This window comes from Cellulosimicrobium cellulans (assembly GCF_016907755.1).
Taxonomy (GTDB): Bacteria; Actinomycetota; Actinomycetes; order Actinomycetales; family Cellulomonadaceae; genus Cellulosimicrobium; species Cellulosimicrobium cellulans_D.
This window is the reverse complement of sequence record NZ_JAFBCN010000001.1, coordinates 1,833,299-2,063,984: the sequence shown is the minus strand read 5'-3', so window position 1 is coordinate 2,063,984 and position 230,686 is coordinate 1,833,299. Positions and strand designations below refer to the sequence as shown.

194 protein-coding genes, 1 tRNA gene and 2 pseudogenes (2 of these 197 cut by a window edge) are annotated in these 230,686 nt (G+C 74.0%); 85 read left to right on the top strand and 112 right to left on the bottom strand.

The annotated features are described in order from the left end of the window. From JOE63_RS08825 to JOE63_RS08795, 7 genes are all read right to left on the bottom strand, one after another. A protein-coding gene (locus JOE63_RS08825) for a cytidine deaminase (RefSeq protein WP_087471560.1) crosses the window boundary here: on the bottom strand, window positions 1-271 show its 5' portion. Its footprint begins 128 nt before the window's first position; the window shows 271 of its 399 coding nt (coding positions 1-271); it begins with the start codon at window positions 269-271; the stop codon falls past the left edge of the window. Window positions 272-284: 13 nt separating this feature from the next. Next, complete coding sequence (locus JOE63_RS08820) at window positions 285-1,580, bottom strand: ABC transporter permease (protein ID WP_087471559.1); 1,296 nt, start codon at window positions 1,578-1,580, stop codon at window positions 285-287. Next, the gene (locus JOE63_RS08815; protein WP_374059012.1) at window positions 1,577-2,893 is read right to left on the bottom strand and encodes an ABC transporter permease; all 1,317 of its coding nucleotides are present in this window, start codon (window positions 2,891-2,893) and stop codon (window positions 1,577-1,579) included. Before JOE63_RS08815 ends, JOE63_RS08820 begins: the two co-directional genes overlap by 4 nt. Further along, window positions 2,890-4,524 carry an ABC transporter ATP-binding protein gene (locus JOE63_RS08810; protein WP_087471558.1) on the bottom strand — a complete coding sequence of 545 codons (1,635 nt, stop codon included), beginning with the start codon at window positions 4,522-4,524 and terminating at the stop codon, window positions 2,890-2,892. Before JOE63_RS08810 ends, JOE63_RS08815 begins: the two co-directional genes overlap by 4 nt. A 223-nt stretch (window positions 4,525-4,747) precedes the next feature. Further along, window positions 4,748-5,842 carry a BMP family lipoprotein gene (locus tag JOE63_RS08805; protein ID WP_087471557.1) on the bottom strand — a complete coding sequence of 365 codons (1,095 nt, stop codon included), beginning with the start codon at window positions 5,840-5,842 and terminating at the stop codon, window positions 4,748-4,750. Between the two features lie 226 nt (window positions 5,843-6,068). Beyond that, window positions 6,069-7,301 (bottom strand): amidohydrolase, encoded by a 1,233-nt coding sequence (locus JOE63_RS08800; RefSeq protein ID WP_087471556.1) that lies wholly within the window; start codon window positions 7,299-7,301, stop codon window positions 6,069-6,071. Next, window positions 7,298-8,446, bottom strand: coding sequence for a mannose-1-phosphate guanylyltransferase (locus JOE63_RS08795; protein ID WP_204540737.1), 1,149 nt, complete (start codon window positions 8,444-8,446; stop codon window positions 7,298-7,300). The genes JOE63_RS08800 and JOE63_RS08795 overlap by 4 nt, the downstream gene beginning before the upstream one ends. Window positions 8,447-8,679: 233 nt before the next feature. Here JOE63_RS08795 and sdhC point away from each other — a divergent pair, with 233 nt between their 5' ends. From sdhC to JOE63_RS08775, 4 genes are all read left to right on the top strand, one after another. After that, the gene (gene sdhC / locus JOE63_RS08790; protein ID WP_087471554.1) at window positions 8,680-9,063 is read left to right on the top strand and encodes a succinate dehydrogenase, cytochrome b556 subunit; all 384 of its coding nucleotides are present in this window, start codon (window positions 8,680-8,682) and stop codon (window positions 9,061-9,063) included. Beyond that, window positions 9,063-9,524, top strand: a complete 462-nt coding sequence (locus tag JOE63_RS08785; RefSeq protein ID WP_047233508.1) for a succinate dehydrogenase hydrophobic membrane anchor subunit — start codon at window positions 9,063-9,065, stop codon at window positions 9,522-9,524. The genes sdhC and JOE63_RS08785 overlap by 1 nt, the downstream gene beginning before the upstream one ends. 65 nt (window positions 9,525-9,589) lie before the next feature. Further along, window positions 9,590-11,422 (top strand): succinate dehydrogenase flavoprotein subunit, encoded by a 1,833-nt coding sequence (gene sdhA, locus JOE63_RS08780; RefSeq protein ID WP_204540734.1) that lies wholly within the window; start codon window positions 9,590-9,592, stop codon window positions 11,420-11,422. Then, window positions 11,422-12,189, top strand: coding sequence for a succinate dehydrogenase iron-sulfur subunit (locus JOE63_RS08775; protein ID WP_087471552.1), 768 nt, complete (start codon window positions 11,422-11,424; stop codon window positions 12,187-12,189). The genes sdhA and JOE63_RS08775 overlap by 1 nt, the downstream gene beginning before the upstream one ends. A gap of 729 nt (window positions 12,190-12,918) precedes the next feature. Here the strand turns inward: JOE63_RS08775 and JOE63_RS08770 are convergent. The 7 genes from JOE63_RS08770 to sigE all read right to left on the bottom strand — a co-directional run bounded on the left by JOE63_RS08770 (window position 12,919) and on the right by sigE (window position 19,182). Next, on the bottom strand, window positions 12,919-14,019 hold the full coding sequence (locus JOE63_RS08770; protein ID WP_204540731.1) for a YihY/virulence factor BrkB family protein: 1,101 nt from the start codon (window positions 14,017-14,019) through the stop codon (window positions 12,919-12,921). Between the two features lie 64 nt (window positions 14,020-14,083). Next, window positions 14,084-14,647 carry a 2'-5' RNA ligase family protein gene (locus JOE63_RS08765; RefSeq protein ID WP_087471550.1) on the bottom strand — a complete coding sequence of 188 codons (564 nt, stop codon included), beginning with the start codon at window positions 14,645-14,647 and terminating at the stop codon, window positions 14,084-14,086. Beyond that, window positions 14,644-15,735, bottom strand: a complete 1,092-nt coding sequence (trpS, locus tag JOE63_RS08760; RefSeq protein ID WP_204540728.1) for a tryptophan--tRNA ligase — start codon at window positions 15,733-15,735, stop codon at window positions 14,644-14,646. The genes JOE63_RS08765 and trpS overlap by 4 nt, the downstream gene beginning before the upstream one ends. A 71-nt stretch (window positions 15,736-15,806) precedes the next feature. Further along, on the bottom strand, window positions 15,807-16,154 hold the full coding sequence (locus JOE63_RS08755; protein WP_087471548.1) for a twin-arginine translocase TatA/TatE family subunit: 348 nt from the start codon (window positions 16,152-16,154) through the stop codon (window positions 15,807-15,809). 9 nt (window positions 16,155-16,163) lie between these two features. After that, on the bottom strand, window positions 16,164-17,597 hold the full coding sequence (locus JOE63_RS08750) for a S1C family serine protease (protein WP_204540725.1): 1,434 nt from the start codon (window positions 17,595-17,597) through the stop codon (window positions 16,164-16,166). Next, complete coding sequence (locus JOE63_RS08745) at window positions 17,594-18,559, bottom strand: zf-HC2 domain-containing protein (RefSeq protein ID WP_204540722.1); 966 nt, start codon at window positions 18,557-18,559, stop codon at window positions 17,594-17,596. Before JOE63_RS08745 ends, JOE63_RS08750 begins: the two co-directional genes overlap by 4 nt. Next, window positions 18,556-19,182, bottom strand: coding sequence for an RNA polymerase sigma factor SigE (sigE, locus tag JOE63_RS08740; RefSeq protein WP_204540719.1), 627 nt, complete (start codon window positions 19,180-19,182; stop codon window positions 18,556-18,558). The genes JOE63_RS08745 and sigE overlap by 4 nt, the downstream gene beginning before the upstream one ends. 202 nt (window positions 19,183-19,384) lie before the next feature. Here sigE and JOE63_RS08735 point away from each other — a divergent pair, with 202 nt between their 5' ends. Beyond that, the gene (locus JOE63_RS08735) at window positions 19,385-20,038 is read left to right on the top strand and encodes an O-methyltransferase (RefSeq protein WP_047233537.1); all 654 of its coding nucleotides are present in this window, start codon (window positions 19,385-19,387) and stop codon (window positions 20,036-20,038) included. A gap of 12 nt (window positions 20,039-20,050) precedes the next feature. On the opposite strand, the gene JOE63_RS08730 is transcribed toward JOE63_RS08735, so the two are convergent. From JOE63_RS08730 to dapE, 6 genes are all read right to left on the bottom strand, one after another. Further along, window positions 20,051-21,679 (bottom strand): leucyl aminopeptidase family protein, encoded by a 1,629-nt coding sequence (locus JOE63_RS08730; RefSeq protein ID WP_204540716.1) that lies wholly within the window; start codon window positions 21,677-21,679, stop codon window positions 20,051-20,053. Beyond that, a complete protein-coding gene (locus JOE63_RS08725) occupies window positions 21,680-21,847 on the bottom strand; it encodes a DUF3117 domain-containing protein (RefSeq protein WP_064506638.1) in 168 nt (55 codons plus the stop codon). Window positions 21,848-21,967: 120 nt separating this feature from the next. Then, on the bottom strand, window positions 21,968-23,185 hold the full coding sequence (locus JOE63_RS08720; protein ID WP_087471545.1) for a hypothetical protein: 1,218 nt from the start codon (window positions 23,183-23,185) through the stop codon (window positions 21,968-21,970). Further along, window positions 23,182-24,168: a dihydropteroate synthase gene (gene folP / locus JOE63_RS08715; protein WP_204540713.1), complete on the bottom strand. Its 987-nt coding sequence runs from the start codon at window positions 24,166-24,168 to the stop codon at window positions 23,182-23,184. Before folP ends, JOE63_RS08720 begins: the two co-directional genes overlap by 4 nt. A gap of 13 nt (window positions 24,169-24,181) precedes the next feature. Then, the gene (locus JOE63_RS08710; RefSeq protein WP_087471544.1) at window positions 24,182-25,018 is read right to left on the bottom strand and encodes an LOG family protein; all 837 of its coding nucleotides are present in this window, start codon (window positions 25,016-25,018) and stop codon (window positions 24,182-24,184) included. Window positions 25,019-25,028: 10 nt separating this feature from the next. Beyond that, on the bottom strand, window positions 25,029-26,156 hold the full coding sequence (gene dapE / locus JOE63_RS08705; protein ID WP_087471543.1) for a succinyl-diaminopimelate desuccinylase: 1,128 nt from the start codon (window positions 26,154-26,156) through the stop codon (window positions 25,029-25,031). 36 nt (window positions 26,157-26,192) lie between these two features. Between dapE and dapD the strand changes: the two genes are divergently transcribed. Both dapD and JOE63_RS08695 read left to right on the top strand, forming a co-directional pair. Then, a complete protein-coding gene (dapD, locus tag JOE63_RS08700; protein WP_204540710.1) occupies window positions 26,193-27,185 on the top strand; it encodes a 2,3,4,5-tetrahydropyridine-2,6-dicarboxylate N-succinyltransferase in 993 nt (330 codons plus the stop codon). Window positions 27,186-27,216: 31 nt separating this feature from the next. Beyond that, window positions 27,217-28,194, top strand: a complete 978-nt coding sequence (locus tag JOE63_RS08695; RefSeq protein ID WP_204540707.1) for a hypothetical protein — start codon at window positions 27,217-27,219, stop codon at window positions 28,192-28,194. A 75-nt stretch (window positions 28,195-28,269) separates the two neighbouring features. Here the strand turns inward: JOE63_RS08695 and JOE63_RS08690 are convergent, their stop codons facing one another. The 3 genes from JOE63_RS08690 to fdxA form a co-directional block, all read right to left on the bottom strand. Beyond that, complete coding sequence (locus tag JOE63_RS08690) at window positions 28,270-29,568, bottom strand: citrate synthase (RefSeq protein ID WP_087471542.1); 1,299 nt, start codon at window positions 29,566-29,568, stop codon at window positions 28,270-28,272. Window positions 29,569-29,682: 114 nt separating this feature from the next. After that, the gene (dapC, locus tag JOE63_RS08685; protein WP_204540704.1) at window positions 29,683-30,825 is read right to left on the bottom strand and encodes a succinyldiaminopimelate transaminase; all 1,143 of its coding nucleotides are present in this window, start codon (window positions 30,823-30,825) and stop codon (window positions 29,683-29,685) included. 14 nt (window positions 30,826-30,839) lie between these two features. Further along, window positions 30,840-31,157: a ferredoxin gene (fdxA, locus tag JOE63_RS08680; RefSeq protein WP_024841122.1), complete on the bottom strand. Its 318-nt coding sequence runs from the start codon at window positions 31,155-31,157 to the stop codon at window positions 30,840-30,842. Between the two features lie 154 nt (window positions 31,158-31,311). Between fdxA and JOE63_RS08675 the strand changes: the two genes are divergently transcribed. Beyond that, window positions 31,312-31,614 (top strand): putative acetyltransferase, encoded by a 303-nt coding sequence (locus JOE63_RS08675; protein WP_204540701.1) that lies wholly within the window; start codon window positions 31,312-31,314, stop codon window positions 31,612-31,614. A gap of 5 nt (window positions 31,615-31,619) precedes the next feature. Here the strand turns inward: JOE63_RS08675 and JOE63_RS08670 are convergent, their stop codons facing one another. From JOE63_RS08670 to JOE63_RS08630, 9 genes are all read right to left on the bottom strand, one after another. After that, window positions 31,620-32,618, bottom strand: a complete 999-nt coding sequence (locus JOE63_RS08670; protein ID WP_167551049.1) for a prephenate dehydrogenase — start codon at window positions 32,616-32,618, stop codon at window positions 31,620-31,622. Then, window positions 32,615-33,580, bottom strand: coding sequence for a prephenate dehydratase (locus tag JOE63_RS08665; RefSeq protein WP_307840006.1), 966 nt, complete (start codon window positions 33,578-33,580; stop codon window positions 32,615-32,617). Before JOE63_RS08665 ends, JOE63_RS08670 begins: the two co-directional genes overlap by 4 nt. After that, window positions 33,577-34,482, bottom strand: a complete 906-nt coding sequence (locus tag JOE63_RS08660) for a hypothetical protein (RefSeq protein WP_204540699.1) — start codon at window positions 34,480-34,482, stop codon at window positions 33,577-33,579. Before JOE63_RS08660 ends, JOE63_RS08665 begins: the two co-directional genes overlap by 4 nt. A 32-nt stretch (window positions 34,483-34,514) precedes the next feature. Continuing rightward, the gene (locus JOE63_RS08655) at window positions 34,515-37,367 is read right to left on the bottom strand and encodes a VanW family protein (protein WP_204540697.1); all 2,853 of its coding nucleotides are present in this window, start codon (window positions 37,365-37,367) and stop codon (window positions 34,515-34,517) included. Window positions 37,368-37,442: 75 nt separating this feature from the next. Next, complete coding sequence (locus JOE63_RS08650; RefSeq protein ID WP_204540694.1) at window positions 37,443-37,892, bottom strand: hypothetical protein; 450 nt, start codon at window positions 37,890-37,892, stop codon at window positions 37,443-37,445. Window positions 37,893-37,902: 10 nt separating this feature from the next. Further along, window positions 37,903-38,931: a PIG-L family deacetylase gene (locus tag JOE63_RS08645; protein WP_204540692.1), complete on the bottom strand. Its 1,029-nt coding sequence runs from the start codon at window positions 38,929-38,931 to the stop codon at window positions 37,903-37,905. Between the two features lie 13 nt (window positions 38,932-38,944). Further along, the gene (gene typA, locus JOE63_RS08640) at window positions 38,945-40,855 is read right to left on the bottom strand and encodes a translational GTPase TypA (RefSeq protein ID WP_087471537.1); all 1,911 of its coding nucleotides are present in this window, start codon (window positions 40,853-40,855) and stop codon (window positions 38,945-38,947) included. Window positions 40,856-41,063: 208 nt separating this feature from the next. Next, window positions 41,064-42,830: a BCCT family transporter gene (locus JOE63_RS08635; RefSeq protein ID WP_204540689.1), complete on the bottom strand. Its 1,767-nt coding sequence runs from the start codon at window positions 42,828-42,830 to the stop codon at window positions 41,064-41,066. Window positions 42,831-42,968: 138 nt separating this feature from the next. Further along, the gene (locus JOE63_RS08630; protein WP_307840005.1) at window positions 42,969-44,798 is read right to left on the bottom strand and encodes an ABC transporter ATP-binding protein; all 1,830 of its coding nucleotides are present in this window, start codon (window positions 44,796-44,798) and stop codon (window positions 42,969-42,971) included. Between the two features lie 65 nt (window positions 44,799-44,863). On the opposite strand from JOE63_RS08630, the gene JOE63_RS08625 reads away from it, so the two are divergent. Further along, the gene (locus tag JOE63_RS08625) at window positions 44,864-45,442 is read left to right on the top strand and encodes a PH domain-containing protein (protein WP_204540686.1); all 579 of its coding nucleotides are present in this window, start codon (window positions 44,864-44,866) and stop codon (window positions 45,440-45,442) included. A 65-nt stretch (window positions 45,443-45,507) separates the two neighbouring features. Here the strand turns inward: JOE63_RS08625 and JOE63_RS08620 are convergent, their stop codons facing one another. The 6 genes from JOE63_RS08620 to JOE63_RS08595 all read right to left on the bottom strand — a co-directional run bounded on the left by JOE63_RS08620 (window position 45,508) and on the right by JOE63_RS08595 (window position 54,088). Then, window positions 45,508-46,545, bottom strand: a complete 1,038-nt coding sequence (locus tag JOE63_RS08620) for an ABC transporter permease (RefSeq protein WP_087471534.1) — start codon at window positions 46,543-46,545, stop codon at window positions 45,508-45,510. After that, on the bottom strand, window positions 46,542-48,071 hold the full coding sequence (locus JOE63_RS08615) for an ABC transporter permease (RefSeq protein WP_087471533.1): 1,530 nt from the start codon (window positions 48,069-48,071) through the stop codon (window positions 46,542-46,544). The genes JOE63_RS08620 and JOE63_RS08615 overlap by 4 nt, the downstream gene beginning before the upstream one ends. A gap of 246 nt (window positions 48,072-48,317) precedes the next feature. Then, window positions 48,318-50,171, bottom strand: coding sequence for an ABC transporter family substrate-binding protein (locus JOE63_RS08610; protein WP_239576662.1), 1,854 nt, complete (start codon window positions 50,169-50,171; stop codon window positions 48,318-48,320). A 326-nt stretch (window positions 50,172-50,497) separates the two neighbouring features. Then, complete coding sequence (gene ychF / locus JOE63_RS08605) at window positions 50,498-51,583, bottom strand: redox-regulated ATPase YchF (protein WP_204540683.1); 1,086 nt, start codon at window positions 51,581-51,583, stop codon at window positions 50,498-50,500. Window positions 51,584-51,635: 52 nt separating this feature from the next. Further along, window positions 51,636-53,186 (bottom strand): hypothetical protein, encoded by a 1,551-nt coding sequence (locus JOE63_RS08600; RefSeq protein ID WP_239576660.1) that lies wholly within the window; start codon window positions 53,184-53,186, stop codon window positions 51,636-51,638. Between the two features lie 17 nt (window positions 53,187-53,203). Further along, window positions 53,204-54,088, bottom strand: coding sequence for an ABC transporter ATP-binding protein (locus JOE63_RS08595; RefSeq protein ID WP_204540680.1), 885 nt, complete (start codon window positions 54,086-54,088; stop codon window positions 53,204-53,206). Window positions 54,089-54,208: 120 nt separating this feature from the next. On the opposite strand from JOE63_RS08595, the gene rmuC reads away from it, so the two are divergent. Continuing rightward, the gene (rmuC, locus tag JOE63_RS08590) at window positions 54,209-55,717 is read left to right on the top strand and encodes a DNA recombination protein RmuC (RefSeq protein WP_087471528.1); all 1,509 of its coding nucleotides are present in this window, start codon (window positions 54,209-54,211) and stop codon (window positions 55,715-55,717) included. 39 nt (window positions 55,718-55,756) lie between these two features. Here the strand turns inward: rmuC and JOE63_RS08585 are convergent, their stop codons facing one another. Next, window positions 55,757-56,767 (bottom strand): 4-hydroxy-3-methylbut-2-enyl diphosphate reductase, encoded by a 1,011-nt coding sequence (locus JOE63_RS08585; RefSeq protein WP_244286421.1) that lies wholly within the window; start codon window positions 56,765-56,767, stop codon window positions 55,757-55,759. Between the two features lie 302 nt (window positions 56,768-57,069). Between JOE63_RS08585 and JOE63_RS08580 the strand changes: the two genes are divergently transcribed. The 4 genes from JOE63_RS08580 (at window position 57,070) to JOE63_RS08565 (ending at window position 61,288) form a co-directional block, all read left to right on the top strand. Then, complete coding sequence (locus JOE63_RS08580; protein WP_204540678.1) at window positions 57,070-58,542, top strand: polysaccharide deacetylase family protein; 1,473 nt, start codon at window positions 57,070-57,072, stop codon at window positions 58,540-58,542. A gap of 82 nt (window positions 58,543-58,624) precedes the next feature. Beyond that, window positions 58,625-59,968 carry an exodeoxyribonuclease VII large subunit gene (xseA, locus tag JOE63_RS08575; protein ID WP_204540675.1) on the top strand — a complete coding sequence of 448 codons (1,344 nt, stop codon included), beginning with the start codon at window positions 58,625-58,627 and terminating at the stop codon, window positions 59,966-59,968. Between the two features lie 61 nt (window positions 59,969-60,029). Further along, window positions 60,030-60,326 (top strand): exodeoxyribonuclease VII small subunit, encoded by a 297-nt coding sequence (locus tag JOE63_RS08570; protein WP_204540672.1) that lies wholly within the window; start codon window positions 60,030-60,032, stop codon window positions 60,324-60,326. Next, a complete protein-coding gene (locus JOE63_RS08565) occupies window positions 60,323-61,288 on the top strand; it encodes a PfkB family carbohydrate kinase (RefSeq protein WP_204540669.1) in 966 nt (321 codons plus the stop codon). Before JOE63_RS08570 ends, JOE63_RS08565 begins: the two co-directional genes overlap by 4 nt. Before the next feature lie 81 nt (window positions 61,289-61,369). Here the strand turns inward: JOE63_RS08565 and JOE63_RS08560 are convergent, their stop codons facing one another. From JOE63_RS08560 to JOE63_RS08545, 4 genes are all read right to left on the bottom strand, one after another. Beyond that, window positions 61,370-62,623 (bottom strand): ABC transporter ATP-binding protein, encoded by a 1,254-nt coding sequence (locus tag JOE63_RS08560; protein ID WP_204540666.1) that lies wholly within the window; start codon window positions 62,621-62,623, stop codon window positions 61,370-61,372. A gap of 118 nt (window positions 62,624-62,741) precedes the next feature. Then, the gene (locus JOE63_RS08555; RefSeq protein ID WP_087471521.1) at window positions 62,742-63,593 is read right to left on the bottom strand and encodes a carbohydrate ABC transporter permease; all 852 of its coding nucleotides are present in this window, start codon (window positions 63,591-63,593) and stop codon (window positions 62,742-62,744) included. Continuing rightward, window positions 63,593-64,648 (bottom strand): carbohydrate ABC transporter permease, encoded by a 1,056-nt coding sequence (locus tag JOE63_RS08550; protein ID WP_307840003.1) that lies wholly within the window; start codon window positions 64,646-64,648, stop codon window positions 63,593-63,595. The genes JOE63_RS08555 and JOE63_RS08550 overlap by 1 nt, the downstream gene beginning before the upstream one ends. Next, the gene (locus JOE63_RS08545; protein WP_244286087.1) at window positions 64,645-65,937 is read right to left on the bottom strand and encodes a sugar ABC transporter substrate-binding protein; all 1,293 of its coding nucleotides are present in this window, start codon (window positions 65,935-65,937) and stop codon (window positions 64,645-64,647) included. The genes JOE63_RS08550 and JOE63_RS08545 overlap by 4 nt, the downstream gene beginning before the upstream one ends. A gap of 128 nt (window positions 65,938-66,065) precedes the next feature. Between JOE63_RS08545 and JOE63_RS08540 the strand changes: the two genes are divergently transcribed. After that, entirely contained in the window at window positions 66,066-66,743 is a 678-nt protein-coding gene (locus JOE63_RS08540) for a carbonic anhydrase (protein ID WP_204540663.1), read from the top strand. A 98-nt stretch (window positions 66,744-66,841) separates the two neighbouring features. Then, window positions 66,842-68,287, top strand: a complete 1,446-nt coding sequence (locus tag JOE63_RS08535; protein WP_047232764.1) for a class II fumarate hydratase — start codon at window positions 66,842-66,844, stop codon at window positions 68,285-68,287. 97 nt (window positions 68,288-68,384) lie between these two features. On the opposite strand, the gene JOE63_RS20980 is transcribed toward JOE63_RS08535, so the two are convergent. Then, window positions 68,385-68,873 (bottom strand): MarR family winged helix-turn-helix transcriptional regulator, encoded by a 489-nt coding sequence (locus JOE63_RS20980; protein ID WP_087471517.1) that lies wholly within the window; start codon window positions 68,871-68,873, stop codon window positions 68,385-68,387. 75 nt (window positions 68,874-68,948) lie between these two features. On the opposite strand from JOE63_RS20980, the gene JOE63_RS08525 reads away from it, so the two are divergent. Beyond that, window positions 68,949-70,391: an FUSC family protein gene (locus JOE63_RS08525; protein ID WP_204540660.1), complete on the top strand. Its 1,443-nt coding sequence runs from the start codon at window positions 68,949-68,951 to the stop codon at window positions 70,389-70,391. 38 nt (window positions 70,392-70,429) lie between these two features. Here the strand turns inward: JOE63_RS08525 and JOE63_RS08520 are convergent, their stop codons facing one another. From JOE63_RS08520 to JOE63_RS08510, 3 genes are all read right to left on the bottom strand, one after another. Next, window positions 70,430-71,767 carry a PhoH family protein gene (locus JOE63_RS08520; protein ID WP_239576658.1) on the bottom strand — a complete coding sequence of 446 codons (1,338 nt, stop codon included), beginning with the start codon at window positions 71,765-71,767 and terminating at the stop codon, window positions 70,430-70,432. Between the two features lie 310 nt (window positions 71,768-72,077). After that, on the bottom strand, window positions 72,078-73,718 hold the full coding sequence (locus tag JOE63_RS08515; RefSeq protein ID WP_087471514.1) for a DHA2 family efflux MFS transporter permease subunit: 1,641 nt from the start codon (window positions 73,716-73,718) through the stop codon (window positions 72,078-72,080). Beyond that, entirely contained in the window at window positions 73,715-74,335 is a 621-nt protein-coding gene (locus tag JOE63_RS08510; RefSeq protein ID WP_204540654.1) for a PadR family transcriptional regulator, read from the bottom strand. Before JOE63_RS08510 ends, JOE63_RS08515 begins: the two co-directional genes overlap by 4 nt. Before the next feature lie 169 nt (window positions 74,336-74,504). On the opposite strand from JOE63_RS08510, the gene JOE63_RS08505 reads away from it, so the two are divergent. Continuing rightward, window positions 74,505-75,974, top strand: a complete 1,470-nt coding sequence (locus tag JOE63_RS08505) for an amidase (protein WP_204540651.1) — start codon at window positions 74,505-74,507, stop codon at window positions 75,972-75,974. Beyond that, window positions 75,971-76,525: a DUF1697 domain-containing protein gene (locus JOE63_RS08500; RefSeq protein ID WP_204540648.1), complete on the top strand. Its 555-nt coding sequence runs from the start codon at window positions 75,971-75,973 to the stop codon at window positions 76,523-76,525. The genes JOE63_RS08505 and JOE63_RS08500 overlap by 4 nt, the downstream gene beginning before the upstream one ends. 363 nt (window positions 76,526-76,888) lie before the next feature. Here the strand turns inward: JOE63_RS08500 and JOE63_RS21410 are convergent, their stop codons facing one another. After that, window positions 76,889-77,821, bottom strand: a complete 933-nt coding sequence (locus JOE63_RS21410) for a YqeB family protein (RefSeq protein ID WP_087471510.1) — start codon at window positions 77,819-77,821, stop codon at window positions 76,889-76,891. 263 nt (window positions 77,822-78,084) lie between these two features. Here JOE63_RS21410 and nhaA (JOE63_RS08490) point away from each other — a divergent pair, with 263 nt between their 5' ends. Beyond that, a complete protein-coding gene (gene nhaA / locus JOE63_RS08490) occupies window positions 78,085-79,320 on the top strand; it encodes a Na+/H+ antiporter NhaA (RefSeq protein ID WP_307840002.1) in 1,236 nt (411 codons plus the stop codon). Between the two features lie 128 nt (window positions 79,321-79,448). Here the strand turns inward: nhaA (JOE63_RS08490) and JOE63_RS08485 are convergent, their stop codons facing one another. Beyond that, entirely contained in the window at window positions 79,449-80,942 is a 1,494-nt protein-coding gene (locus JOE63_RS08485) for an extracellular catalytic domain type 1 short-chain-length polyhydroxyalkanoate depolymerase (protein WP_204540643.1), read from the bottom strand. Between the two features lie 260 nt (window positions 80,943-81,202). On the opposite strand from JOE63_RS08485, the gene JOE63_RS08480 reads away from it, so the two are divergent. From JOE63_RS08480 to JOE63_RS08415, 14 genes are all read left to right on the top strand, one after another. After that, complete coding sequence (locus JOE63_RS08480) at window positions 81,203-82,417, top strand: substrate-binding domain-containing protein (protein WP_204540641.1); 1,215 nt, start codon at window positions 81,203-81,205, stop codon at window positions 82,415-82,417. 1 nt (window position 82,418) lies between these two features. Next, window positions 82,419-83,195, top strand: a complete 777-nt coding sequence (locus JOE63_RS08475; protein WP_204540638.1) for an ABC transporter ATP-binding protein — start codon at window positions 82,419-82,421, stop codon at window positions 83,193-83,195. Beyond that, window positions 83,192-83,968 (top strand): ABC transporter ATP-binding protein, encoded by a 777-nt coding sequence (locus tag JOE63_RS08470; protein WP_087471505.1) that lies wholly within the window; start codon window positions 83,192-83,194, stop codon window positions 83,966-83,968. Before JOE63_RS08475 ends, JOE63_RS08470 begins: the two co-directional genes overlap by 4 nt. After that, entirely contained in the window at window positions 83,965-84,840 is an 876-nt protein-coding gene (locus JOE63_RS08465; protein ID WP_204540635.1) for a branched-chain amino acid ABC transporter permease, read from the top strand. Before JOE63_RS08470 ends, JOE63_RS08465 begins: the two co-directional genes overlap by 4 nt. Then, window positions 84,837-86,048 carry a branched-chain amino acid ABC transporter permease gene (locus tag JOE63_RS08460; protein ID WP_204540632.1) on the top strand — a complete coding sequence of 404 codons (1,212 nt, stop codon included), beginning with the start codon at window positions 84,837-84,839 and terminating at the stop codon, window positions 86,046-86,048. Before JOE63_RS08465 ends, JOE63_RS08460 begins: the two co-directional genes overlap by 4 nt. After that, window positions 86,045-87,661: a class I adenylate-forming enzyme family protein gene (locus tag JOE63_RS08455; RefSeq protein ID WP_204540629.1), complete on the top strand. Its 1,617-nt coding sequence runs from the start codon at window positions 86,045-86,047 to the stop codon at window positions 87,659-87,661. The genes JOE63_RS08460 and JOE63_RS08455 overlap by 4 nt, the downstream gene beginning before the upstream one ends. Next, window positions 87,658-88,356, top strand: a complete 699-nt coding sequence (locus tag JOE63_RS08450) for a TetR/AcrR family transcriptional regulator (RefSeq protein WP_204540626.1) — start codon at window positions 87,658-87,660, stop codon at window positions 88,354-88,356. Before JOE63_RS08455 ends, JOE63_RS08450 begins: the two co-directional genes overlap by 4 nt. After that, the gene (locus JOE63_RS08445; RefSeq protein WP_204540623.1) at window positions 88,353-89,147 is read left to right on the top strand and encodes a 3-hydroxybutyrate dehydrogenase; all 795 of its coding nucleotides are present in this window, start codon (window positions 88,353-88,355) and stop codon (window positions 89,145-89,147) included. The genes JOE63_RS08450 and JOE63_RS08445 overlap by 4 nt, the downstream gene beginning before the upstream one ends. Beyond that, a complete protein-coding gene (locus JOE63_RS08440; protein ID WP_204540620.1) occupies window positions 89,144-90,238 on the top strand; it encodes an alpha/beta hydrolase in 1,095 nt (364 codons plus the stop codon). The genes JOE63_RS08445 and JOE63_RS08440 overlap by 4 nt, the downstream gene beginning before the upstream one ends. Next, the gene (locus tag JOE63_RS08435) at window positions 90,235-91,113 is read left to right on the top strand and encodes a CoA transferase subunit A (protein ID WP_204540617.1); all 879 of its coding nucleotides are present in this window, start codon (window positions 90,235-90,237) and stop codon (window positions 91,111-91,113) included. Before JOE63_RS08440 ends, JOE63_RS08435 begins: the two co-directional genes overlap by 4 nt. A gap of 3 nt (window positions 91,114-91,116) precedes the next feature. Beyond that, window positions 91,117-91,821, top strand: coding sequence for a CoA transferase subunit B (locus tag JOE63_RS08430; RefSeq protein ID WP_307840001.1), 705 nt, complete (start codon window positions 91,117-91,119; stop codon window positions 91,819-91,821). Continuing rightward, complete coding sequence (locus JOE63_RS08425) at window positions 91,818-92,990, top strand: alpha/beta fold hydrolase (RefSeq protein ID WP_204540615.1); 1,173 nt, start codon at window positions 91,818-91,820, stop codon at window positions 92,988-92,990. Before JOE63_RS08430 ends, JOE63_RS08425 begins: the two co-directional genes overlap by 4 nt. After that, window positions 92,987-94,192: an acetyl-CoA C-acyltransferase gene (locus tag JOE63_RS08420; RefSeq protein WP_204540611.1), complete on the top strand. Its 1,206-nt coding sequence runs from the start codon at window positions 92,987-92,989 to the stop codon at window positions 94,190-94,192. Before JOE63_RS08425 ends, JOE63_RS08420 begins: the two co-directional genes overlap by 4 nt. Window positions 94,193-94,259: 67 nt before the next feature. Then, a complete protein-coding gene (locus tag JOE63_RS08415) occupies window positions 94,260-96,020 on the top strand; it encodes an alpha/beta hydrolase (protein WP_204540608.1) in 1,761 nt (586 codons plus the stop codon). Window positions 96,021-96,087: 67 nt separating this feature from the next. Here the strand turns inward: JOE63_RS08415 and JOE63_RS08410 are convergent, their stop codons facing one another. Further along, the gene (locus JOE63_RS08410; RefSeq protein WP_204540605.1) at window positions 96,088-97,581 is read right to left on the bottom strand and encodes a helix-turn-helix transcriptional regulator; all 1,494 of its coding nucleotides are present in this window, start codon (window positions 97,579-97,581) and stop codon (window positions 96,088-96,090) included. Between the two features lie 180 nt (window positions 97,582-97,761). Here JOE63_RS08410 and aceA point away from each other — a divergent pair, with 180 nt between their 5' ends. The 3 genes from aceA to JOE63_RS08395 all read left to right on the top strand — a co-directional run bounded on the left by aceA (window position 97,762) and on the right by JOE63_RS08395 (window position 102,222). Continuing rightward, window positions 97,762-99,177 (top strand): isocitrate lyase, encoded by a 1,416-nt coding sequence (gene aceA / locus JOE63_RS08405; RefSeq protein WP_307840000.1) that lies wholly within the window; start codon window positions 97,762-97,764, stop codon window positions 99,175-99,177. 134 nt (window positions 99,178-99,311) lie between these two features. Continuing rightward, on the top strand, window positions 99,312-101,066 hold the full coding sequence (gene aceB, locus JOE63_RS08400; protein WP_204540603.1) for a malate synthase A: 1,755 nt from the start codon (window positions 99,312-99,314) through the stop codon (window positions 101,064-101,066). 583 nt (window positions 101,067-101,649) lie between these two features. After that, the gene (locus JOE63_RS08395) at window positions 101,650-102,222 is read left to right on the top strand and encodes a hypothetical protein (protein ID WP_141388605.1); all 573 of its coding nucleotides are present in this window, start codon (window positions 101,650-101,652) and stop codon (window positions 102,220-102,222) included. Between the two features lie 79 nt (window positions 102,223-102,301). Here JOE63_RS08395 and JOE63_RS08390 read toward each other — a convergent pair whose 3' ends face one another. Genes JOE63_RS08390 through JOE63_RS08380 form a run of 3 tightly spaced genes read right to left on the bottom strand, consistent with a single transcriptional unit; the run spans window position 102,302 to window position 107,997 of the window. Further along, entirely contained in the window at window positions 102,302-103,162 is an 861-nt protein-coding gene (locus JOE63_RS08390) for an aminoglycoside phosphotransferase family protein (RefSeq protein WP_204540599.1), read from the bottom strand. 48 nt (window positions 103,163-103,210) lie between these two features. After that, window positions 103,211-104,626 (bottom strand): hypothetical protein, encoded by a 1,416-nt coding sequence (locus JOE63_RS08385; protein ID WP_204540596.1) that lies wholly within the window; start codon window positions 104,624-104,626, stop codon window positions 103,211-103,213. Beyond that, window positions 104,623-107,997, bottom strand: a complete 3,375-nt coding sequence (locus tag JOE63_RS08380) for a type I restriction endonuclease subunit R (protein WP_204540593.1) — start codon at window positions 107,995-107,997, stop codon at window positions 104,623-104,625. Before JOE63_RS08380 ends, JOE63_RS08385 begins: the two co-directional genes overlap by 4 nt. 386 nt (window positions 107,998-108,383) lie before the next feature. Between JOE63_RS08380 and zorA the strand changes: the two genes are divergently transcribed. The 6 genes and pseudogenes from zorA to JOE63_RS08355 all read left to right on the top strand — a co-directional run bounded on the left by zorA (window position 108,384) and on the right by JOE63_RS08355 (window position 116,517). After that, window positions 108,384-110,132 (top strand): anti-phage ZorAB system protein ZorA, encoded by a 1,749-nt coding sequence (gene zorA, locus JOE63_RS08375; protein ID WP_204540590.1) that lies wholly within the window; start codon window positions 108,384-108,386, stop codon window positions 110,130-110,132. Continuing rightward, entirely contained in the window at window positions 110,125-110,913 is a 789-nt protein-coding gene (locus tag JOE63_RS08370; RefSeq protein WP_307839999.1) for an OmpA/MotB family protein, read from the top strand. The genes zorA and JOE63_RS08370 overlap by 8 nt, the downstream gene beginning before the upstream one ends. 131 nt (window positions 110,914-111,044) lie before the next feature. Continuing rightward, entirely contained in the window at window positions 111,045-112,457 is a 1,413-nt protein-coding gene (locus tag JOE63_RS08365) for an EH signature domain-containing protein (protein WP_204540587.1), read from the top strand. A gap of 4 nt (window positions 112,458-112,461) precedes the next feature. Beyond that, window positions 112,462-115,491, top strand: a complete 3,030-nt coding sequence (locus JOE63_RS08360) for a DEAD/DEAH box helicase (RefSeq protein ID WP_204540584.1) — start codon at window positions 112,462-112,464, stop codon at window positions 115,489-115,491. Between the two features lie 24 nt (window positions 115,492-115,515). Next, window positions 115,516-115,602: pseudogene (locus tag JOE63_RS21785) on the top strand (hypothetical protein); the annotation flags it as partial. 3 nt (window positions 115,603-115,605) lie between these two features. Next, window positions 115,606-116,517: a type II toxin-antitoxin system HipA family toxin gene (locus JOE63_RS08355; protein WP_204540581.1), complete on the top strand. Its 912-nt coding sequence runs from the start codon at window positions 115,606-115,608 to the stop codon at window positions 116,515-116,517. Window positions 116,518-116,559: 42 nt separating this feature from the next. Here the strand turns inward: JOE63_RS08355 and JOE63_RS20970 are convergent, their stop codons facing one another. From JOE63_RS20970 to JOE63_RS08330, 5 genes are all read right to left on the bottom strand, one after another. After that, window positions 116,560-118,134, bottom strand: coding sequence for a DUF4041 domain-containing protein (locus JOE63_RS20970; RefSeq protein ID WP_239576656.1), 1,575 nt, complete (start codon window positions 118,132-118,134; stop codon window positions 116,560-116,562). Continuing rightward, window positions 118,131-119,630 carry a hypothetical protein gene (locus JOE63_RS08345; RefSeq protein ID WP_204540578.1) on the bottom strand — a complete coding sequence of 500 codons (1,500 nt, stop codon included), beginning with the start codon at window positions 119,628-119,630 and terminating at the stop codon, window positions 118,131-118,133. Before JOE63_RS08345 ends, JOE63_RS20970 begins: the two co-directional genes overlap by 4 nt. 510 nt (window positions 119,631-120,140) lie before the next feature. Beyond that, window positions 120,141-121,301 carry a restriction endonuclease subunit S gene (locus JOE63_RS08340; RefSeq protein WP_204540575.1) on the bottom strand — a complete coding sequence of 387 codons (1,161 nt, stop codon included), beginning with the start codon at window positions 121,299-121,301 and terminating at the stop codon, window positions 120,141-120,143. Continuing rightward, window positions 121,298-122,878, bottom strand: coding sequence for a class I SAM-dependent DNA methyltransferase (locus JOE63_RS08335; protein WP_239577512.1), 1,581 nt, complete (start codon window positions 122,876-122,878; stop codon window positions 121,298-121,300). The genes JOE63_RS08340 and JOE63_RS08335 overlap by 4 nt, the downstream gene beginning before the upstream one ends. A gap of 92 nt (window positions 122,879-122,970) precedes the next feature. Next, window positions 122,971-125,130, bottom strand: a complete 2,160-nt coding sequence (locus JOE63_RS08330; RefSeq protein ID WP_204540569.1) for a hypothetical protein — start codon at window positions 125,128-125,130, stop codon at window positions 122,971-122,973. Window positions 125,131-125,311: 181 nt separating this feature from the next. Between JOE63_RS08330 and JOE63_RS08325 the strand changes: the two genes are divergently transcribed. From JOE63_RS08325 to JOE63_RS08315, 3 genes are read left to right on the top strand one after another with little or no spacing between them, the layout of a single operon-like run. Further along, window positions 125,312-125,452 carry a hypothetical protein gene (locus tag JOE63_RS08325; RefSeq protein ID WP_204540567.1) on the top strand — a complete coding sequence of 47 codons (141 nt, stop codon included), beginning with the start codon at window positions 125,312-125,314 and terminating at the stop codon, window positions 125,450-125,452. 53 nt (window positions 125,453-125,505) lie between these two features. Continuing rightward, window positions 125,506-125,787 (top strand): DUF3892 domain-containing protein, encoded by a 282-nt coding sequence (locus JOE63_RS08320; protein WP_076405185.1) that lies wholly within the window; start codon window positions 125,506-125,508, stop codon window positions 125,785-125,787. Window positions 125,788-125,831: 44 nt separating this feature from the next. Beyond that, window positions 125,832-126,572 carry a hypothetical protein gene (locus tag JOE63_RS08315; RefSeq protein ID WP_204540564.1) on the top strand — a complete coding sequence of 247 codons (741 nt, stop codon included), beginning with the start codon at window positions 125,832-125,834 and terminating at the stop codon, window positions 126,570-126,572. Here JOE63_RS08315 and JOE63_RS08310 read toward each other — a convergent pair. From JOE63_RS08310 to JOE63_RS08295, 4 genes are all read right to left on the bottom strand, one after another. Further along, a complete protein-coding gene (locus JOE63_RS08310; RefSeq protein ID WP_204543574.1) occupies window positions 126,569-126,952 on the bottom strand; it encodes a DUF779 domain-containing protein in 384 nt (127 codons plus the stop codon). The two genes, JOE63_RS08315 and JOE63_RS08310, sit on opposite strands and share 4 nt — an antisense overlap. Before the next feature lie 192 nt (window positions 126,953-127,144). Further along, on the bottom strand, window positions 127,145-128,668 hold the full coding sequence (gene adh / locus JOE63_RS08305; RefSeq protein ID WP_204540561.1) for an aldehyde dehydrogenase: 1,524 nt from the start codon (window positions 128,666-128,668) through the stop codon (window positions 127,145-127,147). A 166-nt stretch (window positions 128,669-128,834) separates the two neighbouring features. Further along, complete coding sequence (locus tag JOE63_RS08300; RefSeq protein WP_307839998.1) at window positions 128,835-130,145, bottom strand: helix-turn-helix domain-containing protein; 1,311 nt, start codon at window positions 130,143-130,145, stop codon at window positions 128,835-128,837. 59 nt (window positions 130,146-130,204) lie between these two features. After that, on the bottom strand, window positions 130,205-131,161 hold the full coding sequence (locus tag JOE63_RS08295; RefSeq protein WP_204540557.1) for a LysR family transcriptional regulator: 957 nt from the start codon (window positions 131,159-131,161) through the stop codon (window positions 130,205-130,207). Between the two features lie 107 nt (window positions 131,162-131,268). Here JOE63_RS08295 and JOE63_RS08290 point away from each other — a divergent pair, with 107 nt between their 5' ends. Further along, on the top strand, window positions 131,269-132,630 hold the full coding sequence (locus JOE63_RS08290) for an aspartate aminotransferase family protein (protein ID WP_204540554.1): 1,362 nt from the start codon (window positions 131,269-131,271) through the stop codon (window positions 132,628-132,630). An 11-nt stretch (window positions 132,631-132,641) separates the two neighbouring features. Here the strand turns inward: JOE63_RS08290 and JOE63_RS08285 are convergent, their stop codons facing one another. After that, window positions 132,642-132,923 (bottom strand): hypothetical protein, encoded by a 282-nt coding sequence (locus JOE63_RS08285; RefSeq protein WP_204540551.1) that lies wholly within the window; start codon window positions 132,921-132,923, stop codon window positions 132,642-132,644. 131 nt (window positions 132,924-133,054) lie between these two features. On the opposite strand from JOE63_RS08285, the gene JOE63_RS08280 reads away from it, so the two are divergent. Both JOE63_RS08280 and JOE63_RS08275 read left to right on the top strand, forming a co-directional pair. Next, window positions 133,055-133,966, top strand: coding sequence for a sulfurtransferase (locus JOE63_RS08280; protein ID WP_141391225.1), 912 nt, complete (start codon window positions 133,055-133,057; stop codon window positions 133,964-133,966). A gap of 158 nt (window positions 133,967-134,124) precedes the next feature. After that, window positions 134,125-134,583 carry a SufE family protein gene (locus JOE63_RS08275; RefSeq protein WP_141391226.1) on the top strand — a complete coding sequence of 153 codons (459 nt, stop codon included), beginning with the start codon at window positions 134,125-134,127 and terminating at the stop codon, window positions 134,581-134,583. A gap of 30 nt (window positions 134,584-134,613) precedes the next feature. Here the strand turns inward: JOE63_RS08275 and JOE63_RS08270 are convergent, their stop codons facing one another. After that, entirely contained in the window at window positions 134,614-135,591 is a 978-nt protein-coding gene (locus tag JOE63_RS08270) for a bile acid:sodium symporter family protein (protein WP_204540548.1), read from the bottom strand. 262 nt (window positions 135,592-135,853) lie between these two features. On the opposite strand from JOE63_RS08270, the gene JOE63_RS08265 reads away from it, so the two are divergent. Continuing rightward, entirely contained in the window at window positions 135,854-136,438 is a 585-nt protein-coding gene (locus JOE63_RS08265; RefSeq protein WP_204540545.1) for a TIR domain-containing protein, read from the top strand. Next, entirely contained in the window at window positions 136,438-137,325 is an 888-nt protein-coding gene (locus tag JOE63_RS08260) for a DUF4231 domain-containing protein (RefSeq protein ID WP_239577504.1), read from the top strand. The genes JOE63_RS08265 and JOE63_RS08260 overlap by 1 nt, the downstream gene beginning before the upstream one ends. 114 nt (window positions 137,326-137,439) lie before the next feature. Here JOE63_RS08260 and JOE63_RS08255 read toward each other — a convergent pair whose 3' ends face one another. The 5 genes from JOE63_RS08255 to eda form a co-directional block, all read right to left on the bottom strand. Further along, complete coding sequence (locus JOE63_RS08255) at window positions 137,440-138,210, bottom strand: SDR family NAD(P)-dependent oxidoreductase (protein WP_204540539.1); 771 nt, start codon at window positions 138,208-138,210, stop codon at window positions 137,440-137,442. 25 nt (window positions 138,211-138,235) lie between these two features. Beyond that, the gene (locus tag JOE63_RS08250; protein WP_204540536.1) at window positions 138,236-138,700 is read right to left on the bottom strand and encodes a TFIIB-type zinc ribbon-containing protein; all 465 of its coding nucleotides are present in this window, start codon (window positions 138,698-138,700) and stop codon (window positions 138,236-138,238) included. A gap of 99 nt (window positions 138,701-138,799) precedes the next feature. Then, window positions 138,800-139,195 (bottom strand): hypothetical protein, encoded by a 396-nt coding sequence (locus JOE63_RS08245; protein WP_204540533.1) that lies wholly within the window; start codon window positions 139,193-139,195, stop codon window positions 138,800-138,802. A gap of 88 nt (window positions 139,196-139,283) precedes the next feature. Then, window positions 139,284-140,405, bottom strand: coding sequence for a sugar kinase (locus JOE63_RS08240; RefSeq protein WP_204540530.1), 1,122 nt, complete (start codon window positions 140,403-140,405; stop codon window positions 139,284-139,286). 3 nt (window positions 140,406-140,408) lie between these two features. Continuing rightward, window positions 140,409-141,068 (bottom strand): bifunctional 4-hydroxy-2-oxoglutarate aldolase/2-dehydro-3-deoxy-phosphogluconate aldolase, encoded by a 660-nt coding sequence (gene eda / locus JOE63_RS08235; RefSeq protein ID WP_204540527.1) that lies wholly within the window; start codon window positions 141,066-141,068, stop codon window positions 140,409-140,411. A gap of 73 nt (window positions 141,069-141,141) precedes the next feature. On the opposite strand from eda, the gene JOE63_RS08230 reads away from it, so the two are divergent. Beyond that, window positions 141,142-142,074, top strand: a complete 933-nt coding sequence (locus JOE63_RS08230) for an IclR family transcriptional regulator (protein WP_204540524.1) — start codon at window positions 141,142-141,144, stop codon at window positions 142,072-142,074. Between the two features lie 43 nt (window positions 142,075-142,117). Then, window positions 142,118-142,501: a universal stress protein gene (locus JOE63_RS08225; protein WP_204540521.1), complete on the top strand. Its 384-nt coding sequence runs from the start codon at window positions 142,118-142,120 to the stop codon at window positions 142,499-142,501. A gap of 65 nt (window positions 142,502-142,566) precedes the next feature. Here JOE63_RS08225 and JOE63_RS08220 read toward each other — a convergent pair whose 3' ends face one another. Next, complete coding sequence (locus tag JOE63_RS08220; RefSeq protein ID WP_204540518.1) at window positions 142,567-143,445, bottom strand: SDR family oxidoreductase; 879 nt, start codon at window positions 143,443-143,445, stop codon at window positions 142,567-142,569. Between the two features lie 141 nt (window positions 143,446-143,586). Here JOE63_RS08220 and JOE63_RS08215 point away from each other — a divergent pair, with 141 nt between their 5' ends. Next, the gene (locus JOE63_RS08215) at window positions 143,587-143,997 is read left to right on the top strand and encodes a winged helix-turn-helix transcriptional regulator (RefSeq protein WP_087471471.1); all 411 of its coding nucleotides are present in this window, start codon (window positions 143,587-143,589) and stop codon (window positions 143,995-143,997) included. 3 nt (window positions 143,998-144,000) lie between these two features. Here the strand turns inward: JOE63_RS08215 and JOE63_RS08210 are convergent, their stop codons facing one another. Together JOE63_RS08210 and JOE63_RS08205 are read right to left on the bottom strand one after the other, a co-directional pair. Then, a complete protein-coding gene (locus JOE63_RS08210) occupies window positions 144,001-145,077 on the bottom strand; it encodes a hypothetical protein (RefSeq protein ID WP_204540515.1) in 1,077 nt (358 codons plus the stop codon). Window positions 145,078-145,079: 2 nt separating this feature from the next. Then, window positions 145,080-146,249, bottom strand: coding sequence for an SPFH domain-containing protein (locus JOE63_RS08205; RefSeq protein ID WP_204540513.1), 1,170 nt, complete (start codon window positions 146,247-146,249; stop codon window positions 145,080-145,082). Window positions 146,250-146,487: 238 nt separating this feature from the next. Here JOE63_RS08205 and JOE63_RS08200 point away from each other — a divergent pair, with 238 nt between their 5' ends. Further along, window positions 146,488-147,201 (top strand): nucleotidyltransferase family protein, encoded by a 714-nt coding sequence (locus JOE63_RS08200; RefSeq protein WP_204540510.1) that lies wholly within the window; start codon window positions 146,488-146,490, stop codon window positions 147,199-147,201. A gap of 51 nt (window positions 147,202-147,252) precedes the next feature. On the opposite strand, the gene JOE63_RS08195 is transcribed toward JOE63_RS08200, so the two are convergent. Genes JOE63_RS08195 through JOE63_RS08185 form a run of 3 tightly spaced genes read right to left on the bottom strand, consistent with a single transcriptional unit; the run spans window position 147,253 to window position 152,488 of the window. Further along, window positions 147,253-150,273, bottom strand: coding sequence for a molybdopterin-dependent oxidoreductase (locus JOE63_RS08195; protein ID WP_204540507.1), 3,021 nt, complete (start codon window positions 150,271-150,273; stop codon window positions 147,253-147,255). Then, window positions 150,270-151,145, bottom strand: a complete 876-nt coding sequence (locus tag JOE63_RS08190; RefSeq protein WP_087472845.1) for an FAD binding domain-containing protein — start codon at window positions 151,143-151,145, stop codon at window positions 150,270-150,272. Before JOE63_RS08190 ends, JOE63_RS08195 begins: the two co-directional genes overlap by 4 nt. Then, window positions 151,136-152,488 (bottom strand): XdhC family protein, encoded by a 1,353-nt coding sequence (locus tag JOE63_RS08185; protein WP_204540503.1) that lies wholly within the window; start codon window positions 152,486-152,488, stop codon window positions 151,136-151,138. Before JOE63_RS08185 ends, JOE63_RS08190 begins: the two co-directional genes overlap by 10 nt. Before the next feature lie 260 nt (window positions 152,489-152,748). On the opposite strand from JOE63_RS08185, the gene moaA reads away from it, so the two are divergent. Beyond that, window positions 152,749-153,855, top strand: coding sequence for a GTP 3',8-cyclase MoaA (gene moaA, locus JOE63_RS08180; RefSeq protein ID WP_087471466.1), 1,107 nt, complete (start codon window positions 152,749-152,751; stop codon window positions 153,853-153,855). An 11-nt stretch (window positions 153,856-153,866) separates the two neighbouring features. Here moaA and JOE63_RS08175 read toward each other — a convergent pair whose 3' ends face one another. Next, window positions 153,867-154,373, bottom strand: coding sequence for a hypothetical protein (locus JOE63_RS08175; protein ID WP_157759600.1), 507 nt, complete (start codon window positions 154,371-154,373; stop codon window positions 153,867-153,869). A gap of 160 nt (window positions 154,374-154,533) precedes the next feature. Here JOE63_RS08175 and JOE63_RS08170 point away from each other — a divergent pair, with 160 nt between their 5' ends. Continuing rightward, window positions 154,534-154,803: a hypothetical protein gene (locus tag JOE63_RS08170; RefSeq protein ID WP_204540498.1), complete on the top strand. Its 270-nt coding sequence runs from the start codon at window positions 154,534-154,536 to the stop codon at window positions 154,801-154,803. A 185-nt stretch (window positions 154,804-154,988) separates the two neighbouring features. On the opposite strand, the gene JOE63_RS08165 is transcribed toward JOE63_RS08170, so the two are convergent. From JOE63_RS08165 to JOE63_RS08150, 4 genes are all read right to left on the bottom strand, one after another. Then, a complete protein-coding gene (locus tag JOE63_RS08165; RefSeq protein WP_087471463.1) occupies window positions 154,989-155,456 on the bottom strand; it encodes a molybdenum cofactor biosynthesis protein MoaE in 468 nt (155 codons plus the stop codon). Continuing rightward, entirely contained in the window at window positions 155,453-156,802 is a 1,350-nt protein-coding gene (locus JOE63_RS08160; RefSeq protein ID WP_204540495.1) for a molybdopterin molybdotransferase MoeA, read from the bottom strand. Before JOE63_RS08160 ends, JOE63_RS08165 begins: the two co-directional genes overlap by 4 nt. A gap of 84 nt (window positions 156,803-156,886) precedes the next feature. Then, window positions 156,887-158,362, bottom strand: coding sequence for an NCS2 family permease (locus JOE63_RS08155; RefSeq protein WP_087471462.1), 1,476 nt, complete (start codon window positions 158,360-158,362; stop codon window positions 156,887-156,889). Window positions 158,363-158,421: 59 nt separating this feature from the next. Beyond that, window positions 158,422-158,901, bottom strand: a complete 480-nt coding sequence (locus JOE63_RS08150) for a nucleoside deaminase (RefSeq protein WP_087471461.1) — start codon at window positions 158,899-158,901, stop codon at window positions 158,422-158,424. Window positions 158,902-159,319: 418 nt separating this feature from the next. Here JOE63_RS08150 and nhaA (JOE63_RS08145) point away from each other — a divergent pair, with 418 nt between their 5' ends. Beyond that, on the top strand, window positions 159,320-160,735 hold the full coding sequence (gene nhaA / locus JOE63_RS08145; RefSeq protein WP_087471460.1) for a Na+/H+ antiporter NhaA: 1,416 nt from the start codon (window positions 159,320-159,322) through the stop codon (window positions 160,733-160,735). 112 nt (window positions 160,736-160,847) lie between these two features. Here nhaA (JOE63_RS08145) and purN read toward each other — a convergent pair whose 3' ends face one another. The 3 genes from purN to JOE63_RS08130 all read right to left on the bottom strand — a co-directional run bounded on the left by purN (window position 160,848) and on the right by JOE63_RS08130 (window position 163,495). Beyond that, window positions 160,848-161,519 (bottom strand): phosphoribosylglycinamide formyltransferase, encoded by a 672-nt coding sequence (gene purN, locus JOE63_RS08140; RefSeq protein WP_204540492.1) that lies wholly within the window; start codon window positions 161,517-161,519, stop codon window positions 160,848-160,850. 168 nt (window positions 161,520-161,687) lie between these two features. Then, window positions 161,688-162,236 (bottom strand): DsbA family protein, encoded by a 549-nt coding sequence (locus JOE63_RS08135; RefSeq protein WP_244286081.1) that lies wholly within the window; start codon window positions 162,234-162,236, stop codon window positions 161,688-161,690. Between the two features lie 128 nt (window positions 162,237-162,364). Beyond that, a complete protein-coding gene (locus JOE63_RS08130; protein WP_204540490.1) occupies window positions 162,365-163,495 on the bottom strand; it encodes a DUF2235 domain-containing protein in 1,131 nt (376 codons plus the stop codon). 147 nt (window positions 163,496-163,642) lie between these two features. Here JOE63_RS08130 and JOE63_RS08125 point away from each other — a divergent pair, with 147 nt between their 5' ends. Beyond that, window positions 163,643-164,761, top strand: coding sequence for a M15 family metallopeptidase (locus tag JOE63_RS08125; RefSeq protein ID WP_087471457.1), 1,119 nt, complete (start codon window positions 163,643-163,645; stop codon window positions 164,759-164,761). Between the two features lie 19 nt (window positions 164,762-164,780). On the opposite strand, the gene JOE63_RS20965 is transcribed toward JOE63_RS08125, so the two are convergent. The 3 genes from JOE63_RS20965 to JOE63_RS08110 form a co-directional block, all read right to left on the bottom strand. After that, entirely contained in the window at window positions 164,781-165,041 is a 261-nt protein-coding gene (locus JOE63_RS20965; RefSeq protein ID WP_204540488.1) for an acylphosphatase, read from the bottom strand. Further along, window positions 165,038-165,514 carry a dsRBD fold-containing protein gene (locus JOE63_RS08115; RefSeq protein ID WP_204540486.1) on the bottom strand — a complete coding sequence of 159 codons (477 nt, stop codon included), beginning with the start codon at window positions 165,512-165,514 and terminating at the stop codon, window positions 165,038-165,040. The genes JOE63_RS20965 and JOE63_RS08115 overlap by 4 nt, the downstream gene beginning before the upstream one ends. 74 nt (window positions 165,515-165,588) lie before the next feature. Then, window positions 165,589-167,592, bottom strand: a complete 2,004-nt coding sequence (locus tag JOE63_RS08110) for a thioredoxin domain-containing protein (RefSeq protein WP_204540484.1) — start codon at window positions 167,590-167,592, stop codon at window positions 165,589-165,591. Between the two features lie 97 nt (window positions 167,593-167,689). Here JOE63_RS08110 and JOE63_RS08105 point away from each other — a divergent pair, with 97 nt between their 5' ends. After that, on the top strand, window positions 167,690-169,903 hold the full coding sequence (locus JOE63_RS08105) for a serine/threonine-protein kinase (protein WP_204540482.1): 2,214 nt from the start codon (window positions 167,690-167,692) through the stop codon (window positions 169,901-169,903). Window positions 169,904-169,910: 7 nt separating this feature from the next. Here the strand turns inward: JOE63_RS08105 and JOE63_RS08100 are convergent, their stop codons facing one another. The 7 genes from JOE63_RS08100 to JOE63_RS08070 form a co-directional block, all read right to left on the bottom strand. Beyond that, window positions 169,911-170,297 (bottom strand): hemerythrin domain-containing protein, encoded by a 387-nt coding sequence (locus tag JOE63_RS08100; protein ID WP_374059006.1) that lies wholly within the window; start codon window positions 170,295-170,297, stop codon window positions 169,911-169,913. A gap of 481 nt (window positions 170,298-170,778) precedes the next feature. Beyond that, a complete protein-coding gene (locus JOE63_RS08095) occupies window positions 170,779-171,582 on the bottom strand; it encodes an amino acid ABC transporter ATP-binding protein (protein WP_204540478.1) in 804 nt (267 codons plus the stop codon). Continuing rightward, window positions 171,579-172,508, bottom strand: coding sequence for an amino acid ABC transporter permease (locus tag JOE63_RS08090; RefSeq protein ID WP_307839996.1), 930 nt, complete (start codon window positions 172,506-172,508; stop codon window positions 171,579-171,581). The genes JOE63_RS08095 and JOE63_RS08090 overlap by 4 nt, the downstream gene beginning before the upstream one ends. A 7-nt stretch (window positions 172,509-172,515) precedes the next feature. Beyond that, complete coding sequence (locus JOE63_RS08085) at window positions 172,516-173,397, bottom strand: ABC transporter substrate-binding protein (protein WP_204540476.1); 882 nt, start codon at window positions 173,395-173,397, stop codon at window positions 172,516-172,518. A gap of 219 nt (window positions 173,398-173,616) precedes the next feature. Then, window positions 173,617-173,690 (bottom strand) — tRNA-Met (locus JOE63_RS08080). A 62-nt stretch (window positions 173,691-173,752) separates the two neighbouring features. Then, complete coding sequence (locus JOE63_RS08075; RefSeq protein ID WP_204540474.1) at window positions 173,753-174,724, bottom strand: aldose 1-epimerase; 972 nt, start codon at window positions 174,722-174,724, stop codon at window positions 173,753-173,755. A 188-nt stretch (window positions 174,725-174,912) separates the two neighbouring features. After that, a complete protein-coding gene (locus tag JOE63_RS08070; protein WP_204540473.1) occupies window positions 174,913-177,954 on the bottom strand; it encodes a UPF0182 family membrane protein in 3,042 nt (1,013 codons plus the stop codon). Between the two features lie 155 nt (window positions 177,955-178,109). On the opposite strand from JOE63_RS08070, the gene JOE63_RS08065 reads away from it, so the two are divergent. Further along, window positions 178,110-178,706 (top strand): PPA1309 family protein, encoded by a 597-nt coding sequence (locus JOE63_RS08065; RefSeq protein WP_087471448.1) that lies wholly within the window; start codon window positions 178,110-178,112, stop codon window positions 178,704-178,706. Window positions 178,707-178,722: 16 nt separating this feature from the next. On the opposite strand, the gene JOE63_RS08060 is transcribed toward JOE63_RS08065, so the two are convergent. Beyond that, a complete protein-coding gene (locus tag JOE63_RS08060) occupies window positions 178,723-179,832 on the bottom strand; it encodes a YlbL family protein (protein WP_087471447.1) in 1,110 nt (369 codons plus the stop codon). Between the two features lie 89 nt (window positions 179,833-179,921). After that, window positions 179,922-181,016 carry an NAD-dependent epimerase/dehydratase family protein gene (locus tag JOE63_RS08055; protein ID WP_204540472.1) on the bottom strand — a complete coding sequence of 365 codons (1,095 nt, stop codon included), beginning with the start codon at window positions 181,014-181,016 and terminating at the stop codon, window positions 179,922-179,924. A 69-nt stretch (window positions 181,017-181,085) separates the two neighbouring features. Between JOE63_RS08055 and JOE63_RS08050 the strand changes: the two genes are divergently transcribed. Beyond that, entirely contained in the window at window positions 181,086-182,633 is a 1,548-nt protein-coding gene (locus JOE63_RS08050) for a zinc-dependent metalloprotease (RefSeq protein WP_087471445.1), read from the top strand. A 17-nt stretch (window positions 182,634-182,650) separates the two neighbouring features. Here JOE63_RS08050 and JOE63_RS08045 read toward each other — a convergent pair whose 3' ends face one another. Next, window positions 182,651-183,235 carry a YgjP-like metallopeptidase domain-containing protein gene (locus JOE63_RS08045; RefSeq protein WP_244286078.1) on the bottom strand — a complete coding sequence of 195 codons (585 nt, stop codon included), beginning with the start codon at window positions 183,233-183,235 and terminating at the stop codon, window positions 182,651-182,653. Window positions 183,236-183,485: 250 nt separating this feature from the next. Between JOE63_RS08045 and JOE63_RS08040 the strand changes: the two genes are divergently transcribed. Beyond that, a complete protein-coding gene (locus tag JOE63_RS08040; RefSeq protein ID WP_307839995.1) occupies window positions 183,486-184,595 on the top strand; it encodes a ThiF family adenylyltransferase in 1,110 nt (369 codons plus the stop codon). On the opposite strand, the gene JOE63_RS08035 is transcribed toward JOE63_RS08040, so the two are convergent. From JOE63_RS08035 to JOE63_RS08025, 3 genes are all read right to left on the bottom strand, one after another. Further along, a complete protein-coding gene (locus JOE63_RS08035) occupies window positions 184,569-185,006 on the bottom strand; it encodes a WhiB family transcriptional regulator (RefSeq protein ID WP_087471443.1) in 438 nt (145 codons plus the stop codon). The genes JOE63_RS08040 and JOE63_RS08035 overlap by 27 nt on opposite strands. 181 nt (window positions 185,007-185,187) lie before the next feature. Continuing rightward, a complete protein-coding gene (locus JOE63_RS08030) occupies window positions 185,188-185,355 on the bottom strand; it encodes a hypothetical protein (RefSeq protein ID WP_204540470.1) in 168 nt (55 codons plus the stop codon). 154 nt (window positions 185,356-185,509) lie between these two features. Continuing rightward, window positions 185,510-187,564 carry an ATP-dependent helicase gene (locus tag JOE63_RS08025; protein WP_204540469.1) on the bottom strand — a complete coding sequence of 685 codons (2,055 nt, stop codon included), beginning with the start codon at window positions 187,562-187,564 and terminating at the stop codon, window positions 185,510-185,512. Window positions 187,565-187,744: 180 nt separating this feature from the next. Between JOE63_RS08025 and JOE63_RS08020 the strand changes: the two genes are divergently transcribed. Continuing rightward, entirely contained in the window at window positions 187,745-188,011 is a 267-nt protein-coding gene (locus JOE63_RS08020; protein ID WP_087471442.1) for a mycoredoxin, read from the top strand. Between the two features lie 82 nt (window positions 188,012-188,093). On the opposite strand, the gene nudC is transcribed toward JOE63_RS08020, so the two are convergent. After that, on the bottom strand, window positions 188,094-189,128 hold the full coding sequence (nudC, locus tag JOE63_RS08015) for an NAD(+) diphosphatase (RefSeq protein WP_244286076.1): 1,035 nt from the start codon (window positions 189,126-189,128) through the stop codon (window positions 188,094-188,096). 71 nt (window positions 189,129-189,199) lie between these two features. On the opposite strand from nudC, the gene JOE63_RS08010 reads away from it, so the two are divergent. Beyond that, window positions 189,200-190,120 carry a phosphotransferase gene (locus JOE63_RS08010; protein WP_087471441.1) on the top strand — a complete coding sequence of 307 codons (921 nt, stop codon included), beginning with the start codon at window positions 189,200-189,202 and terminating at the stop codon, window positions 190,118-190,120. Between the two features lie 69 nt (window positions 190,121-190,189). Here JOE63_RS08010 and JOE63_RS08005 read toward each other — a convergent pair whose 3' ends face one another. The 3 genes from JOE63_RS08005 to JOE63_RS07995 are packed head-to-tail and all read right to left on the bottom strand — an operon-like array spanning window position 190,190 to window position 198,172. Beyond that, entirely contained in the window at window positions 190,190-193,651 is a 3,462-nt protein-coding gene (locus JOE63_RS08005) for a UvrD-helicase domain-containing protein (protein ID WP_307839994.1), read from the bottom strand. Continuing rightward, window positions 193,648-197,187: a UrvD/REP family ATP-dependent DNA helicase gene (locus JOE63_RS08000; protein ID WP_204540468.1), complete on the bottom strand. Its 3,540-nt coding sequence runs from the start codon at window positions 197,185-197,187 to the stop codon at window positions 193,648-193,650. Before JOE63_RS08000 ends, JOE63_RS08005 begins: the two co-directional genes overlap by 4 nt. A gap of 25 nt (window positions 197,188-197,212) precedes the next feature. Beyond that, window positions 197,213-198,172: a DUF3152 domain-containing protein gene (locus JOE63_RS07995; protein WP_307839992.1), complete on the bottom strand. Its 960-nt coding sequence runs from the start codon at window positions 198,170-198,172 to the stop codon at window positions 197,213-197,215. Between the two features lie 66 nt (window positions 198,173-198,238). Between JOE63_RS07995 and JOE63_RS07990 the strand changes: the two genes are divergently transcribed. Together JOE63_RS07990 and JOE63_RS07985 are read left to right on the top strand one after the other, a co-directional pair. After that, on the top strand, window positions 198,239-199,030 hold the full coding sequence (locus JOE63_RS07990; RefSeq protein ID WP_204540467.1) for a TetR/AcrR family transcriptional regulator: 792 nt from the start codon (window positions 198,239-198,241) through the stop codon (window positions 199,028-199,030). A 93-nt stretch (window positions 199,031-199,123) separates the two neighbouring features. Beyond that, the gene (locus tag JOE63_RS07985; RefSeq protein ID WP_087471436.1) at window positions 199,124-199,348 is read left to right on the top strand and encodes a DUF3107 domain-containing protein; all 225 of its coding nucleotides are present in this window, start codon (window positions 199,124-199,126) and stop codon (window positions 199,346-199,348) included. Window positions 199,349-199,409: 61 nt separating this feature from the next. Here the strand turns inward: JOE63_RS07985 and JOE63_RS07980 are convergent, their stop codons facing one another. Next, complete coding sequence (locus JOE63_RS07980; protein ID WP_087471435.1) at window positions 199,410-200,123, bottom strand: ferritin-like fold-containing protein; 714 nt, start codon at window positions 200,121-200,123, stop codon at window positions 199,410-199,412. A gap of 240 nt (window positions 200,124-200,363) precedes the next feature. On the opposite strand from JOE63_RS07980, the gene JOE63_RS07975 reads away from it, so the two are divergent. Next, window positions 200,364-202,037: a DEAD/DEAH box helicase gene (locus JOE63_RS07975; protein WP_204540465.1), complete on the top strand. Its 1,674-nt coding sequence runs from the start codon at window positions 200,364-200,366 to the stop codon at window positions 202,035-202,037. Window positions 202,038-202,159: 122 nt separating this feature from the next. Here JOE63_RS07975 and JOE63_RS07970 read toward each other — a convergent pair whose 3' ends face one another. After that, window positions 202,160-203,350: a CynX/NimT family MFS transporter gene (locus tag JOE63_RS07970; RefSeq protein WP_204540463.1), complete on the bottom strand. Its 1,191-nt coding sequence runs from the start codon at window positions 203,348-203,350 to the stop codon at window positions 202,160-202,162. Next, the gene (locus tag JOE63_RS21660; protein ID WP_204540461.1) at window positions 203,347-204,057 is read right to left on the bottom strand and encodes a FadR/GntR family transcriptional regulator; all 711 of its coding nucleotides are present in this window, start codon (window positions 204,055-204,057) and stop codon (window positions 203,347-203,349) included. The genes JOE63_RS07970 and JOE63_RS21660 overlap by 4 nt, the downstream gene beginning before the upstream one ends. Window positions 204,058-204,197: 140 nt before the next feature. Here JOE63_RS21660 and JOE63_RS07960 point away from each other — a divergent pair, with 140 nt between their 5' ends. Next, window positions 204,198-206,279, top strand: a complete 2,082-nt coding sequence (locus JOE63_RS07960; protein ID WP_204540459.1) for a carbohydrate binding domain-containing protein — start codon at window positions 204,198-204,200, stop codon at window positions 206,277-206,279. A gap of 61 nt (window positions 206,280-206,340) precedes the next feature. Here the strand turns inward: JOE63_RS07960 and JOE63_RS07955 are convergent, their stop codons facing one another. After that, window positions 206,341-208,125 carry a beta-N-acetylhexosaminidase gene (locus JOE63_RS07955; protein WP_204540455.1) on the bottom strand — a complete coding sequence of 595 codons (1,785 nt, stop codon included), beginning with the start codon at window positions 208,123-208,125 and terminating at the stop codon, window positions 206,341-206,343. Window positions 208,126-208,361: 236 nt separating this feature from the next. On the opposite strand from JOE63_RS07955, the gene JOE63_RS07950 reads away from it, so the two are divergent. Continuing rightward, window positions 208,362-209,105, top strand: a complete 744-nt coding sequence (locus JOE63_RS07950; RefSeq protein WP_204540452.1) for a GNAT family N-acetyltransferase — start codon at window positions 208,362-208,364, stop codon at window positions 209,103-209,105. On the opposite strand, the gene JOE63_RS07945 is transcribed toward JOE63_RS07950, so the two are convergent. After that, a complete protein-coding gene (locus JOE63_RS07945) occupies window positions 209,102-209,734 on the bottom strand; it encodes a MarC family protein (protein ID WP_047234782.1) in 633 nt (210 codons plus the stop codon). The two genes, JOE63_RS07950 and JOE63_RS07945, sit on opposite strands and share 4 nt — an antisense overlap. A 7-nt stretch (window positions 209,735-209,741) precedes the next feature. Then, window positions 209,742-210,581, bottom strand: coding sequence for a PHP domain-containing protein (locus JOE63_RS07940; RefSeq protein ID WP_204540450.1), 840 nt, complete (start codon window positions 210,579-210,581; stop codon window positions 209,742-209,744). A 118-nt stretch (window positions 210,582-210,699) separates the two neighbouring features. On the opposite strand from JOE63_RS07940, the gene JOE63_RS07935 reads away from it, so the two are divergent. Both JOE63_RS07935 and JOE63_RS07930 read left to right on the top strand, forming a co-directional pair. Beyond that, window positions 210,700-211,584, top strand: coding sequence for an alpha/beta fold hydrolase (locus tag JOE63_RS07935; RefSeq protein WP_204540447.1), 885 nt, complete (start codon window positions 210,700-210,702; stop codon window positions 211,582-211,584). After that, window positions 211,581-213,218 carry an aminopeptidase P family protein gene (locus JOE63_RS07930; RefSeq protein WP_204540442.1) on the top strand — a complete coding sequence of 546 codons (1,638 nt, stop codon included), beginning with the start codon at window positions 211,581-211,583 and terminating at the stop codon, window positions 213,216-213,218. The genes JOE63_RS07935 and JOE63_RS07930 overlap by 4 nt, the downstream gene beginning before the upstream one ends. Before the next feature lie 251 nt (window positions 213,219-213,469). On the opposite strand, the gene JOE63_RS07925 is transcribed toward JOE63_RS07930, so the two are convergent. Continuing rightward, a complete protein-coding gene (locus tag JOE63_RS07925) occupies window positions 213,470-214,261 on the bottom strand; it encodes a general stress protein (protein ID WP_204540439.1) in 792 nt (263 codons plus the stop codon). A 132-nt stretch (window positions 214,262-214,393) separates the two neighbouring features. Between JOE63_RS07925 and JOE63_RS07920 the strand changes: the two genes are divergently transcribed. Further along, window positions 214,394-215,737 (top strand): magnesium transporter MgtE N-terminal domain-containing protein, encoded by a 1,344-nt coding sequence (locus JOE63_RS07920; RefSeq protein ID WP_204540433.1) that lies wholly within the window; start codon window positions 214,394-214,396, stop codon window positions 215,735-215,737. Further along, window positions 215,730-216,239 carry a DUF1003 domain-containing protein gene (locus JOE63_RS07915; protein WP_087471425.1) on the top strand — a complete coding sequence of 170 codons (510 nt, stop codon included), beginning with the start codon at window positions 215,730-215,732 and terminating at the stop codon, window positions 216,237-216,239. Before JOE63_RS07920 ends, JOE63_RS07915 begins: the two co-directional genes overlap by 8 nt. Before the next feature lie 24 nt (window positions 216,240-216,263). Here JOE63_RS07915 and JOE63_RS07910 read toward each other — a convergent pair whose 3' ends face one another. Beyond that, on the bottom strand, window positions 216,264-217,061 hold the full coding sequence (locus JOE63_RS07910; RefSeq protein ID WP_204540428.1) for a maleylpyruvate isomerase family mycothiol-dependent enzyme: 798 nt from the start codon (window positions 217,059-217,061) through the stop codon (window positions 216,264-216,266). Between the two features lie 109 nt (window positions 217,062-217,170). Here JOE63_RS07910 and JOE63_RS07905 point away from each other — a divergent pair, with 109 nt between their 5' ends. From JOE63_RS07905 to galK, 11 genes and pseudogenes are all read left to right on the top strand, one after another. Further along, window positions 217,171-218,319 carry an Mrp/NBP35 family ATP-binding protein gene (locus JOE63_RS07905; RefSeq protein WP_087471423.1) on the top strand — a complete coding sequence of 383 codons (1,149 nt, stop codon included), beginning with the start codon at window positions 217,171-217,173 and terminating at the stop codon, window positions 218,317-218,319. Window positions 218,320-218,720: 401 nt separating this feature from the next. Then, the gene (locus tag JOE63_RS07900; protein WP_204540423.1) at window positions 218,721-219,740 is read left to right on the top strand and encodes an efflux RND transporter periplasmic adaptor subunit; all 1,020 of its coding nucleotides are present in this window, start codon (window positions 218,721-218,723) and stop codon (window positions 219,738-219,740) included. Further along, a complete protein-coding gene (locus JOE63_RS07895) occupies window positions 219,737-220,624 on the top strand; it encodes an ABC transporter ATP-binding protein (RefSeq protein WP_087471421.1) in 888 nt (295 codons plus the stop codon). Before JOE63_RS07900 ends, JOE63_RS07895 begins: the two co-directional genes overlap by 4 nt. Then, entirely contained in the window at window positions 220,621-221,832 is a 1,212-nt protein-coding gene (locus JOE63_RS07890; RefSeq protein WP_204540416.1) for an ABC transporter permease, read from the top strand. The genes JOE63_RS07895 and JOE63_RS07890 overlap by 4 nt, the downstream gene beginning before the upstream one ends. A 108-nt stretch (window positions 221,833-221,940) precedes the next feature. Next, window positions 221,941-222,912 carry a hypothetical protein gene (locus JOE63_RS07885; protein WP_087471419.1) on the top strand — a complete coding sequence of 324 codons (972 nt, stop codon included), beginning with the start codon at window positions 221,941-221,943 and terminating at the stop codon, window positions 222,910-222,912. Beyond that, window positions 222,909-224,501, top strand: a complete 1,593-nt coding sequence (locus JOE63_RS07880; protein ID WP_307839991.1) for a hypothetical protein — start codon at window positions 222,909-222,911, stop codon at window positions 224,499-224,501. Before JOE63_RS07885 ends, JOE63_RS07880 begins: the two co-directional genes overlap by 4 nt. A gap of 95 nt (window positions 224,502-224,596) precedes the next feature. Beyond that, a complete protein-coding gene (locus JOE63_RS07875; protein ID WP_204543559.1) occupies window positions 224,597-225,316 on the top strand; it encodes an ABC transporter ATP-binding protein in 720 nt (239 codons plus the stop codon). Between the two features lie 68 nt (window positions 225,317-225,384). Further along, window positions 225,385-226,617, top strand: coding sequence for an ABC transporter permease (locus JOE63_RS07870; protein WP_204543557.1), 1,233 nt, complete (start codon window positions 225,385-225,387; stop codon window positions 226,615-226,617). A 145-nt stretch (window positions 226,618-226,762) separates the two neighbouring features. Next, entirely contained in the window at window positions 226,763-227,536 is a 774-nt protein-coding gene (locus JOE63_RS07865) for a DeoR/GlpR family DNA-binding transcription regulator (RefSeq protein WP_204540410.1), read from the top strand. A gap of 55 nt (window positions 227,537-227,591) precedes the next feature. After that, window positions 227,592-228,794 (top strand): annotated as a pseudogene (galT, locus tag JOE63_RS20950) (galactose-1-phosphate uridylyltransferase); the annotation flags it as partial. Further along, complete coding sequence (galK, locus tag JOE63_RS20945) at window positions 228,768-230,111, top strand: galactokinase (protein ID WP_307840302.1); 1,344 nt, start codon at window positions 228,768-228,770, stop codon at window positions 230,109-230,111. The pseudogene galT and the gene galK, both read left to right, overlap by 27 nt. A 94-nt stretch (window positions 230,112-230,205) precedes the next feature. Here galK and JOE63_RS07855 read toward each other — a convergent pair whose 3' ends face one another. Then, window positions 230,206-230,686, bottom strand: partial view of an exodeoxyribonuclease III gene (locus JOE63_RS07855; protein ID WP_204540401.1) — the 3' portion only. 323 nt of this gene lie beyond the right edge of the window; the window shows 481 of its 804 coding nt (coding positions 324-804); the start codon falls outside the window, past its right edge; its stop codon occupies window positions 230,206-230,208.

Genomic DNA, 230,686 nt, shown 5'->3' with positions numbered 1-230,686 from the left:
GACCGCACGGCATGAGGGTCGCCCCGTGCCGGTCCACGCACGCGAACGCCACGAGGCGGCCCCCGCCCGTCCCGACGAGCGAGCTCACGAGCGAGCACTCGGCGCACAGCGTCACGCCGTACGCGGCGTTCTCGACGTTGCACCCGACGACGACGCGGCCGTCGTCCACGAGCGCCGCCGCCCCCACCGGGAAGCCCGAGTAGGGGGCGTACGCGCGGGTCATGATCTCGCGCGCGGCGTCGCGCAGCGCGTCCCAGTCGACGTCCGTCATCGGCACCGCGGCCTCACTTCACGTAGGGGATGCCCTCGGCGGCCGGCGGGCGCACGCGCCCGACGAGACCCGCGACGGCGAAGATCGTCACGACGTACGGCGTCATGAGCATGATCTGGCTCGGGATCGGCGTGCCCACGATGCCGAGCACCGTCTGGAGGTTGTCCGAGAACCCGAACAGGAGCGCCGCGACGAGCGCGCCCACCGGGTTCCAGCGCCCGAGGATCATGGCCGCGAGGGCGATGAAGCCCTTGCCGCCCGTCATCTCCTTGCCGAACGCGAGCCCCGACGCGACCGTGAAGAAGGCGCCGCCGAGGCCTGCGACCGCGCCGCCGAGGATCGTGTTGCGCACGCGTGTCGCGTTGACCTTGATGCCGACGGTGTCGGCCGCCTTGGGGTGCTCGCCGACCGCGCGCAGGCGCAGGCCCCAACGGCTCCGGAAGAGGAAGACCTGGAGCAGGATCACGACGACGTACATGATGTAGACGAGCAGGGTCTGGCGGAACAGCACGGGCCCGACGACAGGGATCTGCGACAGGACCGGGATCTCGATGACCGGCAGCGGGTTGCGCGAGTTCCAGGTCGCGGAGTCCTCGGTGAGGATCGTCGAGTACAGGTAGCTCGTCACACCGACCACGAGCACGTTGAGCACGACGCCGACGATGATCTGGTTCACCCAGTACTTCACCGAGAAGAGGACGAGCAGCACGCCCACGAGGGCGCCCGCGATCGGGGCCGCGATGAGACCCGCGTACGCCGACGACGTGAGCGAGGCGACGACCGCGGCGAGGAACGCCCCCGCGAGGAGCTGGCCCTCGATCGCGATGTTGATGATGCCGACCCGCTCGCAGAGCACGCCGGAGAGCGCGCCGAACACCAGCGGGACCGCGAGGAAGAGCGAGCCCTGCAGCAGACCCGTGAGCGGGATCGCGGACTTGCCCGCCCCCGCCCAGCACAGGAACGCGAAGACGACGGCGACGCCGAAGACGATGGGCAGCCAGATGCCGACCTTGCGGCGGTCGCGCGCGGCCCAGAAGGACAGGCCCGCGAGGAGGAGAGCGAGGATCGACAGGAACAGCGCGGCTCCGGTCGAGCTGACGGAGATCGGCTCGATCTGGAAGAAGTCGCTCGCGGTGGAGAGGCGGAACGTCGTCTGCGTCCCACCGGCCGGCAGGAGCGCGAAGAAGACGAGCGAGAGCAGCCCGATGACCGCGTAGGCGATCGGGGCCTTCCAGCTGATCGGGGGCAGCGGCTTGGCGGCGCGCCCCGATGCGGTCGCGGGGGCCGGGGTGGTGGTCGCGGTGCTCATGCTCCGGCCTCCTGCGTCGTCGTGGTGGTCGTGGCCGCCTTCGCGCGCTGCCTCGCGGCGTGGCGCTCGGCCCGCGTCGGCCCGCCCGGCGTGGGCAGCCGGAAGATCGCCCGTACGAGGGGCGGGGCGGCGATGAAGAGCACGATGAGGGACTGGACGACGAGCACGATGTCGATCGGCGTCCCGGTCCGCGCCTGCATCGCGAAGCCGCCGGCGCGCAGCGCGCCGAAGAGGAGACCCGCGAGGACCGTCCCCAGCGGGCGGGACCGGCCGAGGAGGGCCACCGTGATCGCGTCGAAGCCGAAGCTCGCCGCGACGCCCGCGGTGAGCACCTTCTCCGTGCCGAGCACCTGGGCGCTGCCGGCGAGGCCGGCGAGCGCACCGGCGATCGCCATGACCCAGACCGTGGTCCACGGCACCGACATGCCCGCGGTGCGCGCGGCGTTCGGGTTCTCGCCGACCGCGCGGAACCGGAAGCCGAGCGTCGAGCGCTCCATGAGCCACCAGACGCCCACCGCCACGAGGAGCGCGAGGACGAAGCCGAGGTGGAGGCGGAAGCCCTCGCCGAGCAGCAGCGGGAACGTCGCGCTGCCGGGGATCGGCGGGCTGATCGGGTTGCTGCTCCCCGGGCGCTGGAACGCCGGGGTGGTGAGCAGGTACGCGACGAGGTAGATCGCGATGTTGTTGAGCATGATCGTGACGATCACCTCGTGCGCACCGGTCCGAGCCTTGAGCACACCCGCGATGCTCGCCCAGATCGCCCCGCCGAGCGCCGCGCCGAGCACGGCGAGCAGCAGGTGCAGGCCGGGCGGCAGCGCGAACGTGAAGCCGATGAACCCGGCGAAGATGCCACCGAGGATGATCTGACCCTGCGCACCGATGTTGAAAAGGCCCGCACGGAAGCCGATGCCCAGGCCCAGGCCGGCCAGGATGAGCGGCGTCGCCACCGTCATCGTCTCGGTGAGCGGTCGCAGCGCGCGGGCGAGGTCGGGCGCCTGGAAGTTGATGACGGCGCCCTGGAACAGGGCGCTGTACGCGCCGAACACGGCGTTCCACACCGCGGCGAAGAAGTCCGAGGGGCGCGCGAAGAAGTACGTCGCCGCCTCCTGGACCGCCGGGTCGGCCGCCGCGATGAGGACGCCGCCGAGGATCAGCGCGGCCACGATCGCGAGCAGCGAGACCAGCCAGCTGCTCTCGAGCATCTCGCGCAGGATGCTCTGGCCCGCGGGCGGCTCCGTCTTCGGGGTGTCGCTGGGAGGCGCCGGCGTCGGCGGGAGCGCCCCGGCGTCGTCGGGCGTTGCCTGCTGGGTCACTGGATCTCCTCCTCGCGGGCGGCGGCCGCGTCCGTGTCGTGGTCGGCGCCCGTGCCGGACGGCGCGTCCTCCGCGACGATGTCGGCCTCGCCGAGGGTCGTGTGGTGCTCGGCGGCCTGGACGACGGCCTCCTCGAGCGGGACCCCGGCCATCATGAGGCCGAGGACGTCGCGGTCCGTGTCGCCCGGGACGACCCCGACGACGCGACCGCGGTACATGACGGCGATCCGGTCGGCGAGCGCGAGCACCTCGTCGAGCTCGGTCGACACGATGATCACGGGCGTCCCGTTGTCCCGTTCGGAGACGATGCGCTGGTGCACGAACTCGATCGAGCCCACGTCGAGACCGCGCGTGGGCTGCGACGCGATGAGCAGGCGCAGCGGGCGCGACATCTCGCGCGCCAGGACCACCTTCTGCTGGTTGCCGCCCGACAGCGTCCCCGCGGGAGCCTCGACGGACTGCGTGCGCACGTCGAACTCGACGATGCGCTGCTCCGCGTTGTCGCGGATGGTGCCGCGCGCCAGTGCCCCGCCCCGGGAGAACGGCGGCGACGTCACGAGGTCCAGGACGAGGTTCTCCTCGACGGAGAACGTCCCGATGATCCCGTCGGTGCTGCGGTCCTCGGGGACGTACCCGACCCCGGCCTCGAGCACCTGGGAGACGGTGCGGCCCACCAGCTCCCTGTCGTCGAGGCGGATCGAGCCCGCGACCGGCTTGCGCAGGCCCACGATCGTCTCCGTGAGCTCGGTCTGACCGTTGCCCTGGACCCCCGCGACCACGAGGATCTCGCCGCGCGCGACGTCGAGGCTCACCCGGTCGACCACAGCGGTGCCCGCGTCGTCCATGACGGTGAGGTCGTCCACGCGGAACGTCGCCTCTCCCGCGTCCGCCGGTGCCTTGTCGACGCCGAGCGAGACGGAGCGGCCGACCATGAGGGACGCGAGCTCGGTCTCGCTCGCGCTGGGGTCGGCCGTGCCGACGACCTTCCCGCGACGGATGACGGTGATGCGGTCCGCGACCGCGCGCACCTCGCGCAGCTTGTGGGTGATGAAGACGATCGAGGTCCCCGCCGCCTTGAGCTGACGCATGATCGCGATGAGCTCGTCCGTCTCCTGCGGGGTGAGGACGGCGGTCGGCTCGTCCAGGATGAGCACGCGCGCGTCGCGCGAGAGCGCCTTGATGATCTCGACGCGCTGCTGCACGCCGACCGGGATGTCCTCGACCATCGCGTCCGGGTTCACCTCGAACCCGAAGCGGTCGGAGATCTCCTGGACCAGCCGCCGTGCGCGCCGGGCGTCGATGAGGCCCGCGCCCTTGACGGGCTCGTGCCCGAGCGCGACGTTCTCCGCGACCGAGAACACGGGCACCAGCATGAAGTGCTGGTGCACCATGCCGATGCCGGCGGCCATCGCGTCCCCGGGGCCGGTGAACTGCACCGGGGCGTCGTCGACGAGGATCTGCCCGTCGTCCGGGTCGTACAGCCCGTACAGCACGTTCATGAGCGTGCTCTTGCCCGCGCCGTTCTCCCCGAGCAGGGCGTGGATCTCGCCGGGCTCGATGACCAGGTCGATGTGGTCGTTGGCGACCAGGGACCCGAAGACCTTCGTGATCCCGCGCAGCTCCAGCTTCACCGGTCTGCCTCTCCTCGTGCTTCGCAGTGTTCGTCGCGGTGCCCGGCCCCGCACACGCCGCGGTACTCCATCGAACCGCACTCGCGGGAGCGCGGCGCGTCGTGGCCCCGTGGACGTCGTCGCAGGCCCGACGACCCCGTCGTCGTCATGACGGTGGCCCGGGCGTGGTGCCCGGGCCACCGGTGCCGGCCGCCCGGAGGCGGCCGGCGGGTTCAGCGTCGCGTCACGGCGAGTTCGGCGACTCGACGACGAGGTCGCCCGCGATGATCTGCTCCTGGTACTGCGCGAGCTGGTCCTGCAGCTCGGCCGGGACCGCGTCCTCGAAGTCGTGGAACGGCGCGAGGCCGACGCCCTCGTTCTCGAGCGTCCCGACGTACGGCTCGTTGGTGAAGTTGCCGTCCGCCGACTCCTTCACGGTGTCGAACACGGCCGGGCCGATCTGCTTCATGACCGACGTGAGGATGAGGCTCCCGTAGTCCGTCGTGAGGAAGCCGTCCGAGTCGACCCAGATGATCTTGGCGCCGGCGCCCTCGGCCGCCGCCGCCGCGCCCAGGCCCACCGGACCGGCGACGGGCATGATGATGTCCGCACCCTGGTCGATGAAGCCCTGCGTGACGTTCTGGCCGTTGGCCTGGTTGTCGAAGTCACCGGTGAAGGTGCCCGTCTGGGCCGCCTTGTCCCAGCCGAGGACCTTGACGTCGGTGCCGTTGTCCTCGTTGTACTTCGCGACGCCGTCGACGTAGCCGTCCATGAAGATGGCGACCGACGGGATCTGGATGCCGCCGAAGGTCGCGACCGTGCCCGACTCGGTCATGCCCGCCGCGAGGTAGCCGGCGAGGAACGCCGCCTCGGCGGTGTTGAAGAGGATCGGCTTGGCGTTGTCGATCTCGACCGGGTTGAAGTCCGCGTCGGAGAACGCGGAGTCGATCAGCGCGAAGTGCGTGTCGGGGTTGGCCTCGGCAGCGGTCTGGATCGGGTCCTCGAGGAGGAAGCCGACGCCGATGATGAGGTTGCAGCCCTGCTGCACGAGGCTGTCGATGTTGGGTGCGTAGTCCGTGTCCGCCTGCGACTCGACCTCGTGGGTCGTGATGCCGAGCTCGTCCTTGGCCTGCATGAGGCCCTCGTAGCCGGACTGGTTGAAGGACTGGTCGTCGAACCCGCCGGCGTCGGACACCATGCACGCGGAGAAGTCGGAGTTGCCGCCCGCGGTGTTCTCGCCGCCGCCGGTGGTCTCGTCGTCCTCGGGCGCGGCGCCGCACGCGGCCAGCGCGAGCGCGGCGACGGCCGCGAGCGCGGTGACCTGAGTCGCTCTCTTCACCTGATAGCTCCTGTCGTTCTCGTAGCAGGGCCGCGCAGGGAAGGACCCCTGGGTCCTCCCGAGCGTCGTTGCACGGGAGGACCGGTCCGTCGGCCTCTATAGGACCGAACACTAATCAGCCGGAGGGGTCCTGCACGTTACTTGCCGGTAACGCGGCTGCTTCGTTATGCAAGCGTCACTTTGCGTCTGAGGCGTGACACACCCCTGTCCACGGTTCGGGACCGCTTCACCCACCCTGACCGGCGGCGACGCGGGCCAGGAGCCGCATCCCCGCGTCGACGGCGCGCTCGTCGACCTGGAGGTCGCCCTGATGGATGTCGTAGCTGCGCCCGCCCGGCGTCCGCGTGCCGAGCCGCGCCATCGCGCCGGGGACCTTCGTCAGGTACCAGGCGAAGTCCTCTCCCCCGAGCGACTGCTCGGTGAGGAGCACGGAGTCCGGGCCGAGGACGTCGCGCGCGGCCGCCTCGAGCAGCCCCGTGCACCGCTCGTCGTTCTCGACGGGCGGCACGCCGCGCGTGTGGTGCACGGTCACCTCCACCTCGTACGGCGCGACGACCTGCTCGACGGCGTCGTGCAGCACCTGCCCCGCGAACTCCCACGCGCGCACGTCCAGGCAGCGCAGGGTGCCCCGCACGGTCCCCGTGCTCGGGATCGCGTTGTGCGCGGACCCCGCGTGCACGGCACCCCACGTGAGGTTCACGCCCGACCGAGGGTCGAGCCTCCGGCCCAGCACCGCGGGGACCTGCGTGATGACCTGGCCCAGCGCGTACACCACGTCGCCCGTGAGGTGCGGGCGGGACGTGTGCCCGCCGGGGGACGCGATGGTCACGGAGACCTCGTCGGAGGCGGACGTGATGGGACCGATGCGCGTCCCGATGCGGCCCACGTCGACCTTCGGGTCGCAGTGCACGGCGTAGATCTCGTCGACGCCGTCCATGGCACCGGCGGCGAGCACGTCGAGCGACCCGCCCGGCTGGACCTCCTCGGCCGGCTGGAACACGAGCCGCACACCGCGGCTCAGCTCGCCCTGCGCGTGCAGGTCCGCGAGGACCAGCCCGGCGCCGAGCACCGCCGCCGTGTGCACGTCGTGCCCGCACGCGTGCGCCACGCCCGGGACCGTCGAGGCCCACGGGAGGTCGCACCTGTCCTGCAGCGGCAGCGCGTCGATGTCGGCGCGCAGGGCGACACGGCCCGGGGCGTCCGACGACGCGCCGTCGGACGACGGCGCGGCCGCGTCCCCGGGCTGCGGGCCGACGTCGCACACGAGGCCCGTCCCGGGCAGGAGCCGCGGCTCGAGCCCCGCGGCGCGCAGCCGGTCGGCGAGCAGCGCCGTCGTCCGGGTCTCGGCGCGCGAGACCTCCGGGTGGGCGTGGATGTCGCGACGGATCGCGACGACCTCGTCCACGTGGCGCGCGACGGCGGCGCCGATCCGGGCGGCGAGGGTCACGTCGGCGGTCACAGGAGCTCGTCCATCCCGAGCTCGCGCACCGTGTCGACCATCGACTTCACCTGCTGGGCGCGGGCCCGCGTCGTGACGAGCAGGGCGTCCGGGGTGTCCACGACGACGACGTCGTCGAGGCCCAGCACCGTGACGACCCGGTCGCTCGCCGGCACGACCACCGACCCGGCGCTCTCCCGGCGCACGACCCGACCCGTGTCGCCGAGGACCTTCGAGCCCGCGCCGTCGACGGAGGGCAGCAGCGCGGCGAGCGAGTTGAAGTCGCCCACGTCGTCCCAGCCGAACGTGCCGGGCACCACCGCCACGCCGCCCACCGCGGCGACCGGCTCGGCGACGGCGTGGTCGATCGCGATCCGCTCGAGCGCCGGCCAGCGCTCGGCGAGCACGCGGTCGCGGTCCGGGCCGTCCCAGACGGCGGCGATCGCGCGCAGGCCGTCGTGCAGCTCGGGACGCTGGTCGGCGAGGTGCCCCAGCAGCACGGAGGACCGCACGATGAAGATGCCGGCGTTCCACCGGTACTCGCCGGACGCGAGGTAGCGCTGCGCGGTCGCGGCGTCCGGCTTCTCCGTGAAGCCGCGCACGTGCTGCGCGCTCGGCGCCCCCGCGACGCCGAGCGGCGCGCCGCTGTGGACGTACCCGAACGCCGTCGACGGTCGTGACGCCGCGATGCCGATCGTCACGACGTAGCCCGCGCGGGCCGCCTCCACCGCCTCCCGGACCGACGACTCGAACGCGTCCCGGCCCGTGATGACCTGGTCCGCGGCGAACGAGCCGACGACGACGTCCCCGTGCCGCTGCTCGAGGACCGCGGCGGCGAGCCCGATCGCCGCCATCGAGTCGCGCGGCGACGGCTCCGCCAGCACGTTCTCGGCCGGCAGCCCCGGGAGCTGGGTGCGCGCCGCGGCGACGTGCCGGTCACCCGTGACGAGGACGACGCCCTGCGCGCCCGCGAGCGGCACCAGGCGGTCGACCGTCGCCTGCAGGAGGGAGCGACCCGACCCCGTGAGGTCGAGCAGGAACTTGGGCGATCCCGCGCGCGACAGCGGCCACAACCGCGTGCCCGCCCCTCCCGCCGGGACGACGGCGTGGAAACCGGGGATCGGCGCCGCGGGCGCGGCGGAGGAGGGCTGAGGCGAAGAGGCCATGGGGGCAGCATAGTGAGGCGCGCAGTTCTCCCGCGGGCTGTGGGATCAGTCACAAACCCCCCGCGCAGGGGCGTTCCGCCACCTCCGACGGTCCGCATCATGACGCCGATGTCACTATGGTGGAAGCCCAGAGACCGATGCCGACGACGGTCCCGCGGTCCGGACTGAGGGAGTTCCGGTCCACGGCCGGACGTGACATCTCCCCCCTGATCTCGCCACAGGAGGCCCCCAAAGTGCCCAGTGCACCAGCTGGCACGCTCTACCGCGGCCGTGAAGGCATGTGGTCGTGGGTCGCGCATCGCGTGACCGGCGTGCTCATCTTCTTCTTCCTGCTCGTCCACGTGCTCGACACGGCGCTCGTCCGGGTCTCGCCCGAGGCCTACAACGCCGTCATCGGGACGTACCAGACGCCGATCATGGGCCTGGGCGAGGCGGGACTGGTCGCGGCCATCGTCTTCCACGCCTTCAACGGCATCCGCATCATCCTCATCGACTTCTGGGCCAAGGGCCCGCGGTACCAGCGCACCATGCTGTGGATCGTCGTCGGCCTGTTCGTCGTGACGATGGCGGGCTTCCTGCCCCGTCACCTCATGAACGTCTTCGGAGGGGGGCACTGATGTCGACCACGACCACGGCCTCGGCGGTCGCGAGCCCGCGCGACCCGTACAAGCGCCGCAAGGCCACGCGCAGCAACTACGAGCTGTACAGCTGGATCTTCATGCGCGCCTCCGGCGTCGTGCTGATCGTCCTCATCTTCGGGCACCTCTTCGTCAACCTCATGGTCGGCGAGGGCGTGCACGCGATCGACTTCGGCTTCGTCGCCGGCAAGTGGGCCTCGCCGTTCTGGCAGATCTGGGACCTGCTCATGCTGTGGCTGGCCATGTTCCACGGCACCAACGGCGTGCGCACGATCATCAACGACTACGCCGAGCGTGACGGCACTCGCCTCGTCCTCAAGCTCGCGCTGTACCTCGCCTTCACGATCGTCACGGTCCTCGGCACGCTCGTGATCTTCACGTTCGACCCGTGCCCCGCGAACGCGCCGGCCGAGCTGCTCGCGTCGTTCTGCACGGCCTAGCACCCCCGCAACTCGCCCCCGTCTTCTCGCTCCACCCGGCTCTCTCCCAGGAGGCATCGACCCCGATGCAAACCCATCAGTACGACGTCGTCATCGTCGGCGCAGGCGGCGCCGGGATGCGCGCGGCGCTGGAGTCGTCCGGCAAGGTCCGCACGGCCGTCATCTCCAAGCTGTACCCCACGCGCTCCCACACGGGCGCCGCGCAGGGCGGCATGTGCGCCGCGCTCGCGAACGTGGAGGAGGACAACTGGGAGTGGCACACGTTCGACACGGTCAAGGGCGGCGACTACCTCGTCGACCAGGACGCCGCGGAGATCATGGCCAAGGAGGCCATCGACGCGGTCCTCGACCTCGAGCGCATGGGCCTGCCCTTCAACCGCACGCCCGAGGGTCGCATCGACCAGCGCCGGTTCGGCGGGCACACCCGCAACCACGGCGAGGCCGCGGTGCGCCGCTCCTGCTACGCCGCGGACCGCACCGGCCACATGATCCTCCAGACGCTCTACCAGCAGTGCGTGAAGCAGGACGTCGAGTTCTTCAACGAGTTCTACGTGCTCGACCTCATCACGGACCACGACCTGTCCACGGGCGAGATCCCCGACCGCGAGACGGTCACCGCGACCGGCGTCGTCGCGTACGACCTGGCGACCGGCGAGATCCACGTCTTCCAGGCGAAGGCGATCATCTTCGCCACCGGCGGCGCGGGCAAGATCTTCAAGACGACGTCGAACGCGCACACGCTCACGGGCGACGGCATGGCCCTCGCGTACCGCCGCGGCCTGCCGCTGGAGGACATGGAGTTCTTCCAGTTCCACCCGACGGGCCTCGCCGGTCTCGGCATCCTCCTGTCGGAGGCCGCGCGCGGCGAGGGCGGCATCCTCCGCAACGCCGACGGCGAGCGGTTCATGGAGCGCTACGCCCCCACGATCAAGGACCTCGCGCCGCGCGACATCGTCGCCCGCTCGATGGCGAACGAGGTCCGCGAGGGTCGAGGCGCCGGGCCGAACAAGGACTACGTCCTGCTCGACCTCACGCACCTCGAGCCCGCGCACATCGACGCGAAGCTCCCGGACATCACCGAGTTCGCCCGGACCTACCTGGGCATCGAGCCGTACACCGAGCCCGTGCCCGTGTACCCCACCGCGCACTACGCGATGGGCGGCATCCCGACCAACGTCGAGGCCGAGGTCCTGCGCGACAGCCACAACGTCGTCAAGGGCCTGTACGCCGCCGGCGAGGTCGCGTGCGTCAGCGTCCACGGCTCCAACCGCCTCGGCACCAACTCGCTGCTCGACATCAACGTCTTCGGCAAGCGTGCCGGCCGCACGGCCGCCGCGTACGCCGCGACGGCGTCGTACACCGAGCTCCCGGAGAACCCCGCCGCGGCGGTGATCGCGCAGCTCGAGGAGATGCGCAACCGCCCCGACGGCGAGCGCGTCGCCGACGTGCGCAAGGCCCTGCAGGAGACCATGGACGCCAACGCCCAGGTGTTCCGCACCGGCGAGTCGCTCAACCAGGCCCTCGCGGACATCCGCGACCTGCAGAAGCGGTACAAGAACGTCTCGGTCCAGGACAAGGGCCGGATGTTCAACACCGACCTGCTCGAGGCCATCGAGCTCGGCTTCCTGCTCGACATCGCCGAGGTCACCGTCGTCGCGGCCATCAACCGCAAGGAGTCGCGCGGCGGCCACTACCGCGAGGACTTCCCGAACCGCGACGACGCCAACTACATGCTGCACACGATGGCGTACCGCCGCCCCACGTCGGCCAGCGACGTCGCCGACGGTCACGTCGCCGGCTACTTCGACCACGTCGAGGCGTTCGACGGCTACAAGGTCGCCCTGGGCTCCAAGCCCGTCACCCAGACCCGGTACGAGCCCATGGAGCGGAAGTACTGATGACTGCCACACTCGAGAGCCCCGCCCCCGAGGCCAAGGCCGGCGAGATCCCCTCGTTCGAGGTCACGCTCCGCATCCGGCGCTACCTCCCCGAGTCGGAGCACGGCGAGGACGCGTACTGGGACGAGTTCACCGTCCTGGCCCACGGCACCGACCGCGTGCTCGACGCCCTCCACAAGATCAAGTGGGAGAACGACGGCTCGCTCACGTTCCGTCGTTCGTGCGCGCACGGCGTGTGCGGCTCCGACGCGATGCGCATCAACGGCCGCAACCGTCTCGCGTGCAAGACGCTGCTCAAGGACGTCAACCCCGACAAGCCCATCACGGTCGAGCCCATCAAGGGCCTGCCCGTGGTCAAGGACCTCGTCGTGGACATGGAGCCGTTCTTCGCGTCCTACCGCGAGATCATGCCGTTCCTCATCACGTCCGGGAACGAGCCCAGCAAGGAGCGCCTCCAGTCCGCCGAGCAGCGCGAGCGCTTCGACGACACCACCAAGTGCATCCTGTGCGCGGCGTGCACCTCGTCGTGCCCGGTGTTCTGGACCGACGGCCAGTACTTCGGCCCCGCCGCGATCGTCAACGCGCACCGGTTCATCTTCGACAGCCGCGACGAGGGCGCCACGCAGCGCCTCGAGATCCTCAACGACAAGGAGGGCGTGTGGCGCTGCCGCACGACCTTCAACTGCACCGAGGCCTGCCCCCGCGGCATCGAGGTCACCAAGGCGATCCAGGAGGTCAAGCGCGCGATGATCACGCGCGCCTTCTGATCCCTCGCACGTCCTGCACGCAGGGCGCCGACCGTCACGGTCGGCGCCCTGCGTCGTGCGTACGGGGTCTTCGCGGTCCACGTGATCGTGCCGTGACCGCGTCGGGCTGCCTGCATGGTCACGTCCGTCACCCGGTCGACGCGCCACGCCCGTGGGTTGCTCCCCACCCCGACGAAGCCGTCAGCGCCCCACGGACCCGGCCCCCTTCCAGCGCTGACAGCTCCCGGTAGCCCGCACCGGTCAGAACTCCACCAGCCCCCAGACCCCTGGGGCTCTGCCTCACGGCCGAGCTCGCCACCACCAGAGGCCCGCGCGTGGTGACGAGTAGCGAGAAGTGGCCCCGGGGACGAGGCCCGCAGGGGCCACTTCTCGCATCTCGGCCAGGAACCGCCCCACCACCGGTGGCTCGACCGCGCGCCCTCGCCGAGCATGTCCGCCGAACCCAGGCCGCGGGTCGTGCGGTGACGGGCAGGACGAGCGGTGGGGTCGGACCGTGTGCGCAGGACGTCAGAGGCGCACTCCTAGAACCCCCGCCCGAAAGACCAGGGTGACGGTGCGCCAGTCCAAGCACACGGTCCGACCCCACCGCGGACCCGACCCAGCGGGCAGTAGACCGGGATCCACGGGCGGACCCACCCAACGGGCACGAAACCCGGACCCCACCGCGGACCCGACCCAACGGGCACGAAACCCAAACCCCGACCGCGAACCCGACGCAGACGTCGAGCGCTACGCGCCGCGTGGGAGGCGTGCGCGGCGCACGCCGCGGACGATCGGGCTCCAGGGCCTGCCGGACCCTTGCCCGGCGCGGAGGCGTTCCTCCGTCGACGCGGCCACGACGACGGAGCCCGCGGCGCCCTCGGTCGCGGCGTGGCGGGCGACGCGCGCGTGCCGGGCGTCGGTCGTGGGGGTGCCGTCGACCACGGGGAGCTCGGGGCGGCCGTCGCGGGCGTGCCGGGGGCCGTCGGGCTCGGGGTCGGGCGGGCGCGGCGGGTTCGCCATCCAGGCGCACACCGCGAGGAGGATGCGCGCCGTGAAGTTGACGAGGATGAGCAGCGTGACGAGGACGGCGAAGGAGGCGAGGAGCGCGTTCCTGCTGGCGCTGCCGGCGACGAACGACGACCCGAGGTAGCGGAGCACGCCGAACGCGACGGCTGCGGTGAGCGACCCGACGAGCAGGTCGCGGCGGCGTACGTGGACGCCCGCCAGCAGCGTGACCACCACGACGACGACCAGGGCGTCGAGCAGGATGCTCACCACCAGGCCGGCTCCGGTGACGAGGATCGCGGGTCCGCCGGAGAGCCCGAGCGCCTCCAGGAGCTGGTAGCCGATCGAGGAGACGGCGATGCTCGCGACGGCGGAGACGAGCATGCTCAGCGCCAGGAGGAAGAAGCCGAGGAGGGCGCGGGCCCGGGCGAGCACGGGGCTCTGACCGACGTCGCTGACGCCGAACATGGTCCGGACGGCGCCGCGCAGGTGGTACATGAAGGAGACGACCGAGAAGAGCAGCACGACCCCGGCGACGATGCTCGTGACGCTGAGCCCGGGCTTGAGCAGCAGGAGGTCGGGGTCGATCACGCCGTTCTCGCCGTCAACCGCGATGAGGCCGGGGACGAGCTCGTTGATCTCGCCGAACACGGCGTCCATGAGCTCCTGGCTGCCACCGAGGACCCGCATGAAGACGGTGTAGCCGATGGTCAGCGCGGCGAAGAGGGAGAACAGCGCCGAGTAGGCGATACCGCCGCACAGCAGCGCGCCGCGTGCGTACAGGTAGCGGTAGGTCGCGCGCCCCGGGCGGCTGTCCTTCCACCACTCGACGAGCACCTCCACGCGCTCCCTCGTGCGCCTGACGGCGCTGGGGGCGGCAGGCGGGGGCGACGTCACGACCCGAACCCTACGAGGCGGTCGCGGTCCCGGCATCCGCGGTGAGCGGGAAGACCTGCTCCGGGCGCCACACGCCGTCGTCGCCGTGCTCGTAGAGGGAGAAGCCGGCGACCTCGAACCGCGCCTCGTAGGTGGCCATCTCGTCGAAGGCCGCGTCGAGCGCGGCGTCCGGCACCTCGTGCGCGACGGTCACGTGCGGGTGGTAGTTGAACCGGAGATCCTGGGCGAGCGGACCGGTGCGGAGCGTGCGCTCGAGATGCTCGCACTCGGCGATGCCCTCGACCACCTGGATGAACACCACGGGCGAGATCGGCCGGAACGTGGCACTGCCGCGCAGGTGGACCTGGAACGGTGCCGCGGTGGCGGCGACGGCGGTGAGGTGCGTCCGCGCCGCGTCGAGCCCGACCGGGTCGAGCACCGTGGGCCCGAGGAGCGTGACGTGCGGCGGGATGGACCGTGCGAGCGGGTCGCCGAACCGTGCGCGCGCGTCCTGGAGCTGCGTCGCGAAGGGTTCGGGCACCTCGATCGCGATGCCGATCCGCACCTGGTCCGGCCCACGCTCCGGGAGGTTCACGCGGTCGGCCCTCCGACGGGCAGGAGGCCGACGCGGTCGTAGATGCGCGCGAGCGTCCCGGCGGCGATGTCGCGCGCCTTCTGGGCGCCCCGCGCGAGCACGGCGTCGAGCTCCGCCGGGTCCGCGAGGTAGGTGTTGGCGCGCTCCTGGAACGGTACGAGGAAGTCGACCACGACGTCCGCGAGGTCGACCTTGAGCCGCCCGTACCCCTGGCCGTCGTACTCCGCGGCGATCGCCTCGACGTCGCGACCGGTCAGCGCGGAGTAGATGGTGAGCAGGTTCGACACGCCGGGCTTGGCGACCGGGTCGTACCGGATCTCGGTGCCCGAGTCCGTCGCGGCGGACCGGATCCGCTTCGCGGCGGTCTTCGGGTCCTCCAGGAGCCAGATGACGCCCTTGCCGTTCGACGACGACTTGCTCATCTTCGCCGTCGGCTCCTGCAGGTCGTAGATCTTCGCGACCGAGCGGACGATGTGCGCCTCGGGCACGACGGCGGTCCCGTCGCCGAAGCGGGCGTTGAGCCGCTCCGCGAGGTCACGGGTGAGCTCGAGGTGCTGGCGCTGGTCCTCTCCGACCGGCACGAGGGCCGCGTCGTAGAGCAGGATGTCCGCCGCCATGAGGACGGGGTAGGTGAACAGGCCCACGGTCGTGCCGTCGGCGCCCTGCTTCGCGGACTTGTCCTTGAACTGGGTCATGCGACCGGCCTCGCCGAAGCCCGTCTGGCAGGACAGCACCCAGGAGAGCTCCGCGTGCTGCGGCACGTGCGACTGCACGAACAGGGCGGACCGCTCCGGGTCGACGCCGCCGGCGAGGTACTGCGCCGCCGTGCGACGCGTCCGCTCGCGCAGGCGCTCCGGGTCCGGGTTGACCGTCAGGGCGTGGAGGTCGACGACGCAGTACAGCGCGTCGTACGAGTCCTGGAGCGCGACCCACTGGCGCAGGGCGCCGATGTAGTTCCCGAGCTGCAGCGAGTCCTCCGTGGGCTGCATGCCGGAGAGGATCCGTGGCTTGGTGCTCGTCGGGTGCCCGTCCGCCTGCGCGGTCTCCGGGACCGGTGCCGGACCGGTGTGCGTCGCCTCGATGGACATTGCCCCATTCTGACAGGTGGTGCCGCGCCGGAACGAATCGCCTCCCGTCGTGCGGACGGTCGGCGACGACGTCAGGTGGCCTCGTCGTCGAACGGCGCCGGGCTGCCCGGCGGCACGGGAGAGGGCGCCGGCGGCGGGGGCGGGGCGACCCGTTCGCGCACGGGCTCGTCGTCGAGGAGCGCCTCGCGCACGATACGACGCGGGTCGTACTGGCGGGGGTCGAGCTTCGACCAGTCGACGTCCGAGATCTCGTCCCCGATCTCGGCGTCCACGCGGGCCTTGGCCTCCCGCAGGTACCCCCGGGCCGAGCGGACGAACGACCCGAGCTGCTCCGCGTAGCGCGGCAGGCGCTCAGGACCGATGACGACGACCGCCACGACGAGGAGCACGATGAACTCGGCTCCGTTGATCCCGAACACGCCGACAGACTACTCGCTCGTGGCCTCGTCGAGGACGACGCGGACGTCGCGCTCCTGGTCGCCCGTCCGGACCCGCAGGGTCACGGCGTCCCCCGGGGCCTTCGCCCGGATGGCGACGATGAGTTCGTCCGACTCCGTGACGGGCCGACCGTCGATGGTGAGGATCACGTCCCCGGGCCGGATCCCGGCGGCGTCGGCCGGGCCGTCGGGCGTGACGGCGGGCGTCCCGGACTGCGAGTCGGTCGACACCTGGACGCCCTCGCCCTGGTACCGCTGGTCGAGCAGCACGCCGATCACCGGGTACGTCGCGACGCCGTCGGCGATGAGCTGCTCCGCGGTCCGGCGCGCCTGGTTGGACGGGATGGCGAAGCCGAGCCCGATGCTCCCGGTCGCCGACTGGCTGCCCGGCGGCTGGGCGATGGCGGAGTTGATGCCCACGACCTCGCCGCGCCCGTTGACGAGCGGGCCCCCGGAGTTGCCCGGGTTGATCGCCGCGTCGGTCTGGATCGCGTTGATGAACGCCGTCTCGGCCGCGGCACCGGCCTGGACCGGACGGTTCAGTGCGCTGATGATGCCCGTGGTGACGGTCCCGTTGAGGCCCAGCGGGGCCCCGACGGCGACCACGGGGTCCCCGACGACGACCGCGTCGGAGTCGCCGAGCGCGAGCGGCGTGAGCCCCGAGTCGTCGACCTTCACGACGGCCAGGTCGTAGTCGACGGTCCGACCGACCAGCTCGGCCGGGCTCTCGTGCCCGTCGGAGAACAGCACGACGACGTCCCCGCCGTCGGCGGCCCCCGCGACCACGTGGTTGTTCGTGAGGATGTACCCGTCCTCGCGGAGGACGAAGCCGGACCCCGTGGCGACGCCGTCGGTCCCGCGGACCTGGAGCGAGACGACGCTCGGCAGCACCGTGGCGGCGATGTCCGCCACCGAGCCCGCAGGGCGGTCCGCGCCCGGCTCGACGCTCGCCGGCGGCAGGGCCGAGGTGTACGGGCCGGGCGTGTCCTGCCCGAGGAACCGGTCGGCGACGACGCCGCCGAGCGCGCCGGCGACGAGCGCGAGCGCCGCGACGCCCGCCACCACGGCGGGACGCAGCCCGCGTCGGGTCGGCGGGCCGGCAGCGCCTCGCGGGACGCCGACGAGCGTCGGGTCGACCGACCCGCCGGGTCGCGTCGGCGCCGAGGGCGGCTCGGGCTCGCCGAACGAGCGCAGGGTCTGCCACGGGTCAGAGGGACCTGCCGTGGCACCCGGGGCGGGGACCGGTGACGGCTGCGGTGGCACGCCCGGGGGCGGGGCGACCGCCCCCGGCGGGGGCGGGACCGGGCCAGGGCCGGCCGACGGCGGGACGGGCGGCACGCTGCGGTAGGCGGACGGCGGCGCGAACGGATTGCGCGCGGCGTCGGGCGCCCCGGGCTGCTCCGGGCCGGTCTGGGGGTCGGTCATGAGGTGCCGAGCGCTCCTGTCATGGTCGTCCAGCCCCGGGAGATGCGCGCCGGGACCCCGGCATCGTAGTCACGTGCCGGGAAGGCCGCCACGAGGGCGGCAACCGTCTCCTGCTCCGTGTCCGCGACGACGTCGATCACCGTGTCGCCGGACTGCCAGACCACGTGCCACGGCGCCACGGAGAGCACGTGCACCTGGCGACCGCCGACGTCCCACGTCTCCCCGCCGCCGAGCGCGGCCGTGTCCAGAAGACCGGACTGCTCGCGCACCACGGCCTCGCCGCCGGGCGCCTCGAGGTCGATCTCGACGACGCCGCGCGCGGCGTCGTCCCGGACGTCGACCACGCTGAAACCCTCCGGGAGCGCCGTGGGGCAGGTCCAGCCCTGGGCGTCGAGCGCCGCGAGCGCGGCGGCCCCGTCGCCGCCGGGAGCGACACCGTCGACCTCGGCCTGGTCCGCGGTGCGCACCCCTCCCACGACGAGCGCCCCGGTGGCCCGGGGCGCCGCCTGCGCCAGCACGCTGAGCGGGTCGCTGCGATGCAGGTCGGGAGTGACGACCGGGCTCTCCCCCAGCGCGAAGAGGCCGACCGCCGCGACGCCGACACCACCGACGACCAGTCCGACGACCCGTCGGCGCACCGCCCCCCGCCGCACCTCCCCGCTCCATGCACCGCGCGGGAGCGGGACGGGCTGTGCCCAGGGGTCGCCCGCGACGGGCGCGGAGCGCAGCGGGTCGCCGTCGGTGGAGGGGATCTGGGCCGACAGGGCGAGCAGGCGGGCGGCGAGGTCGGGAGCGGGTTCGACCGGCCCGGCGGAGCTCAGCGCCCGGCGCGCGGCGCGCGCCGCCGACAGCTCGGCGGCGCACCGCGGGCAGCACGCCACGTGCTCGAGGGCACGCTCCGCCTCGGCGGGCGTGAGCTGCCCGTCGACGAGCGCGGAGAGCCGGGAGCCGAGGTGCGTCACGCCGCCCCCCGGGCGGCCACGGGCGTCGGCACGTCGTCCGACGCCGGGCGGTCCGCGGGGTCGCGGTGCGGCAGCGCGGCGCGGAGCTGGGAGCGCGCGCGGTGGATGCGGGAGCGGACCGTGCCGAGCTTGATCCCCAGCGTCACGGCGATCTCCTCGTAGGACAGGCCCTCGATGTCGCACAGCACGACGGCGGCCCGGTACTCGGGCGAGAGCGCGTCGAGCGCGCGCTGGACGTCGTGGTCGAGGTTGGCGTGCTCGAACCCGCGTTCCGGCTGGGCCTCGGCGCGAGCCGGGTACTGCCCGTCGTCGTCGCCCATGGCCTCCATGCGGATGCGCTGCTTGCGCCGGACCTGGTCGAGGAAGAGGTTCGTCGTGATCCGGTGCAGCCAGCCCTCGAACGTGCCCGGGGTGTAGCTCGACAGCGAGCGGAACACCCGGACGAACGTCTCCTGCGTGAGGTCCTCGGCGTCGTGCCGGTTCCCGGTCAGGCGGTACGCGAGGCGGTACACGCGCGCCGAGTGCTCCCGGACGATCTCGTCCCACGACGGCGGCACCCACGCGCTCCCGTCCTGCGTCCCGTGCGTGCTCGTCCCTGGTCGTGCGTCGTCCACGTCGTCCATCGTCCCAGAAGAACGTCCGGCACCCTCCCCGTGTTCCCCCTCTCGCGCGGGACGTGCGCGCGACGTCCACGGCCCGTGCACACACGCGCGGCGCGGGAACGGGCCGCCGTGGGAGGGGGCGGGTACGATCCGAGACAGCGCACCGGCCAGGGACGACCCGTCCCGGGCCGCGCGCGGACGACGAGCCACCAGGAGGCACCCGATCACCAGCGACGTCGGCACCCACCGCAGCGCCAAGGCGGCGAGCTGGGTGTACAGCGAGGAGTTCGTCCCCGAGGACGAGGTCCTCCTGCGTGCGCGCGACCGCGCCGCCGAGCTCGGCTGTCCGACGGTGCTCCCCGGCGTGGGGGCGGTCCTGCAGGTGCTCGCGGCGTCGCTGGCCGCCCGCGCGGTGGTCGAGATCGGCACCGGCACCGGCGTGGCGTCCCTCTGGCTGCTGCGCGGCATGCCGGCGGACGGCGTGCTCACGACGATCGACGTCGAGGTCGAGCACCAGCGCGCGGCCAAGGAGGCCTTCGCGGAGGAGGGCGTGCCCTCGGCGCGGACCCGCACCATCCCGGGCCGCGCGAGCGAGGTCCTCCCCCGGCTCACCGACGGCGCCTACGACCTCGTGCTCGTGGGGGCGGACAAGCACAGCTACCCCGAGTACGTCGAGCAGGGCCTGCGGCTGCTGCGACCGGGCGGCGTGCTCGCGGTCGACGGCGCACTGTCGCACGACCGGGTCGCCGACCCCGCGCGGCGGGACGAGGTGACGACGATCGTCCGCGAGGTGGGCCGGTCGCTGCGGTCGGACGAGCGCGTCCTGCCCGCGCTGCTCCCGAGCGGCGACGGCCTCCTCCTCGCCGTGCGCCGCTGACGCGCCCGACGGTCAGAGCCGGTCGAGCGCCTCGAGCAGGAGCCGCGCGCCGTACCCCGTGGCGCCGGCGACGACCTCGTGCCGGTCGGCCGTCGCCCGCGCCGGACCGGCGACGTCGAGGTGCGCCCACGGCACGTCCCCGACGAACTCGCGCAGGAACAGCGCGGCCGTGATCGACCCGCCGCCCGGGCTCTCGACGGGCACGTGGCGGAGGTCGGCGACGTCGGAGCGCAGCGCGCTCGCGTAGTCCTCGACGAGCGGCAGGCGCCACACGCGCTCACCCGTGGCGGTCGCGGCCTCCTCCAGCGCCCCGGCGACGGCGTCGTCCGTGGCGAACAGCGCGCCGTGCCCGCGGCCCAGGCCGAGGCTCGCCGCACCGGTGAGGGTCGCGACGTCGACCAGCACGTCGGGCGCGAGCTCGGCCACGGCGTACGCGATCGCGTCGGCGAGGACCAGGCGGCCCTCCGCGTCCGTGTTCGCGACCTCGACCGTCCGGCCCGACCAGGTGCGCAGCACGTCCCCGGGGCGGTACGAGGCGGCGCCGACGTGGTTCTCCGCCAGCGGGAGCACCGCGGTCACCCGGCGGTCGGACCGTGCGCGGGCGGCGCCGAGCACCACCGCGAGGGCGACGGCGGCGCCGGCCATGTCGGTCTTCATCGGCACCATCGCCTCGCGCGGCTTGATGGAGAGCCCGCCGGTGTCGTACGTGATGCCCTTGCCGACGACGACGACGTGCCGGACGTCGGCGCCCGCCTCCGCCGGGACGACGCCGTGGTCGGCCGGGTCGTAGGTGACCGTCACGAGGCGCGGCGGTCGTGCCGAGCCCGCACCCACGGCCAGGATCGCACCGAAGCCCTCCGCGCCGAGCTCGGCGGGACCGCGGACCGTCACGTCGAGCCCGAGGGCGTCGGCCAGCTCGACGGCGCGGTCGGCGAACCACGCCGGGTCCTTGACGTCGGACGGGACGTTGGCGAGGTCGCGGACCAGCCAGGTCGCGTCCGCCGCGCGGTGCGCGGCCTCGATCGGCATCGTGACGTCGGGCCGGTCCTCGGGCGCGAGCAGCACGAGCTGCTCGGCGGCCGTGTCGGCCGCGGGCCGCGCGGACCCGCTCTGCCGGGGCTGGTCGTACGCGGCGAGCAGGTAGCCCTCGACGAACGCGCGCACCTCGTCGGGACCCGAGTCGGCGGTCGCGGCGCTGACGACGCGCTCCAGGCCGCGCGACGCACGGGCGAGGGCCGCACCGGCACGCCGGAGGTCCGACACCGTCCCGGCACCCAGGCCGAGCAGCAGGATCCGCGGCGGCAGGCCGGCCCACGGGAGCCGCGTCGCGGACCCACCGTGGGCACGAGGCAGGTCGACGCGCACGACCTCGCCGGACGCGCCGCGGAAGCTGCGCCCGCCCGCGCGCTCGGCGAGCTCCGCGAGGTCGACGCCGTACCGCACCGTGGCGTCGACGGTCCCGGCACGCGGCTGCAACCCGTCCTCGGCCTCGCGCGGGGGCGCGACAGCCACGACGACGGCGTCGACCTGCGCGTCGTCGAGGAGTGCCGTTCCGCTCAGAGCGCCCCGGGCGCCGACCACCTCGGGCAGCGTGCGCGGCAGCCCGGGGAGACCGGAGGCCCGGCGCTCACGTGCGGGCAATCAGCCCACCACGGCCTGGAGCGCCTCACCCAGCTCGCTGGCCTCGGTCGCGTTGAGCTCGACCACCAGGCGTCCGCCACCCTCGAGCGGGACCCGCATGACGATGCCTCGCCCTTCCTTGGTGACCTCCAGCGGCCCGTCACCCGTCCGCGGCTTCATCGCAGCCATCGATGGCACTCCATTTCCGTTGTCCCGAGTCCACCCCGCACGCGCGAGGAGGGGCGTCCGACCTCGGACGACGCCCGGGGACAGTCTAGTTCACGCGTGCCGACATCCCGGGCGTCCCGGTCACGGCGGCCAGCCGGACGGCGGGACGAGCCGCCACAACGACCACACCCACCACACCTGGCCCGCGACGCCGGCGACGGTCACGGCGGCGAGCCACAGCCGTGACCGCGTCCACCCGACGGTCACCGCCGCGAGCGGGAAGGCCAGCAGCAGGAACCGCACGATCGAGGTGCCCGGCTGGATCGCCGCGACCAGGTAGGCGAGGTACGCGCCGGACCACGCGTGCATCTCCGGGCCGAGCCGGGCGGCGACCGGGTTGAGCACGAGCGCGGCCGTCGCGAGCAGCACGAGCGCGAGAACCCATGGGCCGGCGTCGCCCGTCAGCCACCGCGACACGTCGACCCACGGGACGAACGGCACGATCTCCGCGCCCCCGCGCCACGCCTCCTGCGTGCGGAAGTACCCCTGGTGCACGCCCGTGACGACGCTGCACGCCCACGGCCACACGAGCCCGCTGGCCAGGGCGACCACGAGGAGACCGCCCAGGCGCGCGGCGTCGGGCACGCGCAGGTCCCCCCGGCGCCACCGGACGAGCCCGTGCCACAGGACGACCGCCGCCATGGGCAGCGCGACGGCGCGGGTGAAGCCGAGGAGGACGATCACGAGCGCCGCCCACCCGTAGCGACGCCTTGCCAGCAGCAGGAGCGCGGACGCCACGAGGAGGAGGGCCAGGGACTCCGTGTACGCGACCTGGAGGACGGGGCTGGACGGGAAGATGCTCACGAGCAGGACGGTCGCCAGCGGCAGGCCGGGCCTGCGCTCGACCGCCGCGGCGCCCGCCGTCGCGACGAGCCGGTGGATCACGAGGACGGCGCCGGCGCCGCACGCGAGCGCGACCGTGGGTGCGAGCGCGTCCCATCCCAGGCCGGTGACGGCGTCGAGGGCACGGACCAGCGCCGGGAAGAGCGGGAAGAACGCCCAGACGTTCTGCTCGACGACGCCGTCAGGACCCACGGGGAGCGTGTCGGGATAGCCGGACGCGTAGATCTGCTCGTACCAGCTCGCGTCCCACATGCGCGCGACGTACGGCGCGTACGACGGCGCGGCGTCCGTCCAGGGGTTCGCCTCCTGCGACCTCGCGACGACGAGGAGGATCACCGCGCTCACCGCGCGCGCGAGGCCGTACACCGCGAGCACCTGCGCCCACCACGGCCAGGAGGTCGGGCGCAGCAGCCGCGGACGCTCGCCCGGACCGGCCGCGGCGCGCGGCGTCGTCACGCGAGGCCCCGCAGGGCGGCCGCCGGAGGCACCTCGTCGCGCACCGCGGCGACCAGGTCCAGGACGCGCCGGGTCGCCGCGACGTCGTGCGCGCGAAAGACGCGCGCGCCGAGCCACGCGGCGACAGCCGTCGCGGCGAGGGTGCCCTCCAGCCGCTCGTCGGCGGGCAGGTCGAGCGTCTCGCCCACGAAGTCCTTGCGGGACAGCGCCATGAGGAGCGGGAACCCGAGGCCCGCGACGACCTCGGTCCGACGCAGGAGGTGCAGGGAGTGCCAGGTGTTCTTGCCGAAGTCGTGCGTGGGGTCGACGAGGACCGACGCCCGCGGGACCCCGCACGCGACGGCCCGCTCCGCCGCCGCGCGGAGGGTCGTCACGACGTCCTGGACGACGCCGTCGCGCGGGTCGGCCGCACCCGGCCGGGCCGGGTAGTCGACGCGGAACGGGTCGGTACGGGGCGTCGCGCCGCCCGTGTGCGAGCACACGACCCCCACGCCGTGCTCGCCCGCGACCTCGACCAGCCGCGGGTCGTGGCCGGCCCACGTGTCGTTGATGAGGTCGGCGCCCGCGAGCGCCGCCTCGTGCGCCACCTCCGCCCGCCACGTGTCGACGCTCACGAGCAGGTCGGGGAACTCCGCGCGCACCCGCGCCACGAACGGCACGACGCGACGGACCTCCTCGTCGGGGGTCACCACCGGACCGACGCCGGCCCGCACTCCCCCCACGTCGAGGATCTCGGCGCCCTGGACGACCGCACGCTCGACCGCGGCGAGAGCCTCCCGGTCGTCGAGCTGGCGCGCGCCCGCGTAGAACGAGTCGTCGGTGCGGTTGACGATCGCCATCACCGCGGGCCGCTCGAGGACCCGCCCGCGCAGCACGAGCGACGTGCCGCGAGGTGGGACCCCGAGGGGAGGCAGCGGTTCGGGTGGGGCGTCGGGGTGCCCGCCCGACGGTTCCCCGGGCGCGGCGGGGCCGGGTGAGGTCATCGCGCCGCGACCCTCAGCTCGCGTCGCCGGCCTGCGCCCGCGCGAGCTCCTCGGTCGCCTCGAGCTCCTCGGCGCGCAGCTCGGCGCCGCGGTCGCACACGTACTCGACGGCCTCGGCGGGATCGTCGCACAGGTGGACGAGGTCGAGGTCGTGCGCGCTGATCATGCCGCGTCCCGCGACCGCCGTGCGGGCCCACTCGAGCAGGCCGCTCCAGTAGTCCGTGCCGACGAGCGCCACCGGGAACTCGGTGATCTTGTGCGTCTGGACCAGGGTGAGCGCCTCGAACAGCTCGTCGAACGTCCCGAACCCGCCCGGGAGGACGACGAAGCCCTGGGCGTACTTGACGAACATCGTCTTGCGGGCGAAGAAGTAGCGGAAGTTCACGCCGAGGTTCACGTACCGGTTCATGCCCTGCTCGAACGGGAGCTCTATGCCGAGACCGATCGACAGCCCGCCCGCCTCGGACGCGCCCTTGTTGGCCGCCTCCATGATGCCCGGGCCCCCGCCCGTGATGACCGCGAATCCCTCGTCGACGAGGCGGCGGCCGATGTCCTCGGCGAGCGCGTAGTCCGGGTGCTCCGGCTTGGTCCGCGCCGACCCGAACACCGACACGGCCGGGCCGACCTCCGCCAGCGCGCCGAATCCCTCGACGAACTCGCTCTGGATGCGCATGACGCGCCACGGGTCCGAGTGGACCCAGTCCGCGCTCCCCCCGGTGTCGAGGAGCCGCTGGTCGGTCGTCTGGCGCGGGATCTGGTCCCCGCGCAGCAGCACCGGCCCCTTGCGGTACCCCGTCCCGGCCTGCGGCAGGCCGTCGTCGGAACCCTGGTCACGCACCGTGTCGCTCATGGTCACGAGCCTATGCCGCGGGGGCCGCCGTGAGCCACGCACGCAGCGCGTCGCGGCACAGCGCGAGCTCCCCGACGGGGCAGCGCTCGTCGTCCTTGTGCGCGAGCAGGGGGTCACCGGGACCGAAGTTCACCGCCGGGACGCCCAGCTCGGCGAAGCGCGCGACGTCGGTCCACCCGTACTTCGGCGCGGGCGCACCGCCCGTGACGCCCAGCACCGCGGCGGCGAAGTCCGCGGCGAGCGGGTCGTCCAGCCCCGGGCGCGCGCCCGGGGCGGCGTCGGTGAGCACGACCTCGAAGCCGGCGAGCAGCTCGCGCACGTGCTGCTCCGCCTCGGCGACCGTGCGCGAGGGCGCGAACCGGAAGTTCACCGTGACCACGCACTCGTCCGGGATCACGTTGCCCGCGATCCCCCCGCGGATCCCCACCGCGTTCATGCCCTCCCGGTACACGAGGCCGTCGACCTCGATCTCCTGCGGGACGTACGCCGCCAGCCGGTCGAGCACCTCGTGCGCAGCGTGGATCGCGTTCGAGCCCGTCCAGGCACGCGCGGAGTGGGCCGTCACGCCCGGGACACGCACGTCGACGCGCAGCGTGCCGTTGCACCCGCCCTCGAGACCGGCGGACGTCGGCTCTCCGAGGACCGCGAAGTCGGCCGCGAGCAGGTCGGGGCGGTTCCGCGCGAGGCGCCCGAGCCCGTTGAGGTCGGACGCGACCTCCTCGTTGTCGTAGAAGACCCAGGTCACGTCCTGCGCCGGGGCGTCGAGCTCGGCCGCGAGCGCCAGCGCGACGGCGACCCCGCCCTTCATGTCGACCGTCCCCCGGCCCCAGACCTCGGCGTGCGCCCCCTCCCCCACGACGCGCGTCGGCAGGTTCGGCGGGTCCGTGAGCGGCACCGTGTCCAGGTGGCCCGCGACCACGACGCGCCGCTCCCGGCCGAGCGACGTGCGCGCGACGACCGTGTCGCCGTCGCGCACGACGTCCAGGTGCGGGTACGCCCGCAGCGCCGTCTCGACCGCGTCGGCGAGCGCCTGCTCGTCCCCGCTCACCGACGGCGTGTCGCACACGGCGCGGAAGAGCGCGACGAGATCGCCACGCAGGTCGAGGACGGGCGTGGTGCCGGTGGTGGGAGAGGTCACGCCAGCACCCTACCGGCGCCGGATAGGGTGGGGCGCATGACTTCTGCGACCCCCGCGACCGCCCCCTCGGCGGCCGCGTCCGAGCCGCGTACGGCGTGGGGCTACGGCCTGGCGACCGTCACCGACGACGGCACGACCCTCGACGTCTGGTACCCCTCCCCGGCGCTCGGCAGCGCCCCGGCGGACACGACCGTCCCCGCCTCGCTCGCCGCGCTCGCCGAGCGCGACGACGTCCGCGGCGTGGACGTCGTCGTGGTCCGGACCGAGATCGAGCTCGACGCCGCCCCGGCCGACACCGCCGACGCGTACCTGCGCCTCCACCTGCTCTCCCACCGCCTGGTCGCCCCGCACGGGCAGAACCTCGACGGCCTCTTCGGCGTCCTGACGAACGTCGTCTGGACCGACCACGGGGCGTGCTCCGTCGACGGCTTCGAGGAGACGCGGCTGCGCCTGCGCGCCACGGGCCAGCAGGTCACCGTGCACGGGGTCGACAAGTTCCCCCGCATGGTCGACTACGTCGTCCCCGCCGGTGTCCGCATCGCCGACGCCGACCGCGTACGGCTCGGCGCGCACCTCGCGCCCGGCACCACCGTCATGCACGAGGGCTTCGTCAACTTCAACGCCGGCACGCTCGGCACCTCGATGGTCGAGGGCCGCATCTCCGCGGGCGTCGTCGTCGGCGACGGCTCCGACGTCGGGGGCGGCGCCTCGATCATGGGCACCCTGTCGGGGGGCGGCCGCGAGGTCATCTCCGTCGGGCAGCGCTCGCTCCTCGGCGCCAACGCCGGCCTGGGCATCCCCCTGGGCGACGACTGCGTCGTCGAGTCCGGCCTGTACGTCACGGCGGGGACCAAGGTGACCGTCGTCGGGCAGACCGACGCCGCGGGCGGGCCGCTCGTCGTCAAGGCGCGCGAGCTCTCGGGCCGCTCGGGCATCCTGTTCCGCCGCAACTCGCTGACCGGTGGCGTCGAGGCCGTGTCCCGCACGGGTGCCGGCGTCGAGCTCAACGCCGCCCTGCACGCCAACTGACGCACCCCCGACGAGCACGACGGCGTCCCGCATGACCACCAGCCGAGCACCCCGCCCCCGGGACCTGCCGGACGTCGGTCGTGCGCGCCCCCGGCGCCGCCCGCTCCGCGCCGCGGTCACCCTCGTCACGGTGGCCGCGGTGGGGGTGGGCGGGGTCGTCGTCGCCCTCAACCGGCTCGACGACGAGACGCCTGTCGCCGAGCGGTGCGCGGCCACGGCCGACGGCCGGACCTGGTACCTCTCCGTCACGCAGGCGGACAACGCCGCGCTCGTCGCGGGCACGGCCGTGCGCCGCGGCCTCCCCGCCCGCGCCGCGACGATCGGCCTCGCGACCGCGCTCCAGGAGTCCCGCCTCGTCAACATCGACTACGGCGACCGCGACTCCGTCGGCCTGTTCCAGCAGCGCCCGTCCCAGGGCTGGGGCAGCGTCGAGCAGATCATGGACCCCGTCTACTCGGCCAACGCGTTCTACGACGTGCTCGAGACGGTCGAGGGCTACGAGGCGATGGAGGTCACCGTCGCCGCGCAGACCGTCCAGCGGTCCGCGTTCCCCGACGCGTACGCGCAGCACGAGCCCCGGTCGCGCGCCTGGGCGTCCGCGCTCACGGGCTGGTCGCCCGCCTCGCTCACGTGCGACCTCGCCCCCGTCGCGGCGGCCGAGGTCCCCACCGACGGCGCCGCCACGCAGCCGTTCCAGGACCGCCTCGCCCGCGACCTCGGCGACGGCGCCCGCGTCGAGCCCTTCGACGGCGGCGACGGGAGCACCCTCCAGGTCGACGCCTCCGGGCTGCCCACCGCGGGCGAGGACGGCGGCCTCGACCGTGCGGCCTGGGCCGTCGCGCAGTGGGCGGTCGCCACCGCGGACGCGACGAACGTCGTCGCCGTCGAGGTCGGGGACCGCCGCTGGTCCCGCGAGGACTCGACGTGGAGCCCGCTCGACCCCGACGAGCTCGCCCCGCTCGACGCGGGCCTCGTCCGCGTCCACGTCGCCGTCCCCGACGAGGCCTGACCGGCGGCTACCGGAGACGACGGACGCCGCGGCGCTCACCGAGGGTGAGCGACGCGGCGTCCGGAGGAGCGGGTGTCAGCGGTCGGAGACCGGGACGTAGTCGCGCTCGGTCTCGCCGACGTAGACCTGGCGCGGGCGGCCGATCTTGGTCTGCGGGTCCTTCATCATCTCGCGCCACTGCGCGATCCAGCCGGGCATGCGGCCGAGCGCGAAGAGCGGCGTGAACATCGCGGGCGAGAAGCCCATCGCCTTGTAGATGAGGCCCGTGTAGAAGTCGACGTTCGGGTAGAGCTTGCGCTCGATGAAGTAGTCGTCGTTGAGCGCGATCTCCTCGAGGCCCATGGCGATGTCGAGCAGCTGGTCCTTCTTGCCGAGGGTCGAGAGCACGGCGTCGGCGGACTTCTTCACGATGGCGGCGCGCGGGTCGTAGTTCTTGTAGACCCGGTGGCCGAAGCCCATGAGGCGGACGCCGTCCTCCTTGTTCTTCACCTTCTTCATGAAGGTGTCGACGTCGTACTCCGCCCCCGCGATCTTGTCGAGCATCGTGAGGACGGACTCGTTGGCGCCGCCGTGCAGCGGTCCGGAGAGCGCGTTGACGCCCGCCGCGACGGAGGCGTAGAGGTTGGCGTGCGACGAGCCGACGACGCGGACGGTCGACGTCGAGCAGTTCTGCTCGTGGTCGGCGTGCAGGATGAGCAGCTTGTCGAGCGCGTCGACGACGACCGGGTCGGCCTCGTACTGCTGGTACGGCGTCGCGAACGTCATGCGCAGGAAGTCGTCGACGTAGCCGCGCGAGTAGTCGGGGTAGAGCAGCGGCTCACCGACGCGGCGGCGGTGCAGGTAGGACGTGATGGTGCGCGTCTTCGCGAGGAGCAGGACCGTCGCGAGCTCGACGGTCTCGTCGTCGAACGGGTCGAGCGACTCGGGGTAGAACGTCGACAGCGCGTTGATCGCGGAGGAGAGCACGGCCATCGGGTGGGCGTTGCGCGGGAACGTCCCCATGAAGGTGCGGAAGTCCTCGTGCACCAGCGTGTGCCGGTTCACGCGCTCGACGAACGCCTCGAGCGTCGGGGTGTCGGGAAGCTCGCCGTGGATGAGCAGGTACGCGACCTCGAGGAAGCTCGACTGCTCGGCGAGCTGCTCGATGGGGTACCCGCGGTACCGCAGGATGCCGGCGTCACCGTCGATGTAGGTGATGCTCGACTCGCACGACGCGGTGTTCATGAAGCCCGGGTCGACGGTCACGAGGCCGGTCGACTTGAGCAAGGAGGACACGACGATGCCGTCGTTGCCGTCGGTCGCCGCGACCACGGGCAGGTCCTGCGCCTGGTCGTCGACGAGGAGGCGGACCTTCGCCTGCTGAGTGGTGGTCATGGTTCCCTTCCTGCTGCTGCTCGCGCCGTTGCCGCGCGGTCGACCGTACCCCGCTTCACCCGCACGTGACCAATCCTGAACCGTCACGAGAACACCACACCTCTGTGAGGCAGGTCACGTCAGCGATGAGGCTCCGGAGAGTCGAGCGGCGGCCTCGTGGACGCGCTCGTCGGTCGCGGTGAGCGCGACCCTCACGTGCCCCGCCCCCTCCGGTCCGTAGAACGCCCCGGGCCCCACCAGTATGCCGAGGTCGGCGAGGTCGGACACGGTCCGCCAGCAGTCGCCGCCGTGGTCCCCTGCCGGCCTCGACCACAGGTAGAGGCCCGCCTCGGAGTGGTCGACCTGCAGCCCCGCGTCGCCGAGGGCCGCGACGAGCACCTCACGGCGGCGCGCGTACACGGCGCGCTGCGCGGCGACGTGCTCGTCGTCGGAGAGGGCGGCGACCATCGCCGCCTGCACGGGCGCGGGCACGATCATGCCGAGGTGCTTGCGCGTCGCGAGCAGGTCCGCGACGAGGGCCGGGTCGCCGGCGACGAACGCGGCGCGGTAGCCGGCCATGCTCGACTGCTTCGAGAGCGAGTAGGTGACGAGCAGCCCCTCGTGGGACCCGCCGGAGACGGCCGGGTCGAGCAGGCTCGGCACGCCCTGCGACGCGTACGGCTCGGCCCAGGCCAGCTCGGCGTAGCACTCGTCGCTCGCGACGAGCGCGCCGATCTCGCGGGCCGCCGCGACGACGCGCGCGAGGTGGGCGGCGTCGAGCACCTGCCCGGTCGGGTTGCTCGGGGAGTTGACCCAGACGAGGCGCACGTCCGCCCTGCCCGCCCACTCGTCGACGTCGTCGGTCGCGAGCGGCGTCGCGCCGGCGAGGCGCGCGCCCACGTCGTACGTGGGGTAGGCCGTGCGCGGGTGCACGACGACGTCCCCCGGCCCGAGGCGCAGGAGCGCGGGCAGGAGCCCGACGAGCTCCTTGCTGCCGACCGTGGGCAGCACCGCGTCGGGGTCGAGCCCGGGCACGGCGCGCCGGCGCGCGAACCAGGAGGCGACCGCGTCGCGCAGCGCGGGGGTCCCGTGCGTCGTCGGGTAGCCGTGCGCGTCCGAGGCCGCGGCGAGCGCGTCGCGCACGACGGCCGGCGTCGGGTCGACGGGCGTCCCGATGGAGAGGTCCACGACGCCCCGCGGGTGCGCGCGGGCGCGCTCCGCGTACGGGGTCAGCGTGTCCCAGGGATAGGCGAGACCGGAGAGGTCGGCGAGGCCCACGTGCCGCGGAGCGCTCAGGCCTGCGGCGGCAGGGCGGCGATCATCGGGTCGTCCTTCTCGATGAGACCCATCTTCGCGGCGCCGCCGGGCGAGCCGAGGTCGTCGAAGAACTCGACGTTGGCGCGGTAGTAGTCGCTCCACTCCGTCGGCACGTCGTCCTCGTAGTAGATCGCCTCGACCGGGCAGACCGGCTCGCAGGCGCCGCAGTCCACGCACTCGTCGGGGTGGATGTACAGCGACCGCTTGCCCTCGTAGATGCAGTCGACAGGACACTCCTCGATGCACGCCTTGTCCTTGACGTCCACGCACGGCTGAGCGATCACGTAAGTCACGACCGAGTACCTTTCTGGATTCGTCCGGACCCCGACCCGGCGAGGGGCGAGGTCACGACAGGGAGACGCAGGACTAGTATCGCTCAGGTCGGGCCGTGCCCGACCCTCCCTGACCAGCCCGTGGACGAACGTCACAGACCCGAGGAGCGCTGCCGTGCCCGACGCGCCCTGGACGACGTGGGCCCCCGGCACGCGGGTGGTGGTGCGCCGTCGCCTCGCTCCGGACGAGGCCACCGCGGCGGGCACGCCGCTCACGGACGTGATCGGCGTGGTCGTCCGGACCACCCCGACGGAGCTGGTCCTGCGCGAGGACGCGGGCGGGAGCGCCGCCCCGCCGCACCGCGGTCACGGCGTGCACGACGACGTCCCGCCCCTCGTGGTGGTCCCGCTCGACGCGATCGTGGCGGGCAAGCCGGTACCGCCGCGCCCCCCGCGGCGACCCGCGTCACCGAGATAGCGGCGTCAACCGAGGACGACCGTGCCGTCCTCGACGCTCACGACGACCGCGCCCCGGGCGCCGGCGTCGCTCAGCGCCGTGCGCCAGTCCCCCGCCTCGTCGAGGTCGACCCGCAGCCGCTCCCCGCTGCCGGGCGCGCGGACCGGACCGCGGACCGGCTCGGGCCGGTCGAAGAACTCCCCCACCGGCGCGTTCGACTCCAGCGCCGCGACGAGCTGCTCGAGGTCGCGCACGACCACCCGCAGCGCGGACGCCACCCAGGCGGCGTTGTCGGTGACCATCGCCTCGGTGCGCCGCGGGTCGGTACGCCCCACCCGCGTCGCGTCCCGGAAGCTGCCCGCGGCGAGCCCGAGCGCGACGTCCCGCACGGGCGCGTCCGCGACGACGCCCAGGAGCTCGGTGGCGAGGACGTGCGGGACGTGGCTGATGAGCGCCGTCGACTCGTCGTGGACCTCGTCCGTGAGGACGTGGACGGTCCCGCCGAGCGGTCCGGTCACGAGCCGCAGCACCGTCACGAGCGCCTCGCGCCGCGTCGTCCCGTCGACCGTGACGGCCCAGCGTGCGCCGTCGAGCATCGCCGGGTCGGACGCCTCGAAACCCGAGTGCTCGGTGCCCGCCATGGGGTGCGCCCCGACGTAGCGCGACCCGAGGCCGGCCGACCGGACGGCGTCGCGCACCGCGCCCTTGACGCTCCCGACGTCGGTGACGACGGTCGCGCCGCGCACGTGCCGCGCGACCTCGGTCGCGACCGACCGCATGGCCCGCAGCGGGACCGCGAGCACGAGGACGTCGGGCTCCGCCGCGCACACGTCGGCCACGTCGCCGACGACCCGGAGGCCCGCGGCGCGCGCCGCGGCGCGCGTGGTCGCCGTCGCGTCGTGGGCGGTCACGTCGAGACCCTGCTCGTGCAGGAGCCGCGCGACCGAGCCGCCGACGAGCCCGAGCCCGACGACCCCCACCCGCAGCCCGTCGGCCCCGCTCGACGGGACGACGTCGGCCGTCACCACAGCAGGCCTGCCGCGAGGTCCGCCGGCGCCGCCGAGGCGTCCACGCTGCCCACGGGGACGTTCGCGACGTCGACGTCGGCGTGCACCGACTCGTCCAGCTCGCCACGCGCCGGGACGACTCCGAGCGTCTTGAGCGAGTCGCCCGCGCGGACGAGGTCGTCGAGCACGGCCCGCACCGGCGCGTCCCACGGGGCGCCGTCGACCGTCAGGACGAACACGTACGTGCCGGCCACCGCCTTGAGCGGGCGCGTGATGAGGCTCGACAGGTTGACGCCGCGCTCGCCGAAGGACCGCGTGATCCGCGCGAGCACGCCCGGTCCGGTGACGACGGGAGTCACCGCGAGCATCGTGCGCCACGGACCGTCCCCCCGGGCGCGCGCGGCCCGCAGGGTCGCCGACGCCTCCGCCCGCGGCGCGAGGACGAGGAAGCGGGTCCGGGCACCGGCGAAGTCCTCGACCGCGCGCTCGAGGGTCTCGAGGCCGTAGAGCTCGCCGCAGATCGTGGGCCCGAGCGCCACCTGGTGCGGCCCTGCGTCCCGGCACGCCGCCGCGTTCGACGACGCGGCGAGCGGCGCGAGGCCCGTCCGGCGGACGAACTCCTGGCACTGGGCGAGCCCGTGCGGGTGGGCGGTGACCTCCGTCAGCTCGCCGTGGCCGGGCCGCACGAACGCGTCGAACGAGATGTCGAGCACGACCTCGTCGACCGCGACGACCGTAGCGCTCCCGACGATCGCGTCGAGGGACGGCACCACGTAGCCCTCGACCGTGTTCTCGATCGCGACCACCCCGCGCGCGAGGTCTCCCGCGGCGACGTCGGCGAAAACGTCCGCCACCGTCGTGCGCGCGGCGAGGCGGGCCGCCCGGTCGGCCCGGTCGTCCCCGCGGTCGTCCCCGCGCCACGCGGCGGCGGCTTGGTGCGTGAACGACCCCTCCGGGCCGAGGTAGCCGACGACGCTCACGCGCGCACGGGGTCCGCCGCCGACGCCCAGCGTGGCGCGAGCGCGTCGGGCCCGGGCACGAACTCCTGCCCGGGCAGGACGGCGAGCAGGCGGTGGGCGACGCCGCGCTCCGCGAAGCCCGCGACGAGACCGTCGAGCGTCCCCGCGTCGGGGCAGGAGAACGCGCAGAAGAAGATGTGGGGCCCGGCCTGGGAGCGGTGGCTGCGCAGGTGCTGGAGGTCGATGCCCGCCTGGGCGACGAGCGCGAGCGTCTCCTGGAGCGAGCCGCGGTGGTCGTCCCGCGGCCCGAACGCGAGCCAGACCTGGGCGACGCCCTCGGCCCGCGGCACGGCGTCCCGGCTCTCCAGGAGCCCGTACCACACGGGCGCGCCGTCGCCGAGGACCTCGCTCCCCGTAAGCTCGGCGTACCCGAGCGCCGCGAGCGGCCCCGCGGCGACGGAGCGCTCCACGACGAGGCTGCCGTCGGGACCGGCGAGCGCGATGCGCTCCTCCAGGCTCGTCCGCGTCGGGACGAGGGACGGGCTCACGCCCATGGTGCGCAGCACGTGACGGCGGTCGCGCATGCCCGCCTCGTCCACGACGACATGACCCGTCAGGTCTCGCGCGGCCGCCGAGCGCCCGACCCAGACCCACTGCGCCGGAACGGCCGACGCCCCCGTGAGCACGAGCGAGGGCGGCGCGGCGAGCAGCGCCCGCTCCAGCTCGTGCGAGGGCTGGGCCGGGTGCCCCAGGTGCACGACGGCGGAGAGCCCGTCGATGCTCGCGACGGTCGACAGCGTGGCGGTCGTCGACCCGAGGTCGAGCAGCGCGTCCGCCTCGGCGGGGTCGCCCGCGACCCAGCCTGCCGCCGTGGCCGCGAGCAGCGCCTGCGCGCCCGACTCCCGTTCGCTCCGTCCGAGCATGGGACCTCCGTGTGTGTGGTGGACCGGGTCGTCTACTCGCAGACGACCGCGTTGTCCGGCTTGTACGTCCACCGGTAGGACTCGTCCTTGACGAGCTCGCCCTCGTGGTAGACCTTGCGGTAGTTCGTGATGGAGAAGCCCGGGCTGCCTGCGGGCGTCGGGGCGCAGTCGGCCCCCGAGTGCGTGACCGACGTCGGCTGGACGACGTTCGACTTGCCGCTCGACGACGTCTCCACGTCGTAGTACTTGGTGCTCCAGATCGCGACGTGCAGCTCGCCCCCGCCGACCCAGGACTGCATGAGGACGCCGTACGGGGTGTCGTTCTTGAACTTCATGTCGATCGACCCGACGAAGATCGTCGCCTCGCGCCCCGCGGGGTACCGCTCGAACCAGTAGCTGTGCGGTCGGTGCTCGACGTCCTCGAGGCCGGCGAAGAAGCCCGCGTTGTACGTGGTCGTCGCCATCTGCGACAGACCGCCGCCGACGCCCTCGGTGTGCCGACCGCTCTCGACGATGCCCGCGGCGAAGTAGCCGCCCTCGAGCGTGATCGGCGACAGCGTGTCCACGAGCGAGAACGTCTCGCCCGGCTTGACGAGCGTCCCCGTCACCTTCTCGGCGCCGCGGCGCAGGTTCGCGGTGCGGACCGGGACGTTGGGGACCGGGGTCGAGAACTCCGAGACCTTCTCCTTGATCCCGAGCGCCTCGAGCGCGGCGACCGACTGCGCCGGGTCGGACTCCACGAGCTCGACGGTCGCGGTCCGCTCGTCGCCGGAGGCTGCCGTCGTGACGGCGGCCGAGATGGCCGCGGGGTCGATCGTCGTGCCCGGCTCCCCGCCCACGATGACCGGGGCGCCGTCCTGGAAGACGAAGTGCGCGTCGTCCGCGGCGGTGAGCAGGTCGTTCGTCCGGTCGACCACCGACCCGACGAGAGTCGCCCCGTCGAAGGTCAGGGTGAGCACGCCGTCGGTCGCCGCGAACGACGCGGCGGCCGCGAGGGCCTCGGGCGGCAGCTCGGCGTTCTGGCCGCCCACGGACACGACGACCGGCGCCGACACGACCTTCTGCGCCTGCGCGAGCGCGGCGTCCGTCTCCTCCTGCGTGATCGCGGGCTCCACGGGTTCGGTCGGCAGGGTCACCGCCCCGTCCTGGACGAGCCAGCTCCCGGTGATGGCCGCCGGGACCTCGTCCGTCACGAGGGCCGAGCCGTCGGCCGCCGCCGTGCTCGTCGGCGCGCCGTCCACGAACTGCACGGTGCCGTCGACCGGCTCGATCTCGAGGCTCCCGCGCAGCGCCTCGACCTGGGCGTCGAGCGCCGCCTCGTCGACCGAGATCACCGGGGCCTCGTCCTCGCCGCCGAAGAGGTGCTGCCACAGCCGGGCCGGGCTCATCGAGAAGGCGGTGAGCTCCTCCGCGGTGGCCGCGGCGTCGAACGACAGGCCCGCGGCCGCCGGGTCGAGGGTCGTGCTCGCCTCGCCGGCGGTGAGCGTGACCGGCTCGGCCGCGCGCGGCCCGAGCTCCGCCTCGAGCGTGTCCTGCGCCGCCGTCCGGGTCAGACCACCGACGTCGACTCCGGCGACGCTCGTCCCGCTCGGGACCTTGTCCGAGAAGAACCACTGCGCGCCGGTGTACAGGCCGCCGAGGACGAGCACACCGATGCCCGTCCACATCAGGCCACGCGCCCAGCCGCGCCGCGGGGTCTCCTCCTCGAAGCCCTCGAAGGGCGAGGCCTCCCGCGACTCGTCGGGCGGGACCGGGCCGAAGGCGTTCCCCAGGCCCGCCGCCGGGGTGACCGCGGGGGTCGCCGCCGGGGCGGCGGCCTCCGCCCCGGTCGGAGCAGCCGGTCGGACCGACGTGCGGACGACCGGGGCCGGGCGCGACCACGGGTCGACGGGCGGGATCACCTGCGTGGCGTCCGTCGGGGTCGGGGGCGGGGTGCCGGGTGCGGCCTCGGCGGCAGGTGAGGTGGGCGCCACCGGCGGCACCGCGGGCACGACGGCGGTCTGCTCGGCGTCAGGCTCCTCCACCACGGGCGTCACCGCGGTCCGATCCGCCGGGTCCGGCTCCGACCCGGGCGGGGGGACGAGCACGGCCGGCACGCTGGGGTCGAACGCGAACAGCCGCGGCACGTACGGCTCGTCCTCGTCGTCGCCCTGCGCCGCGGGCGCCGCGGCGGCGCCCGCCCCGGCCGACGTCGCCGGCTCCGGTTCCGGCGCGGGGGCGTCGCCCTGAGCCTCGACCGTCGCCGCCACGTCGGCCGTCGCGGTCACGTCGGCCGTCGCAGTCACGTCAGCGGCGCCGTCCCCGGCGACCGGGTCGCCCTCGGGGTCCGCGGAGGCGTCCTCGCCCGCCGCGGGCGTCTCGGCGCCTGGTCGCTCCGCGACGTCGGGCTCGGCGGCGGCGACGGGCTCGGCCGGTTCGACGGGCCCGGCCGGTTCGACGGGCCCGGCCGCTTCGACGGGCTCGGCCTGTTCGACGGGCTCCGTCACGGCCTCGTCCGCGACGTCCCCGGGGGGCTCGACCGTCGCGGTGCCCGGCTCCTCGACCTGGTCGGCGGTGTCCTCCACCGCCTCGCCCCGCTCCGCTGCCGTCGCCGGCTCGGCGGGGTCCTCGACCTGATCGACCGGTCCCGCGGGCTCCGCAGGCGCGTCGTCCTGCTCCGCCACCGCGGGCACCACCCCCTGCTCGGGTGCCGCGGCGTCGTCGGCCTTCTCGTCGGCGGCGGCCGCGTCGGCCTCGGGCGCCGTGGCCTCGTCGACCGTCGTGGGCGCCTCGTCGCCGGTCCCGTCAGCCGCCGCCGGCTCGGGCGCCTGGGGCTGTCCAGCAGGCACGGGCACGGCGTCCTGCGGGGAGTCGAGTTCGGCGTCTCGGTCGGTCGGCTGACCCATCCACTGTCTCCGTGACGAAAGGCGCGCGTCGAGCGCGCGACGACGAGGGGTGTGCGGGGATCCGCACCGCGAATCCTAGCGGGACGCGAGGGGGTCCTCGGGTCCGTCGTGCCTGGTGGGACGTCCGTGGAGCGCCGGGCGGACGGGGCGGTCGCTGAACCACGAGCGTGGCAGGAACGCGACCGCCGCGACGACGAGGAGACCTCCGTAGATCCACACGTACCCGACGGGCTCGCTCGGCACGAGGACGTCGCCGCCGGGCCCCTCGAGCGAGAGGAGCTGGACCACGACGACCCATCCGATGCCGTAGCCGAGGAGACCGGCCATACCGCCCCAGGCGCGCGCGAGGGTCCCGGCCGCGAGCACGGTCAGCAGGGCGAGCACGATGCCCAGCCCGACTCCCCCGGGGAGGTCCACGCCGAGCAGGTGCGCCCGGTGCGCGACGGTGCCGACGAGCCCCACGAGCGCGCCGACGAGCGCGCACGCCACCCCGCGGCCGATGTGCCGCCCCATGCCGGTCTCCACGGGCCCCAGGTTAACGCGTGGGCCCGCGCCGGACCTGGTCGCCCGGGAGAGCGCCGCCGGAGGGAGCGTAGAACTCGTGTGAAGGGACGGGCGCCAGCACGTCGTTGCTGAGGGCGTACCAGCCCAGGAGATCCGTGGGCTCCTCCCCCGCGATGGACCCCGCGGCGGTCACGTGCTGGACCTGCGTCGCGTGCGCGCGCATCGCCGCGAGGAGCTCGCCGAGGACGGGCGCCACGGGGACGCCCACGAGCGTGGGCAGCGAGGCGTCGGGGCGCGCGACGGGCGGCAGGTCCTCGTCCGGGTCGGGCAGGGTGAGGTCCGCGTCCGCGGCGAGGAGCGCGCAGACCGCGGGGTGCGCGGCGAGCGCCCGCCGCGCCGCGCGCACCGCGCTCTCGGGTGCGACGGCGAGCCAGAGCGCCGGTGCGGGCTCTCCGGCGGCGTCGAGCAGCTCCAGCGCCCGGACCGTCACGTCGTGCGCGCGCACGTGGTCGGGATGCCCGTAGCCGCCGCCGGGCTCGTACGTCGCGACGACCGCGGGGCGGCGGTCGCGCACGACCGCCGCCAGCCGGGCGGCCGCCTCGTCGAGCGGGACACCGACGAACGCCCGGGGCGGGAGCTGCTCCCTCGCGACCGAGCTCGCGACCCCCGGCGCGACCCACGCCATCCCGGAGTCCTCGAACCGGGGCGCTGCACCGCCGTCGGGCACCTCGCCCGCCGCGGGGAGCGCGGCCGTGTCGAGGAAGACGTGGTCCGCGACGCCCAGAGCGGCGAGCGCTCGCGCGAGCTCGCCCTCGCGGTGCGCGGCGAGGGCGGGACCGTCACCCTCGAGGTACCCGACGCCGGTCGGGTGCGCCGCGGTGTCGATCACCTCGCCCCGCTCGCCGCGCGTGCACGTCACCACGGTGACGCGCTGCCCGGCGCGGGACCACGTCGCGAGGAGCGCGCCCGTGGCCAGCGTCTCGTCGTCGGGGTGGGCGTGCACGGCCAGCAGGCCGCCGTCGGGCTCGACGGCGGCCTGCTGGGAGGACGGGACGGTCACCCGCGCGGCGACGTCAGGCGCGCTTGGCGCGGGACGTGGCGCGGGCGCGCTCGGTCTGGTCGAGGAGCACCTTGCGGATGCGCACGACCTCGGGCGTGACCTCGACGCACTCGTCCTCGCGCGCGAACTCGAGCGACTCCTCGAGCGTGAGGTGACGCGGCGGGATGAGGTTCTCGAAGTTGTCGGCCGTCGAGGACCGCATGTTCGTGAGCTTCTTCTCCTTGGTGATGTTCACGTCCATGTCCTCGTTGCGCGAGTTCTCGCCGACGATCATGCCCTCGTAGACCTCCTGCGTGGGGTCGACGAAGAACGAGCCGCGCTCCTGGAGGTTGATCATGGCGAACGGCGTCACCTTGCCGGCGCGGTCGGCCACGAGCGAGCCCGTCGTGCGGGTCTCGATGTGCCCGGCCCACGGCTCGTAGCCCTCGGAGATCGAGGCCGCGATGCCGGTGCCGCGGGTCTCCGTGAGGAAGCGCGTGCGGAAGCCGATGAGCCCGCGCGCCGGGACCATGAACTCCATGCGGATCCAGCCGGTGCCGTGGTTGGACATGGTCTCCATGCGGCCCTTGCGCTGCGCGAGGAGCTGGGTGACGTTGCCGAGGTACTCCTCGGGGACGTCGATCGTCATGCGCTCCATCGGCTCGTGCGTCTTGCCGTCGATCGTGCGCGTGACGACCTGCGGCTTGCCGACCGTGAGCTCGAAGCCCTCGCGGCGCATCTGCTCGACGAGGATCGCGAGCGCGAGCTCGCCGCGGCCCTGGACCTCCCACGCGTCGGGACGCTCGGTCGGGAGCACGCGCAGCGACACGTTGCCGACGAGCTCGGTGTCGAGGCGGTCCTTGACCTGGCGCGCCGTGACCTTGTGGCCCTTGCCGCCCTTGCCCGCCAGCGGCGAGGTGTTGATCCCGATGGTCATCGAGATCGCCGGGTCGTCGACCGTGATGAGCGGCAGCGGGCGCGGGTCCTCGGGGTCGGTGAGGGTCTCGCCGATCGTGATGTCCGCGATGCCCGCGACGGCGACGATGTCGCCGGGCGCGGCCGACTCCGTGGGGACGCGGTCGAGCGCCTTGGTCTCGAGGAGCTCGGTGATCTTGACGTTCTGGAGCGTGCCGTCGTGCCGGGCCCACGCGACGACCTGGCCCTTGCGCAGCTCGCCGTTGAAGATGCGCAGCAGCGCGAGGCGACCGAGGAACGGCGACGCGTCGAGGTTCGTGACGTGCGCCTGGAGCGGCGCGCCCTCGTCGTACGTCGGCGCGGGGATCTTCTCGAGGATGGTCGTGAAGAGCGGCTCGAGGTCCTCGTTCGAGGGGAGCTGGCCGTCGAGCGGCTGGTCGAGCGACGCGCGCCCGGCCTTGGCCGACGCGTAGACCACCGGGACGTCGAGGATCGCGTCGAGGTCGAGGTCGGGGACCTCGTCGGCGAGGTCGGACGCCAGGCCGAGCAGCAGGTCGGTCGCCTCGGCGACGACCTCGGTGATGCGCGAGTCCGGACGGTCGACCTTGTTGACGACGATGATGACCGGGAGCTTCGCGGCGAGCGCCTTGCGCAGCACGAACCGGGTCTGCGGGAGCGGGCCCTCGCTCGCGTCGACGAGGAGGACGACGCCGTCGACCATGGAGAGGCCGCGCTCGACCTCGCCGCCGAAGTCGGCGTGCCCGGGCGTGTCGATCACGTTGATCGTGATGCCGTCGGGCTCCCCCACCGCGGCGGCGGCCGGGCCCGCGTAACGGACCGCGGTGTTCTTCGCGAGGATGGTGATGCCCTTCTCGCGCTCGAGGTCACCGGAGTCCATGACGCGGTCGTCCACGTGCTGGTGCGCGGAGAAGGCGCCGGACTGGCGCAGCATCGCGTCGACGAGCGTGGTCTTGCCGTGGTCGACGTGGGCGACGATCGCCACGTTGCGCAGGTCGGAGCGCACAGACATCTACGGTTCTCATTTCGTGGGGTTCGAGGGGCGACGACGGCCGGCCACCTCTGCGCGCACGGCGCGGGAGCAGCCCGCCGCGGCATCACGGAGCACGGGCCGTCACCCGGGCACGGCTATCCTACCGGGTCGCGGTTCCCGCCACCATGACCCGCGTCACTCTCCCGCATCCCTCGCCGTGCCAGGGCCCGTGACGGCCCCGTCGACGTCACCGCGGCGAGCCCTTGCGCGGGCGCCGGGCCAGCGCGCGCCACCGGTCCGGCCGGTCGGGGTAGAGCTCTTCCCACTGCTCCGAGATGCTCTCCGAGACCCGCGTGGTCACGTGCTCCGTCAGCTCCGTGCGCGCCGCCCGGCGCTCGGCGCGCAGGATCGCGGCGTGCTCCGCACGCAGGGCGCGGACGGTCGAGACGGCCATCCCGATCATGACGACGGAGAACGGCAGCGCGATGAGGATCGCCGCGGTCTGGAGCGCCTGGAGCCCGCCCGCGAGCAGGAGCGCGATGGCCAGCAGGCCGGAGACGCCGGCCCAGAAGATGCGGCTCCACGTGGGCGGGTTCGGGTTGCCCCCGCTCGCGAGCATGTCCACCACGAGCGAGCCGGAGTCCGACGACGTCACGAAGAACACGACGATCAGCAGGATCCCCACGACCGAGAGGACGTTGCCGAGCGGCAGACCGTCGAAGAGCTGGAACAGCGTCGTGTCGGTGTCGACCGCGCTGTCGACGAGCATGCTGCCCGGCTCGGTCAGCTCACGGTAGAGCGCCGACCCGCCGAAGACCGAGAACCACAGGGTCGTGACGACCGTCGGGACGAGGAGCGTGCCGAGGACGAACTCCCGCACGGTGCGCCCGCGCGAGATCCGGGCGATGAAGACCCCCACGAAGGGCGCCCAGGAGATCCACCAGCCCCAGTAGAAGATCGTCCAGGACGACTGCCACTCGAGCCCGGCCTCGCCCTGGAACGCGGTCGTGTCGAAGGACAGCCGCACGATGTTCTGGACGTAGTACCCGAGCGACTGGACCCACTCCCGCAGGAGGAAGAGGGTCGGCCCCAGGGCCAGCACGAGGACCAGCACGACCCCCGCCAGGATCATGTTGCCGTTGGACAGCCACTTGATCCCCTTGCCCAGCCCCGACACGACCGAGATCGTCGCAAGGGCGGAGATCGCCGCGATGAGACCGATCTCGAGCGCCGTGCTGGGCTGCACCACGTCGAGGTAGCCGAGGCCCGCCGCGATCTGGAGGACGCCGAAGCCGAGGGAGGTCGCGACGCCGAAGACCGTGCCGATGATCGCGACGACGTCGATGACGTCCCCGAGCCGCCCCCGGACCCGGTCCCCGAACAGCGGCTCGAGGGCCCAGCGGATCGACACCGGCCGACCCTTGCGGTGGATCGCGTACGCGAGGGCGAGACCCGCCACGACGTAGATCGCCCACGCGTGGACCCCCCAGTGGAGGTAGCTCTGCCCCATGGCGGCCTGGGCGAGCGCCGGGTCGCTCCCCTCGACGCCCGGCTTGGGGCTCACGTAGTGCGACAGCGGCTCCGCCACGCCCCAGTAGACGAGCCCGATCCCCATGCCCGTCGCGAAGAGCATCGCGAACCAGACAGGCAGCCGGAACAACGGCTCGTCCTCGTCCTTGCCGAGCACGATGTCGCCGAAGCGGCTCAGGCCCATCCACAGGGAGAACACGACGAACCCCGCCACGACGATCACGTAGTACCAGCCGAAGACCCCGATGACGTCGCGCTGGAGCGTGTTCATGAGCGCCGTCACCGTGTCGGTGAAGAAGACGGTCGCCAGCACGAAGAGCAGGATGATCCCGGCCGCCGGGTAGAAGACCCGGGGGTCGGGACGTCCCGTGCGCGGGCCGTCGAGATCACCGGCCGCGGTCGCCCCGTGAGCCGGGCCTCCCGCGTCGACCGGTGCGGGCTGGTCCGCGCCGGGCTTCCCGGAGACGTCGTCGGCTGGGCTCATGCCTCCCAGGCTTGCCGCGCGGACCCCGCCCGGCAACCGGAACGCCCCGGCGTGGGCCACGATCGTGGCCCACGCCGGGGCGTCGGTGTCATCGGTCGGGCGAGCTCGTGCGCTCGACCCGGTGAGACCGCCCGGGGCTCAGAACCCCGCGCCCGCCGTGGGCGGTGCGCTGCGTTCGTGGTCGATGTCCTCGCGAGACTCGGCGAGCGAGCGCTCCTCGTCCACCAACGACGACAGCTCGTCGTTCGCGATGTCGCGCGCCGCCGCCTCGAGCAGCGCGTCTCGCGCCGCACGACGCTCGCGCTGCGCGGCCGGGTCCGGCACCGGCACCGCGGCGAGGAGCCGCTGCGTGTACGGGTGCCGCGGGGCGTGCACGATCTGGGACGTCTCGCCCACCTCGACGAGCTTGCCCTTGTGCATGACGGCGATGCGGTCCGACAGCATCTCGACGACCGCGAGGTCGTGCGAGATGAAGAGGCACGCGAAGCCGTGCTCGCGCTGCAGGTCCGTGAACAGGTCGAGCACCTTGGCCTGCACGGACACGTCGAGAGCCGACGTCGGCTCGTCCGCCACGAGCAGCTTGGGCTCGAGCGAGAGCGCACGCGCGATGCCGACGCGCTGGCGCTGACCGCCCGAGAGCTCGTGCGGGTAGCGGTTGCGCATCGCGCGCGGCAGCTCGACCTGGTCGAGCAGGCGCTCGACCTCGCGGCTGAGCTCCTTGCCCTTCACGCCCTTGTGCAGCATGAGCGGCTCGCCGATGGACTCGCCGATCGGCAGGCGCGGGTTGAGCGACGACCCCGGGTCCTGGAACACGATGCCGACCTCGGTGCGCAGCGGCTTGAGGTCCCTGGGCGTGGCGCCCACCATGTTCCTGCCGACGATATCGAGCGAACCACCCGTGACGGGCAGCAGGCCGACGGCCGCGCGGCCGATCGTCGTCTTGCCCGAGCCCGACTCGCCGACGAGCCCGAGCACCTCGCCCTGGCGGATCTGCATCGACACCTCGTCGACCGCGCGGAACGCGGCCTGGCGGCGTCGACCCGGGTACTCGATGACCATGTCCTGCGCGTCGAGGACCAGGGCGCGGTCCTGCGTCGTGGCGGCCGGGACACGGTCGGTCGTCGTGGTTGCGTCGCGCGTGGACCCGAGGTGCGGCACCGCCTCGAGGAGGCGGATCGTGTACGGGTGCTGAGGCGCGCCGAAGATCTCCGCCGACGTCCCGCGCTCGACGACCTGGCCGTCCTTCATGACCATGATCGAGTCGGCCATGTCCGCGACCACGCCCATGTCGTGCGTGATGAGGATGATCGCCGCGTCGACCCGGTACCGCAGGTCGCGCAGGAGCTTGAGGATCTCGGCCTGGACCGTGACGTCGAGCGCCGTGGTCGGCTCGTCCGCGACGAGCAGCTTGGGGTCGCACGCGAGGGCCTGGGCGATCATCGCGCGCTGGCGCTGACCGCCGGAGAGCTGGTGCGGGTACGCGTCGAAGCGGCGCTCCGGCTCCGGGATCTCGACCAGCCGCAGGAGCTCGATCGCGCGCTTCTTCGCGTCGGCCGGGCCGACGTTGAAGTGCGTGCGGATGGTCTCGACGATCTGGAAGCCCACCGTGTACACGGGGTTCAGCGCCGTCATCGGCTCCTGGAAGATCATGGAGATCTCCTTGCCGCGGACGTGCCGCAGCGAGCCGTGCGACATGCCGATGAGCTCGCGGTCGCCGAGCTTCGCGGAGCCGCGCGCGCGTCCGTTCGGCGGGAGCAGGCCCAGCAGCGCGAGCGACGACTGGGACTTGCCCGAGCCGGACTCGCCGACGATCGCGAGGACCTCACCGGAGTGGAGGTCGTAGCTCACGTCCGTGGCCGCGGGGTACCAGGCCTTGTCGACGTAGAAGTCCACGCCGAGGTTGCGCACGGTCAGCACGGGGCTGCCCTGGCGCGCGGCCGGGGCCGCGGGAGACGTCTCGATGGCCACGCTGATCAGTGTCCTTCCTGCTGGAGCCGGCGCTCGTGGCGCCGCGACTCTGCGAGCATGGGCGCATGGGTCCCACGCTGGTCTTCCGTTCGACGTACGGCCGAGTCCTCACGCTGGCGACGGGCGCCGTCGCCGTCGCGCTGGTCGTGGTCACGGCCATGACGGGGGACGTCGTCGCGGTCGTCGGGGCTCTGGTGCCCGCCGCGCTCGTGACGTACCTCGTCTGGATGCTGTTCTGGCGTCCCGCCGTGGAGGTGTCCGACGGCGGCGTCGAGGTCCGCAACGTGACCCGCACCGTCCACGTGCCGTGGACCGCGTACGAGGGCGTCGAGACCCGTTACTCGCTCGAGGTGCGCTACGACGGCGGACGCGTGACCGCCTGGGCGGCGCCGCGGTCGAGCGGGTCGGCCCGCTGGCTGCGCAGCTCCCGAAGGCACCCCGTGGACCGCGAGCGGGTGGTCACCGGCGCGAACGCCGAGACCGTCGCCGAGGCCGTGACGCAGCGGCGCGGCCTGCTCGTGGCCGCCGGTCACCTCGACCGCGCGATGCCGGGCGCTCCCGGTGCGCGCACGACGTGGCACGTCGTGCAGCTCGCCGTGCTGGGCGCGCTTGTCGCGGGGACGGTCGTGGCGCTCACCGCCTGACCGCGGCGCGCCGCGCCGCCCGAGAGGTCCACGACCTCCCGGGCGGGCGGCGACGACGGCGGTCATCAGCTCGCCCCGGCCTCACCGGTCGCGCCCGGCGTGGCGCTGGCCGTCGGACGCGCGACACGCCGCGCACGGGCCATCTTGCGCTCCGACGGGATGCGCTTCTGGCGCGGGTCGAACGCGTCGCGCAGGCCGTCACCGATGAAGTTGACGCACAGCGCGATCGCGACGATGAACAGGCCCGGCCACCAGAACAGCCACGGACGCGTCGCGAACGCCTCCTGGTAGTCGCTGATGAGCTTGCCGAGCGAGGTCGCCGGGTTCTGGATACCGACGCCCAGGTAGCTGAGCGCCGTCTCCAGGAGGATCGCCGAGCTCATGAGCAGCGTCACGTTGACGATGATCACGCCGACGGCGTTGGGCAGCATGTGCTTGAAGATGATCCGGCTGTTGCTCGCCCCCGCGACGCGCGCCGCGTCGACGAACTCGCGCTCGCGCAGGGAGAGGAACTCGCCGCGCACGAGACGCGCGAGCGGCGGCCACAGCACGAGGCCGAGGAACGCGCCCAGGATGAGCGGGTTGCTCCCGCCGGAGAGCAGAGCGAGGACCGCGCCGATGACGATGACCGGCATCGTGATGATGAGGTCGGTGAACCGCATGAGCCACGAGTCCACGCGACCGCGGAAGAACCCGGACAGCGCCCCGAAGAGGATGCCCGCGACGGTCGAGATGACGCCGACGGAGAGCACCACGAGGAGCGACGTCTGGGTGCCCAGCATGACGCGCGCGAACACGTCGCGGCCCGCCTCGTCCTGGCCGAAGATGTGCTCGGCCGACGGGGCGCCGCCGTTGACGAGCGGGTACGTGGAGCCCTGGCCCGTCGCCTTGTAGGCGTACCAGCCGTTCCAGCCCGCGACGCCGATCGACGTCACCGCGAGGAGCACGATGCCGATGAGGACGACGAGCGCGACGACCGCACCCTTGTGGTGGAAGAAGCGTCGCCGGACGATCTGGCCCTGCGACAGGCCCTCCACCTCGAGCAGCTCGATCTGGTTCTCGAGCGCGCCGCTCTGCGACGCGTCGTTCGGTGTGTTGCTCATGCGTTCACCCGGATCCGCGGGTCGAGGGCTGCGTAGATGAGGTCAGCCACGATGTTGGCGATGATGGCGAGGGCCGCGACGATGACGAGGTAGGCCATCACGGGGTCGATCTCACCTCGTTGGAGCGAGTTGAGGAAGAGCAGGCCCATGCCGGGCCGGCCGAAGACCTTCTCGGTGATGATCGCGCCGCCCAGGAGCGTGATGACGTCGATCGGGACGATCGTCGCGAGCGGGATCAGCGTGTTGCGGAACCCGTGCCGCATGACCACGGTCCGCTCGGGCAGGCCCTTGGCGCGCGCCGTGCGGATGTAGTCCTGGCTCATCACCTCGAGCATGCTCGCGCGCGAGTACCGGGTGTACCCGGCGAACTGGATGAGGACCAGCGCGATCGTCGGGAGCAGCAGGTGGGTGTACTGGTCGAGGACCTGCACCCAGAAGTTGCCGCCGAGGTTCGGCGTGCTGTTGCCGATCGTCGGGATGGGGCGGCCGTTGATCGCCGGGGCGGCGAAGTAGGCGGGCCACACGGACATCACCTTGTCGACGAAGATCATCGACCCCACGAGGAACGCCGTGATGGCCGCCGCTCGCGCCGACACGCCCTTGTCCGGGCCGCCCCACGCGAACCCGATCCCGATGCCGACGGCGACGGTGACGACGGCGAGGACCAGCACGAGCCACCAGCCGTCGACCTGGCGGAGCACGGACTGGATCGGGAAGTAGACGACGACGCCGACGACGACCGTGGTGAGCGCGGCGTAGAGCGCACGACGGTTCTGCAGGCCCGAGACGAGGGCCGTGATCGCGAAGGCGAGGGCGGTGCCGGTCACGACGATGATCACGGGACCGAGGTTCGGCTCGTCCCACCAGCCCGAGAGCTGGAGGTAGAGCAGCGCGAGCGCGCTCGCGGCGAAGCCCATGCCGAACACCGTCGCACGTCGTCGTGCGGTCCCGCCGAACGCGAGCGACCACAGGAGACCCATGATCACGCCGACCACGGCGATCGCGAGGATCGAGAGGTTGGGGTCCCGGAGGAAGTCGTTGAAGCCGATCGCGCCCCACTGCTTGAGCAGGACGGCGACCCAGAAGGCCGGGAGCGAGTACAGGACGAACGAGACGAAGATCGTCAGGTAGTCGAAGGTGCTGTACTGACGCAGCGCGCTGACGATGCCGACCATGACGCCGAAGACGACCGCGAGCACCGTTGCCGCGGCGACGAGCTGGATGGTCGAGATGACCGCGCCCTGGAGCAGGGCCGAGACCGACTGGCCGCTGCGCCAGGCGACTCCGAGGTCACCGGTCACGAAGTCGCCGAGCCACTTGAAGTAGCGGATGACGACGTTCGTGTGAAGGTCGAGGTCGATCGTGCGCTGTTCGATCAGCTGCGCCTTGTTGGGGTTGGTGCTCCCCTCGAGATCCATGAAGATGTACGGCCGGATCGCGGCGCTGACGAGCAGGAACATCGCGAACGTGGACACGAGGAGGGTCGCCAACCCTGCCAGCACACGCCGCGAGATGAAGGAGAACATCGGAGGTCTTACCTCGCTGGTCGGTAGGGACCCCGGGTCTGGGGCCGGTCGATTCTACGCGTGGGTCTCGCGTGATCGTGAACCGAGGGGCACGGGACGCCGTGGTATCAGGACGTCGGGGACGGGAGCACGCGAGGACCGGGGGCCTCGACGGGCGGGCCGTCGAGACCCCCGGTCTCCCACGTCCGGACGGGCCCGCCGTCGTCCTCGCGGACGGCGACGGGCCACGTCAGGCGGTCAGGACTGTCAGCCCTCGAACGACCAGTCCCAGAAGCCGTGGAAGATGGTCGGGCTGATCGTGATCGGCTCGACACCCTTCAGGCCGTCGTTCCAGCCCTGGATGGCCGGGAACTGGAAGATCGTCACACCGAAGGCGTCCGCCCACAGGTTCTTCTCGACCTCGAGCTGGAGCTGGAACTGCTCCTCGGGGTCGGTCGAGACCTGGAGCTTGTCCAGCGCGGCGTCCACGGCCGGGTTGTTGTACTGGCCGTAGTTGTTGATGCCCGGCGTCGGCGACCAGCGGAAGTTGGCGTCCGACTCGGTCACGGCGGTCGAGGTCGACTGCCAGCCGAAGAGCGAGGCGTCGTACTGGTCCTGGCCGGACTGGAGCAGCGTGCCCCACTCGGCGGCCGGGCGGCCCGTGTCGACGATCGTGAACCCGGCCTGGGTGGCCGTGTCCTGGATGAGCGCGAGCTCGTTCACGCGGCGCGTGTTCTCGTTGTTGTACGCGAAGCGCACCGTGACCGGCGTCTGGACGCCCGCCTGGGCGAGGAGCTCCTTCGCCTTCTCGACGTCACCGGCGTCGGGGTACTCGGCCGAGCCGTTCTCCGCGACCATCTGGTCGTAGTTCGGCGAGCCCGGGATGAGGATGTTCGAGTTGCGCACCTCGGCGTCCGGGTTGAGCGGCTTGATGAGGTTGTCGACGATCGTCTGGCGCGGGATCGTCAGCAGGAACGCCTGGCGGACGAGCTTGGCCTTCTCGGCGTCGCCACCGTAGAAGTTCGGGTCGAACGGACCACCGTTCTGGAAGACCAGGTCGACGTGCTCGTACGTGCCCTCGATGCCCGAGCGGGTCTCGATGCCGTCGAGCGCCTCGAGCGCGGTGCGGACGTCGGCGGACGCCTGCGGGCCGATGAGGTCGACCTCACCGTTCTGCAGCGCCTGGACCTGGGCCATCGGGTCGTCGATGTAGCGGACCGTGACCGTGTCGATCGAGGCCTTGTTCTGGCCCGCGAAGTCGGGGTTCGCCTTGAGCGTGAGGAACTGGTTCTCCTCGTACGCGTCGAGCGTGTAGGCGCCGGTCGAGACCGTCAGCGCGGGGTCGTCCGGCATCTTGACGAACTCGAAGCCCGAGTTCCAGAACGCCGAGATCTTCGACAGCGCGGCGGTGTCGTTGTTGAGGATGGCGTCGCGGACGGCGTCCTTGGCCTCCTGGGCGTCCTCGATGCCGAGGGCCTTCTGGCCGACGACGTGCGCGGGGACGAACTGGTTGGTGAAGTTCAGCTCCCAGTCACCGAACGGCTTCGAGTAGACCGTCGTGATGGTCTTGCCGTCGTCGCTGATCGTCGGGGTGTCCTGGATGAGCGCCACGCCCGGCGAGCTGCCGTCGAAGTAGACACCGGCGTCCACTGCGTCCTGGTTGGTGACGTTGCCCTCTTCGTCCGTCTCCGCCTGGACCGTGTTGAGGTTGGTCCCGGAACCGGCCCACTCGAGGAGGATGTCGGTCGCGTCGAACGGGGTGCCGTCGGACCACTTCGTGTCGTCCCCGACGGTGTACTCGATCGTCAGCGGGTCGTCGGACACCTTCTTGTACGTGCCGAACGACTCGTCCTGGACGAGGTTCAGGTCGGCGTCGTAGTAGTTGAAGCCCGAGTTGAGCATGTAGTTGATGACCGCGTTCTGCGTCGCGTTGCCGTTCGCGGAGCTCAGGTTGAGCTCGTTGAGGGGCGCCTCCCACGCGACGGTGACGGCGGACTCGGTGTTGATGCCGGAGTCGTCGGTCTCGGTCGTGCCGTCACCCGACGTGCCGCTGCACGCGGAGAACAGCAGTGCCCCGGTGACCGTCACCGCAAGGGCGGCACTCGTGCGCCTGATCTTCAATGTTCCTCCTCCAAGGGATGGTGGGCGCGGACGGACGAGCGTTCGTTCGCCCCCCGGCCGCCCCGTCGCCCGCGCGTCCGGTTGGTGTCGGTGCGCGTGGACGGGCATGCCCACCACGGTTTGAGGCAACGCTACCCAGCAAGTTGCGAGGCTTCTCCCCCTTGCCCGGTTGCTGCGGTCGATCGTTATCGAGTTGATACTGGCCGGTACGGGCGCGTGTACACCCCGAGACAGCAGAGAAACACGCGCGAAACCTGCCCGGGCGTGAGACGGGGACGCCCGCCGCATCTCACGATGCGGCGGGCGTTCGGTGCCGTAGCAGGGGCTCAGACGTTGAAGCGGAACTCCACGACGTCGCCGTCGACCATGACGTAGTCCTTGCCCTCGACGCGCGCCTTGCCCGCCGCGCGCGCGGCCGCGACGGACCCTGTCGCGACGAGGTCCTCGAACGAGACGACCTCGGCCTTGATGAAGCCGCGCTCGAAGTCGGTGTGGATGACCCCCGCGGCCTGCGGCGCGGTCCAGCCCTTGCGGATGGTCCAGGCGCGCGCCTCCTTGGGGCCCGCGGTGAGGTAGGTCTGGAGCCCGAGGGTGTCGAACCCGACGCGCGCGAGCTGGTCCAGCCCGGCCTCGTCCTGCCCCGACTCGGCGAGCATCTCCTTCGCCTCGTCCGGCTCGAGCTCGACGAGCTCGGACTCGAACTTCGCGTCGAGGAAGATCGCCTGGGCGGGCGCGACGAGCGCGCGCAGGCGGTCCTGCAGGCCGTCGTCCGCGAGGCCGGCGTCGTCGGTGTTGAAGACGTAGATGAACGGCTTGGCCGTGAGGAGCTGGAGGCTCGCGACGTCGGCGAGGTCGAGCCCGGCGGCGGCCGCGCCCTGGAAGAGCGTCGTGCCGGCCTCGAGGATCGCCTGCGCCTTCTGCGCGGCGTCGAGGAGGGCGGCGTCGCCCTTCTTGATCTTCACCTCCTTCTCGAGGCGAGGAACCGTCTTCTCGAGCGTCTGGAGGTCGGCGAGGATCAGCTCGGTGCTGATGGTCTCGATGTCGCCCTCGGCGTCCGTCGAGCCCTCGACGCGGACGACGTCCGGGTCGGCGAACGCGCGGGTCACCTGGCAGATCGCGTCGGCCTCGCGGATGTTCGCGAGGAACTTGTTGCCGAGCCCCTCCCCCTCGCTCGCGCCCTTGACGATCCCGGCGATGTCGACGAACGACACGGTCGCGGGCAGGATGCGCTGGCTGCCGAAGATCTCGGCGAGCTTGTCGAGCCGCGGGTCGGGGAGCGAGACGACGCCGACGTTCGGGTCGATCGTCGCGAACGGGTAGTTCGCGGCGAGGACCTGGTTGCGCGTCAGGGCGTTGAACAGGGTGGACTTGCCGACGTTGGGCAGGCCGACGATGCCGATAGTGAGTGCCACGTCGCCCGAGTCTACGGGCCGGGGCCGCGGTGCACGGACCCCGGCCCGGAGATCAGGCCGCGGACATCACCTTCTGCAGCAGCTCGGGTGCGCGTCGGTCGTACGCGCGGGCGCCCCAGCGGACGCCGAGGAGCAGCACGACGACCCCGACGACGGCCCCCACGACGAGCGTCACCCAGCCCACGACGGGCTGGTCGGCCAGGATCGCGACGAGCCCGGGCACGAGGAACGGGAGCGACAGCGCGAGGACGAGCAGCATCGCGACCGACTGCGCGACGAGCGTCGCCATCGCGGCGCCCTGCGGCTGCTTGAACGGGCTGTCGCCGGGCTTCGGCACCGGGTACAGCAGCCGCGCCGACGTCGCGCTCGAGACGCCGGTCGCGACCAGGAGCGTGCCGACCGTCAGGCCGAGCAGCGCCGGCAGCGCGTCCCAGCGTCCGGCCACGGCGACGGAGGCCACCGCGAAGACGAGCGTCACGACGCTCCCGGCGACCAGCACCGGGAGGGCCCGGCCCCACCGGTCCGCACGCCCGGAGACCCCCGTCGACACGTGCAGCGCGAACGCCGTGTGGTCGTACGCGATGTCGGCCGAGATCGAGAAGCCGAGGATCCACGCGGTGAACGGCGCGAGCGCGAGGAAGATCTCGGACCCTGACCCCCCGCCCACCACGAGCAGCACGACGGGGATGAGGGGGACGACCGCGATGGACCCCGAGTACCGCGGGTCGCGGAGCCAGTACGTCGCGGTGCGCGCCGCGACGGCCCCGGTCGGCGTCGCGGGGAACCGGGAGAAGAAGCCCAGCCCCTTGGCCCGGCCTCCGGAGCCCGCCGCGGGCGGCGTCACGAGCGCGCGGGCGAGCGCCTTGTCCCACACGACCCACGCCAGCGCGAGGGTGGCCAGCGCGACGACGAGGCGCGCGAGCGCGAGGCCCCACGCGCCGTCGTGCACCGCGGCGCCCAGGCCCCACGGGGCGCCGAACGGGGTCCAGGCCGCGATCTCGGCGAGGCGCGTCACCATGCCCCGCACCGCGTCGCCGTCGACCGGTCCCCCGCCGAGCTGCGAGCCGACCCAGGCGAAGGCAGGACCGACGAGGACGAGCGGCACGAACGCGGCGATCGTCACGACCTCGCGGTAGCGGCGCGACTCGAGCAGCGGGGCGAGGGCCGTCGTCGTGGCCCGCGAGCCGACGACGCAGAGCGCCACCGCGAGGACCGCGCCCACGAGGGCGGCGAGCACCGCGAGGGGCGTGCGCCACCACGCGAAGGAGACGCCGAGCGCGGCGAGGGCGGTGACGATCCCGGGGATCGACACGACGCCCGCGACGGCGAGCCCGGCGAGGAGCCGGCGCTGCGGGATGCCGAACAGGACGAAGCGCTGCGGGTCCAGGGTGGCGTCGACGCCGAACGCGAAGAGCGGGATCACCCACCACCCGAGGACGGCGAGCGCCCCGACGAGGATCATGATCGACCCGGCGAGGACGGGGTCGTCCGTGCCGAGCACCACCATCCCGACGACGAGCATCCCGACGACGAACAGGCCGTAGAGCGCGCCGACGAGGAACCCGATGGTCTGCCACACGCTCCGCCGGAACGTGTTGCCCATCAGGGTGAGCTTGAGCCTTACGAACTGCGCAACCACGCGAGGCCCTCCGTGCTCTGCCGGCCGCCGACGAGGTCGACGAAGCGGTCCTCGAGGCTCTGGTCGCCGCGCACCGCGTCGACCGTCCCGGCCGCGAGGACGTGCCCGCCCGCGACGACCGCGACGTGGTCGCACATGCGCTGCACCAGGTCCATGACGTGCGACGACACGACGACGGTCCCGCCGCTCGCGACGTATCCCGCGAGGATGTCGCGGATGTTCGCGGCCGAGACCGGGTCGACGGCCTCGAACGGCTCGTCGAGCACGAGGGTGCGGGGCGCGTGGATGAGCGCCGTCGCGAGCGCGATCTTCTTGGTCATGCCCGCCGAGTAGTCCACGACGAACGTGTTCGCGTCCTTGGCGAGGTCCAGGGCTGCGAGGAGCTCGGCGGTGCGCTGGGCCACGGTGTCGCGGTCCATGCCGCGCAGGAGGCCCGCGTACGTGACGAGCTGGGCGCCCGTGAGCCGGTCGAACAGCCGGACGCCGTCGGGCAGCACGCCGAGCTGCCGCTTGCCCGCGACGGGGTCGGCCCAGAGGTCGGTGCCGTGCACGTGCGCGGAGCCCGCGTCGGGACGCAGGAGCCCGGTCGCCATCGAGAGCGTCGTCGTCTTGCCCGCGCCGTTGGGCCCGACGAGCCCGTAGAACGAGCCCGCCGGGACGTCCAGGTCGATGCCCGCGACGGCGATCTTCTCGCCGAACCGCTTCCACAGCCCGCGCAGCGAGAGCGCGGCGGCGGGGTCGGGCGGCGTCGGGAGGCCGGGCTGCGTGCCGGCGAGGGGCCCTGGCACGGTGCCGGGCGTCAGGCCCGGCGCGGGGGCGGGCGCGCCGGCCGGCGCGACGGGTGGAACGGGGGTGGGATCGACCATGCGGCCCAACGTAGCGGAGCCCTCCGACCTGGTGCGGTGCCTTTTGTCACGACCTGTCCGCCAGGGCGCGCGCGACGTGTCGGAGACCGTCGTGTCGGTCCCCCGTGGGAGGGTGCCGCCATGGACACGTCGGGATGGTTGCTCTTCGCGGTCGGCCTCGTGCTGGGGCTCGTCGGCGGCGCCGCGCTCGTCCTCACCGTGCGGCGCGCGTCGCCCGACGCCGCCGCGGCCGAGGTCCGTCGGCTCACCCAGCTCCTGGGGCAGGCGCAGCAGGAGGCGGCGCGCGGCGCCGGGCTGGCCGAGCGGCTGGAGGCCGAGCGCGAGGGCTTCGTGCGCCAGCTCGGCGCGGCGCAGCGCAGCGCCGACGAGCGTCTCGACCTCGCGCGGGCGACCCACGAGCAGCAGCTCGCCGAGCTGCGGGCCGCGGCCGAGCGCCGCGTCGAGGAGGTCCAGGGCGACCACCGCCGGCTCGAGGGGCAGTTCGAGGCGCTCTCGCGCAAGGTGCTGGCCGCGGGCACGGAGCAGTTCCTCGTCCAGGCGGAGGAGCGCCTGCGCCGCAGCCAGGAGCAGGGCGCGGCGGAGCTCGAGCGCCGCGAGGAGGCGGTGCGCCACCTCGTGGAACCGCTCGCGGGCGCGCTCGAGAAGGTGCGTGCCGAGGTCGCCGAGGCCGAGCGCGCGCGGCTCGCGGCGCACGGCAGCCTCGCCGAGCAGGTGCGCGGGGTCCGCGACGCGTCGGAGCTGCTGCGGGTCGAGACGTCGCAGCTCGTGACCGCGCTGCGGTCGTCGCAGGTGCGGGGGGCGTGGGGCGAGCTCCAGCTCCGGCGCGTGGTCGAGGCGGCCGGCATGCTCCCGCACGTCGACTTCGTGGAGCAGGACCAGGTCGCGACCGACGACGGCGCGCTGCGCCCCGACATGGTGGTCCGGCTCGCCGGGGGCAAGCAGGTCGTCGTCGACGCCAAGGTCGCGTTCCTCGGCTACCTCGACGCGCAGGGCGCGACCGACCCGGCGGTGCGCGCCGACCGCCTCGCCGCGCACGCGCGCCACATGCGCAAGCACGTCGACGACCTCGGCGCCAAGCGCTACTGGGACCAGTTCGGCCCCGCGCCGGAGTTCGTCGTCATGTTCGTGCCCGCGGAGTCGTTCCTCTCGGCGGCCGTCGAGCAGGACCCGTCGCTCCTGGAGCACGCCGTCGCCAAGAACGTCGTCATCGCGACGCCCATGACGATGGTCGCGATGCTCCGGACGATCGCGTACGCGTGGCGGCAGGACGCGCTGGCCACGAACGCGCAGCAGGTGCTCACGCTCGGCAAGGAGCTGCACGGGCGGCTCGCGGTCATGGGCTCGCACCTGGCCAAGCTCGGGCGCCAGCTCCAGAGCGCCGCGGACTCCTACAACCGGACGGTCGGCTCGCTCGAGACGCGCGTGCTCGTCAGCGCACGCCGGTTCGCGGACCTGCACGTCGTCGACGACGACCTCACGACGCCCCCCACGGTGAACCCGCGGCTCAGCGCCGTGAGCGCGCCCGAGCTGCTGGCGTCCGTGAACGAGTCCGTGGTCGCGATCGACGAGCGCCCCGAGGACCGTGAGGACTCCCGTCGGGAGCCGTCGGCCGGCGGGGCGAGCGCCTGACAGCCCGCCCGGAGCCGGCGGCTGCGGGCGACCCCGCCGTCAGACGGGCTGGACGGAGAGCGAGGTGCGGCCCCCGCGGGCAGGACGACCGCCGTCGGACCCGGACGACTTGAGGTCGGCGCGCAGCTCGCGCGGCAGCGAGAACATGAGGTCCTCCGTCGCGGTGCGCACCTCCTCGACCTCGCCGAACCCGCGCTCCGCGAGGTAGGCGATCACGTCGTCCACGAGGATCTCGGGCACCGACGCCCCGGACGTCACCCCGACGGTCGTCGCGCCGTCGAGCCAGGCCGGGTCGATCTCCTTCGCGCGGTCGACCCGGTACGACGCCCCGGCACCTGCCTGGAGCGCGACCTCGACGAGGCGCACCGAGTTCGACGAGTTCGCCGAGCCGACGACGATGACGACGTCCGCGTCGGGTGCGAGCTTCTTCACCGCGACCTGGCGGTTCTGCGTGGCATAGCAGATGTCGTCGCTCGGCGGGTCCTGGAGCGTCGGGAACTTCTCGCGCAGCCGGCGGACGGTCTCCATGGTCTCGTCGACGGAGAGCGTGGTCTGCGAGATCCACACGACCTTGTCGGGGTCGCGGACCACGACGTCGTCGACGTGGTCGGGCGAGTCGACGACCTGGACGTGGTCCGGCGCCTCCCCGGCCGTGCCCTCGACCTCCTCGTGCCCCGTGTGGCCGATGAGGAGGATGTCGTAGTCGTCCTTGGCGAAGCGCACGGCCTCCTTGTGCACCTTGGTCACGAGCGGGCACGTGGCGTCGATCGTGTCGAGGTTGCGCGCCGCGGCGGCGGCCTTGACCGCGGGCGAGACGCCGTGCGCCGAGAACACGACGCGGGCGCCCTCGGGCACCTCGTCGGTCTCGTCGACGAAGACCGCGCCGCGCTCGCTCAGCGTCTCGACGACGAACTTGTTGTGCACGATCTCCTTGCGCACGTACACCGGCGCGCCGTAGTGCTCGAGCGCCTTCTCGACCGCGACGACGGCCCGGTCCACGCCCGCGCAGTAGCCGCGTGGCGCGGCCAGCAGGACGCGCTTGCGCGGCACGGAGCCCTGCGGGGCCGCCTCCGACGGGACGGCGGGGCGGTCGGACGGGTGCGCGGACGAGCCGGCGGGGAGGTCGCTCACGCCACCGAGTCTAGGCGAGCGCCCGCGCGCCGACCCCGGTGCGGCCCGCCACCGGCGACCGGCGCCCGCGCTCGTCCCACCCTCCTCACAGCACCGACGCCGGTGCTCCACCGTCCCTCCCCAGCGTCCGGGCGAGGCGCCGGAGGGCGGGAGACGGATCTCACCCGGGCGGGACGGCCCTCCGGGTCGCCGGACCTCCGGGCTCCCCGGAGGATCGAGGGATGGCCGACGACCTCGACCCGCCCGACCCCGACGCTCCCCCCGACGCCACCGACCCGAGCGAGCCCGCGGGGACCACCGACCCCGCCGCCCCCGCCGTCGCTGCCGAGCCGGGGCGGCCTCGGCGCCGCCTGTGGCGGTGGCTCGTGCCCGCCGTCGCCGTCGTGGTGGCGGGGGTGCTGGTCCTCGCGGCGACCGTGGAGCACGACCGGTGGGTCGCGTCCGTCGACCAGCACCGCGCCGACGTCGAGCAGGCCGAGCGCGACGCCGAGACCGCCCGCGCCGAGGCGGTGGCGGCGTACCTGCCCCGCCTCGCGACGCTCGCCGCGGCGGAGGTGGTCGGTGGTGCCGTGCTGGCGGGCAGCGAGGGCCAGGTCGAGGACCCCGCCGTGCGCGACCCGCTGGCGGCGGCGCTGCCGGAGGCCGGGTCGCTCGTCGGGACGCCCGTCGAGTACCCGGTCGAGGTCCGCGCGGTCGACGCGCTGTCGCGCCCGAACCCGTTCTTCCCGCGGACCCTGCCGGAACGGCGGTTCGAGGTCGTCACCGGGTCCACGCCGTCGCCGGAGGCGCTCGACGACGCGGCCTCGGCGGTCGTCGCCGCGACGCAGGACGTCGCGACGGCGTGGCAGCAGTGGGCGTACGACGGGCTCGAGGGCGCGGTCGCGGAGGGGCGCCCGGTGCTCGCAGAGTCGGCGGGGCTCGTCTCGGACGAGACGCACCGCACGGCGCTCGACGCCGCGCTCGCCGCCGCGGGCACCACGCTCGACGCGAGCGTGGGCGGTGCTCCCGTCGTGGAGACGGTGGCGCAGCGGGACGCCGTGCTCGCCGCCACCGAGGCGGTGTGGTCCGACCGGCTGGCGCTGACGCTGCAGCAGCGCCGCGAGCTGGGGCGTGCGCAGGGCGTGGACTGCACGGTCGACCGGTGCGTCGCCCTGACGTTCGACGACGGGCCGGGCGCGGACACCGAGCGACTGCTGCAGACGCTCGCGGACAAGCACGTCACCGCGACGTTCTTCCTCGTCGGGACCAACGTCGAGAAGCGCCCCGACGTGGTCCGGGACACGGCCTCGGCGGGGCACCTGCTCGCGAACCACACGTGGGACCACCCCCAGCTCACGACGCTCGACGACGACGAGGTGCGCGCCGAGCTCGAGCGCACGCAGGAGGCGATCACGCAGGCGTCCGGCGCGACGCCGACGTTCCTGCGCCCGCCCTACGGCGACGTCGACGACCGGGTCCGGTCGGTCGCGACCCGCACGGGGCTGCAGGTGATCCTCTGGAACCTGGACACGCTCGACTGGAAGACCAAGGACGCAGCGGAGACCCGACGGCGCGCCGTCGAGGGCGCCCGGCCGGGGAGCGTCGTCCTCATGCACGACATCCACGCCACGACGGTCGACGCCGTGCCCGGCATCATCGACGACCTGCGTGCCCAGGGGTACCTGCTCGTGACGGTCGACCTGCTCGCCCCGTGAGCGGCCTCGCGGACCCGGCGGCGCACGTGCCGACGGGCGGGCGCGCCGGGTGGGCGTGGGTGGGGTGCGGCAGGCTGGACCCGTGACCGCCTCGCTCCCCCTGCCCGACGACGCCCCCCGGCCGGGCGCCTCGTCCGCGCGGGGCTCCCGGCCCGGGGACCGCGGCCCGCTCCCGGCGCGCGCACTCGAGACGAGTCCGGAGCACCCGTGGCCGGTGCGGCTCCTCGCCCGCAAGATCGAGCAGTACGTGGAGCGGATGGCTCCCGTGTGGGTCGAGGGCCAGGTCGTGCAGCTCAACCGGAGGCCGGGGACGTCGACCGCCTTCCTCACGCTGCGCGACACGGACCTGGACATGTCGCTGCCCGTGTCCGCGGCCACGCGCGTGCTGGACGGCACGCCCCTCACGGAGGGCGCGCACGTCGTCGTGCACGCCAAGCCGGTCTTCTGGACGCGGCGCGGCTCGCTCCAGCTCCAGGCGCGCGAGATCCGTCCGGTGGGCGTCGGGGACCTGCTCGCGCGCATCGAGCACCTCAAGCGCGTCCTCGCCGCCGAGGGCCTGTTCGACGCCGACCGCAAGCGGCCGCTGCCCTTCCTGCCGAAGGTCGTCGGGCTGGTGTGCGGCCGGGAGTCCAAGGCCGAGCACGACGTGGTGGTCAACGCGCGCGCCCGCTGGCCCCAGGTCCGGTTCGAGATCCGGGAGGTCGCGGTCCAGGGCGCGCACGCCGTCCAGCAGGTCGGCGACGCGATCCGCGCGCTCGACGCCGACCCGGACGTCGAGGTGATCGTCGTCGCGCGCGGCGGCGGCGCGGTGGAGGACCTGCTGCCGTTCTCGAACGAGGCCCTCGTCCGGGTGGCGGCGGCGTGCCGCACGCCGCTCGTGAGTGCGATCGGGCACGAGACGGACAGCCCGCTCCTCGACCTCGTGGCGGACTACCGCGCCTCGACCCCGACCGCCGCCGCGAGGCGCGTCGTCCCGGACGTCGCGGAGGAGCGGGCCCGGACGGCCCAGGGCCTCCACCGGCTGCGCACCGCGGTCGCCGGGCACGTGGCCCGCGAACAGGCCCTGCTCGACGGCCTCCGCTCCCGCCCGGTGCTGGCCGCTCCCGGCACGATGCTCGCCGACCACGCCGAGCGCGTGGTCGCGCTGCGCGACCGCGCGCGGCGCGCCCTCGACACGCGGCTCGTGCGCGCCTCGGGAGAGGTGGGCCGGCTGGAGGGCCAGGTCCGGGCGCTGTCGCCGGCGTCGACGCTCGAGCGGGGGTACGCCGTCGTGCAGCGTGCGGACGGACACGTGGTCCGCTCCCCCGACGACGTCGCGGCGGGCGACGTCGTCCGCGTGCGGCTCGCGCGCGGCGCGCTCGACGCCGCGGTGACCGCCACGCACGACGGCGAGCCCTCGCCCGACACCTCCCGGGGCGCGCCGTGAGCCGCGTCCCGCACCCTGCGGCGCCCGGTCCCCGGACGCCCGGTCCGACCATGACGCACAGATGGGGTTGAATACTGCCGTGACTTCCTTTGACAACGCTGTCACGACCGACGTCGCGACGCTCTCCTACGAGCAGGCGCGCGACGAGCTCGTGCAGGTCGTCGCGCGGCTCGAGGCCGGCGGAGAGCCGCTCGAGGCGTCGCTCGCGCTCTGGGAGCGCGGCGAGGCGCTGGCCGCGCGCTGCCAGGAGTGGCTCGACGGCGCGCGGGCCCGGCTCGACGCCGCGCGCTCCCCGGAGGGACGCACGCACGACGAGTCCGACGACATCCCCGACGACACCACCGGAGACGACCGATGAGCACCTCCCCCGCCGCCCCTGCGACCGACGACACCCCTGCGCACGGCGAGCACGTGCTCGTCGTCGGCGAGGCGCTGATCGACGTGGTGCACCGCGCCGACGGCAGCGTCGACGAGCACCCCGGCGGGAGCCTCGCCAACGTCGCGCTGACCCTGGGACGGCTCGGCCGCGACGCCCGGCTCGCCACGTGGCTCGGCCAGGACGCCCGCGGCGACGTGGTCCGCGCCTGGCTCGACGACTCCGCCGTGACCCTCGCCCCGGGCAGCACGGGCGCCGCCGCGACGAGCGTCGCCACGGCGCACCTCGACGAGCAGGGGGCGGCGACCTACGAGTTCGACCTCGAGTGGCGCGTCCCGGTGGGCACGGCGGCCGGCACCGGCACCCTCGCCGTGCACACGGGCTCGATCGCCGCGCTGCTCGAGCCCGGCGCAGCCGACGTGCGCGCCCTCGCCGCGGCCGCGCGCGAGACCGCGACGATCACCTACGACCCCAATGCCCGCCCCGCCCTCATGGGCGACCCCGCCGACGCGCTCGCCCGGATCGAGGCGCTCGTCGCGCTGGCCGACGTCGTCAAGGTCAGCGACGAGGACGTCGCGTGGCTCGTGCCGGGTGCGGACCCGGTCGCCGTCGCGCACCGGTGGCTCGCGCTCGGCCCCGCGCTCGTCGTCGTGACGTTCGGCGGCGAGGGAGCGGTCGCCGTCACCGCCGCCGGAGAGCAGCGCGTCGCCGCGCCGCGCGTGCGCGTCGTCGACACCGTCGGGGCGGGCGACTCGTTCATGGGCGCGCTCGTCGACGGGCTCTGGGACGCGGGCCTGCTCGGCGCGGAGCGCCGCGAGGCCTTGCGCGCGATCGACGCCGGCACGCTCGCCGGTCTGCTCGAGCGCTGCGTCGCCGTCGCCGCGATCACCGTCTCGCGCGCGGGCGCCAACCCGCCGCGCCGCGCGGAGCTCGCGCGCGCCTGACCCGCCGCCGAGGTCTTCCCGCACGTCCGCGGTGCCCCACCGGGTGGAGGCCCGCGGACGTGCGGGACGACCTACCGGCCGTCAGACCTGGGCGTCCTGCTTCTGGGCCCGCTCGAGCGACCGCTTGCGGTCCTCGGCGTTCTCCTCCTCGATCCGGTCGGCCTCGGCGTCGTCGCGCGTGAGGTTCTCGCTCGTCTCGGGGTCGAAGATCATCATCTTCGTCGGGTCGAACCACAGCTCCGTGGTGTCGCCGTCGCGCACGCGCGACGCGGAGTCCAGGGCGACGACGAACTGCGTGCGCAGCCCCTCGCCGTCGAGCTCGCGGTCCAGCTCCTCGAGCTGGCCCTTCACGGACTCGTGCATCTCGAACGGGACGTACGCGTAGAGCTCCGCCCCGAGCCACTCGGTGACGTCGATCTGGATCTCGAACGTGTGGCCGCGGTCCTTCTTGGACGGGTCGACGAGCCGCGCGTCCTCGAAGTGCTCGGGACGCAGCCCCACGATCACCAGGCCCCGGTCGCCGACGACCGACGCGACGTTCTCCGGCATGTCGAACTCGCCGAACGGGAGCGTGATCCGCCCGCCCGACACCTCGCCCGGCAGGAAGTTCATGGGCGGCGTGCCGATGAACCCCGCGACGAAGAGGTTGACCGGCTGCTCGTAGAGCCCGCGCGGGCTCGCGACCTGCTGGAGCACACCGCGCCGGAGCACGGCGACACGGTCGCCGAGCGTCATGGCCTCGGTCTGGTCGTGCGTGACGTAGACGGTCGTCGTGCCGAGGCGCCGCTGGAGGCGCGCGATCTCGGTGCGGGTCTGCCCGCGCAGCTTCGCGTCGAGGTTCGACAGCGGCTCGTCGAAGAGGAACGCCTTCGCGTCGCGCACGATCGCGCGTCCCATCGCGACGCGCTGGCGCTGCCCGCCCGACAGGTTCGCGGGCTTGCGGTCCAGGTGCTCGCGCAGGTCGAGCATGTCGGCCGCCCGCTCGACCTTCTCGCGGATCTCCTCCTCGCTGTGCTTGCCCTTGGCGAGGCGCAGCGGGAAGGCGATGTTCTCGGCCACCGTGAGGTGCGGGTAGAGCGCGTAGTTCTGGAACACCATCGCGAGGTCGCGCTCGCGCGGCGCCTTCTCGTTGACGCGTGCGCCGTCGATGTCGAGCTCGCCGGACGTGATGTCCTCGAGCCCGACGATCATGCGCAGGACCGTCGACTTCCCCGAGCCGGACGGACCGACGAGGATGACGAACTCGCCGTCGGCGATGTCGAGGTTCACGCGGTCCACCGCGAGGAACCCGTCGCCGTAGCGCTTGACGATGTCCTTGAGGGTGATCGACGCCATCAGCTCTCTCCTCGGGTTCGGCGTACGGCACGGTGCCCGACGGCGCGGGCGGGAGGCGGCGGTGCCGCGGCGGGCTGCGGGGTCGGCTGCCGGGTGGTCGCCCGGCGATCGGTCGTGCTCATCCCTTCACCGCCCCCTGGGTCAGACCGGAGACGATCTGACGCTGGAAGAGCACGACCAGCACCACGACCGGGATCGTCACGACGACGGCCGCCGCGGAGATCGCCCCGGTCGGCTCCTCGAAGTACGACGCGCCGGTGAAGAACGCCAGCGCCGCCGGGACCGGACGCGCGGCGCTCGTCGACGTGAGCGAGATGCCGTAGACGAAGTCGTTCCACGCGATGAAGAAGGCGATGAGCGCCGTCGTGAAGACGCCGGGTGCCGCGAGTGGGACGATGGCCTTGCGGAACGCCTGCCAGGGAGTCGCGCCGTCGACCTGCGCGGCCTGCTCCAGCTCCCACGGGATCTGCCGGAAGAAGGCGGCGAGCGTCCAGATGGAGATCGGGAGCGTCAGCGACAGGTACGGGATGATGAGGCCGAGCCACGTGTCGTACAGGCCGATGTTGCGCCACAGGTTGAACAGCGGCGTGACGATCGAGACGACCGGGAAGATCGAGACGCCGAGCGCCGTCGTGAGGATGAGGCGCTTGCCCGGGAAGTTCAGGCGCGCGATCGCGTACGCGCACAGCGTCGCGAGCACGACGGCGATGACGGTCGCGATGAGCGAGATGCCGATCGAGTTGCGCAGCGCGGAGAGGAACAGCTCCTGCGCCGAGCCGCCCGAGGCGAGGATCTGCTCGTAGTTGTCCGTGCTCCACTGCGGCGGCAGGAACGTCCCGGAGTTGATGTCGCTGGGCCCCTTGAAGCTCGTCATGAAGATCGACAGCACGGGGAACAGCGCCCCGACGAGGACGACGACCGTGATGACGGCCCACCAGATCTTGGCCCGGGTGCTGAGGACGCTGCCCATCACTTCTCCCCCCTCGCGCCGGCGAGATCCACCTTGAAGAGCTTGATCGCGATGAAGCAGATGAGGACGACGCACAGGAACAGCAGCACGGAGATCGCCGAACCCATGCCGATCTGGAGCTGGCCGATCGACGTGCGGTACGCGAGCAGGGACAGCACCTCGGTGCCGTTCGCGCCGTTCGTCATGATGAAGACGTTGTCGAAGATGCGGAACGCGTCGAGCGCGCGGAACAGGACGGCGACCATGATCGCGGCCTTCATGTTCGGCACGATGACGCGCGTGAACCGCTGCCACGCGGTCGCGCCGTCGACCTTCGCGGCCTCCTCGAGGTCGCCCGGCACCTGCGCGAGGCCGGCGAGCAGCAGGAGGGAGATGAACGGCGTCGTCTTCCAGACCTCGGACATGATGATGACGAACAGGCTCGTGCCCTGCTGCGCGAACCAGTTGAGGTCGGGGCCGATCCCGGGCACCCAGTCGAACCAGTGGTTGACGTACCCGGACGTGATGTCGAACGCGTAGAACCACGCGAACGCCGACACGACCGTGATGATCCCGTACGGCACGAGGATCGCCGTGCGCAGGAGCCCGCGCAGACGCTTGATCGCGCGGTGCATGACGAGCGCGAGCGCGAAGCCGAGGACGAGCTCGATGGCGACGGTGATGACGGTGATGAGGAGGGTGACCCAGAGGGCCTTCCACCACACCGGGTCCGTGAGGATCACGACGTAGTTCTCGATGCCGACGAAAGCCCGGTCGTCCGGGGCCGTGAGCTTGTAGTTGAAGAGCGAGTCGTAGACGGCCTGGAGGATCGGGTACAGCGTCACGGCGAGCATGACGACGAACGCCGGCCCGGCGAGGTACCACCCGAGGCGCGCCTCGGCGCGGGCCCGGTCGCTGCGCGCGGCCTTCGCGGCGGCGTCGGGCGTGCCGCGCGCGTCGTCCCGGGACTCACGACGGGGCTCGGCGCCGCGACGGGTCGGTGCGTCCTCGGTGGCCGAGGGCGTGGAGGCGTGCCGGCCGCGGGGTGCGGGCTCGGCAGGAGGTCCGGCGTTCACAGGAGTCGCTCCCCTCGCAGGACGGCGGTGATGAACTCGGTGGACTGCTGCGGGGTCGTGTCGGGGTCGACGGACGCCGGCGGGTACCAGGTCTGCTGCAGGCCCGTGGAGATCTCGTTGTAGTACGGCGTCTGCGGTCGCGGCGCGGCCTGGTCGAGCGAGTCGCGGATGACGTCGTACATGGGGAACGCCTTCTGGACGTCGGGGTCGTCGTAGGCCTTGATGCTCGCGGCGGGGTTGCCGTTGGTCACGAAGTACTCGGCCTGGTTCTCCGGGCTGACGATGCACTGCGCCGCCTCGTACGCGAGGTCGGTGTGCTTGCCGAACGCGCCGATGCCGAGCGAGATGCCGCCGTAGGGCGGGCGGGCGTCCTCGCCCTCGGTGGTCTGCGGGTAGAGGGCCCAGCCGATGTCGTCGAGCAGGGACTGGTCGAGCGACCCCGCGTCGACCGCGCTCTGGGTGGAGGACCAGACGAACGGCCAGTTGACCATGAACGACCCACGGTCGCCCTGGAACTTGGTGAGGGACGCGGGCTCGTCCTCGCTCGGGAGTCCCGGTCCGCCGACGCCCGACGTGCCGATGTCGCCGATGATGGTCGCGGCCGCCTTGCCGGCGTCGGTGTCGAGGCCGAGCTGCACCTCGTCCGCCGGTGCCTCCGGGTTCTCGAGGATGTGCCCGCCCGCGCCCTCGACGAGCGCGTTGATCCACACCGTGAGCGACTCGGCCTTGGCACCCTGGACCGCGAGGAGCTTGTCCTGGTCCTGCGCGGCCTGCATGATCTGGTCCCACGTGACGGGCTGCGACATGTCGAGCCCCGCGGCCTCGGCGACCGACTTGCGGTACCAGAGCAGCTGGGTGTTGGCCCAGAACGGGATGGCGACGAGCTCGTCCTTCCACGTCGACGCGTCGATCGCGCCCTGCACGACGTCCTGCGTCGTCGCGTCGGCGACGTCGTCCGGGACGGGGGCCAGGAAGTCGGCCTCCGCGAACTCCGCGATGAACACCGGGTCGAGGCTCATGATGTCGATCGACGAGTCCTTCGCCGCGAGACGACGGGCGAGCTGCTCGCGCTGCGACGCGGCGTCGCGCGGCAGGAGCTCGGTCTGGATCCGGTACGCGCCCCCGGCGGCCTCCGTGCAGGAGGCGGCGATGTCGGCCTGGCCGCCGTTGTCCGGGTTGATGTACCACGTGAGCACCGGCGTCCCGTCGTCGCCCGGGCCGCACGCGGCGAGCGGCGCCACGAGACCCACGGCGACCAGGACGGCGAGCGCTCGGGTGCGTCGACGCACGTCAGCTCCCCTCGGTCGCGGCTTCCCCGTCCCCGGGGTGTCACCCTTCATGGATACCGCCCCCCGGCCCGGCCCGCCATGCGAACGGGCACGTCGGGCACGCCCGCGCCTGCGCGATGATGGGGGTCATGACCTCTCCCGCCCCCGCACAGCCGGTCCGTTCGCTCAACCCAGCAGAGGCGTGGGCGACGCTGCGAGCCGGCAACGACCGCTTCGTCGCCGACGCCCCGCTGCACCCCTCGCAGGGCGCGGACCGCCGCCGCGAGACCTCGGCCTCGCAGCACCCGCACACGGTGCTGTTCGGGTGCTCGGACTCGCGCGTCGCTGCGGAGATCATCTTCGACCAGGGGCTCGGCGACATGTTCGTCGTGCGGACCGCGGGCCACGTCGTCGACACCACGGTGCTCGGCTCGATCGAGTACGGGGTGGACATCCTCTCCGCGCCGCTCGTCGTGGTGCTCGGGCACGACTCGTGCGGCGCCGTGGGCGCGGCGGTGGAGACGCTCACGACCGGTGCCCAGGCGAACGGGTTCGTCCGGGCCGTCGTCGACCGCGTCATCCCGTCGATCGCGAAGATCACGGGCGCCGGGAACGGCTCGCTCGAGAACCTCGACCCCGCCGTGCTGCGCCGCGAGCACGTGCGCAACACGGTCGACATGCTCCACTCGTACTCCGCCGGCCTCGCCGCCGCGGTCGCGGAGGGGCGCTGCGCGATCGTCGGCGTCGAGTACGACTTCGCCGAGGGCCGTGCCCACCTGGTCGACGTCGTGGGCGACGTCGGCGAGGCGCCCCTCGCCGACGCCTGAGGCCGCGACGCCGGCGCGCGACCGGCCCGCCCCGCGGCCCGCGTGACCTCGGTCACGCGGGTTGCGGGTGCCCGCGCGCGGTGCGGCAGGATGGCCCCATGACTGCATCTCCCGAGGCTTCCGGCGCTGCCGCCGGCGAGGCCGCACCGACGACCGAGTACCGCATCGAGCACGACACCATGGGCGAGGTGCGCGTCCCCGCGCAGGCTCTCTACCGCGCGCAGACGCAGCGCGCCGTGGAGAACTTCCCGATCTCCGGCACCCCGCTCGAGCGCGGCCACATCGAGGCCCTCGCGCGCGTGAAGAAGGCCGCTGCCCGCGCGAACGCGGAGCTCGGCGTGCTCGACGAGGACGTCGCCGCCGCCATCGTCGCCGCGGCCGACGAGGTCGCGTCGGGGGCGCACGACGCGCACTTCCCGGTGGACGTCTACCAGACCGGGTCCGGGACGTCGTCGAACATGAACACGAACGAGGTCCTCGCGACGCTCGCCACGCGCTCGCTCGGGCGCGACGTGCACCCGAACGACCACGTCAACGCCTCGCAGTCCTCCAACGACGTGTTCCCCACGTCGGTGCACGTCGCCGCCACCGCCGGGGTCGTGCGCGACCTCGTGCCCGCACTGGGCCACCTCGCCGAGGCGCTCGAGGCGAAGTCCGCCGAGTTCGCCACGGTCGTGAAGTCGGGTCGCACGCACCTCATGGACGCCACGCCCGTGACGCTCGGCCAGGAGTTCGGCGGCTACGCCGCCGCGATCCGCTACGGCGTCGAGCGGCTGGAGTCGGCGCTCCCCCGCGCCGCGGAGGTCCCGCTCGGCGGCACCGCCGTCGGCACGGGCATCAACACGCCCGCCGGGTTCCCGCAGCGCGTCATCGCGCTGCTCGTCGAGGACACGGGCCTGCCGCTCACCGAGGCGCGCGACCACTTCGAGGCGCAGTCGTCGCGCGACGGCCTCGTCGAGCTCTCCGGCGCGCTGCGCACCATCGCCGTGTCGCTCACCAAGATCTGCAACGACCTGCGCTGGATGGGCTCCGGCCCCAACACGGGCCTGGGCGAGATCTTCATCCCCGACCTGCAGCCGGGCAGCTCGATCATGCCGGGCAAGGTCAACCCGGTGGTCCCGGAGGCCGTGCTCATGGTCGCCGCGCGCGTGATCGGCAACGACGCGACCGTGGCCTGGGCCGGCGCGTCGGGCTCGTTCGAGCTCAACGTCCAGATCCCGGTCATCGCGCAGGGCGTCCTCGAGTCGATCCGCCTCCTCGCCAACGCGTCCCGCGTGCTCGCCGACAAGACCGTCGCGGGCATCACCGCGAACGTCGAGCGGGCGCTCGCGCTCGCCGAGTCCTCGCCGTCGATCGTCACGCCGCTCAACCGCGTGATCGGCTACGAGGCGGCGGCGAAGGTCGCGAAGCACTCCGTCAAGGAGGGCCTCACCGTCCGCCAGGCCGTGATCGACCTCGGCTTCGTCGAGCGCGGCGAGGTCACCGAGGCGCAGCTCGACGAGGCGCTCGACGTGCTGTCGATGACGCGTCCGCCGCAGGCCTGATCCGCCGGGACGACCGGTCCGCCCGGGAGCCGGGCGGGGTGCGCACGCACCCCGCCCGGCTCTCGGCGTCCAGGCGGCCGGGCGTCTCGGCGGACGGTCAGTAGTCGACCGGGTCCAGGCGGCGCAGGACGACGCCCAGCAGCCGCGCGAGCTCGGCGCGCTCGTCCTCGTCGAGGTCCGCGAGCGCCGCGCGCTCCCGGTCGAGCTGCTGCGGGAACACCTCGTCGACGAGCGCGACGCCGTCCACCGTGAGGGCGACGAGGACGCCGCGACGGTCCCGCTCCGCGACGGTCCGCTCGACGAGCCCGGCGCGCTCGAGCCGGTCGAGGCGTTTGGTGATCGACGCACCGGGGGCGCCGGTCATCGTCGTGACCTCACCCGCGCGCAGCGGCCGGCCCGCGCGGCGGAGCGCGGCGAGCACGTCGAACTCCGCGCGCGAGACGTCGTGGCGGGCGGCCGACCGTTCGAGCGCACCCTCCAGGAGTCCGGCGACGCGACGGAGCCGCGCCCCGACGGCGGAGGTCGAGGTGTCGAGGTCCGGCCGCTGCTCGGCCCACTCCGCACGCACGCGGTCCACGTAGTCCACGGTCTCAGGATAGGGCGGGCATCACAGTATTTCACTAGTGAAACATCATCGAATCACCGGTAGCCTGGGGCGGTCATGCCTCTCCTCACCCCCGCACCAGCCCCCGTCCCCTCCACGGCGCCGTCCGCGCTCGCGCCCGTGCGCTCCGCCGCCCGGGACGCCCTCGACCCCGCCCACCTGCGCGCCGCGCTCCGCGTGAACCCTGCCGACGCGACGCTCGCCGCGGCGCTGCGGTGCGGCGCGGCCGTCGCCCTGGCGATCGCGGTGCCGGGACTGCTCGGCCGACCCGACCTCGCCGCCTTCGCCGCGCTCGGCGCCCTCACCTCGCTGTACGGCCGGTACGACCCGTACCGTCGGCGCGCCGCGCTCCTCGCGACGGTCGCGGTGCTGATGACGGGCACGATCGCCGCGTTCACGCTGCTCGCCGTCGCCGGGGCGCCGGCGCTCGCGACGACGACCGCCGTGGCCCTGCTCGCTGCGGGCGCGACGGCGTTCTGCCTCCTCGTCCGGACCGGGCCTCCGGGCGCGACGATCGTCGTCTTCGCGGCCGGGGCGGGCCTCGCGGGCTCCCCGGCGCTCGGCGACCTCGGTCCCCGCGTGCTCGCCGGCGCGTCCGGAGCGCTCCTCGCGTGGCTCGTCTGCATGGCCGGCGTGCTCGTGCGCCCGACGGCGCCCGCGCGCCTCGCCGTCCGGCGCGCCGCCGACGCCGCGGCGGTCGTCGCGCGGGAGGCCTCGCACGGTGCGGGCGCCCCCGGGACCCCGCCGACCGACGCGTCGCTCCCGGTGGCGTTCCTGCACGGTGGGCACGCCGCCCGGGCCGCCGTCGGCCGGGCGCGCGAGGTGCTCGCCGACGACGCGTCGTGGCGCCTGCCCCGGGACACCGTCCCGGCGCTCTCCCGCGAGCTCGACGAGATCGAGCGGGCCCTCGACGCCCTGGGCGTCCCGCGCGAGGACGCCGCCGCGCCCGTCCGTACCTCGCTCACCGCCCAGGCGCGGTCCCGTGCCCACGGCCCCTGGCGGCTCGCGACGGCGCGCGTCGGGGTCTCCGGGCTCGTCGCCGGCGGGGTCGCCGCGGTCGCCGGCCTCGGGCACGCCGCCTGGGCGACCATGGGCTCGACCGCCGTCCTCCAGGGCGAGTCGGCGCGCCACGCCGTCGTGCGGGCCATCCAGCGCGGGGCCGGCACCGTCGCGGGTGCGCTGCTCGCGTGGCCGCTCCTCGCCGCGCCGCTCGGCTTCTGGGGGACGGCCGCCGTCGTCGTGGTGCTGCAGACCGTGACCGAGACGATCGTGGGCCGCCACTACGGGCTCGCGATGCTCACCATCACGCCCATGGCGCTCCTCATGACGTCGCTCGCCCATCCGGCCGACCCGGCCGCGCTCGCGCTCGACCGCGCGCTGGACACCGTGCTGGGCGCCCTCGTCGGCGTCCTCGCGGTGGTCCTCGTCCACCCGCGCACCCGCCCCCGCGCGAGCGAGACCCCGGCCCCGCCGAGGGAGTGGCCCGGTACCGCGAGGTAGAGGCCTGGCCATGACCAGGCCTCTCCCTCGGCGGCGGGTCAGACCTCGATCGACTCCAGCATCTCCGTGACGAGCGCGGCGACGGGCGAGCGCTCGGAGCGCGTGAGCGTCACGTGCGCGAACAGCGGGTGCCCCTTGAGCGCCTCGATGACCGCGGCGACGCCGTCGTGCCGCCCGACGCGCAGGTTGTCGCGCTGCGCGACGTCGTGCGTGAGGACCACGCGCGACGACTGCCCGATGCGCGAGAGCACGGTGAGCAGCACGTTGCGCTCGAGCGACTGCGCCTCGTCGACGATGACGAACGCGTCGTGCAGAGAGCGACCGCGAATGTGCGTCAGGGGGAGCACTTCGAGCATCTCGCGGTCGATCACCTCGTCGAGCACCTGAGGCGGGACGAGCGCGCCGAGCGTGTCGTAGACGGCCTGCGCCCACGGGTTCATCTTCTCGGCCTCGGAGCCGGGGAGGTAGCCGAGCTCCTGGCCGCCCACCGCGTAGAGCGGGCGGAACACCATGACCTTGCGGTGCTGCCGGCGCTCCATGACCGCCTCGAGCCCCGCGCACAGCGCGAGCGCCGACTTGCCCGTCCCCGCCCGGCCGCCGAGCGACACGATCCCCACGGACTCGTCGAGGAGCAGGTCGATCGCGACGCGCTGCTCGGCCGAGCGGCCGTGCAGCCCGAACAGCTCGCGGTCGCCGCGCACGAGCTGGACGTGCTTGTCCGCGGTGACCCGGCCGAGGGCCGAGCCGCGCGGCGAGTGCACGACGAGGCCCGTGTGGCAGTGCAGCGGCCCGGCGGCCTCGACGACCTCCGGGTCGAGGCTCGTCAGCTCGACCGACTCGTGCTCCCAGAGCGCCGCGGCCTCGGCGTCGGTGAAGGAGATCTCCCCCATGCCCGTCCAGCCCGAGTCCACGGCGAGCTCGTGCCGGTACTCCTCCGCGCGCAGCCCGACCGCCGACGCCTTGACCCGCATCGGCAGGTCCTTGGACACGACCGTCACGTCGTGCCCCTCCGCCGCGAGGTTCGCGGCGACGGACAGGATCCGGGTGTCGTTGTCGCCGAGGCGGAAGCCGGCGGGCAGGACGTCCGGGTCGGTGTGGTTGAGCTCGACGCGCAGGGTCCCGCCGACGTCGCCGACCGGGATCGGGGCGTCGAGACGGCCGTGCTTCACGCGCAGGTCGTCGAGCATGCGCAGCGCGCTGCGGGCGAAGTACCCGAGCTCGGCGTGGTGGCGCTTGGCCTCCAGCTCGCTGATGACGACGACCGGGAGGACGACGTCGTGCTCGGCGAACCGCCCGATCGCGCGAGGGTCGCTCAGCAGGACGGAGGTGTCGACGACGAACGTGCGGCGCGCGTCGTCTCGCGCGTCGTCCTGCAAGGTGGGTGAGGTACCGGGGGTGGGTGAGGAATGGACCACGAGGGCTCCCCTCCGGCGCGCGGGCGCCGTTCTCTCTCTGGGCGAGGCGGGCGACCGGCCGTCGGGCCGTGGGTGCCACGGCTCAGCAGCGCCGGTGCCGGCCCTCCTGAGCGGAGCGTGAACCCCATCGGCTGGCCTCCCGGAGGACGGCGGTGGTGCCGTCCGTCTCCTCGAAACTACGCCCGTGTGATTCCGCGCACCACCCCCGACACACCTCCGGGACGAGGTTTAACCGTCCGTTCACGCGATGGTCCGGAGGCGTGCTCCCGATTCAGTGCTCGACGTGCTTCGGTGCCATCGCGATCGCGCACACGAAGCCCACCACCAGCACCGCGGCCGTGACGGCGAGGGTCTGCCCGACGGCGGTCGCAAAACCCTGGTGGAACGCGGTGGTGGCGGCGTCGGTCACCTGGCGCGCGACGTCGTCGGGCACCCCGGGCGGAAGGTCGAACGAGCCGCCCGCACCGCCCTGCAGGGAGCCCGCGTTCGCGAACCCGTCGACGAACTGCTGGCGGAACTGCTCGGGGAGAGAGGCCGCCGCGTCCTGCGCGGCGGCGGGGAGGGTGACCGCGAGGCGCGCGGTGAGCGTCGCGACGATCGCCGCCGATCCGATGACGCCGCCCACCTGGCGCGTGGTGTTGAACGCGCCCGCCCCGGCGCCCGCGGTGCGGTGGTCGAGGCCCGACGTCGCGAGGTTGGCGAGCGGCGAGAACACGCAGCCCGTGCCGATGCCGAACAGCGTCATGGGCAGCACGATCGTCACGACCGACACGCCGGGGCCCACGACCGCGGCGAGCCAGCCGATCGCGACCGCGAGGACGCCGAACCCGGTCGCCACGACCCACTTGGCGGGCACCTTGTCGGACAGGCGACCCGCGAGGGGCGCGACGATCCCGGAGACGAGCGACCCCGGCAGGTTGACGAGCGCGGCGTGCAGCGGCGACAGCCCGAGGATCGACTGCAGGAAGATCGTCAGGGGGAAGAAGATGCCGATCATCGCGAACGACACCGACATGCCGGCGACGTTGGCGAGCGAGAAGTTCCGGGAGCGGAAGAGCTTCAGCGGCAGGAGCGCGCCGTCGCCGAGGTGGCGCTGCCACAGGACGAAGCCCACGAGCACGAGCAGCCCCGCGCCGATGACGCCCCAGACCGTGACCGGCCCGGTGATGGTGCCCCAGTCGTACGTCTCCCCCTCCTGGAGTCCGAAGACGACGGCGAACAGGCCGACGACGGAGAGCACGACGCCGAGGACGTCGAACGAGCGCTTGTTCGTCGCGAGGCGCGGCAGGCGCGTGAGCGCGAACCACAGCGCCACGACGCCGACCGGCACGTTGACGAAGAAGATCCACTCCCAGCCCCAGGACTCGACGAACACGCCGCCGAGCAGCGGTCCGGCGATCGTCGCGACACCCGCCGTGGCGCCCCACAGGCCCATCGCCGCGCCGCGCTGCCGGGGCGGGAAGACGCGCGTGATCATCGCCATGGTCTGCGGCGTCATGAGCGCCGCGCCGACGCCCTGGACCACGCGCGCCGCGATGAGCATCTCGATGGAGCCCGAGAACCCGCACCAGGCGGACGCGAGCGTGAACACCAGCAGGCCGACGACGAACACCGGCTTGGGGCCGTACCGGTCGCCGAGGCGCCCGGCGAGCAGGAGCAGCACGGCGTAGGAGAGCAGGTAGGCGCTGTTCACCCAGCCCACCGCGACGAGCGACGCGTCGAGCTCGGTCTGGAGCGTGGGGACGGCGATGTTCACGATCGTGGTGTCGACCATGATCATGAAGAAGCCGAGGATGAGCGGCGGCAGGATGCTCCAGGCGCTGCGGCCGTGGAGGTCGACGAGGGGCACGACGCGCGAGCCGGCGTCGGCGGGGGCCGTGCTCGGGCTGCTGCCCGGGGTGGGAGTGGTCACGAGGTCTCCTGAGGTGAGTCAGTGCGGGGGAAGCGGAAGGCGGCCGCGGGCTCCTCGGTCCAGCTCAGCGCGCCCGACGCGAGGTCGGCGATCGTCGCGTCGAGCCACGCGATCTCGGCTGCGGTCTGGTGGAGCTGGAACGACGCGTCGAGCAGGTAGCGCCGGGGCAGGCCGCGCGCCACGACGCCGTCGAGGTGCTCGCGCACCCCGTCCGTCGCGGCCGCGAGCGCCGCCCGGCGCTCCCGCAGGAGGGTGAGGGCGTCGTCGAGCGGGAGGTCGTGCACGAGTGCGAGCCCGACCGGGAAGGCCGGGTACTCGTCCGGCGTCTCACGGACGAGGTCGCGCGTGCGGGCGTCGTGCGCGGCGACGCCCGCCGCCGTGATCGCGTAGACGGTGCGCTCGGGCCGGTTGCCGTCGCGGTCGACGCCTGCACGCTCGACGAGGCCGTCCCGCTCGAGCCGGTCGACGGCGTGGTAGACGGCGCCCGGGTTGAGCCGGACGAGGCGGTCGTCGCGCCGCTTGCGCAGGCGCACGAGCATCTCGTACGGGTGCATGGGCTGGTCGAGCAGCACGGCGAGCACGAGGGTCGCCGTGGGGCTGAGGCGCGGTGCGGGCACGGTCGTCTCCGGGACGGTCTCACGGGCGGGAGGGGCGGACGGTGCGGGCGGGAGGCCCGGACGAGGAGGTCCGCGGGGAATATTCCGCTTGGAATATACGCTCGGCCGAGCGGCGTGTCGACCCCGGGCGGTTCGCGCGGTCGTGGCACGACGCGTAGGTTCACGACCCATGAGCGTCACCGACCTGCTCGACCTCGACGCGACCGCCCTCGCCCACGCGCTCCGGACCGGCGACGCCTCCCCCACCGAGGTGCTCGACGCGACGCTCGACGCCGCCGCGGGCGTCGGCTCGGACGTCGGTGCCTTCACGGTCGTCACGGCCGACCTCGCGCGCACGCAGGCGCTCGCCGCGGAGGCTGCTCTCGTCGCGGCGCGGCGCGCGGGCTCCCCCGTCGTCGCCTCCGCGGAAGAGCCGGGTGCGTTGCCGCCGTTCCTCGGCGTCCCCTGCCCGATCAAGGACCTCTCGATGGTCGAGGGCGTGCCGATCCGCGCCGGGTCCGCCGCGATCGACCCGTTCCCGGCTCCCTACGACGACGGCGTCGTGACGCTCCTGCGCGCCGCGGGCACGGTCATGGTCGGCAAGACGACCACCCCCGAGCTCGGCCTGCCCTGCTACACCGAGCCCGACGTCGGGCCTACGGCCCGGACGCCGTGGGACCTCGCACGCTCCGCGGGCGGGTCGAGCGGCGGTGCCGCGGCCGCGGTCGCGGCGCGCGTCGTCCCCGTCGCGCACGGGAGCGACGGGGGCGGCTCGCTGCGGATCCCCGCCAGCGCGTGCGGGCTGGTCGGGCTGAAGCCGTCGCGCGGGCTCGTGAGCCCAGGGCCGTACGGGGTCGACGGCGCGGGGCTCGCCACGCACGGCGTGCTCACCCGGTCGGTCCGCGACGCCGCGGCGTTCCTCGACGTGCTCGCGCGCCCGTGGCCGGGCGACACGTTCACGGCGCGCCTCGCGACCGCGCCGAGCGCTCGGCGGCTCCGGGTCGGGCTCCTGCTCGACCCCGTGATCGCCGCCGACGCTCCCGTGCACCCCGCGTGCGCGGACGCCGCCCTCACGACCGCGGCGCTCCTCGCCGGGCTCGGGCACGACGTCGTCGAGATCCCCCCGCCCTTCGGCGCCGAGCGCTGGGACGCGTTCGCCGCCCTGTGGTCCGTCGGCGCGCTCCAGGCGCCCGTCCCGCCGGACCGCGAGCACCTGCTCGTCCCGCTCACGCGGTGGTTGCGCGAACGCGGGCGCGGCGTGAGCGGGCTCGCGTACGCCACCGCCCTCGCCGGGGTGCAGCAGCTCACGCGCGAGGTCGCCGCCGCCTGGGCCGGGGTCGACGTCGTGCTCTCCCCCACGCTCGCGCAGCCGCCCGCGCTCGTCGGCAGCCAACGGATCGACGACGACCCGGCCGCCGACTTCGCCGCGCAGACCGCGTTCACCCCCTGGACCAGCGTGTGGAACCTCACCGGCCGCCCCGCGATCTCGCTCCCGCTCGGCGAGACGCAGGTCGCCGACCCGGGCCACGCGCAGCGGACCGTCCCCGTGGGTGTCATGCTCGGCGCCGACCACGGCGACGACGCGCTCCTCCTCGCCCTCGCCGCCCGCCTCGAGGAGGCCGCGCCCTGGTCCCACCGACGACCGGGGACCGCGTCGTGACCGCCTACGTCGCCCTCCTGTTCGCCGTGAACGTGGGCGGGCGCAAGGTTCCGTCCACCGCGCTGCGCGAGCTCGCCGGCGAGCTCGGGTTCGCGCACGCCCGCACCGTCGTCAACAGCGGCAACCTCGTCGTCGCGCCCGGGACCTCGGGCGTGTCCGGTCCCGACGACGTCGCGCGGCTCCTGCACGACGCCGTCGCCGAACGCTTCGGCGTCGACGCCGCCGTGGCCGTGCTCACGACCGAGCGGCTGCGCAAGATCGTCCGCGGCAACCCTCTCCCCGACGACGCTCAGGAGCGACCCGCCGCGCTCCTCGTCCTCGTCGGCGAGTCCCCGGTCGACCCGGACGGCGCCGCCACGATCGACGACCGCGGCGGGACGGAGCGCGCCGCCGTCGGGAACGGCGTCCTCTACGTCGCCTACCCCGACGGCGTCGGCCGCTCGAAGCTCACGACGGCGGTCCTCGCGAAGGCCGCCGGCACCCCGGTGACCGGCCGCAACTGGAACACCATGACCCGCCTCCTCACCCTCGCCGAGGACACCCCCGCCTGACCGCCCCGCCGAGGGAGAGCCACGGTCACGCGAGGTAGAGCCGTGGTTCGGCGAGGTAGAGCAGTGGTCGGGTTTCAAGCCCGCGGGGTCGGGTCCGCGGCGCCGGGAGCCGGGAGCCGGGAGCCGGGAGCCGGGGCGACCGAAGGCGGCGGGAACATGCTCGGGGAACCGACACCGCGGGCAGTTCGCCCAGGTGAGCGGAGACCAGGGCGAGACGACGCCGGGCGGGGTGGGTGGTGGTGCCGCGTCGTGGCGGGCCTGGCGGGAGCCGCGAGGAACGAGCGGCGGATGGTAGACGCGGCACCACCACCCACCCCGACCACCCAGGCCAGCCACACGCCGTCGAACACAAGAACCACGGCTCTACCTCGGTGGGGTGGCCGGTCGCCAGTGCTGGACCTTGTCGACGTCGCGGACGACGACGTCGAGGCGGGAGAGCTCGCGCCGCAGGTCGGCGGCGTCGGACGTCTTGTCGGCCTGGAGCATCGCCGCGCGGGCGCGCAGGACGGCGTCGGCGCTCGGCGGGAGCGACGGGTCGCCGGGGACCCAGCGCCGGAACTCCTCTGCCCACGGGTCGCCGTCGTGCCAGGGCCAGCCGTGCGACCGGAACGCGTCGGCGAGGCGGTGGGTCGCGAGCTCGGTGCGGACGTTCAGGAGCTCGACGACCGGTGCGTCGTGAGCGTCGCCGCCCACGGTGCCGACGGCAGCGCCGTCGGGTGCGGTGCGCGCCGCGGGCGACGTGGGCCGGTCGGTGGCGGTCGGGGTCCGACGGCCGAGCACGACGAGGTCCTTGCGGTCGACGAGCACGGCGGTGACGTGGTCCCGGTCCAGCGCGGTGCGGTCGCCGCGCCGCTCGAGGGCTGCGTGCGCGGCGTCGACCGTCACGACCGCGATGTCCCGCACCGCGTGCGCGGCGAACACGAGCCCGGCACCCACGCCGAGGGCGAGGCAGATCGCGACGCCGAGGGTTCCCCGCTCGCCGAGGAGCTCGTCGATGGCGCGCGCAAGACCCTGGAACGGCGCCCACCGCAGTCCCGCCATCCATCCGGCGAGGTGGAGCGCCCCGTACGCGAGCAGCGCCCCGAGGACCGGCGACCCGCCCCACAGGAGCCAGCGGTCGAGCGTCGTCGGTCCGACAACGGTCGGTCCGTCCGGCGCCGCCGTCCCGTCCGGGGACCGGATCGGGGCAGGCGTCGGGGTCGGGGACGGCGTCGGGGCAGGTGTCAGGTCCGGGGCGGACTCGGTGAGGTCGGCCGGGACGAGGTCGGGCGCAGGGCGAGGGGCGGCGTCGGGCACCCGCCGATCCTCGCCTGCGCTGGCCGCGCGGGACGTCGCCCGGGAGGATGATCGCGAGACGCGCACGTCGGCCGTGCGGGGTATCCCCCGTAGAATCGAGGGCGGTGTGCCGGGAAGTCTGGTCGGCCACGGTCTCGCGTCCGCGGGCCGTGCGACACGACAGCGACCCCGGGAGCACGATGACCCACGCCACCCCGCCCTCCGGCACCCACCCCGCCCCGCCGACGGACCGGCCCTCGCCTCGCGTGCGGCTGCGACGGTGGGTGAGCCGGGAGACGACGGGCGGCGCGCTGCTCATCGGCGCGGCGCTCCTCGCGCTGCTGTGGGCGAACTCCCCGTGGCGGGACGCGTACACCGCGCTGTCGGAGACGGTCGTCGGGCCGGCCTCGATCGGTCCGCTGCCCCTGCACCTCGACCTGAGCCTCGAGACGTGGGCCGCCGACGGGCTGCTCGCGATCTTCTTCTTCGTCGTGGGCGTCGAGCTCAAGCAGGAGTTCGTCGCGGGGAGCCTCCGGAGCCCGCGGCAGGCCGGGGTGCCGATGCTCGCCGCGGTCGGCGGCATGGCCGTGCCGGCCGTGATCTTCACGGCGGTCGTGCTGCTCGCGGGCGACGACGCCGCGCTGCACGGGTGGGCGATCCCGACGGCGACGGACATCGCGTTCGCGCTCGGCGTGCTCGCCGTCTTCGGGCGCGGGCTGCCCACCGCGATCCGCACCTTCCTGCTGACGCTCGCGGTCGTGGACGACCTGCTCGCGATCGTCGTCATCGCGGTCTTCTACACGGCCGACCTGCGCATCGGGCTCCTCGGTCTCGCGCTCGTCGCGGTCGCGCTGTTCGCCGTGCTCGTCCGCGCCCGGCGCACGCGCTGGTGGCTCCTGCTGCCCGTCGCGGTGGTCGCGTGGGTGCTGGTCCACGAGTCCGGCGTGCACGCGACGATCGCGGGCGTCCTGCTCGGCTTCACCGTCCCCGCGCTCGCGCTGCACGGCGAGGCGGAGTCGCGCACGCACCGGTTCGAGCACGCCCTGCGGCCGTTCTCCCAGGGGATCGCCCTGCCGGTGTTCGCGTTCTTCGCCGCGGGCGTGACGTTCGTCGGCGGCGGGGGCGACGTCCTCGGCCAGCCGGTCGTGCTCGCGATCGTGCTCGGCCTGGTACTGGGCAAGCTCGTGGGCGTGCTCGGGGTGACGGCGCTCGTCACACGGTTCACCCCGCTGCGCCTCGCGCCGGGCATCGGCGTGCGCGACCTGCTGCCGGTCGGCCTGCTGGGCGGGATCGGTTTCACCGTCTCGCTCCTCATCGCGGAGCTGTCGTTCCCGGACTCGACGCACACCGACGCGGCGAAGATCGCCGTCCTCGCCGCGTCGACGATCGCCGCCGCCCTCGCCGCGGTCGCGCTGCGCTGGGACGCCCGGCGCGCGCGCACGAACGACATGAACCTCGACGACCTGCCGGACGACGTCACCGACCACATCGGTGACGCGAAGGACCGCCTGGAGCACTGACCCGCGCGTCCCCGCCGCCCGCCGGCCCGAGGCCTCGGCCCCCTGTCTCGTCGCCGAACCCGGGGTTGCGGGCGAGGTGAGGGCCCAGCCCGCCGGTATCCCCGGGTTCGGCACCTGGAGGTTCCCGCTCAGCAGGTCGTCGCGACCTCGTAGCGGCCGGGCGCGGCCTCGCGCAGCGTCGTGACCGTCGCGTCGCCCTGGCCGAGGTACGCGAGCGAGCCCACCGCGTAGTACGGGTTGTACGGGTTCACGCCGTAGGAGATCGCGCGGCCGGCGGCCTGGTGCTGGGCGTTCGTCGCCGTCCCGCACCACGGGCCGGACGGCGCCTGGACCGTGACGGTGACCTGCGCCGTGGTCGCGTTGCCCGCGGCGTCGACGGCCCGTGCCGCGACGACGTGCGCGCCCGCACCGAGCGCCGTCGTGTCCCAGTCGTGCGCGTAGGGCGGCGTGCGCAGCGTCGCGAGCGCCGCGCCGTCGACGCTCAGCTCGACGCGGTCCACGCCGCGGTCGTCCGACGCCGCGACCCCGACCCGGACGGTCCCGGTCACGGTCGAGCCCGCGGCCGGCGACGTGATCGCGACCGTCGGGGCGACGACGTCCGGGTCCGGTCCCGTGCCGGGCTCGCGCTCGACCCGGCGGTTGTTCGTGAACAGGAAGTCGGTGAGGTGCGCCGGGTAGTCGACGCTGTTCGTCGCGACGTACGACCCGCCCGGCCCGGCGCCGGCTGGCCACGCGTGGGCGAGCCCGGTGTTCCGGACCAGCGAGACGCGCGGGCCGTCGGCGTCGGACCACAGCGAGCCGGAGCCCGCGGTGTTCGCCCCCGCGAGCCCGGCGAGCGAGAACGACGACGTGGTCCCGGCGCCGTAGAGGTCGGCCATGACCTGGGCGTTGAGCGTCCCGTACCCGGTCGCGACGGTCGTGTCGGCGCTGCCGAAGACGACGGACGTCACCTGCGAGCCGAAGTCCGCCGCGTGCGTCCCGGCGAACGACCGGCACGTCGAGCGCGCCTGCGCGAGCGTCGTCGCGACGCTCCCGATCTGGCCCGACGTCGTCCCGACCGTCGGACCGGCCGCGATCCCGACGCCGGCGAACACGTCGGGTGCGAGGCAGCCCATGACCATCGCCTGGCCGCCGCCGGACGACAGCCCGCTGACGTAGACCTGGTCCGGGTCGATGCCGAGCGAGGTGTCGGCGAGCAGCGCCGCGACGAGGTCGAGCAGGTTGTCGTCGTGCCGCGCGGGGTTGGTGCGGCTGTGGTTCGTGTCGTAGTAGTCCCAGCAGCCGAGCAGCACGCCGCCGTTCGGCGCGGCGGGGACCGCGACCACCATGCCGTGGTCGTCGGCGGTCGCGGCCCAGTTGCCCGCGTTCTTGAGCACCTGCGAGGTCTGGACGCAGCCGTGCAGCGAGATCATGAGCGCCCGACCGCCGGGGAGAGCGGGATCGGTCGTCGGCCGGTACAGCTCGACCGTCATGCCGCCCGCCGAGCGCTGGGACCAGGAGCCCGCCGCGGACGCGGGGGTCGTGACGAGCGGCGCGAGCACGACGGCGAGCGCCGTGCCGAGGGCGAGCGCGGCCGCGGACCGGCGGGCGCGGCCGCGCCGCCTGAGGGAGTGCCTGACCATCTGAACCTCCACGTCGAGGTCGGGTCGCCGTCAGCGCCGGACGCGCTGCGGCGCGAACCGTCGCGCGCCGGACCCGGGCGGACCGGACGTTACGTGTGACCTGAATCACCTGTCAACATCCGTCTGTCGGGCGCGTGGCCGGATCGTGACCGGCGCGGGTTGACACCGCGCCGCTCGCGGATCCATGATTCCCGCAACCTGAATCGCCTCTCATGTTTGAGCGGCGCTCCCCCCAGGACCACCCAACGAAGGGCGAAGTCATGCGGACGAAGAAGTCCCAGCGGCCGGCACTCGCCGTCGCCGCGCTCGCGGCCGCGAGCCTCGTGCTCGCCGCGTGCGCGCCGACCGACGCGACCGGCGGCGACACCACCGGAGGCGAGAGCAGCGCGAGCGCCGACCCGGTCGACGTCGGCATCATCTACTCCAAGACCGGGCCGCTCGCGGCCTACGGCGAGGCCTACTACGAGGGCTTCCAGGCCGGACTCGACTACGCGACCGACGGCACGGGCGAGGTCGACGGCCGGCCCGTCAACGTGACGTTCCACGACGACGGCGGCGACCCCGACAAGGCGGTCGGCCAGGCGAAGGACCTCATCGGCAAGGGCTACCAGATCCTCGGCGGCACGGTCGTGTCCGGCGTCGCGCTCAAGCTCGCGGAGCAGGCCGAGCAGAACAAGGTGCTGTACATCTCCGGCCCGGCCGCGGTCGACGCGCTCACGGGCATCAACGACTACACGTTCCGCTCGGGGCGCCAGTCGCTCCAGGACGTCGCGACGGCGGGCACGTTCGTCGACCCCGACGGCGCGAAGGTCGTCGTGTTCGCGCAGGACAACGCGTTCGGCCAGGGCAACCTCGCCGCGGTCGAGGCGGTCCTCGGCGCGCAGGGCGCCGAGGTGACGAGCGTGCTCGTGCCGGAGGACGCGACGGAGTTCACCCCGTTCGCGCACCAGATCGTCGACGCCGCGCCCGACCTCGTGTTCGTCGCGTGGGCCGGGGCGACGTCGGGCGCGATGTGGCAGGGCCTCGACCAGCAGGGCGTGCTCGACTCGACGACGGTTGTCACCGGCCTCGGCGACGTCGCGACCTACGGCGCGTACGGCGCGGCGGCGAGCAAGGTCGACTTCCTCAACCACTACTTCCCGGGCGCGGCGGGCACGGAGGTCGAGGCCGCGATGCTCGCGTCCGTCGAGGAGGCCGGCAAGCAGGCGGACCTCTTCACGCCCGACGGGTTCGTCGCGGCGCAGATGATCGTGCACGCGATCGAGGAGGGCGGCGACGACGTCGACGCCATGGTCGACGCGCTCGAGGGCTGGAGCTTCGACGGCCCCAAGGGCACGACGACGGTCCGCGCGTCCGACCACGCGCTCGTGCAGCCGATGTACCAGGTGAAGCTCGTGGCCGACGGCGACGCCTGGGTGCCCGAGCTCGTCACCGAGGTGCCGGGCGAGGACGTCGCTCCGGCCGAGGCGGGCTGACGTGGGCGAGCCGCACGCCCTCCCCGCGCTCGAGGTCCGCGACCTCGGTCTCCAGATCGGCGGGGCGCGCATCCTCCAGGGCGTGAGCCTCGCCGTCGGGCAGGGCGAGATGCTCGGGGTGATCGGGCCGAACGGCGCGGGCAAGACGACGCTCTTCAACCTGGTCTCGGGCATCCACCGCCCGACGAGCGGGTCGGTGCTCCTCGAGGGCACGGACGTGACGACCACCTCGGTGGCGGCGCGCGCGCGTGCCGGGCTGGGCCGCACGTTCCAGACGTCGAGCCTGTTCCCGCGCCTGAGCGTCCGGGAGAACGTGCGGCTCGCCGCGCAGGGGCGCCTCGGCGGCGCCCTGTCCGTGCTGCGCTTCCCGCGCCGCGGCGACGCCGCGACGCGGGAGGCGGACCGGCACCTCGAGACCGTGGGGCTCACGCGCCGCGCCGACGTCGCGGCCGGGGACCTGTCGCACGGCGACAAGCGCAAGCTCGAGATCGCGGTGCTCCTCGCGACGGAGCCGCGGGTCGTGCTGCTCGACGAGCCCATGGCCGGCGTGTCGTCGGCCGACGTGCCGGGACTCGTCGAGGTCATCCGTGACCTGCACGCCACCGGCTGCACGGTCCTCATGGTCGAGCACCACATGGACGTCGTGCTCGGGCTCGTGGACCGCGTCGCCGTCATGCACCACGGCGAGCTGCTCGCGTGCGACACCCCCGACGCCGTCATGGCGGACCCGACGGTGCAGAGCGCCTACCTGGGCGTCACGGCAGGAGAGGCAGCATGAGCGCCGCCAGGAACGACACCGACCGCACCGGAGCGACCGACGTGCCCGTGCTCGAGGTGCGCGGGCTGTCCGCGCGCATCGCGGGCCAGCAGGTCGTCGAGGACGTGACGTTCTCGGTCCCGTCGACGGGAGTCACGGCGGTGCTGGGGCGCAACGGCGTCGGCAAGACGTCGACGCTCAAGGCGGTGCTCGGCCTCATCGAGCGCCGGGGCGAGGTGCGGCTCGCGGGCGAACGCGTCGACGGCGAGCGCACGGATCGCATCGTGCGCCGCGGCGTCGGGTACGTGCCCGAGGACCGCGAGGTGTTCGCCGGGCTCACGGTCGCGGAGAACCTGCGCCTCGCCGAGCGCGACGCGCACCCGCGCCGCGAGCTCGTCGCCGAGCTGTTCCCCGACCTCGTGCAGCGCTCCGCGCAGCGCGCGGGGACGCTCTCGGGCGGCCAGCAGCAGATGGTGTCGCTCGCGCGCGCCCTGCTCAACGCCAACCGCCTGCTCCTCGTCGACGAGCCGACCAAGGGCCTCGCCCCGCGGATCGTCGGCGAGGTCGCCGACGCGCTCGCGGAGGCGGCACGCACCGTGCCGATCCTGCTCGTCGAGCAGAACCTCGAGGTCATCGAGCGGCTCGCCGAGCGCGTCGTCGTGATCGACGCGGGCCGCGTCGTGCACACGGGCCCGGCACGTGAGCTCCTCGACGACCCCGACCGCGTCCAGCAGCTCCTCGGCGTGCACGCCGAGGTCGACCACCACGGAACCGAAGGGGCGGTGGCCCGGTGAGCACGATCGTCCTCCTCCTCGTCACGGGGCTCGGCCTCGGGGCGCTGTACTTCCTCGTCGCGTCAGGCCTGTCGCTCATCTACGGGCTCATGGGCGTCCTTAACTTCGCGCACGGCTCGTTCCTCACGCTCGGCGCGTTCGGCGGCTGGTTCGTCGCCCGGTCGCTCGGCGCGGACTCGTGGGGCGTCTTCGCGCTCTCCCTGGTCGCCGGTGCGGTCGTCGGGGCGGGCGCCGCGGCGCTCACCGAGCTGCTGCTCATCCGCCCGCTCTACGAGCGGCACATCGAGCAGGTGCTCGTCACGGTCGGGCTCTCGCTCGCGTCCGTCGCGCTGTTCGAGGGCATGTGGGGCTCGGACCCCGAGTTCATCTCCGGGCCGGCGTGGCTCAAGGGCACGACCGACCTCGCGGGCGCGCCGATCCCCAACGACCGCTTCGTCGCGATCGCCGCGGCGGGGCTCGTGCTCGGCGCGATCGTGCTGTTTCTCCAGCGCACCCGCTACGGGCTCATCATCCGCGCGGGCGTCGAGAACCGGTCCATGGTCACGGCGCTCGGCATCGACGTGCGCAAGGCGTTCACGCTCGTGTTCGCCCTCGGCGGCGCCGCCGCGGGCCTCGGCGGCGTCCTCGCCTCGCAGTACTTCGGCTACGTCTCGCCGCACCTCGGCGGATCGCTGCTCATCTTCGCGTTCATCGTCACCGTCATCGGCGGGCTGGGCTCGCTGACCGGGGCCGCGGTCGCGTCCGTGCTCGTCGCGGTCCTCCAGCAGTTCGCGAACTACTACCTCGGCTACGGCGACCTCATCGTCGTGCTGCTGCTCGCGCTCGTGCTCCTCGTCCGTCCCACCGGCCTCCTCGGAAGGGCAGCCGCATGACCACCCAGACCGCTCCTGGCAGCCGGCCCGACGGCGGCACGCGCGCGGCCGCCGACCCCACCTCCGCTCCCGCCGGGTCCGTGCCGGGCGCCCCGCACCCTGGCGACGCTGCGCGTCCGGCGCGCCGGACGCCGTCGGGCACCGTGGTCCGCACGCTCGCGGGTGTCGCGCTCGTCGCGCTGCTCGCGTGCCTGCCGCTGCTCGCCATCCACGTGCCCGGCGTGCTGCCTGGTCCGACCTACACGCCCGGCGCGCTGCAGATGATGGCGCTGTGCTGGCTCATCGGTGCGCTCGCCCTGAGCTACCACCTGCTGTTCGGCGTCGCCGGCCTGCTGAGCTTCGGCCACGCGCTGTACTTCGCGGCCGGCGTGTACGGGCTCGCGATCGTGCTCGACACGACCGAGATCCCGCTCCTGCCCGCCGCGGCGCTCGTGCTCGTCGGCGGGATCGTCCTCGCGCACGTGGTCGGCGCGATCTCGCTGCGCGTCACGGGCATCTCCTTCGCGATGGTCACCCTCGCGTTCGCCCAGGCGGGCAACGTGCTCGTGCGCCGCAACCCTGGTGGGGCCACCGGCGGCGAGGAGGGTCTCGCGCTCGCGACCGGCAACGTCCCCGACGCGTTCGTGGGCGTGCTCAACACGCGCAACCTCTACTGGCTCGCGCTCGCCGTGCTCGTCGTGGTCTACCTCGTGGTGCTGTGGGTCGAGCGGTCGCGCGCCGGGCACGTCGCGGCGGCGACGCGCGAGAACGAGATGCGCGTGCGCGTCATCGGCGGGCGCCCCTACCTCGTCAAGCTCCTCGTGTTCGTGCTCGCGGCGACGCTCGCGACGGTCGTCGGCATGGCCTACCTGCTGCTCCAGTCCGGCGCGGTGCCGCGCGCGACGTCCGCCGACTTCACGCTCACGCTGCTCGTGATGGTCGTGCTCGGCGGCGTCGGGTCCCGGTGGGGCGCGATCGTCGGCGGCGTGCTCTACACGATCCTCGACCAGCGGCTCGGGACGCTCGCGAGCTCCGCGACGGTCGCCGACCTGCCGGCCGTGCTGCGCGTGCCGCTCAGCGAGCCGCTGTTCCTCCTCGGGACCCTCTTCATCCTCGTCGTGATGTTCCTGCCCGGCGGCATCGCCGGCGCCGCGTCGCGCCTCGCCGCGCGCCGCCGCCCGCGGGAGGATCGGGAGGGAGCCCGCGAGCGCCTCGAGGAGGTGGCATGACGACGACGCAGCACCGGCCCGGCGCGCAGGACGGCCTGCACACCCTCGGACGCTGGACGCGCGACCGCGCCCTCGCGACGCCGGACCGCGTCGCGGTCGACGACCGGGGTGTCACCCTGCGCTACCGCGACCTGCACGAGCGCGCGAGCGCCCTGGCGGCGGCGTTCCGCGAGGCGGGGTACGGCGTCGGCGACCGCGTGGCCACGGTGACGGGCAACAGCGCCGACCAGGTCGTGCTGTTCTTCGCGTGCGCGCAGGCGGGACTGGTGCTCGCGCCGCTGTCGTGGCGCCTGTCGCCCGGCGAGCTCGCGGCTCAGCTCGAGCAGGCCGACCCGGCGCTCGTGCTCGTCGAGCAGGAGTTCTCCGCGCTGGCCGACGCCGCCCTGGACCGGCTCGTCCTCCCGCCGCGGCGCACCGAGCTCGGCCGCAGCGGCGTCGAGGCGCGGGTTCCCGCGCCGTCGCGCCGCCCGCGGTTGACCGACGGCGCGCGTGGCACGGGCGGCGCAGAGCGGGCCGCGGTCGCGCCCGCCCCCGAGCGCCGGGCCGTGCGCGACGACGACCCGCTGCTGCTCGTCTTCACGTCCGGGACGCAGGGCACGCCCAAGGGCGCGCTGCTCACGCACGCGAACTGCTTCTGGACCAACCTCTCGCTCTCGCGCACGGTCGAGCTCACGAGCCATGACGTCGTGCTGAGCGTCCTGCCGCAGTTCCACGCGGGCGGGTGGAACATCCAGCCGCTGCTCGCGTGGTGGACCGGCGCGACGGTCGTCCTGGAGCGGACGTTCGAGCCCGAGCGCGTGCTGCAGCTCGTCGCGGAGCGCCGCGTCACGACGATGATGGGCGTCCCGACCAACTACCTGCTCCTCGCGGAGCACCCCGGCTTCGCGGGCGCCGACCTGTCGTCGGTGCGGCACGCCGTCGTCGGCGGCGCGCCGATGCCCGAGCCGCTGCTGCGCTCGTGGCACCGGCGCGGCGTCGCGCTCTCGCAGGGGTACGGGCTCACGGAGGCGGGGCCCAACGTGCTGTGCCTGCCCGACGACCAGGCGCGCGAGCGCCTCGGGTCGGCCGGGACGCCGTACCCGCACGTCGAGGTCGCCGTCGCCGACCCGGTGACCGGCCAGCACCTCGACGGACCGGCGTCCGGCGAGCTGCTGGTCCGCGGACCCGGGGTGTTCGCCGGGTACTTCCGCGACGAGGCCGCGACGGCCGCCGTCCTGCACGACGGCTGGCTGCGCACCGGGGACCTCGTCGAGCGCGACGCCGACGGGTACTACCGCGTGGTCGACCGGATCAAGGACGTCTTCATCGTCGGGGGCGAGAACGTCACGCCGTCCGAGGTGGAGGCCGTGCTCCGACGCCACCCCGGCGTCGCGGACGTCGCGGTGGTGGGCGTGCCCGACGACCGGTGGGGCGAGGTCGGCGCGGCGTTCGTCGTCCCGCGCCAGGGGTACCCCACCGACGCGGAGGAGCTGGAGGCGTTCTGCCGCCGCGAGCTCGCGCACTTCAAGGTCCCGCGTCGCTTCGACCTCGTCCCGTCCCTGCCCCGCACGTCGCTGCACAAGGTGTCGCGCCGCTCGCTCGCCGAGCGCGTGACCGTCCCGGAGGACTCATGAGCACCCAGCCCCGCACCGCCCGCGGCAACCGCACGCGGGCCAAGATCCTCGCCGCCGCCGAGCAGGTGTTCGCCGAGGTCGGGTACCACGACGCGTCGATCGTGAAGATCACGGAGGCGGCGGGCGTCGGGCAGGGCACGTTCTACCTGTACTTCGAGTCGAAGATCGACGTGTTCGACGAGCTCGTCGACGACCTCAACCGCCGCGTGCGGCACGCGATGATCGAGGCGAGCTCGCAGGCGGGCTCGCGGCTGGCCGCCGAGCGCGCGGGCTTCGAGGCGTTCTTCCGCTTCACCGCCGAGCACCCGGCGCTCTACCGGATCGTGCGGCAGGCCGAGTTCGTCTCGCCAGGGGCCCTGCGTCGGCACTACTCGCGCATCGTCGAGGGCTACATGACCGGCCTCGACAAGGCGCGCGCGAACGGCGAGGTCGGCCACGACGTCGACCCGGAGGTCGCCGCCTGGGCGCTCATGGGGATCGGCGAGATCGTGGGGATGCGCTGGGTCCTGTGGGGCGGGCGCTGGGACGAGGGCGCGGAGCCGCCGTCGTACGACACCGCGGCCGCCGAGGTCCCGCCGCACGTCTTCGAGCAGACCATGCAGTTCATCGAGCGCGCGCTCGCCGCGCCGCGGACCGCTCCCTCGACCGGGAACGGAGCCGCGACCACGACCGACACCGAAGGAGACGCGCGATGACCGTCGCCGCCACCGTCCCCGCAGGCAACCCCGCCGGACCCGGCGCCCCCACGCTCGCCGGGCGCCGCGCGCTCGTCACGGGTGGCGCGAGCGGCATCGGCGCGGCGTGCGCGCGCGAGCTCGCCGCGCGCGGCGCGCACGTGACCGTCGCGGACGTCGACCCCGACGGCGCGAAGCGGCTCGCCGACGAGCTCGGGGGCGAGGCGTGGGTCGTCGACCTCGCCGACACGCGCGCGCTCGACGACCTCACGCTCGACGTCGACGTGCTCGTCAACAACGCGGGCGTGCAGCGCGTGAGCCCCATCGAGGACTTCCGGCCCGACGACTTCCGCCTGCTCCACGCGATCATGCTCGAGGCGCCGTTCCTGCTGGTCCGCGCTGCGCTCCCGGGGATGTACGCGCGCGGGTTCGGGCGCGTCGTCAACGTCTCGTCCGTGCACGGCCTCGTCGCGTCGCCGTACAAGTCGGCGTACGTGTCCGCGAAGCACGGGCTGGAGGGCCTGTCCAAGGTGACGGCGCTCGAGGGCGGCCCGCACGGCGTGACGAGCGTGTGCGTCAATCCCGGGTACGTCCGCACGCCGCTCGTGGAGAAGCAGGTCGCGGACCAGGCGCGCGTGCACGGCGTCCCCGAGTCCGAGGTGCTCGCGACCGTGCTCCTCGCCGAGTCCGCGGTGAAGCGGCTCGTCGAGCCGGAGGAGGTCGCGTCGCTCGTCGGCTGGCTCACCGGACCCGACGCGTCGATGGTCTCGGGGGCGTCGTGGACGATCGACGGCGGCTGGAGCGCCCGGTGACCGCGGGAGCGACCGCGCGCACGGCGGCCCGCCCGACGACGGACCCCGCGCGCGCACGGCACGACGTCACCGCGCAGACCCACACCTACGCGACGCTCGACGTGCCCGTCGCGGGCGGCCGGCTGCGCGTCGGGGTGTGGGACCCGGTCGCCGCGGACGGCTCGGTCGCGGCGGAGGACGGGACGGACGGCAGCGCGCGCCAGGCGGTCCCGACGGTCCTCGCCGTGCACGGCATCACCGCGTCGCACCGCGCGTGGCCCGCGGTCGTCGCCGCGCTGCCGGGCGTGCGCGTCGTCGCGCCCGACCTGCGGGGCCGTGGGCGTAGCAACACGCTGCCCGGCCCGTACGGCATGGGCGCGCACGCCGACGACCTCGCCGCCGTGCTCGACGCGCTGGGGGTCGAGAGCGTCGTCGCGCTCGGACACTCGATGGGCGCGTTCGTGTCGGTGGTGCTCGCGCACCGCCACCCCGGGCGCGTCTCGCGGCTCGTGCTCGTCGACGGCGGCATCCCGCTCCCGCCGCCCACCGGGCTCGCGCCCGACGCGACGCACGACGAGGTCCTGCGCGCCCTGCTCGGCCCGGCCGTCGAGCGCCTCGAGCGCACGTTCGCCGACCGCGAGGAGTACCGCGGCTTCTGGCGCGCGCACCCGGCGTTCGCGAGCGCGTGGGACGAGCCGTGGGGCGACGTCGTCGCGGGCTACGTCGACTACGACCTCGTGGGCGAGGCCCCGGACCTGCGCCCGGCGTCGTCGGGCGCGGCGGTCTCGGCCGACTCGCTCGAGCTCTACGAGGGCGGGCCGCTCGCGGACGCGCTCACCGGCGACCGCCCGCTCGACGTCCCGGTCGTGCTCCTGCGCGCACCGCGCGGCCTGCTCGACGAGCCCGAGGCCCTCTACTCCCCCGAGCACCTCGCCGCGTGGCGCGAGCGGCTGCCGGGGCTGCGCACCCGCGACGTAGCGGGTATCAATCACTACACGATCATCATGAGCCCGCCCGGCGTCGAGGCCGTCGCGGGCGAGACCCTGCGGGCCCTGGCCGCCGCCACGAGCGGCGGAGCAGGGCCGGCGAGTGACGAGGAGGTCACGGCATGAGCCCCACGATCGCGTCCCCACGAGGGACCGGGCTGGACAAGGTGGTCGCGTCCGCGGCCGAGGCCGTCGCGGACGTGCCCGACGGCGCGTCGCTCGCCGTCGGCGGGTTCGGCCTGTGCGGCAACCCGATCGCGCTCATCGAGGCGCTGCTCGCGCAGGGCACGCGCGACCTGTGGGTCGTGAGCAACAACTGCGGCGTCGACGACTGGGGCCTGGGCGTCCTGCTCGGCGCGGGCCGCATCCGCAAGATGACGAGCTCGTACGTCGGGGAGAACAAGGAGTTCGAGCGGCAGTTCCTCTCGGGCGAGCTCGAGCTGGAGCTCACGCCGCAGGGCACGCTCGCGGAGAAGCTGCGCGCCGGGGGCGCAGGCATCGCCGGGTTCTGGACCCGCACCGGCGTCGGCACGCAGGTCGCCGAGGGCGGCCTGCCCCAGCGGTACGACGGCGCGGGCGGCGTCGCGCAGGCGAGCGCGCCCAAGGAGGTCCGCACGTTCGGCGTCGGGCCGCGCGGCCGCGACGGCGCGTTCGCCGACGAGGCCGAGTTCGTGCTCGAGGACGCCATCGCCACGGACTTCGCGCTCGTGCACGCCCTGCGCGGCGACCGGCACGGCAACCTCGTGTTCCACCGCTCGGCCCGCAACTTCTCCCCGCTCGCCGCGATGGCGGGCCGCGTGTGCGTCGCGCAGGTCGAGGAGCTCGTCGAGCCCGGCGAGATCGACCCCGACGAGGTGCACCTGCCCGGCGTGTTCGTGCACCGCGTCGTCGAGGTCGGCCCCGACGTCCCCAAGCGCATCGAGCGCCGCACCGTGCGCCCGGCCGCCGCGACCGACCAGCCCGCGCCGTCGGGCACCGCGACCACCGTGAAGGAGGGCTGAGCCGTGCCGCTCACCCGCGACGAGATGGCCGCGCGCGCCGCGCGCGAGCTCCAGGACGGCTGGTACGTCAACCTCGGCATCGGCCTGCCGACGCTCGTGCCCAACTACGTGCCCGACGACAAGCACCTCGTGCTCCAGTCGGAGAACGGGATCCTCGGCGTCGGGCCGTACCCGACCGAGGACGCCGTCGACCCCGATCTCATCAACGCCGGCAAGGAGACCGTCACCGTCCTGCCGGGCGCCGCGTTCTTCGACTCGGCGCTGAGCTTCGGCATGATCCGCGGCGGCAAGATCGACGCCGCGATCCTCGGCGGCATGCAGGTCTCCGAGACGGGCGACCTCGCCAACTGGATGATCCCCGGCAAGATGGTCAAGGGACCCGGGGGCGCGATGGACCTCGTGCACGGGGCCGGGCGCGTCATCGTGCTCATGGAGCACGTCGCGCGCGACGGGTCGCCCAAGATCCTGCGCTCGTGCTCCCTGCCGCTCACCGGGCGGGGCGTCGTGCACCGGATCATCACGGACCTCGCGGTGATCGACGTGACGCCCGACGGCCTCGTGCTGCGCGAGACCGCGCCGGGCGTGAGCGTCGACGACGTGCGCGCCGCGACCGAGCCCGACCTCGCCGTCGCGCTCGACGACGCCCCGCTCGACGTGGCCGACGCCGGTCCGGGACCGTCCACGCACGCCGCGGGGACGCCGTCGTGACGCGCGACGTGCTGCGCCGCGAGGTGCTGCGCCGCGACGTCCCGACCCCGCGCGGGCGCGAGCACGTGCGCGAGGTCGCCACCGAGCGCGACGCGCGCGCGACCGTCCTGCTCGTGCACGGCAACTGCTCGTCGTCGGCGTTCTTCGACCCGCTGCTGCGCGCGCTGCCCGCCGACGTGCGCGGCGTCGCCGTCGACCTGCGCGGGTACGGCGACGCCGAGCCCCGGCCCGTCGACGCGACCCGCGGCGTGCGGGACCTCGCCGACGACGTCGCGGCCGTCCTCGACGCGCTCGACCTCGCGCGCCCGCTCGTCGCCGTCGCGCACTCCGCGGGCGCGGGCGTCGTGCTGCAGCTCGCGACCGACCGGCCCGACCTGTTCGACGCGATCCTCCTCGAGGCACCCATGTCGCCCTACGGGTTCGGCGGCACGCGCGACGTCGACGGCGCGCCGCTCTCCCCCGACTTCGCGGGCTCGGGCGGCGGGACGGCGAACCCCGCGTTCGTGGCGGCGCTCGCCGCGGGCGACCGCAGCGAGGACGCCGGTTCGCCGCGCGACGTGCTGCGCCGCTTCTACGTCGCCGACCCGGCGTCGCTCGGCGAGCCGCTCGGCGCGCTGGAGGAGCTCCTGCTCCACTCCGTGCTCTCCACGCGCACGGGCGACGACAACTACCCGGGCGACCGGACGGCGTCCGACACCTGGCCCGGCGTGGCGCCCGGGACGCGCGGGATGAACAACGCGATCAGCGCGCGATACTGCGACCTGTCCGGCTTCGCGACGTCCGGCGCGACGGCGCCCGTGCTGTGGGTGCGCGGCGACGCCGACGCGATCGTCGCGGACACGTCGCTGTTCGACCTCGCGCACCTCGGCGCGCTCGGCGCGGTGCCCGGATGGCCGGGCGCGGACACGCACCCGCCCCAGCCGATGGTCGCCCAGACCCGCGCCGTCCTCGACGCCTACGCGGCCGCGGGCGGGCGGTACCGTGAAGAGGTGCGGCCCGGCGTCGGGCACAGTCCCCACCTCGAGGAGCCGGACGTGTTCCTCGGGCTCCTGCTCGGGCTGGTCGACGGTGCCGTCGCCGTCGCCGACACCGCCGCCGCACGAGCAGGCGCCACACCCCCGGCGCCCGCGCAGACACCGCCGTCCGCACCCCTGGAGGTCCAGCCGTGAGCACCACCACCCCGCACTCCCCTGACGACGTAGTGGTCGTCGCCGCCGCCCGCACGCCCCAGGGGCGGCTCAAGGGCTCGCTCGCCGCGCTGACCGCGGTCGAGCTCGGCGCCGTCGCCGCGCGCGCCGCGATCGAGCGCTCGGGGCTCGGCGCGGACGCCGTCGACGCCGTCGTGCTCGGCCAGGTGCTCCAGGCCGGGGCCGGGCAGAACCCCGCGCGCCAGACCGCCGCCGCCGCGGGGGTGGGCTGGGACGTGCCCGCCGTGACGGTGAACAAGGTGTGCCTCTCCGGGCTCACCGCCGTGATCGACGGGACGCGGATGATCCGCTCCGGCGAGGCGGAGGTCGTGCTCGTCGGCGGTCAGGAGTCCATGACCAACGCGCCGCACCTGCTGCCCGGCTCGCGCGCCGGGTTCGCGTTCGGAGACGCGACGCTCGTCGACGCCGTCGCGCGCGACGGGCTCACCGACGCGTTCGACCGCGCCTCCATGGGCGTCTCGACCGAGCGCACCAACGTGGGCGACGTGTTCGTGTCGCGCGAGGAGCAGGACGCCGTCGCGGCGGCCTCGCACCAGCGCGCCGCGGCCGCGGCGAAGGACGGCCTGTTCGACGCCGAGCTCGCGCCCGTGAGCGTCCCGCAGCGCCGGGGCGAGCCGGTCGAGGTGCGCGACGACGAGGGCGTGCGCCCCGACACCACCGCCGAGGGCCTCGCGCGCCTGCGCCCCGCGTTCGACCCCGAGGGCACGATCACCGCGGGCAACGCGTCGCAGATCTCCGACGGCGCCGCCGCGCTCGTCCTCACGACGCGCGCCCGGGCCGAGTCCGCGGGCGCGCCCGTGCTCGCGACGGTGCGGGCGTGGGGTCAGGTCGCCGGCCCCGACACGTCGCTGCACTCCCAGCCTGCGCGCGCGATCCGGCAGGCGCTCGACCGCGCCGGCTGGAGCGTCGAGGAGCTCGACCTCGTCGAGATCAACGAGGCCTTCGCGACGGTCGTCGCGGTGTCCACGCGCGTCCTCGGCGTCTCGCCGGACGTCGTCAACGTCCACGGCGGCGGCATCTCGCTCGGCCACCCCATCGGCGCGTCCGGTGCCCGGCTCGCCGTCCACGCGGCCCACGAGCTCGCGCGCCGCGGCGGAGGGCGCGTCGCCGTCGGGCTGTGCGGCGGCGGGGGCCAGGGCGAGGCGCTGCTCCTGGAGGCGTGACCGCTCCCCGACGCGGGCGCGGACGCTTCGAGGGGACGGTGGGCTGCACCTCGCCTACGCTCGCGATGTGCAGCCCACCGTGACGGAGACCCGACCCCCCGAGCCCGTCGACGAGAAGCCTGCGAGGCACGGTGCGTGGGGACGGTGGCTGCGGCGGTTCTCGGCGACCGGGCTGGTGCTCGCGCTGCTGTGGTTCTGCCTGTCGTTCACGCCGTCGCTCATCCCGCGGGCGTGGTACTACCAGGCCGTGATCTCGGGCGTGAGCGCGGTCGGCGGGTACGGGGTCGGGGCGTTCGTCGAGTGGTTCGCCGTGAAGGTCGGCCTGCGCGTCCGCTGGACGGCGCGCGCGAGCCGCGTCGCGTGGTGGGTGCTCGCCGGGGCGACGGTCGTGCTCGTGCCCCTCTCGCTGGTCCTCGGCGCCCGCCGCCAGATCGAGCTGCGGCACCTGTTCGGCATGTCCGAGGACGTCCCCGGGCGCGAGGTGGCCACGCTCGTGCTCGCGCTCGCCGTCGCGCTGCTCGTGCTCCAGGCCGGGCGGGGGCTGCGCCGCGTCGCGCGCTGGGTCGCCCGGCTCGTCGGCCGGGTCGTGCCTGCCCCGGTCGCGCGGTTCGTGAGCGGCGTGGCGGTCGCGGTCGTCGTGGTGCTCGTGTTCAACGGCGTCGTCTGGTCGGGCGCGATGAGCGCGCTCAACTCGATCTACTCGGCGGCGAACGCCGACGTCGACCCCCGCCTGTCTCCCCCGGCCCAGCCCGAGCGGTCCGGGTCGGCGGCGTCCCCCGAGACGTGGGACTCGCTCGGCGCCGAGGGCCGCAAGTTCGTCGTGTCCGGTCCGACCCTCGACGAGCTGACCGCGTTCGCCCAGGCGGGCGACGTCGTCGACCCCGCGGACGTGCGCGAACCGATCCACGCCTATGCGGGCCTCGACGCCGACGGCGACCTCGACGCCACGGCGGCGCGCGTCGTCGACGAGCTCGACCGCACCGACGCGTGGGACCGGTCCGTCCTCGTCGTCGCGACCACGACCGGGACCGGCTGGGTCGACCCGGGCATGGTGGAGGCGCTCGAGCTCATGCACGGCGGCGACACCGCGATCGCGAGCATGCAGTACTCGTACCTGCCGAGCTGGATCAGCTTCGTCGGCGACCGCACGACCCCGCCCGCGGCCGGCAAGGCGCTGTTCGAGGCGGTGTACTCGCGGTGGTCGGACCTGCCCGAGGACGACCGCCCGCGCCTGCTCGCGTTCGGCATCTCGCTCGGGTCGTTCGGCATGCAGGGCGCGTTCAGCGGTGTGCAGGACGTCGAGGCGCGCTCCGACGGCGCGATGTTCACCGGGACGCCCGGCTTCACCCCGATGTGGCGCGAGCTCACCGACGCACGCGACCCCGGGTCGCTCGAGTACGCGCCCGTGCTCGAGGACGGCCGGCAGGTCCGGTGGGGCGACCCGGTCGCGACCGGGGTGGCCGACCTGTGGGGCCCCGGCCCGCGGTGGGACGAGCCGCGCGTCGTCTACCTGCAGCACGCGTCCGACGGCGTGACGTGGTGGGGACCGGAGACGCTGTGGTCCGAGCCCGACTGGCTGCGCGAGCCGCGCGGCCCCGACGTGCTGGGCGACGTCCGGTGGTACCCGTTCGTCACGTTCTGGCAGCTCACGGGCGACCTGTTCGTCGCGGCCGCGTCCGACATCCCGCCGGGCCACGGCCACGTCTACAAGCTCGAGTACGCCGACGGGTTCGCCGCCCTGCACGCTCCCGAGGGCTGGTCGGCCGCCGACACCGCGCGCCTCAAGGACGCGATGGACGCTCCGACCCAGGGCGGCTCGATCGGCTGACGACCGCCTCCGACGGGTGCGGGGCATCTGTCGTCGGGACCCCGAAGGGACGACAGACACCCCGCACTCACCGCGGGGCGTGGGTGTCGAGGAACGCATACACCTCGGTGGTGTCGACGCCAGGGAACGCCCCGGTCGGCATCGCGGCGAGCATCGACGCGTGCGGGCGGGCGCTCGGCCACGACTGCCCGGCCCAGCGGTCGGAGAGCGCGTCCGGCGGGCGGCGGCAGCACGCGCCGTCAGGGCAGCGGGAGACCAGACGCTCGGTCGTGTCGCGCCCGAGGAACCACTTCACGTGCGCGAACGGCACCCCGACGCTCACCGAGAACTCGCCGTCCGCCGACGCCTGCACGCGCGACGTGCACCAGTAGGTGCCGCTCGGGGTGTCCGTGTACTGGCTGAACGGGCTGAGCCGGTCCTCGACCGCGAACACCGTGCGCGCGGTCCAGCTCCGGCACACGTACTGCCCCTCGACGGCGCCGAGCGGGTCGGCCGGGAAGCGGACACCGTCGTTCTCGTACGCCTTGTGGATCACCCCGGACTCGTGGACCTTCATGAAGTGCACCGGGATGCCGAGGTGCTTCGTCGCGAGGTTGGTGAACCGGTGGGCCGCCGTCTCGTACGACACGGCGAACGCGTCGCGCAGGTCCTCGATCGAGATCTCGCGCGCCTCCTTCGCCGCCCGCAGCGCCTTGACCGCGTGGCGCTCCGGCAGCAGGAGCGCCGCCGCGAGGTAGTTGGCCTCGACGCGCTGGCGCAGGAACTCGCGGTAGTCGCGCGGTTCCGCGTGCCCGAGCACGTGCGGCGCGAGCGCCTGGAGCAGCGCCGACGTCGCGTTGGACCGCCCGCGCATCCCGTCGCTCGGCAGGTAGACACGGCGGTGGCGCAGGTCGAGCACCGAGCGGGTCGAGTGCGGCAGGTCGCCCACGTAGTGCAGCGTGAAGCCCAGGTGGGCGGCGATGTCCGCCGCGACGCGCTGGGGCAGCGGGCCGCCCGCGTGCCCGACGCCGTCGAGCAGCTCGGCCGCCGCGTCCTCGAGCTCGGGGAAGTAGTTGTCCTGCGCGCGCATGGTCGCGCGGAGCTCCGCGTTGGCGCGGCGCGCCTCCTCGGGCGTCGCGGCACGCTCGGTGTGAAGCCGCTGGAGCTCCCGCTCCAGGGCGACGATCGTCTCGAGCGCGTCGGTCGGCAGCGACTTGCCGACCCGCACCGGACGCAGCCCGAGCGCGTCGAAGAGCGGGCCGCGCTGGGCGCGCTCCAGCTCGATCTCGAGCGCGTCCCGGCGCGACGGCGCCTCGGGCGACAGGAGGTCGTCGAGGCTCGCACCGAGCGCCCGCGCCACGGCCTGGAGCTGGGCGAACTTGGGCTCGCGCTTGCCGTTCTCCAGGAGGGACACCTGGGACGGCGCCCGGCCGATGGCGGCGCCGAGCTCGTCGAGCGTCATGCCCCGCGCGGCGCGCAGGTGCCGGATCCTGCGGCCGATCGTCAGGGCGTCGGGCTCGCTCTCGAGCGGGATTTCCGCATGTTCCGCGATTCCGGCCGGTCGCGTCGTCGGGATAGCCATGACTGAGAGTGACACGCGCCACTCCTTCCGCACAAGAGAAGAAGTGCGATTCTTTCGCCCGATCTGGCTTGAGACGGGGTCGTCAGCGGGAGGAAGGTCGAAGCACGGACCTCGCCGAGGTCCACCGACCGGCCCGTCCGGTCCGCGCAGCGCGGACCGGCGCACCACCAGGAGGCACCCGTGAACAGGCCCACCATCGTCAGCCGCCGCTCCCCGTCCGAGTACGCGGGCGGCGCCCGTCCGCTCGGCGCCGTCGCGACGACGGCGGACGTCGCGGGCCGCACCCCGGGTCGCCCTGGGAGCGACGGTCCCCGACCTGGCGACCAGACCCAGACGGCCGCGGAGCTCACCGAGCAGTGGGCGACCGACCCGCGCTGGGCCGGGCTCGACCGCGACTACACCGCTGAGGACGTCGTCGCGCTGCGCGGCTCGGTGCGCGAGGAGCACACGCTCGCCCGCCGCGGCGCCGAGAAGCTGTGGGAGCAGATCCACACCGAGGAGTGGGTCGCCGCGCTCGGCGCGTTCACCGGCAACCAGGCCGTGCAGCAGGTGCGCGCGGGTCTCAAGGCCATCTACCTCTCCGGGTGGCAGGTCGCGGCCGACGCCAACCTGTCCGGCCAGACGTACCCCGACCAGTCGCTCTACCCCGCCAACTCCGTGCCCGCCGTGGTGCGCCGCATCAACAACGCGCTGCTGCGCGCGGACCAGATCGAGACGGCGGAGTCCGGTGCGCCCGCCCGTGACTGGCTCGCCCCGATCGTGGCCGACGCCGAGGCCGGGTTCGGCGGCCCGCTCAACGCGTACGAGCTCATGCACTCGATGATCGCCGCGGGCGCGGCGGGCGTGCACTGGGAGGACCAGCTCGCGTCGGAGAAGAAGTGCGGCCACCTCGGCGGCAAGGTGCTCGTGCCCACGAGCCAGCACATCCGCACGCTCAACGCCGCGCGCCTCGCGGCCGACGTCGCGGGCGTGCCGTCGGTCATCATCGCCCGCACGGACTCGCTCGCCGCGGACCTGCTGACGTCCGACGTCGACGAGCGCGACCGCCCGTTCCTCACGGGCGAGCGCACCTCGGAGGGCTTCTACCGGGTGCGCCCGGGGCTCGACGCGGTCGTCGCGCGCGGCCTCGCGTACGCGCCGTACTCCGACCTCATCTGGGTCGAGACGGGCGAGCCCGACCTCGAGCTCGCGCGCACGTTCGCCGAGACGATCCACGCGCAGTACCCGGACAAGAAGCTCGCCTACAACTGCTCGCCGTCGTTCAACTGGAAGAAGCACCTCGACGACGCCCAGATCGCGAGCTTCCAGAAGGAGCTCGCCGCGATGGGCTACGCGTTCCAGTTCATCACGCTGGCCGGCTTCCACGCCGTCTCGCACTCCATGTTCGAGCTCGCGCGCGGCTACGGCGAGCGCGCGATGACCGCCTACGTCGAGCTCCAGGAGGCCGAGTTCGCCTCCGAGGCCGACGGCTACACCGCCACCCGCCACCAGCGGGAGGTCGGCACCGGCTACTTCGACCGGGTCGCCACGGCTCTCAACCCCGACGCCGCCACCCTCGCGCTCGCGGGGTCCACCGAGACCGCTCAGTTCCACTAAGCCCCCTCGCGAGGTAGAGGAGCGGTCCCGCGAGGTAGAGGCCTGGTCACGACCAAACCTCTACCTCGCGGGACCAGAGCTCTACCTCGGCCTACCAGAGCTCTACCTCGCGACATCGACCTTCGGAGCACGCCATGACCACGCTGACCACGACCACCTCTCCCCCCTCTCCCTCGGGCACGCCCCAGGCCGGGCCCGACGGCGGCCCGCGCCCCGAGCGGCCGGCCCGGCCCGCGCCGTCGGGCGCCCTGCGCGTCATCGGCACGCTGGGCGAGCGCTACCGCGAGATCCTCACGCCCGAGGCGCTCGACTTCCTCACCCTGCTGCACGACCGGTTCGTGGCCCGCCGCCACGAGCTGCTCATGGACCGGCAGCAGCGCCGGCAGGACGTCGCGGACGGCATCGACCCCGACTTCCGGGCCGCGACGCGGCCCGTGCGCGACGACCCCTCGTGGCGCGTCGCCGGCTCGGCCGGCGCGCCGGGCCTCGAGGACCGCCGCGTCGAGATCACCGGGCCGACCGACCCGAAGATGACGATCAACGCCCTCAACTCCGGCGCCAAGGTCTGGCTCGCGGACGCCGAGGACGCGTCGAGCCCCACGTGGCGCAACGTGATCGAGGGCCAGCTCGCGCTGCACGACGCGATCCGCGGGACGCTCACCCACACGACCGGCTCGGGCGACCACCGCAAGGAGTACCGCCTGCGCTCGACGACGCTCACCGACCTGCCGACGATCGTGTTCCGCCCGCGCGGGTGGCACCTCATCGAGAAGCACATGCGGTACGTCGACCGGGCGGGGGTCAGCGTGTCGGCGTCCGCCTCGCTCGTGGACTTCGGGCTCTACCTGTTCCACAACGCGCGTGAGCTCGTCGCGCGCGGCCGGGGGCCGTACTTCTACCTGCCCAAGCTCGAGGGCTACCGCGAGGCACGGCTGTGGAACGACGTGTTCGTCCTCGCTCAGGAGTACCTGGGGCTACCGCAGGGCACGATCCGCGCGACCGTGCTGATCGAGACCCTGCCCGCGGCCTTCGAGATGGAGGAGATCCTCCACGAGCTGCGCGACCACTGCGCCGGGCTCAACGCCGGGCGGTGGGACTACCTGTTCTCCGTCATCAAGGCGTTCCGCACGCGCGGCGACTCCTACGTGCTGCCCGACCGCGCGCAGGTCACCATGACCGCGCCGTTCATGCGCGCGTACACCGAGCTGCTCGTCGCGACGTGCCACAAGCGCGGCGCGCACGCGATCGGCGGGATGAGCGCGTTCATCCCCGACCGGCGCCGGCCGGACGTCACCGAGCGAGCCTTCGAGCAGGTGCGGGCCGACAAGCGTCGCGAGGCGACGGACGGGTTCGACGGGACGTGGGTCGCGCACCCCGACCTCATCGAGGTCGCGCGCGGCGAGTTCGACGCGGTGCTGGGCGACCGCCCGCACCAGGTGTCTCGCCTGCGCGACGACGTCGAGGTGGGCCAGCACGAGCTGCTCGACATCGGCTCGGCCCGCCGCGCCGGGGCGACCGTGACCGCGGCGGGCCTGCGCTCCAACGTCTCCGTCGGGGTGCGGTACCTCGAGTCCTGGCTGCGCGGCGTCGGCGCCGCCGCGATCGACCACCTCATGGAGGATGCCGCGACCGCCGAGATCTCGCGCTCGCAGGTCTGGCAGTGGATCGCGTCGGGCACGCGCACCGAGAACGGCGTGCCCATCACGCGCGACCGCGTCGAGGCACTCCTTGCCGAGATCGTCGACGACCTGCCGCGCCTCCCGGACAACCGGATCGACGACGCCGCGCACGTGTTCCGCGCGGTCGCGCTCGCCGAGGACTTCCCGACGTTCCTCACCATCGGGGCCTACTCGCAGTTCCTGGTGGGCTCGGAGATCGACCAGCCGTAACCGGGCCCGCGAGCACGACATGGGGGTCGTTATCCGCTGGAGAGCGACCCCCATGTCGTGCTCGCGGGCGGGTGGTGTCGTGGTCGGCAGGTCGTGCGTGCTCGACGGCGGTCCGCGCCCTGGGCGCCTCCTGGTGCTGGCAGGCCGAGATGTGGGAGCATCCGGCCACGCACGGCGACACGGTCGTCCGGGCGCTCGCCCGCACGACCCCGGAGCAGCCATGACCAACCCCTTCGCGCCACCGAGCCAGTCGACCTCGGGAGCGTCCCCCGCACCGTCGGCAACTCCCGCCGCGCCGACTACCTCTGTCCCGGCCCCGACAGCGCCCCCGGCGGCCTCGCCTCCGGTCCCCACGTCCGGGTACCCCGCTCCCCCGCAGTCCACCTCGCCGCCGTCGCCGATCGGGCCCGGTCCGGCGCCGATCGGCCACGGTCCCGTCCCGCCAGGGCCGCTCCCGCCAGGGCCGCTCCGGCCGGGGCCGCCGTACCCCGTCGCCGGACTCCCCGGCCCACCCCCGCCCGCCGCGCGCCGCGGTCTGTCCCGCACCGCCGTCGGGCTGATCGTCGGCGCCACGTGCCTCGCGGTGGGCGGCGGCGTCGGCTTCGCCGCCGGTGTCGCGAGCGACGCCGGCGGGCGTCTCGCCGACTGGTACACCGAGCCGGTCGAGGACGAGTGGTCCGAGGACTGGTCGGACGAGGACTGGTCCGAGGGCGAGTGGGAGGGCTCCGGGACGCGGGCCGACCCGTGGTTCTTCGACGGCTACACCGTCGCCGGTGAGGAGTGGGAGGTCCTCCTCGACCCGCCGTACGAGGCGACCGCGGAGATCCTCGCGCACAGCGACGTCAACGTCGCACCGCCGGAGGGCACGGAGTACTGGATCGTCCCGGTGACCGCCACGTACTACGGCCCCAGCTCGCAGGTGAGCGCGTGGGGGGCGATCGACGTCGGCTTCGTCGGCGACGACGGCGTCCATGTCGACGGACAGTGCGGCGCCGTGCCGGACGCCCTCGTCGGGACGGGCCTCGTCGGCACCGACGACACCGTGTCGGGCAACGTCTGCCTCGCGGTCCCCACGGGCGCGCCCGGGCTGTGGACGCTCTCGCTCGAGGGCTACGAGCCCTGGTACCTCACGGCGGACGCCCCGCTCGCGAGCTGACCGGCACCCGGAGCTCGGGTGCGGTTCGCCGCGCTCTGAGCGCGCCGCAGGGGGCGGAGCGCGCCCCGCCCCCGTGCGCTCAGCCCAGCGCGTGCACGAAGTCCACGCGCTGCGCGGCGAACCAGGCCTCGTTCTCGTGGATCCGGTCCCCCACCCCGTCGTCCCACATGCGCTGCCAGCCGCCGCCGCGCACCCGTGCGGCATGCCGCATCGCGTACCAGCTCCGCGCGAACCGCTGCGCGAGCACGTCGAGCAGCGCGAGCCGCTGGGACCGGTCCAACCCGTACGCCTCCGTGAGGATCCGGGCGCGACGCGGTGCGTCGAGGTCCCGCAGCACGTCCGGCCGCGCCTCCGGCGGCGCGACCGGCGCCCAGTAGAGCAGCGTCGTCGCGACGTCGAGCAGGCGCGTGGTCGGCGCGGCGAGTTCGAAGTCGATCACGCCGACGAGCCGGTGCGGACCCTCCGGGTCGTCGCCGGCCGGGACGAACAGCGCGTTCTCGACCGTGAGGTCGTTGTGCCCGACGACGTCCGGCACGTCGAACACGTCCGGCACCTCCGGGAACTGCACCCGCTCGGGCCACGCGACGCCGTCCGGCAGCACGACGTCGAGCGACACCGCGTGGAGGTCCCGCAGCCACTCCCCGAGCTGGACGAGCACGTCCTCGCCGGTCGCCCACGCGTGCGGCGGGCGCCCGCCCATCTCGCCCGGCAGGAACGTCACGACCTCCCGGCCGTCGTCGTCGATCCCGAGGAACCGGGGCGCGCGCTCGAAGCCCGCGCGCTCCAGGTGCAGCAGGTACGCCTCGACGGCGGGGCTGTGCGGGCCGCGCGGACGGCGGACGGTGTCGCCGCGCCGGACGATCCCGTCCGACACGTCACCACCGAGCAGGGGGACCTCGACGTCGTCCGCGTCGTCGCGGTACGGGAGCAGATCGGTCATACCCGACACCTTCGCACGCGCGGCGGGCCGGTGACCAGGTCCCTCCTGTCAGTCGTCCGCGAAGGCCTCCTCGGCCTCGATCATCATGACGTCGTAGAGAAACTCGCACTCCGCCCAGAACTCGCTCCTGGTGAACGGGAACTGGAGGACCGCCGTCCGCGAGCCGATGAAGATCTCGATCACGGCTGGTGAGCCGTCCTCCCAGTCCGCCATCACCTGGATCGTCACCGGATCGTGGTCGATGGTGTCCGTGACCCGCACGGCAAGGCTCTCGAGATCCGACGACTCGTGATCCTCGAGCAGGTCCTCGAGCGTCTCGAAGTGCGCCTCCGACTCAAAGGAGAGCCGCCATGCTTCGTGTCCGCAGTCACTGCACCGGTGGGTCGGCCGCCTGGGGCCGCTCACGCACCCCCCGGCCTCGAAGCGCGTCGAGTCGAACGGACCGGGAAGCATCCCGTAGTCCACGCGCCTCATGGTCGCCGCGCACCTCGGACACTCGTGGGCGACCCACACCTGACCGCTGGACGGCGCCAAAAGGGACAGAACAGCCTCTCGATCTTGGCCTTCGAGCACCGTGTCCACCACGTCCTCGATCGCCGTGCCGACCTCAGCCAGCGCGCGACGCACGTCGGAGAACGACGGCGACGTGCCGTTGGTGTCCACCGTGACGAAGCAGTAACGTCCGCTCTCGCTCTCCACGATCCGTGCCACCCGTGACAGCGGGAGGGGTCTCGCATTCCCGTGCGGGTGACGACCGGACCGCGTGCTCCGGTAGAGCAACACGGAGTCGCCCACGCCCTCGACGGGTCCGTCGTCCGTCGTCCGGTAGAACGTGGCGTCGACATCGCGATGCTGGGCACGCAGATGGTCGAACGCGTCGAGCACGCCCTGAGGAGGCGGGTCGTCGTCCTCGACGACAACGAGCCACAGCGGGCGGCCCGTGTCCGATCGCCCGGCCTCACGTCGGACCCGCGGACTGCGCGGCGCCGCGTACACGCGGTCTGCCCGGGCGAGCCAGCGCTCGTCGACCACCACGGCGGACGGGTCGCCGACCCACAGGTCGAGCTGCGCCTCGACCTGGTCGACGAGCGCCGGGTCGTCGCTGAGGATCGCGGCCTCGCGGAGGTCGTCGCGCGAGTGCGCGGAGACGTTCGCGGACCCGACCAGACATCGAGGCGCCGGACCGCCCTCGAGCACCACCTTGGCGTGTAAGCCGGCCAGCGACACGACGACCGCCCCGGCCTCGACAAAGCGTCTGATGGCGGCCGGGTTCGTCGAGCCTGCGGCGAGCGCGGCGTCCGACCCGTCCACGACCAGCACGTCCCCTACCCCTAACGGCAGGATCGTCGGTGCATCCGTCCCCAGATAGGCGACTGCTGCCCGGATCGGCGACACGAACGGCGCCGGCTCGAGTGAGCGCCAGACGGTCTCGGCGACGAGCTCAATCATCTCTTCCTCCATCACGCCGCGTAGCGCGGCGCCATCGACTCCATCTGCTGCATGACGAGGACAATCGCCCCGGACTGCTGATCCGGCGGGTACTTGTGCTTGATGAGCAGCCGCTTGATCGACGAGCGGAGCTTGGCCTTGACGTCGTCGCGGACGGTCCAGTCGGTCTTGACGTCGCGGCGCATCACGGCGACGAGGTCCCGCGCGATCTGCGCGAGGACGTCCTCGCCCTGCACGTCGACGGCCGACTCGTTCGTGGACACGGCGTCGTAGAAGGCGAGCTCGTCGCGGTTGAGCGGGGGATCGAACCGCTGCCCGCGCGTCTCCTCCGCGGCCACCTCCCGTGCCATCTCCACGAGCGCTGCGATGACCTCGGCGGACGTGAGGTTGGAGTTCACGTACTTCGACATGATCGCCTGGAGGCGGTCGGAGAACACCTGCTGCCGCACGAGGTTGCCGCGCGTGAGCCGCCTCGACTCCTCCGTGACGAGCCGGCGCAGCGCTTCGATGGTCAGCTGGGGGTTCGGTGCCGCCTGCGCGGTCGCGAGGAAGTCGTCATCGATGCGGTCGAGCCGTGGATGCTCGAGCCCGGCGGCGGAATACACGTCGACGACCTCCCCGGACACCACCGCCGTCGCCATGAGCTGGTTGAGGAGCCGCTGGACGTCGTCGGGCACGGGCTCGCCACGAGCCTGGCGCTCCTCGGCGTCGAGCTTGCCCATCCACACGCGGACCTGCTCGTAGAACCGCGCGTCGTCCGCGAGATCCGTGACGGCGTCGGACCGACCGGCGATGGCCCAGGCCCTCGCGAGCGCCGCGGCCCGACGGCGGAACTCGGCCCCGCGCGACTCCTCGCCGTCTGCCGTGACGACGTTGCCGGGCGTGCGCGGGTCGCGCAGCCACGCGACGGTCGCGAGAACCGTGTCGAGATAGCCACGACGCGACCCCGCCGCGCGGGCGCTCGTCAGTCGTCCCCGCCATCCCGACGGATCGACGAGCTCGCGCAGCCGTGCGACGAGGTCGGCCACCACCTCGGCCGCGTCGTCGACGGTGCGTCCGACCGGTCGCGCACCCTGGTCGCGCACCGTGTACTCCGCGAGCGCCGCGCGCAGGTTCTCCGCGATCGGTGCGGATGCCACGAGCAGGCCGGCGTTCTTGCCGCGGAACGTGCGGTTGACGCGGGCGAGCGTCTGCATGAGCAGCGCTCCACGCATGGGTCGGTCGAGGTAGAGCGTGTGCAGCGGGGGCGAGTCGTACCCGGTGAGCATCATGTCCTTGACGATGACGAGCTCGAGCTCGTCGTCGGGGTCCTTCAGGCGCTTCTTGACGACGGCGTTCTCGGAGTCGCGACGGACGTGATCGGCGATCGGTGGCTGGTCCGCCGCAGTACCGGAGTAGACGACTTTGATCCTCCCCGCGTGCAGGTCGTCGGAGTGCCAGTCGGGACGGAGCGCGACGATCTCGTCGTACAGCCGCGCGCAGATGTCGCGCGTCGCCGCGACGATCAGCCCCTTGCCCGGAGCACGCTCTGCCCCGGCGACGTCGCCCGCGCGGGGCGGGCGCGCGCCGTCGAGCACTGACGTGCCCTGCACGAGCTCGGCCATCGCCTCACGCCGCCGCTCCCAGTGCTGCACGAGGTCAGCCGCGAGCTCGCGCAGCCGCGCCGGCGCCCCGTACACGGCGTTGACGACGGCGACCGACTTCTCGATGCGGTCGCGCTCGACGTCATCGAGACCGGCGGTCGCCTCGTCCGCGGCGGCGTCGATCGTCTCCGCGTCCAGACCGTCCGCGAACGCGACCTTGACGAGCCGAGGCTCGAAGTAGACGGGCACCGTCGCGCCGTCCTCGACGGCGCGCGTGAGGTCGTACACGTCGATGACGTCGCCGAAGACCTTCTCGGTGTTGCGGTCGGCGGTCGAGATCGGCGTGCCGGTGAAAGCGATGAGCGTCGCGTTCGGAAGCGCGTTCTTCAGGTGCCACGCATAGCCGTCGAGGTCGTCGTAGTGCGAGCGGTGCGCCTCGTCGACGACGAGCACGACGTTGCGGCGGTCGGACAGCACGGGGTGCTTGGCACCCGCGCGCTTCTCCTCCGCGGTGAGGCCGAACTTCTGCAGGGTCGTGAAGTAGATGCCCCCGGTCCTGCGCGACGCGAGCTCGTCGCGCAGCTCAGCCCTCCGCCGGATCTGCCGTGGCGCCTCGGTGAGCAGCTGCGAGCGAGCGAACGTCTCGTAGAGCTGCCCGTCGAGCTCGGTGCGGTCGGTGACGACGACGATGGTCGGGTTCGACAGCTTCGGGTGCCGCGCCACGTGGGCCGCGTAGAGCTCCATCTCCATGGACTTCCCGGAGCCCTGCGTGTGCCAGACGACGCCCGCGCGACCGTCGGTCTCGACGGCCCGGATCGTCGCCTCGAGCGCTCGACTCACCCCGAAGTACTGGTGCGGCTTGGCGACGCGCTTGGTGAGCCCGTCGTCGCCCTCGTCGAACGCGACGAACCCGCGCAGCAGCTGCACGAAGCGCTGCGGGTTGAAGAGCCCGTCGAGCATCGTCTCGAGCGGCGACGAGAGGGTCACCTCACCTTCCACGACGTCGTCCGTGATGCCGTCGACGGCGCGCCCGTCTCGGTCCGCCGCCTGGTCCGCATCGGTGACCGCGGGGACGGGCGCGCCGGTCGGGCCCACGACACGCCCGTCGTCGTCCACGTTCCACGGCGAGTAGTGGTTGAGCGGCGTGAACGGCGTCCCGTACTTCGCGACGATCCCGTCGCTGATCACCGTGAGGACGCACGCGCGGAACGCCATGGGCAGCTCGCGCACGTACGTCGTGAGCTGCGCGTGCGCGGCGGCGACGTCGGCCCTCGCGCTCCCTGCGTCCTTGAGCTCCATGACCACGACCGGCAGCCCGTTGAGGTACAGCACGACGTCGAAGCGGCGCTCGACGTCGCCGTCGACCACGCGGACCTGGTTGACCGCCAGCCACTCGTTCTCGTCCTCGCGCGAGGAGACGAGGCGGATCGTCGGGGTCTGCTGACGCCCGTCCTCGACGTACGTGACGCCGCGGTACCCGTCGACGAGGACGTCGTGGACGCGCTTGTTCTCCGTGATCGCATCCTGCGACGTCGGGCGCAGGATCTCGACGAGCGCCTGCTCGAGGTAGTCGCGCGGGACGTCCGGGTTGAGGCGTCGCAGCGCGGCGCGCACACGTGAGGGGATCACGACCTCGTCCCAGGACTCTCGCTGCGGCAGCGGCTCGCCCCCCGTCGCGTACCCGGGGTGCCCGACGGCGGACGCCGCGCCGGGTGCGACCGCCGCCCCGTCGAGGTGCTGCCAGCCGATCCCGGCGAGATGGTCGAGCGCGAGGTGCTCCCACTCGGCTTCGTTGCTGCGCACTGTTCCTCCGTGGCGTCGGTGCCTGGCCAGTCTCGGTCACACGTCCCGGTCGACGGCTGGTCGTGAGACTACTGGGCGCTGGTTCGTCAGACGCCAGGATGTCGTAGGCGAGGTCGCAAAGCGTGCTGCACACCGATAGAAGGGATTATCACGTAGCGCGTCCGTGCCCGACCGATCGTTCTGCGAGCCTCTTGTGCACCGAGGCCGGTTCGGCGCCGGGAAGATCCCCCGAACTTCACCCTGGACGGACTTCTCGACGTCGCCGACCAGGCCGTACGATCCGGTCGCGCCGCACTGTCGAGCCGTCCGGTGCTCACCACCCTTGTCCGTGCTCGGCCGCTTCGGTCGTTCGACGCACGGCCACGCACGAGAGGCAGCCACGACGAGTGAACCCGGTCACCCTGATCTCCGAGGCGCTCGAAGGTGATGGTCACGCGATCATCATCTGCGTCGCCGTCGCCCTGATCGTCCTCGTCGCCCTCTGGGCGGTTGCCTACACCGTGCGTGCCTACATGCTGGGCGTCAAGGCCATCGCACAGGTCCGCACCCTCATCTCCGTGCTGGACGCAGGGAACGCGTCTTCCGTCCGTCGGGAGCTGCGTGGACGCGCCATGGCACCCGGCCGAGGGAACGCGCTGTGGCGCGAGTTCGACGAGACCCTCGTCGTCCTGGATGACGACCGGCTCAGCAACACGGTCGAGGCGGAGCACTACTTCAGTCCCGACCGTTTCGCGCCCGAGCTCGTGCGCAACCGGCTGCTCGGGGCCGCACCGTCGATCCTCACTGCGCTCGGACTGCTCGGGACGTTCATCGGGCTCGCCGTCGGGCTCAACGGACTGAACCTCAGCCAGGCTGCGACTGCCGACGAGATGCGGACGGGTATCGAGGCCCTGGTCAAGGGAGCAGGTCTCGGCTTTATCGCGTCCGTGTGGGGCGTGCTCTGCAGCCTCGTCGTGAACATCCTCGAGAAGATCTGCTCGCGGTCGATCTCCAAGCACTCCGCAGAGGTCCGCGACCAGATCGACCAGGTGTTCCTCCTGCAGACCCCGGAGCACTCGCTCGTCCGGATCGAGCAGTTCACCCAGGACTCGGCGACGGCCCTGGCAGAGCTGCACGAGAAGATCGGTACCAAGCTCCAGGAAGCGGTCACCGGCCTGTCCGAGGAGATGCAGTCGGCCCTCACGCGAGCGATCGAGACCGCGGTGGCGCCGTCGATGAACGCGCTGGCGGAGCGGACCTCGAACCAGTCGGCCCAGGTCTTCGAGGACCTCGTGGACAAGTTCACCGAGAGCTTCCGCGGGATCGGCGAGCGGCAGGCGGCAGAGCTGGGCTCGGCGTCGGCCACGCTGGACAGCGCGCTCACGGGAGTCTCGGACCGGGTCGGTGCCGCGGTGGCCTCCATGCAGGAGGCGGCGGCTGCCCAGGCGGCAGCAACCACCGCGCAGACTGCGGCGCAGGAGCGCCAGATCGCGGAGCAGGAGGAGTCGTTCCGCTCCCAGATGTCGGAACGCACGCAGGCCTTCGAGGCGGAGATGTCGACACTGACCGAGCTCGTGACGAGCCAGGCGAAGATCCTGGACGGGTCGCTCAGCGCCCTCGCCGTCGGGATGGACGCCGCCGCCGGCAAGCTCGGGGCCGCGACGACCGGGCTGCAGCGGTCCTCGGAGCTGCTCGGCTCCACGTCCCGCGCGTTCGAGACGACGAGCCGGCGGCTCGAGGAGTCGTTCGACGCCGGCGCGACCGCGCTCGCCGGGACCGCCGAGGCGCACCAGGAGGCGGCTCGGTTGCTGGACCGACACACGACGGAGCTCGACCGGCTCACCGAGACCACGGCGGCGACGGCCGGGAAGCTCCTGACCGCCGCGCAGTCCGCGAACACGGCGTTCGACACCCTGCGCGCGTCGCAGCGCCAGTTCCTCGACGACCTCCAGCAGCGGGTCGAGAACCAGAGCGCCGTGCTGCGCGACTGGCTCGACGAGTACGGCGACAAGGTCCATCACCAGACCCGGGACCGGCTCGAGACCTGGGACGCGCACACGCGCGAGTTCGCCGCGCACATGCTGCAGACCAGCCAGGCCCTCGCGGAGGTCGTCGACGAGATCGACGCGAAGGCGAAGGTGTCGGCGCGTGCGTAGAGGACGGCGCCGACCCGGCGACACCTCGGACGCCGACAACCCGTACTGGGTCTCCTTCACCGACCTCATGACCGCGCTGCTCGCGGTCTTCATGCTCGCCGTCGTGGCGCTCGTCCTCCAGGTCACCCAGGAGCAGCAGGCGCTCGCGGCGCAGCAGGAGGCCGCGGAGCAGGAGCGTGACGAGTTCAGCAGCCACATCGCCGACCTGAGCCGCGCCGAGGACGTCAGGGCGCAGATGCTGCTCGAGATCGCCGACGGGCTCCAGTCCCAAGGTCTCGCCGTGCATGTCAGCGAGGACAACTCGGTGCTGAGCATCCCGACGGAGCTGCTGGGCTTCGAGAGCTCCGAGTGGGAACTGCGTCCCGAGCACCAGGCGGTCGCGCTGCAGATCGGCGAGGCGATCTCTGCGGCGCTCCGCACGGACGACCGCTTCCGCTACATCGACACCGTGTTCGTGGAAGGGCACACCGACAACAACCAGTTCGAGGGCGTCGAGGGAACCGGCAACTGGGGGCTGTCGACCTTCCGCGCGATCTCGCTGTGGCGCTACTGGGAGACGGCGCTTCCCGCCGACCACCGACTCGCGACGCTCCAGCGTTCGGACGGGAGCCCCCTGTTCTCCGTGTCCGGGTACGGAGAGACCCGGCCGGTGACCTCGCAGCAGACGACTGATGCCGAGCGGGCCGCGAACCGCCGCATCGAGATCCGGTTCACGGTGATCCGCCCGACCGCAGAGGATCTCTCCCGACTCCTGGACGAAGCTCCTGCCGAGGAAGGCTGATCGTGCGTCCCACCGCGACCTTCGATCTCCCGCACTGGCCGGAGAGCATGACCGGCTCGTGGACCGGCCTGGTGGCGCGAGCCTCCCGGCAGCGGCGTGAGGCCGGCGGTGGACGCGCGTTCGGAGTGCTGATGGACGAGATCCGCGCCGCGATCGACCACGGGGAGATCGACGCGATCGTGACGCGGCTCCACGAACGTCGCGTGGCACGCGCACTCGTCTCGGTGTGGAGCCACGACGTGGAGCGGGCTCGGGTCTCGATGACGCCGGACCTCGTCCGGGCGGTCGTCGAACGTCAGGACCCCCATCCGTCGCGGCTCCTCGTCCGCGCGCTCGTCGACCTCGTGCTCCGGCACTTCGACCTGCTCGACTCCTGGACGGCGGGACTCTTCGACGCCACGTCCGCGGCGGCACGGCGCGCCGCACGGCTCGCTCCGCTGCCCCGCCGCGCCCCGGTCGTCATCGATGTCGCGGACGTCGCGCGCGAGCACCCCGAGGAGCTGCTCGTCCGCGACGCGCCACGGCGCGTCGCGGGGCTGCTCGTGGCTTCCGGCGCCGACGGGATCCCCCGCCCCCTGGACGACTGGGTCCGCGCCCGGGGGCTGCAGGGGTACGAGTCCGGCCGGTTCGGGCTGCTCGTCCGGCAGGCCGTCTACCTGGAGCGCCTAGCTCGCGCGGACCACACCGACCCGACCGGTCTCGGCTTCCTGCCGGAGATCACGGCGCGGTCGGTGGTCGACGCGCCCGGCAGCGCGGGCCGCTACTTCGGTCACGACCTCCTTGAGGTCATGACGACGCGAACAGGAAACGGTGCGCCGTGCGACGCGTGGCTCGAAGCGCTCGTGGACATCGGGGGCGATCCTCGCCTGCAACGCTCGGCGCAGTGGAACCGTTGGTGGGAGCCTCTCCCACCATCCGCTCGCGAGCGGGCCGTGCGCTGGATGAGCGTCGAGGACCTGCGCCTCTTCCTCGAGGCGGTCGACACGTACGCCCGGGACAACGGCAAGGAGGACATGCTCCGCATGTTCCCCGCCCGCAAACGGTTCTTGTGGGGACTCTACGAGCAGGGCCTCGTCCGCGAGTCGCGGGTCGTTCTCGGTAACCGTGCCCGCGCGTCGGTGCAGCACCAGCTCGGCCGGCTCCGGACGGACGTCTCAAGTCTGACGGCGCGCACCGACACGGCGATCGTCGTTCTGGACTGCGGGTCCTTCCACCTCGTCGAAGGGTCGCACAGCTTCAAGCTCTGGATCTTCGACGGCCCGGCTCGCGGGATCCTCACGGACCGCTCCCGCAGGACGTTCACGCCCGAGATGCTCACGTACACCGTCCCGAACGATCATGCGCGGAATCATCCGGGGGGTGCACGAGCCCACACGTCGATCACGCATCACGAGTCGACGTGGCAGCACCACGCGGTCCGCTTCATCGTCGAGGCGCTCGGCGTGAACCTCGACCCGCGGACCCTGATGTCCGCTGACGACTACTCCCAGCTCAAGCGTCGGTTCGGCCTACCGGTACTCGGCGCCCGTTCCGTGATGAGGTGAACCCATGGGCTTGAAGGACATGCTCTCCCGGCTGCGCATGCGGCCCGACGACGAGGCGGCGCCGATGCGTCGGTTCCAGGTCTCGTACGACGACGACGGTGCCAACTTCGTCACGACGGCGGAGGACCTGGACCTGCTGCGGCAGGGTGAGGGGCAGCGGTCGACGCAGGAGCAGTTCCTGGTCCTGGAGATGATGGAGGAGGCCGGTGCCGCACTGCCTCTGCCGAACGGGTACGCGGTCCGGTCCCGGGACATCGCGGCGATGGGTCCGGAGGAGGCTGCGATCCTCGGGCTTCCCCCGCTGCTCCCGGGCAGGCTCGAGCCGAAGATCCGGCACAACACGACGTCGCGGCACTTCGACGTGTCGCTGCGTGTCGTGCTCGAGGACGGCGACGAGCCCTGTCGGCGGACGGGCCCGGTCGTCACCATCGGGTCCGAGACCCGGTACAGACTGTCTCCGCGCGCGCTCCGGGTGGTGCTCGCCGTCGAGCGGCACGCGATCCTCGAAGCCGGCCGTCGGTCGGAGGCGGACAACGTGCGACTGGTCGCAGAGATCCAGGCGGCTCAGCGAGATGCGGCGCAGCTCGACGGCGTCACCTTCTCGCTCGGGCACCTCGACGAGTTCAGCACCGTGTCGCCCGCGTCCGTGAGCCTGCTCGTCGAGGAGCAACCCGACGGGTCCCTCGCGATCAGCCCCGACCTGGGTGCCGAGGTCGACCCGAGCGCGGTCTCGTCACGACGCCATCATGTCGAGGACGAGGGACCGAGCGTGCTCCGGGTGGGCAACCAGCTCGTGATGCTCGAGGAGGACCAGGCGGAGGGCGTCCGCGAGGTGCTGCGCCGCCCGCACATCCCCGCCGAGGAGAAGCAGGACTTCTACCGTGCCCCGGGGGACTTCTACGATCCCACGCGGGTGGACGTCGACCTGCACTTCGGCGTGCGGGTCGCCGGAATCGGGGTCATCGTCCCGCAGACGTTCACGGACGCGAGCGAGTCCGGAATCTCGTGGTTCGGCGGCGACCCGACCCTGCGGCCCGCGGACGTGCTCGCCGGGCTCATCGACTCCCTCCCGAGGCTCGAGCAGGTCGAGCGCGACGTGGAGGCGGCCCGCGAGGCGGGGCGCTCTGCGGTCGCGGTCGGGGACCAGGTCGTCGACATCGGCGACGAGCGGGCCACCGCCGCCGCCCTGCACGAGGCGCGGGACCGCCTCGAGGAGGAGGCGCGTGCATCGTCGGACGCCTCGTCCTCCGCGGACGCCGACGCCCCTGCTCCCGAAGAACCTGCCCGACGTGTGCAGGTGGGCGTGCACGTCGCCGACGCGCAGGACGTCGCCGACGCCCTGCGCGGAACAGCCGTCGCAGCGCGGCCGATCCGGCCGGTCGACTACGACTCGCTGGCACGGTCGCCCTATCCGCACCAGCGCGACGGCGTCGAGTGGATGGCAGCGCTCATGGCCGCCTCGACGCGCGCCCCCGAGTCCTCGGCCACCCGCGTCCAGGGAGCGGTCCTCGCGGACGACATGGGTCTCGGCAAGACCTACATGACGCTGGTCGCGCTGCGCGAGCTCATGGCTGCGGAGCGTGCGCTGGGCGAGGATCCACACCCGACCCTCGCCGTCCTGCCCGTCGCGCTCATCGAGAACTGGGAGGCGGAGCTCGCGGCGACCTTTCCGGAGTCGCCGTTCGGCGACGTCGTCGTGCTCCAGGGCGGTCGCGACCTGCCGCGGTTCCGGCTCGCGGGTGCGGGCCGGGAGACGACGGCGACCGTCACGTCGCTGGACGAGCGCGGGATGATGCGGGACGACGCCATCCGCTTCTCGCTGCGCGTCGGCCCCGACCACGGGGACCGTCGGCTCGATATGCCGGGGCGCCTTGTGCTCACCACGTACGACACCCTTCGCTCGTACCAGCTCTCCCTGGCACAGGTTGACTGGGGCACCGTCGTCTTCGACGAGGCGCAGACGGTGAAGAACCCTGACACGCTCGCGACCCGAGCGGCGAAGGCGCTCAAGGCCCGGTTCAAGCTGCTCGCGACCGGGACCCCCGTCGAGAACTCCATGCTGGACTTCTGGTGCCTCATGGACACGGCCCAGCCCGGGCTGCTCGGCTCGTGGTCCGACTTCCGGTCGCGGTGGGTCGCTCCGATGAAGGACGCCGACCCGCAGGAGAAGATGCGTATCGGCGAGGAGCTCCGCGCGCTCGTCGGGCCGTTCATGCTGCGACGTGTGAAGGAGGACCACCTCGCCGATCTCCCGCCGAAGACCGTCTACGGCCCCGAGGAGGGCCCGTCGCGCGTCGCCCGGCCGGAGCTCGGCGTCCCGATGCCGGCGGGACAGCGCGAGGTGTACGACGACGTCCTGCGCGACTACCAGCGCAGCACGGGCGCCCAAGGGGCTGCGCTGAAGGCGGTCCAGGGTCTGCGTGCTGTGAGCCTGCACCCCGCGGCGCGCGGCGACGGTGAGCTCGGGACCGATCCCGGTTCGCTCGCGCTCTCAGCTCGGATGACGGCGGCTCTCGGGGTCCTCGACGCGGTCCGCGACAAGGGTGAGAAAGCGATCGTCTTCGTCATCAACAAGAAGGTCCAGCGCAGCCTCGCCCTCTGGCTCCAGGACCGGTACGACCTCCCGGTGTCGGTCGTGAACGGCGACACGGCAGCGGTGTCCACCGGCTCGTCACCGACGCGCAAGCGCATCATCGAGAGGTTCGAGCAGCGCCCGGGGTTCAACGTCATCATCATGTCGCCCCTGGCCGTGGGGGTCGGGCTGACCGTCGTCGGCGCGAACCACGCGATCCATCTCGAGCGGCACTGGAACCCGGCGAAGGAGGCGCAGGCGACCGACCGGATCTATCGCATCGGCCAGACGAGACCGGTCTCGGTGTACCTGCCCGCGGCGCTGCACCCGGACATGACATCGTTCGACCTCAACCTCGACCGACTCCTGCAGCAGAAGACGATCCTGCGCGAGGCGATCGTCGTCCCGGAGAAGGTCACCGAGGATGAGCTCGCGGATGCTCTGACGCTCGACCCGAGCTGATCGCGACGAGCTGCGGGCTGCGGGCTGCGGGCTGCGCTCGAGCGGGAGCACAACGTCGGCCCCTCGGACACGTTCGGCCTCCTCGCCCGGGTCGGGGCCGAGTGCGCCGGAGCCGTGCAGCTCACACCGGAGGGAGCCACGTTCGACGACGGGTACCTCCGACCCCTGGACGACGCCGAGTTCGCGCGGCTCGTGTCCGAGCTGCCGACGCTCGATCCGCCGGACGACCTCACCGTGACCGCGTCGCTCGGTGGTGTGCAGGCGAAGGTGCTGCTGCACCGCACCGAGACGGGCTGGGCCTGGCCCGCGAACGGCGCGCTCTCCACGCACATCGTCAAGCCTGAACCACTCGGCGGGACGGGGATCGAGAGCCTGGTACGGCTCGAGCACTGGACGCTGCTGCTCGCCCAGGCAAGCGGTGTCCCGGCCGCCCGCAGCGAGCTGATCGCGGTCGACGGGCGGGACGTGATCGTCGTCGAGCGGTACGACCGCACCGGCGGGCGACGGTCGCACCAGGAGGACCTCGCCCAGGCGCTCGGTCTTGCCGCGCAGGACAAGTACGAGCCGTCCGCACGGTCGCCGGGACGACTCGCCAGCGTCGCACGCACAGCCTCGGCCGAGGCGATCGACCCCGCGGCCCTCCGCCGCGACCTGCTCCGGCTCGTCACCTTCAACGCGATCGTCGGCAACGGCGACGCGCACGCGAAGAACTACTCGCTGCTCGTCGACGCCGAGGCGTCGTACAGCGTCGCACCCCTGTACGACGCCGCCCCGGCCTACCTCGTCTCCTCCGCGTACCGGCATTCCGGGCTCACCGTCGCGGGCCGGAACCGGCTCGACCTCGTCACGGGTGCACTCCTGGTCGAGGAGGCGGTGTCCTGGGGAATGGGTCGCGCGACGGCGGTGGAGACCATCGCCTCGGTGGCGGACGCCGTTCTGCACGGCTCGATGCAGTCCCGGCCGATGTCCCACACGCTCAGGTTCCGGAACGCGTGGCCGAGAGAGCGACCGCGGTCGCCCGATTAGCGACTGCCGCACGCGCCGCATCCTGACGGCGCCGGGACGTTCTCAGCCAGTCGTCCGGAGATTCTGGCTCTGCCGGTACTCCAGCGCTTCGGGCAGCTCGGTGAACTGCAGCACGTCGCCCGCGAGGTCCCGGAGCTGGACGAGCGCGTCGTGGGGAGTCGCGTAGAAGAACTCGCGCCGCAGGTTCACCCGATTGACCCGCTTCTCCGCCAGACGACGATGCATCTCGGCCTCGATACCGACCGCGTCGTCGGAGAAGAAGAGCGCGTGGACGTCGAACCCGAACGGCACCGACGCGTCACCGAGCTCTCGGACCCGGTCCATCGGTTCGAGCCGACGCGTCATGCCGATCTTGATCATCCCCTCGCCGAAGGCCCCGAGGTTCGAGATCACGTACACGTAGCCCGCGCGCTGGTTCGCTGCCCGGTAGTCGACATCCTCGATCGCACGATCGACGTCGGCCAGCTGGGCCTCGTACCGGGCGACGGCCTCCAGATCGCCCTTCGCCTTGAGCGTCTCGAGGACGTTCGCCAGGTGGCTCTTCTCCTTCTCGAGCTTCTCGCGCGCTCGCGCGATCTCCTGCTCGACCTTGCGCTGCTCGCGCAGGGCCTCGCGTGCGGCGCGGTTCGCTTCCTTTTCCTCCTCGACCTTCGCGAGATAGTCGGCGGTGAGGCCGAGCTCGAAGACTCGCGCGTCGTGGTATCGATCCGAGACGTGGATCGACATCATGCTGCCGAGCCGAGCGATAGTCGCCTTCGTCTTCTCGAGCTTGTCGACGCTGGCTGCCAGGCGGTGCGGCTTGAGGCCACGGACGAGAGCGTCCGCCTCTCCGTTGTAGGCACGCAGCATGAGCTTGGAGATCTGCGACACCATCTTGCGCCCCTGCGCCTCGGATCCGTTCACCGTCCATCCCGCGGCGGACTCGATGGCTCCGCCATCCACCTTCGCCATGTCCTTGATGTGACCGCGCAGCGCGGCGAGGCGCTCCTTGTACGCCTCGACGTTCTCCAGAGGGTGCTGATACTCGTAGACCCCCACCTCCTGGAGGATCTCCGTCTCCTCGAGGTGGACGACCGTCGCCTCGAGCTCGCGGACACGCGAGTCGAGCGCCTCCCGCCGCGAGGTGAGGCCGGCGATCTCTGCTGCGAACCGCTCGCGCGACGCCTGGCGCTCGGCGTCGAGCGCAGCCGTCTCATCCTGGAACCGGCGCCGTGCGTCCGCCCGCTCGCGCTCGATCGTCACCGCATCCAGGGCACCGACCCGGTGCAGTTCCGCGAGCAAGCGCTCGTTCTCCGCACGCAGCCCGTCGGCCGACGCCGCGAGCTCCCGCGCCCGTCGCCTCGCGCCGAACAGCGGTATCCCCGGGTCCCCCGTGGGCTGCCCGGTCGCGGTGCTCGACGGCACGGCGGGCGGCGCGGTGAGCGGCACGGCAACGGGGCTGGGCGGAGCGGGCGCAGTGGTCGGTGCAGGCTCCGGTGCGATCGGCACCCAGAACTGCCAGCCGGGCGGGGGCTGCGGCCAGTCCCCCGGCGGTGTCCATCCGTCGGGCGGCACCCACCCCTCCGGCGGCGCGGGCCAGCTCGGTGGTGAGTTCCATCGATACCCCTGCGTGCTCATGCGTTCTCCTTACACCCTTGTGCTTCTACGTACGATCGTTCGCGCCGTGCATGGACGCGCATCTCCCACACCAACTCTCGGTGGCGGCGGAGCACTCGCCGGTATCGACGCAGCGCAGCCACGCCCTGCCAGACGAGCACCCCGGGAACCGCGAAGGCCGCGACGATCACGGCCACCGAGAACACCATCGCCAAAGCGAGCCCTCGCGCTACGCCACCTGGGGCAGCTACTGAGTGCTCGACGACCGAGCCGATCGGCAGAGCAAGAGGATCCAGCAGCGTCGGTGCAAGAATCGCGAGCCCGACGAGCCACCAGCGGAAGGTGCCGCGGGCGGGGTCGGCACCGGCCTGCCTGAGGTCCTTGGTACGCCCGCGGTGCTCAGCGAAACGGAGGCTGCCGACGACCAGAGACCCGAGCACAACGATCCCGAAGAACGCCACACCGAGCGGGAGGTACAGATCCTCGACATCCGCCACAGCGGTGATCCCGAGAGCGGCCATCAACGCGAACCCCGTGGCGGTGGCGATCGCCTCGACGCGATCAGAGCGCTGCCCGGGCGCGGAGCGGTTCACGGGCGGGGTACGCCAGCGCCACGACCGCTGCGTCGCGCCAGCGACAGGGAGCAACAGCAGGAGGCAGACGACGACGGCCCCCACCACGGGGGAGGCTAACCAGGAGCCGATGCGGTCGTCGAGAAGCTGCGCCCCGGACGCGAGCCATCCTCGACGCTGAGCGAGAGCGACGGCTGTGGGGAGACCGAGCACCAGCGGGACGACGAGGACCCAGCCTCCCAGACGACCACCTCGCGCCAGCTCGGGGAGCAGGTGATCCCGGACTTCGAGAACAACCAGAAGTCCCACCATGACGACCGACACGACAGCGACCCACTGACCGGCGAGGTCGACCAGCGGTGTGCGGATCCCGACGAGTGCCCACACCATGACGGCGCCCACGACCGCCGCGGCGCTCCCGAGCCCGATCAGCGTCGCGGCTCGGATCCCGACCCGCTGGAGCGTCGTCGACAACGTGATGCGAAGGCTGACCGCCACCGACCGTACTTCCTCGATCCCACACTGCCTGCGCCACGCGACGAGCAGCGCCGGGATGCTCGGCGCGGTCATCGACGCGTCCGCCAAGCGCCTCCGCGCTCGGGCGTCGAACATCTCGGAGCGGTAGGCCACCTCGCCGATCGCGGTCGGGGTGGGCTCCTTTCCCTGCAGCCGCAAGCCGAGCGCGATCAGCTGCTTGCGTCGTTCCTCGGCATCCGGCACGGTCTCGTGCTCGCGGAGCGCACGACTCAACGACGCGGCCCAGGCCTCGTCGACAGGGTCGCCCGGTTCCCAGTGGAAGCGCTCCGCCAGAAAGAGTCGGAGGAGCTCCTGCCGACGCGCACCGCTCTCCGGTACCCCGTACAGCCCGCCCAGCGTCCCCACCGTGACCACGGCTCCGGCGACCGTCGCCATGCCGAGCGCCAGGCACACGATCTCGACCAGCATGTTCCTCCCCCTCGCAGAACAACAGACCTTTCGGGGCTACCGGCGGCGGCTCCCCAACGTCGGGAGGCTGCCGCGGGACTCGCGGGCACGGTCGAGCGTGTCGTCGAGGTCTTCGCCGGCAGGACCGTCGTCGAGGTCGAGGATCGCCCGCTCGCGGAACCGGGCCTCGCGACGCGCGAGAGAGGTCGGGCGGTCCTCGCCCGTCTCCTTCCCGGGTGCGACGACGCGGGGTCTCGGCCAGGGCGTCCTGGTCGGGCACGCTCGGGCTCGCGCCGCTCGGGGCGGCCCCGTTCCGGGTAGTCGTGCCCGACGGCGCAGCGCCCGTCCGCGCGGGACCTCGCCTCGCAGTGCGGCGCGGGCCGGGGCAGACGGCGGTGCTGGTCGCATCCAGGTGCGGCGGCCACGACCCGTCCGGGTTCGCGGCGAGCGTGCGACCGCGCGTCGGGCACCCCCGACGAGCGGACGACGCGGGCACGAGCGTGCTGGACCCCGGCGACACGTGCGGCACCGTCATAGCCCTGCCATCTCGGCCGCCTCACGCACCCGGAGCTTCCCCGACATGAGCTGCGGCAGCAGCGTGTCTCGAAGAGCGGTGAGGGTGCTCGACTCGCGCAGAGCGCTGGCGATCCGGCTCTCGAGTGCTCGCACCTCCGACTCGAGCGCCTCGGGGTCGATGCCATCAGCCAGCCGAGGCAACTCGAGCGAGTGTAGTTGCGCGCGGTTGATCGATCCGAAGACGGTTCCCTCCGCCTCGTAGGGCGCCCACGCCTCGGGGACGTGCTTGAGGAGGTGGAAGAGCGTGCTCTGATGGGCGCTCCTCGACCGAACCGCCGCGAGCCCACGACCGATGCAGAGATGCTCGTTCGCTAGGTTCACCTCGCCGACAGGCGCTCGAACGCTGACAAGAACGTCTCCCTCATCCGCAGTCCGCGTCGGGGCCGTCGTCCACACGCGACGGGAGGGAAACCTCGTCCCGAAGTCCCGAACTCCCTGGTAGAACACCAGACCATCACCGGACTCGTTGAGCGTCTCTCCCGTCGGCGACGACCCCATCTTGATGACGGCCAGCTCATCGAGTCGGCTCGAAGCTGAAGTATCGAGCGCTCGACGCACGGTGGCAGCGGCGAGATGACCCGCGGTGGTGACGAGGCGGGTGTTGGCCGCGATCTTGTCATCGAGCGCACCGAGCACGTCGCCGATCGCTCGCTGTGTGGAGAACTCCGGCAGCGAAATCCGCACGTCGCGGAGTGCCGACTGACGGATCCCGACGACCGTCGTTCCCGTGGCGCGACCACTGAGTTCGGACTGCAGCCGGTCCGTCTGAAGCGCGTAGTACAGAAAGCCGTCGTCCAGAACGCCGTTCTTACCGCGCAATCCGAAGAGCCGCTGTCCCAGGACCAGTGGAGCGTCGTCGCGTACGCGTGCGACCCTGCCGAGCGGGGCCTCACTGGTGAGAAGGACATCACCACGCTTGACAGGGACTGGCATCCATCGCGAGTACGTCTCTTCATCCACAAAGCGGGCTTCGCTGAGGTCGAGCACCCCGTCGCGGACGAGGATGGCGGATGCGACCGGCACCCCCTCCGAGACGAAGTCCGAGCCCAGTTTCCGTGGCGTCTTGCCACGATGATCAATGAGGACTTCGAGCGCTTCTTCGAGACGGATGCTCATGCGTCGAGCCTGCCCAACTGCTCGCGGACTACCTGCTCGAGATGGCTCGACTCCTCGAACTGCTCGAAGAGGTCCTTGGTGAGTCTTGCGATCTTCTCCTCGACGGGCTCGCCGTCGTCCTCGACCTCGGCGGCGCCGACGTACCGGCCGGGCGTGAGCGCGTAGCCGGCGTCCTTGATCTCGGCGAGCGTCGCGGAGTAGGCGAAGCCCGGGATGTCCTCGTAGGTCAGTCCGGCGTCAACAGCCGACTTCGTCCCGCGCCACGCGTGGAACGTGCCGGCGATCTTCGCGATGTCGTCGTCGGACAGCGCGCGCTCGGCGCGGTCGACCATGTGGCCGAGGTTGCGGGCGTCGAGGAAGAGCACCTGCCCGGTGCGGTCGACGGACCCGCGCGAGCCCGCCGTCTTGTCCTTCGCGAAGAACCACACGCACACAGGGATCCCGGTCGACCGGAAGAGCTGCGTGGGCAGTGCGACCATGCAGGACACGAGGTCGGCCTCGACGAGCTGGGCGCGGATCTCGCCCTCTCCCCCGGAGTTGGACGACATGGACCCGTTGGCCATGACCACACCCGCGGACCCGCCGGGCGCGAGCTTGGACAGGATGTGCTGGATCCAGCCGTAGTTGGCGTTCCCGGCGGGCGGGACGCCGTAGCGCCAGCGGGCGTCGTCGGTAGCGCGGGCCCAGTCCTTGATGTTGAAGGGCGGGTTGGCCATGACGTAGTCCATCTGCACGTCGGGGTGCAGGTCGCGCGCGAACGTGTCGCCCCAGCGCGCGCCGAGCTGGCCGGTGAGGCCGTGCACGGCGAGGTTCATCTTGGCCATGCGCCAGGTGCGCTCGTTGAGCTCCTGCCCGTACACGGAGATGGCCTGCGGGTCGGCGCCGTGGCGCTCGAGAAACTTCTCGGCCTGGACGAACATGCCGCCGGACCCGCACGCCGGGTCGTACACGCGGCCCGCGTACGGCTCGAGCATCTCGACGAGCACGCGCACCACGCCGGGGGGCGTGTAGAACTCGCCGCCACGCTTGCCCTCGGCGGCGGCGAACTTCGCGAGGAAGTACTCGTACACCTCACCGAGCACGTCGCGCGCGCGGATCGCACCGACGCCGGTGAACCGCGCCGAGCTGAACAGGTCGACGAGCTCGCCGAGTCGGCGCTGGTCGACGCTGTTCGAGTTGAAGATCGTCGGGAGCGTGGCGGCGAGGGCGGGGTTCGACCCCATGATGTGCACCATCGCGTCGTCGACGAGCTCGCCGATCGTCGCGCCCGGCTCCTCGGGCGTGGCCGCCCGCCCCTTGGCGTGCTGCGCGAGGTAGCCCCAGCGCGAGCGCGTCGGGACCCAGAACACGCCCGCCCGGCGGTACTCGTCCTGGTCCTCCAGCAGCGGCTGCGCGTCCTCCTCGGTCAGCCCGTCCGCGACACACTCGGCGAGGATCGCGCCACGCCGCTCCTCGAACGCGTCGGACACGTACTTGAGGAACACGAGCCCGAGGACCACGTCCTTGTACTGGCTCGCGTCCATGGAACCGCGGAGCTTGTCCGCGGCCTTCCACAGCGTGTCCTTGAGCTCCTTCATGGTGGTCGCCGTGCTCGGCGTGGCCACCGCCTGCTTCGTCCTCGGGGGCACTTCTGCTCGCTTCCTCGAATGGTCCTCGTGAACAACCTTGCTCACGAGCCGGGCTCATCCTTGCGCATGCGTACGACACCGCTCGTGACGCCGTCGACCAGCACCTGCTCCAGCTCCTCGAGCCGCGCCAGCTCGGCGCGTGCCGCGGCCCGCCTCTCGCGCACTCGCGCGAGCGCCTCCGCGACCTCGTCCGCCTGGTCGGCTGGGACGATCCGCACGTCCCAGGATCGCCACCGGGTCCCCCGGGCCTGCGTCGCGACGTCGCGCGCGAGCACCTCGGGCACGAGCAGCGCGTCGGCCCCGACCGCACCGCGCGGCTCGGCAGGACCGCGTGCCCGCAGGCGCAGTACCCGGGCCGGGAAGGCGACCACGGAGAAGCCCGCGGTGTCGACGATCGCGGCGGGGCGCGGCGTCGTGCAGAACACGACGTCGCCCGGCTCGGTAAGACGTCCCGCCGGATACCGGGCGGCGAACCCCAGGCGGTCGACGACACGTGCCCCGACCTCCAGGTCGCCGAGCAGCTCGGGGACGCCCAGGATCCGCGACTCGCCCGCCGGGTCGCCGCCGGGCGCACGCACGTCGGCGTCGTCGAGCCGGTTGCCCGGCACGCGGCGCACGACACCCCCGTCGACGAGGCTTCCCAACCGCGCCCGCCGCACCGGCGCGGCGTCTCCGCGATCGACCCGGACGTCGAGCGCCGGGCGCGAGACGTCGTCGAGCGCGTCCACCAGCTCGACGGCGCGCGCGACGGCAGCACCGCCGTCGTCGCGTGCGACCGGTGCGAGCGGTCGCACGACCTCGACGAGGCTTCCCCGCGCGGCGAGCAGCTCGCGCACGTGCACGAATCGGGAGAACCGGAAAGCATGCCGTGCCACGTCGTCCCGTGTGCCGAGCGCCGCCACGACGTCGGTCACGAGGTCCTGGACCACCCCCGGCGGGAACGCGCCGTGCACGGGCGAGACCCCCGAGAGGTCGGCCACGGTCGTCCAGCGGTCCGCGATGTCGAGGTCCGGGTCGGGTTCGCCGCCCCGGAGGACCCAGAGCGCGAGGCGCTCACGCGAGCGCTCCACGAGGAGGCCGGCGGGGAGGAGCACCGCCGCGCGCAGGTGGTTCGGTCGCAGCAGGGCTGAGCGCACCGACTCCGCCTCGGGCGACGACGACGCGTCGATCAGCGCGCTCGCGGGCCCGATCACGAGCGCGAACTGACGGTCAGCGAGGCCGAGGACAAGGTTGTCGACGAGGTCGAGGACGGCGACGTCGTCGAGCACGCCGGAGCCGACGGGAGGGACCTGGGTCACCACGAGCGGGAGCTCGTGGGACCCGGGAGCACCGGCGACGGGCTCGGCCTGCAGTGGCCGCACGGACCAGCCGTGCGCGCCGAGCCGGCGGCGTACCAGGCGGTGGGCGTCGCCCGTCGGCACGTGGGCCGTCGGGGACTCGACGACCTCGCCGCGGCCGAGGACGGCCGCCAAGAGGTCCCCGCAACCCGGGTACGGGTCGGCGACCGCACGCTCGACCGTCACACCCGACGCCGCGAGGTCGCCCCCGACGGCACCCGCCAGGTCCGCGACGAGCGCGAGCGCTGCGGGCGCGAGCGCCGATCGGGAGAGCTCGTCGCGGCCCGTGCGAAACCGGTCGGCGAGCAGCGCCTCCACGGCGGCACCGGGCGTGTACGCCGAACCGGCCGCGAGATCCGCGAGCGCGGCGAACCGGTCGAGGTGCTCCCCGAGCGCCTCTACCTCCGCGTAGAGGGCATCGTCGTCCGGGTCGAGCTCGTCCGCCAGGTCGAGGACGTCGTCCACGTCGAGGGACGCGAGGGGTTCGGACACGTAGGCCTTGAGGCGCAGGAGCGCGGTGAGCCCGGCGAAGTCGACGTCGCGGTCCGGGCCGGACGCGTCGTCGAGCACCGCCCGCAGCGCGACGTCCGCGCGGAACGCGCGGTTGTTGCCGAGGCCGCTCGCCTCGACCCAGTCCGCCACGTCCGACGCGCGGAACAGCAGCGCCTCGGAGCCCGCTCGACCCGCGACGGCGACCGCCCGCCGTACCGGCGCGGGGAACGGCGTGGGGCCGGAGGCGTGACGCCGGCGCCAGACCGACACCACCGGACGTCGTACGTGGGCGAGCTCGGCAACGTCGGCGAGCGTGAGGCGCAGGTCCGCGAGCAGCGGCCGCGGCGCGGCGATCGCAGGAGACATCGTCACGGCAGGCACCTCCTTGGTCGTGTTCGTCGTCGAGGTCCTGAACCTATCGCGATCAGGTGCGCCGTAGGCCTCCAATTCGATAAGCCCTCTTATCGCATGGAATGAGGTCAGCCGACCTCCCGTTCGAGGACGCTCCCTCCATGACCGGACACCGAGGGCCGGCGCAGGCGAAGGAGCTCGCATGACCCCGATCAGCCACGTGAGGTGCCAGTGCGGCTCCGTGTACCCCCTCCACGAGGGGCGCGGCCTGTGCCCGCACTGCGTGTCCCTCACCCCACCCGGCGACCGGGCCGAGACCGAGCCGGACGCCGACGAGGACTGAGCTACGTCGCCCACCGTCACGACGCACCCGCACCACACGAGAAGGAGATCACCATGCCGTTCATCCGCTCCGTCCGGGTCGCGCACCCGGGCACCACCAACGAGCACGTCGTCGAGGTCCGCTACTCGACCACCACGACCGGGCCGCTCCGCGCCGGGACCCGCGAGGCCGTGCACGCCGCCATCCGCCGCGGTGAGCGCTTCCGCACGTTCGACGAGCGCACGCACAACCAGGCCGACGTCGTCGCCCGCGTCAGCCCGCGCGGGACCCGCTACATCACGTCCGTCGCGAACGGACGCGAGACCGACAACCTCCTGCACCTCCCCCGCCACTGAGCGCGCCCCGACCCACCGACGCCATGCCGAACCGAAGGAGCACCATGTCCCCGTACAGCCAGCCCTTGTCCGTGCCCCCGCTGCGGGGCGCCCGCGCGGTCGCCGCCGCCCTCGCGCTCGTCGGGTCGCTCACTGCGTGCGGTCTCGCGGCGCCGGTGGCCCCGGAGGTGACCCCGGCCGCGTCGTCGACCTCGGCCGAGCCGACCGGCGCCGAACCCACCCTGACCGGCACGTACCAGGAGGGCTACGACCTCGGGTACGAGCACGGGTCGACGACGGGCGCGCGCGCGGGTGCCGACTTCCTCGCCGAGCGGACCGAGAAGTTCAACGACGGCTACGAGGCCGGGTACTCCACGGGGAAAAGCGAGGCGGAGGCCGCGAACAAGAACCCCGTGACGTCGTTCGGAACCCCCATGGAGTGGGAGGACGGGCTCACCCTCACCGTCGCCAACGACGGATACTTCACGCCGAGCGAGTGGGCAGCGGTCGGCGAGTTCTCCACCTACCTCAGCTTCACCTTCACGGTGACCAACGGGACCGCCACCACCTGGTCCTCGTCGGGCTACACGCAGGTCACGAGCGGGGGCGTCGCCGGCGACGAGGTGTTCGACTCCGACCAGGGCTACGGCGGCGCACCCACGGCCCCGGTCCTCCCGGGACAGTCGATCACCTGGAAGCAGGGGTTCGGCGTCACGGACCCGGCCGACCTCACGATGAACGTCTCGCTCGACTGGGACCACGTCGACGTCGTCTACACGACTGTCGAGGACGCCTGGACCTTCTAAGGCCCCGCGAGGGCGCCGAGCGCGGCCCACTCGTCGTCGGTGAGGACGCGCGAGCGGATGATGAACCGCACGCCCTCGGGTGCCTCGACGCTGAACCCGGCGCCGCGGCCGAGCACGACGTCGATCGTCAGGTGCGTGTGCTTCCAGTACTCGAACTGCGCGCGGCTCATCCACACGGGCACGGTGAACTTTCGCGCGCCGTCGGACTGGCCCGGTCCGCCGTCGTCCGGGACGACGACCAGGTCGCCGAGGTGCACGTCGGCGTCACCGAGCAGGAAGTCACCCTGCGGGTAACACATGGGCGACGATCCGTCGCAGCACCCGCCGGACTGGTGGAACATGAGGTCGCCGTGGACCGGGCGCAGCCGCGCGAGCAGCATGGCGGCGTCGTCGGTGAGGGCGACCCGCGCGGGTGGCGCGCCAGTCGTGCGTGGCGAGCGGACGTCGTCGGGCACGGGAACCTCCTGCGGCAGGGAGCGAGAGCGAGGTTGCTCACCGCCGAGCACGGGGTTGTTGTCGTTCTGAAGGCGAGAACGACACCAACCCCGTGTTCGGCGGACAGGGGCCCGGCTCTAGAAGAAGCCGAGCTTCTGGGCCGAGTAGGAGACGAGGAGGTTCTTCGTCTGCTGGTAGTGGTCGAGCATCATCTTGTGGTTCTCGCGTCCGACGCCGGAGCCCTTGTACCCGCCGAACGCGGCGGCGGCGGGGTACGCGTGGTAGCAGTTGGTCCAGACGCGCCCGGCCTCGATGGTGCGGCCCGCGCGGTAGGCGGTGCTCCCCGACCGCGACCAGACGCCGGCGCCGAGCCCGTAGAGGGTGTCGTTGGCGATCGTCATGGCGTCGTCGAAGTCGGAGAAGTCGGTGACGGCGACGACGGGCCCGAAGATCTCCTCCTGGAAGATCCGCATCGAGTTCTTGCCCTCGAAGATCGTGGGCGTCACGTAGTACCCGCCCGCGAGGTCGCCGCCGAGCTCGGCGCGCGTCCCGCCCGTGAGGACCTTCGCGCCCTCGGCCTTGCCGATCTCGATGTACGACAAGATCTTCTCGAGCTGGTCGTTGGACGCCTGCGCGCCGATCATCGTCGCGGTGTCGAGCGGGTTGCCCTGCTGGACGGCCTGGGTCCGGGCGACCGCGTCGCCGAGGAACGTGTCGTAGATCGACGACTGGATGAGGGCCCGCGACGGGCACGTGCACACCTCGCCCTGGTTGAGGGCGAACATGGTGAACCCCTCGAGGGCCTTGTCGTAGAAGTCGTCGCGCGCGTCGGCCACGTCGGAGAAGAAGATGTTCGGCGACTTGCCGCCGAGCTCGAGCGTGACCGGGATGATGTTCTGGCTCGCGTACTGCATGATCAGGCGGCCGGTCGTCGTCTCGCCCGTGAACGCTATCTTGCGGATGCGCGGGCTGGACGCGAGCGGCTTGCCGGCCTCAACGCCGAACCCGTTGACGACGTTCACCACCCCGGGCGGCAGCAGGTCCCCGATGACGTCCATGAGGAAGAGGATCGACGCGGGCGTCTGCTCGGCCGGCTTGAGCACGACGCAGTTGCCCGCCGCGAGCGCCGGGGCGAGCTTCCACACGGCCATGAGGATCGGGAAGTTCCAGGGGATGATCTGCCCGACGACGCCGAGCGGCTCGTGGAAGTGGTACGCGATGGTGTCCTCGTCGATCTCGGAGATCGACCCCTCCTGCGCGCGGATCGCGCCCGCGAAGTAGCGGAAGTGGTCGATCGCGAGCGGGATGTCGGCCGCGAGCGTCTCGCGGACCGGCTTGCCGTTCTCCCACGTCTCCGCGACGGCGATCCGCTCGAGGTTCTCCTCCATCCGGTCGGCGATCTTGTTGAGGATGTTCGCGCGCTCGGTCGCGCTCGTGCGACCCCACGACCGGGCGGCGCCGTGCGCGGCGTCGAGCGCGCGCTCGATGTCGTCGGCGTTGCCGCGCGCGACCTCGGTGAAGGTCCGGCCCGTCACCGGGCTGGGGTTCTCGAAGTACTGCCCGCTCGCCGGCGCGACGTACTCGCCGCCGATCCAGTGGTCGTACCGGACCCTGTACTCGGCGATCGCCCCGTCCGTGCCGGGAGCTGCGTAGACCGTCATCGTCTGCCTCCTCGCAGTGGTGACTCGCCGCGCCCCTCAGGGAGCTCGCCGTCAGGCGGGGAGTGCCCGACGGCGGTGCGCGGCACGGCGCCTCGTCGCGCCGTGGCACGACGCTAGGCACGCGAGGGTTGCAGCACCGTTGCAGCGCGCGCCCGACAGGTCTCGGTCAGGAGAGCTCGTCGTCGAGGAGGTCGAGGTGCGCGCGGGCGCGGACCCAGAGCGGGCTGCCGTGGTGGGCGACGCTCTGGAGACGCGTCCACGCAGCGTGGTCCTCGGCGCCGTCGTCGGTGCGGGTCCACGCGTCGAGGACGTCGGCGTCGCCCGCCGACACGACGGCCGCGCGGAGCTCCGCCGCGAGCTCGGCGCGCAGGTGCTCGACGGCGGGCGCGCCGGAGCGCGGGAGGAGCGGCCCCCGGTAGGCGGCGACCGCTCCCCGGACGTCGCCGACCGCGAGCCGGTCGCGCACGACGTCGGCGTCCGTCCGCAGGGGTCGCGCGAGCCGGTACGGGCGGGAGCCGGCGAGGAGCGGGCCGGCGACGCGGCGCAGGCGCGAGACCTCCGCGCGCACGGTGACGTCCGAGAGCGCGCCGGGGTGCAGGAGCACGGCGAGCTCGTCCGCGGAGAGGCCGCGCGGGTGCGCGGCGAGGAGCGCGAGGATCTCGGCGTGCCGCAGCGACAACCGGTGCTCGAGGCCGTCCGCCGCGCGGAGCACGGGCGTGATGCCGAGCACGAACAGCTCGGGTGCGCCGTCGCGCGGCGGGGCAGGGACGGTCCCGGAGCCGCCGGCCCCGGGTGCGGACGCGCGCTGGGCGAGCTCCCGCTCGAGGCTCAGGACCGTGGCCCGCACGAGCGAGAGGACGACGCTCGAGGCCGCCGACTGGCGGCCGGTGACGTCGAGGACACCGAGGACGCGCCCGGTCCCGGGCTCGTGGATGGGGACCGCCGTGCAGCTGAACGCCTGGACGGGCCGGGAGAAGTGCTCCGCGCCGAGGACCTGCACGGCCCGACGCGCGGCCAGCGCGGTCCCGGGGGCGTTGGTCCCGACGCGCTCCTCGCGCCACACCGACCCCTCGACGAACCCGACGCGCTCGACCGCGTCCCGCAGCGCGCGGCTGCCCTCGACCCACAGGAGCCGGCCCGCGTCGTCGGACACGGCGACGGCGAGGCCGTCGTCCGCCGCGGCGTCGACGACGAGCTCGCGCACCACGGGCATGACCCTGGCGAGCGGGTGGGCGTCGCGGTAGGCGACGAGGTCGTCGCGGGCGAGCGCCGACTCCGTGCGCGGGCCCTCAGGGTCGACACCGCTGTGCACGGACCGGCGCCACGAGTCGGCGACGACCGGGTGGACGCCGTGCGGGAGGACGCCGTCGACGAGGAACGACCGGTAGGCGGCGCGGACCGAGCGGGCGTCGCGGCGCGCGTCGGGTCGACGCGGGTGCGCGTCCGAGCGCAGCGGCGGTACGAGGGTGCGCGACACGGGACCTCCCACGTCGTCGTGCGGTGCTGGGCCCAGTGTAGGGCGCGCGCGTCGGCCCGCTACCGCGGCGGCGGGGCGGGCGCGGCCCCGCCCGCGACCCTCGCGTCCGCCGCGACGCGGCGCAGCCCGGCGAGGACGACGCCCGTCGCCGCGGTGGGCGGGGCGCCGCGGCGCACCGCGGCGTACACCGGGCGCGTCCGGGGCGCCCGCAGCGGGCGGGCGACGACGTCGTACCGGGGGTCGACGGCGAGGCCCGGCAGCAGCGCGACCGACAGCCCCGCCTCGACGTGCGCGAGCAGCAGCTCGTAGCTGGGCAGCCGCGCGACGACGCGGGGCTCGAACCCGGCGTCGCGGCACGCGCTCTCGACGAGGGTCGACAGGTACCGGCCGGGCAGGTCCGCCGCCCACCGCGCGTCGGCGAGACCGGCAAGGTCGACCGGCCCCTCCCCCGCCACCGTCCCCTCCGACGAGTGCGACGGCGCACCCGACGGCGCGACGAGGACGACCGGGTCCTCGAGCAGCGGGACGGTCGCGACGTCGGGCCCGGCGAGCCGCGCGCCGTCGAGCAGGTCCGCGGTCACGGCGACGTCGACGTCCGCGCGGCGGAGCGCGGGCCAGCTCTCGCGGGGGTCGAGCTCGACGACCTCGACCTGCACCCGCGGGTGCTCGACGACCAGCCGCCGCGCGAGGGGGATCACGAGGGTCCGGACGCCGCTCGAGAACGCCGCGACGCGCACGACCCCGGCGGGCTGACCGTCGGGGTGGGCGAGCTCCGCCTCCGCGAGCGCCATCTGGTCGAGGATGACGCGGGCGTGCCGCGCGAGGGTGCGCCCCGCGGGCGTGAGGTGCACCCTCCGCCCGGTCCGCTCGACGAGGCGCGACCCGGTCTCGGCCTCGAGCGCCGCGAGCTGCGCGGACACCGCGGACGGGCTCAGGTGCAGGGACGCGCCCACCGCGCGCACGGTCCCGAGGTTCTCGAGCCGGGCGAGGATCTGGAGCCGGGCGGCGTTGAGCACGCGGTCCTCCGTTCCATGTGGTCGCGGCCGCTTGTGCGGGTTCTCCGCACAGACTGTACGAGAACTCGTGCTGTACGCGCACAGAGCTGCGTCCCTACGCTCGGAGGATGGCCGTCCTTCCGTCCCCCGCCCTCGCCCCGACGACCCCGGACGCCGCGACGTTCTGGTCCGACGCCGACCGGCACCTCGTGCGCTACGGCGGGCCGTTCACCCCGGAGATCGTCGAGAGCGCGTCGGGCAGCTTCGTCACGACGGCCGACGGGCGGCGGGTCCTCGACTTCACGTCGGGCCAAATGAGCGCGATCCTCGGGCACAGCCACCCGGCGATCGTCGAGACGGTCCGGAGCCAGATCGGCACGCTCGACCACCTCTTCTCCGGGATGCTCTCGCGCCCGGTCGTCGACCTCGCGCGCCGGATCGCGGGCACGCTGCCCGACCCGCTCGAGAAGGTCCTGCTCCTCACGACGGGCGCCGAGTCCAACGAGGCCGCGATCCGGATGGCCAAGCTCGTCACGGGTCGGCACGAGGTCGTCTCGCTCGCCGGGTCGTGGCACGGCATGACGCACGCCGCGGCCGCCGCGACGTACAGCACCGGACGCCGCGGGTACGGCCCGACCGCGCCCGGCAACCTCGTCGTCCCCGTGCCGAACGCGTACCGTCCCGACCACCTCACGCCCGACGGCGCGCACGACTGGCGCCGCCAGCTCGACCTCGCGTTCGACCTCGTCGACGTGCAGTCCACGGGGAGCCTCGCGGCGTGCATCGTCGAGCCGATCCTCAGCTCGGGCGGGATCGTCGAGCTGCCGCCCGGCTACCTCGCGGCGCTGCGCGACAAGTGCCACGAGCGCGGGATGCTCCTCATCCTCGACGAGGCGCAGACGGCGCTGTGCCGGACCGGGTCCTGGTACGCGTTCGAGGGCCGCGACGGCGAGGAGCCCGTGGTCCCCGACATCCTCACGATCTCCAAGACGCTCGGTGCCGGCCTGCCCCTCGCCGCGGTCGTCACGAGCGCCGAGATCGAGGAACGCGCGCACGAGCGCGGTTTCCTCTTCTTCACGACGCACGTCTCGGACCCGCTCGTCGCGGCGGTCGGCAACACCGTGCTCGACGTGCTGGAGGCCGAGCAGATGGACGCCCGGGTGCGCGTGCTCGGCGACCGCCTGCGCGCCGGGCTGCTCGACCTCCAGGACCGCCACGCCTCGATCGGCGACGTCCGCGGGCGGGGTCTGCTCCAGGGCATCGAGCTCGTGCTCGACCGCGAGACGAAGGAGGGCGCCGACGCCCTCGGCTCCCTGGTCACCCGGCGGTCGCTGGACCTGGGGCTCCACATGAACGTCGTACAGCTCCGGGGCATGGGCGGTGTGTTCCGCATCGCGCCGCCGCTCACCGTGAGCGAGGAGGAGCTCGACCTCGGGCTCGACCTCCTCGACCGCGCGCTCGGCGAGGCGGAGCGCGAGCTCCTCGGCTGAGCCGCGCCCCGTCACTTCCCGGCGGGCGTCCGGCGTGCGCCGACGGCCACCACGCCGTCGCGCACGACGACCGGCGCGCCCAGCCCGGGGACGTCGAGCGACGCGCGGACGCCCTCGACGACGCGGCCGTCGTCCCCGCCCGGTGTCTCGTCGACGAGCCAGAGCGCGCCGCCCGGGACGAGCAGGGCCGCGAGCGCGCTCGGCTCGACGTCCGCCGTCCGGGTCCAGAAGACGTTGACGTTCACCGCGAGGACGACCTCGAACGGCCCGCCCGTTCCGGCCGCGCGCCGCACCCTCGGCAGCCTGCGTTTACACCGTCTCAGCATGCGCGACAGCCCTTCCGTGATGCGGACAGCCGACCTAGCCTGACGCTCGGACGGACCACCACCTCGGACACCCCGGCTCCCGCCGCACGGAGGACACCATGCCCGCACCGCTCGACACCACCGAGAAGATCACCCAGTACGCCCACCCCGACCGCCTCGTGAGCACGGACTGGCTCGCCGAGCACCTCGGTCAGCCCGGCATCGTCGTCGTCGAGTCCGACGAGGACGTGCTGCTGTACGAGACCGGGCACATCCCGGGCGCGGTGAAGATCGACTGGCACACCGACCTCAACGACCCCGACACGCGCGACTACATCGACGGCAAGGGCTTCGCCCAGCTCCTGGGCGGCAAGGGCATCGGCCGCGACACGACGATCGTGGTCTACGGCGACAAGAACAACTGGTGGGCCGCGTACGCCGCGTGGGTCTTCACGCTGTTCGGCCACGAGGACGTGCGTCTGCTCGACGGCGGCCGCGGCAAGTGGATCGCGGAGGGCCGCGAGGTCACGACCGACGTCCCCGCGCCGGAGGCCGTCGAGTACCCCGTCGTCGAGCGCGACGACGTGACGATCCGTGCGTTCAAGGAGGACGTCCTCGCGCACATCGGCAACGGTCCGCTCGTCGACATCCGCTCCCCGCAGGAGTACACGGGCGAGCGCCTGCACATCCCGGACTACCCGGAGGAGGGCGTGCTGCGCGGCGGCCACATCCCGACGGCGCGCAACGTCCCGTGGGCGACCGCGGTCGCCGAGGACGGCACGTACAAGTCGCGCGAGCAGCTCGAGGCGATCTACCAGGAGGGTGGCCTCGGCCTCGCGACGGACGACGAGGTCGTCACGTACTGCCGCATCGGCGAGCGCTCGAGCCACACCTGGTTCGCGCTGACCTACCTGCTCGGGTTCGACAAGGTCCGCAACTACGACGGCTCGTGGACCGAGTGGGGCAACGCCGTGCGCGTCCCGATCGTCAAGGGCGAGGAGGCCGGCGAGGCCCCCGCGTCGCTCAACTGACGCACCGCTCGCACCTCACGCCCGACGGCGCGCGGCCGGCCCTGGTGGCCCGCCGCGCGCCGTCGGCGTCCGCCGCGGGCATACGCCGCGCGCGCCGGGCGTTCCGCACGGTGGGACCAGGTCCCGGCCGCACTCCCCCCGATGCAAGGATCGCCACCATGAGCTCCCCGACCGACGCCTCGTCACTGCCCGCGGCCCTCGCGGAGATCCGCGAGGACTTCCTCGCGCTGCCGGAGCGTGAGCGCCTCCAGCTCCTGCTCGAGTTCGCCAACGAGCTGCCCGACCTCCCGGAGCGCTACGCGAGCGCACCCGGTCTGCTCGAGCGCATCGAGGAGTGCCAGTCGCCCGTGCGCGCGTTCGCGGAGGTCGACGACGACGGTGTCGTGCACTTCTTCGCGACCGCGCCCGCCGAGGCGCCGACGACGCGCGGGTTCGCGTCGATCCTCGCGCAAGGGCTCTCCGGCCTGACCGTGCAGCAGGTGCTCGACGTGCCGGACGACTTCCCCATGTCGATCGGCCTCACGCGGGCCGTGAGCCCGCTGCGCATCGGCGGCATGAACGGCATGCTCACGCGCGCCAAGCGCCAGGTGCGCGAGCAGGTCGCCGGCCGTTCCTGACAGCGACCCGGGCTCGCCGGCGGCGGCTCGTCAGTCGCGGAGCGCGAGGCGGCGTGCGAGGACCGCGCAGACGACGAGCTGGAGCTGGTGGAACACGATCACCGGGACGGCGACGACGCCCGCGACGGCGACCGGGAACAGCACGCTCGCCATGGGCAGACCCGTGGCGAGCGACTTCTTGGACCCGCACATGAGGAGCGCGATCCGGTCCTCCGTCGACAGCCGCAGGGCCGCCCCGCCCCACCAGGTGAGCGCGAGCATCGCGGCGAGCACGAGCGCGCTCACGACGAGCAGCGCGACGATCGACCACCCGGACACGCTCGCCCACACGCCCGCCGAGGACGCGGCCGCGACGGCGCCGAACACGACGACGAGGATGGTGCCGCGGTCGACGCCGAGAGTGAGCCAGCGCCGCGCGCGGACCCAGTCGCCGACCCACGGCTGGAGGAGCTGTCCGACGACGAACGGCAGCAGGAGCTGGAGCAGCACGGTCCGGAGCCCACCGAGCCCGCCCGTGGAACCGTTGGCACCCCCGTCTGCTCCGGCCATGAGCCACAGCACGAGCAGCGGGGTGATCACCATGCCCGCGACGTTCGACACCGTCGCGCCGCAGATCGCCCCGGCGACGTTGCCGCGCGCGACCGACGTGAACGCGACGGACGACTGCACCGTCGACGGGAGCAGGGACAGGTAGAGCACGCCCGCGGCCAGCGGCGCCCCGACGAGCGGCTCGATCGCCCACGCCGTGACGAGCCCGAGCACCGGGAACACGACGTACGTCGCCGCGAGGATGCCGCCCTGGAGGCGCCAGCTCCGCAGGCCCGCCCACACCTCGCGCGTCGACAGGCGCATGCCGTAGACGAGGAAGAGGACCGTGACCGCGACGTCTGCCACGGCGTCGACCACGCGCTGCGCGTCCGGCCCCACCGGCACGACCAGCCCCAACACGAGCACGACGAGCAGGGTCACGACGAACGGGTCGACCCACCGGCTCAGGACTGCGCGCACGGGGACCGAGCCTAACTCCCTTCATCCATCACCAGCAGACGCCTGGCCGTCACGCCCATCGATCCAGACGGATGATGGTGGGACAGGCGTACGCAACGGCACGGTAATCGAACCGGGATCTACAGTCCCGCAGGGGAGCAATCAACCATCAAACACCGGTTCGGTCGCATGGGAGAGCGAGCGGGCGCCCGATGGATGTCAGTGGCCTGTGGGACGCTCCTACCGACAGCAACGATCCCTCTACCAGCGCGGAGTGCACAGCGTGGGACACAAGGTCTACATCTCCTTCAAGACCGAAGACGCCGCATACAAGCAGGCGATCCAGGATATGCCCCACCTGGATTACGTCGACAAGTCACTAAATCTGCCGATCAACTCCACCGATCCTGACTACATCATGCGGAGAATTCGAGAGGATTACCTGCACGACTCTACCGTTACCATCTTCCTAATCGGCTCACGATCCGCCGAGACCCTTGGATGGTTCGAGCAGCAGTATATCAAACGCGAGTTGCAGGCGTCGTTGTATAACTCGGCAAGCAGTCGCAAGAGCGGAATCCTCGGTATTGTACTCCCCGAGGTCGAAGACACGGTTTTTCGCGGCGAGAGCGAGTGCATGACCTGCGGCTCACTGCACAACATTGTTATGGTGAACGACTCAACCGCAATTTCAGAGTTCCACTACAATTACTACATCCCCAACAGCAAATGTGCGTGGTCAGAAGAGGACCGCTACTGCGTGCTAACGACATGGAGCGAGTTCGAAACGGATCCGAACGGCTGGATTGATCGCGCCTACGACAAGCGCACCGCTCCGATCTCGTTCAAGACAAAGGTGCGGCCGTGATGAACGTGCCACCGCAAGTTCCCGAACTAGACCTGCCCGCCTTGTTTAGGTCCGCTGACGGTAAAGCCGCTCTAAGCCAGCGTACGTTCTACATTTGGAAGGGTCTAGAACTCGGCGCATTGGCTGGAGCCGCCTGTGCTGCATTGATTCCCGGGGACATCCTCGGGAAATCTGGCCCAATTGCCGCCCTCCTACTCTTCATCGCCGCCCTGACCATGCAAGTGACGCGCGTCGCATCCACTGCCGAGAAGACTTGGTACGACGCGCGCGCCGCGGCCGAGTCCATACGGTCTGCAGCGTGGCAGTACGCCGTGGGCGGCGAGGCTTTCCGGCTGGACGATCCAGACGCAGAACGCGCCTTTAGACACGTCCTACGCGATGTGCTGGCAACTGTTCCGCACCTCGACATTGGCGCGAACGCCAACGACGCGCCCGGAGTGACAGAGTCGATGCGAACGATTCGCGCACTTCCGCAGGCAGACCGATCGCGGATCTATTACGATCAGCGGGTTGCGGGACAGGTGACGTGGTACGCCAACAAGGCTCGATGGAACAAGCGTCGATCTTTCATGTACGGCGTTATAGTCATCACTCTTGAAGCCGTCGCCCTTCTCGCAGGGGTCGCGCGCGTGGCATCCGGCGGTGATGTCGACTTTCTCGGTGCTGTCGCCGCAATCGCCGCAGCATTCGTTGCTTGGACTCAGGCGAAGAAATACGCCTCCCTTTCGGAGTCCTATGGGGTCACCAGCCACGAGGTGAACTTGGTTAGGGACACCCTGCCCCAAAGCGCCGATGAGGCAACGTGGGCTCAGAGCGCCCATGACGCCGAAGCGGCATTTAGTCGCGAGCACACTATGTGGCGTGCGCGACGCCAGGGCGCTGTGTAGCCAGTTCTTGGCCGATACCTCGCTCCGGTGGCACGTTCCTGATCGCGCGCACTCTTGCTCGGCAGTTCGAGGTAGTGCACCCGCAAAGGCGATTCGTGAATAATCGTCCCGCGATCAGAAGAGGGTGTAGCCGCCGTCGACCGTGACGACCGCGCCGGTCATGAAGCTCGACGCCGCGCTCGCGAGGAACACGACCGGAGGGCCGATCTCCTCGGGCTCGGCCCAGCGCCGCATCGCGGCGGGCGCGACGCAGTCGTCGTAGTACTCCGGCTGGTCGACGGGCGACGCCTCGGTGCGCACGTAGCCGGGCGCGACGGCGTTGACGCGGATGCCGTGCGGCGCCCACTCCGCGGCGAGGCCCTTGGTGAGCTGGTGCACCGCCGCCTTGGACGCGAGGTACGCGGGCTGCCAGCGCGGCCGGTTGACGATCGACGCCGACATCGACCCGACGTTGACGATCGCGCCCGGTCGACCGTCGGCGACCAGGGCGCGCGCGACCGCGCGCGAGCAGTACCAGACGCCGTCGAGGTTGGTCGCGAGCGTGCGGTGCCACACGTCGTCCTCGATCTCGAGCGCCGCCCCGCCGATCGAGATCCCCGCGTTGTTGACGAGCAGGTCGACGGCCCCGAGGTCCGCGGCCACGCGCCCGACGACATCGTCCACCTGGGCACGGTCCGTCACGTCGAGCGCGTACCCGCGGGCGTCGATCCCGGCCTCCCGCAGCGCGGCGGCCGCGTCCTCGGCGGCAGGCGCCGTCGTCGCCGTGAGCGCGACCCGAGCGCCGGCCTCGCCGAGCGCGCGGGCGACGGCGCGCCCGATCCCGCGGCTCCCACCGGTGAGCAGGGCCGTGCGGCCGGCGAGCGAGAACGAGTCGAGGACGGTCACGCGGGACAGTCGACCACGAGGCGTGTCAGAAGTCGAAGAGGTCCTCGAGCCACGACTCCTTCTTCTTCCGCTTGCGGTAGCGGGGGTCGTAGCCGTCGCGCCCGTCGTAGCGGCGGTCGCGGTCGTCCCGGTACCGGTCGTCGCCGTACTGGTCACCCCGGTAGCGGTCACGGTCGTCATAGCGGCGGTCATCGCGGCGGGCGTCGCGCCGCTCGCCGTAGCCGGGCGTGCCGTAGTCCGCGGCGGGCGCCGGCGGGTACGACGTCGGCGCGGGGGCGGGCGGGGCCGCGGGGGCCGGAGCGGTGCGTGCGGCAGCGGCAGCGGCCGGGCCGACGGCCTCGGCGGCGATCTCGCTCTCCAGCGAGCGGTCGATGATCTTGTCGAGCTCACCGCGGTCGAGCCACACGCCGCGGCACGTCGGGCAGTAGTCGATCTCCACGCCCTTGCGCTCGGTCATGACGAGCACGGTCTGGTCGGTGGGGCACAGCACGTCTGCCTCCTCGCGTGATGGGCCGGGCACGGTCGGCGCCCGCACGGGTACTGCGGAGTCCAACGCGGCTCCCGCACGCGCGGTTCCCGGCCGGCCGCATCAGCCGGTGCAGCGCTCGCTCGCGAGCCGGTCGCGCAGCTCGTCGGCGCGGTGCACCTCGTCGTCGAGGGCGGCGAGCGCCTCGGCGACCCGCGGGAGGAAGTCGGCCCCGGCTCTGAACCACTCCGCCCCTTCGAGGAAGCGTTCCGCCGCGGCCTCGTCGTGCAGGGCGAGCGCGAGGTCGGCGCGGAGCACCAGGGCGCGGAACCGGACGCGCTCGGGGACGCTGCGGGTCCGCACGCCCTCCGCGGCGAACGAGCGGTCGAGGACCTGGGCTGCTCCACCGGGATCGCCGGCCGCGCGGAGGATGCGCGCGTGCTCGAGAGCGCGAGCCAGGTCCGGTGGTTCCTCGGCGCCGCGGCGTGGCAGCCCGGGCACGAAGGCCCCACCAGCCACGCCGCACCTCCCGCCTCCCGCCGACAGCCCGACCACACTAACCCTGGTCGTGCAGCCCGGCACGGCGGGAAGACGGGAGGCGGCCCGGTCAGCGCTGCACGCGCGCGCTGCCGCCCGAGGCGAGCTTGCGCACCTCGGCGAGCGACGCCGTCGACGTGTCGCCCGGCGTCGTCATGGCGAGGGCGCCGTGCGCCGCGCCGTACTCGACCGCCTCGTGGATCGAGCCGAGCTCCAGGAGCCCGTACGCGAGGCCCGACGCGAAGGAGTCGCCGCCGCCCACGCGGTCGAGGATCTCCAGCCCGGGGCGGTGCGTCGCCTCGGCGAAGCCCTGCACGCGCGACCACGCGATCGCGCCCCAGTCGTTCACGGTCGCCGTCTTCACGCCGCGCAGCGTCGTCGCGACGACCTGGAAGTTGGGGTACTCCTCGGCGGCCCGCGCGATCATCGCGCGGAACGCCCCGGTGTCGAGGTCGGTGAGGTTCTCGTCGACACCCTCCACCTCGAAGCCGAGCGAGGCGGTGAAGTCCTCCTCGTTCCCGATCATCACGTCGACGTACCGGGCGAGACGGCGGTTGACCTCCTGCGCGCGCTCGACGCCGCCGATGCCCTTCCAGAGCGAGGGGCGGTAGTTGAGGTCGTAGGACACGATCGTGCCGTGGCGGCGCGCGGCGGCCATGGCGGCCTCCGCGACGTCGGCGGACGACTCGGACAGCGCGGCGAAGATGCCGCCGGTGTGGAACCAGCGCACGCCGCGGCCGAACACGTCGTCCCAGTCGACGTCCTCGGGGCGGAGCTGGGCGATCGCGGTGTTGCCGCGGTCGGACACGCCGACCGCGCCGCGCACGCCGAACCCGCGCTCGGTGAAGTTGAGCCCGTTGCGCACGGTGCGCCCGATGCCGTCGTACTCACGCCACTGCACCCAGCGCGTGTCGAGCCCGCCGGTGAGCATGAGGTCCTCGACCAGGCGGCCGACCTCGTTGTCCGCGAGCGCGGTGACGACCGCGCCGCGCAGGCCGAAGGCGCGGCGCAGCCCGCGCGCGACGTTGTACTCGCCGCCGCCCTCCCAGGCGTCGAAGCTGCGGGCGGTCTTGATGCGGCGCTCGCCCGGGTCGAGGCGGAGCATGACCTCGCCGAGGGCGACGACGTCGTAGGCGCACTCGTCCGCGGGCCGGAGAGCGAGCGGCGGCTGGTTCTGGGTCGTGTCGGCCACGGGTCAGGCTCCTTCGGCGGGGTGGGGGGCCGTGGCGGCGAGCGCGACGGCCTCGCGCGTGCGGCGCGTGATCTCGGCGGTGTCGCCCGCGCGCACGAGCGCGGCGTCAACCATCCAGGAGCCGCCGGCCGCGAGCACCGACGGCAGCGCGAGGTAGTCGAGCAGGTTGGCGGCGCTCACGCCGCCGGTCGGGACGAAGCGCAGGCCCGGGAAGGGCGCGGAGAAGGCCTTGACCGCCGCGGGGCCGCCGACGACGTTCGCCGGGAAGAGCTTCACGGCGTCGAGGCCCAGGTCGAGCGCGGCGATGACGTCCGACGGCGTCGCGACGCCGGGCAGGACCGGCACCCCGAGCTCCTGCGCGCGGCGCACGACGGCGGCCGAGAGCCCCGGCGAGACGAGGAACCGCGCCCCGGCCTCGACGGCCTCGTCGACCTGGGACACGTTGATGACCGTCCCCGCGCCGACGAGCACGTCCGGCACCTCGCGCGCGATCGCCTCGATCGCGGCGCGGGCACCCGCGGTGCGGAAGGTGACCTCGGCGACGGGCAGCCCGCCGTCGCGCAGCGCGGTCGCGACGAGCACGCCCTGCTCCGCGTCGTCGACGACGACGACGGGCACGACGCGGGCACGCGCGACCGTCTCGATGGGTCCGTGGGATGACATCCTCGCTCCGTTTCGCTATGGTGAACGCCTGTTGTTTACTACGGAACGCACTCTAGGTGAAGGAGCCACGACGATGGAAGCCGGGAGCACGCCGTCGGGCAGGCGAGAGGGCAGCGAGCCCACGCCGGAGGGCCAGACCGGGAGCCCGCTCGGGAGCGTCGACAAGGCCCTGACCGTGCTCGAGGCGCTCGCCGCGGCAGGCCCGCCCGGGGTCGCGCTCGGCGACCTCGCGCGCTCGCTCGGGCTGCACAAGGCCTCGCTGCACCGCACGCTCGCGGCACTGCGCTATCGCGGCTACGCCGAGCAGGACGCCACGACGGGCGACTACCGCCTCGGCCCGGCGGCGACCGCGCTCGCGACGGTCTACCTCGGCGAGGAGAACCTGCCCGCGCTCCTGCACCCGGTGCTCGTCGCCGTGTGCCGCGCGACGGACGAGCTCGTGCACCTCGGCGCCCTCGCCGGGACGGAGATCGTGTACCTCGACAAGGTCGAGCCCGCGCGCGCCGTGCGCGTCTGGTCGGCCGTCGGCCGGCGCCGCCCCGCGGCCACCACGGCCCTCGGGCGCGCGCTGCTGGCCCACCGGCCGCTCGACGACGCCGCGCTCGCCTGGTACGCCGCGGCCGCCCCCGAGGAGCACCCGGTCACGGCCGCCACGCTCCGCGCGACGTGCGACGCCACGCGGACGAGCGGCTTCGCGACGGAGACGGAGGAGAACGAGCCGGGCATCAGCTGCGTCGCCCTGCCCGTGCTGCGCGACGGCCAGTCCGTCGCCGCGGTGAGCGTCACCGCGCCGGCCGAGCGGCTCGGGGCGCGCCGACGCCGTGAGATCGAGGCCGTCCTCCGCGAGGTGGTCCCGCCCCTGCTGCCGCCGACGCTCACCGTGCCGGACGCTGTGCTCGGCCGGATCGGCCGCCTCGGCCGGCTCGGCCGGCACGGCCGGCACGGTCAGCCCGACGGCCCCGCCGCGACCGGAGCGCGTCGACCGGCGACGCCCGCGGGGCTGTGAGAGAGTTCAACCGCAGCACGACGGAATGACGGAAGGGCCCGCGATGACCGTCCTCGTGGCGTACAACGACTCCCCGCAGGGCGAGACCGCGTTCCGGGCGGCCGTCGCCGAGGCGGTCCACCGCTCGACCGCCCTCGCGGTCCTCGTCCTCACCCCGCAGGACGCCGACGCGGGCGTCCCCGCGACCCTCGCGCACCTGCTCGACACGCTTCCCGCCGAGGTCGCCCACCCCGAGATCTCCTACCGCTCGGAGAACCTCGACCCCGCCGAGGCGATCATCGACGCGGCCGAGCGCACCGGCCCCGACCTCGTCGTCGTGGGCGCGCGCAAGCGCTCGCCGGTCGGCAAGTTCCTGCTCGGCAGCACGACGCAGCGCGTGCTCCTCGACTCGCCCGTCCCGGTGCTCGTCGTCAAGGCGTCCCACTGACACCGTCCTGACGGGTGCCGCCGCGCGGCCGCCCGGCCTCCCGGGCGGCCGCGTCGCGACTTCTCTCAGCCCTGCGCGACGGCGGCGCGCAGCCCGTCGACGAGGGGCGTCGTCGGGCGGCCGATCAGCCGGGCGAGCTCGCCCGACGTCTCGGCGAGCAGCCCGTCGCGGATGTTGCCGTCCAGCGCGACGACGAACCCGGCCGTGCCCTCGTCGAGGCCCGCGCGGACGAGCGTCTCGCGGTGCTCGTCCGGCGTGAGCCGCCGGTACGCGACCGGGCGGCCGAGCACCTCGGACGCCGCCGCGGCGAGGTCGTCGAACGTCCACGCGACGTCGCCGCCCAGCTCGTACACCGCGCCCGCGTGCGCAGTGGCGTCCCCTTGCGCGGCGAGCGCGACGACCGCCGCGGCCTCGGCGTAGTCGGCGCGGCTCGCGCTCGCGACGCGGCCGTCGCCGGCGCTCGACACGAGCTCGCCGGACTCGCGGGCACCCAGCACGTCGCCGACGTAGTTCTCGGTGTACCAGCTGTTCCGCAGGATCGTGGTCGCCAGACCCGAGGCCGCCAGGAGCTCCTCCGTGGCCTTGTGCTCGGGCGCGAGGATGAGGGCGGAGGTCGTGGCGTGCGGCGCGCTCGTGTAGATCACGCGGGAGACACCGGCCGCGACGGCCGCCTCGACCACGTTGCGGTGCTGCGGGACCCGCTGCCCGACCTCTGAGCCCGACACGAGCACGAGGACGTCGACGCCCGCGAGCGCCGTGGCGAGGGTCTCGGGTCGCGCGTAGTCCGCCTCGCGGACCTGGACACCACGGTCGGCGAGGTCGGCGACCTTGGCGGTGGTCCGCGCGGCGGCGACCACCTGGGACGGGTCGGCGCCGCGGGCGAGGAGGGACTCGACGACGAGGCGGCCGAGGTGGCCGCTGGCTCCGGTGACGGCGATGGACATACGAGGGCTCCTTCGGTGCGGGGACACGACCGGGCGGTCGCACCGTCCCAGCATGCACTTACTTTTCGACAGTGCCAACTAGGAGTAGGTGCGGTCTATCTCACAGTGCCGCCCGACGCGCACGCGCCGTATCCTGGGGCGATGACGACCGACGCCCGTCCCGTGGAGGACACCGGACCCACCGACGCGATGGTGGCCGACGTCTTCCAGCGCGGCTGCACGTCGCGGCACGTCCTCGAGACCGTCACCGGGCGCTGGGGCGTGCTCACGGTCGCCGGGCTGCGCGACGGCGCGGTGCGGTTCAACGCGCTGCGGCGCCGCATCGACGGTGTCAGCGAGAAGATGCTCGCCCAGACCCTCCAGTCCCTCGAGCGCGACGGCATCGTCGTGCGCGAGGTGCGCGCAACCATCCCGCCGCACGTCGAGTACTCCCTCACCGACCTCGGGCGGCGCGTCGCCGACAGCCTCACGGGGCTGCTCGACGTCCTCGAGGGCTCGGTCGCGGAGGTGACGGCGTCCCAGCACGCGTACGACGCGCGCCGGGACGCCTGACGCTCACGTCTGCGAGCGCACGTACCAGAACACGAGCGCGCCGACGACCAGCAGGCCCGCCAGCACGGCGAGGACGATCTTGCCGACGCTGTAGGGGCGCCGCCCGATCACCTGGCCGGTGTTCGCGTTGACCATGACCTGCCACTGCCTGCCCGCGTACACGTACGTCGCGATCCACAGCGGCAGCAGCACGAGCTTGAACATGACGTCCGCGTAGGCGGTGCGGATCGAGCCGACCCGCTGCTCGTCGCCGCCGATGTCGCGCTCGACGTCGTCCTTGATCACCGGCGCCATCTTCTGCTTCGCGCGGTCGAGGCCGACCGGGGGCTCGACGTCGTAGCGCGCCGCCGAGAACCCCGCGAGGTACTCGGCGCGGAACGGCACCGCGTGCGACAGCGGCCACGGGCCGAGCTTCGACAGGTCGCGCTCGGCGACGTGCGACGACGCGGGGACGAGCACGTCGTCGAAGTCGCGCGCGACGTGCCCCGAGACGGGCGTCCAGCTGACTCGCCGCTCCTGGCGCTCCTCGTCCCCGTTCTTGACGGTCACGTAGTAGGCGTCCCCGCGCTGGCCCGAGTACGCCGACGACGTGCGCGCGTCGAACGTCCAGTGCGGCACGTACGAGCCGTGCAGGGACTCCGTGTCCCCGACCTTCTTCAGCTCGCCCGGCGCGAACCAGCGCGAGCGCACCCAGCGCCGGAACGCGTCGCGCGCCTGCGCCTGCTCGACGCCGAACGGCACGACCGCCTCCGGCTGCACCAGGCCGTCCGTCTCGGCCGCCGCGACGAGGTGCCCGCCGCAGAACCGGCACGCGACGGACAGGTCGGTCCCCTGCGTCGTCGCGCCGCACCCGTCGCACGTGAGGACCCGCGCGTCGAGGATCCCGGCGCGCACACCGCCCTGCGCGGCGGCCCACGCGTCGAACGAGTGCTCGTCGACGGCGTCGCCCGGCGCGTGCACGATCGCGACCGTCCCGCCGCACGCCACGCACCGCAGGTGCTGCGTCCCCGGCGCGTACGCGAGCTGCGACCCGCACGCGTCGCAGCGCGTCCGGACGAGCTCTCCCTGGGCGTCGCTCACCGTCAGCCCGCCACCGGACCGGTCGGGTCTCCGGTCGGGGCGCCCGTCGGCGGCAAGGGCGGCGGTGTCGCCGCGAACAGCGCCGCGAGCGCGGGCACCTCGCCCGCGGCGGTCCACGCGGCCATGCCCTCCTGCCACACGAGCGACGCGCGCGTCACCTCGCCGGACCGGACGCGGCCGGCGAGGTCCGCCGTCGTGCCGGGCCCGGCCTGCGTGCCGCCGACCGCCCAGTACCAGGGCGACTCCGCGGCGGGCAGGGGCGGCGGCCCCGCGGGCGGCGCCGGGGCCGGGGTCGGCTGGGCCGCCGTCGTCCCGAGCGAGTGCGCGAGCTGCTGCCCCATGGCGGCGCCGAGACCCATGCCGGCGCCGAGCCCCAGCCCGTCGCCCGCGCCTCCGGGGTTGGCGGCGGCGGTCTCGATCGCGTTCGCCGCCTGGAACTTCGTGTACTGGTCGAGGTTCCCGACGACGGCCATCTGCGTCCGCTTGTCGAGCGCCGCCTCGACCTCGGGCGGGAAGGAGACGTTCTCGAGGACGAAGCGCGGGACCGCGATGCCGTACTCGGACAGGTCCTCCGAGAGCTGGCCCGCGAGCCGCGTCGCGATCTCGCGCTGGTTCGCGGCGAGGTCGATCGCCGCGACGCCGGCCTCCGCGAGCGCCGGGCCGAGCTGGCCGACCACGAGGCGGCGGAAGTAGTCGCCGATCTCGTCGGTGCGGAACTGCGGGTCGGTCCCTACGAGCTGGCGGAGCAGCGCCGACGGGTCCACGACCTGCAGCGCGTACGTCCCGAACGCGCGGATGCGGACCGCGCCGAGCTCGGGGTCGCGCAGGATCACCGGGTTCTGCGTGCCCCAGGTGAGGTCGGTGAACTGGCGCGTCGCGACGAAGTACACCTCCGCCTTGAACGGCGAGCTGAACCCGTACTTCCAGCCCTGGATCGTCGACAGGATCGGCAGGTTCTTGGTCTCGAGCGTGTACGTGCCCGGCCCGAACACGTCGGCGAGCCGGCCCTCGCTCACGAAGACGGCGCTCTGCCCCTCGCGCACGACGAGCTTCGCCTGGTTCTTGATCTCGTTGCCCTGGCGCGGGAAGCGCCAGACGATCGTGTCCCGGCTCTCGTCGAGGAACTCGATGATGTCGATCAGCTGGCCGCGCAGCTTCTCCATGAAGCTCATCCGGACTCCTTCGCTCGTCGTGCGGGACGGCCGCGGGCGCCCGCACGTGCGGGTGCACGGCCCGCCCTGGCGCGCCGAGCATAGCGGCATCCCGCCCCGCCGATGAAACCCCCAAGGGTTGGTAAAACCGACTGGTGGCCGCAGGTTCGCGCCCGGTCCGCCGAACCCGGGGTCGCTCCCCACGGACGCGGCCGTCCGGGGAGCGACCCCGGGTTCGGCGGCGACCTATCCTGGCCGGGTGCCGACCCCGCCGACGACCGCGCCCGCGACGCCCACCGTCGCCGTCCTGCTCGCCGCGGGTGCCGGGACCCGGCTCGGGCGCGGGCCCAAGGCGCTGCTCCCTCACCGCGGCGGCACGCTCGTCGAGCACGGGGCCCGGGTGCTGCTCGCGGGCGGGTGCGACGCCGTCGTCGTGGTCCTCGGCGCCGAGTCCGGGCGCGTCCGAGCGGGGTCGAGGCTCGACGACCCCCGGGTGCGCGTCGTCGACAACCCCGGCTGGGCGACCGGCATGGCGTCGTCGCTGCGGGTCGGCGTCGCCGCGGCGCTCGACCTCGCTCCCGCCCGGGTCGTCGTCGCCCACGTGGACCAGCCCGGCGTCGTGCCCGACGACGTCGCGCGCCTCCTCGCCGCCCACCACCCCGGCCGCGTGACGGCGTCGCGCTGGACGACGAGCCCCGCGCGTCGGGCACGACCTGCAGGTCGTCCTGAGGCGGAGAACGACCCTGAGGTCGGGTTCGGCGCCGAACGGACCGCGCGCTGGGCCCACCCGCTCGTCCTCGACGCCGCGCTCGCCGAGCCGGCCGCCACGAGCGCCCACGGCGACCACGGCGCACGCGACTTCCTGCGCGCCCACGCGGACCTGATCGACGTCGTCGACCACCCGGGCGACGGCCGCGACCTCGACACGGAAGCCGACCTCGACCTCCTCGCCCCCCGCCCCCGCCCCCGCTGAGTGCTGGGTACGTGTCGTCGGACAGCCGGGTGGACGACAAGAACCCAGCACTCAGCGGGCGTCGGCGGCCTTGATGGCCAGGTAGATCCGGTCCCGGGCGAGCGGGAGCTCGGTGAACCGCACGCCCGTCGCGGCGCGGATCGCGTTGGCGAGTGCGGGGGCCACCGGGTTGAACGGGCTCTCGCTCATCGACTTCGCCCCCAGGGGCCCGACCGTGTCCGACGTCCGCGCGAAGTAGACCTCGCTGCGCGGGGTGTCCGCGAAGGTCGGCAGGTGGTACTGGCGGAAGATGTCGGTCGTGACGCGACCGGTGTCGTCGACGATCACGTTCTCGTAGAGCGCCGCGCCGAGAGCCTGCGCGATGCCACCCTCGACCTGGCCGCGGCACTGCCGGGGGTTGACGACCTCGCCGGCGTCGGCGGCCTGGACGGACTGCAGGATGCGGATCTCTCCCGTGCCGTGGTGGACCGCGACGCGGAACCCGTGCACGTTGAACGCGACGGAGCGCGGGGTGCCGCCCCAGCGCCCCTCGGCGACGAGCTCGATCCCGGCGTCGGTGGCGGCGCGCGCGACGTCGGCCAGCGGCAGGACGGTCGTCGCTCGATCACTTCCCGTGCAGTCGACGCCCCCGGGCACGAGCCGGCAGTCCCCCGGCGCCGCGCCGGCCATCCCGGCCGCGACCTTGAGCACCGCCTCCGCGAGATCCTGCGCGGCGGCGAGCGACGCCTTGCCCGCGACGACGGTGCCCGTGGACCCGAACGCGCCGGTGTCGTGCTCGAGCAGGTCGGTGTCCGACTGCCGCACGACGACGTCCCCGGCGTCCTGCGCGAGCGCGCTCGCGACGAGCTGGGCGTGGACCGTCGTCGTGCCGTTGCCGAACTCGGCGGTCCCGACCTCGGCCTCGACCACGCCGTCGGCCCGCAGCCGCACGCGTGCGTGGGAGTAGTGGCCCCGCGGCGGCACGGTGTCGATCATGGAGAGCGCGGTGCCCTCGCCGACGCCCCACTCCGGACCGAGGTCCGGCAGGGCGTCAGCGCCCGACCCGACGCCCGCCCCGTACGCGGCGACGTCGCGAGCCCGCCCGCGCGCGAGCGCGTCGGCGGCGAGATCGAGGCACTGGTCGAGTCCGTAGCTGCCGTAGAGCACGTCCTCCTCCGGCGTCGGGTGCGTGGAGAGCATGGGGTCGCCGTCGAGCACGACGTTGCGCCGCCGCAGCTCGAGCGGGTCCATCCCGAGCTGCTGCGCGAGCTCGTCGACCGCCGACTCGACGGCGAAGATCATCTGCGACAGCCCGTAGCCGCGGAACGCGCCCGCGGGCACGGTGTTCGTGTAGACGCAGTGCGCGTCGACCTTCTTGTTCTCGCACCGGTACACCGCGAGCGACTCGCCGCACCCGTGGAACATGACCCCGGGGCCGTGGTTGCCGTACGCGCCGGTGTTGCTGAGCACGTCCAGGTGCAGCGCGGTGAGCGTCCCGTCGCGACGCGCGCCCGCGCGCACCCGGATGCGGAAGGGGTGGCGCGTCGTCGTGCCCACGAACTGCTCGGTGCGCGTGAGCTCGAGCTGGACCGGGCGCCCGAGCCGCAGCGTCGCGAGCGCCGCGACGTCCTCGGTGAGCACCTCCTGCTTGCCGCCGAACCCGCCGCCCACGCGCTCGCAGTGCACGCGCACGCGCTCCGGGTCGAGGTCGAGCACGCGCGCGAGGTGGCGCCGCGCGAGGAACGGCACCTGCGTCGACGACCGCACAACGAGCCGGCCGTCGTCGTCGAGCGACGCGATGGCGCAGTGGGTCTCCAGCGCGGCGTGCTGCACGCGGTGCGTGCGGTACGTGGCCTCGTGCACGACGTCGGCCTCCGCCAGACCGCGCTCGACGTCGCCGAGCTCGCTGTGCACCTCGGCGACGACGTTCGCCTCGGGCCGCGAGACGCGCGCCTCGGCAGGGTCGAGCCCGGGGTGGACGAGCGGCGCGCCGGGCGCCATCGCCTCCTCCGGGTCGACGACGGCGGGCAGCACCTCGTACTCGACGCGCACCTGCCGCACGCCCTCCTCGGCCGCCGCGACCGTGTCCGCGACGACGGCCGCGACGCGCTGCCCGACGTGCCGCACGACGTCGTCGAGGACGCGCGTGTCGTCGGGGTCGTCGGTGAACAGCTCGTGCTGCGCGGTCGAGAACCGCGTCGCCGGCGCGTCCTCGTGCGTGAGCACGGCGTGCACGCCCGGCACGGCGAGCGCCGCGGACGCGTCGATCGCGACGACCCGCGCGTGCGCGTGCGGCGACCGGACGAGCTTGAGGTGGAGCAGCCCCGGGTAGTCGGCGGGGTCGACGTCGAGCGTGTACCGCACCGTCCCGGTGACGACCCCGCGCCCGGCCGGCGCGGGCACGTCCCGCCCGACCGCCGAGGGAGAACCCCGGCCCGCCGAGGTAGAGCCCTGGTCACGCGAGGTAGAGCCCTGGTCCGCCGAGGTAGAGGCGTGGTCACCCCAGGTAGAGGCGTGGTCGCCGCCCGACGACGCGCGCTCCCCCGTGCCCGGGGCGGTGCCCGTCGTGTCGCCCCGGCCGAGGACGGCGTCCTCGATCGCGCGGTAGCCGGTGCAGCGGCACAGGTTCCCCTTGAGGTTGCGCGGCAGGTTCGCGCGCTGCGCGTCGTCGAACGTCGCGGCGGTCATGATCATCCCCGCCGTGCAGAACCCGCACTGGAAGCCCTGCGCGTCCAGGAACTGCTGCTGCACGGGGTGCAGCGTCTCCTGGGGACCGTGCGGGTCGTGGTCGCACGCCGCGGTCTCCTCGTCCCCGGCACCGCTGCCGTGGCACGCCGTCGCGGCGAGGCCCTGGACGGTCGTCACCTCGTGGCCCGCCGCGCGCCGCGCCGGGTAGACGCACGAGTGCACGGGGACGCCGTCGACGTGGACCGTGCACGCGCCGCAGTCGCCTCCGTCGCAGCCCTTCTTGACTCCGAGCGCACCCTGCTCGCGCAGGTACGTGCGCAGGCACTGGCCCGCGCGCGGCACGGCCTGGGCGGTGCGACCGTCGATCGAGACGGGCGGGATCGGGCGGGGGTCGATCGCGGTCATCGGGGGTCTCCGTCCGTGCCGTCCGCGAGCCCGGAGAGGAGCTCGGAGCGGATCTCCTCGCCGAGGCGGTAGGTCATGTCCCGGCGCCACGCGGGCAGCCCGTGGATGTCGTCGTGGTAGAGGTCGACGGGGATCGCGACGTCGAGCGCGGCGGCGAGCTCGACCGCCGTCGGGAGCGCGTCCGCGGCGAACCGGAGCTGCACGGGCCGACGCGTCGAGGCGGTCACCGTGAGGACGAGGCCCCCTCCGGCGTCGGGCGGGTCGACCCGGCCGATCAGCAGCACCCCCGAGCGCCCGAGGTTGGACAGCGACAGGCGCCGGAACGCGGTGCGCGCGCGCAGCGCGTGGTCGGGCACGCGGATCGCGCGCAGGAGCTCGCCGGGCGCGAGCGTGTTGGCCAGCTCTCCGGTGACGAGCTCGGCGACCGGCTGCTCCCGGCGGGTGCCGCCCGGTCCCCAGACCTCCGCGACGCCGTCGAGCGCGGCGGTGAGGGAGATCATCGGCCCCGCCGGCAGGGACGTGCAGACGTTGCCGCCAACGGTCGACGTGTTCCAGATCTTGAAGGACGCGACGAAGCTGTCGCAGCACGGGCGCACGAGGTCCAGCGCTCGCCACCGCTCGCGCACCGGCGCGGCCTGCGCGCTCTCCTCGAAGGCCCACAGCTCGGCGACCGTGCAGGTCGCGGCGATCTCGAGACCGTCGCCGGTCACGCTGAGCGCGGGCCAGCCGGCGCTCGTCACGTCGAGCAGGCGCCGCAGCGTCTGGCTGCCGTACGAGAACAGGACGGTGCCGCCCGCGAGCCAGGCGTCGCCCTCGCGCCAGTCGCCGGGGTCGACGGTCGGGACGAGGTCGGTGACGGTGCTCAGGTCCATCGGGGGGCCTCCTCGGGTTCCGTCGCGGCGACGGCCGCGGGGAGACGGGCGGGCGGGGGGTCGGCGTGGATCGGCCCGTCGGTGCCGCTGAGCGGGACGACGGCGGCCCGACCGTGCCGGGTCGCGACGAGCTCCGCGGTGATCGAGACCGCGACCTCCTCAGGCGTCACCGCCCCGAGGTCCAGGCCGATGGGTGAGCGCAGGCGCGCGAGCGCCGCCTCGGTGACGCCCTCCGCGCGCAGGGCCGCGACACGCTGCGCGTGCGAGCGGCGCGAGCCCATCGCGCCGACGTACGCGAGCGGCAGGTCGAGCGCGAGGTGCAGGAGCGGCACGTCGAACTTGGCGTCGTGCGTGAGGACCGCGACGGCGGTCCGCGGGTCGACGCGACCGGCGGCGGCCTCGGCGGCGAGGTACCGGTCCGGCCACTCGACGACGACCTCCGCCTCGGGGAACCGGCGCGCGTCGGCGAACACCTCGCGCGCGTCGACCAGCGTCACGCGATAGCCGAGCAGGCGCACGTGCCGCACGAGCGCTCCGGCGAAGTCGTTGGCCCCGCACACGAGGAACCGCGGCGCGGGCAGACGCGTCTCGACGAGCAGCGTGACGGGCTCGGTCTCGTCGCACGCGGCGCCGCCGTCGTGCGGCGCCGCGCCGGTCTCCGGGTCGAGCGCCGCACCGCGCGCCGAGCCCCGCGGCGCTCCGTGCGCCGCGTGGACCGTCGCCGTGCCGCCCGCGCGCAGCACGGCGACCACCTGGGCCGCCGCGGCGTCGAGCGCAGCCGGTCCCACCAGTTCCCGCAGTGCACGGGCGACGCTCCGCTCGTCCGCGGCGCCGGGGTCGTCGACGAGGACCGCGGTGCGCTGCGCCCCGTCGATCCGGCGCACGAGCGCCGCGGGCCCGCGCCCGGCGGCCTCGGCGTCGCCGTCGGACGAATCCGTGCCAGGACGCGGCTGGACGTCCGAGCCCGCGCGCGCTCCGCCGGCGGGCGGTGCCGTCAGAGCGACGAGCACGCGGGCGACGTCGTCCCCCGGGAAGACCGGTTGCACGTGCACGTCGAGCGTGCCGCCGCAGCTCAGCCCGACGGCGAACGCGTCGTCGTCGCTGTAACCGAACGTCTCGCGGTGGCTCGCGCCGGTGGCGATCGCGTCGAGCGCGGCGGCGTGCACCGCGCCCTCGACGCACCCGCCGGACAGGCTGCCGAGGACGGCACCGTCGGCGCGCACGGCCATCGCGGTGCCGACCGGTCGCGGCACGGAGCCGGACGCCGCGACCACCGTCGCGACGGCGAACGGGGGCTGCCCCGGGCCGAGCCACGGGGCGAGCTGGTCGACGATCTGGAGCATCGTGGGCCTCGCTTCCGCCAGGGTGCCGGCGAACCGGCGTCCTTCCAGTGAACCCTTGCGGTGAGTCCCCTGCGTGTCCGGGGACGCGTCGGCTGTGACGCGCCGGAAACACAGGGCTTGAATCCGCCCTTGGACTGCTCCTCGCAGGAGAGGAAGCAGTTCCGCTGAATGGAAGTTGACTTCCATTCGACGGACTCCACGCTAACACGCAGCGTCGCCCTGGTCACGGGTCCCGGGCCGGGAACGTCTACGATCGGCCCATGACCGCGGTCTCGCTCGGGATGCCCAGGCTGCGGTCGGCCGCGCCCGGCGTCGGCTCGCCGGACCGCGATCCGGACCGCCCCGCGACCGACGCGCTCGTCGACCGCTACGGCCGCGTCGCGCGCGACCTGCGGATCTCGATCACCGAGAAGTGCTCGCTGCGATGCACCTACTGCATGCCCGCCGAGGGCCTCCCCGCGATCCCCCGGGAGGACCTCCTCACGCCCGACGAGATCGGCCGGGTCGTGCGCGTCGCCGTGGGGCGGCTCGGCATTACCGACGTCCGGTTCACGGGCGGGGAGCCGCTCATACGCCGTGACCTCGCCGACATCCTGCGCGCCGCGCGCGCGGCCGCGCCCGACGTGTCGCTCTCGCTGACGACCAACGCGATCGGGCTCGACAAGCGCGTCCACGAGCTCGTCGCCGCCGGCCTCGACCGCGTGAACATCTCGCTCGACTCCGTCGACCGGGCCCACTTCGCACGGCTCACGCGCCGCGACCGGCTGCCCGACGTGCTCGCCGGGATCCGGGCCGCGCTCGCCGCCGGGCTCGCGCCGGTCAAGCTCAACGCGGTCCTCATGCCCGAGACGCTGGCCGGCGCCGCGGACCTGCTGGCGTTCGCCGTCGACCACGGCTGCCACCTGCGCTTCATCGAGCAGATGCCGCTCGACGCCGACGGGCACTGGACGCGCGACGACCTCGTCTCCGCCACGGATCTCCTCGCCGTGCTCGGGAGCCGCTTCGACCTGCTCGCGGTCGGCCGCGACGACCCGTCCGCGCCCGCCGAGGAGTGGCTCGTCGACGGCGGACCCCAGACCGTCGGCGTCATCGCGTCCGTCACGCGCTCGTTCTGCGGCGCGTGCGACCGCACGCGCCTCACCGCCGAGGGCACCGTCCGCTCGTGCCTGTTCGGCGACGACGAGACGGACCTGCGCGCGATCCTCCGCTCCGCGGACCTCACCGAGGACGAGCGCGACGACGCCCTCGCCCGCGCGTGGCAGGGTGCCATGTGGCACAAGCCGCTCGCGCACGGCAGCGACGCCCCCACGCTCGCCGCCGACGCGTTCGCGCCGACGTCGCGCAGCATGGGCGCGATCGGCGGCTGATCCTGAGGCTCTCAGTGCCCTCGGTCGCGGAGGCGTAGCGCGATCATCCGCTCGCGTGCCAGTCCGCGGATCCGCCTCGTCGCCCCCGACGCCTCCAGCACCGACAGCACCTCCAGAGACTCCGAGGACCCCGCGACCTCACGCTGGAGCCAACGCGTCCAACCCGACACGTCGTCGACGGCGACCTGTCGCCCTGCAAGAACTCCATCGCGAACCATGACGTCACGCAGACGCGCCCGCGGAAAGCTCTGGAAGTCCGTTGGCAGAAGGTCGACCCACTCCATCGCCGACCTCGCGTCGACACGTTCGATCATCAGGAGGACGACGGACGCAGCCAGGTGAGGGTCCGGCTCCTGGGAGACCAGCCGAAGGAGGACAGGCCACGTCGTCGGGTCCTCAACCGCGCTCGAGTACACCCACCAGCGCCAGTGCTCGTCGTCGTCCGGCCCGGGCGTCCCGACACCTTTTCGGGCGGCGAGTGCCGCAAGCTCAGGAGACGGCTCCTGCGCACTTCCCACGGCACCTCCTCACCTGACCTCGCGGCGCGCAACCCGGGCACCCCGAGCACCCCGCGCACCACCGTACATCGTCCGCGGTGGCGCAGATCATAGGGTGAAGCCGGTCACCTCGACGCGTCTGCCCAGGTCACGCGCGACGGACGTTCCTACCATGGATGCCGTGACGACGATCTCCCCTGCACCCACGAACCACCCCGCGGCTTCCTCCTCCGACGCGACCACGACGCCGGACAACAGCACCTCCGCGTTGCCGATCTACCGCACCGACGACCGGTCCGGGAGCTGGAAGGCAGGTACCAAGAGCGTCCTGGGCGCGACGATCGGCGCCGTCGTCGGGACCGTCGTGCTGAGCTGGTTCGGCCTGGTCCTCGGCACCGCCGTCGGTCTCGGCATCGGCATGCTGCTCGACAACCGCCCCGCCGCGCGCTGACCCGACCGGCCCAACCCGGCCCCGCGCGACGAGCGCGCGACCGGGAGCGTCCCGCCCGACATCGTCGTCGCACGGCGGATCCCGCAGCCCGACGCACGAGAGGCGAGAAGTGGCCCCTCCCCGGCCGTTGCCGGGGGCCACTTCTCGCCTCTCGTCGTTGGCCGGCGCAGCCGTCCAGCGTGCCGCTACAGCCCGACCCACTCCGAGACGCCGTCGTCGAAGTGCTGCCGCTTCCAGATCGGCACCTCGGCCTTGATGCGCTCGACGAGCAGCGAGCACGCCTCGAACGCCTCGCGGCGGTGACCCGCGGCCGCCGCCGCCACGAGAGCGACGTCGCCGATCCCCAGGGTCCCGTACCGGTGGACGGCGGCGACGCGCAGCCCTGTCTCGACCGCCACGCCGGCCACGCACCGCCGGATCACCGCGGTCGCGTCGGGGTGCGCCTCGTAGTCGAGCCGGCTCACGCCGCGGCCGCCGTCGACGTCGCGCACGACCCCGCGGAACGTCACGACGGCGCCGCACTCCGGGCTCGCGACCGCGTCCTCGACGGCGCGCGACACGGCGTCGTCGAGCACGTCCGTCGTCACGCGGCTCACGTCGTCGGACGCGCCACCCTGGCCAGCGCCTCGGGACTCGCCCTGCGTCTCGCTCACAGCTCTCGTACCTCCACCTCGGTCCCGGCGTCCCACTGTGTCACGTCGGCGGGGACGTCCACGAGCACGTCCGCCCGCGCCATCGACGCGACGAGGTGCGACCCCGCTCCCCCCACGACGCGGACCGTGCCGTCGGGGCCGGTCGCGCCGCGCAGCAGCTGTCGCTTCCCCGCGGGCGAGGTCAGCGGCTCGGCGAGGACCGCCGTGCGCACGCGCTCGACCCCGGGAAGACCCGCCGCCCGCTCGAGCGGCTCGCGCAGGAACATCGCGAACGACACCTGGGCGCTCACCGGGTTGCCGGGGAACGTGAGCACGGGCGTCCCGTGCACGGTGCCGAACCCCTGCGGTCCGCCCGGCTGCATCGCGACCGAGCGGAACGTGACGCCCGGCGACGTCGCCCGGACGTCCTCCTGACCGGCGTCCTGACCGGCGACCGCACCGGGTCCTCCGAGCACGTCCTTGACCACCTCGTACGCGCCCTGCGACACGCCGCCCGACGTGACGACGAGGTCCGCGACCGCGGTCGCCTCGGCCAGCACGGCGGCGAACCGCGCGGCGTCGTCGCCGCAGCGGGCCGTGCGCACGACGTCCCCGCCCGCGCGCCGCACGGCGGCGCCGAGCGCGTCGGCGTTGGCGTCGAAGACCTGCCCGTGCCCCGGCGTCTCCCCGGGGCCGACGAGCTCCGACCCGGTCGACAGGACGGCGACGCGCGGCCGGGCGACCACCCGCACGCTCCCCACCCCGCACGCCGCGGCGGCGGCCAGGTGGTGCGGTGCGAGGACGGTGCCGTCCGGCAGGAGCACGTCGCCGGGCCGGACGTCGGAGCCCGCCTCCCGGACGAAGTCTCCCGCCGACCGCGGGACACGGACCTCGACGGCGTGGCTCGCACCGGGACCGGCAGGGTCGTCGCCCGCCGGGCCTGCGGCGTCGGGTCGTGGCGCGCTGGCGAACGTCCCCGCGACGGTGTCCTCGACGGGGACGACGGCGTCTGCGCCGTCGGGCACGGGCGCGCCCGTCATGATCCGGGCGGCCGTGCCGGGTACCAACGGTGCGGGGACGCCGGGGGCCGCGGGGATCTCGGCGGCGACGACGAGCCGGACGGGCGCGTCCGCGCGCGCCCCGGCGACGTCCGAGGCCCGGACGGCGTAGCCGTCCATCTGGGAGTTGCGGAACAGCGGGACGGCCACCGGCGCGACGAGGTCGGCCGCGAGGACCCGGCCGAGCGCGTCGGCGAGGACGACGTCCTCGGTGCGCGTGCGCCGTCGGGCCGCCTCGACGAGAGGCGCGAGGAGCGCCGCGACGTCCGCGCGGTGCTGGTCGACGCTCACGCGTCCGGTCCCGGCCATGCCTGCCCTCCCACGTTCCCGTGCACGCCGACGGGCCACCCGGAGGAGCGGGCGACCCGTCGGCCGTGCGATCGATGTCGAGGCTCAGCCTCCCACGACCGCGGTCAGGGGACCGCGCACGAAGTACACGACGAACCCGGCCGCCACCACCCACAGCAGCGGGTGGACGTCGCGCGCCTTGCCGCACGCGAACCGCAGCAGGACCCACGTGACGAACCCGATCCCGATGCCGTTGGCGATCGAGTACGTGAGCGGCATGGTCACGATCGTGAGGAAGACCGGGAGCGTGACCGTGAAGTCGGTCAGGTCGATCTCCTTGATCTGGCCCATCATCATCGCGCCCACGACCACGAGCACCGCGCTCGCGACCTCGATCGGCACGACCGCCGTGAGCGGCGTGAGGAACATCGCGACGAGGAACAGACCGCCGGTGACGACCGAGGCGAGGCCCGTCCGGGCGCCCTCGCCCACGCCCGCGGCCGAGTCGACGAACACCGTGTTCGACGACGACGACGTCGCGCCGCCCACGACGGCGCCCACGCCCTCGACGACGAGCGCCGACTTGATGCGCGGGAAGTTGCCGTCCGCGTCGGCGAGACCGCCCTGCTTGGCGAGGCCCGTCATCGTGCCCATCGCGTCGAAGAAGTTCGTGAAGAACAGCGTGAACACGAGCATCGTGGCCGCGAGCGCCCCGATCCGGTCGAACGCGCCGAACGAGAACTGCCCGAACAGGCTGAGGTCGGGGACCGAGACGAGGGAGCTCGGCAGCGTCGGCACGGTGAGGTGCCAGCCGCCGGGATTGGTCTCCGACGCGGGCCCCAGGTGCAGGACGGACTCGGCCACGATCGCGACGACGGTCGTCGCGACGAGCCCGATGAGCAGCCCGCCCTTGACCTTGCGCGCCACGAGGATGCCCATGGTCAGCAGCCCGACCACGAACACGAGGGTCGGGACCGAGGTGATCGACCCGCCGTCGCCGAGCTGGACCGGCGGACCTCCGGGGGTGCGCGTGACGAACCCCGCGTCGACGAACCCGATGAACGCGATGAACAGGCCGATGCCGACCGTGATCGCGGCCTTGAGCTGGCGCGGGACGGCGTTGAAGATTGCCGACCGCGCGCCCGTCACGGCGAGCAGCACGATGAGCAGGCCGTTGACGAGCACGAGCCCCATCGCCTCGGGCCACGTGACGTCGCCGATGACGGCGACGGCGAGGAACGAGTTGATGCCCAGCCCGGCCGCGAGCGCGAACGGGAGGTTCGCGACGAGCCCGAACAGGATGGTCAGGCCTCCGGCGGCGAGGCCGGTCATCGCGCCGACCTGCGCCGTCTGGAGCCACCCGCCCGCGACGTCGACGGGCGCGTTCTCGGCGCTCGTCCCGCCGAGGATGAGGGGGTTGAGGATGACGATGTACGCCATCGCGAAGAAGGTCACCAGGCCGCCCCGGAGCTCGCGCCCCGTGGTCGAGCCGCGCTCGGTGATCTTGAAGAAGCGGTCGAGCCGGCCGGGAGCCGTGCCGGTGCCGCGTGCGTCGTCGTTCTCGGCGGTCTCCCGCCGCATGCCGAGGAGAGTCACGTCCTTGTGCCCGTTCCTGAGGTACCGATCGGCCGCGCGGCCGCTCAGTACTCGATCCGGGACTCGAGGACGCGCCAGGCGTCGAACGGCGCGGTCGCGGTCGCCGTGCGCTCGTGCACGACCTGCATGCTCCGGTCGGCCGGGTCCGCGGCGAAGAAGTCGTAGAACTCGGCGTCGTCGAACCCGGCGCTCGCGGCGTCGTGGCGGTCGGCCGCGAAGTACACGGCCTGCACGCGCGCCCAGAGGGCGGACGCGAGGCACATGGGGCAGGGCTCGCAGCTCGAGTAGAGGGTCGCGCCGGTGAGGTCGAACGTCCCGAGCGCGGCGCACGCGCGCCGGATCGCGGTGACCTCGGCGTGCGCGGTGGGGTCGTTGTCCTGCGTGACCCGGTTGTTGCCCTCGAACACCTGCCCGTCGGCGGTGACGACGACGGCGCCGAAGGGTCCTCCGGCGTTCGCGACGCTGTCGACCGCGAGGGCGACGGCTCGGTCCAGGTGTGCTGCGTCCACGACAAGAGTGTCCATGGTGAGTCTCCACGGTTCGGGCAGCGACGCCGGGTGCTCCGCCTCCGGCTTTCCGGCTCGTCGGTGAGCCGGGAGGAGGCGGCCGGCGGGCCGCTGCAGGCGAGTTGTCACTTCCGCCTGGTTGGTAGCTGCCGGTGTCGGATCGATCGCGTCGACCACCGAGCGTTCGCTCGGCCCGGGCCCGCCGTTGGCACGCACGACGCTAGCAGCGCGTGACGGGGGCCACCAGAGTTTCGGAAGAACTTTTCCATAGTGTGGACAGGGTGGTGGAGATCCCGGTGTCCGCGGGCCGTTGCGGAAGGAACTCCCGCCCGCAAGAGTTGTCCCAGCGCAGGTCCGACGCAGCGTCGCTCCGTTGGTCCCACCCGAAGGTCCGACGCCGGGGGCGTCGCCCCGTTCCCGACCACCCGGAGGCCCCGTGACCGAGCCCGCTCCGCCGTCGTCGTTCCCGGTCGTCCGCGTCCCCGCGCGCCCCGGCCCCCCGCTGCGCTTCCAGCTCCGCCCCGTCGCCCCCTCCCTGCGCTCGTTCCTCGCCACCGAGGCCGGCGGCGCGGTGCTGCTGCTCGCCGCGACGGTCGTCGCGCTCGTGTGGGCCAACTCCGCCTGGTCGGGCGCCTACGACGACCTGTGGTCCGCGACGGCCGGCTGGCACGTCGGGCCGTGGTCGTTCGAGATGGACCTGCACCACTGGGTCAACGACGCCGCGATGGCCGTGTTCTTCCTCGTCATCGGGCTCGAGATCAACCGCGAGGTGACGAGCGGCGAGCTCCGCAACCGCCGGACCGTCGCGGTGCCCGCGCTCGGCGCGCTCGGCGGGCTCGCCGTGCCGGCGCTCATCTACGTCGCGTTCAACGCCGGGTCGCCCGCGCAGCACGGGTGGGGCATCGTCATGTCGACCGACACGGCGTTCCTCGTGGGGATCCTCGCCCTGTTCGGCCCGCGCTGCCCGGACCAGCTCCGGCTCTTCCTCCTCACGCTCGCCGTCGTGGACGACATCGGCGCCATCACCGTCATGGCGCTCTTCTACACCGACGACCTGTGGCTCCCGGGGCTCCTCGTCGCCGCCGTGCTCGTCGTCGTCATCCTCGCGCTGCGGTGGCTCGGCGTGTGGCGTCTGGCGCCGTACGTCCTGGTCGGGATCGCGCTGTGGGGCGCGGTCTACGCGTCCGGCGTCCACGCGACGCTCGCCGGCGTCCTCGTGGGGCTGCTCGTCCCGTCCCGCTCGTCGCGGCCCGTGGACGTCGCCGTCGTGCCGAAGTACGCCAAACGCCTCGCCCAGGAGACGACGGCGGAACGCGAGCACCTCACCGAGCTCGCCGCGCGCGCGGCCGTGCCCACGAGCGAGCGCCTCCAGCGCGTCCTGCACCCGTGGAGCGCGTACGTCGTCGTGCCGGTCTTCGGGCTGGCGAACGCCGGGGTGCGCCTCGACGCGGAGTCGCTGCGGGTGGCCGCGACGTCGCCCGTGACCATCGGCGTCGCCGTCGCGCTCGTCGTGGGCAACGCCGTCGGCATCTTCGGCGCCGCGACGCTCGCCCTGCGCCTCGGGCTCGGCGACCTCCCGGGCAGGGTGCGCTACTCCCACCTGCTCGGCGGCGCGATCCTCGCCGGCATCGGCTTCACCATCTCGCTCTTCATCGCCGAGCTCGCGTTCGACGACGAGGTGCTCATCGAGCAGGCCAAGATCGGCATCCTCGCCGGCTCGCTCGTCGCCGCCGTGCTCGGCTCCCTCGCCCTCCGGTTCGTCGGCGAGCGCTGGCCCCTGTGCTCCCCCGGCGCCGACGGCCCCCCGCCCGAGCTCCCGCCCCTCCCCTGGCGCGCACCGGCGACGACGTGAGCGCCCTGAGGCCGCCGAGGCAAAACCCCGGTCCCCCGAGGTCGAGCCGTGGTACGCCGAAGTAGACCCGCGGGTTGCGCGAGGTAGAACCCCGTCCCGCTGAGAACCGCGATCAGGACGGCGAGCGCTCGCGATCTGTCGCACTGCACGCCTCGCGCAGGTGGTCCACGAGCAGCTGCTTCTCCGCGGCCTGGACCCGGTCACGCAAGGAGTCGACGTCGTCCCCCGGCTCGATCGGGACCGACACCTGCGCGACGACGGGCCCCTCGTCGTAGTCCGCCGTGACCAGGTGGACGCTCGCGCCCGTGGTGGCGACGCCGTCGGCCAGTACGGCCGCGTGCACGCGGTCGCCGTACATCCCGTGACCGCCGTACGCCGGCAGCAGCGCGGGATGCGTGTTGAGCACCCGGCCCGTGTACGCCGCGAGCACGCGCGGGCCGAGTCGGCGCATGTAGCCGGCGAGCACGACGAGGTCGGCCCCATGCTCGGACAGCGTCGCGAGGAACGCTGCGTCCAGCGCGTCCGGGTCGGGGTGCGTGACCCGGCTGAGGTGCGCGGTCGGAACACCGTGCGCGCGGGCCACCTCGAAGACGCCCGCACCGCTGTTGTTCCCGACGACGACGCCCACGTCGACGGGCAGGTCCCCCGCGCGGACGGCGGCGAGGATCGCCGCTGCGGTGCTGCCAGCCCCCGACCCGACGATCGCGAGGCGTGGACGACGGCGAGCAGGCCTCTCGGCGGACGTCGCGGCAGTTCCGGGGGTGAGCGGCGCGGCAGAGGTCACGAGCGTCAGCGTAGGCGCAGCCCCGCCGGGCGGGCTCGCCGGTCTCACGCGTCCGGGTCACCGCCCGAGATGTTCGGCCGCCGCCAGCGGCCGGATCGCCCGAGACTGGGTCCGAGCGTCGGGCCGACCCGGTCATGAACCACGGTTCTACCTCGGGTGACCAGGGTTCTATCTCGGCGCGGTGGCGGCGTCGATCGCGGCGCGGAGGCCGTCGGCGGTGACGCGGCCGCGGTAGCGGACGCCGTTGACGAAGAGCGTCGGGGTGCCCTGGACGCCCGCGGCGAGGGCGTCCGCGTAGTCGCGCTGCACGGGCGCGGCGTGCTGCTGCGCGGCGTCCCCCACGACGGACGCGCCGTCGAGGCCGAGCTCCTCGGCGCGGTCGGCGAGGCCGGCCTCGCCGAGCTGGTCCTGGTGCTCGAACAGCGCGGCCTGCATCTCCCAGAACCGCCCCTGCACCGCCGCTGCCTCGACCGCGAGCGCCGCGGAGAGCGCGTGGGGGTGGATCTCGAAGAGCGGGAAGTGCCGGAACACGAGGCGCACCTGACCGCCCGACGACTCGACGACCTGCCGCAGCACGGGTGCGGCGGCCGCGCAGTACGGGCACTCGAGGTCGCCGAACTCGACGATCGTCACGGGCGCGTCCGGGTTGCCGAGCACGTGCGCGTCGGCGGGGACGAGCTGCTCGGCCGGGATCGGGGCTGCGGTCTGCTCGCTCACGTCGCCCAGCATGGCACGGGGTCGGCGCGTCGCACCCGGCGAGCGGACGGCGTCGTCCCCGCACCCGTGCAGACCTCGCAGGGTGTCCGCGGCCGGGCTGTCGTCGGCCGGGCGCGACCGCTCGCTCCCTACGCGAGGACCAGCGGCCGGTTCTCCCGGGTGCCGCCCGGGATCGGCTCGACGAGGTGCTCCAGGCCGGGCCCGGCGCTCTCGCGCCACCACGTGACGTTCCGGGCGTGACGCGCGTACTCGGAGGACGGGTCGGCCGTGAGGTACGCCGCGGTCTGGGCGAGGTACACGGCGTCGACGGTGTCCGGCGGGGTCGGGACGCCCGCGAGGACGCGCCGGTCGCCGCGGAAGCGCGGGCGCGGGTGCATGCGCTTGAGGAGGTTGAGCGCGCCGAACAGCAGGCCGGGACGGAACCGGCACACGAACTCGTCCTCGTGGTGGAGCTGGGCGAACAGCCGGTCCTCGTCGAACGTGAGCCCGCGCGCGATCGCCTCGCCGACCATCCACAGCAGCGCGGTGTCGGAGAGAGCGCGCGCCCGGGCCCCGCCGCCGACGTCGCTGTGCCCGCCGGGGAACCACACCTGCTTGACCCGGGCCGCCATGGCGACGGGGACGTCCCAGAGGCAGGGCTCGAACGTGATGCGGCGGTCGTCGATCGCGAGGGCCTGCCGTGCACACTCGACGTCGGTCGACAGGCGCAGGTCGTGGAACCGGCTGCGGCGGCGCGACAGCCCGGGGACCCCGAGCGCGCCGACGGTGTCGAACACCCCGAGGAACGCGACCGGGACGTGGTCGTGGCAGTGCTCGGCGCGGAAGGCCGCCGCCTGCTCCGCCCGCTGGGCGGCGTCGCGCACGCGGTAGATCCGCTCGGCGTCGCACAGGTGGTCGCGCGCGAGGGAGTCCTGGGTGAGCAGGGCGACGGTCGCGACCATGCCGACGATGCTGCGGGCCGTGTACGCGCCGCGGCTGAAGCCGAACACGTAGATCTCGTCGCCGGGCTCGTAGTTGAGCGCGAGGTGGCGGTACCCGGCGACGACGTTGCGCGTCAGCCCGTACCCGAACGCCCCGCCGAGCAGGCGGTCGACGAGGTAGCCCTGCGCCCCGACGCCCTCGACGGAGAACACCATCTGCTGCACGCCGTCCGGCCCGATGCCGGTGCGGACCGAGCGCGCGATCTTCTCGATGTTCGACACGCTCGCGTTCACCGGCGAGTTCCACGTGCCGTCGCAGCACAGCACCAGCCGCTTCATGGCCCCTCCCCACCTCGCCCCGGCACCGTCGCCGGGGTCACCATCTGGGGAGGGTCCGGCGGGGATCGTGATACTTCGGTGAGCGTGTCCACGCTCACCCGGCGAACGGTCTCGGGGCACCTGCGGGGTGGCGTAGGTTCTGGCGGTGTGACCGTCACGAGCACCCCACCCTCCACCGACCCCTCGGGCTACCCGACCGGGCGGGAGCGGCGGCACGCCCGGGGGACGCGACGGCACCGCGGCGCGTGGATCGCGGTCGTCGTGACGCTGGCGCTCCTCCTCGGCGCCGCCGGCGGCGGGCTGGTCTGGTACCGGGGGTCGACGTACGACGACCTGGCCGCGCAGACCACCACCGCGCAGGCGCTGCTCACGACGTCCGACGGGAAGGTCGCCGACCCCGCCGTCCGGGACGACCTCGCCGCCGAGGTCGACGACGCGCGCGCCCTCCTCGGGGCGTCCTTCCTCGACCGGATGACGACCGGCACGACGGGCGCGACCGCGTCGCTGGAGCAGGCGGCGCAGGCCGTGCACGCCTCGATGCTGGACCACGCGCGGGCCGAGGTCGAGGCGGCCCGGACGAGCCTCGCGCCCGTCCAGGAGCAGGGCGAGAAGATCTACGCCGCCACGGAGGGCCTGGGCGCCGACGAGGCGGTGCGCGCCCGGCTGCGGGAGGCGCTCGACGCGGCCGCGGCGACGTCGGGGACGGCCGGGAGCGGCGCGGCCGCCGACGACCTCGCCGCGCTGGAGCAGGCCGTGCTCGACCTGGAGGCGGGCCTCGCGACCGTCGCCACGTCGACGGAGGAGGTGTCCACCGCGCAGGACGCCGTCTCCTGCCCCGCTCCGGACCAGGTGTGGGACCCCGACGGCGGACGCGTGCCCGACTCCGCCCTGGCCGCGATCCCGTGGTCGCCGTCGGACCGCGTGCGTGCCGACGTGCTCGACGGCCTCGTCGCCCTCGACGCGGCCTACGTCGAGCGGTTCGGCGTGCACCTGACGATCAACTCCTCCTACCGCACGTACGAGGAGCAGGCGGGCCTCTACGACCCGTCGTCGCCGATCGCCGCCCCGCCCGGCTGCTCGAACCACGGCCTGGGGTTCGCCGTCGACCTGGGCGGCGGCGTGCAGGCGTTCGGCACCCCCCAGTACGACTGGCTCAAGCAGAACGCCGAGGCCTTCGGCTGGACGCACCCCGACTTCGCCGAGCCGGACGGGCGCGTGCCCGAGCCGTGGCACTGGGAGTCGGTCCTGGCCCGCGCGGACTCCTGAACCGCCGCCCGTCCCGGCGTCAGACCCCGCCCGGGTCGACGTCCACCCGGGTGACGCGGCCCGGCGTCGGGCCGTCGCGCAGCCACGCCACGAGCCGGTCGACCGCGTCCCGCGGCCCGGTGGCGACCACCTCGACCGTGCCGTCGGGACGGTTCGTCGCCGCCCCGTCGAGGCCCAGCACGGTGAGCCGCTCGCGCGTCGCCCAGCGGAACCCGACGCCCTGCACGCGACCGTGCACGACGGCGCGCACGACGACCGGCGCGTCGGGCGCCCCCGTCACAGGTGCACGTGCGCCGGGACGCCCGTCGACGACTCGATGTCCGACTCGGCGTCGTCCAGCAGCCGGTCCGCGAGCCGCCGCAGCGCGCGCCCGACCGCGATCTCGTCGCCGATGAGCGGGACGTCCAGGTCGTGCGGGTCACGGCGTGCGCGCCCGACCGTCCGGACGTGGCCGGGCGCCTCCGCGACCAGCACGGCCTCCGCCGTCGTACGACCCTCCGACTCGACGACGCTCACCTGTACGCGCCACACCTTCGTCGTGCCGGTCCCGCCCCCGGTCTCCGCCCCGGGCACGTGCTCGACGTAGCTGTCCGACCCCGGGTAGACGAGCGTGCGCTCCCCCGTGTCGGTCCACTCGACGAGGTACGGGGGCGACCCGTCCTCGTGCCGCAGCTCGACCACCACCCCGTCGCGCACCGCTCCGCCGACGACCCCCGAGGCGGTCACGATCCTGTCCCCGACCGATGCCCTCATGGCTCCTCCTCGTGCCGCACCGCTCTTCCATCATGCGACCGGCGCGGGCGCCCTGCACCCCCGGGCCCGTCCGGCTACCCGCCGAGCTGGAGCCGGAGCGCCTCGGCGTCCTGAGCTGGGAGGTGGCACACGAAGTCCGCGCACAGGTACGCGCCGGGTCCGCGACCGGCGAGCAGTCCGACGCCGTCGACGGCGAGAGCCGCGGCGTCGCCGGGCGTCGCGGCGAGCAGCAGGCCGTTCGGGTGGTACCAGTCCCGCGCGACCTGCCGGAACGCCTCGCGCTGCTCCGGGTCTGCGACGAGCACGAGCTGGTGGGGTGGCTCGGCGAGCCCGACGGCGACCCGCAGCACCCCGGCCGCGCCGAGCGGGTGCTCGCTCGCCGTCGGGGACGCGGCGACGTGCGCGCGGGCGGCGTCCCGGTAGCGCGGCTCGCCGGTCGCGAGGTGGGCGAGCAGCGCGGCCCGCGCGGCGGCCGTCGTGCCGGACGGTACGGCGCCCTCCGACGCGTCCGCGGCGGCGCCCGCCGCGAGCCCGAGGTCGGTGAGCACGGGGTCCGTGCCCTGCGGGGGCCGGAGCTCGCCGTCCGCGCCGACGGTCGCGTCGACGAGGCGCACGGCCTCGCGCACGTACCGGGCCTCTCCCGTCAGGCCGCCGAGGACGAGGAGCGCGGTCGCGAGCGCGCCGTGGTCCTCGAGCGTCGCGACGGCGCCTGACACGACGCCGCCCTCCGAGGCCCGCACGAGCGTCCCGTCGGACCGCACGTGCGTCGCGAGGAGCCGGTCGGCGGCGGCCCGCGCCGCGTCGGTGAGGTCGGGCAGGTCGAGGTGGTGGCCGGCGCGCGCGAGCGCCTCGATCGCGAGACCGTTCCAGCCGGTGAGCACCTTGGTGTCGAGCCGGGGCGGCTCGTGGCGCGCGCGCCCGGCGGGCGGCAGCAGGTAGTAGCCGCCCTCGACGCGCTCGCCGTCGACGACCGACTCGGAGTCCTGCGCGCTCGCGAACGCGCCGTCCGCGAGGCGCAGCACGCGCAGGAGGAAGCGCCCGACGTCGGCCGCGACCCGTGCGGCGCCCTCGCCCGGGTCCGGGGTGCCGGGGGCGGGAGCGGGCGTGCGGAGCGGGCCGTCCACCGGCCCCGTGCGGCGGAGCACGGCGAGGGTCGTCGCGGCCGAGAGGAGCTGCGCGTTGTCGTAGAGCATTCGCTCGTAGTGCGGCTCCGACCAGTCGGGCCGGGTCGCGTACCGGAAGAACCCGCCGTCGACGTCGCGCAGCGGGCTCGCGGCCATCGCGTCGACCGTGCGCCCGGCCAGGACGAGCGCGCGCCGCGCGACCTCGGGGTCCACGACCGACGACGCCGCCACGTCGAGGAGGAGCTCGAGCGTGGGCGCGACGGGGAACTTCGGCGCGCCGCCGAACCCGCCGTGCACGCGGTCCTCCGCGGCCTCCAGCCGGTCGACGACCGTCCGCGCGTGGTCGGCGAGCCGCCCGACCGGACCGTCGTCGGCCCCGGAGGGTGCGCCGGCCTCCCCCGGGGCGGCGACCGTCGTCGCCGCGGCGCGCGGGACGCCCGTGCGCCGCCCCGCGGCCGCGTCCCGGAGCGCCGCACGGACGGTCTCCCCCGTCTCGACGGCCTGGTCGCGCCGCAGCTCCCAGGCCTGCGCGACGGCGTCGAGCACGTCCCGGAACGCGGGCCGCCCCGCCACGGGGACCGGCGGCCAGTAGGTGCCCGCGTAGAACGGGGCGCCGTCCGGCGTCGTGAACACGGTGAGCGGCCAGCCCAGGTCGGACGTGAACGCGCTCGCGGCGGCGAGGAGGCTCGCGTCGACGTCGGGGTGCTCCTCGCGGTCGACCTTCACGGCCACGAAGCCGCGCGCGAGCAGCGCGCCGATCGCGGGGTCGGAGAAGCTCTCGCGCGCCATGACGTGGCACCAGTGGCACGTCGCGTACCCGACCGACACCATCACGGGCACGTCGCGGCGGCGTGCCTCGTCGAACGCCTCGGCGCCCCACGGGTACCAGTCGACGGGGTTGTCGGCGTGCTGACGCAGGTACGGGCTCACGGCGTCGGCGAGGCGGTTGACCATGCGTCCCAGCCTGCCAGGTGGCGGCGCGCCGGCGAGCGGAGTCCAGAACGGGTTTGTCTGCTACGTCCAGCACGTGCGCGCTTGTAACGTTGCGCCCATGCCCGGCCCCGAGCAGTCCGTCCTCGCGGCGGCGACCGACGACGACACCCACCCGAGCCCGCCGTCGCCCGCGCCGCTGCCCCGGCGACCCGTCCGTCAGGTGCCCGCGAGCGGTGACCGCCGAGGCCCGTTCACCCTGGGCGAGGTGCTCGGGCACGGCGGGTTCGCGCACGTCTACCGCGCCACGGACGCGGACGGCACGGAGGTCGCCGTGAAGGTGCTCACGGGACTGCAGGAGGGCTCCCGCGAGCGCTTCACGCAGGAGGCGCGGCTGTTGGAGGCCGTGGGCGGGCGCGGCTTCCCCGCGTTCGTGCGCTCGGGCCTGGACGACGACCAGCCGTGGTTCGCCATGGAGCTCGTTCCGGGCACCACGCTGCGCGAGCAGGTCCGCGCGACGGGGCCGCTGGACGGGCGCCAGGCGCTGCGGCTGGCCTCGCACGTCGCGGAGGCGCTGCTCGTGCTCCAGGAGCAGCACTGCGTGCACCGCGACCTGAAGCCCGCCAACATCATGGTCGACGGCGACCGCGCGGTCCTCATCGACCTCGGCATCGCCAAGCTGTTCGACACGGCGACGTCCACCCAGCCGGTCGGGACGCTCGCGTACATGGCGCCGGAGCTGTTCGCCCGCCGCGTGCACCCCCGCTCGGACGTGTACGCGCTCGGCCTGCTGCTGATCTTCGCGAGCACGGGCGTCGTGCCGGCGGACCTGAACTTCCTCGGTCGCGACCTCGAGGCCGAGGACCTCGTCCGCGAGGTGCCGGACGACCTCGTCGGGGTCCCGGACGGGATGGAGGTCGCCCCGTCCTCGGCCGACCTGTCGGAGATCGACGCGCACCTGCAGGACCTGATCCTGTCGATGACCCGCTACCAGCCGAACCACCGCCCCGCGCTGGAGAGCGTGGTCGCGGTGCTCCGCGCCCGGCTCGCCGGGGAGGCCGCCGACGACACCCTGCTCCTCACGCAGCGGATCGTGGCGGACGGCGCCACCGCGGCGGAGCGCGCGCTCGGTCCCGTCGCCGGGCTGGGCGCCGCGACCGGCGCACCCGTCCGGGGTGTGCGGCCGGTCGACGTCGGCGCGGTCGGCACGGACCTCGACGCGGGCCCCGGCGCGGCGTCCGGGCGGGACGCCGCCCGCGCCCGGGAGCCGTGGCACGCGCTCGTCTACGACGCCACGCTCATGAGCGTGCTCTCCGAGGTGCACGGCGACGGGTTCGACGGCGCGGCCTCCGAGGTCATCGCCGACCACGTGGCGAGCATCGGCGCGCACGTCGCCGACGGCCGGACCCCCGCCGAGCTCAAGGACTGGCTCTGGCAGGCGATGCAATGGCAGGCCGCCACCCCTCCGGCCGGGCACCCGGACACCCTGCGCGGGTGGCGGGCGTACCGTCGCCCGCCGCACGTGGTGCCGGGCGGGCCCGAGCCCGAGGGCCACGGCGCCCGGCTGCGCACGGACGAGCCCGACGCTCTCCCCGCGCGCGGCGCCGCGGGCGGACGCGCCTGGCCGGTGCCCGTCCGGCGGGTCTCCACGCTGGGCCGGCCGCCGGCGACGTCGTCCGCGGCAGACCCGACGCCCGCGGCCGTCGTGCGCACGCGGGTCCTGGACTCCCCCGACCTCGTCGCCACCCAGGTCGGGCGACCCGTCCCGCCGTCGGTCCCACCACGCCGGAGCCCCGTCCAGCACCTCGGGCCGACGCCGCGGACGGGCCGGCCGCGCATCACGGGTGCGGCCGTCACGAGCGCTCCGGCCCCGCAACCCTCGATCGCGCAGCAGAACGCTCCCACGTTCCCCGCGGCCCCGCCGCGGGGGGCAGCCCCGGCGTCCGCGCCGGCGTCCCCGTCCACGGCGTCGTCGGCGCCACGGTCGCGCTCCGCCGCGTCGTCGACCGGGCACCGGTCCCGGGTCGGGGGCGTGCTCCTGCGCGCGCTGCCGCTCCTGCTCGCGGTCCTGGCGGTGCTGCGCACGCTGTGGCTCGTGCCCGACGGCGCGGCCCGGCAGAGCGAGCCCTTCGTCCCCCTGCCGCCGCAGCTCCTGGAGTCCCTCCGCGTCTCGGTCGACCTGGCCCCGCTCGTCGACGGTCCCGTGCTCGCCCTGGCGGCGCTCGCGGTGGCCGTGGTGCTGCGCGTCGCCGGGCTGCGCACGCGGACGTGGCCGTACACGCTCGTCGCGTGCGCGTCCGTCGTGACCACGGTGGTGCTCGTCCTGCGCGGCTGAGCAGCGCTCAGAGCGGCCCGAGCACGTCGTCGCGCGACGCCCCGAGGTCGAGCGCAGCGAGGACCTCGCCGAGCGCCCGCTCCTCGTACCGGAAGTGCGACTCCATGATCGCGCCCACCCCGTCGAGGTGGCGCCCGACGGCGTCACGCGACGCCTCGGGGTCCGCCGCCCGGTCGAGCGCGTGCTCGAGGTCGGCGACGAGGTACGCGATCATGCCGTGGTCCTGGCGCAGGCGCCGCAGCACGTCGGCCAGGTCCGGGTGGCGACGCTCCAGCTCGGGGAAGAGCACCGCGTCCTCGGCCGTGTGGTGCCGGGTCAGCGCGGTGCAGAACCCGCGGCACCACACGAGCAGGTCCGCGAGGGGCGCCGTGTCGGGGCCGGCCCTCCGCGCCACGCGGTCCCGTGCCGGGCGGTCGTGTGCCGCGACCCTCGTCCCGGCACCAGGTCGTGCCGCACGGGGCGGGTCTGGAGGTCGCTGGGAGCCGGGCGGTTCGTCCGCCTCGGCTGCCGCCTGACGCACCAGCGCCAGCGCGCGCCGCAGCCGGCCGTGCACCGCGCGCATCTCGTCGTACCAGGCCACGAGCCTGGTCTTCTCGCCCTCACTCACCGGTGAGGAACGAGGAAAGGGTCCGTGCGTGCACGGCTCCCCCTTCCGGGTTCGGCGCCTCCATGCCTGACGTGGTCCGCCACCAGCACGCGACGCTGCGCGCGACCCTAGCACCCGGTCGCGGCCCACCGCGTGGCGTCGGCACCGCCCCGCCGTCCGCGCGCGAGCGGCCGAGAACGACACCACGCGCCGTCGAGCACGTGGTTGCTGTCGTTGAGGGCGTCAGAACGACAACAAGGTCGTGTTCGGCGCGGCGCGGGGGCGGCCGTCAGGCGTGGAGGCGGCGGAGGAACGCGCGGGTGCGCTCGCGCTGCGGGTCGCCGAGCACCTGCTCGGGGGTGCCGCGCTCGTGGACGCGGCCCTCGTGGAGGAAGCAGACCTCGTCGGCGACGCGGCGGGCGAAGCCCATCTCGTGCGTCGCGACGAGCATCGTGCGTCCCTCGGCCCGCAGCTCGGCGAGCAGGTCGAGGACCTCGCCGACGAGCTCGGGGTCGAGCGCCGAGGTCACCTCGTCGAGCAGGAGCAGCTCGGGCCCGTTGACGAGGGCTCGCGCGATGGCGGCCCGCTGCTGCTCGCCGCCCGAGAGCTGATCGGGGTACGCGGTCACCTTGTGCCCCAGGCCGACCCGGCCCAGCATCTCGACGGCCGCCGCCTCCGCCTCCGCACGCGCCCGCCGGTGCACGAGGCGCGGCGCGAGCGTCACGTTGTCGAGCACGGTGAGGTGCGGGAAGAGGTTGTACGCCTGGAAGACCATCCCCATGCGCGCGCGGACCCGGTTGGCGTCGAGGCGCGGGTCGGCGACGTCCTCACCGTCGAGCAGGATCTGCCCGTCGTCGACCTCGTCGAGGAGGTTGACCACGCGCAGGAGCGTCGACTTGCCCGAGCCGGACGACCCGACGAGCACGACGCACCGGTGCGCGTCGACGTCGAGGTCGATGCCGTCGAGCACGACCCGCCGCCCGCCCGGGACGCCGGGTGCCGGGAAGGTCTTGCGGACGCCGCGCAGCGAGAGCAGGTGGTCAGCGCCCGCGTCCTGCGGGGTCGCGCCGGAGGGCAGGACGACCCCGCTCATCGGATGTCCCCCGCCCCGCTCACGGTCGCGAGCGACCGGCCCCAGCCGCGGCGCGCCTGGTACGCGTCGACCGCGCGCGTCAGCGGGAACGACACGAGGAAGAACAGGATCCCCGCGACGACGTAGGGCGTGAAGTTGTAGCTGCCCGTCGTCGCGATCTGCGCGGCACGGATCGCGTCGACCGCGCCGAGCACGGAGATGAGGCCCGAGTCCTTCTGGAGCGAGACGAGGTTGTTCGCGAGCGGCGCGGTGACGTTGCGCACGGCCTGCGGCAGCACGACGCGGCGGGTCGTCTGCGCGCGCGTCAGACCGAGCGAGCGCGCCGCCGCGACCTGCGAGGGGTGCACCGACTCGATGCCGGCGCGGAACACCTCGGCCAGGTAGGCGGTGTACGTGAGGACGATCGCCAGCGCCCCGAGGAACGCGCCCGACGTCGGCAGCCACTCCAGCCGCAGCGCGGGCAGCCCGAAGCCGACGAGCAGCAGGACGAGCAGGAGCGGCACCCCACGGAAGAGGTCGACGTAGCCGATCGCGAACGCGCGCAGCGGGAACAGCGCCGGGATCCGGCTCGTGCGCGCGATCGCCAGGCCGAGACCGAGCAGCGTGCCGACGACGCCCGCCACGACCCACACGCGCAGGTTGAGCCACAGCCCCTCGAGGATCGCGGGCAGCGACTCCCACGCCATGGCCGGGTCGAAGAACGCGGTCCGCGCGCGCTCCCAGCCGGGCGCGTTGACGACGACGAGGACGACCGCCGCCACGACGAGCACCGTGCTGACGAGCGCGACCAGGAGCGAGCGGCGGCGCTGCGCGCGGCGGAACGCCGCGCGGTCGAGCGCGAGGGGCGACGGCGACCACGCGGTGGTCGGGGCCCCGTGGGGCACCTCGCTGCGCCCGGGCGGGCGCGCGTCGTCGGGCACGGTCACGGCCGGGTCACTCGAGGACGGGGATGTCGTCCGACTTGAGCCACGTCGTGCGCAGCTCGGCGAGCGTGCCGTCGGCCTCGAGCTCGTCGACCGCCTGCGTCACGCAGCCGGTCAGGTCGGAGCCCAGGTCGAGCACGAGCCCGTACTGCTCGACGACGCCCTGGTCCGGCAGCGTCCCGATGACGACGGAGTCGGGGAAGTACTCGGTCGACGCGGCGACGCCCTGGTCCACGTCCATGACCATCGCGTCGATCGTCCCGGACTGCAGCGCCTGCATGCCGTCGCCGGCCGCGTTGTACGGCGAGATGTCCGCGTCCTCGCCCCACGCGGCCTCCGCGAGCGTGAGGCTCGTCTGCGCGGCCGTCACGCCGATGCGCGCGCCGTCGAGCTCGGCGAGCGTCGTCGCACCCGCGTAGGGGCCGTCCTCCATGACGATGACGCCCTGGCGCGTCGTCAGGTACGGGCTGGAGAAGTCGACGGCCTGCTTGCGCTCGTCGGTGATCGACGTCTGGTACGCGGCGACGTCGAACGGCTTCACCGCCGGGCTGATGATCTGCTCGAACGTCACGGTCTCCCAGACGACGTCGTCGGCCGCGTAGCCGAGGCGGTCCGCGACGGCGTAGATCAGCGCCGACTCGAAGCCCTCGCCCGAGTCGTGCTCGCCGATGTACCACGGCGCGTACGCCTCGCCCGCACCGACGGTCAGCACGCCGTCGGTGAGCGTCGCGAGCGCGCCAGGCTCGCACTGCGCGGCGTCGCCCGAGGCGCTGCCGCTCGGGCTCGCGGCGTCGCCGCCGTCGGAGCCTCCCGAGGAACAGGCCGTCAGCGCGAGCGCGGCGACCGCCGTGACGGCGGTGAGGACGGCGGGACGGGGACGCAGACGGCGCATGGTGACCTTCCGGGTGTCGGGCGCCCGCGGGAGTGGTGGGCGCCGGCCACTGACGATAACGCCGGGCCGAGGGCCGTGGCTTCCCCCGGCGGCACCTCGGCCGGGTGGGGCGCGTCACAGCGCGATCCCCGGTGTTGCGAGGCGACGCGCCCGCGGCGGGCGGCTCCCGGACACGACGAAGGCCCTCGATCATCAGATCGAGGGCCTTCGTCTTCTGAGTAGCGGGGGCAGGATTTGAACCTGCGACCTCTGGGTTATGAGCCCAGCGAGCTACCGAGCTGCTCCACCCCGCGTCGGTGATCACTACTCTACGTGAGGTTCCGGACCAGGCCAAATCGGGTGGACGAGACGTGGGTCACGTCAGGATCTCCACCCCGAACGCGAACTCACGCACAGCTCCCGGCTCCAGCCGGACGTCCGCCGCGCAGTCGGGGCGGTTGAACGCGTCGGTCAGCGTCTCGACGGGCTCGACCGCGACCGCGGTGCGCTCGCGCCGCGCGAGGCCGTCGCCCGTGTAGACGTGCACGAGCCCGCGGCGCTGCCAGACGGCGAGCCCCTGCCCCGTGGCGGGGTCCCGCAAGAGGGTGCGGGCGCGACCGTCGACGTCGGCGCGCAAGGCGCCGAACGCGTGGTCGAGGCGGACGCCCGCGAGCGGCAGCGGTCCGAGCCCGTCGACGGCGGTGAACGCCTCCGGCCCCGCGAGCGGGAGCAGCCCCGGGTCCGTCACGACGGCGCGCCCGGCCGGGACGGTGAGCTCGAGCCGGTCGATCGTCTCGTGGCCCGGGACGCGCAGGTACGGGTGCCAGCCCAGGGCGACGGGCGCGGCCGTCCCCCCGACGTTGCGGGCCCGCATCGTGACGCCCAGCGAGCCCGCGTCGAGCGCGTACTCGACCTCGAGCGCGAGCGCGAACGGGTACCCGGCGTGCGCGTCGGCGGCCACGGTCGCCGCCAGGCGGACCGACACCGGGCGCGCGTCGCCCTCGCCCGCAGCCTCCGCCGGTCCACCGACGCGCTCGACGACCGCCCAGTCGAGCGTACGGGCGAACCCGTGCATCGTGACGGGCTCCCAGGGCAGGACCGGCGGCATCTGGTGCCGCACGCCGTCGAACCGGTACTCCCCGCCCGCGAGTCGGTTGACGAAGGGAGCCATGAGGGCAGACCGCGCGGCGTCGTGCGCGGCGACCTCGGTCTCGTCGGCGTAACCGTCCACGAGTTCCTCGATCCGCGCGGTCCCGTCCGCACCGCGCCACGGCGCACGCCAGGCGAGCACGGCCGCGCCGCGAAGCGCCACGACGAGCTCGGCCCCGGACGGGTGGTGCAGGCGCACCGCGGGGACGGTCGAGGCCGTCTCGCTCCGCGCGCTGGAAGCGTTGCTGCAAACCGTTGCAGAAGTCACGAGGAGCGATCTTTCCGTCCGGCGGACGAAAAGACAACTCCGGCACGACGACGGGCGGGCCGGGACCCCAGAAGGTGTCCCGGCCCGCCCTCGCCGTGCGTCGTCCCGCGCGGGGCGCGTCAGCCCCCGGACGACTCCGTGTCGAGCCGCTGCTCCGCCGCCAGCGCCGACTCGAGCGCCTGCTGCAGCCGCTCCTGCGCCGCGCCGTACGCCGCGAAGTCGCCCTCGGCGAGCGCGGCCTGGCCGTCCTCGATCGCCTGCTGAGCGGCACTCAGAGCCTGGTCGAGCTGCGCGCGGGCCTCGCCGTTCACGCTCCCGCCGTCGGCCGGCGGTGCCGGCTCCTCGGTGGCGGGAGGCTCCGTGCCCGGGTCGGTCGTCCCCGGGTCGGTCTCGCCGCCGGCCGGCTGGTCCGGGACCTCCGTCTCGACCCCACCGTCCGCGTCACCCGCGTTCGCGCCGGAGTCCCCGCCGAACACCTGGTCCAGCGCCTCGTCGAGCGTGTCGGCGAACCCGATCTCGTCACCGAAGGACACGAGCACCTTGCGCAGCAGCGGGAACCGCGTGCCCTCCGTCGACTGCACGTAGACCGGCTGGACGTACAGCAGACCGCCGCCCACGGGGAGCGTGAGGAGGTTGCCGTTGATGACCGTCGAGTCACCACGACGCAGCGCCAGCAGGCCGTCCGCCGCGGTCGGGTCGGTGTTGAAGTTGTTCTGCACCTGACCCGGCCCGGGCACCGTCGCGTTGCGTGGCAGCTCGAGAAGGCGCAGCGTGCCGTAGTCCTCCGAGCGCACGCCCGCCTCGTTGCCCGGCTCGGCGTCCACGGCGAGGAAGCCCGTGAGGATGTTGCGGTCCGAGCCGCCTCCCGGGATGTACGTCGACATGAGCGAGAACGTCGGCGCCTCCTGGCTCGGCATCTGCAGCGTGAGGTAGTACGGCGGCTGCAGCGGCTTGACCTGCCCGCTCGCCGTCGGGTCCTCGGGGCTGCGCCAGAAGTCCTGACCCGAGAAGAACTCGTTCGCGTCGTCCACGTGGTAGCTCGCGAGCAGCGTGCGCTGCACCTTGAACAGGTCCTCGGGGTAGCGCAGGTGGCTCATGAGGTCGCCCGAGATCTCGGAGATCGGCTGGAGCGACGTCGGGAACACCTGGGACCAGGCCTGGAGCACCGGGTCCTCGGCGTCCCACGCGTACAGCTCGACGGAGCCGTCGTAGGCGTCGACGGTCGCCTTGACCGAGTTGCGGATGTAGTTCACCTGCTGCGGGGCGAGCGCCTCGACCGAGTTCGCCGCCACGAGCGAGTCGCGCGTCGAGTCCTCGAGCGACTCGGACGTCGAGTACGGGTACGCGTTCGAGGTCGTGTAGCCGTCCACGATCCACTTCACGCGGCCGTCCACGACCGCCGGGTACACGCGCCCGTCGAGCGTCAGGTACGGCGCGACCTTCGCGACGCGGTCGCGCGGGCTGCGGTCGTAGAGGATCTGCGACTCCTCGGTGACGCGGTCGGAGAACAGGATCTGCTCGGAGCCGAACTTCAGCGCGTACAGCACCTTGTTCATGAACGACCCGACGCTCGGGCCGCCCTCGATCTCCTGCGTCGGGAAGGTGTTGTTGACCTGGCCGCCCTCGTCGTCGACGGGGTAGTCGAGCTCCCACGCGTCGCGGCCCTCAGGGGCGCCCACGATCGAGTACTGCGGCGCCTCCGGCGAGAAGTAGATACGCGGCTCGTAGCCGCCCGCGTCGGTGAACGCGCCGGTGGACGGGATCGATCCCTCGTAGAAGGCGGGGCGCCCGTCGGGCCCGATCTGGTTGCCGTACGCGGCGACGACGCCGAAGCCGTGGGTGTAGACCGTGTGGTCGTTGACCCAGTTGCGCTGGTCGGCGCCCAGGCCGTCCTGGTTGAGCTCGCGCACCGCGATGACGGTGTCGCGGCTCTCGTCCTCGATCGTGTACCGGTCGACCGACAGCGACGGCGAGAACTGGTAGTACTGCTTGTTCTGCTGGAGCTGGCTGAACGACGGGCTGACGATCTCCGGGTCGAGCAGGCGGATGGACGCCGTCGTGTCGGCGTCCTCGCGCAGCGCGCCGGCCTCCGCCTCGGTCTTCGCGTTGTACGGCTCGGTCTGGACGTCGTCGATCCCGTAGGCGGCCTTCGTCGCGTCGATGTTGCGCTGGATGTACTCCTCCTCGAAGTCCTGCGCGTTCGGCGTGACCTGGAAGCGCTGGACGACGCTCGGGTAGATGCCGCCGATCGCGATGGCCGACACGACCATCAGACCGACGCCGATCGCCGGGAGACGCCAGTTGCCGCGCACCGCCGTCACGACGAACAGCGCCGCGACGAAGAGGGCGACGACCGTGAGGATCGCCTTGGAGGGGATGACGGCGTGCACGTCGGCGTACGACGCACCGTCGAACTTGGCCCCGCCCGAGGTGAGGATCGAGTACCGGTCGAGCCAGTAGTTCGCCCCGATGAGGACCAGCAGCAGCGCGGCGGTCACGGAGAGCTGGACGCGCGCGGCCTTCGTCGTGCGCGGGCCCGCGTCGGAGCCACCACCGATGCGCAGGCCGCCGTACAGGTAGTGCGTCGCGACCGCGGCGATGCCCGCGATGATGACGACCGCCATGAGGAAGCTCACGACGAACCGGAGCGCGGGGAGCGTGAAGACGTAGAACGCCAGGTCGATGCCCCACTGCGGGTCCGTCGTGCCGAAGGGCACGGAGTTCAGCGCCAGCAGCACGGTCTGCCACTGCGAGGCCGCCGCCGCGCCGGCGAAGAAGCCCACCAGCGCGGGCGCGACGATCATGACGACCTTGCGCAGCGGCTCGATCGCCTCGCGGTACTGGTCGAGCGTCGCCTGCTCGGGCGTCGAGGGCGCGTAGATCGGCCGCGACCGGTACGCGATCGAGAACGACAGGAAGACGAGGCCGCCCATCACGAGGAACCCGCCGACGAAGAGGGCGATGCGCGCGCCCCACTGCGTCCACAGGACGTTCGCGAAGTCGAGCTGCCGGAACCACAGCACCTCGGTCCAGAACTGGGCGAGCAGGAGCAGCAGGACGACGAGGGCGCCGACGACGGCGATCGCGATCCCGATCGGGCTCCGGCGCCGGGCGGGCCGTCCCCCGGAGGACGGCCGGCGGGGCGCTGCGGCGAATGACACGGTGGGTATACCTCTTCGGTCGTGGCTCGGGCGTGCACCGGGGTCAACGCCCGGTCCTCCCCCAAGGTTCCCACGGTCCGCGGCCCCGTGGGGGACGGCACGGCCGGTCGCCGTCCGCCGCCGCCGGTCGGCGCCCGATGGGGGACGATGGGGGCATGCCCCAGCCTGACGACGCAGCGTCCTCGCCCGCCCCCGACCCCGTCGCACCCGGCGGCCCGACGCCGCAGCACGCCCTCGCTCTCGCCGTCCACGAGATCGAGGTGCACGCGGGCGACGCCGGCTGGGACGCGCCGCCGCGGCTCTTCGCGCTCGTCGCCACGGCCGGCGCGCTCGCGGCGGACCCGACGCTCGCGGACCGCCTGCCGCCCGACGTCGTCGCCGCGGCCTCTGCCGACCCGCACCACCTGCTCTCCATCGAGCAGGAGGGCTTCGCCGTGGACGGCGACCTCGAGGACGGGCTCGCGCGCGTCGCCTGGCCGGCGACGGTCGACGGCGCCGCGCTCGTCGTCGAGCGGATCGTCCTGCCCCCGGCCGCGGAGGAGGGCGTGCCCGACGACCCGGACGCCGCGCTCGACTACCTCACGTCGCACCCCGACCGGCAGGACGTGCGCCTCGCCGTCGGCGTGCTGCGGGACGGCCCGTCCTGGTGCGCCGTCCGGTCGCGCGCGCACGACGCGGCCACCGACGTCGCAGGCGGCCCCGACCTCGTCCCCGGCCTGGTCACCGCGCTGCGCGCGACGCTCGAGGACTGACGCGCGCGGCGGGTCGTCAGCCGCGCGCCTCGCACGTCGCGAGCGTGTCCCCCTCGCCCGCCCCGATCGCCTCCATCGCCGCGCGGGCGTCGGCCAGCGTCGAGACCGCCGCGACGTGCAGGCCGTCCGGGACGTTGCCCACGACCTCCGGGCAGTTGGCCTGCGGCGCGAGGAACCACGTCGCGCCGTCGCGCAGGGCGCCGTAGAGCTTCTGCTGGATGCCGCCGATCGGGCCCACGTCGCCCTCGACGCTCATCGTTCCCGTGCCCGCGATGACGACGCCGTTCGCCTCGTCCTCGGGCGTGAGCTGGTCGACGATGCCGAGCGCGAACATCGTCCCGGCGCTCGGGCCGCCGATGTCCTCGATCTGGATCGTCACGTCGACCGGGAAGTCGAACGTCGGGTCGATGAACACGCCGAGCAGCGCGGTGTCGCCGCCGTCCGTCGTCGTCACCGTGAGGTCGGTCTCCGCGCCGTCGCGCAGGACGCCGAGCGTCACGTCGGCGCCGGGATCGACGGCGGCCAGGCCGTCGATGAGGTCCTGGTACGTCGGGACCGGCGCTCCGTCGAGCTCGACGATGACGTCCCCCGGCTCGACGACGCCGTCCGACCCGCTGTCCGGGACCGCAGCCTCGACCGTGAGCGTCGCCGGCACCTCGTACCCGAGCTCGGTGAGCGCCGCGACCGTCGCGTTCTCCTGCGAGGAGATCATCTCGGCCTGGCCCTGCTGCTCCGTCTCCTCCTTGGAGCGGCCGGTCGGGAAGACCTCCTCGACGGGGCGCACGCTGCGCGACCGGTCGAACCAGCCCTGCACGACCTGGGCGAGGTTCACCGGGTAGCCGGGTCCGCCCGCGACCGAGACCGTCGTCAGACGCAGCTCCCCCGTCGAGTCGAAGGTCTCGGCGCCCGTGATGGAGATGAGCGGCGTGCCGTCCTGCTCTCCGAGCGTGTCCTCCGTCGGCCCCGGCGACCGCACCGCGTAGGGCGCGGGCAGGATCGCGAGGCCCGCGACGAGCAGCGTCGTCGCGAGCAGGGAGATGCCGAACGTCAGGGACCGCCGCGTCACCGGCGGCGGGACGTGCTCGTCCTCGGTGAGGAGGGCGTCGAAGGAGGGGGCGTCGCTCACCGGGACATCATCCCCGAGGATGCTGGGATCTCCCTGCCGACGGCGCCCGCGCGCCGCGGTCGCCCGCGACCGGCGCACCGCGTCGGACGTCACGGGCGACGGGACCGCGCCTGCCGCCAGACCGCCGCGGTCCCCAGGACCGCGACCGCCGCACCCGCGGCGCCGAGGGCGGCCGCGTCGCGGCCGCCGAACCGCAGCCCCGCGACGCCCACCCGGCCGCGCACCTCCGCGAGGAGCACCTCCAGCGCCGCCGCACCCGACCAGGTCGGAGACCACCCGGCGTCGTGCAGGCGCCCGGCCGAGACCGACCACGGGTGCACGACGAACGCGAGGTCGCCCGCCGGTGACGGCAGCACCCCGACCCGGTGCAGCCGCTCGGCGGCGCCGAACGCGGTCGCGGGCGGGAGCTGGACCGTGCGCAGGCCGGCTGCTGCGGCCACCGTCTCGGAGTCGAGCACGTCGGGCAGCCCGCCACGCAGCGGACCGGCCGTGAGACCACCGACGAGGCCCTGGTCGAGCGCGACCCGCACCGCCGCGACCACGTCCTCGACGTGCACGAGGTGCCACGTGCGCTCCCCGCCGCGGACCGTGAGCAGGCGCGGTGCCTCGAAGTGCCGCGTGAGGAGCGTGTCGATCCCCGGCCCGACGACGACGGTCGGCCGCACGAGCCCGAGCGGCACCCCGCCCAGCGCCTCGCGCAGCGCGTCCTCGAACGCGGCGACGTCCCCCGCGAAGCCGGGGCCGTCGTCGACGGCGACCGGGTCGTCGTCGTCGATCACCGCGCGACCCGGCGTCGCCCCGTGCACCGCGGCAGAGGTCACCGCGACGACGTGCTCGATCCCCGCTGCGACCGCGGCCTCGCCCGCGCGGCGGCCGAGGAGCGCGAGCCGGGCGCGCTGCTCGGCGTCGGTCTTCGCCCGCGGCGCACCGAACTCCCCCGCCGGGGCGACCACGACGAGCCGGCGTGCGCCGTCGGGCCACCCGCCGGGGTCCACCGGCGACGCTTCCGCGGCGGCCAGCCCGTGACGCACCGCATCAGCGACCTGGCCGACGCCGACGACCACGACGGGGTCGCCCGGCGGCACGACGGGCTCGCTCGTGGGGGCCTCCCCCGGGACGCCCGGGGGCCGGCCCCCGGCGGGGACCGCGTCGCTGCGCCGTGAGCGAACCCGGCCCTCGGACATGCCCCAGCCCCCGTTCTCGGCGGTCGATCGTGGTTACGGTGATCACCGACGCTACCGTGAGGAGTCGCCATGAGCAGCCTTCCCCCCGACCGCACGCCCGGACCGGACGACGACACGCCCTTCGACCCGCGGTTCGAGGAGCTGCTCCGCTCGATGCTCGGACCCGACGCGGACGAGGCGCTGCGCGAGCTCCGTGCCCGCGGCCTCGACCCCCAGGCGCTCGCCGCCGGGGGCGCGGCGGACCCCCAGCTCTTCCAGCACGTCCTCGCGCAGGTCCAGCGGCTGCTGTCGACGCCGAGCGACGGCCCCGTGAACACGGACGTCTCGCACGACGTCGCGCGCCAGGTCGCGGTCGCCGAGGGCGACCCCTCCGTCACGACGGCGCAGCAGCGCGCCGTGACGGAGTCGCTGTCCGTCGCCGAGCTGTGGCTCGACGCCGTCACCGACCTCCCGCCCTCGGGCGGGCGCGCCCAGGCGTGGAGCCGCTCCGAGTGGGTCGAGCACACGCTCCCGGCGTGGAACGAGCTCGTCGCCCCCGTCGCGGCCTCCGTCGCCGACGCGCTCGCGACGGTCCTGCGCGACCAGCTCCCGGAGGGCCTCGGCGACGACCCGTCGGCGCTGCCCGGGGTCGGGTTCACCCTCCCGGGCCAGGTGCCCGGGCTCCCCGCCGGGGCGCTCGGGCTGCCGGGCGACCCCGCGGCGCTCATGCAGCGTCTCGGCTCGGCCGTCTTCGGCATGCAGGTGGGCCAGGCGGCGGGCACGCTCTCGCGCGAGGTCTTCGGCGCCACCGACGTCGGGCTGCCGCTGCTCGACCAGCCCGGGACGGTCCTCCTGCCCACGAACGTCGAGGCGTTCGCCGAGGGGCTGGACGCCCCCGCCGACGAGGTCCGCCTGTTCCTCGCGCTCCGCGAGGCGGCCCACGCGCGCCTCTTCACGCACGTCTCGTGGCTCCGCGGCCACCTGCGCAGCCTGGTCGACGCGTACGCGCGCGGCATCACCATCGACCTGTCGGCGCTCGAGTCGCAGCTCTCCGACGTCGACCTCACCGACACGGACGCGCTCCAGCGCGCCCTGTCCGGCGGCGTCTTCGGGCTCCAGAACACCCCCGAGCAGCAGGCGACGCTCCTGCGGCTCGAGACGACGCTCGCGCTCGTCGAGGGCTGGGTGGACGAGGTGACGGCAGCCGCCGCCCTCCCCCACCTACCGCACGCCGTCCCGCTCCGCGAGATGCTCCGGCGCCGGCGCGCGGCGGGCGGCCCCGCCGAGCACACCTTCGCGACCCTCGTCGGCCTGGAGCTGCGGCCCCGGCGCTCACGCGACGCGGCGGCGCTGTGGGCGCTCATCGCCGCGCAGTCCGGATCGAGTGCACGCGACGGCGTCTGGGACCACCCCGACCTCCTCCCGGACGCGACGGACCTCGACGACCCCGCGGGCTACGAGAGCCGGCGGGCCGTGACCCGCATCGAGGAGGCCGACGTCGACCGCGCGCTGGAGGAGATCTTCCGCGCCGCCGACGGGACGGGCGGCGCCGACTCTTCGACCGGGACGGCGGACGACGCGACGACGGACGACGCGACCGACGACGGGCCGACCGACGGCGGAGGCACCACGCGCTGAGCCTCCGGCGCCGCCCGTCAGGGGGCGCCTGTCGACCGCTCTGCCGCGAGCCCGGCGTCCTCAACGGGGGCGCCGGGCTCGTCGCCGTCGGGCTCGAGCTCCGCGTCCCGCGCGAACGAGAAGCCCTCCAGGAAGCCGCGTGCCCGGTCCGTCCGCGGGTACGACTCGAGCAGCTTCCAGAACCCCGGGCCGTGGCCGGCGTGGAGCAGGTGCGCGAGCTCGTGCAGCAGCACGTAGTCCAGCACCCACGGGGGCATCCCCCGCACGCGGGTCGAGATGCGGATCGTCCCGTCGATGAGGGTGCACGACCCCCACCGCCGGTCCTGGTTCCCGGACCAGCGCACGCTCGTCGGGTGCGCGCGGCCGTCGAGGTACTTCTCGGACAGCTCGACGGCACGACGCTCGAGCTCGTCGTCGGAGGGGCGCCGTCGACGCTCGGAGTCGGCCAGACGGTCGAGCATGCGCTGGACCCACTCGCGCTCCTGCGCGCGGGTGAACCGCGCCGGGATCGCGACGATCGTGCGCTCGCCGTCGCGGTAGGCGCTCACCGTGCTCTTGCGTCGGCGGCTGCGCCGAACCTCCACGATCGTCTCCCGGACCACGCTCAGACCGTAGTGGTTCTCGCCACGAAAAGGCAGGGGCCCACGCCGCGTGGTGCGGTTTCTCGCGACGTTCGGTCGAGAGGACGACCGGACAGGCTGTGCTCCGGGTCAAGGAACCCCCCTCGAACTGCCGTCGAGGTCTGCCTGTGGACAACTCCGACCGGAGGTCGACGCCGTGCCACGCTGACCGCGGTCGGCCGAACGCGCCGCCCGCCCCACGACCCGCGGAGGACACGTGCAGCGACGACGCGTGCTGCGACCCGAGGCCCCGCTGCTGCGGCGCGCTCCGGGCGAGGTGCAGGTCGGCACCGACCCGCGGTGGTCGGTCCGGCTCGCCGGGCTCGAGCCCGGCGAGGAGCAGTGGCTGCACGCGCTCGCCTCGCCGTCGGCGCGGCGGGGTGACGGGTGCGAGGCCGCGACACCCGCGGCGCCCGCCCGCCGGGCCGCGCTCGTCCGGCTCCTCGAGGAGGCGCACCTGCTCGTCCCCGCCCGCCGGCGACGCCCCGTCTCGCCCGCCCCGGGCAACGGCGAGGCGGACGTGGGCGTGCTCTCGGCCCTGCGGCCCGACGGAGCCGGGCACCGTGTCCTCGCGGCCCGCGCCCGGGCGACCGTCGCCGTCGTCGGGCTGGGCCGGGTCGGGGCCGCGCTCGCCGTGCACCTCGCGACAGCCGGCGTGGGCACGATCGCCCTGAAGGACCACGGCACGGTCCTCGCCACCGACGTCGGGGTGGGCGCGTACCGGCTGCGCGACGTCGGGGCGTCCCGCGAGACCGCGGTGCGGCGGCTCGTCGAGGAGGTGGCGCCCGGGGTCGTCATCGCCGCGGGTGGGGACGCACGCCCGCCGGCGGACGCGTCCGCGGCGACGCGAGCGCCGGGTCGGCCTCCGGACGTCGTCGTCGTGGTCGAGCACGGCGCGGCGGACCCGGAACGGGTCGCGAGGCTCGTGGGAGAGGGGGTGGCGCACCTGTCGGTCGTGGTGCGCGAGGCCGACGTCGTCGTCGGACCGTTCGTCCGGCCGGGCCTCGACCCGTGCCTGACGTGCGTGGACCTGCACCACGCGGACGCCGACCCGTGCTGGCCCCAGCTCGCACGGCAGCTGCGCGAACGTGGCGTGCGTGCAGGCGAGGAGTCGTCGCTCGCGGCGTCGGCTGCCGCGGTCGCGCTCGGTCAGGTCCTGGCAGCCCTGGACGGGCTCGTGCCCCGCGCAGCCACGGCCTGCATCGAGATTCCTGCTCCCGATGCGGTGCCGCGGCTGCGCGAGACAGGTCGCCACCCGCGCTGCGGGTGCGACGAGCTGGCGCGCACGCCCCCGGACGGAGCGCCGCTCACCATGTCAGGCCGCCGTCGAGGCGCCGACTGACGCCTCGGCCTCGGCGCGCGACGCCTCCTGCGCCTGGCGCTCGGCCTCGCGGGCGAGCACCTCGGCCTTGCTCGGACGGCCGCGGCCGCGCTTGCGCGCGACGACGGCGCCGTCCACGAAGACCTCGCCGCCCCAGACGCCCCAGGGCTCGCGACGCTCGATCGCGCCGGCGAGGCAGCCCTCGACGAGGGGGCACGTCCGGCACAGGGCCTTGGCCTCCTCGACCTCGGCGGACCGCTCGGCGAACCAGAGCTCCGGGTCGTTGGTGCGGCAGGGCAGCAGACCCGCGAGGAGACGGTCGAACTCCGCGGAGTCCTTCTCGCCGAGGGGTGTGGCCAGCGGTTGGTGGGGGACCCAGGGGCCGGATCCGCCCTGGGCAGTGATGTTGTCGAGCAGCGCGGTGAGCCGCACGATGTCCTCCAGTGATGTCCTGTCGTGGGTGTGAACGTCGTCGTCACAGGACCCCGAGGACAGCGGTCCCCGTCTCAGGAAAGACGGGAGAGACCGGTGATCCTCATCGGCAGACGTGCTCTGGAGAACACGAAGGCCACGGGTCCGAGACGGACTCCGCGGCCTGGAAGGTTCTGGTCGGTCAGACCAGACGCGTCCTGGAGGCGGAGTCGGGAGCGGGGCGGGTGACGAAGGTGCCGCCGCGGTGCGCGATGGCACGCGGACGGAGTCCTCCTGGCGTGCCCGTGTAGACGGACGCGTTATCCAGCAGGTTCGCCATGGCGATCTGGTTCTTCATCAGCTTTCCCACCCCCTCTCTCCGTTCGAGGCCCGCCTCCCGGCGCGCCCCTCTCCATCAGGACTCGTCGACCATATGTCGCGCGTCGCAGGACGCACAACTTATTTACGAGAATTTCTTCGACGAGTTTCGCCGGCCCTCCTCGCGGCCCCGGAACGGCTCGTCGTCACCGCTCCGCGCGGCCCACGATCTCCAGGATCGCGGCGCCGTACCGCTCGATCTTCGCGGGCCCGAGCCCGTTGATGCGGGCCAGCGCGGCCGTGCTGGTGGGTCGGGACTCCGCGATCGCCGCGAGCGCCGTGTCCACGAGCACCGTGAACGCCGGCTTGTCCGTCTCCTGCGCGACCTGGCGCCGCCACTCGCGCAGGCTCTCGAACAGCTCGCGGTCGTACTCCCCCGTGAGCCGCAGCTTCGCCTGCCCGGCACGCGGACGGCGCGTCCCGTGCGCGCCCGGCTCGTCCGGCCACAGCCCGTCGAGGAACCGGGTCCGGCGCCGTGTCGCACGACCGCCCGGGTTGCGTGACCGCGCGAACGACAGCTCGAGGTGCTCGCGGGCGCGCGTGATGCCCACGTAGAGCAGCCGCCGCTCCTCCGCGATCGCCTCGTCCGTCTCCGCGAGCGAGATCGGCATGAGGCCCTCGCTCACGCCGGCGAGGAACACCGCGTCCCACTCGAGGCCCTTGGCCGCGTGCAGCGACGCGAGCGTCACGCCCTCCACGGTCGGTGCGTGCTGCGCGGCGGCGCGCTCGTCGAGCTCGGCCACGAACGTCGCGACCGTCGGGGCCGGTCCGTCAGCCTCCTGCGCGAGCGCCGCGACGTCGTCGGCGAGCGCGACGAGCGCCTGCGTGGACTCCCACCGCTCACGCGCCGCACCCCGCGCGGCGGGAGGCGCCGGAGCCCACCCGGCGGCGGCGAGCACGTCGCGCACCGTCTCGGGCATCGCGACCTCCGAGTCCGCAGACCGGGCGGCGCCGCGCAGGAGCACGATCGCGTCGCGCACCTCCTTGCGCTGGAAGAAGCGCTCGCCGCCCCGGACGAGGTAGCCGATGCCCGCGTCGGCGAGCGCCGACTCGAACGCCTCCGACTGCGCGTTGGTCCGGTACAGGACCGCGATCTCGCTCGCGCGCGTCCCCGCCGCGAGGAGCCGCGCGATCCGCTGGGCGATGCCCGTGGCCTCCGCCTCGTCGTCGTCGTACGCGGTGAACGCGACCGGCGGTCCCGCGGGCCGCTGGGCGACGAGCTCGAGCGCCTGGTGCGCCCCGCCCGCGCGCCCGGCGCGCGCGAGGAGCTGGTTGGCGAGGTTCACGACCTGCGGCGTCGAGCGGTAGTCGCGCACGAGCCGGATGACCTGGGCGTCCGGGTGCGTGCGCGAGAACGTGAGGAGGTGGTGCGGCGTCGCGCCCGTGAACGAGTAGATCGTCTGCGACGGGTCCCCGACGACGCACAGCTCCTCGCGCCCCCCGAGCCACTGGTCGAGGACGAACTGCTGCAGCGGCGAGACGTCCTGGTACTCGTCGACCACGAAGTGCCGGTACTGGCGCCGGACCTCGTCCGCGACCCCGCCCTGCGTCGAGAGCATGTCGCCCAGCATGAGGAGCACGTCCTCGAAGTCGATGACCGACCTCTCGGTCTTCACGTCCTCGTAGGCCGTGATGAGGCGCGCGACCGTCTGGTGGTCGTAGCCGGCAGGAGGCTCGCGGTCGATCGCCTCGCACGCCCGGACGTAGTCGTCCGCGGTGACGAGCGAGACCTTGGCCCACTCGACCTCGGACGACAGGTCGCGCACCGCGACGCGGTCGACGCCGACCCCGAGGCGGCGCGCCGACTCGGCGATGACCGGGGCCTTGTGCTCGAGGATGCGCGGCGGCGCGCCGCCGACGACCTTGGGCCAGAAGTAGCCGAGCTGACGCAGCGCCGCGGCGTGGAACGTCCGCGCCTGGACGCCCGTCGCACCGAGCTCGCGCAGGCGCGTGCGCATCTCCCCCGCGGCCCGCGCGGTGAACGTCACGGCCAGCACGCTCGTCGGCGCGTACACGCCGGTGCGGACGCCGTAGGCGATGCGGTGCGTGATGGCGCGCGTCTTGCCCGTCCCGGCACCCGCGAGCACGCACACCGGGCCGCGCAGCGCGACCGCGACGTCGCGCTGGTCGGGGTCGAGCGCGTCGAGGATCTCGTCGGCGGTGCGCAGGGACGGCGGACGTGAGACCGGTGGCGTGGACATCACCCGCGATTCTCGCAGGCGCCGGTGACACGCGGGAGTCGGCTCGGCCGGACGCCGTCGGACGCCTGTCGGCGCCCGGGGCGGGCTCACGGCGGGAACAGCGCGCAGACCGCCGGTGTTACCGTCACGACCGATCGCCCGCGGCACGCGCCGCCCGGAACCGCACCAGGAGAGCCCTCGATGAGCACCGCCCCGACCCTTCCCGACCCCGGCTCGATCGTCATGTACTCGACGAGCTGGTGCGGGTACTGCCGCCGCCTCAAGACGCAGCTCGACTCCGAGGGCATCGGCTACACCGAGGTGAACATCGAGGAGACCCCCGGTACCGCGGAGTTCGTGGAGTCGGTGAACGGCGGCAACCAGACGGTCCCGACCGTCGTCTTCCCCGACGGCTCGGCCGCGACCAACCCGTCGCTCGCGGAGGTCAAGCAGCGCCTCGCCGCCTGACCCCACCCCGTTGTGGGCATGAAATGGGCCCGGTCCGGACGTCCGAACCGGGCCCATTTCATGCCCACAACGGCTGGGGCGCTCAGGCGTCGGGGAGGCGGTCGCCGAACCAGTCCTCGACCAGCGAGCGCGCGATGGACGCCCGGCCCGGGAGCAGCACCTCCTGCGCGCGCACGGCGGCGGCGAGCTCGGGGCGCGTGAACCAGCGCGCGTCGGTGAGCTCGACGCCGTCAACGTGCACGTCGGTCGTCAGCGCCCGCGCCGCGAAGCCGAGCATGAGCGACGCCGGGAACGGCCACGGCTGGCTCCCGCGGTAGGCGACCTCGCCGACGACGACGCCCGCCTCCTCCGCGACCTCGCGCCGCACCGCGCTCTCGAGCGACTCGCCAGGCTCGACGTACCCGGCGAGCGTCGAGAAGCGCCGCTCGGGCCAGTGCGCGGCGTGCCCCAGCAGCAGCCGCTCGTCGGCGCCCTCGCCGTGCACGACCGTCATGATGACCGCCGGGTCCGTGCGCGGGTACAGCTCCACGCCCTGCGCCACGCAGCGCCGCGTCCAGCCGCCGTTCTCGACCGTCGTCCGGCCGCCGCATCGCGGGCACCGGGTGTGGTTCGCGTGCCACGCCGCGAGCGCGACGGCCTCGGTCGCGAGCCCCGCCAGCGGCCCCTCGAGCCCGCCGACGAGCTCGCGCAGCCCCGACCACGACCGCTCGCGCGCGAGGACGGCGAACGGGTCGGACGCGTCGACGCCCTCGATGTCGACCTCCTCCGCGTCCGCGTCGTCGGGCAGGACGAGCGCCAGGTACGTCGTGCCGTCCCCCTCCCCGAGGAAGAGCCAGCGCGCCTGGTCCTCGTCGGCGGCGGCACCGACGTCGGACAGGGCTGCCGGGTCGAGCAGCGCGACGCCGTCCGTCGGGCTCGCCCCGGCGAGCGCGAGCCGGCCGCGGTGGACGAGGACGACGCGCGTCGAGGCCTCGCCGCGCAGCGTCCCTACGAGGTCAGGCTCGCCGCGCCGGTGGGCCGCGCGGTCCAGGACCGCCCCGTCGAGCGGCAGCGGGAGGTCGCGGAGGGTGGTCCTGGGGAGCGTGCCCGACGACGGTCGGGCGGCGGGGGTGGTCACCCTCCGACCGTAGGGCACGCGACCGGCGTGGGTGCCCCGGGCGGCGGGCGGGGAGCGACTACCGTGGTCGGGTGCCTCGCTCACCGCTGACCCTCGCCGCGCTCGCGACCGCCGCAGTGCCGGGTCTCGACGCCCGCAGCGCGCTGGCGGTCGAGGACCCGGGCGACTACGACACCGCCGTCGTCACCGACGCCGACGGCGCGCGGTGGACCGTGCGCGCCCCGCGCAGCCTCCAGGCCGGGGCGGCGCTCGAGGCCGAGGCGGAGCTGCTCACCTCGCTCCAGCTCTACGCCGACACGGGCGTGCTGTCGTTCGCGGTGCCCCGCATCAGCGGCACCGCCCTCCTGCCCGAGGGCGGACGCGCGATCGTGCACCCGGCGCTCGACGGGACGACGCTCGACGTCGACGTGCTGCGCCCCGGGCCCGGGCTCGCCGCCGACCTCGGCCGCGTCCTCGCGTCGATCCACGAGCTGCCGCGCACGATCGTCGACGACGCTGGGCTGCCCGGGTACGACGTCGAGGAGTACCGCGCCCGGCGGATGGCGGAGCTCGACGAGGCCGCGGCGACCGGGAAGGTGCCGACGGCCCTCCTGCGACGCTGGGAGGCCGCGCTCGAGGACGTGTCGCTGTGGCGGTTCCAGCCAGTCGTCGTGCACGGTGACCTCGGCCCGGAGCAGGTCCTCGTCGCGCGCGGCCGCGTCGTCGCCGTGACGGACTGGGCGAGCGCGCGCGTCGCGGACCCCGCGGACGACCTCGCGTGGCTGCTCGTCTCCGCGCCGCCCGAGGCGATCGACTCGATCATGGAGGCGTACCAGCTGCGCCGCACCGAGCTCACCGACAAGCACCTCGTGGACCGCGCGCTCCTCGTCGGCGAGCTCGCGCTCGCACGCTGGCTCCTGCACGGCGTACGGCACGGGCTCGACGACGTCGTCGCCGACGCGCTCGACATGCTGGCCGACCTCGACGACGCCACGCAGGACGCCGACGTCTGACGCGACGCGGCGTGCCGGCGCCGGGAGACCCCCGCCGGACCACCCGCGTCCGCGGCCCGGTCCCCCCGGTCAGCCCGCCAGCAGCGCCTCGATCTCCGCCTCGCCGAGGAGCCGGCGCGGGCGCACCGTCTCGTCGGACGCGACGTAGTAGAACGCGGCGTTCACCTTCTCCAGCGGCAGCCCCGTCCACCGGGACCACGCGAGCCGGTAGACCGCGAGCTGCACCTCGCGCACGCTGCGCGCCGCAGGGTCCGACGGCGCCCGCCCCGTCTTCCAGTCGACGACCACGACGGCGTCACGCGCCCCTCCGGCGTGCTCCGGTCGCTCGGGGAACACCGCGTCGATGCGCGAGCGCAGCACCGTGCCGCCGACGGGGGTCTCGACGTCGACCTCGACCGCGACGGGGGTCCTGGTCGCCCACTCGGACGCGACGAACGTCCGCTGCAGGGTCTCGAGGTCCGCGTCCGGGTCGAGGTCGTCGTCGTCCGCGCCGGGGAGGTCCTCGACGTCCAGGAGCGACGACGTCGTGAAGTAGCGCTCGGCCCACAGGTGGAACCGCGTGCCGCGGCGCGCGTGCACCGTGGGCTCGACCGGGACCGGGCGGCGCAGGTGCAGCGCGTACTCGTCGCGGTCGGCCGCGAGCCGCACGAGGCTCGACGCCGAGACGTGCGCCGGGAGCTCGACCTCCCGGCCCGAGCGCTCGGCCCGCTCCGCGAGCAGGACCCGGGCGAGCGCGACGAGGTCGCGCCCCTCGGCGTCGACGAGCACGCCCGTGGGCGCGGTGAGACCCGCGGGGCCGCTCCCGCCCGCGCGGACGAGGGCCGCACGCTCGACCGCCGCCGCGGTGCCGCGCAGGACGGCGCGCGCCGAACCCTCGGGCGCGTCGTCGGGGGCGGGCCACTCCCCCGTGACCTCGACGTCCTCGAGCGGGTTGGTGTCGTCGGGCCCGGGCGGGGCCGACCAGCCGTCCGCCGCCACGACCCCGGACTCCACGAGCTCGAGGAGGAACGGCGAGAGCACGCGCGGGCGGGAGCCCGTCTGCCACCACGCCGCCGTGAGGTACAGCTCGCGGCGCGCCCGGGTGAACGCGACGTAGGCGAGCCGGCGCTCCTCCGCGAGCTGGTGCTCGCCGCTCGCCGCCCGGAACTCGTCGCGTCGCGCCACGAGCTCCTTGGTGTCGGACGCGAGGTCGAAGCGGAACTCCGGCAGGTCGGCGGCGTCGCCGCGCAACGGGTACGGGAGCTGGCTCACGTCGGTGAGCCACCCGCTGTCCGCGCGCACGCCCGCGGACGACTGCGCCGTCGTCGGGAACACGCCGTCGACGAGCCCGGGGACGACGACGACGTCCCACTCGAGCCCCTTCGCCGCGTGCGCGGTGATCACCTGCACGGCGTCCGGGTCCGGCTCGCGCACCGGCAGGTCCAGCCCGTTCTCACGCGTCGACGCGACCCCGAGCCACGCGAGGAACGCACCCAGGGTCACGACGTCCGCCGTCTGGGTGAACGTCGCGGCCACGTCGCGGAACGCGTCGAGGTGCTCGCGCGCGCGGTCGCTCACGGCCTCGGGGTCCACGAGGCGGCGCGACGCGAGCAGCGCCTCGTTCGTCACGGCCTCGACGTCGAGACCGAGCGCACGCTCCGCCTCGACGACGAGCTCCGGCAGCGACAGGTACGTGAGCCCGCGCAGCGCGCGCAGGGTCCGGGCGAGTGCCGACAGGCGGGCGTGCCCCTGCGGCGTGAGCGTGCGGCCGTCGGCGGCGGGCTCGCCCGGGTCTGGCAGGTCGTCGAGGGCGTCGACGATCGAGCGGTGGTCGGCCACGTCGCCCTCCACGACCACGAGCTCGGCGCCGTCGGCCGATCCCGCCGTGCGACGGCGCGACCCGAGCGCGCCCTCGTGCCGCGCGAGGTCCGCCGCGCGGCTGCCCAGGGCGTGCAGGTCCGCCGACCCGAGGTTGAGCCGGGGACCCGTGAGGAGCCGGACGAGCGCGTCGCCGCGCGAGGGGTCGTGCACGGCCTCGAGGAGCGCGACGACGTCGACGACCTCCGGCGTCGTCAGGAGGCCGCCGAGGCCCACGACCTCCACCGGCAGGCCGCGGCGCCGCAGCGCCACCTCGACCGCGGCGAACTGGCTGCGCTTGCGGCACAAGACCGCGGCCGTGACGCGCCCGCCGGGGGCGCTCGCCGGTCGCCAGCGCGCGGCGACGAGCTCCGCGACGGCACCTGCCTCCTCCTCGGCGGTGGCCGCGACGTGCGCGGAGACCGTGCCCGCCCCCGCGCCCGGGCGCAGCGCGAGCGCGGGCACCTCGACCCGGTCGCGGCCACCCGCCCCCGCCGCCCGCAGCGGGCCCGCGGTGACGTTCGCCGCGGCCAGCACCGCGGCGTCGTTGCGCCACGACGTCGACAGGAAGCGCACCGCCGACCGGTCGCCCGTCGACCGCGGGAACCGGTCGGGGAACCGCGCGAGGCCGCCCGCGCTCGCGCCGCGCCACCCGTAGATCGACTGGTGCGGGTCGCCGACGGCCGTCACCGGGTGCCCGCCGCCGAACAGGCCCGCGAGGAGCTCGACCTGCGCGTGCGACGTGTCCTGGTACTCGTCGAGCAGGACGACCCGGAACCGGGCGCGTTCCGTCTCCCCCACGACCGGCACCTCGCGCGCGAGCCGGGCCGCGAGCGCCACCTGGTCGCCGAAGTCGAGGGAGTCCGTGGCGCGCTTGCGGCGCCGGTACTCGGCGACGACGTCGAGCAGCCGGACGCGCTCGGCGACGTCGCCGACGAGCTTCTCGACCTCCTTGGTCCGGGCCTTCTGCCGCGGACCGAGCGGCAGCGCGTCGAGCTGCTCGACGATGTCGGCGAGACGGTCCCGGGCCTCGCCCGGATCGAGGAGGTGCTCGCCGAGCGCGCCGGAGAGGCCGAGGACGGCCGCGACGACCGTGCTGAGCGCGCGGTCGGTGCCGAGGTCGTCGTCCCACCCCTCCACGACCTCGGACGCGAGCTGCCACTGCTGCGCCTCGCCCAGCAGCCGCGCCCCGGGCTCGACGCCCACGCGCAGACCGTGGTCGCCCACGAGCGACGCGGCGTAGGCGTTGTACGTGGCGACCGTCGGCCGGTCGAGCAGCGACAGGGCGGACGACGCGCCGCCGCGGGCGCGCGCGAGCTGCGCGAGCCGCACCTGGACGCGCTCGGACAGCTCGCCCGCCGCCTTGCGCGTGAAGGTCAGGCCGAGCACCGCGTCCGGCGCGACGAGCTCGTTCGCGATGAGCCAGACGACGCGCGCCGCCATGGTCTCCGTCTTGCCCGAGCCGGCGCCGGCGACGACGAGCGTCGGCTCGAGCGGCGCCTCGATCACCTCGACCTGCTCCGGGGTCGGGCGGGGCCGGCCCAGCAGGTCGGCGATGCGGGTCGCGGACAGCGTCGGGCGGGGCGGCTCGACGGCACCGCCCGCTTCCTCGACCGCGACCCCGTCGGACGCTGCCAGCCGGACCGACGGACGCGTCGCGTCCGGTTCCGGGAGCTCGAACAGCTCGCTGCTCACGCCACGACCCTCCTGCCCTCGGGCTGCACCGGGCACGCGCGACGCACCGGGCACATCTCGCACAGCCCGTTCTGGCGGGCCGTGAACGTCGCCGCCGACATCGTGCCGGCAGCCTCCTCGACGAGGTCGCGGGCCCAGCTCGAGCCGTCGGGCGCCGGGTCGAGCGCGGGCTGCGGGACGACGGCAGGGCCGACGTGCGTGCTGCCCACGTAGACGAGCTGCGCTCCCGCGCTCCGCGTCCCCTCGGGCACGTCGAGCGCGCCCGCCTCGACCGCGAGCTGGTACGCGCCGAGCTGCGGGTGCTCGGCGCCCTCCGCCTTGGTCGCGGTGCGTCGCCCTGTCTTGAGGTCGACGACCCGGACCTTGCCCTCGCCCGCGTCCTCGACCCGGTCGATCGTCCCGCGCAGGCGCGCACGCCCGACGGTGACGTCGAACGTCGGCTCGACGAGGAGCGGCTCGCCCGCCTGCGCGACGTAGGCCGCGAGCTTCTCGATCATGCGGTCCGCCCGACGGCGGAGCTGGCGCGTCGGCCATCCCTCCGGCAGTGCGAGCTCGGCCCAGCGCCGGTCGAGCTCCGCGCGCAGCTCGGCGAGAGACCCCGACGGGTGGGACTCCGCGATCGAGTGCACGAGCGTGCCGAGGCTCTGGTGCGTCGCGTCCGGCGCGGTGCCGCCCGCGGCCTCGAGCGACCACCGCAGCGGGCAGGTCGAGACGGTCTCGACCTTCGACGGCGACACCGTCACCATCTCCTCCGCACCCCGCAGCGACGCGGTGCTCGACACGCCGGCGACCCCGTACCAGGTCTCGGGCCGCGCCTCCGCGACGCCGAGCTCGCCCAGGTCGGCCAGGAGCGTGGCCGCGGCGACCGCGCGCGCGTCCCGTACGCCGTCGTCGGCGCGAGCATTGCCGCGGTCGGCACCGGGCGCCACGCGATCGGAGCTCTCCCCCGAGGCGCCGGTGGACGCGCGGGCCTCGCGCGCCGCCGCCTCGACGAGCACGCCGCGCGCGGCGGCGACGAGCCCCCGCAGATCGAGCGGGGCACCGACGCGCACGTGACGGCGCGCGTCCGGGTCCGCGCCGGGTGCCGGGGCGGCGCTCGTCCCACCCCCCGCCGCCGGCTGCGGGGACCCGTCGTCGGGCCCGTCCGGGCCCGCGTCCGGCCCCTCGGGAGCGGCGGGCGGGACGACGAGGTCGCAGAACACCGACGGCGCCTCCTCCGCGTCCTGGACGGCCGTCACCACGAGCCGCCGGGTCGCGCGCGACGTCGCGACGACGAACGCGCGCAGCTCGTCCGCGAGCACCTGGGCCCGCGCCTGGGACCCCACGCCGTGCGCGTCGTGCGCGCGGCCCGCGAGGAGCTCGACGAGCGCCTGCGACCCGAGCAGCGAGTCGCGCAGGCGCAGGTCGGGCCAGACGCCGTCCTGCACGCCCGCGACCACGACGACGTCCCACTCGCGCCCCGCGGCACCCGCGGGCGTCAGGGCGGCCACGGCGTCGGCGCCGCTCGCGCTCGCCGCGAGCGAGTCGGCCGGCAGGTCCTGCGACGCGAGGTACTCGACGAACGCCTCGGCGGGCGCACCGGGCATGCGGTCGACGAACGTCTCCGCCGCGCGGAACAGGGCGAGCACCGCGTCGAGGTCGCGGTCCGCGCGCGCCCCGGCCGGGCCGCCGTCGAGCGCCGCCGACCGCCACCGCTCCGCGAGACCGGTCGCCGCCCACACCGCCCAGAGCACGGTCTGCGCCGTCGCGCCGGGCTCGGCCGCTGCCGTCCGCCCCGCCGCGAGCGCCCGCGCGACGGCGACCGGCCCGCGGCGCACGGTCGGGGGCAACGTCGCCGCGCGTGCCGGGTCCTGCAGCAGCTCGACGAGCAGCGCGTCCGACGAGCGCCCGCCCCCGCCCTCGAGCTCCTCGGCCCGCAGCGCCCGCCGCAGCCGGCGGAGCGCGACGACGTCGAGCGCGCCGACGGGCGACGTGAGCAGGGCCGCCGCGGTGAACGGGTCCAGCGCCTCGGCGTCGTCCGGGTCCGCGACGCACACGCGGACCGCGGCGAGCAGCGGCGCGACGGCCGGCTCGTCGCGCAGCGGGACGTCCGAGCCGAGCAGCGTCACCGGCACCGAGGCGGCGACGAGCTCGCGGCGCAGCGCCGCGAGGCGGGTCCCGGTGCGGGCGACGACCGCCATCCGGTGCCACGGGGTGCCGTGCAGCAGGTGCTCGGCCCGCAGCTCGCGCGCCACGAACGCGGCCTCCTGCGCGACGGCGGACAGCACGGCGACCTGGACGGGTGGCGTGGCTGCACCAGCGTCACCGCCCGAGCCCGCTCCCTGCGGCGCGTCGACCTGGCGAGGCGCGCCGTCCGCCGCCGCGTCGCCGACCGCCACCTCGGCGACGTGCGCGTGCCGGGGCGCGGCACCGCGGTGCACGGCTCCGGCGACGGTGCCGACCTGCGCCGCGACCCGGCGCGTCACGTCCCGCAGCGCGGCGTCCTGCCGCCACGCGGTGCCGAGCACGGCCACGCGCGCCCCGAGCTCGCCGCGCCGGGCACCGTCCCGGCGGGCGGGCGCCGAGGCGCGGCCGACGAGGCCCGGGCTCGCGCCACGGAAGGTCTGCACCGCGGAGTCGGGGTCGCCGAGCAGCACGAGCCGGGCGCCGTCGTCGTGCAGCACGTGCAGCAGCCGCGCGGTCGCGACCGTCGCCTCCTGGTAGTCGTCCACGACGACGAGGTCCCAGCGCGGCCGGGCGGCGTCGGGCACCTCGTCGTCCCACGCGAGCAGGGCCTCGGCCGCCTCGTCGACCACGATCGCCGGGTCGAACCGGGCGCCCGCGTCCGGCGTCCCCGAGCGCAGCGCGGTCACGTCGAGGTACTCCGCGAAGAGCTGGGCGCCCAGCGACCACTCCGGCCGCTCGTAGCGGTCGCCCAGCGCGGCGAGGTCGGCGGGTGTCAGACCGCGCTCGGCCGCGCGCATGAGGAGGTCGCGGAGCTCCTGGCGCAGGCCCCGGAGCCCGAGCGCCTCCTCGGGCAGGCCGGGCGGCAGGACCAGGGGCGAGCCCAGGTGCGCGAGGTCGCCCTCCAGGTGGCCCTCCAGCAGCTCGGAGAGCACGAGGTCCTGCTCCGGTCCGGAGATGAGCGTCGGGACGGGCTCCCCCAGCGCGGCCGCACGCTCGCGCAGCACGGCGAAGGCGGCCGACGCCGCGGTGCGGACCATCGGCGCCCCGACGGTGCGGCGGGCGCGGGCCGACAGGCGGTCGCGGAGCGACGCGGCAGCACGCCGGGACGAGGCGAGGAGCAGGACGCGCTCGGGGGCGAGGCCGTCGGCGAGCGCCGCGAGCACGACCTCCTGCGCGACGAGGGTCTTCCCGGTGCCCGGCGCCCCGACGACGAGCGTCGCACCGGGCCCGGCCGCCGCAGCGAGCGCCGCGCGCTGGGAGTCGTCGAGCGCGACGTCGGCCTCGTGGTCGCGAGGCCGCGCGACGAGGCGAGGGGCGGTCGTCCGGGGCACGGACCCGATCCCATCACGTGCCACCCACACCGCCGGCATCGCCGACGGCGCGGCGAGGACGCCGCTACGGCACGGGCCACCCGTTGGTCAGGCACCCCTGGGCCGAGATCGACTGCTGCACCATCACCGGCGCGACAGCGCCCGGGGCCGGGCAGTCCTCGTGGCCGTGCCCGAGCACGTGACCCACCTCGTGGTTCACCAGGTACTGGCGGTACGTCGCGACGTCGTCACCGAAGTCGGGGGCGCCGAGCACCCAGCGCTCGAAGTTGAGCACCGCGACGCCGGACACGGAGTTGCCGCACGAGTACTTCCCCTCGGTCGCGAGCGGGGCGCACATCCGGTCGGTCGTCGCGGGGCTCGCGAGCACGACGCGGATCGACGCGTCGTCGGCAGCCGTCCGGGAGAACGTCACGCCGTCGGGGCCGGACCACCCGCGCGGGTCGTTGAGCGTGGCGAGCACCGCCGTCGCGAGGACCTCGCCGTCCACCGGCAGACCCTGCTCGACCTCGACCCGCACGGAGCGCACGGTGCCCGCCCCGGGCGCGGGGGCCTCCCCCGGGACGACGACGAGCGCGCCCCCGAGGTCCGGCGCGACGACGACGTCGCCCACGAGCCCGGAGCCGGGTTCGGCGACCGGGGCCGCGGGCGTCGTCGGCGTGGGCTCCGGCACCGGGTCCGCGGCCGGCGCCGTCGGTGGGGCCGCAGGAGCGAGCGGCACGACCACGTCCGGGCGCGGCGCGACGAGCTCGCGCAGGTCCGGCCCCTGCGCGACGTCGCCCGCGCGCTCCGCCCCGGACCTGCTCGCAGCGTCGGGCTCGGCACGGACCGGGGCGGGCGGGTCCTCGCGGTCCGCCGAGACCGGCGCGGGCGCGCCCGGGACGTCCCAGACCTCCGCCGTCGCGGCGCCGCCGCCGAAGCCGACGACGAGGCAGGCCGCGACCGCCGCACCGTGCCGCAGACCCCGCGAGGAGCGCTTCGCACGAGCTGTCGACGGGCGGTTCGGGGGGGTATGTCTGTCGGGCACCCGCCCATCGTCCCACTCCTCGCGACGCCCGGTCGACACCGGCCACCGTTTCCGTATCCTCCCCCCATGACCGGAGCCAGCGAGGGACGCGCGCGCGGCACGGCCGGGCCGCCCGTCGCCGCGCGCACCCGGATGCCCCGGGACGAGCGGCGCACGCAGCTCCTGACGATCGCCGAGGAGCTCTTCGCCTCCCACGGCTACCACCACATCTCGATGGACGACATCGCGGACCGCGCCGGGGTCGGCAAGCCCGTGCTCTACCGGCACTTCCCGTCGAAGCTCGACCTCTACCTCGCGCTCATCGACGACCAGGGCGACCGCCTCGTCCGCGCCGTCCACGTCACGCTCGACCCGTTCCGCGAGCCGGCCCCCGGGATCTCCGCGAGCGACCTCGACGCGCTCGCGGTCGACGGGCTCGCCGTCATCGAGGGCATCGTCCGGGCGTACGTCGCCTACGCGCGCACGGCCGGCAGGTCCGCGGCGCTGCTCTTCGAGTCCGACGTCATGCGCGACCCGGTGGTGCGGGCGCGCGTGCTCGCCCCCGACGCCCGCATCGCGGGGGCGTTCGCCGACGTGCTCGTCCGGATCACCGACCTCGACGCGGACGAGGCGCTCGTCGTCTCGCGGACGTGCACGGCCGTGGGCCGGGCGGCCGCGACCGAGGCCGTGCGGCCGGACGGGACCGCGTCGGCCGACGACGTCACCCGGCTCGTCCCGCGCCTCGTCTGGCGCGGCGTGCACGGGATGCTCCGCCGTCCGCGGGCCGGGGCGCCGGACGCCGCGGGGACCTCGATGAGCGGCGTCGCCCCCGAACCGGACGCGGACGCGGCGCTCGACGGGTCGACCGCGGGAATCTGACTACTATCGAACGCGTTGTCGCCGGTGGGACGCCCACGGGCGGCCCGAGACCCGTCGTCGCTGCGCCTGGCGCAGCCGCTGTGAGGAGATGCTGTGGAAGTCACGATCGGTGTGCAGAACCTGGCCCGTGAGCTCGTCGTCGACACGGACCTGTCCGCCGACGCCGTGGCGACCGCCGTCGCCGACGCCCTCGGCGGCGCCCCCGCCCTCGAGCTCACCGACTCGCGCGGCCGCCGCGTGATCATCCCGACGGCGTCGCTCGGCTACGTCGAGATCGGCACCGAGGAGCAGCGCAAGGTCGGTTTCGGCTCGCTCTGACCGCCACGACCAGACCGTCGACGACGCCGCCGTCGCGCCCCCGTGCGCGGCGGCGGCGTCGTCATGCCGCCAGACCCAGGCGGTCCATGCGCCGGGAGTGCTCCGCCGTGAGGCGCGAGAAGACCCACGACTGGGTCGCGGGCGCCGGGCCGCTCGACGCGGCGTCGGCCGTCGCGTCGACCCCCGCCGCGACCAGGCGCGCGAGCGCGGGCCGCTGAGCGAGGACGACGCCCACGACGCCCAGCGCCTCGCCGACGAGGCGCCGGCCCCACAGCGCGAGGCGGGACGCGAGCACCGGGTCCGCGGCGGCGGCGTCCGCGATGACGGGGGCGTAGCGCTGGGACGGCGTGTCCTGCGTGAGCGCGTCCACGACGACGGCGCGCGAGCGCTCGTCGAGCCCCTGGGCGGCGAGCAGGCAGAAGTCGTCCGCGACGCCCTGGCCCACGTATCCCTTGAGGATCCCCTCCCACCAGGTGCTCGGGCGGGTGCGGGCGTCGAAGTCGTCGAACAGTCCGTCGAACGCGGTCATGCAGTCGGCGGGGTCGCCGCCCAGCTCGTCCACGCGCACGAGCACGCGCTCCTGCCGGTCCAGCATGGCTGCCGCGAGGCGCGAGAGCGCCTGGCGCTGGCGCAGCGTGGGCGCGTGCGCGGCGTCGCCCGCGAGACGTCCGAAGCTCGCGAGCTCGGTGTAGGCGACGAGGCCGAGCAGCTCCACCGCGTCCGCGTGGTCCGCCGGGGGCAGGGTCAGGGGGCTCGCGTGCTCGGCGTCGCTCATCGGGCCAGGATAGTTCTCCGATATCATGGCGGACGTACATCGGTTGCCCGGTCGTCCAGACCTCACGCTCGTCACGCGAACGACGACGGCACGGCACGGTCCGCGACGCGGGCCGGGCCACGACATTCACGATCGGCTGCCGGCCACGAGGTGCGTACGACCGCGACCGGGAACCTCCCGGGACCGGGCCCCGTCGGGCCCGCCGACGGTCGCGCGTGCCCGAACGAGACAGAGGCACCAGTGACCACCACAGACGCCACCAGCACCGACGCGACGCCGGACGTGAGCGCCGACGCGACCGCGGTCGCCGCGAGCGTGCACGCCGAGAACACGTCCTTCGCCGACTTCGGCGTGCGCCCCGAGATCGTCGACGCGCTCGCCGACGCCGGGATCACCCACCCCTTCCCCATCCAGGCGATGACGCTCCCGGTCGCGATGTCGGGACACGACATCATCGGCCAGGCCAAGACCGGGACGGGCAAGACCCTCGGCTTCGGCGTGCCGCTCCTGCACCGCGTCGTCGCCCCGGGCGAGCCCGGCTTCGACGAGCTGCCCTCCCCCGGCAAGCCGCAGGCGCTCGTCGTCGTCCCCACGCGCGAGCTCGCCGTCCAGGTCGCGAACGACCTCGCCACGGCTTCCAAGCGCCGCTCGGTGCGGATCATCCAGCTCTACGGCGGCCGTGCGTACGAGCCGCAGGTCGAGGCGCTGACGCGCGGCGTCGAGGTCGTCGTCGGCACCCCCGGCCGCATGATCGACCTCATGAACCAGGGCCACCTCAACCTCACGCGTGCCGCGACCGTGGTGCTCGACGAGGCGGACGAGATGCTCGACCTCGGGTTCCTGCCCGACGTGGAGAAGATCCTCGCCCGCACGCCCGCGCAGCGGCACACGATGCTCTTCTCGGCGACCATGCCGGGCGCCGTCGTCTCGATGGCGCGCCGCTACATGAAGCAGCCGACGCACATCCGCGCGAACGACCCCGACGACGGCGGCCAGACGGTCAAGAACATCGAGCAGGTCGTCTACCGCGCGCACGCCCTGGACAAGGTCGAGATGCTCGGGCGCATCCTCCAGGCCGAGGGCCGCGGTCGCACGATCGTGTTCGCCCGCACCAAGCGCACCGCGGCGAAGGTCGCGGACGAGCTCGTCGACCGCGGCTTCGCCGCCGGATCCATCCACGGCGACCTCGGCCAGGGCGCGCGCGAGCAGGCCCTGCGCGCGTTCCGCAACGGCAAGATCGACGTGCTCGTCGCGACCGACGTCGCGGCGCGCGGCATCGACGTCGAGGACGTCACGCACGTCGTGAACTACCAGTGCCCCGAGGACGAGAAGACGTACCTGCACCGCACGGGCCGCACGGGCCGCGCGGGCAACAAGGGCACCGCGGTCACGTTCGTGGACTGGGACGACATGCCCCGCTGGTCGCTCATCGACAAGGCGCTCGGCCTCGACATCCCGGAGCCGGTCGAGACGTACTCGAGCTCGCCGCACCTGTACACGGACCTGCACATCCCGGAGGGCACCAAGGGCCGCCTCCCCAAGGACCGGCGCACGCTCGCCGGGCTCGACGCGGAGGAGATCGAGGACCTCGGCGAGACCGGCAAGCGGCACACGCCGGCCGGGGGTTCGCGCGGTCGCCAGGGCGGCCGGTCCGACGGCGGTCGCAGCCGGGGCGAGCAGGGTGACCGCGGACGGTCGGGCGGCCAGGGCCGTTCCGGCGGGCGTCGCGCGGAGGGCGAGCGCGCGGGCGGTCGTCCCGAGGGCGAGCAGACCGACGCCGCGGGCACGCCGTCCGAGAACGCGCCCTCGGAGGGCGGCGAGCGCCGCCGTCGGTCCCGCAACCGTCGCCGCACGCGCGGCGGCCGCCCCGTCGAGCAGCAGGGCGGCGCCGAGGCGACCCAGCCCGCGGAGTAGCCCGCGCGGCGGGGCCTCGTCCCCGAGCCCGACGACGAACCCCGGGTCGCTCTCCACGGTCACCACGCCGTGGGGAGCGACCCGGGGTTCGTCGCGTCGAGGTCGGTGCAGGTCGGCGCCGCTCAGTGCACGTGCGCATCCCGGCCCGCGAACCACACCGCGACGCCCTGCACGGTGGCCGCCGCGACGAGCAGGAAGAGCGGCAGCGTCCACGCGCCCGTGGCGTCGTGCGCGAGCCCGAGGCCGAGCGGCCCGGTCGCCGCGAGCAGGTATCCGGCGCTCTGCGCCATGCCGGAGAGCTCGGACGTGTGGGCGGCGTCGCGGGCCCGCAGGGCCATGAGGGTGAGCGCGAGGCTGATGCCGCCGCCCTGACCGAGGCCCACGAGCACGACCCAGAGCGCGGCGGCGCCGGGGGCGAGCGCCAGCCCGAGCAGGCCTGTCCCCACGAGCACGACGAGCACGACCCCGACGCCCCGCTGGCGGCGCATGCGCCCGGCGAGGATCGGCGTCACGAACGACCCGAGGATGCCGGCGAGGTTGCACAGCGCGAGCAGCCAGCCGCCCGCCTCCGGCGTCCTCCCGAGCGCGACCATGATCTCCGGGAGCCATGCGTTGACGGCGTAGAACGACAGCGACTGCATGCCCATGACGACGGTGACCGCCCAGGCGAGCGGGCTGCGCCACACCGCGGAACGGGCGACCCCGGCGCCCGCGCCCGCGCCGAACGCCGTCGACCCGGCCGGGTCAGGCCGCAGCGCACGCGGCACCCACACGAGCACGCCGAGGACGGCGAGCACGCCCCACGTCGCGAGCGCCCCGCGCCAGTCGAGACCGGCCGCGGTCGCGACCGGGAGCGTCAGCCCTGCGGCGAGCGCGGCACCGCCCGACAGCGCCATCGAGTACAGCCCCGTCATGAGGCCGATGCGGTCGGCGAAGTCGCGCTTGATGAGCGCGGGCAGCAGGACGTTCCCGAGGCCGATCGCGCACCCGGCGACCACGGTCCCGGCGAAGAGCCCCCACGTCTCGGGGACGAGCCGGAGGGCGAAGCCGACGCACAGCACGACGAGGCTGACGAAGAGCGCACGCTCGAGCCCCCAGCGCCGCGCGAGCACGGGCGCGAGCGGCGCGAGGAGCCCGAAGCACAGGACGGGCAGCGTCGTGAGCACGCCCGCCGCCGTCGCGCTGAGCCCCAGGTCCGCCCGGATCTCGCCGAGCAGGGGCGAGATCGCGACGACGGCCGGACGCAGGTTGAGCGACGCGAGGACGATCGCGACGACCGCCCCCACGCCCAGCGGTCGGCGCAGCCCGCTCACGCGTCGGCCTCCGTGGTCCCGGCCTGCTCCGTGGCGGCCGCCACCAGGTGCGCGCGCACGGCGTCGATCGTCGCGGCCACCGCGCTCTCGGCGGCGTCGGCGTCGCCGGCCCGGATCGCGGCCACGACCTCCTCGTGCCCGGGGACGTCCCGGTGGTGCCGGCGCTGCTCCCCCGAGGGGAAGGTCCGGACGAGCGCGTGGTCGAGGCCGTCGTAGAGGTCGGCGAGCAGCGGGTTGCCGGCCGCGCGCACCACCTCGGCGTGGAACGCGACGTCGGCGGCCTGGAACGTGTCCTCGTCGGCGTCGCGGGCTGCGGCCTGCGCCGCGAGCGCGGCATCGAGCCGGGCGAGCGCGCCCGCGTCGTGCCGTCCCGCCGCCGCCCGCGCCGCTCCGCGCTCGAGGATGCCGCGCACGTCGAGCACGTGGAAGGCGTCGGTGGTCCGTGCGCGGCGGGCCAGGGCGGCGTCGAGGCCGTCGGCCGCGCGGACGTAGGTGCCGTCGCCGCGCCGGGGCTCCAGGACGCCCGCGTGCTCGAGCGCGCGCACCGCCTCGCGCACGGTGTTGCGGCCCACGCCCAGCTCGGCCACGAGCTCGGGCTCCGGCGGGATCCGGGAGCCCACCGGCCACTCTCCCCGAGCGATGCGTTCGCTGAGCCGTTCGACGACGAGCTCGGACACCTTGCGGGGCGGGACGATCGGCTGGTTCACCGAAAGAACCTAACATCCCCTGTTTGGCCTCGGCGACGAGAGGAGGCCGTACGGGGTCTCTCGTACGGGGATTGACCAGCACGCGCCGCCGGGAGGACCTTGCGCGGGACCGCTCCTCGATGACGAAAGCGAGACCCACCATGTCCCCCACCACCCCACGACGCCGACGGCTGAGCAGGCTGCTCGCGCTCGTCGCCTCGGCGACGCTCGTCGGGACGCTGCTCTCCGGGACCACCACCGCCACCGCCGCGGACACCGAGCTCGCCGTCAACGGCGGGTTCGAGTCGGGGCTGTCGGGGTGGACCTGCTCCGGCTCGACGGGCCAGGCGACCGCGAGCCCGGTCCGCACCGGCAGCGGGGCCCTGCGGGCCACGCCCGCGGGGGCCGACAACGCGCGCTGCTCGCAGTCCGTGGCGGTACGGCCGTCGTCGACGTACACGCTCAGCGCGTGGGTCCAGGGCGCGTACGTGTACCTCGGGGCAAGCGGCGCGACCGCGCAGGACGTCTCCACGTGGACGCCGTCGGCCTCGACCTGGCAGCGCCTCAGCGTCACGTTCACCACGTCGGCGACGGCCACGACGGCGACGGTGTTCCTGCACGGCTGGTACGGCCAGCCGGCCTACGTCGTCGACGACGTGAGCCTCGTGGGCCCGGGCGGCGGCACGACGCAGCCACCCGCCACCCCCACCGGCCTCACGGCCGGCACCCCCACCGCCAGCAGCGTCCCCCTCACCTGGGGGGCCGTGGCCGGGGCGACCGGCTACGCCGTCTACCGCGACGGCACGAAGGTCGCGACCACCACGACCCCGTCCACGACCGTCACCGGGCTCGCCGCCGCCACCGCCTACTCCTTCCAGGTCACCGCCACCAACAGCGCCGGCGAGTCCGCCCGCTCCACCGCCGTCACCGCCACCACGACCGGCGGCACGACGCAGCCGCCCGCCACCCCCACCGGCCTCGCCGCCGGCACGCCCACCGCCAGCAGCGTCCCCCTCACCTGGGGCGCGGTGACCAACGCCACCGGGTACGCCGTCTACCGCGACGGGACCAGGGTCGCCACCACCACGACCCCGTCCACGACCGTCACCGGGCTCGCCGCCTCCACCGCCTACTCCTTCCAGGTCACCGCCACCAACAGCGCCGGCGAGTCCGCCCGCTCCACCGCCGTCACCGCCACGACGACCGACGGCGGCGGCACCGGCGGCGGTCTCCCGCCGCACGCGCTCATCGGCTACCTGCACGCCTCGTTCGCCAACGGCTCGGGCCACACCCGCATGGCGGACGTCCCGGACTCGTGGGACGTCATCAACCTCGCGTTCGGCGAGCCGACGACCGTCACGTCCGGGGACATCCGCTTCAGCCTGTGCCCGCAGACCGAGTGCCCGAACGTCGAGTCGGTCGCCGAGTTCAAGGCCGCCGTCGCCGCCAAGCGCGCGGCGGGCAAGAAGGTGCTCCTGTCGATCGGCGGGCAGAACGGCCAGGTGCAGCTCACGACGACCGCCGCGCGCGACGCGTTCGTCGCGTCGGTGAGCTCGATCATCGACACCTACGGGCTGGACGGGGTCGACATCGACTTCGAAGGGCACTCGCTGTCGCTGAACACGGGCGACACGGACTTCCGGAACCCGACCACGCCGGTGATCGTGAACCTCATCTCCGCGCTCAAGACGCTGACGGCCCGCTACGGCGACGACTTCGTGCTGACGATGGCGCCGGAGACCTTCTTCGTCCAGAACGGCTACCAGTTCTACGGCTCCGGGCCGTGGGGCGGTCAGGACCCGCGGTGCGGCGCCTACCTGCCGGTGATCTACGCGCTGCGCGACGACCTGACGCTGCTCCACGTCCAGGACTACAACTCGGGCCCGATCATGGGCCTCGACGACCAGTACCACACCATGGGCGGCGCGGACTTCCACATCGCGATGACCGACATGCTGCTCACCGGCTTCCCCGTCGCGCGGGACACGACGAAGATGTTCCCGGCGCTCCGCCCCGACCAGGTCGCGATCGGTCTGCCGGCGAGCACGCAGGCGGGCAACGGCCACACCGCGCCCGCCCAGGTCAACCAGGCTCTGGACTGCCTCACGAAGGGCACGGGCTGCGGGTCGTACCAGACCCACGGACGATGGCCCGGGCTGCGCGGCCTCATGACCTGGTCGATCAACTGGGACCGCTACAACGGCTGGGAGTTCTCCCGGAACTTCGACTCCTACTGGCCCTGACGACCGGCCGGTCCTGACCCGGCCGGCGTCCGGGGCGCGACCCCGGACGCCGGCCGTCGTCTCAGCCCTCCCAGCGCACGTCGTGCACGCGGTTCCAGCCGATGCCGGCGGCGTCCCAGCGGGGGGCCTGCCGCACGATGCGCGCCTCGAAGTCCTCGACGTCGCGGTCGGCCTGGGCGGTCCAGGCCACCTCGGCGAGCGCGGGCAGGCGGGGGAAGGTCATGTGGTCCACGTAGACGTCGACGTCGACGAACTCGTCGGTGCTCGTCGGCAGGTGGGTGAGGCTGTCCGGGTACGAGCGGTCCGACCACAGGGGCGCCTCGACCCCGGCGACGCGGCCCGCGACGTCGACCTTCCGCTCCGGGTCGAGGGTCGACGTCAGCTCGGTCTCGGGGTCCCACGAGTACGCGCGCTCGAGGTCGATCCGCGCGGCCCACTCGAGCCCGTACGGGGTGAGGTCGTCGTACTTCATGTCGAGGTACGTGCGGTCCGCGGGCGACATGATCAGGTCGGCGCCCGCGGCGAGCGCCGCGCGCACCTCCTGGACGTCCGCGGTCTCCCGCGCGGTCCCGATGAGGCCCCGGTTGCGCTCGCCCACGCCCCAGTACTGGATCAGGCTGCCCTCGGGCAGGGTCGTGCCCTGCGCCCACTGGTGCCAGCCCACGACCGTGCGCCCGTGCCCCGCGACGATCTGGTTCGCCGCCGCGGTGTAGTTCTCGTACCAGCCCTCCGCGGGGCTGGGGGCCTCGTCCCCGCCCAGGTGCACGTACGGACCGGGGTTCTGCGCGACGACGGCGGCGAGGACGGTGTCGAGGTACTCCTGGACCGCCGGCATGTTCTCGTCGCTCGAGCAGATCATGGGGTTGTTCACCTCCGGGCCCCAGTACGGCTCGCCGGGCGTCCCGTCGCACCGCAGCGACCCGAGGACGGACTGCGCCGCGAGCGTGTGCCCCGGCCCGTCGATCTCGGGCACGACGGTCACGTAGCGCTCGGCCGCGTACTCGACGATCTGCGCGTACTCCTCGGGCGTGTAGAACCACGGACCGCCGGTCCCCGGCGGCCAGCCCTCCTGCGTCCGGCCGCCCACCTCGGCGAGCTCCGGCAGGCCGTCGACCGTGAGCCGCCAGCCCTGGTCGTCGGACAGGTGCAGGTGCAGCACGTTGAGCCGGTAGTCCGCGAGGTGGTCGACGAACCGCTGGACGTCCTCGACGGGGGCGAAGCGCCGCGCGACGTCGAGCATCGCGCCGCGGTAGGCGTACCGGGGCTCGTCGGTGATCGTGACCGCCGGCACCTCCCACGCGACGTCGTCGACGCGCGCCGGCGTCTCGACCTCGGGCGGGAGGAGCTGGAGCAGGGTGCGCGTGCCGCGGTACAGGCCGGCGGGCGTCGCGCTGGCGAGCACGACGCCGTCCTCCCCGGCCTCCAGCGTGTACGCCTCGGCGGCGGGGTCGTCGAGCAGGCCGTCGGGGTCCCACGACTCGCCGCCGGGCTCCAGCCGCAGGACCACCGCGCCGCCGTCGGCCTCGGGGCCTGTCTCGACCGGGAGGTCGAGCGCCGTGGGCGTGCGCAGCTCCGCGGCGAGCAGCTCGCCCACGTGGACCGCGCCCTCCTGCCCGACGGCGCTGCCCGCCGCCGCGTCGACGACGACCCGGGTCTCGTCGTCGAGCACGTAGGGCGCGGCGCCCGAGACCTCGACCGACGCCGGGAGGGGGACGAGCCCGAGGTCCTGGACGGTGGCCGTCGTGGCGGACGGGGAGGTGCAGCCGGCGAGGACGGCGACGCCGCCCACCGCGGCCACGGTGAGCGCGCCGAGCGCGCGTCGTGCCGAGCGTCGGGCTGCGTTCATGAGGACCCCTGCCGAACTCGTCGCGCGGACGGCCGTCGTCCGCGTCGGCCCGACCCTAGCGCTGCCCGGGCGCGTCCGCGAGGGGCTCCGCACGGCTCCGGTGCCGCGTCCGGCCCGAGCGCCGGGGCAGGGTGCGCGCGGGAAAAGACGCTGCACCCGGGTCCCGGGGGCGCTAGCGTGCCGACCGGCACCGCCCGTCCGGGCGCCCCGCGACCCGCCCACCCTCAGGAGACACCGTGCCCTCGTTCTCGCCCGTCGTGGCAGCCCACTGGGAGCGCCGCGTCGGCGGCGACGTCCTCTTCCGGGACGAGCGCCTGACGTTGGTGACGAACGCGGACCTCGACGCGAGCGAGCGCGTCACCGTGCTGCGGACCGCCGCCGACGGGCGCACGTCCGTCGCCGTGACCCCGGACGTCGCCGACGCCCTCGGGCTCGTCGACCTGGCCGCCAGGGGGCTCTCCGAGGACGACCTGCGCGCCGCGCTCGTCCGCGCGGACCTCGTGCTGCACGACCCCGATCTCGTCCACCACCTCGACGACGGAGCGCGCGCGGCACTGCTCGGCGAGGCGGGTGCGCCGGGAGTGCGTCGTCTCACCACCGAGGACGCCGCGCTGTTCGCCGACTTCGAGTCCGCGGCCCCGGAGCAGGACCTCGACGACGCGTACGTGGAGCTCGACCACTGGGCCGTCTTCGGCGCCGTCGACGACGGCCGTCTCGTCGCCGCCGCGAGCGCCTACCCCTGGGGTGGCTCCGCCCTCGCGGACGTCGGCGTCCTCACGCTGCCCGACGCGCGGGGTCGGGGGCACGGCAGGGCCGTCGTGCGCGCCCTCGCCCGGCACGCGCTCCACGCCGGGCACGAGCCCCAGTACCGGTGCCAGCCGGACAACACGGCGTCCGTCGCGCTCGCGGCGGCGGCAGGGCTGACCCTCTTCGGCCGGTGGGAGGTCGTGACGCCCGACGCTCCGGCGGCCGGGAGCTAGGCGGCCTGGACGAACTGCGTGACGGCGTCGGCCACGAGCTGGACCGCGATGGCGGCGAGCAGCAGACCGGCGATGCGCGTCACGAGGATCGTCCCGGAGTCGCCGAGCACGCGGTTGATGACGTTCGCGAAGCGCATGGAGAGCCAGAGGCACACGTGCACCGCGACGACGCCCGCGACGATCGCGACCCACTCCGCGACGCCACCCCCGCGCTCCCCCGCGCGCTGGACGAAGACCATGGTCGCGACGATCGCGCCGGGGCCGGCGAGGAGCGGCGTGCCGAGGGGCACCAGCGCGACGTTGACGCCCTTGTTGCCCGACGGCTGCGGCTCCTCCATCTTGCCCGTGAGCAGCTCCATCGCGACGAGGAGCAGCAGCAGGCCGCCCGCGGTCTGGAGCGCGGGCAGCGAGATGTGCATGTAGCTGAGGATCTGCTGGCCGAACGCCGCGAACGCCACGATCACGCCGAAGGCGACGAGGATCGCGGTGCGTGCCGCCTGGTTGCGCTGCTTGGCACCCATCGCGCTCGTCAGGCCCAGGAACACCGGCACGGTGCCGGGCGGGTCCATGATGACGAACAGGGTGACGAAGACCTCCGTGAAGAGCCGGACGTCGAAGAGCTCGTTCATCGTCCGATCATCGGATCACGTCCAACTGTCCCAGCTCCTCGATCTGCTCCAGCACGGTCGGTGCTGTCGTGTTCTCCCCGAGCCGGTTCGGTTTGCCGGCCCCGTGGTAGTCGCTCGACCCGGTGACGAACAGGCCCAGGGTGCGGGCCAGGTCCTCGAGCCGTACGCGCTGACGCTCGTCGTGGTCGCGGTGGAACACCTCGAGCCCCGCGAGCCCCGCCGCGGCCATCTCCTCGATCACCGCGTCGGACACGACGCGCCCTCGGCCGTCCGCGCCCGGGTGGGCGAGGACGGGCACGCCCCCCGCGGCACGGACACCCCGCACCGCCGCGACGGCGTCGGGCGCGTAGTGGGGCACGTAGTACGGGGTGTCGGTGGCGAGGATCGTCGCGAACGCCGCCGAGCGGTCGGGCGAGAGCCCTGCGGCGACGAGCGCGTCCGCGATGTGCGGCCGCCCGATCGTCGTGCCCTCGACGGTCTGCGCGAGCACATCATCCCACGTGATCGGATAGTCCTCGGCGATCAGGTCGACCATCCGCCGGGCCCGGCTCGTGCGCGCGTCGCGCGTGCGGTCGAGCTCTGCGAGGAGCGCCGCGTGCGCCGGGTCGTGCAGGTAGGAGAGCAGGTGCACGCTGATGCCGCCCGAGCGGGCCGAGATCTCCGCGCCGCGCACGAGCGCGACGCCGTGGCGCAGCGCGGCGTCCGTCGCCTGCGCCCAGCCGGCGGTCGTGTCGTGGTCCGTGAGCGCGACGACGTCGAGCCCGGCCGCGGCCGCGGCCTCGACGACCTCTCCCGGCGCGTCCGTGCCGTCCGACGCGGTCGAGTGGGTGTGGAGGTCGATGCGCACGGGTCCCAGGATAGTGACGGGACACCCGGTCGGCGGCACGGGACCCGCACACGATGTGCACACGGGGCGCCACCCCTCCCCACGGCCGTCCCAGGCTGGGGTGCCACAGTCGGGAGCGATGACCCCCTCGACGCACGCCCCCGCCCTCGCCCCGCCCGCCCACCGCACCGACGCGTCCGCCGACGGCTCGGAGCGCCCGCCCGCCGTCGTCTTCGTGCACGGCATGCGCACGTCCGGCGCGATCTGGGACCACCAGGTCGAGCACGTGCGGTCGCTGGGCCACGACGCCGTCGCGGTCGACCTGCCCGCCCACGGCGCCCGCGCCCACGAGCGCTTCACGCTCGACCGGTCCTTCGACGTGATCGACGAGGCCGCCGCCTCCTTCGGCCCGGACCGCCGGGTCGTCCTCGTCGGGCTCTCGCTCGGTGGCTACACGTCGCTCGCCTGGGCGGCCCGCCGCCCGGCGAACCTCGCGGGCGTGGTCGCCGCGGCGTGCACGTCCGACCCCAAGGGCAAGCCCGTCGCGCTGTACCGCGACGTCGCGCGCCTCGTGGTGGCGGGCGGGGGCGCCGTCGGGCGCGGAGCCCGCTGGGCGGCGCGCACGAGCGCGGCCGCATGGGACGCGATCGCCCGGGGCGGGCGCTCGCTCCCGGGCGGTGCGGCGTCGTCGTACGCGCTCTCCGGCCCGGCCGACGCGGGCACGCGGGCCCCGGCCGCGCCCGGCTGGCACGTCGTCACCGACGCCCTCACCCAGCTCGCGGGCCGCTCGTGGCTCGCCCACGTGCGCGACGTCGACGTGCCCGTCTGGCTCGTCAACGGCGCCCGCGACCACATGCGCCTCGACGAGCAGCGCTACCTCGCCGCCGCCGCGGACGCCGCGCTCGTCGTCGTGCCGCGCGCCGGTCACGACGTCAACAGCGAGGCCCCCGAGGCCTTCAACCGCGTGCTGGGGCGCGCGCTCGCGGACTTCGGCCGCGTGCGCGGTGCGAGACTGGGGGCATGACCGACGCCACCCCCGTCACGCCCGAGCCCACGTCCGAGACGCCCGACCAGGCCCCCGAGAACGCCGGGGACGGCCAGGACCTGGCCGCGCGCGGGAGCAACCGCTCCCAGCGCCCCGACTCCGACGCGTTCAAGGCCTTCATCACGAGCGGCTGGGCGCCGCGCGCGGAGCTCGACGTCGAGCCCCTGCCCGCCGCTCCCTTCACCGTCGCTCGCCGCGCCGCGCTGTCCGCCCGGTTCCCGGGCGTGCGCCTCGTGGTGCCGGCCGGTCCGCTGAAGACGCGCTCGAACGACACCGACTACCGGTTCCGCCCCCACTCGGCGTTCGCGCACCTGACCGGCTACGGCACCGACCAGGAGCCCGACGCCGTCCTCGTCCTGCACCCGGTCGAGCCCGGCACCGGCGACGGCGGCTCCGACCATCACGCGGTGCTCTACGTGCGCCCGCTCGCCGCGCGCGACACCGAGGAGTTCTACGCCGACTCGCGCTACGGCGAGTTCTGGGTGGGCGCGCGGCCGTCGCTCGACGACGTCACGACCGCCACCGGTGTCGAGGCCCGCCACGTGGACGAGCTGCGCGACGCGCTCGCGAAGGACGTCGGCCCGGGCGGGGTGGCCCTGCTCGTCGTCGCGGGCGCCGACGAGGCCGTCGAGGCGCTCGTCGAGGCGATCCGCGCCGAGGCCGGGCTGGACGACGTCGAGGCGGCCCAGGACGAGCGGCTCACCGAGGCCGAGTGGCTCGCGCGCGCCGAGGCCGCGTACCGCCGCACGGACGCCGCGCTCGTCGAGGCCGTCTCCGAGCTGCGGCTCGTCAAGGACGCCCACGAGGTCGGGCAGATGCGCGAGGCCGTCGCCGCGACGATCGCGGGCTTCGAGGAGGTCGTGCGGAACCTCGCGCGCGCCGTCGAGCACCGGCGCGGCGAGCGCGTCATCGAGACGACGTTCGACGCGCACGCGCGCCTCGAGGGCAACACGGTCGGCTACGAGACGATCGCCGCGGCCGGTGAGCACGCCACGACGCTGCACTGGATCCGCAACGACGGAGTCGTGCGCACGGGCGAGCTCGTGCTGCTCGACGCGGGCGTCGAGGTCGACTCGCTCTACACCGCGGACGTCACGCGCACGCTGCCCGTCGACGGCGAGTACACCGAGGTGCAGCGCCGCGTCTACCAGGCGGTGCTCGACGCGGCGGACGCCGCGTTCGCGGTCGCCGTCCCGGGCGCGCGCTTCCGCGACGTCCACGCCGCGGCGATGGAGGTCGTGGCGGCACGCCTGGAGGAGTGGGGGCTGCTCCCCGTGAGCGCGGCGGAGTCGCTCTCGCCCGAGGGTCAGCAGCACCGCCGCTGGATGGTGCACGGCACGAGCCACCACCTCGGCCTGGACGTGCACGACTGCGCGCAGGCGCGCCGCGAGCTCTACCTCGACGGCGTGCTGGAGCCGGGCATGGTCTTCACGATCGAGCCGGGCCTGTACTTCAAGGCGGACGACCTGACGGTCCCGGAGGAGTATCGCGGGATCGGCGTCCGCATCGAGGACGACGTGCTCGTGACGGCGGACGGCAACGAGAACCTCTCGGCCGCCCTCCCCCGCCGCGCGCAGGACGTCGAGGCCTGGATGGCACGCCTGCGCGGCTGAGGCACGGCCCCGCTCGCCGGCGGACGAACTGGGCTATGGTGGCCCGTTCATCCACCGGCGAGGGGAGGTGAACTCACGTGGCGAAGAGCACCAAGAAGGAAGCATCGTCGACCCTCAAGGAAAAGCGCGCCCAGAAGCGCGAGAGGGCTGCCGAGACCGCCGTGAAGTCGCGGAAGCGCTAGCGAGCGCTTCCGGCGAGGGGCCGGCCGACGGACGACGACGTCCGGCGGCCGGCCCTCGTCGTCGTTCCGTCAGGCAGGGCGCTCGGGCTGGTCGGGTTGCTGTGCGCCGGGGGCGGGCTGCGCGTCGGGCCGGGTGTCGGGCTGCGCGTCGGCCGGCTGGTCCGACGTCGGGCGCATGGCGCCGTAGCGCGGCTCCCCCGTCGGCGTGGTCCAGCGCGGGTCGGGTGTCCGCGCCGGCGGCGCCACCGGGGGCGTGGGCGCGGTGGCCCCCGACGGCGGCTCGGGCGCCGGGGCGGTCGGTGCGGGGGTCGCCGGAGGAGTGGTCGCTCCGGGCGTGCCCCACGTCGGGTTCGCCGGGGCGGCCGGCGCGCGGACCCCGCCCGCACCCTGGGGCATCCGCGAGAGGAGCTGGCGCGCGTCGCCCGCGCGCTCGGGCGCGCAGAGGATCCCGTACGACGACGCGACGATCTGGCTCTGCGAGGTGAAGTCGCGCCTGCCCCGCGTGAGCGCGTACGAGAGCACCGAGAAGAGCAGGCCGAACCCGGCGCCGATCCCGATGGCGGTGAGCACGAACCCGCCCTGACCGGAGAACATGAAGAGCAGCAGGCCGACGAAGAGGCCGAACCAGGCGCCGGAGGCCGCGCCGGCGATCGCGACGCGCCCGTACGTCAGCCGACCCGTGACGCGCTCGACCATCTTGAGGTCCGTGCCGACGATCGTCACGAGCTCGACCGCGAACTTGTTGTCCGAGAGGAAGTCGACCGCCTTCTGCGCCTCGAGATAGGTCGCGTACGACGCGATCTCCTCACCACGGGGCGGGGTGGGGACACGGGGGACGGCACCCGGGCGTGACATGCTCATTCGCCCAGTCTGTCCTACTCGTGCGGACCGCGCGAGGGCCGCGTGCCCGCGCGTCCGCCGTTCCGTGCCGCCCGACGGCGCCACCCGGCGGAGGAACGCGCGGCGACCGGGGCGCGTGCGTAGGCTGGCCGCGTGAGCGCAGCCACCACCGTCTTCGTCGCGCGCCTGGCCGGGACCAGCGTGTTCGACCCCATCGGCGACCAGGTCGGCCGGGTGCGGGACGTCGTCGTGCTCATCCGGCCCAAGGGCGCGCCCCGCGCCGTGGGCCTCGTCGTCGAGGTGCCCGGGCGGCGCCGGGTCTTCCTCCCGCTCACGCGCGTCACGAGCATCGACGCGGGCCAGGTCATCTCCACGGGCCTGGTGAACATGCGGCGGTTCGAGCAGCGGGCGATGGAGACGCTCGCGGTGAGCGAGCTGCTGGAGCGCACGGTCGAGCTCGTCGACGGGTCGGGCTCGGCGACGATCGAGGACCTCGCGATCGAGCGCCAGCGCACGGGCGACTGGCTCGTCACCAAGCTGTACGTGCGGCGCAGGTCCCAGCACAAGGGGACGCTCGGGCTGCGTCGGCGGGGCGACGCGATCGTCGTGGACGTGGGCGCGGTCACCGGCCTCGCGGGCGGCACCGAGGCGCAGGGCGCCGCCATGCTCCTCGCCGCCTACGACGACCTCAAGCCCGCCGACCTCGCCGACGTCATCCACGACCTGGGCGACACGCGCCGTCTCGAGGTCGCGGGCGCGCTCGACAACGAGCGCCTCGCCGACGTCCTGGAGGAGCTGCCGGAGGACGACCAGGTCGCGATCCTCTCCGGCCTCGACACCGACCGCGCCGCGGACGTCCTCGAGGCGATGCAGCCCGACGACGCCGCGGACCTGCTGCACGAGCTCCCCGAGGCGCAGGCCGCCCAGCTCCTCGAGCTCATGGAGCCGGAGGAGGCGCGCGACGTGCGCCGCCTGCTCGCGTACGCGGAGGACACCGCGGGCGGCCTCATGACCTCCGAGCCGGTCGTGCTCGGCCCCGAGACGACCATCGCCACCGCGCTCGCGCAGATCCGGCGCAAGGACCTCGCCCCCGCGCTCGCGTCGATGGTGTTCGTCGCGCGCCCCCCGCTCGAGACGCCGACGGGCCGGTTCCTCGGGGTCGCGCACTTCCAGCGGCTGCTGCGCGAGCCCCCGCACGCCGCCGTCGGCTCGGTGCTCGACTCCGACGTCGAGGGCGTCGCGCCCGACGCCCCGCTGGGCCGAGTCACGCGCATCCTCGCGACCTACGACCTCCTGTGCGTCCCCGTGCTCGACGCCGAGAAGCGCCTCCTCGGCGCGATCAGCGTGGACGACGTGCTCGACCACATGCTGCCCGACGACTGGCGCGAGACCGACGACGACGTCGACACGGACTACGCGCGCGCCACGCTCGCGCCCGGGTCGCTGCCGTCGCGTCCGGCCGGTCGCGGCGGCGCGACGGAGGTGACCCGTGGCTGACCGTCTCGACACGCCGAAGAGCGCGCGGCGCTCCCTCATCCCGCGGGTCAAGGTCGACCAGGACGCGGTCGGCCGCGCGACCGAGGGCATCGCCCGGTTCCTGGGCACGCCCCGGTTCCTCGTCTACCTCACCGTGTTCTGCGCGGTGTGGATCATCTGGAACTCGTGGGGTCCGGAGGGCCTGCGGTTCGACTCCGCGGAGTTCGGGTTCACCGCGCTCACGCTCATGCTCTCGCTCCAGGCGTCGTACGCCGCGCCGCTCATCCTGCTCGCGCAGAACCGTCAGGACGACCGCGACCGCGTCACCGCCGAGCAGGACCGCCAGCGCGCCGAGCGCAACCTCGCGGACACCGAGTACCTCGCGCGCGAGATGGCCGCCCTGCGCATCGCGCTGAGCGAGGTGGCCACGCGCGACTTCGTCCGCTCGGAGATCCGCAACCTGCTCGAGGAGCTGGAGGAGAAGTCGGCCCGCCCGGCCGACGACGAGGCCGCCGACCGCTGACCCCGAGGTAGGTACCGCGACCCGCTACTGCGTGCCCTCGGCCGCCACGCGGCGCAGGCGCTCGACGAGCGCCGGGTCGCCCTCGACGGCCAGGCCGTCGGCCGGGCCACGGCCCCACAGCCACAGGTCGAGCGCCCACGCGGGGCCCGAGACCTGCGTCGTGGTCGAGCCGGGCAGGTCGACGAGCTGCGCGACGTCGAGGTCGTACGCGGTACCCGACTCCGGGCCCGTCCCGGTGAAGCGCCCGAACGCGAGGTCCCAGCTCCGGGGCCGCTCCCCGAACCCGTCCACGACGACCGACACCGTCGCGCCGTCGGGCGTGAACACGCCCCAGCCGGGCACGCCGTCGACCATGACCGACAGCACCTCGTCGACGCCGTCCACCGCGACGTCCGGGTCGGCGGGGGTCACGTCCCGTCCGGCCGTGAGCTCGGCGTCGGCACGGTGGATCAGCGCCTCGTGCGCCTGCCGGCGCACGACCCAGCCGACGTGCCGGCCGTCGTCGTGCCACGACCAGCACGGCTCCCCGGGGTCCCGACCCGTGAGGGCGGCGACGAGCCGGCTCGTCGAGCGCTGGAGCAGCGCGGGCAGCTCCGCGTCCGACGAGGGCCGCGCGAGCGGGGCGACGTCGTCGCCGTCGAGACCGTGCCCGGGGGACGGCCCGACGACGCGCGCCCAGAAGTCCTGCACCTCCGCGAGGTGGTAGAGCAGGTCCGCGCCGGTCCACTCGGGGCACGACGGCACGCGCGCGTCCGGGGGCGCGCTGCGCACGGCGTCGCCGAACAGCTCGCTGTCCCGCGCGAGGGAGGCCAGGGCGTCCATCCGTGCACGGTAGACCCGTTCGGCGCACCACGTCGTGCGATGCGGCTCACGTCCGTCCCGGGACCTAGGGCCCGGCGGACGGTGCCGCGGGCGCGCCTACGATGGGTCCATGCCCGACCCTGTTGCAGACCCGCTCGAGCACGCCGTCCGGCAGGCCCTCACCGCGGTCCTCGACCCGGAGATCCGCCGCCCCGTCACGGACCTCGGCATGATCCGCTCGGTCGCGGTCGCACCCGGTGCGCCGGGCGCGGTCGTCACGGTGGGCGTGGACCTCACGGTCGCGACGTGCCCGATGCGCGACACCCTCACGCGCGACGTCGACGCCGCCGTGCGCGCGGTCGACGGCGTGGCGGACGTGCGCGTGGACCTGGGCGTCATGAGCGCGGAGCAGCGCGCGGAGCTGCGCACGATGCTGCGCGGCGGCGTGGGCGAGCCCGAGATCCCCTTCGCGAAGCCGGGTTCGCTGACCAAGGTCTACGCGATCGCGTCCGGCAAGGGCGGGGTGGGCAAGTCGTCCGTCACGGCGAACCTCGCGGTCGCGCTCGCGGCCCAGGGTCTCGAGGTCGGCGTCGTCGACGCGGACATCTACGGGTTCTCCATCCCGCGCATGCTCGGCGTCGACCGGCAGCCCACGCGCGTCGACAACATGCTCCTGCCGCCGATCGCGCACGGCGTGAAGGTCGTCTCGATCGGCATGTTCGTCCCGCCCGGCCAGCCGGTCGTGTGGCGCGGACCGATGCTGCACCGCGCCCTCCAGCAGTTCCTCGCGGACGTCTTCTGGGGCGACCTCGACGTGCTGCTCCTCGACCTGCCGCCCGGGACGGGCGACATCGCGATCTCCGTGGCGCAGCTCCTGCCGGGCAGCGAGATCGTCGTCGTCACGACGCCGCAGGTCGCGGCCGCCGAGGTCGCGGAGCGCGCGGGCTCCGTCGCCACGCAGACGCAGCAGGGCGTGGTCGGCGTCGTCGAGAACATGTCGTGGCTCGAGCAGCCCGACGGGTCGCGCCTGGAGGTCTTCGGGTCCGGTGGGGGCGAGCGCGTCGCCGCGAACCTGTCCCGCGCCACGGGGACCGACGTCCCGCTCCTCGGCCAGGTCCCGCTCGACGTGTCGCTGCGCGAGGCGGGCGACGGCGGTACCCCCGTGGTCCTCGCCGACCCGGGTTCCGCCGCGGCCGTGGCGCTGCGCGACGTCGCGCTCGGGCTCTCGCGCCGACCGCGCGGCCTCGCAGGGCGATCGCTCGGGGTCACGGTCGTCTGACGCCCGGTCACGCCGGGTCGCACGCGCCGCGGCGGTGCGGCGTGCGGCGGTGTCTCGCAGGACCCCTGTCTTTTCTCCGTGCCACGGTATAGTCTCGCCCGCATCTCGTCAGGGGGACGGCCGTCGGGCCGGTGAGGGGGATCGTGCCGTGGCGTCGCCGCCGCTCCACCGTGCCCTCGCGGGGTTCATCGCCTCCCCCGCGTCCCGCCGGAGCCTGCTCCACCCGTTACCGGTCGGTGACCCCACGGTGGAGAGATCTCGACAGAACTCCTCCCCAGGGATGACGACGCCCCCTCGCCTCGCCCCCTAGCCTCGGGCCGGGCGTCCACCCGCCCGCAGCCAGCAGCGCTCGCTCGCCGTCCGCCACCGTCGTCCCGTCACCGTCGCTCAGGAGCCCGCACGTGGGTATCACCCGCCGGATCGTCTTCCCCGCCCTCCGCATCGTCGTCTGGGGGGTCATCGCCGCCGCGCTCGCCGTGATCGCGTTCCGCTCGGCGCCCGAGGCGCCCGCCGACCCGGCGGCCCCCTCCGCCGAGCTCGTCGAGCCGCGCGTGGCCGTGACCACGGGCGACGTCACCAACACCGTGACCCTGACCGGGCAGATCGTCGCCGACCCGGCGGCGCCGCAGAAGGTCACGCAGCGCGGCGTCGTCACGGCGGTGCACGCCAAGCCCGGCGACGTCGTCGAGGCCGGAGCGCCGCTGCTCGAGGTGACCCTCACCGAGCCGCAGGAGCCGCTGACGAAGACCGACCCCGAGACCGGCGAGGTCACGGTCACGGAGCGCCGGCCCAAGGTGACGAAGGAGACCGTGAAGGCCACGACCGCCGGCACGGTCGCCACGTTCACCGCCCTGAAGGACCAGGAGGTCGCGGTCGGGGAGGACTTCGCGTCGGTCTCCCCCGGCACGCTGTCCGTCACGGGCAGCATGGTCGCCGAGCAGCAGTTCCGCCTGCTCCAGATCCCGACCGAGGCGACGGTCACCGTCACCGGGGGCCCGGCGCCGTTCACGTGCACCAACCTGCGCATGGGCGCGGCCGCGGCTCCCGCCGGGACGCCCGAGGAGGGCGCGACCGACCCCGCCGCGGGCGCGTCCTCGGCGAGCGTCACGTGCGCCGTCCCGGGCGACGTCACCGTCTTCGCCGGGCTCGCGGCCGAGCTCGAGATCACCGCCGGCGCCGTCGAGGGCGCCCTCGTCGTCCCCGTGACCGCGGTGCTCGGCCGGGTCGAGCAGGGCAAGGTGTGGGTCGTCGGCGCCGACGGCGAGCCCGAGGAGCGTGCCGTCACGCTCGGCCTCACCGACGGCAGCGTCGTCCAGGTGACCGAGGGTCTCGCCGAGGGCGACGAGGTCCTCGAGTTCGTGCCCGGCCAGGACGTCGTGCCGGTCGTCGACCCCATGACCGGCGAGGTGATCGGGGGATGAGCCTCCTGGAGCTGAGCGGGGTCGCCCGCTCCGTCCTCCTCCCCGACGACCGCGAGCTCGAGATCCTGCGCGGCATCGACCTCACCGTCGCCGCCGGGGAGCACGTCTCGATCGTCGGGCGGTCGGGGACCGGCAAGTCCACCCTGCTCAACATCCTCGGGCTCCTCGACACCCCGACGGGCGGCGAGTACCTGCTCGACGGCGTCGCCATCGGCCGGCTCTCCGGCCGCGCCCGGGCGCGGCGCCGCGGCACGGACTTCGGGTTCGTGTTCCAGCAGTTCAACCTCCTCCAGGGCCGCACGGCGCTCGAGAACGTCGTCGCGCCGCTGCTGTACGCGCGCGGGCGGCAGTTCTGGCAGCGCCGGACGCTGGCCGCCGAGATGCTCGACCGCGTGGGCCTCGGCGACCGCCTCGACACCCGCCCGGAGAAGCTCTCGGGCGGCGAGCAGCAGCGCGTCGCCATCGCCCGCGCGCTCGTGCGCGTGCCCCGCGTGATCCTCGCCGACGAGCCGACGGGCGCGCTCGACGTCGACACGGGCAGCGAGGTCATGGACCTGCTCGACACCATCGCGCGCGAGAACGGGTCGGCCCTCATCGCCATCACGCACGACCTCGCGGTGGCGTCGCGCGCGGCCCGGCAGTTCCGGCTCGCCGACGGCGTGCTCACCCCGATCGCCATCAGCGCGCGCAGCGCCGGGTCGCTCGCGTCGCTCGACGCCCCGGGCGCGCAACCCGGGGCCCAGGACGCCGCGGGGCCCTACGGGCCCGGGGCGCTCGGTGCCGCCGCGCCCGCGCTGGAGGCCGGCGACGACCAGGCGGAACACGTCGCCCGCCCGCTGGTCGCCTCGCACGGTGCGTCCCCGCGGACGGGGGACGCCGCGTGACCGGGATCGTCGGCGCCGTCCTCGAGGCGTGGGACGAGCTGCGGGTCCACAAGGTCCGCGTCCTCCTCGCGCTCGTCGGCGTCGCGGTCGCGGTCTGCGCGATCACGGCCATCTCCGCCGCCGGGGAGATGCTCCGCCAGGTCTCCGCCGAGCAGAACGACCGCTGGGGCGGTCGCGCCGCCACCCTCCAGGTGACGGCCTGGCCGACGGGCGAGGGCGGGAGCGTCATGCCCGGGCCCGAGGAGTACGAGCGGGTGTTCGACGAGGTCGTCGAGCGCTACGCGATCGGCTACTCGTCGATGCTGCGCGACGCGCCCGCGCCCGTCCGCTTCCCCGACGGCACGCGCGAGGTCTACACGACCGGTGTCGAGGCCGACTGGGCCACGATGCACCGCTTCGAGGTGACGTCGGGACGGTGGTTCACCGACGCGGACGCCGACCGCCTCGCGCCCGCGCTCGTCGTCAACCAGGCGTTCCTCGACGCGCTCGGCGGCGTGACCGTCGCGGAGCACCCGACCGTCACGATCGGGGGCGACAACCCGGTGGTCGCGACCGTCGTCGGGGCGTTCCCGGACGACTGGCCGCAGGCCGAGCCGCAGGCCTACGTCCTCGTCGACGCCCAGACGGCCTGGGTCACCCCGGAGTCGCTGGCGACGACCGGCCCGCCGCGGCTCGAGCTGTGGGTCCCCGACGAGCTGGCCGACGGGCTCGTCGAGGCGATCCAGCGCGACGTCTCCGGTGCGATCAGCGGCACGCAGGCCGAGGTCTACCGGTCGGACTCGGCGAGCTACGGCGTCGTCGACGGCGCGATCCGCTGGGTCGTGCTCGGCGTCAGCGTGATCGCGCTCCTGCTCGGCGGGCTCGGGCTGGTCAACATCGCGCTCGTCACCGTCCGGTACCGGATCCGCGAGATCGGGATCCGCCGGAGCTTCGGGGCGAGCTCGGGCCGCGTCTTCTTCTCCGTGATGATGGAGAGCGTCGTCGCGACCACCGTCGCGGGCGTGCTGGGCGTGACCGTCGCGGTCGTCGCGCTGCACAACCTCCCGCTCGACGTGCTCATGGGCTCGGCCGTCCAGGACGCTCCCGGATTCCCGTTCTCCGCCGCGGTGACCGGGATGCTCGCCGCCGTCGGGATCGGCGCGCTCGCGGGCCTCCTCCCGGCGCTCGTCGCCGTCCGCGTCAAGGTGATCGACGCCATCCGCTACTGAGACCGGCTCGCCGGCCCACCGCCGTCGCGACCCCGACCCACCACCCACCGACCCACAACTGCATACCGACAGCACGACCACGACTGCCACGAACAGGGGATGCACGCCATGGCACGACGAGTCACCGCCCTCCGCACCACCTCGACCGCGCTGCTGCTCGTCAGCACGCTCGCTCTCGCCGCGTGCGGCGGCGACGGACCTGCGGCGGAGTCCGCCACCGAGGGCCCGCTCACCGAGTTCTTCGCCGACGTCTACGGGGACTGGGACGAGGAGGAGGCACAGGCCGAGCAGATGGAGATCGAGGAGGCCGTCGCCCGCTGCATGGTGGAGCAGGGCTTCGAGTACCAGCCCGTCGACCAGTCCGCGATGTCCTTCACCACCTCCTCGGAGGATCAGGACACGGAGAAGTTCGCGGCCGAGAACGGGTACGGCTTCTCCGTCCAGATCGAGCCCTCGGAGGAGGAGCAGGCGGCCATGGACGCCTGGGTCGACCCGAACCAGGAGTACGTCGAGGCCATGTCCGAGTCGGAGCAGACCGCCTACTACGAGGCGCTCTACGGCGACATGGCGAGCATGGAGTACGACGAGGACGCCGAGATGCCGGAGTACGACCCGACGACGGCCGGATGCCAGGGCGCGGCGCAGCAGGAGGTCTACGGCGATCAGAACGCGCTCTACGAGAGCGCGGAGATGGTCGCGTTCAACGAGGCGACCACGCAGCTCTACGAGGACGTCGCCGCGGACCCGCGCCTCCAGGAGACCGACACCGCGTGGTCAGGGTGCATGGCCGACGCCGGCTTCGCCGGGTACACCACCCCGCAGGAGGCCATGGACGACATGATGGAGCGCTCGAACGCGCTCTGGGAGGACGCCGGCGCCGAGGGTCCGAGCGAGGAGGTCCTCCAGGAGGCCCAGGACCTCGAGCGCGACACCGCGGTGGCGGACTTCACGTGCAAGCAGGAGGTCGACTACGAGGAGGTCCGGCTCGAGGTGCAGCACGACCTCGAGGCCGCGTTCGTCGAGGAGCACCGCGAGGAGATGGAGGTCGTCCGTGACCTCATGACGGAGGCCCAGAAGTGACCGCGGAGGATACGGCCCTCCACGCCCCGGAGCCGGGGACGGAGCCGCTCGGCGGAGAGGGCGGCGGAGAGGACGGCGGGGCGGACGGCCGCGAGCGCCGCCGGCTCTCGCTGACGGGGCACCGCCTGGTGTGGTTCGTCGCGGGCGTCGCCGTCCTCAGCCTGGTGGCCGGCATCGTGCTCAGCCGGCTCGTCGTCTCCCCCGCGCAGGCGGCTGCCGACGCCGAGCCCCCCGAGGCCGGCCTCATCACCGTCCCCGTGGAGCGGCGGACGCTCGCCAACGACGTGACGCTGCGCGCGGACGCGACCTACGACGACGCGGTGTCGGTCAAGATCGAGACCGGCGACCTGGGCGGCCCCGCGGTCGTCACGGGACAGGTCCCCGAGGTCGGCGCCGAGCTGGGCGCGGCGGGCGTCGCCCTGGAGATCGCGGGGCGCCCCGTGATCGTGCTCCCGGGCGAGCTCCCGGCGTACCGGTCGCTGCGCGTGGGGGTGTCCGGTCCCGACGTGCTCCAGCTCAAGGCGGCGCTGGGCGCCGTGGGCATCGATCCCGGGCGCACCGACAGCGACCTGTACGACGCCGCGACGGCCACCGCCGTCGAGAAGCTCTACGCGCAGGTCGGCTATCCGGCGCCGTCGGCCGCGGAGGAGGCCGCGCTCGCGGTGACGAGCGCGCGCGAGGGTGTGCGAGGGGCCGAGGACGCGCTCGACGGGGCGCGCGCCGCCCTGTCTGCGGCGCAGACCGGGGCGACCGACGTGGAGAAGCTGCAGGCCGACAACGCCGTGCGCGCGGCGGAGCGCGCGGTGGCCGCGGCCCAGGCCGAGGGTGGCGACGTCGCGGGCGCGCAGGACGATCTCCGGCTCGCCCAGGCGCAGCGGGCCGAGCTCGACCGGCCGCGCCAGACCGCGGCGGAGAGCGCCGGCGTCGAGTCGGCGCGGCGTCAGCTCGCCGACGCGCAGGAGGCCCTCGAGGACGCGCGGACGCAGACCCTCACGGCGCTGCCGGCGAGCGAGGTCCTCTTCCTCGCCGGCCTGCCTCGCCGCGTGGACGAGGTGCAGGTCGAGCGGGGCAGCACGATCGAGGGGCCGGTCATGTCCGTGTCCGGGGCGACGCTCGTGCTCGAGGCGTCCGCGGCGGCGTCCGACGCCGAGCTGCTGGAGGTAGGTGCCGCCGCGACGCTCACGCTGCCGGACGACTCCGAGGCGACGGCGACCGTGACGGCGGTCGAGCCCGCGTCGGCCGCGAAGGACGGCGAGGGCGAGGAGAAGGAGGGCGGGGCAGGTCGCTACACGGTCACGCTGACGCCCGACGCCCTCACGCCCGAGCAGGTCACCGCCCTGCAGGGCCAGAACGTGCGCATCCGCGTCCCGGTCAGCTCGACAGGGGGCGAGGTGCTCGCCGTCCCGCTCGCGGCCCTCACCGCAGGGCCGGGGGGCGAGTCGCGCGTCGAGGTCCGGCGTGGGTCGGGCGCTGACGCGACGACCGAGCTCGTGGACGTCGAGACGGGGCTCGCGGCGGAGGGCTTCGTCGAGATCGTCTCGGCGGACGGCGAGCTCGACGAGGGCGACCTGGTGGTGGTCGGCGAGTGACCTGGACCGAGCTGGGGCTCCCGGGGACCGACCCCGGCGGCGGCCCTGACGCGGTACCTCCGGGGGCGCCCGGCGGAACGGGGTCGAGCGGCGCGGTGCCGGGCGCCGCGACCGAGGGTACCGACGTCGGGAGCGTCCCCGCGGCCGTGGTCGACCTCGTCGACGTGTCGCGCAGCTTCCCGGGCCCGCCCCGGGTGGACGCGCTGCGAGAGGTGAGCCTGCGCGTGGACCCCGGCGAGTACGTGTCGATCATCGGCCCCTCAGGCTCGGGCAAGTCCACGCTGCTCAACATCCTGGGCCTCCTCGACCGCCCGACGTCGGGCGAGTACCTGCTCGACGGCGTCCCGACCGGGAGCGCGTCGGAGTCGGTGCGCTCGTCCCTGCGCGGCGGGCGGATCGGCTTCGTCTTCCAGTCCTTCCACCTGCTGCCGCAGCGGACGGTGCTCGACAACGTCCTGCTCGCGACCCTGTACAGCGGAGTGCCGCGCGGGGAGCGGGAAGAGCGGGCCCGCACGGCGCTCGACCGCGTGCACCTCACGCACCGGACGACGTTCCACCCCACGACGCTCTCGGGCGGCGAGCGCCAGCGCGTCGCGGTGGCCCGGGCGATCGTCGCCGCGCCGCACCTGCTGCTCGCGGACGAGCCCACGGGCAACCTCGACTCCACCAACTCGGCGGAGGTCATGGACCTGTTCGACGAGCTCCACGCCGACGGGCTCACGCTGGCCGTCATCACGCACGACCCGGTCGTGTCCGCGCGCGCCGAGCGGCGCGTGCGGATCGCGGACGGCCGGCTCGAGGAGCTGGACCGGTGACGGCGCCGTGGGACCGGGTCCGGCACGCCCGCCGACGGGGCGGGGACCGCCCCGGGCGCGACGTCCGGCTGCGCGTGCGCGGGCGCGACCGCTTCGGCGCGCGCGACCTGTTCTCCGAGGCGGCGCACGGGATCGCCGCGCGGCCCGGCCGGCTCCTGCTCACGGTCCTCGGGACCGTGCTGGGCATCGCGTCCGTCGTCGTGACGGTCGGCCTCGCGCAGACGGCCGCGGGGCAGATCAGCAAGCAGTTCGACGCGGTCGCGGCGACGCAGGTCGTCGTCGAGCCGAAGACGACGACGCTCATGTCGGGCGAGGAGCGTGCCGTCGCGCAGCTCCCGTGGGACGGCCCCGAGCGCGTGCTGCGCCTCGCGGGCGTCGAGGAGGCGGGAGCCGTCGCGGCCGTCGACGTCGGGGGTGTCACCGTCACCGCGGTGCCCGTGAACGACCCGTCGGTCGCGGCCCAGGCGAGCCCGGGCGTCGTCGCCGCGACGCCGGGGCTCCTGGGCGCCGTGCGGGGCGACGTCGTCACGGGCCGGTTCTTCGACGCCGGGCACGACGCGCGCGCCGACCGTGTCGCGGTCCTCGGGGCCCGGGCGGCCCAGCGGCTCGGGATCAACCGGGTGGACCGTCAGCCGTCGGTGTTCGTGGGCGAGCGGTCGTACACGGTGATGGGGATCGTCGACGACGTGCAGCGACGTACCGACCTGCTGGACGCCGTGATCCTCCCCGCCGGCACGGCACGCGCCGACTTCGGGGTCGGCGCCCCGGAGGAGCTGCAGCTGCGGATCGCGACGGGCGCGGGGAGCGTCGTGGCCCGGCAGGCGCCCGTCGCGCTGGACCCCAACGCCCCGGACGGCTTCGTGGTCAAGGCACCCACGTCGGGCTCGGCGCTGCGGGAGAACGTCCAGGCCGACGTCAACGCGATCTTCCTCGCGCTCGGCGGCATCGCGCTCCTCGTCGGCGGGGTGGGGATCGCCAACATCACCCTGCTGTCCGTCATGGAGCGGGTGGGCGAGATCGGCCTGCGGCGTGCGCTGGGGGCGACCCGGCGTGACATCGGCGCGCAGTTCGTCGTGGAGTCGGTCGTCGTCGGGTTGCTGGGCGGCCTCGTCGGGGCCGCGCTGGGCGTGCTGGCGGTCGTCGTCGTCTCGGTGGTGCAGGAGTGGACACCGATCCTCGACGTCCGCATGGCCCTGGGGGCGGCACTCCTCGGCGGCGTGGTGGGCCTCCTCGCCGGCACCTACCCTGCGCTCAAGGCCGCGGCGATCGAGCCGATCGCCGCGCTGCGCGGCGGGACCTGACCGCGCGGGCCGCCCGGCCGGGACGATGTCCTGGCCGGGCGGCCCGGCCACCTCGGTGGCCTCGGACCGCGATCCCCGCGCGACGCGATGTTTGGTCGTGTTCGATCGTGTTGGATTTCTCGGCGATGTGGACAATACTGTTCGCATGCTCGCCTCACAGCGCCAGGAGCGCATCCTCGCGGAGATCCGGGACCACGGCGCGGTCCGCATCGGCGACCTGACCCGGGAGCTCGGGGTGTCGGACATGACGATCCGGCGCGACCTCGTCGAGCTCGCCGACCAGGGCCTCGTCCGCAAGGTCCACGGGGGCGCCGTCGCCCCGCACACCACGGCGCACGAGCCGGGCTTCGCCGCCAAGAGCTCGCGCGAGGCCGCGGAGAAGGAGGCCATCGCGACGGCCGCCGCGCGCCTCATCACCGCCAACGCCTCGGTCGCGCTGAGCGCCGGCACGACGACGCACCTGCTCGCCGCCCGCATCGCCGCGGACCCCGCGCTGCGCCCCCTGACGGTCGTCACGAACTCCCTCCCCGTCGCCGAGATCCTGCACCGGGCGAACGACCCGCGCCTGGAGACGATCCTCACCGGCGGCAGCCGCACCCCGTCCGACGCGCTCGTCGGCCCGCTCGCGGAGGCCGCGCTCGCCGGCCTGCGCGTCGACCTCGCGTTCGTCGGCGCGCACGGCGTGGACACGGAGATCGGGCTCACGACCCCGAACCTGGACGAGGCCGCGACCAACCGCGCGCTCATCGAGTCTGCGGGCCGCACCGTCGTCCTCGCCGACCACACGAAGTGGCACACGACCGGCCTGCGCGTCTTCGCGACGTTCGCCGACGTGGACGTCCTCATCACGGACGCCGGGCTCGCGGAGGACGAGCGCGCCCGGGTCCAGGACCTCGTCGAGCAGCTCGTCGTCGCCTGACGGCGGTGCCGTAGCCGCCTCTCCCCACACCGCACCGCGATCGGACCCCGCACGCATGAACTCGCACCTGCGCCGCACCTCGACCCGCCTCGCCGACGGCCGCGAGCTCGTCTACTTCGACGACTCGCCCGCGTACGTCTCGGGTGAGCGCTCACGTCGCCTCGACGACCCGCGTCCGCTGCCCGACCGGTTCGCCCCGGTCCCGGGCCCCGACGGGACGCCGCGACCGTACGTCGGCCCCGAGATGCGCCGCGACCCGCTCACGGGCGACTGGGTCCCCCTCGCCGCGCACCGGATGAACCGCACGTTCCTCCCCGCCGCGGACTCGTGCCCGCTGTGCCCCGCGCGTCCCGGCGCCGCCTACTCGGACGGCGAGGTCCCCGACACCGACTACGACGTCGTCGTCTTCGAGAACCGCTTCCCGTCGCTGCAGCGCGTGCCCGGGGTCGAGGACGTCGTCGTCGAGGACGCGCCGCTCCGGCTCCACGCCCCGGCCGCGGGCCGGTGCGAGGTCGTGTGCTTCTCGAGCGACCACCGCACGTCGTTCGGCGCGCTCTCGCCCCAGCGCGTGCGCACGATCATCGACGCGTGGGCCGACCGCACCGCCGTCCTCGGGGCCGAGCCGGGCGTGGAGCAGGTCTTCTGCTTCGAGAACCGCGGGCAGGAGATCGGCGTCACGCTGCACCACCCGCACGGGCAGATCTACGGCTACCCGTACGTCACGCCCCGCACGCGCGCGCTGCTCGACGAGGCGCGCGAGCACCACCGCCGCACGGGCCGCAACCTGCTGCGCGACGTCCTCGACTCCGAGCTCGCGGACGGGCGCCGCGTCGTGCTCGAGACCGAGCACTGGGTCGCCTACGTGCCGTTCGCGGCGCGCTGGCCCGTCGAGGTCCACCTGGCCCCGCGACGCGACGTGCCCGACCTGCCGGCGCTCACCGACGCCGAGCGCGACGACCTCGCGACGGCGTACCTCGAGCTCCTGCGCCGCCTCGACCGGTTCTTCGAGACGGCCGACGGCGCCCCCATCCCGCTCCCCTACATCGCCGCGTGGCACCAGGCCCCGGCGCGCGAGGGCCGCTCCGTCGCGGACGGCGGGACGGACGACGTGACCCTCGCCCGGCTGCACCTGCAGGTCTTCTCCGTCCTGCGCGCTCCGGGCAAGCTCAAGTACCTCGCCGGTTCGGAGTCGGGCATGGGTGCGTGGATCAGCGACACGACCCCCGAGCGGATCGCGGCGCGGCTCCAGGAGCTCGCGCCGTCCAGCGCCGCGCGCGGGTGGGTCCGCTCGTGGTCGGACGACGACGGCGCGGCCCGGGCTCGCACGGTCTTCGCCACCGCGTTCGGCGTCGACGCGGCCGACCCCCGTGCCGAGACCGCCCGCGAGCACCAGGACGACGTCCACGTCTGGGCGGCGCCCGGCCGCGTCAACCTCATCGGCGAGCACACCGACTACAACGCGGGTCTGTGCCTGCCGGTCGCGCTCCCCCACCGCACGTACGTCGCGCTGCGCCCGCGCACGGACTCCGTCGTCCGGCTCGCGTCGGCCCAGGCGCCCGGCGAGACGTGGACGACGACGCTGGAGGACGTCACCCCGGGCTCGGTCTCCGGGTGGGGCTCGTACGTCGCCGGCGTCGCGTGGGCCCTGCGCGAGCACCTCGTCGCGCGGGGCGCCGACCCCGACGCGATCACGGGCTTTGACGCGGCGGTGGACTCGAGCGTGCCGTTCGGCGCCGGGCTCTCCTCGTCGGCCGCGCTGGAGTGCGCGGTCGCGGTCGCGCTCGACGACGTCGCCGGGCTGGGCCTGGCCGCGACCGACGCGGGCCGCGCCCGCCTGGCCACCGCGAGCATCCGCGCCGAGAACGAGATCGCGGGAGCCCCGACGGGCGGCATGGACCAGTCCGCGTCCCTGCGCGCGACCGCCGGGCACGCGCTGCTCCTCGACTGCCGCCCCGGCCTCGACCCCGTCGAGTCCGCCGAGCAGGTGCCGTTCGACCTCGACGCCGCGGGCCTCGCCCTGCTCGTCGTCGACACGCGCGCCGAGCACCGGCTCGTCGACGGCCAGTACGCGGCGCGGCGCGCCACGTGCGAGGACGCCGCCCGCGCCCTCGGGCTGGTCTCGCTGCGCGCGCTCGCCGACGACGTCGCCACGAGCGACGACCCCGCTGGCACCCTCGCCGTCGCCCTGGAGAAGCTGCCCGACGACGTCGCGCGCCGCCGCGTGCGCCACGTCGTCACGGAGATCGGCCGCGTGCGCGACCTCGTCGCGCTCCTCCGCGACGGCCGCCCCGACGCGGTCGGGCCGCTCATGAACGCGTCGCACGCGTCGCTGCGCGACGACTACGAGGTCTCGAGCGTCGAGCTCGACGTCGCCGTGGACGCCGCGCGCGTGGCCGGTGCCCTCGGCGCGCGCATGACCGGCGGGGGGTTCGGAGGCTCCGCGATCGCGCTGGTCCGCGCCGACCAGGTCGAGCTCGTGGCGGACGCCGTCCGCGCCGCGTTCGAGCGCGAGGGCCTCGGCGCCCCCGGCTTCCTCCTCGCGACGCCGTCCGCGCCGGCCGAGCGCGTCGCGTGACCCGACACGACCTCACACACCGCCCAGCACGACACGACGGTCGTCACGTGCCGCACGACGACCCTCGTGTCGTGCTCGGCGGGACCGGGACGTCCTAGAGGTCGTACGTGACGACGAGCGGCGCGTGGTCGCTCCAGCGCTCGTCGTGCGACGGCGCGCGGTCGACCTCGACCTTGACGGCGCGCTCCGCGAGCGCGGGCGTGGCGAGCTGGTAGTCGATGCGCCAGCCGGAGTCGTTGTCGAACGCGCGCCCGCGCCACGACCACCACGTGAACGGGCCGGGGCCCTCGCCGCCGTGGACGCGGCCGAGGTCGACGAGGCCGACCTGGTCGAGCCAGGTGTCGACGTACGCGCGCTCCTCCGGGAGGAAGCCGGCGCTCTTGAGGTTGCCGCGCCAGTTCTTGATGTCGACGTTGTGGTGCGCGATGTTGAGGTCGCCCGCCAGGACCACCTTCTCCCCCGTGGCCGCGAGCTCGCGCAGGCGCGCGGTGACCTTCTCGAGGTAGGCGTACTTCGCGACCATCGTCTCCGGCTGGCTCACGGTGCCGGAGTGGATGTACGCGGAGACCACGGTG

Bases quoted from the DNA above. Each gene is read 5' to 3' on its own strand.
- JOE63_RS08615 (WP_087471533.1), bottom strand. From the start codon at position 48,071: ATGTTCTCCTTCATCTCGCGGCGTGTGCTGGCAGGGTTGGCGACCCTC.
- JOE63_RS07930 (WP_204540442.1), top strand. From the start codon at position 211,581: ATGACCGACGCCACCCCCGTCACGCCCGAGCCCACGTCCGAGACGCCC.
- JOE63_RS08655 (WP_204540697.1), bottom strand. From the start codon at position 37,367: ATGGGTCAGCCGACCGACCGAGACGCCGAACTCGACTCCCCGCAGGAC.
- JOE63_RS07895 (WP_087471421.1), top strand. From the start codon at position 219,737: ATGAGCCTCCTGGAGCTGAGCGGGGTCGCCCGCTCCGTCCTCCTCCCC.
- JOE63_RS08335 (WP_239577512.1), bottom strand. From the start codon at position 122,878: ATGAAGGAGCTCAAGGACACGCTGTGGAAGGCCGCGGACAAGCTCCGC.
- JOE63_RS08230 (WP_204540524.1), top strand. From the start codon at position 141,142: ATGGAAGCCGGGAGCACGCCGTCGGGCAGGCGAGAGGGCAGCGAGCCC.
- rmuC (WP_087471528.1), top strand. From the start codon at position 54,209: ATGGACACGTCGGGATGGTTGCTCTTCGCGGTCGGCCTCGTGCTGGGG.
- aceB (WP_204540603.1), top strand. From the start codon at position 99,312: ATGACCACGCTGACCACGACCACCTCTCCCCCCTCTCCCTCGGGCACG.
- JOE63_RS08340 (WP_204540575.1), bottom strand. From the start codon at position 121,301: ATGAGCATCCGTCTCGAAGAAGCGCTCGAAGTCCTCATTGATCATCGT.
- JOE63_RS08460 (WP_204540632.1), top strand. From the start codon at position 84,837: ATGACCACCCAGACCGCTCCTGGCAGCCGGCCCGACGGCGGCACGCGC.
- JOE63_RS08280 (WP_141391225.1), top strand. From the start codon at position 133,055: ATGCCCGCACCGCTCGACACCACCGAGAAGATCACCCAGTACGCCCAC.
- sigE (WP_204540719.1), bottom strand. From the start codon at position 19,182: ATGGACGACGTGGACGACGCACGACCAGGGACGAGCACGCACGGGACG.
- JOE63_RS08065 (WP_087471448.1), top strand. From the start codon at position 178,110: ATGCCCCAGCCTGACGACGCAGCGTCCTCGCCCGCCCCCGACCCCGTC.
- JOE63_RS08290 (WP_204540554.1), top strand. From the start codon at position 131,269: ATGGCCGTCCTTCCGTCCCCCGCCCTCGCCCCGACGACCCCGGACGCC.
- eda (WP_204540527.1), bottom strand. From the start codon at position 141,068: ATGTCATCCCACGGACCCATCGAGACGGTCGCGCGTGCCCGCGTCGTG.
- JOE63_RS08450 (WP_204540626.1), top strand. From the start codon at position 87,658: ATGAGCACCCAGCCCCGCACCGCCCGCGGCAACCGCACGCGGGCCAAG.
- JOE63_RS08455 (WP_204540629.1), top strand. From the start codon at position 86,045: ATGACGACGACGCAGCACCGGCCCGGCGCGCAGGACGGCCTGCACACC.
- sdhA (WP_204540734.1), top strand. From the start codon at position 9,590: ATGCAAACCCATCAGTACGACGTCGTCATCGTCGGCGCAGGCGGCGCC.
- JOE63_RS08195 (WP_204540507.1), bottom strand. From the start codon at position 150,273: ATGACCGCGATCGACCCCCGCCCGATCCCGCCCGTCTCGATCGACGGT.
- dapD (WP_204540710.1), top strand. From the start codon at position 26,193: ATGACTTCTGCGACCCCCGCGACCGCCCCCTCGGCGGCCGCGTCCGAG.
- JOE63_RS08055 (WP_204540472.1), bottom strand. From the start codon at position 181,016: ATGTCCGAGGGCCGGGTTCGCTCACGGCGCAGCGACGCGGTCCCCGCC.
- JOE63_RS08155 (WP_087471462.1), bottom strand. From the start codon at position 158,362: ATGCGGCGGGAGACCGCCGAGAACGACGACGCACGCGGCACCGGCACG.
- JOE63_RS08535 (WP_047232764.1), top strand. From the start codon at position 66,842: ATGACTGCATCTCCCGAGGCTTCCGGCGCTGCCGCCGGCGAGGCCGCA.
- JOE63_RS08750 (WP_204540725.1), bottom strand. From the start codon at position 17,597: ATGACCGACCCCCAGACCGGCCCGGAGCAGCCCGGGGCGCCCGACGCC.
- JOE63_RS08785 (WP_047233508.1), top strand. From the start codon at position 9,063: ATGTCGACCACGACCACGGCCTCGGCGGTCGCGAGCCCGCGCGACCCG.
- JOE63_RS08625 (WP_204540686.1), top strand. From the start codon at position 44,864: ATGGGTCCCACGCTGGTCTTCCGTTCGACGTACGGCCGAGTCCTCACG.
- JOE63_RS07990 (WP_204540467.1), top strand. From the start codon at position 198,239: ATGACCGGAGCCAGCGAGGGACGCGCGCGCGGCACGGCCGGGCCGCCC.
- JOE63_RS08185 (WP_204540503.1), bottom strand. From the start codon at position 152,488: ATGCTCCAGATCGTCGACCAGCTCGCCCCGTGGCTCGGCCCGGGGCAG.
- JOE63_RS08595 (WP_204540680.1), bottom strand. From the start codon at position 54,088: ATGGTCGATCCCACCCCCGTTCCACCCGTCGCGCCGGCCGGCGCGCCC.
- JOE63_RS07960 (WP_204540459.1), top strand. From the start codon at position 204,198: ATGTCCCCCACCACCCCACGACGCCGACGGCTGAGCAGGCTGCTCGCG.
- JOE63_RS07955 (WP_204540455.1), bottom strand. From the start codon at position 208,125: ATGAACGCAGCCCGACGCTCGGCACGACGCGCGCTCGGCGCGCTCACC.
- JOE63_RS08565 (WP_204540669.1), top strand. From the start codon at position 60,323: ATGAGCACCTCCCCCGCCGCCCCTGCGACCGACGACACCCCTGCGCAC.
- JOE63_RS07945 (WP_047234782.1), bottom strand. From the start codon at position 209,734: ATGAACGAGCTCTTCGACGTCCGGCTCTTCACGGAGGTCTTCGTCACC.
- JOE63_RS08390 (WP_204540599.1), bottom strand. From the start codon at position 103,162: ATGACCGATCTGCTCCCGTACCGCGACGACGCGGACGACGTCGAGGTC.
- JOE63_RS08110 (WP_204540484.1), bottom strand. From the start codon at position 167,592: ATGGTCAACCGCCTCGCCGACGCCGTGAGCCCGTACCTGCGTCAGCAC.
- JOE63_RS07980 (WP_087471435.1), bottom strand. From the start codon at position 200,123: ATGAGCGACGCCGAGCACGCGAGCCCCCTGACCCTGCCCCCGGCGGAC.
- adh (WP_204540561.1), bottom strand. From the start codon at position 128,668: ATGACGGTCTACGCAGCTCCCGGCACGGACGGGGCGATCGCCGAGTAC.
- JOE63_RS08410 (WP_204540605.1), bottom strand. From the start codon at position 97,581: ATGGCTATCCCGACGACGCGACCGGCCGGAATCGCGGAACATGCGGAA.
- JOE63_RS08050 (WP_087471445.1), top strand. From the start codon at position 181,086: ATGAGCAGCCTTCCCCCCGACCGCACGCCCGGACCGGACGACGACACG.
- JOE63_RS08190 (WP_087472845.1), bottom strand. From the start codon at position 151,145: ATGGACCTGAGCACCGTCACCGACCTCGTCCCGACCGTCGACCCCGGC.
- JOE63_RS08215 (WP_087471471.1), top strand. From the start codon at position 143,587: ATGACGACCGACGCCCGTCCCGTGGAGGACACCGGACCCACCGACGCG.
- JOE63_RS08025 (WP_204540469.1), bottom strand. From the start codon at position 187,564: ATGTCCACGCCACCGGTCTCACGTCCGCCGTCCCTGCGCACCGCCGAC.
- JOE63_RS08775 (WP_087471552.1), top strand. From the start codon at position 11,422: ATGACTGCCACACTCGAGAGCCCCGCCCCCGAGGCCAAGGCCGGCGAG.
- trpS (WP_204540728.1), bottom strand. From the start codon at position 15,735: ATGTCCATCGAGGCGACGCACACCGGTCCGGCACCGGTCCCGGAGACC.
- JOE63_RS08445 (WP_204540623.1), top strand. From the start codon at position 88,353: ATGACCGTCGCCGCCACCGTCCCCGCAGGCAACCCCGCCGGACCCGGC.
- JOE63_RS20970 (WP_239576656.1), bottom strand. From the start codon at position 118,134: ATGAGCACGCAGGGGTATCGATGGAACTCACCACCGAGCTGGCCCGCG.
- JOE63_RS08315 (WP_204540564.1), top strand. From the start codon at position 125,832: ATGTCCCCGTACAGCCAGCCCTTGTCCGTGCCCCCGCTGCGGGGCGCC.
- folP (WP_204540713.1), bottom strand. From the start codon at position 24,168: ATGACCTCACCCGGCCCCGCCGCGCCCGGGGAACCGTCGGGCGGGCAC.
- JOE63_RS07885 (WP_087471419.1), top strand. From the start codon at position 221,941: ATGGCACGACGAGTCACCGCCCTCCGCACCACCTCGACCGCGCTGCTG.
- JOE63_RS08225 (WP_204540521.1), top strand. From the start codon at position 142,118: ATGACCGTCCTCGTGGCGTACAACGACTCCCCGCAGGGCGAGACCGCG.
- JOE63_RS07910 (WP_204540428.1), bottom strand. From the start codon at position 217,061: ATGGACGCCCTGGCCTCCCTCGCGCGGGACAGCGAGCTGTTCGGCGAC.
- JOE63_RS08710 (WP_087471544.1), bottom strand. From the start codon at position 25,018: ATGAGCGACACGGTGCGTGACCAGGGTTCCGACGACGGCCTGCCGCAG.
- JOE63_RS08470 (WP_087471505.1), top strand. From the start codon at position 83,192: ATGAGCGCCGCCAGGAACGACACCGACCGCACCGGAGCGACCGACGTG.
- JOE63_RS08220 (WP_204540518.1), bottom strand. From the start codon at position 143,445: ATGTCCATCGCCGTCACCGGAGCCAGCGGCCACCTCGGCCGCCTCGTC.
- JOE63_RS08695 (WP_204540707.1), top strand. From the start codon at position 27,217: ATGACCACCAGCCGAGCACCCCGCCCCCGGGACCTGCCGGACGTCGGT.
- JOE63_RS08310 (WP_204543574.1), bottom strand. From the start codon at position 126,952: ATGCTGCTCGCGCGGCTGCGCCCGGTCCACGGCGACCTCATGTTCCAC.
- JOE63_RS08365 (WP_204540587.1), top strand. From the start codon at position 111,045: ATGGACGAGATCCGCGCCGCGATCGACCACGGGGAGATCGACGCGATC.
- moaA (WP_087471466.1), top strand. From the start codon at position 152,749: ATGACCGCGGTCTCGCTCGGGATGCCCAGGCTGCGGTCGGCCGCGCCC.
- JOE63_RS07865 (WP_204540410.1), top strand. From the start codon at position 226,763: ATGCTCGCCTCACAGCGCCAGGAGCGCATCCTCGCGGAGATCCGGGAC.
- JOE63_RS08480 (WP_204540641.1), top strand. From the start codon at position 81,203: ATGCGGACGAAGAAGTCCCAGCGGCCGGCACTCGCCGTCGCCGCGCTC.
- JOE63_RS08160 (WP_204540495.1), bottom strand. From the start codon at position 156,802: ATGGCCGGGACCGGACGCGTGAGCGTCGACCAGCACCGCGCGGACGTC.
- JOE63_RS08115 (WP_204540486.1), bottom strand. From the start codon at position 165,514: ATGAGGGCATCGGTCGGGGACAGGATCGTGACCGCCTCGGGGGTCGTC.
- JOE63_RS08085 (WP_204540476.1), bottom strand. From the start codon at position 173,397: ATGCGCCGTCTGCGTCCCCGTCCCGCCGTCCTCACCGCCGTCACGGCG.
- JOE63_RS08435 (WP_204540617.1), top strand. From the start codon at position 90,235: ATGAGCCCCACGATCGCGTCCCCACGAGGGACCGGGCTGGACAAGGTG.
- JOE63_RS08555 (WP_087471521.1), bottom strand. From the start codon at position 63,593: ATGGGCAGCGTCCTCAGCACCCGGGCCAAGATCTGGTGGGCCGTCATC.
- JOE63_RS08600 (WP_239576660.1), bottom strand. From the start codon at position 53,186: ATGGGCAACACGTTCCGGCGGAGCGTGTGGCAGACCATCGGGTTCCTC.
- JOE63_RS08580 (WP_204540678.1), top strand. From the start codon at position 57,070: ATGGCCGACGACCTCGACCCGCCCGACCCCGACGCTCCCCCCGACGCC.
- JOE63_RS08725 (WP_064506638.1), bottom strand. From the start codon at position 21,847: ATGGCTGCGATGAAGCCGCGGACGGGTGACGGGCCGCTGGAGGTCACC.
- JOE63_RS07935 (WP_204540447.1), top strand. From the start codon at position 210,700: ATGACCCCCTCGACGCACGCCCCCGCCCTCGCCCCGCCCGCCCACCGC.
- JOE63_RS08105 (WP_204540482.1), top strand. From the start codon at position 167,690: ATGCCCGGCCCCGAGCAGTCCGTCCTCGCGGCGGCGACCGACGACGAC.
- JOE63_RS08505 (WP_204540651.1), top strand. From the start codon at position 74,505: ATGAGCGTCACCGACCTGCTCGACCTCGACGCGACCGCCCTCGCCCAC.
- JOE63_RS07905 (WP_087471423.1), top strand. From the start codon at position 217,171: ATGCCCGACCCTGTTGCAGACCCGCTCGAGCACGCCGTCCGGCAGGCC.
- JOE63_RS08320 (WP_076405185.1), top strand. From the start codon at position 125,506: ATGCCGTTCATCCGCTCCGTCCGGGTCGCGCACCCGGGCACCACCAAC.
- JOE63_RS08345 (WP_204540578.1), bottom strand. From the start codon at position 119,630: ATGCTGGTCGAGATCGTGTGCCTGGCGCTCGGCATGGCGACGGTCGCC.
- JOE63_RS08620 (WP_087471534.1), bottom strand. From the start codon at position 46,545: ATGAGCAACACACCGAACGACGCGTCGCAGAGCGGCGCGCTCGAGAAC.
- JOE63_RS08325 (WP_204540567.1), top strand. From the start codon at position 125,312: ATGACCCCGATCAGCCACGTGAGGTGCCAGTGCGGCTCCGTGTACCCC.
- JOE63_RS08260 (WP_239577504.1), top strand. From the start codon at position 136,438: ATGAACGTGCCACCGCAAGTTCCCGAACTAGACCTGCCCGCCTTGTTT.
- JOE63_RS08150 (WP_087471461.1), bottom strand. From the start codon at position 158,901: ATGGACACTCTTGTCGTGGACGCAGCACACCTGGACCGAGCCGTCGCC.
- JOE63_RS08660 (WP_204540699.1), bottom strand. From the start codon at position 34,482: ATGCTCGGACGGAGCGAACGGGAGTCGGGCGCGCAGGCGCTGCTCGCG.
- JOE63_RS08525 (WP_204540660.1), top strand. From the start codon at position 68,949: ATGCCTCTCCTCACCCCCGCACCAGCCCCCGTCCCCTCCACGGCGCCG.
- JOE63_RS08690 (WP_087471542.1), bottom strand. From the start codon at position 29,568: ATGACCACCACTCAGCAGGCGAAGGTCCGCCTCCTCGTCGACGACCAG.
- JOE63_RS08360 (WP_204540584.1), top strand. From the start codon at position 112,462: ATGGGCTTGAAGGACATGCTCTCCCGGCTGCGCATGCGGCCCGACGAC.
- typA (WP_087471537.1), bottom strand. From the start codon at position 40,855: ATGTCTGTGCGCTCCGACCTGCGCAACGTGGCGATCGTCGCCCACGTC.
- JOE63_RS08205 (WP_204540513.1), bottom strand. From the start codon at position 146,249: ATGAGCTTCATGGAGAAGCTGCGCGGCCAGCTGATCGACATCATCGAG.
- JOE63_RS08795 (WP_204540737.1), bottom strand. From the start codon at position 8,446: ATGGCCTCTTCGCCTCAGCCCTCCTCCGCCGCGCCCGCGGCGCCGATC.
- JOE63_RS07925 (WP_204540439.1), bottom strand. From the start codon at position 214,261: ATGAGCATGTCACGCCCGGGTGCCGTCCCCCGTGTCCCCACCCCGCCC.
- JOE63_RS08020 (WP_087471442.1), top strand. From the start codon at position 187,745: ATGAGCACCGCCCCGACCCTTCCCGACCCCGGCTCGATCGTCATGTAC.
- JOE63_RS08820 (WP_087471559.1), bottom strand. From the start codon at position 1,580: ATGAGCACCGCGACCACCACCCCGGCCCCCGCGACCGCATCGGGGCGC.
- JOE63_RS08000 (WP_204540468.1), bottom strand. From the start codon at position 197,187: ATGCCGGCGGTGTGGGTGGCACGTGATGGGATCGGGTCCGTGCCCCGG.
- JOE63_RS08635 (WP_204540689.1), bottom strand. From the start codon at position 42,830: ATGAGCCCAGCCGACGACGTCTCCGGGAAGCCCGGCGCGGACCAGCCC.
- JOE63_RS08485 (WP_204540643.1), bottom strand. From the start codon at position 80,942: ATGGTCAGGCACTCCCTCAGGCGGCGCGGCCGCGCCCGCCGGTCCGCG.
- JOE63_RS08570 (WP_204540672.1), top strand. From the start codon at position 60,030: ATGGGGTTGAATACTGCCGTGACTTCCTTTGACAACGCTGTCACGACC.
- JOE63_RS08275 (WP_141391226.1), top strand. From the start codon at position 134,125: ATGAGCTCCCCGACCGACGCCTCGTCACTGCCCGCGGCCCTCGCGGAG.
- JOE63_RS08560 (WP_204540666.1), bottom strand. From the start codon at position 62,623: ATGGCGTCGATCACCCTCAAGGACATCGTCAAGCGCTACGGCGACGGG.
- JOE63_RS08540 (WP_204540663.1), top strand. From the start codon at position 66,066: ATGACCTCTCCCGCCCCCGCACAGCCGGTCCGTTCGCTCAACCCAGCA.
- JOE63_RS08095 (WP_204540478.1), bottom strand. From the start codon at position 171,582: ATGAGCGGGGTCGTCCTGCCCTCCGGCGCGACCCCGCAGGACGCGGGC.
- JOE63_RS08130 (WP_204540490.1), bottom strand. From the start codon at position 163,495: ATGAAGCGGCTGGTGCTGTGCTGCGACGGCACGTGGAACTCGCCGGTG.